Source organism: Streptomyces sp. NPDC007856 (genome assembly GCF_042868225.1).
In the GTDB taxonomy this organism is placed as follows: Bacteria; Actinomycetota; Actinomycetes; order Streptomycetales; family Streptomycetaceae; genus Streptomyces.
Window position 1 is genome coordinate 288,358 of sequence record NZ_JBIAEC010000004.1, and the last position, 230,686, is coordinate 519,043.

The 230,686-nt window shown below is 70.9% G+C and carries 186 protein-coding genes, 1 tRNA gene, 5 pseudogenes and 1 riboswitch (2 of these 193 running past the window's edge); of the genes and pseudogenes, 69 read left to right on the forward strand and 123 right to left on the reverse strand.

What is annotated here, in order from left to right:
• The 5 genes from ACFYOH_RS12605 to ACFYOH_RS12625 all read right to left on the reverse strand — a co-directional run.
• Positions 1–737, reverse strand: partial view of an inositol monophosphatase family protein gene (locus ACFYOH_RS12605; RefSeq protein WP_388624473.1) — the 5' portion only. 217 nt of this gene lie to the left of the window's left edge; 737 of the gene's 954 nt are visible here — the first part of the coding sequence; the start codon lies at positions 735–737; the stop codon falls past the left edge of the window.
• Entirely contained in the window at positions 734–2,089 is a 1,356-nt protein-coding gene (locus tag ACFYOH_RS12610) for an aspartate aminotransferase family protein (protein WP_388624476.1), read from the reverse strand. The genes ACFYOH_RS12605 and ACFYOH_RS12610 overlap by 4 nt, the downstream gene beginning before the upstream one ends.
• 165 nt (positions 2,090–2,254) lie before the next feature.
• On the reverse strand, positions 2,255–2,866 hold the full coding sequence (locus ACFYOH_RS12615; protein ID WP_388624479.1) for a GPP34 family phosphoprotein: 612 nt from the start codon (positions 2,864–2,866) through the stop codon (positions 2,255–2,257).
• On the reverse strand, positions 2,863–3,468 hold the full coding sequence (locus tag ACFYOH_RS12620) for an HAD family hydrolase (RefSeq protein ID WP_388624481.1): 606 nt from the start codon (positions 3,466–3,468) through the stop codon (positions 2,863–2,865). The genes ACFYOH_RS12615 and ACFYOH_RS12620 overlap by 4 nt, the downstream gene beginning before the upstream one ends.
• Positions 3,465–4,610, reverse strand: coding sequence for an MFS transporter (locus ACFYOH_RS12625; RefSeq protein ID WP_388624484.1), 1,146 nt, complete (start codon positions 4,608–4,610; stop codon positions 3,465–3,467). Before ACFYOH_RS12625 ends, ACFYOH_RS12620 begins: the two co-directional genes overlap by 4 nt.
• A gap of 247 nt (positions 4,611–4,857) precedes the next feature.
• Here ACFYOH_RS12625 and ACFYOH_RS12630 point away from each other — a divergent pair, with 247 nt between their 5' ends.
• Both ACFYOH_RS12630 and ACFYOH_RS12635 read left to right on the forward strand, forming a co-directional pair.
• Positions 4,858–5,622, forward strand: a complete 765-nt coding sequence (locus ACFYOH_RS12630; protein ID WP_388624486.1) for a DeoR/GlpR family DNA-binding transcription regulator — start codon at positions 4,858–4,860, stop codon at positions 5,620–5,622.
• A 239-nt stretch (positions 5,623–5,861) separates the two neighbouring features.
• Positions 5,862–6,030: pseudogene (locus tag ACFYOH_RS12635) on the forward strand (IS5/IS1182 family transposase); the annotation flags it as partial.
• A 321-nt stretch (positions 6,031–6,351) separates the two neighbouring features.
• On the opposite strand, the gene ACFYOH_RS12640 reads toward ACFYOH_RS12635, so the two are convergent.
• On the reverse strand, positions 6,352–7,551 hold the full coding sequence (locus ACFYOH_RS12640) for a GMC family oxidoreductase (protein ID WP_388624489.1): 1,200 nt from the start codon (positions 7,549–7,551) through the stop codon (positions 6,352–6,354).
• 746 nt (positions 7,552–8,297) lie between these two features.
• On the opposite strand from ACFYOH_RS12640, the gene ACFYOH_RS12645 reads away from it, so the two are divergent.
• The 3 genes from ACFYOH_RS12645 (at position 8,298) to ACFYOH_RS12655 (ending at position 11,649) form a co-directional block, all read left to right on the forward strand.
• Positions 8,298–10,532: a lantibiotic dehydratase gene (locus ACFYOH_RS12645; RefSeq protein WP_388624492.1), complete on the forward strand. Its 2,235-nt coding sequence runs from the start codon at positions 8,298–8,300 to the stop codon at positions 10,530–10,532.
• A 104-nt stretch (positions 10,533–10,636) separates the two neighbouring features.
• The gene (locus ACFYOH_RS12650) at positions 10,637–11,383 is read left to right on the forward strand and encodes a thioesterase II family protein (protein WP_388624495.1); all 747 of its coding nucleotides are present in this window, start codon (positions 10,637–10,639) and stop codon (positions 11,381–11,383) included.
• On the forward strand, positions 11,362–11,649 hold the full coding sequence (locus tag ACFYOH_RS12655) for an acyl carrier protein (RefSeq protein ID WP_388624498.1): 288 nt from the start codon (positions 11,362–11,364) through the stop codon (positions 11,647–11,649). Before ACFYOH_RS12650 ends, ACFYOH_RS12655 begins: the two co-directional genes overlap by 22 nt.
• A gap of 9 nt (positions 11,650–11,658) precedes the next feature.
• Here ACFYOH_RS12655 and ACFYOH_RS12660 read toward each other — a convergent pair whose 3' ends face one another.
• From ACFYOH_RS12660 to ACFYOH_RS12700, 9 genes are all read right to left on the reverse strand, one after another.
• Complete coding sequence (locus ACFYOH_RS12660) at positions 11,659–12,429, reverse strand: thioesterase II family protein (protein WP_388624499.1); 771 nt, start codon at positions 12,427–12,429, stop codon at positions 11,659–11,661.
• Positions 12,426–17,807, reverse strand: coding sequence for an SDR family NAD(P)-dependent oxidoreductase (locus tag ACFYOH_RS12665; protein ID WP_388624502.1), 5,382 nt, complete (start codon positions 17,805–17,807; stop codon positions 12,426–12,428). Before ACFYOH_RS12665 ends, ACFYOH_RS12660 begins: the two co-directional genes overlap by 4 nt.
• Before the next feature lie 50 nt (positions 17,808–17,857).
• Positions 17,858–21,157, reverse strand: a complete 3,300-nt coding sequence (locus tag ACFYOH_RS12670; RefSeq protein WP_388624505.1) for an amino acid adenylation domain-containing protein — start codon at positions 21,155–21,157, stop codon at positions 17,858–17,860.
• Positions 21,154–21,924: a thioesterase II family protein gene (locus ACFYOH_RS12675; protein WP_388624506.1), complete on the reverse strand. Its 771-nt coding sequence runs from the start codon at positions 21,922–21,924 to the stop codon at positions 21,154–21,156. Before ACFYOH_RS12675 ends, ACFYOH_RS12670 begins: the two co-directional genes overlap by 4 nt.
• A complete protein-coding gene (locus ACFYOH_RS12680) occupies positions 21,921–25,007 on the reverse strand; it encodes an amino acid adenylation domain-containing protein (RefSeq protein ID WP_388624509.1) in 3,087 nt (1,028 codons plus the stop codon). Before ACFYOH_RS12680 ends, ACFYOH_RS12675 begins: the two co-directional genes overlap by 4 nt.
• Position 25,008: 1 nt before the next feature.
• Positions 25,009–30,366 carry an SDR family NAD(P)-dependent oxidoreductase gene (locus ACFYOH_RS12685; protein ID WP_388624511.1) on the reverse strand — a complete coding sequence of 1,786 codons (5,358 nt, stop codon included), beginning with the start codon at positions 30,364–30,366 and terminating at the stop codon, positions 25,009–25,011.
• Positions 30,363–35,357: an amino acid adenylation domain-containing protein gene (locus ACFYOH_RS12690; RefSeq protein ID WP_388624514.1), complete on the reverse strand. Its 4,995-nt coding sequence runs from the start codon at positions 35,355–35,357 to the stop codon at positions 30,363–30,365. The genes ACFYOH_RS12685 and ACFYOH_RS12690 overlap by 4 nt, the downstream gene beginning before the upstream one ends.
• On the reverse strand, positions 35,344–37,716 hold the full coding sequence (locus ACFYOH_RS12695; RefSeq protein ID WP_388624516.1) for a lantibiotic dehydratase: 2,373 nt from the start codon (positions 37,714–37,716) through the stop codon (positions 35,344–35,346). Before ACFYOH_RS12695 ends, ACFYOH_RS12690 begins: the two co-directional genes overlap by 14 nt.
• Before the next feature lie 282 nt (positions 37,717–37,998).
• Positions 37,999–38,838: a metallophosphoesterase family protein gene (locus ACFYOH_RS12700; RefSeq protein ID WP_388624519.1), complete on the reverse strand. Its 840-nt coding sequence runs from the start codon at positions 38,836–38,838 to the stop codon at positions 37,999–38,001.
• Positions 38,839–38,968: 130 nt separating this feature from the next.
• On the opposite strand from ACFYOH_RS12700, the gene ACFYOH_RS12705 reads away from it, so the two are divergent.
• From ACFYOH_RS12705 to ACFYOH_RS12735, 7 genes and pseudogenes are all read left to right on the forward strand, one after another.
• A complete protein-coding gene (locus ACFYOH_RS12705) occupies positions 38,969–39,343 on the forward strand; it encodes a hypothetical protein (protein ID WP_388624521.1) in 375 nt (124 codons plus the stop codon).
• Entirely contained in the window at positions 39,340–41,856 is a 2,517-nt protein-coding gene (gene pepN / locus ACFYOH_RS12710) for an aminopeptidase N (RefSeq protein WP_388624524.1), read from the forward strand. The genes ACFYOH_RS12705 and pepN overlap by 4 nt, the downstream gene beginning before the upstream one ends.
• Positions 41,853–42,341, forward strand: a complete 489-nt coding sequence (locus ACFYOH_RS12715) for an NUDIX hydrolase (protein WP_388624527.1) — start codon at positions 41,853–41,855, stop codon at positions 42,339–42,341. Before pepN ends, ACFYOH_RS12715 begins: the two co-directional genes overlap by 4 nt.
• 65 nt (positions 42,342–42,406) lie before the next feature.
• On the forward strand, positions 42,407–43,591 hold the full coding sequence (locus ACFYOH_RS12720) for a serine hydrolase domain-containing protein (protein WP_388624530.1): 1,185 nt from the start codon (positions 42,407–42,409) through the stop codon (positions 43,589–43,591).
• Positions 43,588–45,261 carry an AMP-binding protein gene (locus tag ACFYOH_RS12725; RefSeq protein WP_388624533.1) on the forward strand — a complete coding sequence of 558 codons (1,674 nt, stop codon included), beginning with the start codon at positions 43,588–43,590 and terminating at the stop codon, positions 45,259–45,261. The genes ACFYOH_RS12720 and ACFYOH_RS12725 overlap by 4 nt, the downstream gene beginning before the upstream one ends.
• Positions 45,258–46,157 (forward strand): aminoglycoside phosphotransferase family protein, encoded by a 900-nt coding sequence (locus ACFYOH_RS12730; RefSeq protein ID WP_388624536.1) that lies wholly within the window; start codon positions 45,258–45,260, stop codon positions 46,155–46,157. Before ACFYOH_RS12725 ends, ACFYOH_RS12730 begins: the two co-directional genes overlap by 4 nt.
• Before the next feature lie 186 nt (positions 46,158–46,343).
• A pseudogene (locus ACFYOH_RS12735) lies at positions 46,344–46,543 on the forward strand (GNAT family N-acetyltransferase); the annotation flags it as partial.
• A 1-nt stretch (position 46,544) separates the two neighbouring features.
• Here the strand turns inward: ACFYOH_RS12735 and ACFYOH_RS12740 are convergent.
• The gene (locus ACFYOH_RS12740) at positions 46,545–48,566 is read right to left on the reverse strand and encodes a prolyl oligopeptidase family serine peptidase (protein WP_388624539.1); all 2,022 of its coding nucleotides are present in this window, start codon (positions 48,564–48,566) and stop codon (positions 46,545–46,547) included.
• Positions 48,567–48,574: 8 nt separating this feature from the next.
• Positions 48,575–48,844 (reverse strand): phosphopantetheine-binding protein, encoded by a 270-nt coding sequence (locus ACFYOH_RS12745; RefSeq protein ID WP_388624541.1) that lies wholly within the window; start codon positions 48,842–48,844, stop codon positions 48,575–48,577.
• A gap of 331 nt (positions 48,845–49,175) precedes the next feature.
• On the opposite strand from ACFYOH_RS12745, the gene ACFYOH_RS12750 reads away from it, so the two are divergent.
• Positions 49,176–49,898 carry a response regulator transcription factor gene (locus ACFYOH_RS12750; RefSeq protein ID WP_388624543.1) on the forward strand — a complete coding sequence of 241 codons (723 nt, stop codon included), beginning with the start codon at positions 49,176–49,178 and terminating at the stop codon, positions 49,896–49,898.
• A 104-nt stretch (positions 49,899–50,002) separates the two neighbouring features.
• Here the strand turns inward: ACFYOH_RS12750 and ACFYOH_RS12755 are convergent, their stop codons facing one another.
• From ACFYOH_RS12755 to ACFYOH_RS12795, 9 genes are all read right to left on the reverse strand, one after another.
• A complete protein-coding gene (locus ACFYOH_RS12755) occupies positions 50,003–51,001 on the reverse strand; it encodes a radical SAM protein (protein WP_388624546.1) in 999 nt (332 codons plus the stop codon).
• 34 nt (positions 51,002–51,035) lie between these two features.
• Positions 51,036–52,058 carry a radical SAM protein gene (locus tag ACFYOH_RS12760; protein ID WP_388624548.1) on the reverse strand — a complete coding sequence of 341 codons (1,023 nt, stop codon included), beginning with the start codon at positions 52,056–52,058 and terminating at the stop codon, positions 51,036–51,038.
• Entirely contained in the window at positions 52,055–53,020 is a 966-nt protein-coding gene (locus ACFYOH_RS12765; RefSeq protein ID WP_388624550.1) for an NAD-dependent epimerase/dehydratase family protein, read from the reverse strand. Before ACFYOH_RS12765 ends, ACFYOH_RS12760 begins: the two co-directional genes overlap by 4 nt.
• A 127-nt stretch (positions 53,021–53,147) precedes the next feature.
• Complete coding sequence (locus ACFYOH_RS12770) at positions 53,148–54,704, reverse strand: alkaline phosphatase family protein (protein ID WP_388624553.1); 1,557 nt, start codon at positions 54,702–54,704, stop codon at positions 53,148–53,150.
• On the reverse strand, positions 54,695–55,300 hold the full coding sequence (locus tag ACFYOH_RS12775; protein WP_388624555.1) for a histidine phosphatase family protein: 606 nt from the start codon (positions 55,298–55,300) through the stop codon (positions 54,695–54,697). The genes ACFYOH_RS12770 and ACFYOH_RS12775 overlap by 10 nt, the downstream gene beginning before the upstream one ends.
• Position 55,301: 1 nt before the next feature.
• Entirely contained in the window at positions 55,302–56,282 is a 981-nt protein-coding gene (gene galE / locus ACFYOH_RS12780; protein WP_388624558.1) for a UDP-glucose 4-epimerase GalE, read from the reverse strand.
• On the reverse strand, positions 56,279–56,974 hold the full coding sequence (locus ACFYOH_RS12785) for a PIG-L deacetylase family protein (protein WP_388624560.1): 696 nt from the start codon (positions 56,972–56,974) through the stop codon (positions 56,279–56,281). The genes galE and ACFYOH_RS12785 overlap by 4 nt, the downstream gene beginning before the upstream one ends.
• A complete protein-coding gene (locus ACFYOH_RS12790) occupies positions 56,971–58,344 on the reverse strand; it encodes a glycosyltransferase family 4 protein (RefSeq protein ID WP_388624562.1) in 1,374 nt (457 codons plus the stop codon). The genes ACFYOH_RS12785 and ACFYOH_RS12790 overlap by 4 nt, the downstream gene beginning before the upstream one ends.
• A gap of 28 nt (positions 58,345–58,372) precedes the next feature.
• Positions 58,373–61,522: an amino acid adenylation domain-containing protein gene (locus tag ACFYOH_RS12795; RefSeq protein ID WP_388624565.1), complete on the reverse strand. Its 3,150-nt coding sequence runs from the start codon at positions 61,520–61,522 to the stop codon at positions 58,373–58,375.
• A gap of 201 nt (positions 61,523–61,723) precedes the next feature.
• Between ACFYOH_RS12795 and ACFYOH_RS12800 the strand changes: the two genes are divergently transcribed.
• Entirely contained in the window at positions 61,724–62,368 is a 645-nt protein-coding gene (locus ACFYOH_RS12800; RefSeq protein WP_388624568.1) for a hypothetical protein, read from the forward strand.
• A 97-nt stretch (positions 62,369–62,465) separates the two neighbouring features.
• On the opposite strand, the gene ACFYOH_RS12805 is transcribed toward ACFYOH_RS12800, so the two are convergent.
• From ACFYOH_RS12805 to ACFYOH_RS12835, 7 genes are all read right to left on the reverse strand, one after another.
• Entirely contained in the window at positions 62,466–63,680 is a 1,215-nt protein-coding gene (locus ACFYOH_RS12805; RefSeq protein WP_388624571.1) for a GNAT family N-acetyltransferase, read from the reverse strand.
• Positions 63,677–64,456: an SDR family oxidoreductase gene (locus tag ACFYOH_RS12810; RefSeq protein ID WP_388624574.1), complete on the reverse strand. Its 780-nt coding sequence runs from the start codon at positions 64,454–64,456 to the stop codon at positions 63,677–63,679. Before ACFYOH_RS12810 ends, ACFYOH_RS12805 begins: the two co-directional genes overlap by 4 nt.
• Before the next feature lie 41 nt (positions 64,457–64,497).
• Entirely contained in the window at positions 64,498–70,032 is a 5,535-nt protein-coding gene (locus tag ACFYOH_RS12815; protein WP_388624577.1) for an SDR family NAD(P)-dependent oxidoreductase, read from the reverse strand.
• Between the two features lie 100 nt (positions 70,033–70,132).
• Entirely contained in the window at positions 70,133–70,906 is a 774-nt protein-coding gene (locus ACFYOH_RS12820) for an ABC transporter permease (RefSeq protein WP_388624580.1), read from the reverse strand.
• Positions 70,907–70,929: 23 nt separating this feature from the next.
• On the reverse strand, positions 70,930–71,697 hold the full coding sequence (locus ACFYOH_RS12825; protein ID WP_388624582.1) for an ABC transporter permease: 768 nt from the start codon (positions 71,695–71,697) through the stop codon (positions 70,930–70,932).
• A 2-nt stretch (positions 71,698–71,699) separates the two neighbouring features.
• Positions 71,700–72,680 carry an ABC transporter ATP-binding protein gene (locus ACFYOH_RS12830; RefSeq protein WP_388624585.1) on the reverse strand — a complete coding sequence of 327 codons (981 nt, stop codon included), beginning with the start codon at positions 72,678–72,680 and terminating at the stop codon, positions 71,700–71,702.
• A 511-nt stretch (positions 72,681–73,191) separates the two neighbouring features.
• Complete coding sequence (locus ACFYOH_RS12835; RefSeq protein WP_388624587.1) at positions 73,192–73,836, reverse strand: class I SAM-dependent methyltransferase; 645 nt, start codon at positions 73,834–73,836, stop codon at positions 73,192–73,194.
• 174 nt (positions 73,837–74,010) lie between these two features.
• Between ACFYOH_RS12835 and ACFYOH_RS12840 the strand changes: the two genes are divergently transcribed.
• The 5 genes and pseudogenes from ACFYOH_RS12840 to ACFYOH_RS12860 all read left to right on the forward strand — a co-directional run bounded on the left by ACFYOH_RS12840 (position 74,011) and on the right by ACFYOH_RS12860 (position 79,966).
• Positions 74,011–75,855: a phospholipase C gene (locus ACFYOH_RS12840; RefSeq protein ID WP_388624590.1), complete on the forward strand. Its 1,845-nt coding sequence runs from the start codon at positions 74,011–74,013 to the stop codon at positions 75,853–75,855.
• 347 nt (positions 75,856–76,202) lie between these two features.
• Positions 76,203–76,385 (forward strand): annotated as a pseudogene (locus ACFYOH_RS12845) (3-deoxy-7-phosphoheptulonate synthase); the annotation flags it as partial.
• Positions 76,386–77,066: 681 nt separating this feature from the next.
• Entirely contained in the window at positions 77,067–78,713 is a 1,647-nt protein-coding gene (locus ACFYOH_RS12850) for a GH3 auxin-responsive promoter family protein (RefSeq protein ID WP_388624593.1), read from the forward strand.
• A complete protein-coding gene (locus ACFYOH_RS12855) occupies positions 78,710–79,567 on the forward strand; it encodes a class I SAM-dependent methyltransferase (RefSeq protein WP_388624596.1) in 858 nt (285 codons plus the stop codon). The genes ACFYOH_RS12850 and ACFYOH_RS12855 overlap by 4 nt, the downstream gene beginning before the upstream one ends.
• Positions 79,568–79,966: a hypothetical protein gene (locus ACFYOH_RS12860; RefSeq protein ID WP_388624598.1), complete on the forward strand. Its 399-nt coding sequence runs from the start codon at positions 79,568–79,570 to the stop codon at positions 79,964–79,966.
• Positions 79,967–80,111: 145 nt separating this feature from the next.
• On the opposite strand, the gene ACFYOH_RS12865 is transcribed toward ACFYOH_RS12860, so the two are convergent.
• From ACFYOH_RS12865 to ACFYOH_RS12905, 9 genes are all read right to left on the reverse strand, one after another.
• Positions 80,112–81,305: an MFS transporter gene (locus tag ACFYOH_RS12865; protein WP_388624601.1), complete on the reverse strand. Its 1,194-nt coding sequence runs from the start codon at positions 81,303–81,305 to the stop codon at positions 80,112–80,114.
• Complete coding sequence (locus ACFYOH_RS12870; protein ID WP_388624604.1) at positions 81,305–81,808, reverse strand: GNAT family N-acetyltransferase; 504 nt, start codon at positions 81,806–81,808, stop codon at positions 81,305–81,307. Before ACFYOH_RS12870 ends, ACFYOH_RS12865 begins: the two co-directional genes overlap by 1 nt.
• Before the next feature lies 1 nt (position 81,809).
• Positions 81,810–83,042 carry an alanine racemase gene (locus ACFYOH_RS12875; protein WP_388624975.1) on the reverse strand — a complete coding sequence of 411 codons (1,233 nt, stop codon included), beginning with the start codon at positions 83,040–83,042 and terminating at the stop codon, positions 81,810–81,812.
• A 32-nt stretch (positions 83,043–83,074) separates the two neighbouring features.
• Entirely contained in the window at positions 83,075–84,367 is a 1,293-nt protein-coding gene (locus ACFYOH_RS12880; protein ID WP_388624607.1) for a DUF6271 family protein, read from the reverse strand.
• A complete protein-coding gene (locus ACFYOH_RS12885) occupies positions 84,364–85,440 on the reverse strand; it encodes a phytanoyl-CoA dioxygenase family protein (protein WP_388624609.1) in 1,077 nt (358 codons plus the stop codon). The genes ACFYOH_RS12880 and ACFYOH_RS12885 overlap by 4 nt, the downstream gene beginning before the upstream one ends.
• 97 nt (positions 85,441–85,537) lie before the next feature.
• Entirely contained in the window at positions 85,538–87,025 is a 1,488-nt protein-coding gene (locus ACFYOH_RS12890) for a glycoside hydrolase family 3 protein (protein ID WP_388624610.1), read from the reverse strand.
• 8 nt (positions 87,026–87,033) lie between these two features.
• Complete coding sequence (locus ACFYOH_RS12895) at positions 87,034–87,864, reverse strand: carbohydrate ABC transporter permease (protein WP_388624613.1); 831 nt, start codon at positions 87,862–87,864, stop codon at positions 87,034–87,036.
• The gene (locus ACFYOH_RS12900; RefSeq protein WP_388624616.1) at positions 87,861–88,859 is read right to left on the reverse strand and encodes a carbohydrate ABC transporter permease; all 999 of its coding nucleotides are present in this window, start codon (positions 88,857–88,859) and stop codon (positions 87,861–87,863) included. The genes ACFYOH_RS12895 and ACFYOH_RS12900 overlap by 4 nt, the downstream gene beginning before the upstream one ends.
• A 99-nt stretch (positions 88,860–88,958) precedes the next feature.
• Positions 88,959–90,236 carry an extracellular solute-binding protein gene (locus tag ACFYOH_RS12905; RefSeq protein ID WP_388624619.1) on the reverse strand — a complete coding sequence of 426 codons (1,278 nt, stop codon included), beginning with the start codon at positions 90,234–90,236 and terminating at the stop codon, positions 88,959–88,961.
• Positions 90,237–90,560: 324 nt separating this feature from the next.
• Here ACFYOH_RS12905 and ACFYOH_RS12910 point away from each other — a divergent pair, with 324 nt between their 5' ends.
• Complete coding sequence (locus ACFYOH_RS12910) at positions 90,561–91,364, forward strand: GntR family transcriptional regulator (RefSeq protein ID WP_388624621.1); 804 nt, start codon at positions 90,561–90,563, stop codon at positions 91,362–91,364.
• A 47-nt stretch (positions 91,365–91,411) separates the two neighbouring features.
• Here ACFYOH_RS12910 and ACFYOH_RS12915 read toward each other — a convergent pair whose 3' ends face one another.
• The 10 genes from ACFYOH_RS12915 to ACFYOH_RS12960 form a co-directional block, all read right to left on the reverse strand.
• Entirely contained in the window at positions 91,412–92,980 is a 1,569-nt protein-coding gene (locus ACFYOH_RS12915; protein WP_388624624.1) for an MmgE/PrpD family protein, read from the reverse strand.
• Positions 92,981–93,072: 92 nt separating this feature from the next.
• Positions 93,073–93,441: a nuclear transport factor 2 family protein gene (locus ACFYOH_RS12920; RefSeq protein ID WP_388624626.1), complete on the reverse strand. Its 369-nt coding sequence runs from the start codon at positions 93,439–93,441 to the stop codon at positions 93,073–93,075.
• 50 nt (positions 93,442–93,491) lie between these two features.
• On the reverse strand, positions 93,492–94,454 hold the full coding sequence (locus tag ACFYOH_RS12925; protein ID WP_388624628.1) for a diacylglycerol/lipid kinase family protein: 963 nt from the start codon (positions 94,452–94,454) through the stop codon (positions 93,492–93,494).
• A 135-nt stretch (positions 94,455–94,589) separates the two neighbouring features.
• Positions 94,590–95,783, reverse strand: coding sequence for a cytochrome P450 (locus tag ACFYOH_RS12930; protein WP_388624631.1), 1,194 nt, complete (start codon positions 95,781–95,783; stop codon positions 94,590–94,592).
• A 150-nt stretch (positions 95,784–95,933) separates the two neighbouring features.
• Positions 95,934–97,403 (reverse strand): MFS transporter, encoded by a 1,470-nt coding sequence (locus ACFYOH_RS12935; protein WP_388624633.1) that lies wholly within the window; start codon positions 97,401–97,403, stop codon positions 95,934–95,936.
• 151 nt (positions 97,404–97,554) lie between these two features.
• Positions 97,555–98,322: a thioesterase II family protein gene (locus tag ACFYOH_RS12940; RefSeq protein ID WP_388624977.1), complete on the reverse strand. Its 768-nt coding sequence runs from the start codon at positions 98,320–98,322 to the stop codon at positions 97,555–97,557.
• A gap of 29 nt (positions 98,323–98,351) precedes the next feature.
• The gene (locus ACFYOH_RS12945; protein WP_388624636.1) at positions 98,352–99,350 is read right to left on the reverse strand and encodes an LLM class flavin-dependent oxidoreductase; all 999 of its coding nucleotides are present in this window, start codon (positions 99,348–99,350) and stop codon (positions 98,352–98,354) included.
• Positions 99,351–99,388: 38 nt separating this feature from the next.
• On the reverse strand, positions 99,389–100,990 hold the full coding sequence (locus ACFYOH_RS12950; protein WP_388624639.1) for a fatty acid--CoA ligase: 1,602 nt from the start codon (positions 100,988–100,990) through the stop codon (positions 99,389–99,391).
• 23 nt (positions 100,991–101,013) lie between these two features.
• Positions 101,014–106,773, reverse strand: a complete 5,760-nt coding sequence (locus ACFYOH_RS12955) for an SDR family oxidoreductase (protein ID WP_388624642.1) — start codon at positions 106,771–106,773, stop codon at positions 101,014–101,016.
• Positions 106,774–106,784: 11 nt separating this feature from the next.
• Complete coding sequence (locus tag ACFYOH_RS12960; protein WP_388624645.1) at positions 106,785–107,084, reverse strand: acyl carrier protein; 300 nt, start codon at positions 107,082–107,084, stop codon at positions 106,785–106,787.
• Between the two features lie 161 nt (positions 107,085–107,245).
• Between ACFYOH_RS12960 and ACFYOH_RS12965 the strand changes: the two genes are divergently transcribed.
• The 12 genes from ACFYOH_RS12965 (at position 107,246) to serS (ending at position 119,388) form a co-directional block, all read left to right on the forward strand.
• The gene (locus tag ACFYOH_RS12965) at positions 107,246–108,877 is read left to right on the forward strand and encodes an aldehyde dehydrogenase family protein (RefSeq protein ID WP_388624647.1); all 1,632 of its coding nucleotides are present in this window, start codon (positions 107,246–107,248) and stop codon (positions 108,875–108,877) included.
• 27 nt (positions 108,878–108,904) lie between these two features.
• Positions 108,905–110,047: an acyl-CoA dehydrogenase gene (locus ACFYOH_RS12970; protein WP_388624650.1), complete on the forward strand. Its 1,143-nt coding sequence runs from the start codon at positions 108,905–108,907 to the stop codon at positions 110,045–110,047.
• 126 nt (positions 110,048–110,173) lie between these two features.
• A complete protein-coding gene (locus tag ACFYOH_RS12975; RefSeq protein ID WP_388624653.1) occupies positions 110,174–111,469 on the forward strand; it encodes an aspartate aminotransferase family protein in 1,296 nt (431 codons plus the stop codon).
• A 2-nt stretch (positions 111,470–111,471) separates the two neighbouring features.
• A complete protein-coding gene (locus ACFYOH_RS12980) occupies positions 111,472–111,954 on the forward strand; it encodes a type II toxin-antitoxin system RatA family toxin (protein ID WP_388624655.1) in 483 nt (160 codons plus the stop codon).
• 21 nt (positions 111,955–111,975) lie between these two features.
• Positions 111,976–112,509: a hypothetical protein gene (locus ACFYOH_RS12985; protein ID WP_388624658.1), complete on the forward strand. Its 534-nt coding sequence runs from the start codon at positions 111,976–111,978 to the stop codon at positions 112,507–112,509.
• On the forward strand, positions 112,506–113,051 hold the full coding sequence (locus tag ACFYOH_RS12990) for a flavin reductase family protein (protein ID WP_388624661.1): 546 nt from the start codon (positions 112,506–112,508) through the stop codon (positions 113,049–113,051). Before ACFYOH_RS12985 ends, ACFYOH_RS12990 begins: the two co-directional genes overlap by 4 nt.
• Positions 113,048–114,031 (forward strand): VlmB-like protein, encoded by a 984-nt coding sequence (locus ACFYOH_RS12995; RefSeq protein WP_388624664.1) that lies wholly within the window; start codon positions 113,048–113,050, stop codon positions 114,029–114,031. The genes ACFYOH_RS12990 and ACFYOH_RS12995 overlap by 4 nt, the downstream gene beginning before the upstream one ends.
• Positions 114,028–115,035 carry a beta-ketoacyl-ACP synthase III gene (locus ACFYOH_RS13000; RefSeq protein WP_388624667.1) on the forward strand — a complete coding sequence of 336 codons (1,008 nt, stop codon included), beginning with the start codon at positions 114,028–114,030 and terminating at the stop codon, positions 115,033–115,035. Before ACFYOH_RS12995 ends, ACFYOH_RS13000 begins: the two co-directional genes overlap by 4 nt.
• 79 nt (positions 115,036–115,114) lie before the next feature.
• Positions 115,115–115,345 carry a phosphopantetheine-binding protein gene (locus ACFYOH_RS13005; protein WP_076095786.1) on the forward strand — a complete coding sequence of 77 codons (231 nt, stop codon included), beginning with the start codon at positions 115,115–115,117 and terminating at the stop codon, positions 115,343–115,345.
• A complete protein-coding gene (locus tag ACFYOH_RS13010; RefSeq protein ID WP_388624669.1) occupies positions 115,345–116,565 on the forward strand; it encodes a beta-ketoacyl-[acyl-carrier-protein] synthase family protein in 1,221 nt (406 codons plus the stop codon). The genes ACFYOH_RS13005 and ACFYOH_RS13010 overlap by 1 nt, the downstream gene beginning before the upstream one ends.
• Before the next feature lie 83 nt (positions 116,566–116,648).
• Positions 116,649–118,118, forward strand: a complete 1,470-nt coding sequence (locus ACFYOH_RS13015; RefSeq protein ID WP_388624672.1) for an APC family permease — start codon at positions 116,649–116,651, stop codon at positions 118,116–118,118.
• Complete coding sequence (gene serS, locus ACFYOH_RS13020; protein WP_388624675.1) at positions 118,111–119,388, forward strand: serine--tRNA ligase; 1,278 nt, start codon at positions 118,111–118,113, stop codon at positions 119,386–119,388. Before ACFYOH_RS13015 ends, serS begins: the two co-directional genes overlap by 8 nt.
• 52 nt (positions 119,389–119,440) lie before the next feature.
• Here serS and fabI read toward each other — a convergent pair whose 3' ends face one another.
• From fabI to ACFYOH_RS13050, 6 genes are all read right to left on the reverse strand, one after another.
• Positions 119,441–120,208 carry an enoyl-ACP reductase FabI gene (gene fabI, locus ACFYOH_RS13025; protein ID WP_388624678.1) on the reverse strand — a complete coding sequence of 256 codons (768 nt, stop codon included), beginning with the start codon at positions 120,206–120,208 and terminating at the stop codon, positions 119,441–119,443.
• Entirely contained in the window at positions 120,205–120,534 is a 330-nt protein-coding gene (gene fdxA / locus ACFYOH_RS13030; protein WP_388624681.1) for a ferredoxin, read from the reverse strand. The genes fabI and fdxA overlap by 4 nt, the downstream gene beginning before the upstream one ends.
• Positions 120,535–120,562: 28 nt before the next feature.
• Positions 120,563–121,930, reverse strand: a complete 1,368-nt coding sequence (locus ACFYOH_RS13035; RefSeq protein WP_388624684.1) for an MFS transporter — start codon at positions 121,928–121,930, stop codon at positions 120,563–120,565.
• A 110-nt stretch (positions 121,931–122,040) separates the two neighbouring features.
• Complete coding sequence (locus tag ACFYOH_RS13040; RefSeq protein WP_388624687.1) at positions 122,041–123,141, reverse strand: fatty acid desaturase family protein; 1,101 nt, start codon at positions 123,139–123,141, stop codon at positions 122,041–122,043.
• Positions 123,142–123,429: 288 nt separating this feature from the next.
• A complete protein-coding gene (locus ACFYOH_RS13045; protein ID WP_388624689.1) occupies positions 123,430–123,579 on the reverse strand; it encodes a hypothetical protein in 150 nt (49 codons plus the stop codon).
• A gap of 57 nt (positions 123,580–123,636) precedes the next feature.
• Complete coding sequence (locus ACFYOH_RS13050; RefSeq protein ID WP_388624691.1) at positions 123,637–124,644, reverse strand: DUF2156 domain-containing protein; 1,008 nt, start codon at positions 124,642–124,644, stop codon at positions 123,637–123,639.
• A gap of 187 nt (positions 124,645–124,831) precedes the next feature.
• Here ACFYOH_RS13050 and ACFYOH_RS13055 point away from each other — a divergent pair.
• The 4 genes from ACFYOH_RS13055 (at position 124,832) to ACFYOH_RS13070 (ending at position 127,930) form a co-directional block, all read left to right on the forward strand.
• Positions 124,832–124,926 (forward strand) — tRNA-Cys (locus ACFYOH_RS13055).
• A 288-nt stretch (positions 124,927–125,214) separates the two neighbouring features.
• Positions 125,215–126,012, forward strand: coding sequence for a BTAD domain-containing putative transcriptional regulator (locus tag ACFYOH_RS13060; protein ID WP_388624693.1), 798 nt, complete (start codon positions 125,215–125,217; stop codon positions 126,010–126,012).
• Positions 126,013–126,146: 134 nt separating this feature from the next.
• Entirely contained in the window at positions 126,147–127,691 is a 1,545-nt protein-coding gene (locus ACFYOH_RS13065; protein WP_388624696.1) for an acyl-CoA carboxylase subunit beta, read from the forward strand.
• 38 nt (positions 127,692–127,729) lie between these two features.
• The gene (locus tag ACFYOH_RS13070) at positions 127,730–127,930 is read left to right on the forward strand and encodes an acyl-CoA carboxylase epsilon subunit (RefSeq protein ID WP_388624699.1); all 201 of its coding nucleotides are present in this window, start codon (positions 127,730–127,732) and stop codon (positions 127,928–127,930) included.
• A 69-nt stretch (positions 127,931–127,999) separates the two neighbouring features.
• On the opposite strand, the gene ACFYOH_RS13075 is transcribed toward ACFYOH_RS13070, so the two are convergent.
• Positions 128,000–128,425 carry a DUF6299 family protein gene (locus ACFYOH_RS13075; protein WP_388624702.1) on the reverse strand — a complete coding sequence of 142 codons (426 nt, stop codon included), beginning with the start codon at positions 128,423–128,425 and terminating at the stop codon, positions 128,000–128,002.
• A 237-nt stretch (positions 128,426–128,662) separates the two neighbouring features.
• Here ACFYOH_RS13075 and ACFYOH_RS13080 point away from each other — a divergent pair, with 237 nt between their 5' ends.
• Entirely contained in the window at positions 128,663–128,857 is a 195-nt protein-coding gene (locus tag ACFYOH_RS13080) for a DUF5999 family protein (protein WP_351806179.1), read from the forward strand.
• A gap of 10 nt (positions 128,858–128,867) precedes the next feature.
• Here ACFYOH_RS13080 and ACFYOH_RS13085 read toward each other — a convergent pair whose 3' ends face one another.
• Together ACFYOH_RS13085 and ACFYOH_RS13090 are read right to left on the reverse strand one after the other, a co-directional pair.
• On the reverse strand, positions 128,868–129,266 hold the full coding sequence (locus ACFYOH_RS13085) for a RidA family protein (protein WP_388624705.1): 399 nt from the start codon (positions 129,264–129,266) through the stop codon (positions 128,868–128,870).
• Positions 129,263–130,396, reverse strand: a complete 1,134-nt coding sequence (locus ACFYOH_RS13090; protein ID WP_388624708.1) for an acyl-CoA dehydrogenase family protein — start codon at positions 130,394–130,396, stop codon at positions 129,263–129,265. The genes ACFYOH_RS13085 and ACFYOH_RS13090 overlap by 4 nt, the downstream gene beginning before the upstream one ends.
• A gap of 253 nt (positions 130,397–130,649) precedes the next feature.
• Here ACFYOH_RS13090 and ACFYOH_RS13095 point away from each other — a divergent pair, with 253 nt between their 5' ends.
• Together ACFYOH_RS13095 and ACFYOH_RS13100 are read left to right on the forward strand one after the other, a co-directional pair.
• On the forward strand, positions 130,650–132,242 hold the full coding sequence (locus ACFYOH_RS13095; RefSeq protein WP_388624711.1) for an AMP-binding protein: 1,593 nt from the start codon (positions 130,650–130,652) through the stop codon (positions 132,240–132,242).
• A 15-nt stretch (positions 132,243–132,257) separates the two neighbouring features.
• On the forward strand, positions 132,258–133,070 hold the full coding sequence (locus ACFYOH_RS13100) for a PaaX family transcriptional regulator C-terminal domain-containing protein (protein WP_388624713.1): 813 nt from the start codon (positions 132,258–132,260) through the stop codon (positions 133,068–133,070).
• A 12-nt stretch (positions 133,071–133,082) separates the two neighbouring features.
• Here the strand turns inward: ACFYOH_RS13100 and ACFYOH_RS13105 are convergent, their stop codons facing one another.
• From ACFYOH_RS13105 to ACFYOH_RS13115, 3 genes are read right to left on the reverse strand one after another with little or no spacing between them, the layout of a single operon-like run.
• The gene (locus ACFYOH_RS13105; RefSeq protein ID WP_388624716.1) at positions 133,083–133,562 is read right to left on the reverse strand and encodes a hypothetical protein; all 480 of its coding nucleotides are present in this window, start codon (positions 133,560–133,562) and stop codon (positions 133,083–133,085) included.
• Positions 133,563–133,619: 57 nt separating this feature from the next.
• A complete protein-coding gene (locus ACFYOH_RS13110; protein WP_388624718.1) occupies positions 133,620–135,887 on the reverse strand; it encodes a bifunctional salicylyl-CoA 5-hydroxylase/oxidoreductase in 2,268 nt (755 codons plus the stop codon).
• Between the two features lie 6 nt (positions 135,888–135,893).
• Positions 135,894–136,721 carry an enoyl-CoA hydratase family protein gene (locus ACFYOH_RS13115; protein WP_388624721.1) on the reverse strand — a complete coding sequence of 276 codons (828 nt, stop codon included), beginning with the start codon at positions 136,719–136,721 and terminating at the stop codon, positions 135,894–135,896.
• Positions 136,722–137,016: 295 nt separating this feature from the next.
• Between ACFYOH_RS13115 and ACFYOH_RS13120 the strand changes: the two genes are divergently transcribed.
• Positions 137,017–137,472: an ATP-binding protein gene (locus ACFYOH_RS13120; protein WP_388624723.1), complete on the forward strand. Its 456-nt coding sequence runs from the start codon at positions 137,017–137,019 to the stop codon at positions 137,470–137,472.
• Here ACFYOH_RS13120 and ACFYOH_RS13125 read toward each other — a convergent pair.
• The 7 genes from ACFYOH_RS13125 to ACFYOH_RS13155 all read right to left on the reverse strand — a co-directional run bounded on the left by ACFYOH_RS13125 (position 137,429) and on the right by ACFYOH_RS13155 (position 146,586).
• Positions 137,429–138,880, reverse strand: coding sequence for an amino acid permease (locus ACFYOH_RS13125; RefSeq protein ID WP_388624726.1), 1,452 nt, complete (start codon positions 138,878–138,880; stop codon positions 137,429–137,431). The two genes, ACFYOH_RS13120 and ACFYOH_RS13125, sit on opposite strands and share 44 nt — an antisense overlap.
• A 121-nt stretch (positions 138,881–139,001) precedes the next feature.
• Entirely contained in the window at positions 139,002–140,012 is a 1,011-nt protein-coding gene (gene argF / locus ACFYOH_RS13130; protein ID WP_388624728.1) for an ornithine carbamoyltransferase, read from the reverse strand.
• 63 nt (positions 140,013–140,075) lie between these two features.
• Positions 140,076–141,299: an arginine deiminase gene (locus ACFYOH_RS13135; RefSeq protein WP_388624730.1), complete on the reverse strand. Its 1,224-nt coding sequence runs from the start codon at positions 141,297–141,299 to the stop codon at positions 140,076–140,078.
• Between the two features lie 29 nt (positions 141,300–141,328).
• Positions 141,329–141,931 (reverse strand): DUF5825 family protein, encoded by a 603-nt coding sequence (locus ACFYOH_RS13140; protein WP_388624733.1) that lies wholly within the window; start codon positions 141,929–141,931, stop codon positions 141,329–141,331.
• Positions 141,932–141,963: 32 nt separating this feature from the next.
• Complete coding sequence (locus ACFYOH_RS13145) at positions 141,964–142,194, reverse strand: hypothetical protein (RefSeq protein ID WP_388624735.1); 231 nt, start codon at positions 142,192–142,194, stop codon at positions 141,964–141,966.
• Positions 142,195–142,579: 385 nt separating this feature from the next.
• Complete coding sequence (locus ACFYOH_RS13150) at positions 142,580–145,126, reverse strand: polynucleotide kinase-phosphatase (RefSeq protein WP_388624738.1); 2,547 nt, start codon at positions 145,124–145,126, stop codon at positions 142,580–142,582.
• Positions 145,123–146,586 carry a 3' terminal RNA ribose 2'-O-methyltransferase Hen1 gene (locus tag ACFYOH_RS13155; protein WP_388624741.1) on the reverse strand — a complete coding sequence of 488 codons (1,464 nt, stop codon included), beginning with the start codon at positions 146,584–146,586 and terminating at the stop codon, positions 145,123–145,125. Before ACFYOH_RS13155 ends, ACFYOH_RS13150 begins: the two co-directional genes overlap by 4 nt.
• 181 nt (positions 146,587–146,767) lie before the next feature.
• Between ACFYOH_RS13155 and ACFYOH_RS13160 the strand changes: the two genes are divergently transcribed.
• Entirely contained in the window at positions 146,768–147,685 is a 918-nt protein-coding gene (locus tag ACFYOH_RS13160; protein WP_388624744.1) for a D-alanyl-D-alanine carboxypeptidase family protein, read from the forward strand.
• 51 nt (positions 147,686–147,736) lie between these two features.
• On the opposite strand, the gene ACFYOH_RS13165 is transcribed toward ACFYOH_RS13160, so the two are convergent.
• The 4 genes from ACFYOH_RS13165 to ACFYOH_RS13180 form a co-directional block, all read right to left on the reverse strand.
• On the reverse strand, positions 147,737–148,225 hold the full coding sequence (locus ACFYOH_RS13165) for a DUF6099 family protein (protein WP_388624746.1): 489 nt from the start codon (positions 148,223–148,225) through the stop codon (positions 147,737–147,739).
• Between the two features lie 166 nt (positions 148,226–148,391).
• Complete coding sequence (locus ACFYOH_RS13170) at positions 148,392–148,754, reverse strand: nucleotide pyrophosphohydrolase (RefSeq protein ID WP_388624749.1); 363 nt, start codon at positions 148,752–148,754, stop codon at positions 148,392–148,394.
• Complete coding sequence (locus tag ACFYOH_RS13175; RefSeq protein WP_388624751.1) at positions 148,751–149,947, reverse strand: AAA family ATPase; 1,197 nt, start codon at positions 149,945–149,947, stop codon at positions 148,751–148,753. The genes ACFYOH_RS13170 and ACFYOH_RS13175 overlap by 4 nt, the downstream gene beginning before the upstream one ends.
• Before the next feature lie 212 nt (positions 149,948–150,159).
• Positions 150,160–150,549, reverse strand: a complete 390-nt coding sequence (locus ACFYOH_RS13180) for a cell division protein SepF (RefSeq protein ID WP_388624753.1) — start codon at positions 150,547–150,549, stop codon at positions 150,160–150,162.
• 279 nt (positions 150,550–150,828) lie between these two features.
• On the opposite strand from ACFYOH_RS13180, the gene ACFYOH_RS13185 reads away from it, so the two are divergent.
• Positions 150,829–152,538, forward strand: coding sequence for a hypothetical protein (locus tag ACFYOH_RS13185; protein ID WP_388624755.1), 1,710 nt, complete (start codon positions 150,829–150,831; stop codon positions 152,536–152,538).
• 9 nt (positions 152,539–152,547) lie between these two features.
• On the opposite strand, the gene ACFYOH_RS13190 is transcribed toward ACFYOH_RS13185, so the two are convergent.
• A complete protein-coding gene (locus tag ACFYOH_RS13190) occupies positions 152,548–153,063 on the reverse strand; it encodes a YceI family protein (RefSeq protein WP_388624758.1) in 516 nt (171 codons plus the stop codon).
• A gap of 138 nt (positions 153,064–153,201) precedes the next feature.
• Here ACFYOH_RS13190 and ACFYOH_RS13195 point away from each other — a divergent pair, with 138 nt between their 5' ends.
• The 5 genes and pseudogenes from ACFYOH_RS13195 to ACFYOH_RS13215 all read left to right on the forward strand — a co-directional run.
• Complete coding sequence (locus ACFYOH_RS13195; protein ID WP_388624760.1) at positions 153,202–153,702, forward strand: MarR family winged helix-turn-helix transcriptional regulator; 501 nt, start codon at positions 153,202–153,204, stop codon at positions 153,700–153,702.
• 85 nt (positions 153,703–153,787) lie between these two features.
• A complete protein-coding gene (locus tag ACFYOH_RS13200; RefSeq protein ID WP_388624763.1) occupies positions 153,788–155,587 on the forward strand; it encodes a methylmalonyl-CoA mutase family protein in 1,800 nt (599 codons plus the stop codon).
• The gene (gene scpA, locus ACFYOH_RS13205; RefSeq protein ID WP_388624766.1) at positions 155,587–157,761 is read left to right on the forward strand and encodes a methylmalonyl-CoA mutase; all 2,175 of its coding nucleotides are present in this window, start codon (positions 155,587–155,589) and stop codon (positions 157,759–157,761) included. Before ACFYOH_RS13200 ends, scpA begins: the two co-directional genes overlap by 1 nt.
• A gap of 14 nt (positions 157,762–157,775) precedes the next feature.
• On the forward strand, positions 157,776–158,780 hold the full coding sequence (meaB, locus tag ACFYOH_RS13210) for a methylmalonyl Co-A mutase-associated GTPase MeaB (RefSeq protein ID WP_388624769.1): 1,005 nt from the start codon (positions 157,776–157,778) through the stop codon (positions 158,778–158,780).
• Positions 158,781–158,785: 5 nt separating this feature from the next.
• Positions 158,786–159,219, forward strand: a pseudogene (locus ACFYOH_RS13215) (two-component sensor histidine kinase); the annotation flags it as partial.
• On the opposite strand, the gene ACFYOH_RS13220 reads toward ACFYOH_RS13215, so the two are convergent.
• Positions 159,187–160,572: an FAD-binding oxidoreductase gene (locus ACFYOH_RS13220; RefSeq protein WP_388624772.1), complete on the reverse strand. Its 1,386-nt coding sequence runs from the start codon at positions 160,570–160,572 to the stop codon at positions 159,187–159,189. The pseudogene ACFYOH_RS13215 and the gene ACFYOH_RS13220 sit on opposite strands and share 33 nt — an antisense overlap.
• Before the next feature lie 208 nt (positions 160,573–160,780).
• Here ACFYOH_RS13220 and ACFYOH_RS13225 point away from each other — a divergent pair, with 208 nt between their 5' ends.
• Positions 160,781–161,827 (forward strand): zinc-binding dehydrogenase, encoded by a 1,047-nt coding sequence (locus tag ACFYOH_RS13225; RefSeq protein WP_388624773.1) that lies wholly within the window; start codon positions 160,781–160,783, stop codon positions 161,825–161,827.
• Between the two features lie 34 nt (positions 161,828–161,861).
• Here the strand turns inward: ACFYOH_RS13225 and ACFYOH_RS13230 are convergent, their stop codons facing one another.
• Positions 161,862–162,830, reverse strand: coding sequence for an antibiotic biosynthesis monooxygenase (locus ACFYOH_RS13230; protein WP_388624776.1), 969 nt, complete (start codon positions 162,828–162,830; stop codon positions 161,862–161,864).
• Positions 162,831–162,946: 116 nt separating this feature from the next.
• On the opposite strand from ACFYOH_RS13230, the gene ACFYOH_RS13235 reads away from it, so the two are divergent.
• The 3 genes and pseudogenes from ACFYOH_RS13235 (at position 162,947) to ACFYOH_RS13245 (ending at position 164,822) form a co-directional block, all read left to right on the forward strand.
• Complete coding sequence (locus ACFYOH_RS13235; RefSeq protein WP_388624779.1) at positions 162,947–163,513, forward strand: nucleoside deaminase; 567 nt, start codon at positions 162,947–162,949, stop codon at positions 163,511–163,513.
• A 298-nt stretch (positions 163,514–163,811) separates the two neighbouring features.
• Complete coding sequence (locus ACFYOH_RS13240; protein WP_388624781.1) at positions 163,812–164,147, forward strand: hypothetical protein; 336 nt, start codon at positions 163,812–163,814, stop codon at positions 164,145–164,147.
• A 5-nt stretch (positions 164,148–164,152) separates the two neighbouring features.
• Positions 164,153–164,822, forward strand: a pseudogene (locus ACFYOH_RS13245) (nucleotidyl transferase AbiEii/AbiGii toxin family protein).
• Between the two features lie 272 nt (positions 164,823–165,094).
• Here ACFYOH_RS13245 and ACFYOH_RS13250 read toward each other — a convergent pair.
• Positions 165,095–165,661, reverse strand: a complete 567-nt coding sequence (locus tag ACFYOH_RS13250) for a TetR/AcrR family transcriptional regulator (RefSeq protein ID WP_388624784.1) — start codon at positions 165,659–165,661, stop codon at positions 165,095–165,097.
• A gap of 150 nt (positions 165,662–165,811) precedes the next feature.
• Here ACFYOH_RS13250 and ACFYOH_RS13255 point away from each other — a divergent pair, with 150 nt between their 5' ends.
• Entirely contained in the window at positions 165,812–167,329 is a 1,518-nt protein-coding gene (locus ACFYOH_RS13255) for an MFS transporter (RefSeq protein ID WP_388624980.1), read from the forward strand.
• Positions 167,330–167,580: 251 nt separating this feature from the next.
• Here ACFYOH_RS13255 and ACFYOH_RS13260 read toward each other — a convergent pair whose 3' ends face one another.
• From ACFYOH_RS13260 to ACFYOH_RS13285, 6 genes are all read right to left on the reverse strand, one after another.
• Complete coding sequence (locus ACFYOH_RS13260) at positions 167,581–168,141, reverse strand: hypothetical protein (protein WP_388624786.1); 561 nt, start codon at positions 168,139–168,141, stop codon at positions 167,581–167,583.
• A gap of 539 nt (positions 168,142–168,680) precedes the next feature.
• Positions 168,681–169,007, reverse strand: coding sequence for an SCO5918 family protein (locus ACFYOH_RS13265; protein WP_388624789.1), 327 nt, complete (start codon positions 169,005–169,007; stop codon positions 168,681–168,683).
• 48 nt (positions 169,008–169,055) lie between these two features.
• On the reverse strand, positions 169,056–169,460 hold the full coding sequence (locus tag ACFYOH_RS13270; RefSeq protein WP_388624792.1) for a CBS domain-containing protein: 405 nt from the start codon (positions 169,458–169,460) through the stop codon (positions 169,056–169,058).
• Between the two features lie 45 nt (positions 169,461–169,505).
• Positions 169,506–171,002 (reverse strand): DEAD/DEAH box helicase, encoded by a 1,497-nt coding sequence (locus ACFYOH_RS13275; RefSeq protein WP_388624795.1) that lies wholly within the window; start codon positions 171,000–171,002, stop codon positions 169,506–169,508.
• A gap of 349 nt (positions 171,003–171,351) precedes the next feature.
• A complete protein-coding gene (locus tag ACFYOH_RS13280) occupies positions 171,352–171,555 on the reverse strand; it encodes a cold-shock protein (RefSeq protein WP_014145516.1) in 204 nt (67 codons plus the stop codon).
• A gap of 355 nt (positions 171,556–171,910) precedes the next feature.
• Positions 171,911–172,057: a hypothetical protein gene (locus tag ACFYOH_RS13285; RefSeq protein ID WP_388624984.1), complete on the reverse strand. Its 147-nt coding sequence runs from the start codon at positions 172,055–172,057 to the stop codon at positions 171,911–171,913.
• Between ACFYOH_RS13285 and ACFYOH_RS13290 the strand changes: the two genes are divergently transcribed.
• On the forward strand, positions 171,989–172,291 hold the full coding sequence (locus tag ACFYOH_RS13290) for a hemerythrin domain-containing protein (RefSeq protein ID WP_388624982.1): 303 nt from the start codon (positions 171,989–171,991) through the stop codon (positions 172,289–172,291). The genes ACFYOH_RS13285 and ACFYOH_RS13290 overlap by 69 nt on opposite strands.
• A gap of 133 nt (positions 172,292–172,424) precedes the next feature.
• Positions 172,425–172,787, forward strand: coding sequence for a hypothetical protein (locus ACFYOH_RS13295; RefSeq protein ID WP_388624799.1), 363 nt, complete (start codon positions 172,425–172,427; stop codon positions 172,785–172,787).
• Positions 172,788–172,971: 184 nt separating this feature from the next.
• Here the strand turns inward: ACFYOH_RS13295 and ACFYOH_RS13300 are convergent, their stop codons facing one another.
• A complete protein-coding gene (locus ACFYOH_RS13300) occupies positions 172,972–174,300 on the reverse strand; it encodes a class I SAM-dependent RNA methyltransferase (RefSeq protein WP_388624802.1) in 1,329 nt (442 codons plus the stop codon).
• A gap of 121 nt (positions 174,301–174,421) precedes the next feature.
• Positions 174,422–176,473: an APC family permease gene (locus tag ACFYOH_RS13305; protein WP_388624805.1), complete on the reverse strand. Its 2,052-nt coding sequence runs from the start codon at positions 176,471–176,473 to the stop codon at positions 174,422–174,424.
• Between the two features lie 436 nt (positions 176,474–176,909).
• Here ACFYOH_RS13305 and ACFYOH_RS13310 point away from each other — a divergent pair, with 436 nt between their 5' ends.
• A complete protein-coding gene (locus ACFYOH_RS13310) occupies positions 176,910–177,581 on the forward strand; it encodes a TrkA family potassium uptake protein (protein WP_055704256.1) in 672 nt (223 codons plus the stop codon).
• Positions 177,581–178,258, forward strand: a complete 678-nt coding sequence (locus tag ACFYOH_RS13315) for a TrkA family potassium uptake protein (protein ID WP_055704257.1) — start codon at positions 177,581–177,583, stop codon at positions 178,256–178,258. The genes ACFYOH_RS13310 and ACFYOH_RS13315 overlap by 1 nt, the downstream gene beginning before the upstream one ends.
• A gap of 565 nt (positions 178,259–178,823) precedes the next feature.
• On the opposite strand, the gene ACFYOH_RS13320 is transcribed toward ACFYOH_RS13315, so the two are convergent.
• The 8 genes from ACFYOH_RS13320 to ACFYOH_RS13355 form a co-directional block, all read right to left on the reverse strand.
• On the reverse strand, positions 178,824–179,600 hold the full coding sequence (locus tag ACFYOH_RS13320; RefSeq protein WP_388624808.1) for a DUF3159 domain-containing protein: 777 nt from the start codon (positions 179,598–179,600) through the stop codon (positions 178,824–178,826).
• A gap of 3 nt (positions 179,601–179,603) precedes the next feature.
• On the reverse strand, positions 179,604–180,002 hold the full coding sequence (locus ACFYOH_RS13325) for an OB-fold nucleic acid binding domain-containing protein (RefSeq protein WP_351806002.1): 399 nt from the start codon (positions 180,000–180,002) through the stop codon (positions 179,604–179,606).
• Between the two features lie 73 nt (positions 180,003–180,075).
• Complete coding sequence (locus ACFYOH_RS13330) at positions 180,076–180,765, reverse strand: response regulator (protein WP_388624811.1); 690 nt, start codon at positions 180,763–180,765, stop codon at positions 180,076–180,078.
• Positions 180,762–183,317: an ATP-binding protein gene (locus ACFYOH_RS13335; protein ID WP_388624814.1), complete on the reverse strand. Its 2,556-nt coding sequence runs from the start codon at positions 183,315–183,317 to the stop codon at positions 180,762–180,764. The genes ACFYOH_RS13330 and ACFYOH_RS13335 overlap by 4 nt, the downstream gene beginning before the upstream one ends.
• Positions 183,318–183,453: 136 nt before the next feature.
• Positions 183,454–184,176 carry an ABC transporter ATP-binding protein gene (locus tag ACFYOH_RS13340; RefSeq protein WP_388624817.1) on the reverse strand — a complete coding sequence of 241 codons (723 nt, stop codon included), beginning with the start codon at positions 184,174–184,176 and terminating at the stop codon, positions 183,454–183,456.
• A 165-nt stretch (positions 184,177–184,341) separates the two neighbouring features.
• On the reverse strand, positions 184,342–185,109 hold the full coding sequence (locus ACFYOH_RS13345; protein WP_388624820.1) for a DUF3710 domain-containing protein: 768 nt from the start codon (positions 185,107–185,109) through the stop codon (positions 184,342–184,344).
• A 1-nt stretch (position 185,110) separates the two neighbouring features.
• Positions 185,111–185,662 (reverse strand): dUTP diphosphatase, encoded by a 552-nt coding sequence (gene dut / locus ACFYOH_RS13350; RefSeq protein ID WP_388624823.1) that lies wholly within the window; start codon positions 185,660–185,662, stop codon positions 185,111–185,113.
• Positions 185,659–186,243 carry a PaaI family thioesterase gene (locus tag ACFYOH_RS13355; protein WP_388624826.1) on the reverse strand — a complete coding sequence of 195 codons (585 nt, stop codon included), beginning with the start codon at positions 186,241–186,243 and terminating at the stop codon, positions 185,659–185,661. Before ACFYOH_RS13355 ends, dut begins: the two co-directional genes overlap by 4 nt.
• Positions 186,244–186,301: 58 nt before the next feature.
• Here ACFYOH_RS13355 and ACFYOH_RS13360 point away from each other — a divergent pair, with 58 nt between their 5' ends.
• A complete protein-coding gene (locus ACFYOH_RS13360; RefSeq protein WP_388624829.1) occupies positions 186,302–186,766 on the forward strand; it encodes a DUF3093 domain-containing protein in 465 nt (154 codons plus the stop codon).
• 16 nt (positions 186,767–186,782) lie between these two features.
• Here the strand turns inward: ACFYOH_RS13360 and ACFYOH_RS13365 are convergent, their stop codons facing one another.
• The 4 genes from ACFYOH_RS13365 to ACFYOH_RS13380 all read right to left on the reverse strand — a co-directional run bounded on the left by ACFYOH_RS13365 (position 186,783) and on the right by ACFYOH_RS13380 (position 190,338).
• Positions 186,783–187,697 carry a hypothetical protein gene (locus ACFYOH_RS13365; protein WP_388624832.1) on the reverse strand — a complete coding sequence of 305 codons (915 nt, stop codon included), beginning with the start codon at positions 187,695–187,697 and terminating at the stop codon, positions 186,783–186,785.
• Between the two features lie 13 nt (positions 187,698–187,710).
• Positions 187,711–188,007 (reverse strand): DUF4193 domain-containing protein, encoded by a 297-nt coding sequence (locus ACFYOH_RS13370; protein ID WP_003997302.1) that lies wholly within the window; start codon positions 188,005–188,007, stop codon positions 187,711–187,713.
• A gap of 414 nt (positions 188,008–188,421) precedes the next feature.
• Positions 188,422–189,678, reverse strand: a complete 1,257-nt coding sequence (locus tag ACFYOH_RS13375; RefSeq protein WP_388624835.1) for a sensor histidine kinase — start codon at positions 189,676–189,678, stop codon at positions 188,422–188,424.
• Between the two features lie 6 nt (positions 189,679–189,684).
• Complete coding sequence (locus ACFYOH_RS13380) at positions 189,685–190,338, reverse strand: response regulator transcription factor (protein ID WP_023546086.1); 654 nt, start codon at positions 190,336–190,338, stop codon at positions 189,685–189,687.
• Positions 190,339–190,755: 417 nt separating this feature from the next.
• On the opposite strand from ACFYOH_RS13380, the gene ACFYOH_RS13385 reads away from it, so the two are divergent.
• Positions 190,756–190,929, forward strand: coding sequence for a hypothetical protein (locus ACFYOH_RS13385; RefSeq protein ID WP_023546087.1), 174 nt, complete (start codon positions 190,756–190,758; stop codon positions 190,927–190,929).
• Positions 190,930–191,008: 79 nt separating this feature from the next.
• Here the strand turns inward: ACFYOH_RS13385 and ACFYOH_RS13390 are convergent, their stop codons facing one another.
• On the reverse strand, positions 191,009–191,824 hold the full coding sequence (locus ACFYOH_RS13390; RefSeq protein ID WP_388624839.1) for an inositol monophosphatase family protein: 816 nt from the start codon (positions 191,822–191,824) through the stop codon (positions 191,009–191,011).
• 8 nt (positions 191,825–191,832) lie between these two features.
• Positions 191,833–192,960 (reverse strand): ferrochelatase, encoded by a 1,128-nt coding sequence (locus ACFYOH_RS13395; RefSeq protein WP_388624840.1) that lies wholly within the window; start codon positions 192,958–192,960, stop codon positions 191,833–191,835.
• A 173-nt stretch (positions 192,961–193,133) separates the two neighbouring features.
• Between ACFYOH_RS13395 and ACFYOH_RS13400 the strand changes: the two genes are divergently transcribed.
• Positions 193,134–194,372, forward strand: a complete 1,239-nt coding sequence (locus ACFYOH_RS13400; RefSeq protein ID WP_388624843.1) for an MFS transporter — start codon at positions 193,134–193,136, stop codon at positions 194,370–194,372.
• Complete coding sequence (locus ACFYOH_RS13405; RefSeq protein ID WP_388624845.1) at positions 194,332–195,651, forward strand: D-arabinono-1,4-lactone oxidase; 1,320 nt, start codon at positions 194,332–194,334, stop codon at positions 195,649–195,651. The genes ACFYOH_RS13400 and ACFYOH_RS13405 overlap by 41 nt, the downstream gene beginning before the upstream one ends.
• On the opposite strand, the gene ACFYOH_RS13410 is transcribed toward ACFYOH_RS13405, so the two are convergent.
• Entirely contained in the window at positions 195,575–196,300 is a 726-nt protein-coding gene (locus ACFYOH_RS13410; RefSeq protein WP_388624848.1) for a hypothetical protein, read from the reverse strand. The two genes, ACFYOH_RS13405 and ACFYOH_RS13410, sit on opposite strands and share 77 nt — an antisense overlap.
• A 480-nt stretch (positions 196,301–196,780) precedes the next feature.
• Between ACFYOH_RS13410 and sepH the strand changes: the two genes are divergently transcribed.
• Positions 196,781–197,821: a septation protein SepH gene (gene sepH, locus ACFYOH_RS13415; RefSeq protein WP_388624851.1), complete on the forward strand. Its 1,041-nt coding sequence runs from the start codon at positions 196,781–196,783 to the stop codon at positions 197,819–197,821.
• Positions 197,822–197,991: 170 nt separating this feature from the next.
• Here the strand turns inward: sepH and ACFYOH_RS13420 are convergent, their stop codons facing one another.
• Positions 197,992–198,843 (reverse strand): sulfurtransferase, encoded by an 852-nt coding sequence (locus ACFYOH_RS13420; RefSeq protein WP_388624854.1) that lies wholly within the window; start codon positions 198,841–198,843, stop codon positions 197,992–197,994.
• 320 nt (positions 198,844–199,163) lie between these two features.
• Between ACFYOH_RS13420 and ACFYOH_RS13425 the strand changes: the two genes are divergently transcribed.
• Positions 199,164–199,955: a VOC family protein gene (locus ACFYOH_RS13425; RefSeq protein ID WP_388624857.1), complete on the forward strand. Its 792-nt coding sequence runs from the start codon at positions 199,164–199,166 to the stop codon at positions 199,953–199,955.
• Between the two features lie 36 nt (positions 199,956–199,991).
• Here ACFYOH_RS13425 and ACFYOH_RS13430 read toward each other — a convergent pair whose 3' ends face one another.
• The 5 genes from ACFYOH_RS13430 to ACFYOH_RS13450 are packed head-to-tail and all read right to left on the reverse strand — an operon-like array spanning position 199,992 to position 205,643.
• On the reverse strand, positions 199,992–200,642 hold the full coding sequence (locus ACFYOH_RS13430) for a thymidine kinase (RefSeq protein ID WP_388624860.1): 651 nt from the start codon (positions 200,640–200,642) through the stop codon (positions 199,992–199,994).
• A gap of 46 nt (positions 200,643–200,688) precedes the next feature.
• Positions 200,689–201,879 (reverse strand): alkaline phosphatase family protein, encoded by a 1,191-nt coding sequence (locus ACFYOH_RS13435; RefSeq protein WP_388624863.1) that lies wholly within the window; start codon positions 201,877–201,879, stop codon positions 200,689–200,691.
• Entirely contained in the window at positions 201,879–202,466 is a 588-nt protein-coding gene (locus ACFYOH_RS13440) for a DUF5998 family protein (RefSeq protein WP_388624865.1), read from the reverse strand. The genes ACFYOH_RS13435 and ACFYOH_RS13440 overlap by 1 nt, the downstream gene beginning before the upstream one ends.
• A gap of 10 nt (positions 202,467–202,476) precedes the next feature.
• Positions 202,477–202,770 carry a hypothetical protein gene (locus ACFYOH_RS13445; RefSeq protein ID WP_388624868.1) on the reverse strand — a complete coding sequence of 98 codons (294 nt, stop codon included), beginning with the start codon at positions 202,768–202,770 and terminating at the stop codon, positions 202,477–202,479.
• Positions 202,771–202,799: 29 nt separating this feature from the next.
• Positions 202,800–205,643 (reverse strand): GNAT family N-acetyltransferase, encoded by a 2,844-nt coding sequence (locus ACFYOH_RS13450; RefSeq protein ID WP_388624870.1) that lies wholly within the window; start codon positions 205,641–205,643, stop codon positions 202,800–202,802.
• Between the two features lie 178 nt (positions 205,644–205,821).
• Between ACFYOH_RS13450 and ACFYOH_RS13455 the strand changes: the two genes are divergently transcribed.
• A complete protein-coding gene (locus tag ACFYOH_RS13455; protein ID WP_053655224.1) occupies positions 205,822–206,103 on the forward strand; it encodes an HPr family phosphocarrier protein in 282 nt (93 codons plus the stop codon).
• A gap of 147 nt (positions 206,104–206,250) precedes the next feature.
• Here ACFYOH_RS13455 and ACFYOH_RS13460 read toward each other — a convergent pair whose 3' ends face one another.
• The 4 genes from ACFYOH_RS13460 to ACFYOH_RS13475 form a co-directional block, all read right to left on the reverse strand.
• Positions 206,251–206,937 (reverse strand): GntR family transcriptional regulator, encoded by a 687-nt coding sequence (locus tag ACFYOH_RS13460; RefSeq protein ID WP_388624873.1) that lies wholly within the window; start codon positions 206,935–206,937, stop codon positions 206,251–206,253.
• A 199-nt stretch (positions 206,938–207,136) separates the two neighbouring features.
• Positions 207,137–207,883 carry a M23 family metallopeptidase gene (locus tag ACFYOH_RS13465; RefSeq protein ID WP_388624875.1) on the reverse strand — a complete coding sequence of 249 codons (747 nt, stop codon included), beginning with the start codon at positions 207,881–207,883 and terminating at the stop codon, positions 207,137–207,139.
• A gap of 12 nt (positions 207,884–207,895) precedes the next feature.
• Positions 207,896–208,057, reverse strand: a riboswitch (cyclic di-AMP (ydaO/yuaA leader).
• A 211-nt stretch (positions 208,058–208,268) separates the two neighbouring features.
• Positions 208,269–209,657: a M16 family metallopeptidase gene (locus ACFYOH_RS13470; RefSeq protein WP_388624878.1), complete on the reverse strand. Its 1,389-nt coding sequence runs from the start codon at positions 209,655–209,657 to the stop codon at positions 208,269–208,271.
• The gene (locus ACFYOH_RS13475) at positions 209,654–211,048 is read right to left on the reverse strand and encodes a M16 family metallopeptidase (RefSeq protein WP_388624881.1); all 1,395 of its coding nucleotides are present in this window, start codon (positions 211,046–211,048) and stop codon (positions 209,654–209,656) included. The genes ACFYOH_RS13470 and ACFYOH_RS13475 overlap by 4 nt, the downstream gene beginning before the upstream one ends.
• A 307-nt stretch (positions 211,049–211,355) precedes the next feature.
• Here ACFYOH_RS13475 and ACFYOH_RS13480 point away from each other — a divergent pair, with 307 nt between their 5' ends.
• Entirely contained in the window at positions 211,356–213,815 is a 2,460-nt protein-coding gene (locus tag ACFYOH_RS13480; protein WP_388624883.1) for a DNA topoisomerase (ATP-hydrolyzing) subunit A, read from the forward strand.
• Here ACFYOH_RS13480 and ACFYOH_RS13485 read toward each other — a convergent pair.
• Together ACFYOH_RS13485 and ACFYOH_RS13490 are read right to left on the reverse strand one after the other, a co-directional pair.
• Positions 213,812–214,900 carry a CobW family GTP-binding protein gene (locus tag ACFYOH_RS13485; protein ID WP_388624886.1) on the reverse strand — a complete coding sequence of 363 codons (1,089 nt, stop codon included), beginning with the start codon at positions 214,898–214,900 and terminating at the stop codon, positions 213,812–213,814. The two genes, ACFYOH_RS13480 and ACFYOH_RS13485, sit on opposite strands and share 4 nt — an antisense overlap.
• 66 nt (positions 214,901–214,966) lie before the next feature.
• Positions 214,967–216,133 (reverse strand): citrate synthase/methylcitrate synthase, encoded by a 1,167-nt coding sequence (locus ACFYOH_RS13490; RefSeq protein ID WP_388624889.1) that lies wholly within the window; start codon positions 216,131–216,133, stop codon positions 214,967–214,969.
• A gap of 112 nt (positions 216,134–216,245) precedes the next feature.
• Here ACFYOH_RS13490 and ACFYOH_RS13495 point away from each other — a divergent pair, with 112 nt between their 5' ends.
• The 4 genes from ACFYOH_RS13495 (at position 216,246) to ACFYOH_RS13510 (ending at position 220,984) form a co-directional block, all read left to right on the forward strand.
• Complete coding sequence (locus ACFYOH_RS13495; protein ID WP_388624891.1) at positions 216,246–217,529, forward strand: citrate synthase; 1,284 nt, start codon at positions 216,246–216,248, stop codon at positions 217,527–217,529.
• 54 nt (positions 217,530–217,583) lie between these two features.
• The gene (locus ACFYOH_RS13500; RefSeq protein ID WP_388624894.1) at positions 217,584–218,525 is read left to right on the forward strand and encodes a sucrase ferredoxin; all 942 of its coding nucleotides are present in this window, start codon (positions 217,584–217,586) and stop codon (positions 218,523–218,525) included.
• A gap of 102 nt (positions 218,526–218,627) precedes the next feature.
• Positions 218,628–220,307, forward strand: a complete 1,680-nt coding sequence (locus tag ACFYOH_RS13505) for an ATP-binding protein (protein WP_388624896.1) — start codon at positions 218,628–218,630, stop codon at positions 220,305–220,307.
• Complete coding sequence (locus ACFYOH_RS13510; protein ID WP_388624899.1) at positions 220,304–220,984, forward strand: response regulator; 681 nt, start codon at positions 220,304–220,306, stop codon at positions 220,982–220,984. Before ACFYOH_RS13505 ends, ACFYOH_RS13510 begins: the two co-directional genes overlap by 4 nt.
• A 24-nt stretch (positions 220,985–221,008) precedes the next feature.
• Here ACFYOH_RS13510 and ACFYOH_RS13515 read toward each other — a convergent pair whose 3' ends face one another.
• From ACFYOH_RS13515 to ACFYOH_RS13525, 3 genes are all read right to left on the reverse strand, one after another.
• On the reverse strand, positions 221,009–222,067 hold the full coding sequence (locus tag ACFYOH_RS13515) for an ABC transporter substrate-binding protein (RefSeq protein WP_388624902.1): 1,059 nt from the start codon (positions 222,065–222,067) through the stop codon (positions 221,009–221,011).
• 136 nt (positions 222,068–222,203) lie between these two features.
• A complete protein-coding gene (locus ACFYOH_RS13520; RefSeq protein ID WP_388624904.1) occupies positions 222,204–223,082 on the reverse strand; it encodes an ABC transporter permease in 879 nt (292 codons plus the stop codon).
• Positions 223,072–223,887 carry an ABC transporter ATP-binding protein gene (locus tag ACFYOH_RS13525; protein WP_388624907.1) on the reverse strand — a complete coding sequence of 272 codons (816 nt, stop codon included), beginning with the start codon at positions 223,885–223,887 and terminating at the stop codon, positions 223,072–223,074. The genes ACFYOH_RS13520 and ACFYOH_RS13525 overlap by 11 nt, the downstream gene beginning before the upstream one ends.
• Positions 223,888–224,045: 158 nt before the next feature.
• On the opposite strand from ACFYOH_RS13525, the gene ACFYOH_RS13530 reads away from it, so the two are divergent.
• On the forward strand, positions 224,046–224,738 hold the full coding sequence (locus tag ACFYOH_RS13530) for a response regulator (RefSeq protein ID WP_388624909.1): 693 nt from the start codon (positions 224,046–224,048) through the stop codon (positions 224,736–224,738).
• Positions 224,739–224,765: 27 nt separating this feature from the next.
• Here the strand turns inward: ACFYOH_RS13530 and ACFYOH_RS13535 are convergent, their stop codons facing one another.
• From ACFYOH_RS13535 to ACFYOH_RS13560, 6 genes are all read right to left on the reverse strand, one after another.
• Positions 224,766–226,358, reverse strand: coding sequence for a cation acetate symporter (locus tag ACFYOH_RS13535; protein WP_388624911.1), 1,593 nt, complete (start codon positions 226,356–226,358; stop codon positions 224,766–224,768).
• A complete protein-coding gene (locus ACFYOH_RS13540; protein ID WP_388624912.1) occupies positions 226,348–226,902 on the reverse strand; it encodes a DUF485 domain-containing protein in 555 nt (184 codons plus the stop codon). The genes ACFYOH_RS13535 and ACFYOH_RS13540 overlap by 11 nt, the downstream gene beginning before the upstream one ends.
• Before the next feature lie 69 nt (positions 226,903–226,971).
• Positions 226,972–227,661, reverse strand: a complete 690-nt coding sequence (locus ACFYOH_RS13545; RefSeq protein ID WP_388624914.1) for a response regulator — start codon at positions 227,659–227,661, stop codon at positions 226,972–226,974.
• Positions 227,658–228,809, reverse strand: coding sequence for a sensor histidine kinase (locus tag ACFYOH_RS13550; RefSeq protein WP_388624917.1), 1,152 nt, complete (start codon positions 228,807–228,809; stop codon positions 227,658–227,660). The genes ACFYOH_RS13545 and ACFYOH_RS13550 overlap by 4 nt, the downstream gene beginning before the upstream one ends.
• Positions 228,806–229,327: a DUF1453 domain-containing protein gene (locus ACFYOH_RS13555; protein WP_388624920.1), complete on the reverse strand. Its 522-nt coding sequence runs from the start codon at positions 229,325–229,327 to the stop codon at positions 228,806–228,808. Before ACFYOH_RS13555 ends, ACFYOH_RS13550 begins: the two co-directional genes overlap by 4 nt.
• Before the next feature lie 612 nt (positions 229,328–229,939).
• A protein-coding gene (locus ACFYOH_RS13560; RefSeq protein ID WP_388624923.1) for a type IIA DNA topoisomerase subunit B crosses the window boundary here: on the reverse strand, positions 229,940–230,686 show its final stretch. It continues 1,377 nt past the right edge of the window; 747 of the gene's 2,124 nt are visible here — the last part of the coding sequence; the start codon falls outside the window, past its right edge; it ends in the stop codon at positions 229,940–229,942.

Sequence of the window (230,686 nt, forward strand, 5' to 3'; positions counted from 1 at the left end):
TCGTACGGGAACAGGTGCAGGATCGAGCCGCGTCCGACGCGCAGGAACTCGGCCTCGGTGTCGGGGTGGTCGCGCAGGATCCGGTTGCCGATGTCGACGTAGGCGTCGAGCTGGCCCGTGATGATGCGGGAGATGGAGAAGCTGGCGCTGTTGAAGACGAACACGCCGCCGGTGTTGGCCGACTGGTCCACGAGGTGGGAGTAGGCCGCTTCCATCAGGTGCATGGGGTGGCCGTTGAACTCGATGGACCAGAACATCTTCGCGAGGTCGGTGGTCCGGCTCAGCCGCGGTACGGCGGTGGGGTGGCCGCCGCTGGAGAGACCCTCCGTGTCGTCACCGTAGATCCAGGCGCCGCTCTTGATCTCCAGCAGGCAGGCGGCCGTGACGTCGGCGAGGGTCGGCTTGCCGTCGCCGTAGGGGGCGGCCGCGATGGAGACAATGCCCATCTCCAGGCCGGCCGAGGTGGGGCGGGTGCCGTCGATGGGGTCGACGACCAGCAGGTACTGCGGGTCGGGGGCGAGTTCGACGAAGGCGCCGTCCTCGGTATAGACGGCGACGGGCACCTCGGCGTGTTCGCGCAGGTAGTCCAGTACGGCCTTCTCGGCCACCTCGTCGACGTCGAACTGGGCGTCGCCGCCCGGGGAGTCGCCGTGCACCTGGCGGGCCAGGCCCCGCTGGCCGTAGGCCAGCAGCTCGGTGCGGACGTGTTCACCGAGACCCTTGAGCAGCTTCTTCACTGGGCCAGCTCCGCCATGAACAGATTCTCCAGCTTGTCGCATATCTCCTCGGCCTGATCCATGGTCAGGATCAGCGGAGGACGGATCTTCAGAACGTTTCCGTAGCCGTAGCGCGAGGTGCGCAGGATCAGGCCGTGGTCCATGGCCGCGCTCGCCAGGTGGTTGGTGAGCTTGACGGCCGGCTTGCCGTCGGGCTCGCACATCTCGAAGCCGATCATCAGACCGACACCGCGGACATCGCCGATGGCCGGATAGCGCAGCTGCATGTCGCGCAACCGCTCGAGAATGTAGTCACCGGTATTCCTTACATTCGCGAGGAATTCCGGCTGCCGGACGATGTCGAGGGTGACGTTCGCGGCCGCGGCGGCCAGGAGATTCGAGCCGTAGGTGAACGAGTGGTGATGCGCGGGAAGCCCGGAGAGGCGCTCGTTGGTGAGAATGGCGGCGACCTGCGCGCCGGAACCACCGAGGCCCTTGGCCGTGGTGATCGCGTCCGGCTCGACATCGAAATGCTGGGCCGCGAACATGTGGCCGGTACGGCCGATTCCCGTCTGGATCTCGTCGAAGATGAGGGCGATGTCCTGCTCGTCACAGAAAGCCCGCAGTTTCTGCATGTAGCCGTCCGGCGGCACGATGTTTCCACCGTTTCCGGAAATCGGCTCGATCAGTACGGCCGCGACCCGGCCGCTGCTCGCGTACTCGATGAAGTCGTCGATGCGGTCGACGCACATCAGGCCGCACGTTTCCTTGTTCTGCCCGTAGAAGCAGCGGAAGCAGTACGGGTCGGGAACCTGCATGCTGCCCGGGTAGAGAAGCGGGAAGGGCTCGCGCCGGAAGGCGTTTCCTGACATCGATGCCATCATCATCGTCTGTCCCACGTGGCTGCGGAACAGCGTGATGACCTCGGTCTTCCCGGTGGCGTGCTGCGCCATCTTGATGGCGCCCTCGTTGGCGGACGACCCACCGGAGACCTTGGGGTGGACCCGGGTCAGATTGGCCGGCGAGGTCTCCACGAGGCGCTGTACGAGCCCGTTGATCGGATCACTCTGGTACGAGGACGTGAGATGGACCACCTTGTCGAGCTGGTCCTTCATCGCCGCGATCACGGCCGGGTGGGAGTAGCCCAGGCTGAGGTTGAACGTCGCCGAGGCGCAGTCGAGGTAGCGCTTTCCGTCGGAGTCGTACAGATAGACGCCTTCACCCCGCTCCATCTTGAGTGCACTGACGGGGTAATAGAGGTGATCGGTCACAGTTTTGGTATCCATCGTTTCCCTTCCGGGCAGACACAAATCACATGTCTGTTCATTCGCGCGGCCGAGGAATTGTGCCGGTGAAATCCGACTACTGAACACAGCCGCACCACACGGAATGCGGCGAAGATTAGGTGGGACGGAGGGGAATCCGAGTCGCTCGGGATTCGCTCAACGTGCCCACAACAAGAAGATCATATCGAGTCCCTCACTGGCAAGGAGGGGCGGAAATCGGCCACGCGATCTCTCACCATGGGGAAGCGATTTCTAACCCGGAAAAGCCAGAGCGGCGGCGGATGCGGCGATCGAGCAGCGCACCGCGGCCGAGGCGCAGCGCAGCGCGTGGCCGGAATGCGGCGTACGGCGTTCCAGCAGGGCCACCGCGTCCGCCGCCTGACGGACCATGACCTCGGGCGGGACCGTGGGCCGCACCAGGTGTCCGCGGCGGGCGGCGATCAGCAGCACCGCGACCGCCAGGGCCGGGGTGTCCGAGACGTCGGGCCGTTCGGCGGCGCGGCGCACCCGCGCCCTCGCCTCGCCGACCCACTCACCCAGCGCGCCGAGCGCGGCAGCGCCGGCGCACTCCCATTCGACATGCCGCAGCACGTCGGGGCCGAGCCGCTCCACCCACTCCCAGGGCGCCCGCGCTCGGGCGGACCCGCCGACACGGCGGAGCACCTGGGCCTGGACCACGTCATCCGTCGCGCCGCCGCCGCACGGCACCACACGGTCGTCGGACAGCTCCAACCGCCGTGTGAGCGCGAGTTCGAACAGCGCCGCTCCGACGACCGCACGTCCGGCTTCGCTCCGGGTCGCCCAGGGCCAGGATCCGCCTTCTCCCACACCGCACAGGGTCAGCAGGAGAGGCGTCGACGTCATCTGCCGTTCCCCTCCCCCAGCACCGCGGCCAGGGCGCCGACGCCCGTGAAGACATGGCCGCGCATGCCGACCTCACGGGCTGCGAGAACGTTGTCGGAGCGGTCGTCCACGAAGAGGATCTCCTCGGCGGGCAGCCCCAGTTCACGGCTGCACCACTCGTAGGCGGCCGGTTCCGGTTTGGCGCTGCCGATCCGGCAGGACAGTCCGACCACGCTGAAGTGCCCGAGCCACTCCTGGGTGGCTTCGTAGTGGACGGCGAGTTCCTCGGGGATGTTGGAAAGGAGTCCGAGCCGCAGCCCCCGGCCGGCCAGCTGGGCCAGGAAGTCCACGCTCTCCCGGTCGATCTCGCTCCAGCTGGCCAGGTCGGCGGCGATCAGGTCGTCGACCTGCCGGCCGGTGAACGGCGTGCCGAGCCGCTCACCCACGTCCTTCCAGTAGGCGGGGCCCATGACGTCGCCGCGGTCGTACGGCGGGCGCAGTGACCAATACGCGTCCCAGAACCGTTCTCCGCTCACTCCGGCTGTTCGTTCGATCACGGCCTGGGACTGCGGCGACTGTACACGTGCCAGGACTCCGAACATGTCGAAGAGGACGGCCTTCACGCCTGCACCTCCGAGGGGTTGGTGGCCCCGGCCGAGCCGCGGCTCGATGTGGGCAGTCCGTTCGGATCGGGGGCGTTCGTGCGCAGCCAGAAACTGAGCAGCAGGCAGACGCCGGCCAGAGCGAACAGGACTACCGGGAGCGCCTTGACGGCCAGGCTGTCGATGACCACGCCGAGCAGCGGCGGGAAGGCGACGCCGCCGATCATCGACGCGGCCATCACATAGGCGCCGGCCGCCGCGACGCTCGGCACCGCCCGGTTCAGCCAGGGCAGACAGGTGGGAAAGATCGGGGCGATGGCGAGGCCCACTCCGAAGTACGCGTAGGGCGCCGCCGAGGGAATGGTCGCGAGCAACAGGAATCCCGCCATGCCCGTGCAGCACACCGTGAGGATCGCGGGCGCCGAGAAGCGCAGGCAGAGCGGGACCACGACGAAGCGGCCGATGGTCATGGCCGCCCAGTACGCCGACGTGGCGGTGGCGGCGGTCGCGGCGGCATAGCCCACGGTCTCCAGATGGGTGGGCTCCCAGCCACCGACCCCGGTCTCGATCGCCACGTGGAGCACGTAGACGCCGATGAACGCGGCGATGATCGGCGCGACACGCGCACCCCCGGCGGACGCCGCCTCGGCGACGGGCTCGGGCTCCCGCGAGGCCACGCCACCGAGGGTGAACAGGATGAGCACGCAGACGGCGGCGACGCCGATGAAGATGGCCGGGTAGTGCTCGGCGCCGAGCCATCCCACCAGGGCGGGCCCCGCGATCGCGCCCACGCCGAAGTGGCCGTTGAGCAGGTTGAGCATCGCGGTGCTGCGGCGGCCGAAGGCGGCGGCGAACAGCTGGTTGAGGCCGTAGTCGACGCCGCCGAAGCCCAGGCCGATGACGAAGGTGCCGACGAGGGCCAGGGGCCAGTCGGGCGCGGTGGCGAAGACCACGGCTCCCAGCGCCATGAACAGGTAGGAGGCGCCGAGCAGGACCCGGTGGCCGAGTCGCGCACACAGCACGTGGTAGACGAGCACCCCAACCACCGCAGCGGCGAAGTGTGCACTCAGGCTGAGTCCGGCGACGGCGGGGCTGATGCCGTAGTCCTTGCGCAACGCGGGGATCGCCGGACCGTACAGCGCCTGGAGGGCTCCGATGACCACGAACGCCACGCAGGACGCGGCGATCGCCAAGGTCGTGAGCCGCGGTTGCGGCGCCCCGGACGGATCGGGTCTGCGGGCTGTGGGCATCTGATGCCTCCGGGATCGTGGTTGAACGGACATCTAACACACAAGAAGGCTCATGTCACATGAGCGATGCGGCCTCATACTCTCACAGTTCATGTCGTCTCGAACAGAGTATGTGTTCATAAATCAAGGGCCGGTCCGCTCAGCCGATATCCTCGCTGACATGCATGTGATGGAGAGACACAACTTCGTGATCGAGCTGCTCATGCGCGAGAACCGCGCGACCGTCGCAGACCTCGCCCGGGCGACGGGGGCCTCGGAGATGACAATCCGCCGGGACCTGGAGCTCCTGGAGTCGCGCGGCGCCCTGCGCAGGGTGCGCGGCGGCGCGGTGAGCAACCTGCCGGGCGGGGTGGAGCCGCCGTACGCGATCCGCGCCATGTCGGGCATGGAGACGAAGGAGCGACTCGCGCGCACGGTGCTGTCACTGCTGACGGACGGCGAGACGATCGCCCTGGACACCGGTACGACTCTGGTGGCCGTCGCGAAGGCCATGGAGAGCCGGCAGTTCACGGTCACCCCGCTGTCGCTGCACGCCGCCTTCGCCCTCTCCTCGCACCCCGGCATCCAACTGCTGCTGCCCGGTGGCCAGATCCGACCCGGAGAACTCTCCTTCTACGGCCACACGCCCGCCGAAACCTTCAAGGAACTGTGCTTCGACACCTTCGTGCTGGGCTGCTGCGGTGTGGACCCGGCCCGCGGAGCCACCGCGTACAACCTCGACGACGTCCGGGTGAAGCGGGCGGCTCTCGATTCGGCCCAGCGGGTGATTTTGGTGGCCACGGCCGAGAAGCTGGGCCGCACGGCACTCGGGCGCATCTGCTCACTGGAGGAGATCGCCCTGGTCGTCACGGACGCGGCACCGGACAACCCGGTCGTGGAGACGATGCGGGAGCGGGGCATTCAGGTGGTCCATCCGCAGCCCTGAGCTGCTTGAAGTGCGCGTGGCACGGCACATCCGGCGTAACGGAGTTCTGCCAGGCACTCGGCGCCGCAACCCGATGCCGGCCCTCCAACCCATCCAGCCTTTCCCAGGCAACCGCACACCGCGAGGATCGGTGCCGTTCCGCAGCAAGTGCCGGGCGGTGCCGTGCACTCGGACACGATGCGGCCAGGATCGAAAGGTCCGCCTGATCACCGACCGGAGCGGGCTGCCGCTGTCAATCGGGTTACGACTACGGCCACAAGGGCGTCGAGCCCCCACAACGCCCGGGACGACCGTCGGGTGGCCGAAAGGACCGTGTACTGTCCGGCCGGCTGCCGTCGGCTCCACCGCCGCCACGAGCGCAGACCCGAGCATTTCCCGGCCTCTGCAGGCACGGCCGCAGTCCTCATCGGCAAGCCGTCGCCCGCGGCCCTGCTCGCAGATGGCGCACCGGCGGGCTCGCGGGTACGTACTGGCACGATGTCTACAACCGTAACCCGCCTCCGACTCCACCACGCGCCGTACCCGAGGCCCCATCACCGGCACCGCCGCCTACGACGGCGATCCAGCGCGCGTCGCGGAAGCCCGCGCGGTCACACGCGCCTTCGTCAACGAGACACGTTCCGCCCTCGGACAGGCCGCGTCACCCGAGGCCCTGAAGACGGCTCAACTGGTCGTCAGCGAACTGATCACCAACGCCTGCCGCCACGCACCCGGCCCCTTCGTCAGCCTTCAACCCATCGTTGCAACGGTTGCGACCTGAACGGCGGCGCGCGCGCCAAGTGCGACGCTGGTCAGGGTCGGGTTGCAGGCGATCGGGGTGGGAATCACGCCGTTTCCGCCGACGAAAAGATTCTCAAACCCCCAGACTCGTGAGTAGCTGTCGCACACGGAGTCCCCGTCGTCATCCTCTCCCATGCGGATCGTGCCCATGTAATGCAGGGATCTGCCGTCTCGCTGCACCGACACGCTCGAGCCCGGGCTGCTGGCCCCCAGCGCCGCCGCCGCTCTTTCGATGAAGGCCTTGGCCCGATTGATGGTGAGCTCGTCCATCTGCGTCATGCTGTAGTCGATGGCAATCCCCGGCATGCCGTACACATCGCTTGCGTCGGCCAGGAACCGCACGCGGTCCTGGAACCGGATCTCCTTTGGAAGCAGATAGCTGAACGAGACCATTCCCACAGGACGACCACCCCCGTCGGGCCAAGGCTCCTCGAATTGGCCGAAGGTGGCATGAATCGGATGCACATCGTCCGCGTACGGCATCCAGCCGATACCGCCCGGGAAGCCTCGCCGGACGCGAGCGGAAATTCGTGAGAGGAATCCGCCAGGATCGTCGGGCTCCTCGAGATGATCCGGGACGAAACTGGCGCTCACCATGGCATGGTCGTTGAGATAGTGTCCCAGCGCGGGCGGTCGAATCTCCGACGCCCACAGCAACTGAGGAGTCCGCAACGAGTCTGCCGCGACAACAACGACTTTCGCGGAGACTCGTGTGGACCGGCCGGACGGCAGGTGCTCAAGTTCCGCACCACCAACCCGCCCGTTTTCCGTGAGGAGTCTTCGGCACAGCGTCTCCGCGGCAATGGCAAAGGTTGCCCGCGGTGACGTGGCCAGCTCGCCGAGGACGACGTCGCTTCCCGTCCAGTACGGAACGGGGTCGCCCGCCCTGCGGCGACAGGCGACGGGCATGTTGCGAACCGCACCGTCAGTCGGCAGCTCGGCGTCGAACTCCGCCGAGAGCGCACGCAGAGTGGTCCTCCAGGCAGCCGTGTTGACGAGGGGCTCGTCGGTGACGGACAGCAGCCGCCGTCCGGTTGCGAGGCAGTCCGCCCATTCCTCGGCGGGAATGAATGCGATCCGCTCGCGCCCTCGAGGGAACGGTGTGGCAGCCCCCCAGTGGCTGCCCATCCCGCCCACGTTGCTGGACATTGACGCCGCTGACAGAGTGCCCACCCACCCCTCCCGCACCGCCTCCGGGGCCGCGAAGAACGTTCCCCGTGCTGGAGCTGCACCCGGGGCGGGCACGGTTCGCGCTGCCGCCATTGACCCGCCCACCGCCGCAGGCCCCTGCGAACGGTACTGAGCTCGCTCGCGTTCGCGTTCCCCCTTGATGTTGCGGATGTGCATGCCGGGCCGTCTGCCGAGCCGCGGACCCACCTCCACCATTAGAACGCGTGTCCGCGGAACAAGATCCGCGATCAACCGTGCGTACGTCGACCCGACCAGGCCGCTCCCGACGATGAGAACATCCACGCTGCGTGGCAGGTCGTCCCCCGTGCAGCCGCCGACGAATCTCGGACCGGTCACGCTCAGCTCCCAATCAAAAACTCGACATGTGAGCGATGCTCAGCCGTCGCCTGGTCTTGGCGTGCTGTCTGATCAGCAGATTCCATGTTTCTGATCCCACACGCGGAGGTCCTGCTCAGCGCGTGACGGCCGAGCGTCCCGCGCCGGCACGGCGAGGGCTAAGTCCCGCTGTGGTCAGCTCCTGGTGCGGTCGGTCCAGCGGTCGTGTGACGCCCTCACACCTCTGCGATGTCAGCACCGTCGTAGTGTGGGTGCGAGCTCGCCCGGGTGTCGAGTCACCTCTTCATGTGTCGTGTTTGCGGGCGGCAGATCATCTAGTGTCGGTCGCCCTCGGAAGACTTGTATCAACCAGGTGAGAGCGGTTCGACATGAAGGCGCGTGAGCCCATCCGCAGGTTGCCGCTGGCCGGTGACTGGTCCATGTGGGACCTCTCCGGTCTGCGCAGCGCCGGTACCCCGGCCGACCGCGTCCTTGTGGGGCCGGGCCGTGACGGCGAGGAGCTCCTGCACCAGGCGATCAGCGATCCGTGGTTCGTCGCGGCGGTCGCCTGGCAGCACCCCGACCTGGTCCGGGACTGGCTCGGCGCACGGCATCAGGCGGCACTGCGCGGTGAACCCCGTCGACCGTTGAAGCCGTCGCATCAGCGGATCATCGGCTCCTACCTCCAGCGATACGCATCGAAGAACGACGTCATCGGCTTTTCCGGGCCCACAGGTTCGGCGCAATGGGACGACCAAGCCGACCGTGACCTCACCGTCGAGCCAGGCGCCTCGGTCACCGGAGAGCCTCGGGTGTGCTTCGAGCCTTGGGCGTTGGAAAAGCTGGTCGAACACTGGGCGGCCGACGAACGCCTGCGCTGGCACATGCCCGTCGAACGGGATCCGAGTTCCGTGCTCCGCGGCACACGGCTGTTCCGCAGTAACTACCCCGTGGAACTGGACCGCATGGAAATCGCGATCCACCAGAGCGCCGACGGGGTGAAGACCGCCGGCGAACTGTTCGAGGAAACCGTCACATCCGGGCTGGCCCCGCGGACCGCCTCGGCCCGCGCCGGGTTCGTCAAGTCGCTGTCCGACCTGGCGAGCCGCAAGATCGTCGACTGGCGTTTCACGGTTCCGCTCCACAACCAGCCGGAGGTGTCACTGCGCGAGCAGGTGGCACGGATCGCGGACCCGGCGGTCCGCGCGGAACTCCTCGCTCCGCTCGACGCCCTGGAATCGGCGCGTGCGGAGGTGGCGGCCGTGGCGAAGGAGCCTCTGCCGCTGCTCGACGCCCTCTCTCACATGGATGCCGTCTTCACCGCTCACACCGGCGCCCCACCGCTGCGTCGCGCGACCGGCCGTCGGACCGGGCACGGCCGGAGGGTGCTGTACATGGACTCGACACGAGACGTCCGCGTCGTCATCGGTCCGCGACTGCGTGAGGCGCTGGCTGAGCCGCTCGGCCTCGTCCTCGACAGTGCGCGCTGGCTGACCGCCGAGGTCGCGGAACTCGTCAGATCGGCGCTCCACGGCCACCTCGACCGCGCCGACTCGGACAGGAGTCCCCTCTTCGCGGCGTATCCGGACATCGTAGCGGTCCTGAGCCCGGAGACCGGGGGGCCGTTGGACCAACTCGTCGGCCGGCTGCGTACCACGTGGGCCGAACTCCTTGGAGCCAGTCCGGAGCTTCGCAGTGTCCGCCCCGACCTCGGGCTGCTGACCGAACGCGTGCGGGCGGCGTTCGCGGCGGACGGCTACGGCTGGGCCGCCGCCCGTCAGCACACTCCCGACGTCATGCTCGCCGTGGACCGATGGCAGGACGGTCAGCCTGTCGACTTCCACTGGGTGCTCGGCGAGTTGCACACCGCCATCAGCACGCTGGAGAACCGTGTCTTCACCACGGGCTATTCCGATCCGGACCGGCTTGCCGCCGCGGTCGCCGAGGACTTCGCCGGCGGCCGCGTCCTCGCGGCCTTCCCCCGCCGTTCGCCCCTGATGAACCAGCGGGTGTACCCACCGCTGAGCTGGGACGTGCCCGGCCGGTACCGCTACTGGAGCTGGAGCGACAAGGACACGCTCGCCCCGGAACAGCCCCGGACGCCGGGTGCGGACCTCTGGCTGCTCCGGGACGGCACCGGCGCTCTGCGAGCCGTCTCGTCGGACGGGGCCTTCGACGCCGACGCCGTAGAGGTCCTCGGCGAGTTCCTCTCCGAGGCCGTGGCGGAGCGTTTCGGGATGCTGCCCACGGAGTGGGCCCACCTGCCCCGGGTGACTCTCGGCCGTCTCGTCGTCCAGCGCGAGACATGGCGGATCCGCGCCCGGGAGCTCGACGGGACGTCGGCCCCTCTCGCGGAGCTCGGTGTCCCACGGCACAGCTTCGTCCTCGTGCCCGGGGAAGCGAAGCCGTTCCTGTGCGACCAGGCGAATCCGGTACTGCAGCGGCAGCTGACCCGATCGGTCGGCCGGGCCCTCGCTCAGGACGAGGACGCGGTGGTCACCGTCTCGGAGATGCTTCCCGGATTCGACCAGCTGTGGCTCAGCGACCGGCAGGGCCGCCGGTACACGTCCGAGCTGCGCGTCCTGGCCGTGGACACCATGCCGCACCGGGTCGTGGTGGAGTGAGGCCGTCCGCCACTCGTCGCGGTTTTCTGGGACGTGTGGCGTCCGGTGGCGAGCGATCATGATGGCCCTGGATGTATCACCGAGCGAGAACGGGTGTCAGGGCGATGCTCCAGCCGTGGTTCGTGCCCCTCGTCGATGATCCGGATCGTCCGGTCCGGGTCTTCGCTTTTCCCCAGGCCGGCGGCGGCTGCGCCACCTTCGGCGACTGCGCGTCGCGGCTGAACGACCGGATCGCGGTCTACGGACTCAATCTGCCGGGTCGTCAGGCGAGGTTCGGCGAGCCGCCGAGGACGGATCTGGACTCCCTCGTCGACGATCTCGTCGTCGGCCTGGGCCCGCTCCTGGACCGGCCCTACGTGCTCCTCGGCTACTGCTCCGGCGCGGCGTTGGCCTTCCGGACCGCTCTCGCACTGCGTGCCGCCGGACAGCCAACGCCACTGGGCCTGCTCGCGCTGTCCTTCTCGGCTCCGCAGCACACCGAGCCCGACACCGACCTGCACACTCTGCCGTCGGAGCTGTTCTGGTCGCACATCGTCGCTTCCGGCGGCTTCTCCGAGCAGCTCTCGGCGCAGCCGGAGTTCCGGGAGATCTTCGAACCAGCCCTGCGTGCGGACTATGAGCTGCTCGCCGGCTACCGGTACACACCCGAGCCACCGCTCGACACTCCCATCACCGTCATGGTGGGAAAACAGGACCACGGCCTGCATCCGGCGGCCGTACTCGGCTGGGGAGCCCAGACCACCGCGACCTGCACGGTGCACATGGTCGACGGCGACCACTGGCTGCTGGATTCCGCCCCCGACGACATCGCGCGCGCAGTGGAGGACACATGCCGGACCAGTTGGAGCTGAGCGAGCTGCTGAGGCGTTCTTTCCGGGCACACCGACCGCAGGGACGCTCGGAGCTGGGCGACGACACCAACTTCTTCGAAGCCGGATACACGTCGGTCCTGCTGACGGCCGTACTCGCCGACCTGGTCACCAAGGGCGTGGAACTCACGCTGGTCGACATGTTCCGTCATCCCACGATGCGGCTGCTTCAGGCCGAAGCCGCACGCCGCCACGGCGTCCCGGACCCGTCTCCCACGGCAGACGCGTTGCCGTGGGAGCAGCCGTGACAGGGGCACTCAGCCCAGCAGTGCCAGTTCCTGCCCGATGAGGTCCAGCACCTCGGCGCGGTGGTCCAGGAGGTAGAGGTGGCCTCCCTCGAACAGACGGACCGAGCAGGCCCGGTTGGTCAGCCGCCACCACTGGCTGATCTCGTCGGCCCGCACTTCCGCGTCGTCGACGGCCCCGAGACAGGTCATCGGCACATCGAGCAGGTCGCCGTGCCGGTACTCGTAGTTCTCCACGGCCTCGAAGTCCGCGCGGATGGTCGGCCCGAGGAAGAGCAACAGGTCACGATCCCGGATCGCCGACCGGGACGGTCCCGCGATCTCGTCCAGTCTCTCCAGCAGGGCTTCCTCGTCGAGGGTGCTGGCCGCGGGGCGCCACGGCGGCAGATCGGGTGACCTGAATCCCGAGAGGAACAGGTGGGCCGGCGCGGGTGCGCCACGCCGGCGCAACGTCCGGGTGACCTCGAAGGCGAGCAAGGCACCCATGCTGTGCCCGAAGAAGGCGAACGGCCGGTCCAGGAGCGGCTGGACCGCGTCCGCCAGAACGGAGACCATCGGCTCGATCCTCCGCAGCGGCTGCTCGGCACGCCGATCCTCGCGGCCCGGAAGCTGGGCCGCCCAGATCTCCACCCCGAGGGTTTCCGGCAACCGCCACTCGCCGTAGGCGAGCGCCCCCGATCCCGCGTGCGGCAGGCAGAACAGCCGCACGGACGGGTCGGGGTGCGCCGTCCTGCGCCGCAGACAGGTGCCGGTTCCGTGGTCGGTCGTCCCTGTGCTCGTCATGCGTCGGCCCTGTTTCCTTGTTCGAGGTGCACGAGCTTCTTGAGCCCGCCGTAGGTGCGTACTTCCAGCAGCAGGCCGATCCCGAGTTCGACTCCGAACACCGTGCGGATCCGTCCGATGAGCTCCACGGCCGACAGCGAGTTGCCGCCGGCATCGAAGAAGTCGTCGTCGTCCCCGCCCGGCGCGGTGCCGATCGTCTGTTCCCAGAGCTGAGCCAGCAGGTGCTCGGGCGGGCGCACGGGGGGCGCCGTCGGCAGCGGGGCCGCATCCGCCGCTTCCGCCGTCGGTTCTGCGGTCGGTACCGAACGAGAGGTCGCGGGTGCGGCGGCCTCCCGAGGACGGACCAGGACGGAAGGTGGCGTGTCACTCGCCAGCAGGGCCATCAGGAGCCGGAGCCCGGCTTCGGGATCGATCCCCTGGCGGTGGGGCGTGACCTCACCGGGCCGCGGTCCGGCGAGGTCGGCCGGGGCCCGCTCGGCAGGCGGCCGGTCCCAGCCCTCACGGAACTCCACCCGTCGCATGGTGAAGCCCTCGACACGAGCGAGGAGCGTGCCGTCCGGGGCGATCAGGTCGATGTCGCCGACGGCGGTGTCGGCCTGCGCGGGCCGGCGGCGGGCGTGGCTGTACAGCTCCGCCGGCAGGTCCGCGTGGAAGACCAGCCGCTGGTAGAGGAACGGCACGTACGCGCCCTCGCCGGAGGAGCGCACCCCCGCGGTCGCCGTGTCGAGCAACGCCGGATGAAGCCGGTGCTCGACCAGGTCGCCGACGAAGCCCGGGAACAGGGCGAGTCGCAGGAGCTTCTCGTCGCCGGCCTGCCACACTTCCGTGATGTTGCGCCAGCGCGGGCCCATCGTGAACGCATCGTCGACGGCGACCCTGTTGTGGGCGGTGCCCGCCGCCGTCAGTCGGCGGCGCAGTCCGTCGACGTCCACGGGGTCCGCCGATGCCGTGATGCCAGCGACCCGACCGGTGACGTGTTCCACGGGAGCCGAGTCCGGCTGCTGGGCCGGGGTTGACGACACGGTGAACGCGTAACCGTTCCCGGAGGCGGTGAAGACCACGCGCAGCTTGCGCGGTCGCTCGTCGGAGAACGGGGCCTTGAACAGCACATCGGTCAGTTCGGTGGCCTGGTCGGGCTGGGCGAGCCTGGCCGTGAAGAGCGTGACGATCAGATCGACGTAGGCCGCCCCCGGCAGCAGCGGAACGCGGCCGATCCGGTGCTCGTCCAGGACCCAGTTGTGCGCCGGGCCGTACTCCTCCTCCCAGACAAGGGCCGGTGGAGCGACCGGGCCGGGGCGGGTGCCGGCGGCGAGATCGCTGATCAGGTCGGGAAGACCGGACAGGTCGGGCCCGTCGGCGTCCGCCATGCCGTCGCCCCGCCAGACCGGCCAGGCGATGTTCAGAACCCGGGCGGCGCGGATCGGCGCCAGCTGCGCCGCGGCGTCGATGAAGGCGTTGGCTGCGGCGTAGTCACCGCCGCCCACGAGACCGTCCACCGCCGCTCGACTGCCGAAGAACACCGCGAAGTCCAGCATCGGCCGGTTGGCGAAGGCCTCCGCGAGCAGTGCCGTCCCGGCCGTCTTCGGTGCCAGCACGGCCTTGGCGTCGGCGGGATCGCGGAACGCGACCATGCGGTCACCGGCCACGCCCGCTAGATGGAACACCCCGTTGACCGGTCCGAACCGCTCCTGTACCGAAGCGACCACGTCCTCCAGCGCACCGGGCCGGGCCACGTCGGCGGCCGTGGTGAGCACTTGCGCCCCGAGGGCGTGCAGCTCGGCGACCGCCTCGCGGGCGCGCCGCACGTAGGGATCGTCGGCCGCGGCCTCCGGCGCCATCGGGTCACGGCGTCCCATGAGGATCAGGCGCGGCCTCACGCCTGCCGCGGCAAGATGGCGGGCGAGCGCGAGACCGAGCCCGCCGAACCCGCCGGTGATCAGGTAGACGCCGCCCTCGCGGAGCACTTCCCGCCGTGGTGCGGGTACCGGCAGGGAGCGCTCCGTCGGCGTCCAGCGGCGGTGCCCGCGCAGAGCGACCAGCTCGGGGGCGTCCGGCTGAGTGAGTTCGGCCGCCAGCCGGGCGGTGCTCACCCGGTCGGCGACGTCGATGACGCGGGCCCGCAGCGCCGGCGCTTCGTCCCGCAGGGTGCGCACGAGTCCGAGCACGGTCGCGCGCGCGGGATCGAGCGGGTCACTGCCCGAGACGTCCACCGCCCCCCGGGTCAGCACGGTCAGCTCGGGGGCCTGTCCCGTCGGCCGCCGCTGCGCCAAACCGGCGAGCGTCATCAGGCTGAGGCATGCGGCGTCGAGCCCGTCCTGCAGTCGTGAGGAGGAGAACTCGGCGACCGGATCCGTCCCTGCCGCGTGAACGAGGAGCTCCGGCTCGATCCCCCGCCGCTCGAGGGTCGCGATGACGGCCGTGAGGTCCTCCGCCGCCCCGAGCCGCACGTGGAACTCGCCCGCTGTCTCGATCGCCGACTCGCCCGGTCGCACCCTGATGGTGCGGTAGCCCGCGCGCTCCACGGCGAGCAGTACGTCGAGCGCCGGCTCGGGATCGTCCGGCAGCAGGACGAGGGCCGTGCCGCCGGCTTCCGGGGCAGCGGTGTCCACCTCGTGGCCCGCTTCCCAAACGACGAAGCTCGCCACGGCGCCGGAGAGGTCGGCGACGTCCGCCGTGCCCGCCCGGTGCTGTTCCGCGTCGGCCGGCGCCGCGGGTCGGTGGCGGGGCTGCGGGACCACCGGGCTCTCCGGTACGGGGTCGACCCAGTACCTCTCACGGTGGTACGGGTAGCCGGGCACCGGCTTGCGGCTCATCGGCCGGGGCTGGTCAGCCGCCTCCCAGTCGAGCGGAACCCCCGCGGTCCACAGGCGCGCGGCAGCTCCCAACGCACGGGACGCGTCGTCCCCGGAGCCCGCGAGACTGGCCACCGCGAGGCCGTCCTCCTCGGCGACCGCGGTGTGCCGGCGGGCGAACGTCACCAGTGTGTCGCCGGGGCCGGCTTCCACCAGGATCCGGGGGCCTTCGGCCAGCATCGTGTCGAGTGCGGAACCGAACTGCACGGGCAGGGTCAGCTGTCCCGCCCAGAACTCGGGGCTCTTCGCCTCGGCCGAGCCGATCCGCCGGCCTGTCCGGCCCGAGTACAGCGGGAGCGTCGGCTCGTGGACGGTGACGGAGCCGAAGGCCTCGGCGAACCGCTCGGCCGCTGCAGCCCAGCCGGGGTGGTGGAAGGCGTGCGAGACCTCCAGGCGGCGGCATGCGCGCCCGTCGGCGGCGAGTGTCGCTGCGAAGTCGTCGATGGCCTGCGCGGGCCCGCTGACCACGGTCTGCGCAGCGGTGTTCACGGACGCGACGGCGATGTCCGTCGGGAGCAGCCGAGTGATCTCCTCGGCCGGCGCGGCGACGGCGAGCATCCCGCCGGAGAACGGGTGGGCGGCCATCGCCCGGCCCCGGGCGGCGACGAGCGAGACCGCATCCGGCAGGTCGAAGACGCCGGCGATCGTGGCTGCCACGAGTTCGCCGAGGCTGTGTCCGAGGACCGCCTGCGGGCGCACGCCCCAGGCCCGCCACATCTCGGCGAGGGCGTACTCCACGGCGAACAGCAGCGGCTGGGCCACCTCCGGGGAGTCGAGGCCGGTGCCGTCGAGCCAGACCTCGTCCAGTCGCAGGCCCTGCTCCTCGAACAGCTCCAGGCACTCGTCCATCGCCACGCTGAAGGGTCGCACGGTGCCGTAGAGCCCGGCCGCCATACCGGCGTGCTGGGTGCCCTGGCCGGGGAAGAGGAACGCCGTCGTGGCGTCGGCACGGACCCGGCCGTGGACCACCTCCGGCCCGCCACGCCCTAGCGCAGCGGCGGCCGCGGCGGCCGAGGGAGCCACCACCGCCGCGCGGACCGGATGCGGCGTGCGCCCGTGCTGGAGGGTGGCGACAGCGTCGGCGTACTCTTGCTCGTCCACACCCGCCAGGTACTCGGCGAGGTCCAGCCCGAGCCGCTGCCGACCGGCGTCGTCGCGCGCCGACCAGACGACGATGCGGGGCCGGCCGTCCTCGGGCAGCCGCGGCGGGACGGGGCCCTCGGCCAGCACGGCATGCGCGTTGGTCCCCCCGATACCGAGGGAGTTGACGGCGGCCAGCCTCGGCCGGTCCTCCCGCCGCGGCCAGGGCCGCACTTCGGTGACGACCTCGAACGGTGTCCGGTCCAGCTCCAGCTTCGGGTTGGGTTCGGTGATGTTGATGCTGGGCACCATGGTCTGCCGGTCCAGCATCAACGCGGTCTTGATGAGTCCGGCGACGCCTGCCACGGGATTCATGTGGCCGATGTTCGACTTGACCGAGCCGATCGCCGTCCGGCCCGGTCTCAGCGGTGTGGCAGAGGCCGCCGCGTAGGCCTCGGTGAGGGCCGCGATCTCGATCGGGTCGCCCAGGTCGGTGCCGGTCGCGTGCGCTTCCACGTAGTCGATCGAGGACGGGGCCACGTCCGCGCGGCGCAGCGCCGCGGCGACGGCCGCCGCCTGCCCGGTGACGCTCGGAGCGCTGAAGGACACCTTGTCGGCCCCGTCGTTGTTCACCGCGGTGGCACGGATGACGGCGGCGATCCGGTCGCCGTCCGCGAGGGCGTCGCCCAGCCGCTTGAGAATGACCGCGCCGGCACCGCTGCCGAAGATCGTGCCGGAGGCCGCGGCGTCGAACGGGCGGCAGTGCCCGTCTTCGGTCAGGACTCCTCCCGGCGTCCAGAGGTGTCCGTGTCCCAGCGGCAGCTCGATCGTCGAGCCACCGGCCACGGCCACGTCGCAGTCGCCCGCCTGGAGCGCCTGCGCCGCCACGTGCACGGCCACGAGCGAGCTGGAACATGCGGTCAGCACCGTCATGCTCGGTCCGCGCAGGTCCAGCTTGTGGGAGACGAGCGTGGCGAGGTAGTCGGCGTTGTTGAGGGTGAACAGGACCATCCCGGGCGTCCCGTCGACCAGCTCCGGCCGGTTGGCGACGACATGGCGGAGGTAGCTGTTCGGGCTGGTGGTGCCGTAGACGCCCACCCGGCCCGGGACGGCGAACGGGTCATAGCCGGCGTTCTCCAGTGCGGCATGGCTCGTTTCGAGGAACACCCGGATCTGCGGATCGCAGACCTCGGCCTCGGTGGCCGTCATCCCGAACAGTGCGGCATCGAAGCGGTCGGCGTCCGGCATGAGCGGCACGGCCCGGACATAGTCCGGATGGGCGAGTTCGGCTTCGCTGACACCGGCCGCCGTGAGCGTCTCGGCATCGGGAAACGCGATCGACTCCGTGCCCGAGACGAGGTTGAACCAGAATCGCTCCAGGTCCGGTGCCCCGGGCAGCCGGCAGGCCATTCCGATCACCGCGATCGGTTCGGGGGATTGCGTCACCGCGTGCCTCTCCGTCCTGTTGTTCTCTGCAGTTCCTGACATCGATGGCCTCACTGGGCGCGGTGTGCGGCCGCGAGTCGGGCGAGATGCCCCGCCAACGCGCGGCGTGTGGGGTACTTGAAGACGTCCGTCACGGGGAAGTCCCGCCCCAGTTCCTGTTGGAGACGCGCGTGCACCTGTACGGCGAGCGCCGAGGTCATCCCCACCGTGAAGAAGCTCGCCCGCTCCGGGATCTCGAATCCCACTGTCTCCCGGACGACCCGGGAGACGAGTTCGGCCTCGCCGTCGGCCTGATGCTGCTGCCCGGACTCGCGGATGAGCCGGGCCATCGCCGCCGGGGTCGGGGCGCGGAAGACCATCGCCATCGTGACCGGCGTGCCACAGCGGCTCGCCGCCTCGGCGGCGAGCCTGACCGCGAGCAGTGAGTTTCCGCCGGACAGGAAGAAGTTGGACTGCATTCCGGTCCCGGGGCGGTCCAGGACTTCCCGCCATAGGTCCTGCAGCGTGTGCTCGAGCTCGTCGCCCGGCTCCTCCGCGGAGGCGGGCTGCTCGGGCTCGGCGGCGGCCAACCGCCCCAGGGCGGCCGTGTCGAGCTTGCCGTTGGCGGTGGTCGGCAGCTCGGAAAGGATCACGAGGCGGGCGGGCACACTGTAGCCGGGCAGTACGCGACTGGCGTGGGTCCAGACGTCCTGCACCAGGCCGGGACGGTCGTCCGCCACCACATAGCCGACGAGGGACCCGGTGCCGCTCGGATCGCCCAGCAGGAGAACGGCCGCCCCGTCCACCTCCGGGTGCTGCAGCAGGGCGCTCTCCACCTCGCCCAGCTCGATGCGATGGCCGCGCAGTTTCACCTGGCGGTCGGCCCGCCCCACGAGTTCCAGCGTGCCGTCGGGCCGCTGGCGCGCAAGGTCGCCGGTGCGGTAGTAGCGGCCCAGCTCCGGGTCGACGCGGAAGCATTCAGCGGTCAGTTCCGGCCGCTCGTGGTAACCGGCCGCCACTCCGGCGCCGCCGATGCAGAGTTCCCCGGTGAGTCCGGTCGGCAGCTCTCGGCCGCGTTCGTCGAGGACGCGGATCCAGGTGTTGGCCAGGGGTGTTCCCACTGTGACCGGTGCTCCCGCCTCGATCGGCGCCGTCGTCGACCAGATGGTCGTCTCCGTGGGGCCGTAGACGTTGAGGACCCGCGCGCCGGTCCGCAACAACTGGTCGGCCAGCGCCCTGGTCAGGGGCTCACCGCCGCACAGGACCGTACGACCGGACAGGCGCCCCTCGAGGTGCCGCGCGACCAGGCGCCATGTGGTCGGTGTCGCCTGAACGACCGACACCCGCTCTCGCTCGACGAGCTCGGCCAGTACCCGTGGCTCGCCCCGGGCTTCGTCCGGGGCGACGACCACCCGGCCGCCGACGGCCAACGGCAGACACAGCTCGAGAGCGGAGATGTCGAAGGCGAACGTGGTGAGCCACAGCGTGCTGGTGTCCGGTCCGGCGCCGAGATCGGCAGCGAAGTGCCGTACCACGTTGGCCAGATTGCCGTGGGACAGGCGAACGCCCTTGGGCCGACCGGTCGACCCGGACGTGTAGATGAGATAGGCGCAGTCCTCATGACCGGGTCGGGATCCGACCACGAGCTCGGCGTCGTCTTCGGGCCCTCCGGGAGCGTCCAGCAGGACCCGGCCTTCACGGCACGCGGGTGGCAGGTACTCGGCGCCGATGACGGTCCGGCATCCGGCGTCGTCAAGCTGGTAGAGCAGCCGATCAGCGGGGTGTCCGGGATCGCAGGGCAGGTAGGCGGCTCCGGCGGCCCACACTCCCAGGACGGCCGCCGCCGCCGTGATGCCCCTCGGCAAGGCGATGGCGACGACCGCGTCCGGACCGTTCACCGCCGCCTCGACCCGGGCGCGCCAGCCGGCCGCCGCGGCGGCGAGCTCCCGGTAGGTGGCGCTGTGCGCGCCGTCGACGACCGCCGTGGCATGGGGTGCGGCCTGCACAGCCGCGGAGAACAGGCCGAGCACGCTCTGTGGCCCCGGCCAATGCACCGTGGTGCGGTTCACGGCCTCCGCCAGCCGCCGGTCCCGTTCCGTGCGCAGGTCCATGTCGCCGACCCTGCACCCGGGATCGGCCGCGGCCCGGACGAGGACCGCGTCGAGGCGGTCGAGAAAGGCCTCGGCGAATTCCGCGCTGTGGGCCTCGCTGCTGTAGAGCAGCTTGACGGTGAGCCGGGAACCCACCGGCTGGGCGGTCAGCTCCAGATCGAACCGGCTGAGACCGGTGGCCACCTCACGCAGCCGTGACCCCTGGCCGGCGGGATGGTGCGTCGGGTGCTCCGGCCTGAAGTTGAACTGATGCCGTACGAGCCGGGAGCGCCACCACGCCGGGCCGTCGACCGGTCCGGCGGACGAGGCGGTGACCGTCTCGAAGGAGGTCCGGCCGTGTTCCAGGCCCGAGACGAGGGCGGCGGCCACTCGTGCGACGAGGTCGACGAAGGGCAGCTCGTCGGCAACCTCCACGCGCAGCGGCAGGGTGGCCACGTGGTAACCGATCGCATCCGCCTCCCGCCCGCCGCGGGTGTCGGCCATGACCCCGATGACCTGGTCGGCGGCCGCGCCGTGGCGGCGCAGCAGCAGGTAGTAACAGGCCAGGAGGACGATGGCGTCGGTGGCCTTGCATGTGCCGCGCAACGCCGCCAGACCTCGTGCGGCCTCGGGCGACAGGTCGCGCTCGAGCTGGTCCCCTGCGAAGGTCGGTTCCGCTCCGGGCTCGCGGGCGCCGTCCAGGCGCATCGCCACCGGGTCGAAGCCGGCCACGTGCTCGCGCCAGTACTCGCGGGCGGATTCGGCGTCAAAGGAGGACACCTCGACCGGTTCCGGCAGTGGGGACGGCTCGCCGTTCTCCGCGATCTCCAGATAGGCCCGGCCGAGCTCCGCCGTCAGCCGGCCCAGACTGGCGGCGTCCACGATGATGTGATGAGCGGCGAGGCACAGGACCTGCCGCTGTGCGGTGACGGTGAACAGACCGACCCGCACCAACGGTGCCTGGTCGAGCCGGAACGGCCGGGCAGCGTATGCCCGCAGATCCGCCTCGATCCGCTGTGGGTCGCTGGCGAGCATGTCCAGTTCGAGGCCGATGCCGTCGACGGGCAGCTCGCGGCTGACCACCGTGCCGTCCTGGAGCAGGAATTCCCGACGGAGCGCCCGGTGGCGCGCGGTCAGCAGGTTCAGCGCCTCCTGCAGCGGCCACCAGCGTGCGGGTCCCTCCAGCTCGATGGCGACAGCCGCGTTCGACACACCGATGTCCGGAACCAGTTGCTGGAGCATCCAGAGGGCCTGCGCGCCCTCGTCCACCGGTCCGGTCATCGGGAGCTCCTCTCGTCCGCGGGGAAACCCTCCGCAATCGCCTGCGCGACACCCGGGCAGGTGTCCTCCAGGAGCCAGTGCCCGGCGTCGAACGGGCGGAGCTGCACCGGAAAAGTGCTGTGTCTGCGCCACCCCAGCAGTGCGCCCCGTGGCGTGGTGGTGTCGTGTCGGCCGTGCAGGACGACGATCCGTACGGGCAGGGCCGGCCCCGGCTGGTACCGGTAGTGCCCCAGCCAGGTGAAGTCGCCGCGGACAGCCGGTTCCGCGAGCCGACGCAGCCGCTCGTCGGTGGCGACCTCGCCCGAGACGCCCCCTTCCTCGGCCAGATGCGACCAGAGCGCGCTCGACGGCATCGTCGGCAGCCGGTAGGGGCGGCGGGCGATGTCCGGCGCCTCGAAGGAGGCGATGAACAGCCAGCGGGGCAACGGCAGTTGGCGGTCGGCGAGTATGCGGGTCACTTCGAAGGCGGCCAGCGCGCCGCCGCAGTAGCCGAACAGGCCGTACGGCCTGCCGTCCAAGAGGTCCGCCAGCGCGTCGGCGAGCTCCCCGGCCAGTTCCGCGAGGTCGGTGCGTGGCCGCTCGGCCAGCCTGGCCTGGCGTCCCGGCAAGTTGGCCGACCAGAGTGCCAGGCCGTGTCCCGCCAGCTCACGGGCCAGTGGCACCAGTTGGGCGCATCCGGCACCTGCGTGCGGGAATCCGAAGACCCGCCGTTCGCTGTCGGCCGAGAGCGGCAGGAACCACGCCGTGTCGTCAATGGTGTAGGTCATGTCTGTGGTCTCTTCTCGCCGAGCCAGACGGCGAAGTCCGCGGGGGTCGGTGCTTGGAAGACGGCATCGAAACCGATGTCCTCGCCGAGTTCGCGCCCGATCCGGTCAGCCAGCCGGACGGCTGCCAGGGAGTGGCCGCCGGACGCGAAGAAGTGGGAGGACACGCCGAGCCGGGGATCACCGAGGATCTCGCGCCAGGCCTCGACCAGAGCGCGCAGCGTCGGGTCATCGGGCAGCCGGGCCGGTTCAGCGGTCGGGAGCAGCGTGAACCGCTCGGCCAGCGCGCGGTGATCGATCTTTCCGTTGCCGGTCAGCGGAAGCTCGTCCACCACGAGGTAGCGCGCCGGCACCGCCGCCGTCGGCAGCAGTCCGCGGGCGTGCGCGTGGAGCCTTACGACGAGCGCGTCGGCCTGCTCGGGCGGCAAGGGGCCGGCCGTGGGAAGGCAGGCGGCGGCGATGACCGTGCCGTCCGCCCCGGCGAGGGTCAGGGCGACGGCGGTGGCGATCTCGCTGTGCTCCTCCAGGGCTGTCTCGACCTCGCCGAGATCGATGCGGTGGCCGCGGACCTTCACCTGCCGGTCGTCGCGGCCGAGGCACTCGAGGACGCCGTCCGTGCGCAACCGCACGATGTCGCCGGTGCGGTAGTAGCGGCCCTGGTCGGGGTCGTGCCGGAACCGTGCGGCCGTCAGTTCCTCGTCGCCACGGTAGCCACGGGCGAGGCCCACGCCCGAAATGCAGAGTTCCCCGGGCACGCCGGGCGGAACCGGCCGGCCGGCGACGTCCCGGACGGTCACCGTCGTGTTGGCGATCGGCGTGCCGATGGGCACACGTTCCGGCACCGGACGGTGCAGTTCCGCGGCGGTCGACCAGATCGTCGTCTCGGTCGGGCCGTAGACGTTGAACAGTCGGCAGCCGTGGCTCAGAAGCTGGTCGGCGAGCGCGGCCGTCAGCGGCTCGCCGCCGCACAGCACACGCATGCCGCGCAGTCGGACGGTCGGCTCCGCTGCCAGGTGACGCCAGGTCGTGGGGGTTGCCTGGGCCACCGTGACGTTCTCCGTGTCGATGACGGCGGCCAGTGCGGCGGCATCCAGCCTGACGTCGTCCGGCACCGGGACGACGCGGGCACCCCGGCACAGGGGCATGAAGAGCTCGAGTGCCGAGATGTCGAAGGAGAACGTGGTGAGCCACAGGACCCGGTCCTCGGCCGTCAGTGCCAGGGCGTCGGCGAAGTGCCTGACCACATTGGCGAGGGCGTGGTGATCGACCTCGACCCCCTTGGGGCGGCCGGTCGAACCCGAGGTGTAGATCACGTAGGCCAACGGGCCCGGGACGGGCGCGCGCGGAGCCGTCCGGCCGACGGTGTCGGCGGGCACGACGACGAGGCCGGCCGAAGAGTCCGCCGGCACCGGCCGGTCGGTGACGAGCACCTTCACCCCGGCATCGGCGATCTGGTGCGCCATGCGCTGTGCCGCATGGCCGGGGTCGAGCGGAAGATAGGCCGCTCCTACCGTCCAGACGCCCAACGCCGCGGCTGCCGCAAGCGGCCCGCGGTCCGCGAAGAGACCGACCACGTCGCCGGGGCCCACGCCGGCCTCGCTCAGACGCTCAGCGACCCCGGCCGCCGTCTCCAGCAGCCGACGGTAGCTCCAGTCGCCCACGGCGAGCGTGTCCGGGCTCCGCTGCGCCTGTGCGAAGACGAGTTCGGGAACGGTGACCGGGGAGTGGGTCGGCCAGTCGCAGGCGGTGGCATTCAGCCGGGTGCCGATTCTCCGGTCGTCCTCGCTGCTGAGGTCCACGGCGCCGACCGGTGCCGCAGAGTCGCCGCCCAGACCGATGAGCAGACTCTCGTAGCGGTCCAGCAGTGCCGCGATGTCGTCGGCGTCGTGCGCTTCGGTGCTGAAGACGGCGCGGACGTCGATGGCGTCGGGCCCGGCGAAGACGATGAACTCCAGGTCGAGACGGCTCAGTCCGTGGCCCACGTCGAGCAGCGTCACCGGAAGGCCCGTCATGCTGAGCTCCTCGTCCGGCATGGCCGGACGGAAGTTGAAGGAGTGGTGGAACAGCGGCGTGCGCCAGTGCCCCGACCGGTTCTCCAGCATCGGCTGGACGGCCTCGAAGGACGCCTCGCCGTGTTCCAGCCCGGTGAGGAACACGGAACGCACGGTCTTCACCAGGTCGTCGAACCGAGCGTCCAGGTCGACCGGTACGCGCAGCGGCAGGGTGCTGACGTGATAGCCGAGCGTCTCTCCCGCGCCGCTGCGGCGCGTGTTGACCGGGACGCCCACGACGAGGTCAGGGCCGGCGCCGTGGCGGACCAGGAGCAGGTAGAACGCGGCGAGCATCACGATGTTCTCGGTGGAACGGGTCCGGGCCCGCAGCCGGGACACGGCGGCCACCGCCTCACGGCTCAGCGACCGGTCGAGCCGCCCGCCCGCGAAGGTGGGGCGGGCGGGGACCTGCCGGGCCCCCGGCAGGACCGACTCGGCCGGGTCGGCTCCCGCCAGATGAGAACACCAGTAGTCGAGCGCCTCCTGGTCGGGGGCGGATTCCGGGGATGCCGGGACCTCGCCCGCCAACTCGGGCGGCAGCTCACGCCCGGATGCGAAGGCGTCGTAGAGGAGGCTCGTCTCGCGCATGACCACCCATGCCGTGGTCCAGTCGGCGATCAGGTGGTGCAGCACGAAGCAGACCACGGTCGAGGTGGGGAGCATGACCGCATAGGCCTTGCCCAGCGGCCCGTTCTCGACGTCGAGCGGTGTGGCGATCAGCTCGGTGAGCGTCTCGTCCAGTTCCTCCTCGGCGCACGCGATCGTCTCCAGCGCCATGCGTGCCCGGCCGGCATCGAGGACTCGCCTCGTCAACCGTGAGCCGTTGCCGGGGAAGGTGGTGCGCAGCGCCGGGTGGCGGCGAGCGATCTGGTTCAGTGCCTCCTGCAGCGGCCACCAGCGCAGGGGCGCGTCAACGCGCAGGGCGAAGCCGATGTTGCAGATGCCGCGTCCGGCCGCCAGCCGGTGCAGCATCCACTGGGCTCGTTCCTTGGCGGTGACGGGGAGTTGGCGCTCGTGCGCCAAGGCCGAGGACACGTCAGCTCGCCCCCTGTGCCTGGAGCACATCCGCGAACGCACGCAGGGTCGGATTGTCGAACATGGTGACGATTCCGACGCGGATTCCGAACTCCTCCCTGATGCCTGCCATCAGCTCCACGGCGGTCAGCGAGGACCCGCCGAGCTCGAAGAAGTCGTCGTCGGGTGCGACCTCGCGGCCCAGCAGCTTCGTCCAGAGCGCGCCGAGCCGCTCGAGGACCGCTCCGCCCTGGGCCGCCGGTGCCTGTGCCTGTGCCTGTGCCGGCACCATCACCGGCACCGGCGCGACGGTCGGGGCCTGATCCGCGGCCGGCACCGCCGGTCGTACGACGGCGACCGGCAGAGGAACCGAAGGTACCGCTACGGCGCCTGCCGGCTCTGCCTCGGCCAGGGGCACCGGGCTGTCGTCGACGTACGGGCGCACGGCCACCTGGGAGGGTCGGCCGGCCCCGAGAAGCGCCAGGAACAGCCGTCCGCCGGCTGCCGGTGCGATGCCCTCGACACCGGTAGCCGCCGTGGTGCCGCTGTCAGCCGGACGCTGCCCGGCCGGCGGCCCCGCGACGAACCCGTCGTCGCTGATCCGGCGCATGGTGTAGCCGTCGATCCTGCCGACGGGCCGGCCGTCGTCCGCCGCGTAGAGACCGATGTCGGCGACGATCAGCCCGTCACCGGCCGGGCGGCGCCTGATGTGGCTCGTCAGCCTGGCGGGGAGGTCCTCGTAGACTTCGAACGCGTCGTACCCGAAGGGCAGATGAGCTGCGTCGATGCCCGAGGTCCGGGCCTCGGCGGTCGCGTTGTCCAGCAGTGTCGGGTAGAGCGGGTAGTCGGCCACCTCGTGCGCAAAGGGCGCCGCCAGCACCATGTCGACAAGCTTCTCCAGGTGCCCGTCCGTGCCGACGGTGACCTTCTCGATGTTGTCCCAGCGCGGCCCGAAGGTGAAGAACGCGTCGTTCATCTGCGTGGCGACCTCGAAGACCGCGGGCGTGCTGAGCCTGGCCCGCAGAGCCGAGAGATCGCTGCCGGGTGCCAGCCGGGGCGTGTCGAGCACGGCGATCGTCCCGGTGGAGTGGGTGATCGCGGCTCCGCTGCCCTCCGCGGTCCGCGAGGAGAGGGTGAAGCGCCAGCCCGCTCCGTCCGGCTCGAAGGCGATCTCGGCGTCCCGGGGACGTTCCACCACCAGGGCCTGCTGGAACACCACATCGCTCAGGCGCACGGGGGTGCGGCGAGGGCCGATCGCTTCGCGGAACGCGCGGACCACCATGTCGAGGTGGCCGGTGCCCGGCATGACCGGCTTGGCGCCGACCCGGTGCTCGTCGAGCATGGGGTCGGTGGCCGCGTCCAGCCGGCCGGTCCACACACGGGTGCCCGCGGGGCGGTCGTCCCGCGCCGCCATGCCGGCGTCACGCCATGAGGGCCAGTTGACGCTCAGCGCCGTGACGCCCTCACGGGTCAAGGACCTGGCATAGGCGTCGAGGAAGCAGTTGGCCGCCGAGTAGTCGGCGCTGCCGACGAGGCCGTTGAGGGCGGCCCGGCTGGAGAAGAGGACGATGAAGTCGAGCGGAGGGTGGTCGGACAAGGCCTCGGTGAGCGCGAGCGTCCCCTGGACCTTGGGCCGCAGTACCGCTTCGGCCTCCTCTCGGCGCCGGCCGAGCAGCAGGCCGTCTCCCGCGATACCCGCGAGGTGCACGACGCCGTTGACGGCTCCGTGCCGTGCCCTGACCTTGTCGAACAGCCGCCGGACCGCCCGGCCATCGGCGATGTCGCAGGCTTCCGCCTGCACCGTGGCACCGAGGCGTTCCAACTGCGCGGTCTGCGCCTTGAGGCGCTCCGGGGAGGGCAGGTTGCGTCCGGCGAGCACCAGGTGGGGGCGCATGCCGGTGCCGGCGAGGGCCTGGGCGACAGCGCCGCCGAGTCCGCCGAATCCGCCGGTGAGCACGTAGACGCCGCAGCGGCGGAGTGCCGGAGCCGTCGACGCGGCCGGACGGTACACCCGTTCTGCGCGGACCCACCGCCCCCGGCCGCGCAGTGCGACCACCGGCTCCGGCGCGGGGGACGCGATCTCGGCCGCCAGGTCCTCCTCGCGGTAGGAGTCGCAGACGTCCACCAGACGGCACGTCAGCTCCGGTGCCTCGAGCGCCAGGGTGCGGACCGCGCCGTGCAGTGCGGCCTTCACGGGGTCGACCGGCTCGGCACCGGTCACATCCGCCGAGCGGCCGGTGATGACGAGCACGCCCCCGGTCCCGACATGACGGGTGCCGCAGCGGACCAGCGCGGTGAGACTGTGGTAGGCCTCGTCCAACTGTCCCGCGGCATTGCCCGCGGTCGGCTGCGGCCAGGCGGGCACCGTCAGCGCGTGCACCAGCAACCGCGGCACTTCCCCGCGATGTGCCAGAGCCTCGAAAACGCGGTCCAGGTCGTCCTCGGATGCGAGGCGTACCCGGAACTCGTCGTCGGCCGCCTCGAACACGTTGCCCGTCCGCACCCCGACGGGCCGGTAACCGGCCTGACGCAGGCTCAGCAGGACCCGCAGCGCGTCCTCGGGCTCCTCCGGCAGCAGGGCCAGCGCTGTCCCCAGGTCCTCGCCGTGGACGGAGGGCTCCAGGTGGGGGCGTTCGACCCAGGTGAAGGTCGTGAACGGATCGGCTCCGGCAGAGGTCACGGGCTCCTCCGTGGGATTCGGTTCCGGACGCGGGGACTCGGTGGGGGCGGAGGTCTCGGCGGTGCCCGGTAGTTCCAGCCAGTGCCTGGAGCGCTGGTACTGGTAGCCCGGCAGCGGCACCCGGCGCACCGGTCGCCGGCCGCGGATCGCTTCCCAGTCGACCGTGTGGCCTTCGACCCACACGGTGGCGGCCGCCGACAGCGCGGCCCGCAGATCGTCCCCCTCGCCCGTACGCGTGAGCGTCGGCACGGCGAGGACGGACCGGTCCGCCGGATACTGCCGTACCAGGCTGGTCAGCACGCGTCCGGGCCCGGCCTCGATGACCAGCGCGCCCGAGTCACCGAGCACCTGGTCGAGCGCCAGATCGAAGCGGACCGGTTCCACCAGCTGGCGCGCCCAGAACATCGGATCGAGCGCCTGCGTGGACACCTGCTCGCCGGTGGCCGCCGACACCATCGGCACCTGCGGCTCGCGCAGCACCACACCGTCGAACGCCGCCGCGAACATGTCGACGGCCGCGGCCATCGACGGGCTGTGGAAGGCATGCGATGTCGCCAACCTGCGGCAGGAGAGGCCGGCTTCGTCGAGCACGGCGAGCGCCTCGGTCATTCGGTCGGCCGCGCCGGCCACCACGGTCTGCCGCGGCCCGTTGACGACTGCGACGGTGGCGCCGTCGGGGAGCAACGCCGCGACCTCGCTCGGGGTCGCCGCGACGGATGCCATGACACCGGGCTCCATAGCCGCCATCGCCGTGGCGCGGGCCAGCACCAGGCGGGCCGCGTCATCGGGTTCCAGAACGCCGGCGACGGCGGCAGCGGTGATCTCGCCCACGCTGTGCCCCACCACCCCGGCCGGCTCCACGCCCCAGGACCGCCACATGGCGGCCAGCGCGTACTCGACGGCGAACAGCAGCGGCTGGGCCACCGCCGTGTCCACCACCGCCTCGGCGTCTCCCGCCGACCACGCTTCGCGGAGGGCGGCGCCCGATGTGCCGAGACGCTCGAACCGCTCGAAGCACTCGTCCAGCGTCCGGGTGAAGACGGGGTCCGCACCGTGGAGGCCCGCCGCCATCCGTGGATGCTGTGATCCCTGTCCCGGGAAGGCGAAGACGATGGGGCGCCGCTGTCCGCCGGTCGACCGGACCACCTTGTCCCGGGCCACGGCCTCCGCGACCTCCGCCGCCTCGTCGGCCACCACCGCCGCTCGGACGGGGTGCTCCGTACGGCCGTCCTGGAGGGTGCCCGCGACGTCGGCGAGCGGGGCGGCGGCCTCGCCGCCCAGGTGCTCGACGAGCAGCGGCTCGTAGTCGCGGACAGCCTGCTCGGAGCGCGCGGACCAGACGATCACCTGGGGCCGCTGGTGGGGTTCGCCGATGGTCGGCACCGGCGCTTCCTGCAGGATCAGGTGTGCGTTGGTGCCGCCGAAACCGAGCGAGTTCACCGCTGCGAAACGCGGCCGGTCCGGCGTGCGCGGCCAGGGCACGAGGGCGTCGTCCACCCTGAACGGGGACTGCTCGATCTTCAGTCGTGGGTTGGGCTCGGTGAAGTTGGCCGTCGGCACGCGCTGCTCGTGGGCAAGGCACAGCACCGCCTTGACCAGTGCCGAGATCCCGGCCGCGTGACCGAGGTGACCGATGTTGCCCTTGACCGAGGAGAGCGCCACCGGGCTGGTGCGCTCAGCCGCCCCGGCGGCTTCGAAAGCGGCGGTGAGCGCCGCCACCTCGATCGGATCGCCGAGTGAGGTGCCCGTGCCGTGAGCCTCGACGAAGTCGATGTCGGCGGCGGTGACTCCGGCCAGGGCCATCGCCTCGGCCATCGCGCCCACCTGTCCGACGACGCTGGGGGCGGAGAAGCCTGCCTTGGTGGCGCCATCGTTGTTCACCGCGGAGGAGCGGATGACCGCCCAGATGTGGTCGCCGTCGGCGATGGCGTCGGAGAGCCGCTTGAGCAGGATCGCACCTGCCCCGGTACTGAAGACCGTTCCGCTGGCATGCTTGTCGAACGGCCGGCAGTGGCCGTCGGATGACATCGGGCCGCCCGGGTCCCACTGGTAGCCGTGGTGCACGGGTATCTCGGCCTCGGATCCGCCTGCGATGGCGTAGTCGCACTCTCCGGCCCGGAGCGCCTGGCAGGCCAGGTGGGTGGCCACGGCCGAGCTGGAGCACGCGGTCGAGATCGTGAGCGCCGGTCCGCGGAATCCGAACCGGTAGGCGACATGGGTCGCCAGGAAGTCCGGGTAGCTCAGCGTGCTGGACGCCAGGCCGCTGGCTGAGAGCAGCTGGTAGCCCGCGCCGGCACGGACATGCACATCGAGGTAGGTGTTGACACCGGTGGAGCCGAAGACGCCCACCCCCTCCGCGATGCGCTGGGGGTCGTATCCGGCGTTCTCGACGGCGTCGTGCGCCACCTCGAGGAACATCCGGATCTGCGGGTCCAGTACGGCCGCGTCCCGCGGGGTGAACCCGAAGAACTCGGCGTCGAACGCCTCGATGTCGGGTGTCTCGGCGTACGCCTTCACATATGAGGCGTCGGCGAGCAGCTCCGGGCGCACGCCCGCGGCGAGCAGCTCCGCATCCTCGGGAAACGTCACTGCTTCCTGACCCTTGGTCAGGTTGTCCCAGAAGTCCGCGGTGTTGCGGGCACCCGGAAAGCGGCTTGCCAACCCGATCACCGCGATGCTGTCGTCCGGGTACGTGTTCACGCGTTGCTCTCCTTCAGTCGCGCTGATGCTCGCGCCGCCAGCCGGCGGGAGCGCAGATCGGCGAAGCGGGTGACGGGTTCCCGCCGGTAGCGGGCCGGGGTCGACGAGACGGCGCCGGACAGGTATGCCGCCAGGGCGCGGACTCCGGTGTGCTCGAACAAGGCCGCGACCGGGAATTCCCGCGCGAGTGTCTCTTCGAGTTCCTGATGGGCTCGGGCGATCAGCAGGGAACTGGCGCCGAGAGCGAAGAAGGTGCGGTCGACAGGTACCGAGTCCACACCCAGCAGCCGCGCCCACACCTCGGCCACCAGGCGCTCGAGTTCGGTCTGCGGCCCTGCGGCCGGCGTCGGCGTTGCCGGGGGCGGCGCCGGCAGTGCGGCTCGGTCGGTCTTGCCGTTCGGGGTCAGAGGGATACGGGGGATCGGTACCACCGCGACCGGCAGCATGTGTTCCGGCAGGCGGACCCGCAGGAAGGCACGGACCGATTCCACGCTCGGGGCCGGGCCGTCCGCCGCAGGCACGACGTAGGCGATCAGTCTCGGCGCTCCGTCGGGACCCCGCCGGACGGCGGCCGCTGCGTCTCGGACGGCCGGGTGGCCGAGCAGCGCACGGTCGATCTCGGCCGGCTCGGTGCGGATTCCGAGGATCTTGGCCTGGTCGTCGCCGCGTCCGGCCAGCGCGATCAGCTCCTGCGAGTGGTAGCGGCCCAAGTCCCCGGTGGCGAACCGACGGTGGCCGGGCACCGGATCGGGCGCGAACACCTCGGCCTGCTCGCCTCGCGCACCGGCACTCAAGGCCAGGTACGGGCTGCGCACCACCACGGCGCCCAGTTCCCCCACCGCCGCGCGCCTGCCGTACCGGTCCAGGACCAGCACCTCGGCACCGGGAGCCCCGGCAGCGATCGTGACCGGATCCGACTGCGGCTCTCCGGGATCGAGCACGCGCGCACTGACCAGCTGCGGCGTTTCGGTCGTGCCGTATCCGTGCACCACGACGGCCCGCGGGGCCCAGTGCCGGATCGCCGCGACGTCGGCCGCCGTGAGAGCGTCACCGGAGCAGCACACCAGCCGCAGATCGGTGAGGACCGGAGCCTGCCGGGCGAGTGCGACGAGCCGGCACATCGCGGGAGTGACGTGCGCGATCGTCACCCTCTGTACGGCGAGCCACTCCCGCAACTCACGGGACGCCCTGGTGAGCCCGGCGGGTGGCACGCACAGCGTCGCACCCGTCCACAGCGGCGTGAAGACGTCCCGCAGCAGCGGATCGTGACCGAGGCCGGAGAGCATGGCGAACCGGTCGGCGGGCCCGATGGCGTGGGCACTCACGTACCAGTGCAGGAAGTGCGCCAACGGGCGCGAGCTGCCGACGACGGCACGGGGTTCGCCCGTCGTACCGGAGGTGAACGCCACATAGGCCGGCGTTTCCGGACTCGACGGTGCCGACGGCCACGGCATCTGCGCATCCGCCGGGACGGCGGGCCAGTCCGGCACCGTGGCCCGCAGCTCGGTCGGGGCATCGGCTCCGACCGCCAAGGCGACGCTCACGTCCGCCGACCGGCACTGAGCAGCCAGGCGTGCCGCCGGGTACTTCGCGTCGAGGATCGTGAAGGCGGCACCGGCGCCGAGCACTCCGAGGAGCGCGGGCACCAGTTCCAGCGTGCGGGCCGCGTAGATTCCGACCGTGGTTCCCGGCCCGGCCCCGGCAGCGGTGACGGCGGCGCAGAAGGCGCCGGCACGTGCGTACAGCTCGGCATAGCTGAGTTCCAGCTCGGGACCGACGACCGCGGTCTCCCGGGCAGACGCCGTGGCGACCCGCGTCAGGCCGGCCAGAAGGTCGGGCACGTCGTCACGGAGATCGGGCCAGGCGGGCTCCGGCGCGGCAAGGCGGTGGCTGCCCACCGGCTCGCCCGGCGCGGCACACACTGCGGCGACCAGCGCCAGGTACTGGTCCGCGAACTCCTCGGTGATTGCCTCGTCGAAGCGGTCGGCGTCATAGACGAGATCGATCCGGTGACCCGAGTCGTACCGGGTCACGTACATCGACAGATCGAACAGGGCGCCGGGAATCGGGGGCTCCCCGACCGTCACCCGCAGGCCGGCCATGGACGGCGGCTCCAGCGGGCGCCCGAGCCAGTTGAACCAGGCGCGGAACAGCGGGGCCTGCTCCGTCTCCGGCCCACGCGCCTGCTGGACGATCTCGTCGTACGGGATCTCCGAGTTGGCGAGGGCGTCGGTGAATCCGGACTGCACCTCACGCAGCAGCGTGTCGAAGTCCGTCTCCGGGGCGACGGAGAACCTCAGCGGCAACGTGGCGACGTCGAAACCGACCAGTCGCTGCGTCTCGGGCAGGTCCCGGTCGCCGTACGGCACGCCGACCACCAGGTCCCGGCGGCCCGACCACCGGCTCAGCAGCAGGGCGAACGCGGCCAGCATGACCACGTGCTCGGTGGTCCGGCGCGCCGCGGCCGTCTCGGACACCGCCCGGGCCGCGACCGGACCGAGCTCGCGGCGCAGCGTCGCGGCCCGGGGCGTCGCCGTTTCCGGCCCGGGATCACGGACCGGTAGCGGCAGCGTCGGTACCGGATCGGCGAACCGCTCCCTCCAGTAGGCCCGCTGGGTGTCACCAGGCTCTCCGACCAGCCGAGCGTTGCGCCGGGCACTCAGGTCGAGCGGGCGCACCGCGGGCTCCGGCAGGTCGGGCTTTCGGGCCGCCAGCAGGGCGTTATAGACGGCCCCCAGTTCCTCCACCAGGATGCGCTCCGACCAACCGTCGAAAGCGATGTGGTGGACGACGAGGAGGAGGTCGAAGCGGTCCGCGCCATGCCGGACCACGGCGGCCCGGACCACCTGTCCGAGGCCGAGGTCGAAGGGCCGCCGGACGATCTCCTCGACCACCGACGCCGCGGTGTCCGATGCGGCGTCGACGACCTCCCATTCTTCGCGGACCTGCGACAGCACCCGCATCACCGGTCCGTCCGGTCCGTTCTCGAACGCGGTGCGCAGGGCCTCATGGCGGGCCACCAGGTAGGTGAACGCCTCACGAAGGACGTCGGTCTTCAGGGGACCGTCGACGTGCAACAGCGTCGGGAGGTTGTACGTGGGGTCGTCGGGACGGATCTGGTGCAACAGCCACAGCCGCCGTTGCTCAGGGTCGAGGGGTCCGCCCTCGGCGTCACTGGCGGGGAGGGGCGTGTCGGCACGGGCCTGGTCATGGACCGCCCTGACGAGTGCTCTGATGGTCGGTGCGGCGAAGACCGCCGCCATGGGGATCCACGCGCCCGTCCGTTCCCGTACGGCGACGGCGAGGAGCGCCGCGGTGAGGGAGCTGCCGCCCGCCTCGAACAGGTCTTCGTCGAGATCGCGCGGCGGGCGGCCGATCAACCGGGTCCAGGCCGCGACGAGCAGTTCCTCGGTCGACGTGCCGTCGGCGGACGCCTGCTCGTCCCCGCCCCGCGACCGTCGCAGGGCGTCGCGGTCGACCTTGCCCGAGGGGGTGAGCGGCAGTCGGTCGTGGCGGATGACCTCGGCCGGCACCATGGCGTCGGGCAGGGTCTCGGCGCAGTGGCGCCGCAATCGGTCGGCCAGTGCCTGCGGCTCCTCGTCGCTGCGCGCGACGACGTGCGCGATCAGCACCGCCTCCCCCGCCTGTTCGTGACGGGCGACGACGGCCGCCTGGACCGCCTCGTGAGCGGCGAGGGTCGCCTCCACGGCGGCCGGCTGCACCCGCACACCTCGGACCTTGACCTCGTCGTCAGCCCGTCCGATGTGGACGAGCATCCCGCCGACGCGCCGTACCAGATCGCCCGTCCGGTACAGACGGCCGCCGGGAACGTCGGGGGCGGCGACGAACCGCTCCGCGGTGAGGTCGGGTCTGCGGTGGTAGCCGGCCGCCAGGGTGGCACCGCCGAGCCACAGTTCGCCGGTCTCTCCGTCGCCGACGTCCCGGCCGGTCCGGTCGAGCACTCGGACGTGGACTCCCGGGAACGGCCGGCCGATGGGGACCGATCCGTCGGGCAGGCTGCGCAGGAGTCCGTCGTCGACCTCGCACCAGGTGCTGTCGATGGCCGCCTCGGCCACCCCGTACGAGTTGACGATGCTCACCCGGGGGCCGAACGTCGCGCGCACGGCCTGGTAGTCGCGGACGGTCCACCGCTCGCCACCGGAGATCAGCAGCCGCAGTGACGGCGTCGCCCTCTTCTCCGCGGCGAGCCACGACGCGAAGAGCCGCAGTACGGCCGGGGTGAACTCGACGGTGTCGACGCCGTTCGCGGCTATGAGATCGGCGAGCGACGGCGGATCCAGCAGGACGCGCTTGGGACAGAGCACCAGACAGCCGCCGGAAAGCAGTGCCCGGGCGATGTCCCCGACATGGACATCGAAGGCCGGTCCCGCCGCCTGCAGGTGGACGCGTGGCTCCGGGGCCAGTTGGTAGCAGTGGGCCCAGGCGTGGTAGATCGTCGCCAGTGCACGGTGCGAAACGGCGACCGGCTTCGGAAGGCCGGTCGAACCCGAGGTGTGCACGAGGTAGGCCAGGTCGTCGGGTGACACGCGCGTCCGCGGGGGACATGGTGCTTCCCCGCTCTCCCACCACGGCAGCCATGGCTCGACCCGGCCGACCAGCTCAGCGTGCGGGGCGCTGTCCTCCGCCCCGCCGATCAGCACCGCGGGCTCGGCCGCGGTGAGCATGGCGTGGATCCGGGCGGTCGGTGTCGCCGGGTCGATCGGCAGGTAGCAACCGCCCGCCTTCCAGATGGCAACGACCGCGACGGCGGACTCCACCCGCTCCTTGTCCACGAGTACGGCGACCGGCACGCCGGGACCGGTCCCGGCCGCGATGAGCCGCTGTGCCAGCTGGTCGGACGCTGCATCGAGCTGCGCATAGCTCAGTCGCTGCCGACCGGCGACGACAGCGGTCCGCTCGGGGAATCTGCGGCAGGCCCGGGCAAAGAGCCGGTGCAGCAGCAGCTCATCGGTGCCGTCAACGGGCGGCAAGTCCAACCCCCTCCTGGTGCTGGCGCGCCCCGTCCACCGCCCAGGACGCCGCCGGGTACATGTGCTGGTCGACCGCGACGATCCGCAGCTCCGAGGTGTAGCGGCCCCCCTCGGGGTCGCTCAGCCAGAGCTCCGACGGCGCAGGAAGCATCTCGGCGATGTCGAGGTGTGCCCGGCCCGGTGGAAGGGCCGCGACGCGGCGGACTGCTCGGGCGAAGTTGTCGACAAGCGCGGGTGCCTGGAAGTCCACGTAGAAGGGCTTGGGCTCCAGCGGACTGCCCACGAACACATGCCGGGGCAGCCCCCGACGCGCCGCCCACTCGCGCAGCGCGCCTTGGACCGGGTCCCTGCTGCGCTCGGGGAGCGGACCGGTCTCCGCGGCATCGACCCGCCACTGCCGACGGCAGACCGTGAGGTCACCGATGGCGACCCGGGGAGCGCTGCGCCGGGGCGACCTGATCTTGAACATGTTGACGACCACCGCGGTGAGGAATTCGCCGAAACACTCCACCACCGGGGCCTGCCACCCGTCTTGAGCCGACGTGGCCAGCAGGTCGTCGTCCGCCTCGTGGACGACGAGGTCGCTCGCGGGTGTACTGGGGGCACCGGACGGATGCCCGTCGTCGGACCCGTACGACCAGTAGCGGTACATCCCCGGAGGATCGAGCGCGAGCGGCGGGTACGTCCGGGAGCTGATCTCCGCGGCGGAGGCGGGATAGACGGGCACCACACGATGCGGTACCGCGTCGTCGGCGACCGCCTGCGTCAGTGCCCGGGCGTCGTCCGCCATGGTGGCGAAGACCCGGCTCTCCAGGGTGTTGAGGGCAACGTGGAGTTCTCCGAGAACCCAGTGCAGGCTGCCGTCTTCCGCCCGGCGGGGCAGGACGTCGGGACTGTGAACCTTGGCCGCCGCCCACAGGCGGCCACGGGGCTTGAAGAGCACCTTGGCCAGCTCGCGGGCGCGGTCCACGGGAACGACGGCGTCGTCCGGGCCCTCGGGCAGGATCTCGGCCCAGCGCAGCTGGAAGTCGGTGCGGACCTCCGCATAGAGCTCGGCGGCCGGGTCGAGGACATCGGCGCAGGCAAGCTGGAACTCCGCCAGCGTGACGACCTCACGTCCCTGGCGCAGTTCCCGGTACCGGCGGATGAACTCCTCGTTCGCCGCTTGCCCGATCTCCGCTGCCAGCCAGCGGGCGGCGTCGAGAACGACGGAGAGCGGCCCGGCGAGCGCGTTGAGGGCGTCGTCCCCGATGACCGCGTCGAGGTCACGGCGGCAGTCGGTGTAGAGAGGTGTGCGGCCGCCGGCCGCCAAGGCAGAAGAGCGGGCGGCGCGTTCTTGGGCAGCCGGTCGGCGCCGGACGGGCGTCGGGTCGGCGGCTCCCCGCTCCTCGGACGCCGGCAGGACGCCGATGGCTCCGCCGAAGGCCGCGTCCGCGAGGCCGAGTGCCTCGGCGAGAGCGGAGGAACCGCGGGCAGCCGCCACCGCGGCACGCGCTGCCTCGAGTTCCCCGAGTACGGCCAGCAGGCGTCGGCGCACCGGGACATGGGTGATCTGCTCAACCTGCTCACGGAGGTGACGCTCGGGACTGCCGTCGATGGGTACGGCGAAGCCGACCCGGACCACCTGCTCCCTGGCGAGCTGGTCGATGAGCGCCCCGGCACCTTCGCCGTGGCGGTCCGTCAGCTCCTCGACCGATGCGGGCAGACCCGCCAGCAGACGGGCGGCACCGGGGGGCAGGGCAAGCAGCGGACGCCGTGGGCGCCGGGCCGCGTCACCGGCGACGGTGACGGCCGGGTCGATCCGCACGGGCAGGAAGGGGCGCAGTTCGGGGTCGGCGTTCCAGTGGCGCGCGACCGCCTGCAGCGCCCAGATCTCGAAGCCGACAGCGCTTCGGACGATCCCGCCGCTGCCGGACACCACCGTGTCGGTGCCGCCCAACTCGGCCCAGGCGACTGGCCCGAAGAAGCCGACCGTGTCGTTCTTCGCGCAGTACCGCTGCGCGTAACGGGCGATCAGTGCCTCGCGGCGCGCCATCCGCGGCAGTCCGGCCGGTCGCCCGGCCCGCACCGAAGCGGCGTAGTCAGCTGCCCAGTTCGCCATGACCTCGGGGTTCTGCCAGGTCAAAGCCGAGGCGAAGGTCTCGTCGAGGAGAAAGCCGTTCACTGCTGCCCTGGTCGCGGCCCGGGCCTCGGCGTCGCGCTCCGTTCCCGAAGGGCGTTCCGGCTCCCCCGCCACGGCGAAGGCGTCCAGGCGCTGGAACGGCAGTCCGGCGGACCGCAGCGCCGCCAGCTTCCACAGCAGCCAGTCTTCGGCTATCGCGATCCGGCCCGTCGCCGCTTTGGCGGCGTCGATGAGCATGGACGATCCTTCCCAGTACAGCTTGCGCATTCTCAAATAGCGGCCACGGAAACCAGATTCGGCCGGATAGTCGTTTGACCATGACCCTAACGACAGCCGCCAGACGCAACCTGTCGCAGGTTTGGGGGACGTGCAGGGAAACAGGGCGACACGGAAGGTGTCCTGGCCGGAAATCCACCGAACGCGCAGGCCGCGCTGTGCCGCGAAGTCCGGTCATCGGCAACCGATCGGGAAACCGGTCAAGCCGCGCCCGTTCCGCGGGGAGGGGACAGGGCGGCCTCGCTAACCGATCCGCCGCAGCAGCGGCGTGGGCGGTCCCGCAGGCTGCCACTCCCGCGGGTAGCCCAGGGACACTTCCTCGAAAGGAACCCCGTCATAGACGGTGGAGCGTCTGATGTGCAGATGCCCGTACACCGCTACCGCGACGTTGAACCGCCGGTGCCAGTCGGCGGTGAGGACGGTTCCGCACCACTGCGCGAACTCCGGGTGGTACAGCACCTCGGTCGGCTCGCGAACCAGCGGCCAGTGGTTCACCAGCACGAGCGGCACATCGGAACCGCAGGCCGCCAGCCGCCGTTCGGTCAAGGCCACCCGGGCGCGGCACCATGCCTCACGGCTCGGGTAGGGATCGGGGTGGAGGAGGCGCTCATCGGTGCACACGACGCCGGCTTCGTACGCCAGGGCAAGGGACTCCTCCTTGTCATCCGTCCCGGCCACCCGAAAGGTGTAGTCGTACAGCAGCAGCAACGGCGCGATGCGCAGCGCGGTGCTGCCCGCACGCCAGACCGGGTAGCTGTCCTCCGGTGTCAGGACGCCCAACTTCCGGCAGGTGTCGACCAGGTGCTCGTAGCGTGCCACGCCACGCAACCGGACCGGGTCCCTGGCCGGCGTCCAGAGCTCGTGGTTCCCCGGGCACCAGATGACCTTTGCGAACCTTTCCCGCAAGAGGCCGAGGGTCCACTCGACATCCGCGACGGTGTCGGCCACGTCGCCCGCCACGATCAGCCAGTCCGCGCGCGAGCGGGGGTGGATGCGCTCGATCAGCCGCCGGTTCTCCTCGTACCCCACATGCAGGTCGCTGATGGCGTAGAGGCCGCCGACCGATCCCGCGGATGCCTCCACGTCTCAACCTTTCGGGAAAACTCAAGCCGAACCCCTTAATGCTTCCACCAGCTCGGGAAATATTCAGGTCCCGTCTTTCAGGGACAACACCCCTACTCCCGCCGTCCCGGTCGCTTGCTATAGTCGCCCGGTGATCGAGCACCCTGCGCACTACCGACGTCACCGGTTCTTCATGATGGCGATCACAGGAGCCGTCGTCGCAACCACTTTGAGCGGTTGCGCCGGAGGGGAATTCAGCAAGGCCGACAAGTCGGCATGCGAGAAATTCATCGCCACATACCGCTCGTACGAGACGGACCGCACCTCGGTGACCAAGGAAGGTCTGAACCAGGCTGCGGCAGCCCTGGTCAACACCTCGGACAAAGGGGTCAGCAAGGCCGCGGCGTCATGGCGTGACGTCACATTTCCCGAATCCAGCATCGACCGGTACGCGAAACCGCTCGTCGACGCCTGTGTGCGCGCCGGGGCTTCCGCCGCACCGTCGCCCGCCGGTACCGGCCAATGACGCAGGTTCGAGACCTGCTGTACACCGAGGCCCGTAGCCGTGCACGGCTGTTGCGGGTGCAGGAGTACGGCATCGACCTGGATCTGAGGTCGAGTGGCGAGACGTTCTCGTCCCGGACCCACATCTCGTTCACCTGCACGCGGCCCGGTGCCGACTCCTTCGTCGAGTGCTCCGCCGACGTGATCGGAAGAATCCGGTTCAACGGAACGGAACTGAGTCCCGGTCAGGTCTTCACGGAAGGCAGGATCCGGCTCGAGAACCTCGCCGCGGAGAACACCCTCGAGGTGGAGGCGGTGTTCTCCTACTCCCACGACGGCCTCGGGTTGCAGCGCCACACGGATCCGGACGACGGCGGGATCTACGTCTACTCGGATGCGCAGCCCTATGCCGCACACCGTTTCTTCGCCTGTTTCGACCAGCCGGACCTCAAGGCACCGGTCCGCCTCCATGTGACCGCTCCCGACGACTGGACCGTGCTGGGCCAGGCGGCCGGGCGAAAGGTTTCCGAAGGGCACTGGGAGTTCGCTCGGACGCAGCCTTTCTCCACATACTTCACGGCCCTGGCGGCGGGGCACTTCCACGAGGTGAGTGGAGCGAGGAACGGGTTGCCACTGGGAATACACTGCCGCCGGTCCGCGGTGCCGCTCATGGAATCCGAAGCCGCCGACCTCTTCGAAACCACGGGCAAACTGCTCGACTACTTCGAGCGACTCTTCGGTATTCCCTATCCCTTTCCGAAGCTCGACTACGTCTTCGTTCCCGAGTTCAACCACGGCGGAATGGAAAACCCGGCGCTGGTCACCCTCAATGAGAAATACCTGTTGGCTCCGACCGCGAGCGACGACAGGCGGCAGCTCCGCACCGTCATCGTCGCGCACGAGTTGGCTCACATGTGGTTCGGCAACCTGGTGACCCCGCGATGGTGGGACGACCTGTGGCTGAACGAGAGTTGCGCCGAGCTCCTGGCCGTCCTCGCGGTGTCGGAGGCGACCCGCCACGAGACCGGATGGGCGGCCTTCTGCGCCGGACGCAAGGAGTGGGGACACCGGGCCGATCGGCGGCCGGCCGCGCACCCCGTCGCCTTCGATGTCCTCAGCACGGCCGGGGTCGTCCTGAATCTCGACGCGATCACCTATGCCAAAGGCGCGGGCGTGCTCCAGCAGCTGATGGCCACCGTGGGCCGCGAGAACTTCTTCGACGGCCTCCGGGACCATCTGCGGCAGCGCACGTACGGCAACGCGACGCTCGACGACCTGATCACGGCGATGGAGCGCGCGTCGGGGCAGAGCCTCGAGAACTGGTCCGAGGAATGGCTCTACTCACCGGGCGTCAACGTGCTGCGCCCGGTGGTGGAGACGACCGACGGCAGGATCGACCGCGTGCTGATCGAGCAGACGGCGCCTGCGGACCGTCCGCTGTTGCGCCAGCACACTGTCGCCGTGGGCCTCTTCGACCGGGACGGGACCCGGCTGGTGCGACGCGACTGCGCTGTCGTCCGGCTCACCGGTCCCCGTACCGAAGTGCCAGAGCTCGCCGGACGGCGCGCTCCCGCTCTCCTGCTCCTGAACGACGGCGACCATGCCTGGGCAAGGGTCCGGCTCGACCCCCACTCGCTGACCACCTCGCTCACCTCCCTCGGTCACGTGGCGGATCCACTCGCCAGAGCGGTCGCCTGGCGGACGCTCTGGCACCTGACTCAAGACGCCGAGCTGCCCGTCAGCGACTTCCTGGCCGCTTCCTTGAGCGCCCTCGCGGCGGAGACCGATCCGAACCTCGCACGGCTAGCCGTCGACTGGGTCCGAGCGAGCATCGACACACTCGGCCGGACCGACCTCCGCGCCGCCCGCCAGCGCCTGACCGCGCGCCGTTTCGTGGACGCCGCCCACGGCCGCGAGAGCGCTCTGCGGCCGATCTTCGCGGCAGCGTTCGTCGACTCCGTGGACACCCCCGCAAGCGTGGAGGTGCTGGCGAGCTGGCTGTCCGGGGCCGACGTCCCATCAGGTGTGCAGCTCGACCGGAAGTTCCGCTGGCGCGCGGTCGGACGGCTTGCGGTACTGGGGCGGTACGGCCGGGACGAGATCCTGGACGAACTCTCGCGGGACCCGACACACACGGGTGAGCTGGCGGCAGCCACGGCGATGACGGCCCGCGCGACGGCCGAGGCCAAGGAACACGCCCTGGACCTGCTGCACAACCCCGGATCCATGCCGCCGGCCCTGCTCGCCGCCCACACGGCCGGTCTGTTCCAAGCGGACCAGCTCGCTCTCTGCGCCCCCTACGTCGAGCCGGCTCTCGCCGCACTCCCCCGGCTGTGGACGGAGTGTGACGCCTGGTCGGCCGCCCGGCTGTCCACCCTGGCCCTCCCACGGTTCCACGCGGACGCCGCTACGCTCGGGCTGGTGGACGAGCTCCTGGAGAAGGAGCCGCACCCGGGACTTCGCAGGCTGCTGACCGACTGCCGGTTCGAACTGGCCTGTGCCCACGACACACGATTGGCTGACACCACACCATGAACAGCTCGCAGCGAGAGCACGTGGCAGCGGGCTGGTACCGCTTGGGCGCCACCTGCGTCGTGCTCGACGACCAGGGCCGAGTACTGATCCAGCTGCGGCGCTCCCCCGTGCGGTGGGAGCTGCCCGGTGGGCTCGTCGACCCCGGTGAAGCGCTGTACGAGGCCGCTGCCCGGGAGACCGAGGAGGAGACCGGGGTCACCGTGCAGGTGTCCGGCCTGGCCGGCGTCTACCAGCACCCGAGCCACGGCATCCTCGCGGCTGTGTTCGTCGCCGCGCCCGTGGGAGGCGCCCCGCGACCGAGCGCGGAGGCGAGCGAAGTCCGGTGGGCCGGCATCGACACCGCCCGGACTCTGCTGAGCCCGCTGTACCGGCCCCGCCTGGAGGACGCCCTCCGAGCTTCGGGTACCGCTCCGCTCCGGGTGCACGAGGGGCAGGACATCATCGGGGCCTTGCCGGCCACCGTGCCGTCCCGTGACCGCGTCTGACCGGTCGCCGTGCCGTCGTCCGTCTTGGCACGGAGCCAACGCAACAGATCATTCGGAGGACCCACGTGAATGGAACGTCCGAGCCGCTCGACGCGGTGCTGGACCCAGGCATAGCCGCTGCCGTACCCGAACGGCTTGCGAAGACACGGCAGTTCCTGGAGAAGGACTTCGCAGAGGGCCTTCACCACGGCTTCCAGCTCTACGCCTCGGTGCACGGCAGCCCGGTCGCGGATTTCGCCTACGGCCGCGTACTCGGCAACAAGGTGACCGCGAACAGCCTCCTGCACTGGCTGTGCGCCACCAAGCCACTGACCTCGGTCGCGATCGCGCTCCTGGTCGACGACGGTGCGATCGCCCTGTCCGATCCGGTCACCCGCCATGTCCCCGAGTTCGGTGCCGCGGGCAAGGAGGGCGCGCGGATCGGGGACCTGCTCAGCCACACGGTGCCCTACCGGGACGGATCGTCCCAGTTCGTACCTTCGCTGGACTGGCGGGAGAACCTCCGGGCGGCCTGCCTGGCGGAGATCGACGACTCGGTCGGGGTGGGCGCCGTCCGCACCTACAGCACGTGGATCAACGCGCAGGTGCTCGCCGAGATCATCGCGCGTACCAGTGGGCAGGACTACCGCGACTTCCTGCGGACCCGGGTGCTCGACCCCCTGGGCATGGCCCGCACGTTCGTCGGGATGACGCCGGACGAATACTCCCTGGTCGAGAGCGACCTCGTCGCCATGACCTACGGCGGCACCAGGAAGGCCGGCTCGTCCACCAGCCACGACGGGTTCGTGGCCGGCGATCCAAGGCTGCGGGCGGCCTGCATCCCCGGCATCGGCGGCATGGGCCCCATGCGCGACCTGGCCAAGCTCTATGAGGCTCTGCTCGGCTGCGGCGACGTACCGGACCGGGCCGTATGGGCGCGGGTCTCGGACATCCTCCGGCAGCAGCACCCCATCCCGGAGCCGTCCGAGGACTGGGACAACTGGGCGAGTGGCTGGTCGATCAACAGCATGACCTGGTCGCGAGGCTTTGTGACCGACCGGGACATGTACTGTCCTCAGGCTTCCCGCCAGGTGTTCGGTCAGCCGGGCGAGAGGACGGTGATGGCCTTGGCCGACCCTGCCATCGGGCTGGTGCTGACCTTCTCCTTCAACAGCTACGTCAGCTCCGCGGTGGCGGGCTTCCGGTTGAACCTCCTCTGTCAGGCCGTCTACGAGGACACTGCCGATCTGGGCGGAGGGGGATCGCGGTGACGGCTCTGACGGATCTGGTGCGGCAGCGGGCCCTGACAGACCCCGACGGCCTCGCGGTGGTGGATGTCACCGACGGGAGGAGCCGGACCTGGACCTGGCACGAGCTGGCCGACCAGACCGACCGGGCTGCTTCCGCCCTGCTGCGGCTCGGTGTCCGCCCCGGCGAGCCCGTGATGCTGCAGCTGCCGAACATCGGCGAGCTCGTCGTCCTGTGTCTCGCCACCCTTCGGATCGGCGCTGTGTGTTGCCCGGTGATGCCGATCTTCCGTGAGCGGGAGATGGAGCAGGTGCTGCGGCGTGCCCGCCCCCGGGTGCTGGTCGTTCCGGACGAGTTCCGCGGCCGTGACCACATGGACGAGACCGAGGGCCTGGTCCGGACACCGGGTCGTGGGGAGCAGGGCCGGGGCGGGTCCCTCGAACACGTCGTGGTCGTAGCTGCTGAGGGCTCCGGGCACCGCGCACTCCCCGCGCCGGATCAGGGCCCGGCCTGGCACTCACTGACCACGCTGCTGGCGGAGCCGCCGGCCGACGCCTCGATACTCGACGACCGACGGCCCGCGGACGACTGCTTCGCCCAGCTGATGTTCACATCCGGGACGTCGGGGGAACCCAAGGGCGTGCTCCACCGGGCGGACACTCTCGGCCGGGCCGCCGCCGCGACGGCCGCCCGGCTCCGTTTGACCGAGCGCGACCGTGTCCACGTGGCCGCGCCGATGGCCCACCACAGCGGGTTCCTCTACGGAATGTGGCTCTCCTTGCTGCTCGGCACCACCCAGGTGCTGCAGCCCGTATGGGAGGCCCGGACGGCCCTGCGGGCCCTGCGTGAATGGGGCGGGACCTTCATCCAGGCCGCGACACCGTTCCTGATGGATCTGGTCACCGCCGTGGAGCGCGGTGCCGAGCCGGCGAGCGGGTTGCGGATGTTCGTGGTGACCGGGGCAGCGGTCCCACGTGCACTGGCGGAACGGGCCTCGCGGGTCCTTGGCGCCAGTGTGTGCACAGCCTGGGGCAGCACGGAGACCTGCATGGGTACCCTGTCCGCCCCCGACGACGACCCGGCTCTCGTGTGGGGGACCGACGGGCGGCCGCTGGATGGTGTCGAGCTTCGGATTGTCGACGGCCTCGATCGGCAACTTCCCCGGGGCATCGAGGGGAACCTCATTGTCCGCAGCGCCTTCGCGTTCACCGGTTACTTCCAGCGCCCCGAGTGGGACACGGAGATCTTCACCACGGACGGCTGGTACCGCACCGGAGACCTGGCGGTGCTCGAGCGGTCGGGCTACCTCCGGATCACCGGACGTGTGAAGGACGTGATCAACCGCGGGGGTGAGAAGGTCCCGGTCAGCGAGATCGAGCAGGTCCTCTATCGGCACCCCGCGGTCGAGGACGTCGCGGTGGTGGCGATGCCGGATGACAGACTCGGTGAGCGAGCCTGCGCGTTCGTCGTCGAGACGCGGGGCCGGCAGCTGGACTTCCCGGAGATGCAGCGCCATCTGAACGAAGCGGGGGTCGCCAAGCACTACTGGCCCGAACAGCTGCAGATCATCACGAAGCTGCCGCGGAACGCGGCCGGCAAGGTGCAGAAGTTCGTGCTGCGGGAACAGGCCAGGGGACTGAAACCGCTGACGACGGCCGCAAACGAGCAGCCGAGTCGGAGGGTCATCGCGTGATCAGTCTCCCTGAGGCTTTTGTCCGCAACACCGTTGCCAGGGAGGGCCGGGATGGCTCTCTGTGGGCCCAGCAACTACCGGCGCTCATGGACCGGTTGCTGGAAACCTGGGGCTGTGTCCCGGCCGGGCCCATGCTCCACGGAATGGTGGCGATCGCGCTGCCCGTGCGCCGGGCCGACGGCACGGACGCCGTCCTCAAGGTCTCCTGGCCGCACCCCGGCAACCGCTCCGAGCCCAGCGCACTGGCCGCCTGGCGAGGACGAGGTGCCGTCCTCCTGTTGGAACGCGACGACGACAACTTCGCCATGTTGCTCGAGGCGTTGGGACAGGACTCGCTGCACCATGTCGAAGACCCGGTCGAGGCATTCACTGAGGCCGGGCTGCTGGCACGGCAGATGGCCGTTGCACCACCGCCGGGACTGCCAAGACTGGAGGCGGTCCTTGCGGGGTGGAGCGCGGAGATCGCTGCGGAAGCCCGCTCACTCGGACAACCGCTGCCCCGTCGGGTCATCGACCATGCGGTCGCGACCGCCCGGGAGTTGAGCACGCGCCAACCGGAGACGATGGTCCACGGCGACCTGCACTTCGGCAATGTGCTGCGCGCACGGCGTCAGCGGTGGCTCGCCATCGATCCCAAGGGCTTCGTCGGCGACCCCGCCTATGACGGCATCGCGCTGATCCGCACCCGGTGGGCGGAGGCTGCCTCGGAGTCCAGCATCCGTCGTGCGTTGACGACCCGGCTCCAAGCCTTCGCTGAGGGTGCCGGGCTCGATCTGGAGAGCGTCCGCCGGTGGGCCCAGACCCGCGCGGTGGTCGAGGCGTTCTGGACTCGGCGGCACGCGGAGCCGACAGCCGTCATCGACATCTGCGACCAGATAGCCGTGGCACTGACCTGACCCCTCAGAAGCTCGCGGCACGGGTGGCAGTAGCGGGGCAGCAGCATGACGGTGCCGGGCCGCGGCCTTGGGGGGAGGGCCGGCTGCGGCGCGGTCGCGGCCCGGCGTCACGGTCATCCGCGACTACAAGCAGCCGCTGCCGGGCGCCCGACCGCGCCCGGACCTGGTCGCCGTCGCCCGTGATCTCGCTTGGCAGGTCACGTGGTCCTCAAGAGCATCACCCCGCGGGCGTCGTCCGCCGCGGTCGGCTACTGGACCGCGGCGCGTGCACGGGCCGGGGAGTGGCGCCCCGAGCACTGCGGGCGCTGACGGACTGGGCGACCACGCTCCTGCCCGCGGCGCCGCCCGCGTTCCCTCTCGCCGGCCACTCGCACGTACGGACGCGTGTCAGGGGCGCGTTCGGACAGGGGCCGTCGGACTGCCGATGGGGTGTGGGCACTCCCCTGACGGGTTCCTCGCCCACCCCTTCTCGTTCCGCGTGTGCTCCAGCAGCCAGTCGACCACGCGGCGCGCATAGTCGACCTGGTGCGAGAGGCGTCCGTTGTACATGAAGAGGTGATCGGCCTGGGGGTAGCGCACGAACTCCACCTCGCAGCCTTGCCGGACGAGTGCCGTGTACCACTCCTCGGACTGGCCGATCGGGTTGAGCATGTCCTGCTCCCCGTGGACGATCAACGTCGGCGTCCGCACCCGGTCGGCGTAGGTGAGCGGCGAAGACGCGGTGTAACGGGCCGGGACGTCGTACGGACTGCCGCCCATCTGCTCGATCACGAAGCCCGACCCGGTCGAGGATGTGCCGTACAGGCTGAGCCAGTTCGAGACGCACGCCGTGGATACGGCTGCGGCAAAGCGATCGGTGCGCGCGGTGAGCCAGTTGGTCATGAAGCCGCCGTGGCTCGAACCCATGACCGCGATCCGCTCCGGATCGGCGGACCCCTGCTCGACCAGATGATCGATGGCGGCCAGGAAGTCCTCCTCCTCGCTGAACCCAAGACGCGTCATGCCGCTGCGCATGAAGCCCTCGCCGTAACCGTCGCTGCCACGGGGATTCAGCAGGAGGATGGTCCATCCGCGGTCCGCGAGTTCCTGCCGGTACAGGTAGTAGGGGGAGAAGTTGGGCCGCCACGCGTTGTCCGGCCCGCCGTGGATGTCCACCAGCAACGGCGGCGGTGCTCCGTCGGCAGCCGGCACGCCGCGGATGAGATAGCCGTGGAGCACGGTCCCCGACGGAGAGCGGAAGGCGAAGTCCTCCGCTGCATGGATCGTGTCGGGATCCTGTCCGGGGTTGAGGTCGGTCAGCCGACGGGGCGACATGTCGGCCGGGTCCAGGAGGTGCACGTCGCCCGCGTTCGTCCGGTCGGAGACGGCCAGCGCGAGCAGCTTTCCGTTCCGCGCCGGGCTGACGGCTGTGACCACTGTGGAGGGCCCGGCGACCAGGGGCTGTGGCACGGTCTCCCCAGCCGGCAGCCGGTACAGCCAGGTGCACCCGCGCTCGCGGGCACAGAAGACCAGGTCTCCCCGGTCCGTCTGGATGACGGCCCCAGGGCCGCCCGAGGACGGCACGAGGACGCGGCGGTCGAAGTCCGGCAGCAGATCGGTCACGCTCGCATCATCCAGCCCCACCCGGAACAGCGTGGTCAGCCGGTTGGGCCCGGGCCGGTGCTGACCGGCCAGGATGAGTGACCGACCGTCACGGTCCCAGCCGGTCCAACTGGCGGTCCCTGCCCAATCGGCGGCCTGGCGGACGCTGTCGTCGGCGAGATCCAGGATGAACGGATGCGTGACCCGGTCGATCTCCCGGCCGTCGTGCATGGCAGAGCTGAAGCAGATCCGCCGGCCGTCGTGTGACCAGGACGGGACCCTCACGTCGAAGTCGCCGCGGGTGAGCTGGCGAACTTCACCTGTCTCCACGTCCACGACATGCAGGTGGAGACGGCTGTCGCCGAGCAGGCCGATGCCGTCGGCCTTGAAGGTGAGGCGGCGAATGACGGCCGGCGGGGCGGCACTTCCTCGGACCGGCTGGCGCGAGGCCGTGACGGGGGCGACGAAGGCGATCCGCCGCCCGTCGGGCGACCAGGAGATCTGGCTCACGCCACGGAACCCCGGCAGCAACGCGCGGGCCTCCGCACCGCCTTCCGCCTGAACCCACAGGGGCCCGTCGCTTGGATCCTCGGGTTTCGCAAGATACGCGAGTGCCCGCCCGCAGGGCGACCAGCGCGGCGATGCGGCGCCGGCCGGGCCCACCTGTTCGGACGCCTCACCGGGCGCCGAAGTGCCTGTGACGCGGATGGACGAGACCCAGCGGTCCCTTGCCGGAGCCGGCTCCTTGAGGGTGAAGGCGACCCGAGCACCATCCGGGCTCAACTCGACGTCGCCGAGCAGCCGATAGCCGGTCACATCCCATGACATGAGTCTCGTCACTCCTCGTCCGACCAGTCGGGCGCCGAGTTCAAGGCAGCGGCGAGCGCCTTCGGAGTCGACTGCGAAAAGATCTCGAGGAGGCTGACGTCCTTGTTGAGCCTCTTGCGGATCCTGGCCCGGATGCGCACCGCCTTCAGTGAAGTCCCGCCGTTCGGCTCGAAGTGGCTCGACGCGTCGAGCGAATCATCCTGCAGCACCTCACGCCAGATCGCCACCAGCTCCGTCACCGCAGCCGAGGACGATCCGCTCCTACTGTCGTTGTTCACGGGCACACCCAACTGAATACCGGCCTGCACGCCCGATGGCGGCAGTCGCTCCCACTAAAAATAGCCCGCATGCCTGGCGACGGAACAAGAGAGACCGTGCCGGAAATATCAGCACCATGAATAGGGCGAGAGGCAGCGGATGACACAGACAAGCATAATAATTGACCTACAGCAAGCTCATATTTCACAAGACGCCATAACCGCCAGATCGGACACACATGGTCAAAGCTCCATGGAGACACCCCTTATAGGGAAGAGGTCATCCCCGTCGGCACCGTTGCGCGGTCCCAGGTAAAACAATATTTTACCTTCGCCGAAGATCTTCGTCGCTATGCTCGAGAACGATCAGTCGCCGGCCGATGCCGAGGACCAGACCGGCCCTGGCGCAATCCGCACATCGACCGTGCGACTTCACTTCACCAAGATTCATCACACAACGGGGGATTCGTTGCTTAAAGTAGGGATTTTCGACCGATCACCCATATTCACCACCGGCCTCATGACCGTGCTCACCAGTAACGGTCTGAAGCCGACGGTCAAGCAGTCATCGGCGGAAGACATGGATTGGCGAGCCGATGTGTTCGTCGTCGATCCGGAAGCGGTCCAAGAGGTGCCGCTGTCCGACTTCATCACAGAGGCCGCACGGATTGCGCCGGTAGTCCTGCTCCTCCAGAACCTCAAGGACACGTCGTTCGAACAATACTCCCGATACGGAGTGCAAGGTGTCGTTCACCGTCAAGTCCCGCCCAATACCCTGGTAAAGGCGATCTGTACCGTGGCTTCCGGCGGGCAGTTCTGGGGCGAGGCCGGTGAGACACCGGGGCCACCCCAGGCCCCCGCCAACGAACGCGCTCCGATCTCCCCGCGGGAAAGGCAGGTGCTGTTGTACATCTCCCGCGGACTGACGCACTCCCAGATCGCCCGGGAACTCGGCATCAGTTCACATACCGTGGACACGTACGTGAAGCGCATTCGTCAGAAGCTCGATCTGGGAAACAAGGCCGAACTGACGCGGGCGGCCTTGTCGATTTCCCACCAAGCGAGCAGCGTATGACGACGGCCCTCTGATCGGGCACCCCTCGCGGCAGTCGTCCCATGGGCGGTCCTACGGGACCGCCCATTTTTCCGGTCGCCCTCGATGATCCGGACCACCTTCGATCACCGGAACACCGGGAGCGCCTGGGATCCGACGAAGACGGACGGGCCGGCCTTCAGACCCAGGTCATCGAGCAGCCGGGTGCCGTAGTCCCTGCGTACCACGAAACGGTTCTTTCCGTAGATGAGATAACGCTCACTATTACGCTCGCCCGTGAAGTTGATCGTCAGGACATTGGCCCCTGCCTCGAACCCGCGGCGCTGACCCCCCTCTTTGTTCTTCGCCAGCGCACTGACCGAGGGCACGAGCCACTCGGGGTTGAACAGCCGCGTTGCCGCTATCGCATTGAGCGTGGTGTCCACATCTCCTGGCGGGACATGTGACATCGGGGTGTTCGGTGCAGGAACGAACGGAGAGAAGCTGCACATGTGTGCACCCATCTCATAGGCCAGCATGATGTCGTTGGCGATTGACTCAAGGCTGTCACCCGGCAGGCCGACGATTCCGCCAGTTCCTACCTTGAAGCCGAGCTCGACAAGGTCCGACATGCACTTCAGGCGACTTACCAGGGACTCGTGCCGCATACGCGCATTGAGCTCCGGATCGCTCGTCTCGTGCTTGAGGATGTAGCTGTCGGCACCCTGTTCCCGCAGGTATTCCAGCTCACTTCTCGTCTTGTTCCCCAAATTGAGCAGGATCTCCACGTCGTCACTGTAGAGAGCCCGGATCCTGGGGATCGCCTCGCCCACCATCTTCGTCGTCTGAGGGACCTCCCCCGCCTGAAAGAAGACGACATTGATGCCGCTCTCCTTGATGGATTGCGCAGCTTCAACCAGATCATCGCTCTCGGCCAGGAACCGGTCGTTCATACGCGTGTTCTCGCGGCGCATGGGACAGAACTCGCAGTTCACCCGGCAGGCGTTGCCGATCTCAGTCACGCCCCGCACGACGACCCTGTTCCCGAACACGCTCTCCCGGGCCTTCCGAGCCTGTTCGAACAGCTGCTCCTGCTCGTTCCCCCGAAGCTTCAGCATCTCTATGAGGTCACGCTGATCAAGCATGGCTTTCCGTCCTTCCGTTCGTTTTCACTGGGTCTCAACGAACCTCGTAGCCCTCGAAGAGCTGCCGGTCGAGCAGTGAGGTCAGCACCGGCGGAGCGGCGTTCGGGTTCTCGGCCGCCGCGAAGTCCCAGAAGATCTGGCGCAGCTTCTCGTCGCTGAACTCCTCCTGTTCACGCGCCAATTGCTCCTGTCCCGCGGCCCAGATCCGGGAAACGGATGCGTCCTTGGTGTTTCCGAGCGGATGCGCACTGTACAGACGGCTCATCGTGACGTCCCCCGTGGCCGAGATCGCGACGCTGGTGTCCTTCACCAAGTAGGGAAACATCACGACGTCCTGATGCTCGGTCGGTTCGACGCCGGGCACGAGGTAAGGAGCGTTGAGATTGAGGTCGAAGTCGATCGACGGGACTCGCCGGCGAAACTCCTCGACCCTCTCGTGGATGGCCATGGTCTCCGCTTCGGTCAGCAGCAGCCCGTTGCGCCCTCCGCGTCCATGGGAACGGACGAGGATGAGATCCTGGCGGCGGAAACCGTGGCGCCGGAGGTAGTCGGCCAGCGCGAAGACGTTGTGCTGATTGGTCTTCATCACCGTGGTCAGCACCTTGAAGCTCTCGACCCGGTCGCGCAGGTAGATCGAGTTCTCGATCACCTGGTCGAAACGGTCTGTCAGCCGTACCGCGGCAAAGGTCTCCCTGGTTCCGTCCATGCTGACCCTGATGGACGAGATGCCGCTGTCGATGATGCGGTCCATCTGGTCGCGGGTCAGATTGGCCGCGTTGGTGATCAGCGTGACGGTCGAGTGCTCGAGCCGGGGGACGACGTCCAGGAGATCCCAGAAACCCTTCCGGATGGTCGGCTCGCCGCCGGTCAGCGTGATCTCGAAGGTCTTCATCCGGTCGAGATCGAGAATGACCTCCTGAAGCTGCTCGATGGACAGCATGCGGCGCCGAATGTGCACCGGGATCTCACCGGTGTTGGTGCGGCAGTGAATGCAGCGAAGGTCACAGGCATACGTGACATCCAGGCTGGCCCGCACCGGAGCATAGTAACCGCTCATGACACAAATTCCCTCTCTGAATGCCGCAGCGAAACCTCATCGCGGAGCCGGTCCTGCCACCACTTGTACGTCAGGCCGATTCCTTCGCGCAGGCCGACACGGGTGCGCCCGTTACCGAGCAGCCTGCGCGCGAGCGTGACGTCGGCGCGGAATTCCTGGATTTCGTTCTGTCTCTCCGGCATCTGCTGCACAACCGCACCCTGATGCAGTTCCAGCAGAATTTGCGCCACATCCCGGACCGAATGCGACTCACCGCTGCCGAGATTGAGTGTCGGAACCGAGCGTACCGAGGCGAGTCGGGCCAGCCGCGGGATGAGATCGGAGATGTAAGTGAAGTCCCTGCGCTGGTCTCCGCTTCCCTCCAGGAGCAGCCGGCCATCTTCCAGAGCGCTCTTGCAGAAGGACGGGACGAGTGCGTCCGGGCGTTCCCTGGGGCCGTAGACGTTGAAGAAGCGGACGAGAGTGATGTCGACCCCGACGTCCGCTGCCTGCTGATATGCCCGTGCAATCATCTCCAGCGCGACCTTCGTCGCCGCGTACGGGGAGCGCGGCGCAAGCGGCGCCCCCTCCTCGGAGGGCAGCACGGTGGCCTGGCCGTAGACCTCGCACGTACTCGCGATGATCACACGCGGCGTCCCCGCCTCAGCGACCAGGCGAAGCAGATGGCTCACCGATTCGACGTTTTCCAGATACTCGATCGGCTGGCTGAAGGATTCAGGCACGCTCTTGTGCGAAGCCAGGTGGTAGACGACGTCGACGCCGTCCAGGTCATCTGGCTCCATGTCCAGGACGGACTTTTCCTTGAACGATCCCCGGATGGATACGAGGGGCTTTGCCCGGAGATCGTCGACAGTAACCACCTGGACATTCTGGGCCTCCCACCAATCGGCCAGATGACTGCCTATGAATCCGGCACCACCTGTCGTGAGAACCCGGCTGACCACCGGTGACTCGAACGGCATCTGAGTTGATTCCCAACTGGGTTCGCCGACGGTTTGCGACGGCGTCGGAAAAGAATTCACCTGATCGGGCGGATACCCTGGCACAGGCGAAAACATCATGGCAAGAGAAATACATGGAGAGCTGAATTCATCCGACCAACAGCTTTTCGATCGCAGCCGCCACGTCCACCAGATGGCGCGGGCGGGAGATCGCTGCGGAGTCGCGGGCGTACATCCGGAAGAAGCCGTTCATGCTGGGTGCGGTCGGGAAGTATCCGTGCGACGCCGAGCGGACGGTCTGGCGAGGCGCTCCCCCGCCGTACTGGAACTCCCGGTGCGGCCCGCAGGTCACCGCCAGCTCTCCCAGCCGCGGATCGCCCCAGGGAAGCTTCCAGACGTCCGCCGTCTCCCTCGTGAGAACCTCCGTCGTGGAGTCCAGCGCCGCCAGCGTCTCCGTGAGTTCGAGCCGCTCGCCCTCGGAGAGCCCGGTGTCCGCGTAGAGGTAGGCGATGTTGCTGTCCCCCTGGAATACCATCCGGTCGTCCCAACCCAGCTCCGCCAGCACCGTGTTCAGGGCGATGTGCGTGTCGACGTAGTCGATGCCGTGGTCCGAGAAGAACAGGTAGTCGGCCGCGTCTCCGACGGTCGCCACGATCTCGCCGATCTGGCGGTCGATCAGCCGGTAGGCGTCCAGCATCTGCTCGCCGGCCTGCGCGCGCTCGGCCGGATCCCCACGCATCGCATGCCAGTACAGGAACTCCTGTGCGTGGTCCGCCTGGTTGAAACGGATCAGGAGTACGTCCGGGTCGAGCCGCTCCAAAGCGCCGAGCGCCACCCTCTTCACCCAGGGGGCCCGCGGTGATTCGTGGAACCGGTGCTCGGGGTTGGCGGTGTAGTCGACCGTGAGAGAGGACGGGCCGCCTCCCGTGTCCGCCGCTTCCACGACGTCGGCCATTGCGCCGAACGCCATCGTCAGCACAGCGGTTCCCGCGGAGAAGACCACCTGCTTCCGGTCGGCCCGGTGCACGGTCAGGGGCACGGACAGCCTCCCGACACCGTCGAGCTTCAGTTCCAGTCGCCGCGTCCGGCCCCGCTCCAGCGGCACCGGCGGTGCGCCCGGAGCGCCGGCGACCGTGATGCCGCCCTGTTCGGTCAAGGAGAAGGTGAGTGCCACCTTTCTTTGGAAGTAGGTGAGTTCGACGGCCGATCCCGGCTGTTCGCCCGGGATGCCGGGAACAGCCGTCCCGTCCGCCGCGGGGGCGTAGAGGCAGTAGACGCTGGGTATGCCCGCGTCCCCGACTGTCCGGGAGAAGGTCTGCGGGAAGTGGACCGCGGCGGTCGACAGACCGCGCTCGGCGAATCGGTCGATGAGGGAGCGACAGGTCAGCGAGGTGGTCTCGTACGGGTGCACCGAAGCGAACGGGTTGCTCGCCCGCTCCCTGATTTCCGCCACCGTCTCCGCCCCGAAGAACCGGTTGCCGACGATGCCGTGGCCAACCGGGTGCCGGCCGGTGAGGAAGGAGGCGTGCGCGGGAGCGGTCGAGGACGGGTAGACGGAGGGGAGCGCCGAGACCGCGCTGCTCCGGAACGCCGACAGCCTACGGTCAAGGGCGAAGAAGTCGTGCTCGGCCACGAGTCCCGGCACGCCGCCGTCGACGCAGAAGATGAGCAGCTTGCGCCGGGCGCCGGCCTTGGTCACTGGCATGACACGGTCTCCCTCGGTCTCTCGGAACGCCCAGAAGTGTTCGTGAGGTGGGCGGTGTCGTTGTGGCCGTGCAGCAGCCAGGCGCCGGCCGGGGAGCCCGGGCGGTACTCCCATCGCGTCACCGCGCAGTTCTCGACGGCGAGTTCCACCCGGGCTCCGGTGCCGCACAGGATCTCGAAGACGGCGTCGAACACCCCGCTGTGCGTCACCAGGACAATCCGACGCCTCGGGTCGGGGACGCCGCAGAGGCTCGAGAGGAAGCAGCCGACCCGTTCGAGGAACTCCCCCCAGCTCTCGACGCCGTCCGGCGCCGGTCCGCGGCGGCGTTCCCGGGGCGGTGGCAGGTCCGGGATGCCCGCCGCTCCCGCTCGGATCTCGTCCAGACGCCGGTCGACGACGGGATCCAGGCCGACCGCCCAGGAGATCGCCTGCGCGGTGGCCCGAGCGCGCTCCAGGGACGAGGTCCACAGCTCCGTCACGCCCTGGCCGGAGAGCCGGGCCCCGACCGAGCACGCCTGCCGCAGTCCCTCGGGCGATAGCGACCGGGAACCGGGAACACGGCTGTCACGGCCGTGCCGGACCAGAAAGATGTGCACGTCAGGCCTCCGCGGTCACGCCGGTGTGCCAGGCCCAGGCCGAGCTGAGAATGTCCTGGAGGTCACGACGCGCCGCCCAGCCGAAGGTGCGCTGCACCAGTCCGACGTCCGCCCAGGAGACCGCGGGGTCTCCGGCGCGGCGGGCTGCGAACTCCATCGGTATCTCGGCGCCGCTGATCCTCCGCAATTCCCCGGTCACTTCCAGGACACTGGTGCCCCGGCCCTGACCGAGGTTGTAGGTCCCGGAACGCTCGGGGCGGTCAAGTCCCTCGGTGACGCGGACATGGGCCTCGGCGAGGTCTTCCACATGGATGTAGTCCCGGACGGCCGTCCCGTCCGAAGTGGGGTAGTCGGCGCCGAATATCTGCAGCCGTGGCAGCAGGCCACGGGCGACCGCGACGGCCTGAGGCACCAACTGGCGGGAACCCTCATGAGCGAACTCGCCCAGCGAGCCGTCCGTCGCGGCGCCGGCGGCGTTGAAGTAGCGCAGGCAGGCGAACCTCATCCCGGTCGTGGCGGACTGGCTCTCGATCATCCGCTCACCCAGGTACTTGGACTCACCGTACGGACTCTGCGGGCCGGCCGGAGCCGTCTCGTCGACCGGACAGACCTGCGGGGTGCCGTAGACGGCCGCCGACGACGAGAAGACGAACCGCTCCACGCCGTACCGAGCAGCGGCCGCGAGCAGGTTGACGGTGCCGGAGACGTTGACCTCGAAGTAGCGCGCTGGATCACTCATCGACTCCTCGGGCGACTTGAGCGCGGCGAAGTGGATGAGACTGTCGGGACGGAACCTCGCGAAGGAGCGCATCACGGCATCCCCGTCCCGGATGTCGGCGACGTCGAGCGCGGTGTCCGGAATCGCCTCGCGACGACCGGTCGAGAGGTTGTCGAGTACGAGCACGGCGTGACCACGTGCGGTCAGCTCGCGCGCCACAAATGAACCGATGTACCCGGCCCCGCCGGTGAGCAGTACTTTCACAGCGCACCTCCCGTCCACGCCGCGGCGTCCCGGAACTCCCGCCCGAGCACGAACGCCTCGGCCGCAGTCACGCCGAGCGTGACTCCGCGATAGCCGGCGAGGGCACGGACGCCGTGCGCAGAGCGGGGATGCGGCCCGTCGAAGATCTCGTAGTCGTAGACCGCCAGCGCCTCGCACTTGCGCTCGACGAAGGCCGCGATGTCATGGAAGACGTTCGGCACGAACGGTGTGGTCTGACCGGTTTGCTGCTCGGACGAGGAGAGCACCTCGAAGTGGAGGACCTTGCGCACCGGCCCGCCGGCCATGGCGCGCGTGACGTACTCCACCGACCGGGCCACGACCCGGTGATCCACATGGATGTCACCGGCATGGTGGGTGAGGACGAGCGCAGGCTGGACGTCGTCAACGACCTCACGCACCAGCGACACGACCGCACTCTGCGGGCCGTCGCCGATCAGGGTCCCGTCCGTGGCGAGACCGCCGAACCTGATGTCGTCCACACCGAGCACCCGCCCCGCGGCGCGGCAGGTCGCGCGAGCCCGGTCGAGGGACACCTCGGTGTGCCGGAGCGAGACTCCTTCGGCCACGATCAACACCGTGGTGTCGACACCGGCCGCCGACATGGCCGCGATCGTGCCGCCGGCCCCCAGCACCTCGTCGTCCGGGTGCGCGGCGATCACCAGCGCCCTCATCGGTCCCGCTCCGAGAACCGTCCGCGCCGAACGAGCGCCCCCATCCGGAAGAGCGTCCCGATGAACTTCCTCGATTCCGCTTCGTCGTCCGTGATCAGCAGCCGCGGGTCACCCGCTGCCACAGCGCACTGGACCGACTCGTACGCAGGGCCGTCGACCGGGAGGATCTGCGACGTACGAGGGACGAACACGAAGCCGCCCTCCGCCTCGGCCCGCAGTCTGATGTCGTCCCACTCGATCTCGTCGAGAACGGTTCGCAACGGGCCGGCCGTGATCGCCATCAGGTCGAGCCGCCACACCAGGAACTCGATCCGGCGCTCCAGGAGGTGGCCGGTCAGGATGGCCTCGCGGCCCTGCCGCCCCAGCTCCGCCGCGAACGCCTCGTCAAGGATCAGGCGCTGCATCGCGCGGATCAGCTGATCGGTGTCCTTGACGAGCAGTCCGCTGACTTCGTCCTCGACGAATTCCGGAATGCCGCCGACCGCCGCCGCGATCACCGGGCGGCCTGCCGCCATGGCCTCCTTGAGCGCAAGCGGTCCCGTCTCCGGGACGCTGCTGGTGAGCATGACGGCGTCGACCGCCGCGAGTATCTCGGGGACGTCCTCCCGGTGGCCGAGGAAGTGGATCTGGTCGGCGACACCCCGTTCGCGCGACAGCCGGCGTAGCTCGTCGAGCATCGGTCCGTCGCCCACCACCAGCAAACTGGCGGATGCCTCGCCCTCCGTGAGGGCCGCCTTGGCGAACGCCTCGATGGCCTGCTCGATGTTCTTCTCCCAGGAGAGCCGGGCAACCACGGCGAAGACGAAGTCCTCGGCATCCAGCCCCAGTCTCCTTCGCATCGCGGAGCGGTCGGCAGCGGCCGTGCGCTCCAGGAACTCGGTTCCGACGCCGCTGGTGATGACCTCGACCCGCTCCGTCAGGCCGGCAACTCGGGCCGCTCTGCCACCGAACTGGGCGTCGGCCTGCTCACGGGATGTGGCGATGACCAGGTCCGTGCGCTCCAGGAGTCTGTCGGTGTCGGGCGCGTCCGGCAGGGGGAAGGCCGAATGACGGTAGAGCACCAGCGCAGGGCCGTCGGCGAGGTCGGCATCCACTTGGAGCCAGGCGGCCGAGTCATGGCGTCCGCTGACGCAGACGATGTCCACTCCCTCGGCGCGGAGGGTGCTTTCGAGTACCGCGGCGGCCTCCTCACGGGAGTCCGCGAACACGGGGGCCGTAACGGTCGGTAGTCCGGCGGCCCGGACGGCCGCGAGCATCGGGCTGTTCCGCTCGGCCATCGTGATCACCGTGTGTCCGGCTCGGTGCAGGCCGAGCACGGTGTCGAACATGTACCGGTGCTTCCCGCCCCAGACCTGGTCGGAAATCGTCACCAGGATTCGCATCCGATTGGCAGCCTTTCTACTTGTCGTGATCCACGTCGGACTGAATGGTTTCGATGTACCTGGCCAGTTCCAGGGGGGTCGGTGCGTCGTATATCTCCCGAATGGCCAGTCGCAGCGCGACCAGCCGGTGCAGTCTGGCCGCGAGGCGAGTGGCCAGGAGGGAATGCCCGCCATTGCGGAAGAAGTGGCTTGACGGCCCCAGATCGGGATTCTTGAGCAACGTCCGCCAGAGGTCGACCAGCTGCTCGAGAAGCTCTTCGCTGACGTCCTCCGGATTTGAAGTCTCCGTTTGTACGGTGAAATCACCCTGCGCGGCCCGAACCTCCCCGAGCGCGGCGAGCGCTCGGTAGTCGACCTTGTCGTTGGCGGTTCGGGGCATGGTCTCGACGGGCACAAGGCCGGACGGACGCGCATAGGGCGGCAGCGCATCCTGGATGTGCTGCCACAGGTCGGTACCTGCGGACTCCCCCTCGGCGCTGCCTCGTACGAAGGCGAGCAGGCGGACGTCGTCGTCGGCGCCCACCACCACGGCCGCCGCCTCCTCGACCGACGGATGGCGCTCCAGGACGGCCTCGACCTCGCCCAGCTCCAGACGGTTCCCGCGGATCTTCACCTGCCGGTCCGCACGGCCGACCAGGCGGAGTTCACCTGAGTGCGTCCAGTGGGCTATGTCCCCCGTCCGGTAGAGAGAACCGAGCGTGGGGTGATGGACGAACCTTTCGGCGGTGAGTTCGGGCCGGTCCAGATAGCCCAGGGCGACCCCCGCCCCGGCGATGCAGAGCTCCCCCGGCATGCCCGGCGGCATCTCGGCGCCGGTGCCGTCGAGAATGTGGACCCGGGTATTGGCGATCGGCCGGCCGACGGTGATCACGCCGCTGCCGTCCACCTCACCTGCGGCCGACCAGATGGTCGTCTCCGTGGGGCCGTAGACGTTGAAGAGTCGGCAGCCGGTTGCGGAAAGCCTCTGGGCCAGTGCGGCAGAGAGCGGCTCGCCACCGCAGAGCACCCGGGTATCGGCCAGCGACTTCTCGGGCAACTCGGTGACGGCGAGGCGCCAGGTCGTCGGCGTGGCCTGGAGGATCTCCGGGCGATGGCGTCGCACGAGTTCGCCGAACACCTCGGCGTCCGAGCGCGCCTCGTCCGGCGCCACCAGCACCGATCCACCCACCGTCAGCGGCAGGAACAGTTCCAGCGCGGACACGTCGAACGCGAAGGTCGTCAGCCACATCATGGTTTCGCCCGGCCCTGCCTCCAGCAGGTCGGCGAAGCATGCGGTGACATTCCGCAGGTTTCCGTGGGAGACCTTCACCCCTTTGGGGCGGCCGGTGGAACCCGAGGTGAAAATCACGTAGGCCGGATCGTCCGCCCGCGAAGGCACCGGCCCCCGCAGCATGTCGGCGGGCAGTGCGTCGGTCTCGCCGAGCTCGCGTGTCGGCACGGCCGTCCGGCCGACCAGGCAGGAAGGCGCAAGATCCCCGTCGTGGACCACGCAGGAGACGTTCGCGTCGGCCAGCTGGCCGGCGAGACGGTCAGCCGGGTGCGACGCGTCGAGCGGCAGGTAGTGCGCCCCGGCCGCCCAGATCCCGAGCACGGCGGCGACCGCGCGGGCGCCCCGCGGACAGGCCAGGGCCACCGCGTCCCCCGGGCGCACCCCCGCAGCGGCCAGGTCGTCCCGCATCCGGGTCGCGGCGGCGGCCAACGCCCGGTAAGTGAAGCGCTCTTCCCCCTCGATGAGAGCGACCGCCTCAGGCGTTCGCAGCACCTGCGCGCGCACGACGTCGAGCACGGTGGCCGGCCCGGACCACTGCCTGGAGGTGTCGTTGGCGCGATCCACGAGCCGGCGGTCCGCGGGCGTCCAGTACGACAGCGCGTCGACGCCGCACTCCGGATCGGCGGCCACCTGGGCGAGCAGGTTCTCGAACCTCTCCAGCAGGGCACGGATCTGGTCCTCGTCGTGGACCTCGGTGCTGTATACGGCCTGGAGGACCAGCCCCTGCTCGGACCGTTCGGCCACCACCTCCATGTCCAGCCGGCTGAGCCCTGTGTCAGGTTCCGCCGGCCGCAACCGGCGTGCGGGGCCACCCGCGAACCACGTGTCGGTTTCGGCCTGGTCGATGAAGTTGAACATGTGCCGGAAAACGAGCCGATGCCACGCCGCGTCGGTGGCACCGTTGAGGTCCAGCACCTCGAAGGGGGCATCGAGGTACTGGACCCCGGCCATGAACGAGTCCTGGACGCGGTGCGCGAACTCCGCGAACGACAGCCCCTCGTCCAGGCGCACGGGCAGAGCGACCGTGGTGACGAAGTAGCCGACCGCGCCGGACTGCGGGGACCGCAGGGTGAGCGGTACGCCGACGACCAGGTCCGGTCCGGTGGCACCGTGCTTGGCGAGCAGCAGGTAGTACAGACTCAGCAGGATTGCGTTGTCGGTGACCCGGAGGACCTTGCGCAGGCTGGTCAGGGCGCGCAGAGCGGAGGGCGAGGCCGGCATGACCAGCCGCGCGCCCGCGAAGGTGGGCGCCTGCGGCATCGGCCGGGCGCAGGCGAGTTCCATGGTGGTCGGCCCGATCCCGCCGAGTCGCTCGCGCCAGTAGGCAAGGCTTTCCGCGGAAGGCTCCTCGTCCACAGGCGGCGGCGCCACCGGCGGGAGATCGGGAAAGCCTCCGCTGGTCATCAGGCTCTCGAAAGCGGCATCGACATCCTGGAGGAACAACCGCACGGAGCCACCGTCGAAGACAAGGTGGTGTGCCGCGAACGCGATGACGCTGCCGCCGGTGGGAAGCACGAACTGGCAGCCCCTGATCAGCAGGTCGGAGGTCAGGTCGAAGGCCGGCGCGCCGAACGCCTTGATCTGCTCAGCCAGCCCCTCGGGGTCTGCGGGCGCCACGCCCAGTTCCAGGGAGGTCACCTCGGGCGGCCGGAAGCCCCGCATCGGTACGCCGTCCACGTCCGAGAAGAAGGACCGCAGCGCAGGATGACGTCGGACCGCCCAGTTCACCGCTTCGCCCAGCACGACAGTGTCGACCGGGTGAGCGCATTCCACGCCGAATACCACGTTCGAGATCCCGAGATCGGGGACCATCTGCTGCAGCAGCCAGAGCGCCCGCTCCCTGGGGCCTATCGGCCACTGTTCGGACGCCGATTCGGCGGCAGTGCGGATGTGCATTTCCCTCTTTCCTCGGTGACGATGGAGAACTGTCATTGAGTCGGCTCAATGATGTGGGCTAGGCTTCCGGCGCACTCCTCACTTCGAGATAGGAATTCCGTGGATCCCATAGCAATGACGCTCGATTACCCTGGACATCAGGAAAGGCGGCGGATCGGCGATCTGGCCGACGGGAGCCTTGCATTCGAAATGCTTCCGCTGATGAAGTCTCCGCTTCCTCAGGAGTTCTACGCCGAGGAATACGCGGCACGACTCCTTGCGGCCTCCGGGTGCACCCGCCCGGTCGGCCTCGTGGTGTCCTACTGCCTGGCCTCTTCCATCGGCTACGAGGTCGCCCGGCAAGTGACCTCCCGGCAGGGCTCTGCGCCGGTGCTCGTGGCACTGGACGGTTCCCCGTGTCCGGCCGAGTCCGTGCTGAGCGCCTACCGCGAGGCAGCCGTGCGGTTCGCCGAGGACGACGCCGTGCACTTGCTGCAGCCCACGGAGAGCGACCTGATCGAGCGGCCCAAGGATGTCCTGGCCGCCATGGAACGGGAACTGACGGACCTCGCGGCCCGCAGCCTGAGGGAAGAGGAGCTCGAGGAGGACTTGATCCAGGACATGGTCGAGGATCTGGTCCACCACACGGTTGACTGGCTGACGCATCTGGTCGCCGCGCACAACGCCTCGTTCCTCCAGTGGGAAGGAGACGTTGTCCTGGTGTCCTCCAGGGACCAGCCCTTCGAAGGTCCCTGGCCGGGAGCCCGGAGCACCCGGGTGGTGAGGGTCGACTGCAGCCGGGCGGAGCTGCTCGACCAGCCCCGGGTGCGGCGTGCCATCGCCGACTGCATGCCGTCGCGGCTCTGATCGGCCGTCACGCCACCGGGAGGCCCGGCGCCCCGCAGCGGCCGCGGGGCCTCCCTGATCCCGTCCGCCGTGCGGGCAACTCGGTGCCGCCTGAGCTTTATCGGACACCTCGGTGCACCCCCTGCTCGCGCCGCCCCACCGACCGCCCGTCGGCGAAGCCGAGGGCCTCCGCCCGGAACTCCTCCAGCCGCGACTCCGGCAGCCGCCGGCCACACTCTTCGCGCAGCAGGCCGAGCACGTGCTCGGTCCAGGGCAGCACGGCTTCCCGGGGGAAGACCTCACGCCCTCGGTGAAGACCGACCTGCCACATGGGTTCCAGCCGCGCTCCGCGCATCAGCTTGGCCGAGTAGTTCGTGGCGCCCAGGTGCAGCCCCCGCAGTCCCAGCTCGTAGCAGATCTCCAGCGGCCGGTAGAAGAGCAGCTCGAAGAGCACAGGTGCCGCGTTGGTGCGCAGGTCGTCGGTCAACGCGAGGCTGCGCCCCCAGAGCAGGTCTCCCCAGGCGAACCACAGGGCGTAGCCCTTGAGTTCACCGTCATGGCGAACGGTGAGCAGGATCTCCTGTCGAGCCGCCGACCGTGCCATCCCCTCGTACTCCCGCCGTAGGCTGTCGAGGGTCCACATCACGCCCTTGCGCGCCCGGGACTGTTGCACCAGCGGGATGACTTCGTCGAGGCAGTCGGCCAATGACGCGCGCTCGATCCTCGCGTCGCTCCGGGCCGCGCGGCGCCGGTCGGTGCGGATGCTGTGCCGGCGGTGGCCGCCGAGCGAGGCGAGGTAGTCGTCCATCGAGGTGCCGGGTGCCGGGAGCCAGCAGTCGGCCAGCGGCGACAGGATCGGCACGACGCGTTCGGTCTCCGCGAGCGCACGAGCCGCAGCGGTGGTCAGATGGAGCGCGTACACCCACTCCCGGCCATGGTCGTCGGCGAATTCGACCGCACCGTCGAGAAGGCCCGCCACGGTCGCCGTCACGTCGGAGCCCCGGACGGCCAGCTCGGTCCGGTAACCGCGCCGGGGCCCGCACAGCAGATAGGGCTCCTCCTCCCGGTAGGGGAAGAGCCGATCCGGCCGGTACCCGGGGCTGACCTCTCCGTCCGGCAGCGCCACCGGCATGAGCCCGACCGGGTGGCCTTCGCCGTCCTCCGCCAGCAGGTAGCCGTGATCCGTGCCCTCGTCCAGCGCCTCCGTGGCCGCCAACCAGGGCTGCGAGGCGTAGAAGCCGACGCTGTCGTCGTCGATGAGCGAGCGGATCGAGGGCATCTGGTCGGCCAGGTGCGCGATGCCGGTCAGGTGGACGCGCGGCTGCGTGGTCATGGGGTCACCGCCCCGAAGATGGGATGGCAGAGCATGACACCGCCGTCAACGGCCAGGTCGACGCCGGTGACCCAACTCGCAGCGGGCGAACAGAGGAAGACCGCGGCGCTGGAGATGTCCTCGGGAGTGCCGAGCCGCTGCAGCGCGACCCCTTCGACCTGGGGCAGGAATGCCTGGTTGGTCTCGCCCGCGTGCATGCCGAGCATGTTCGTCGTGACGCCCTCCGTCTGAACCGGGCCGGGCGCAAGCGAGTTGACCCGAATGCCGTAGCGGCCCCATTCCCGGGCCCACGACGCGGTGAGCGAGACGATCCCCGCCTTGGCGGCCCCGGCGTGCGAGAAGCCGGGGAAGCCACGGTCGACACCTGGCACCGTGATGCTGAGAATGGTGCCCCGGCGCATTTCGATCATGCCGGGCACGAAGGCCCGTGTGATGGCGAACGTGCCGAGCAGGTCGATGTCCACCACCGTCTCCATGGCACGCCGGGTCATCCGCTCGGCAGGCACATGGAAGTTGGCCGCGGCATTGTTCACCACGATGGTGGCCGTGCCGAACCTGCTCAGCACGTAATCCCGCAGCTGCTCCACCTCTTCGTCGTGGCGGACATCGCACGGGAGACTGGCACAGAGCCGGCCGGTCTCCTCGGCGATCCGCAGCTCGGCCGCTTCGAGCCGAGCCGCGGATCGCGAGGTGATGACCACATCGGCGCCGCAGGCCACCAGATCGCGGGCGATGGCCAGACCCAGTCCGGATCCGCCACCGGTGACCACCGCCACCTCCCCCGCGAGGAGATCGGGTGCGAAGATGCGCCGGATATTCACGCACCCACCCGGACGATCTCTGCCGCCAGCAGCCGAATCGTGTTGAACTCGAACATGCTGCCCGCGCTCAGTTCGATGCCGAACCGCTCCTTGATCCGGGCGGTGAGCTGCACCGCCGCCAGGGAGTTGCCGCCGACGTCGAAGAAGTCCTCGTCATAGTCGATCCGCGTGTGCCCCAGAGCCTCGGACCACAGCTCCATCAGACTCGCCATGACGTCATCCGATCCACCGGAGACGGCGGTCCTCGTCGGCGGGGTCATGGGCACGGCGGCGGCCTTCGGGGCTGCGGCGGCAGCCGGCGGGAGTGCGCTGTGCCGGGGCGCGACCTGCGGCGCGGGCGCCGGCCTGGGCGCCGACGGCACGGAATCGGCCCAGTCCAGCCCGCGCGCCCGCATCCGCGCGCCCGGCGCATCGACGATGACCGCCTGCGGGTAGGAGCCGTTGACGAGCTCCAGGAAGACCTCGGCGCCGTGGACCGGCGTGAGCAGCCCGGGTCGGTCGGGGGCCGCATCCGCGGTCCGGGCAGCCGGAGCGGAAGGGGCGGCCTTCCCAGGCGCCTGTCCCGCCGCCACCGTACGGGAGGCGTCCGCCAGGCGGCCGACGAACTGGTCGCCCTTCACCTCGCGAAGGGTGAAGGATCCGACGCTCAGCCGGAGTTCACCGCTTTCGAGGTCGTACAGGTCCAGATCCATGACGCGCACGCCCTTCTCCCCGTCACCGAGCCGGGCGTGTACCAGGACATGGGCGGGCAGAGGGCCGAAGAAGGTGAGTCGGCGGTACAGGAACGGCAGATACCGGACGTCCTGGCTGAAGAAGGGCAGGAGCGAGGTTGCGACGTCCAGAATCGCCGCGTGCATCGGGTGGTGCTCGAGGTCGCCGTGGAACTCCTCCGGGAGGCGCAGCTCGGCGACGCGTTCGGTGGCGGTGCCTTGGACCGGGCCGACGCTGTCCCACCGCGGTCCGAAGGTGATCCACGAGCCGAAGCCGAGGTGCTCGGCCGACTCGAGGCCCTCCCTGAGCTCGCCGAGGTCTGGACGGACCGTCGCCGTGGCGGTCTCGGGGACGGCCAGGACGCCATTGGCGTTCAGCGTCCACGGGCCTTCGCTGCCCGCCGGCCGGGTCTGCACCCGGAACCGGTGCATACCGGCCATGGGCGAGAACACCACTGCGAACTCGGTCGGACCGAAGGCGGCGGCCGGCGCAAGGAAGACGCTCTCCCGAAGCTCGAGCACCGTCCCTGCGGGGTGGAGTTCCAGGGCGAGCGCGGCGGTGACGACGAGCTCGAGCAGCGCGGTGCCCGGTGCGACCGGCTGATCGTCGAACTGGTGCTCGTCGAGTTCCCAGTCCCGTCCCGGAACCAGGGTCCGGCGGAACTCGAGGCTGTCAACGGATTCCTCCGAGGCACCCTTGCGCGCGTCTTCGCCACCGGTCAGCAGGGTGAGCGAGACATCGGAGTCCGCCGCCATCCCCACCTCGGCCCAGCCCGGCCAGTCGACGGCGACGGTCCACCGGCTGCCGCGGCCGTGCTGCTGGGCGTGCGCGTCCAGGAAGGCGTTGGCCGCGGCGTAGTCCGCACTGCCGTAAAGACCTGCCACCCCGGCCTGGCTGGAGAAGAGGGCCAGGAAGTCGAGTTCGGGCCGGCTGCGGAACACTTCCTCGATCGCCAGAGCCCCGCGGACCTTGACGCCGATGACGGCGTCGGCGTCCTCGCGCGACCGGCGCTCGATCAGCCCGCCGCCAGGCAGTCCTGCCGAGTGCACCACACCGTGCACCGTGCCGAAGGTCCGCTCGACCTCCTCGACCGCAGCCAGCAGCGACTGGGGGGCACTCGCGTCGCCCCGCACGACGATGACCTCCGCGCCCGCGTCCTCCATCTCGTGCACGGCCGCCGCGATCCGCCGACCGCGGGGTGTGTCGGCGGCCGGCATTCCGGACCGGCCGAGCAGAGCGATCCGGGGCTGGAACCCGGTGTCGGCGAGGGCGTTCGCCACGACCAGACCGATGCCTCCGAGTCCTCCGGTGACGAGGTAGACGCCCCGCTGGCGCAACCGCAGGCGACCGGGGGCCGAGGTGCGGGACAACGGCTTCAGCACCGGGGTCCAGCTGCTGTTGCCGCGCAGGGCGACCAGCGGCTCGTCCAGCCGGGCGAGTTGCTCGCCGAGCGCCTCGACGCCGGTTTCGCCGGAGACGTCCAGCATCACGCAGCGGACGTCCGGGTACTCCTGCTCGATGGTGCGGGTGAGGCCGGCGATCATTGCGCTCGCTGGATTCAGTCGGTCGGCACCGCTCACGTCCACGGCATGCCGCACGAGTACCACGAGGGTGACCGGCTGACGGGCCCTCCGCTGGGCACGTGCCACCGCCCTGGCACACGCCAGGACACCGAAGAAGCCCTGATCCAGCTGCTGGTCGAGACTGGCAAGGGTGACGGTGTCGGGAGCGTCCAGCATCGCTCCGTAGGCGACGACAGCCGGTGCCCGCGACTCCTCCGCGGACCGGAGCAGCTGCTCCCACTCGTCCTCGGACAGGGGATCGAAGCCGTCGGTGGCGGCCGCCGTCCCGGGGACCGCGGCGTGCGCCCGGACTGTCCGGTATCCGGCCCGCTGCAGGGCAGTGCGGAGCAGGACGGCATCCGGCCGGCTCGCGGGCAGCAGCGCGACCGCCGTCTCACCGCCCACCTCGGGCAGCGAGACGGGACCGCGGCCCGACGTACGGCGGACCCAGTCGACCGCGCCCAGGCTCCAGCTGGTCTCATCGTGTGCCGGCACCTGCACGGCGGCCTCTTCGTCCCCGGCGGCAGCGGCGGGCTCGGCCGAGGAGCCGAGTGCCGCCTCGGCCACGGCCGACGGCGCGGGGGGCGATGCCGTGTCGGTGTGCTGCGCGGCCGGGAGGTCCGGCCGCTCGATCCAGTGGCGCTTGCGCTGGTACGGATAGCCCGGTACGGCCACTCGAGAGTGGTCGGTGTCCTTTTCCCGACGGGTGAAGTCCACGGGGACGCCGGCCACCCAGAGCCGGCCGAGCGCCTCCTCCAGGTCCCGGTGCTCGGCGCCCTCGTCGGCGTCGGGCGACGGCATGGTGGGCAGCACCGCGGAGGCGCCGGAGCGGACCTCCGGATGGGATGTGAGCAGCGCGGAAAGGGTGTGGCCCGGCCCCGTCTCGACCAGGAAGGAGGGTCCGTGGCCCAGCACCGTGGCAGCCGCGTGCGCGAAGTCGACCGGATCGACCAACTGGCGGGCCCAGAACGCCGGCGAGGTGGCCTGCTCCGAGGTGATCTCGGCGCCTGTGGCGCAGGAGACCACGGGTATCTTCGGCTCGTTGAGGGTCAGCGTGCCCAGGACCTTCTCGAAGTCCTCGGCGGCCGTCGCCATCATCGCAGAGTGGAAGGCGTGCGAGGTGTGCAGCAGGCGGCTGGCGATCCGGGTGTCCCTCAGCCGCTCCGCCACCTCCGCGACGGCCGCTTCCGGACCCGCAAGGACACACTGCCGCGGCCCGTTCAGCGCGGCGAGTGACACCTCGCCGCCCACATACGGCAGGACCGCCTCGTGCGGCGCCGCCACCGCCAGCATGGAGCCCCGCGGCATCCCCTGCATGAGAGTGGCCCGGGCCGCCACCGCCTGGAGACCCTCGGTGAAGCCGAAGACCCCGGAGACCGCCGCCGCCGCCAGTTCGCCCACGCTGTGTCCGAGCAGCCGGTCGGGGCGGACGCCCCAGCGCATCAGGCAGTGCGCCCAGGTGTAGCTGAGCACGTAGAGCAGCGGCTGCGCCAGAGCCGTCTCGGCGAGCTCGTCCGCCTGCGCGTCGGACAGCCAGAGCGATTTCAGGTCCCGGTCGAGCAGCGGCTCGAGCTCGGCGAAGGCACGGTCGCAGCCCTGCCTGAAGAGCGGCTCGGTCTCGTACAACCACCGTGCCATTCCCGGATGCTGAGCACCCTGGCCGGGAAAGAGGAGGGTGAGACCACGTTTGACACCGTCCGGCCGGATCACCCGGCCTCCGTCCCGCAGGAGTTCGGCTGCCTCGGCCGCGTTGTGCGCCACGACGGCACCGCGGACGCGCCGGGCAGAACGCCCCACCCGCAGGGTGTGTGCGGCGTCGGCGAACGACCGCTCGTCGGCCGTCGCGAAGTGAGCTGCCAGCCGATCCCTGAGAGCCGATTCGGCGGCGTCCTCCGCTGCGGACCATACGATCAGTTCCGGCTTGCTCGGGCCGCACCGGGCGGGCCGCTCAGGGGCTTCCTCCAGGATCAGGTGGGCGTTGGTGCCGCCGATGCCGAACGAGCTCACACCGGCGCGTCGCGGCCTGCCGGCCACCCTGGGCCACGGCCTGAGCTCGGAATTGACATAGAACGGCGTACGGCCGAGCTCCAGCTTCGGGTTGGGCTCCGAGAAGTGGATGCTCGGCGGGATCTGCTCGTTGACCAGCGAGAGAACGGCCTTGATGAGGCTCGAGACTCCGGCAGCCTGGCTGAGGTGGCCGACGTTCGACTTCACCGAACCGACGCCACAGGACTGCGCCGGCAGCTTCTTCCCGGCCACCTGGTGGAAGGCCTCGGTCAGTGCAGCCAGCTCGATCGGGTCGCCCAGCGCGGTGCCGGTCCCGTGCGCCTCGACGTAGGAGATGGTCTCCGGTGCCGTGCCGGACTTGGTCAGTGCCTCGACGATGCAGGCCGTCTGGCCCATCGGGCTCGGAGCGGTGAAGCCGGCCTTGCGATCGCCGTCGTTGTTGATGGCCGAGCCACGGATGACGGCATAGACGGTGTCCCGGTCGGCCAGGGCGTCCGAAAGTCGCTTCAGCAGGACCGTTCCGACTCCGTTGCCGAAGTTGGTGCCGTTGGCGCTCGCGTCGAAGGGCTTCGGGAAGCCGTCGGGGGCGATGAAATCGCCCTCCAGGTACTGATAGCCGCGGTTGAGCGGCATCTCCAGGCTGGCGCTGCCCGCGATCGCCATGTCGCACTCACCCAGGCGCAGCGCCGAGCAGGCCATGTGAACGGCGACCAGAGACGTGGAGCAGGCCGTCTGAATCGTCATGCTGGGCCCGCGAAGGCCCAGCTTGTAGGAGATGAAGGTCGTGAGGTAGTCCGACGCATTGGCGATCTCCATCGTCGTCCAGCCCACGTTCTGGGTGACGTCCGAGTCCTCGACGTGGTCGATCCGGTAGCGGTTGGTGTTCGTCCCCGCGTAGACACCGATGCGTCCGGAGTACGTGGCCGGGTCGTACCCACCGTGCTCCAGCACGGCGTGGGAGTACTCGAGGAGAAGTCGGTGCTGGGGATCCCTGATCTCCGCCTCGCGCGGCGTCATACCGAAGGCGGTCGTGTCGAACGACTCGACGTCGGAGATGACCGGACGCCTCCTGACGTAACCGGGGTGAGCGAGCCGCTCGGGACTCTCTCCGGACTCGAGTATGGCCTCGTCGGTGAGCTCGGATATGCAGTCCCGGCCCGCTACGAGGTTTTCCCAGAACTCATCGAGATCGCTGGCCCCAGGAAATCTTCCTGCCATGCCGATGATGGCGATCGGCTCCAGCGCTTGCATGCTTCGACTCCTAGATTCGTTCAAGGTGGGCCCCGACCCTGGGCGATGACGGCGGTTTACGAGTGCTTTTCCGAGACGACTTGAACCGTGACTGTCCGGCTCATGCGAGCTCCAGCCGCCCGTTCGCCCGGTCCGCTTCGACGAATGCATGAAGGAGGCAGCCCGCCACGACCAGCCAGCAGCTGCCGATCACACCTTCCGTCAGGATTTCGAGCGGGATATTCACGGAAGGCACCTGTCCGACGATGCCGCGCACCGCGAGCAGGCCATGGGTGAGTGGCAGTATTTGCGCGAGCTTCTGGACCGGCACCGGCCAGTAGCTCGTCGGCACGTTGACGCCACAGATCACCGTGACGCCCAGGTACGCGATATTGGTGGAGGCCTGCTGAAACTTTCGGAACTTGTATACCAGTGCACCGAAGAACCAGCCATAGCCATAGCATGAATAGGACACGACGACGAGAATCAGAGCGATCCACGGAATGCGCGCCCACGGAAACTGGATCCGCATCACGCCGAGCACGGACACCATGACGATCGTCGAACTCGCCACACCCAGAGGAATCCGGATCAGATTGCGGGAGAAAAGGCTCACCACGTGGTTCCCCGGGCTGACGATCAGCCCGGCGAGTGTGCCCTGATTGCGCTCGAACGCTGCCGCATGTGCCACAACGGCGCCCTCGAGAGCGATGACAGCCAGCGCATTTCCCACAAGGATGAACGAGGTACGCTGCGCCTGGGCGACGTACACGCCGACCAGCGCGAAGAAGAGTACCTGGAAGAAAAGCCGGACCACCCAGCCACCGAGCCACATCCGGAGCGTGAAGAACACCCGGAACTCGTGGTAGCCGGCCACCGCGGCCTCGCGGATCACTGGCCAGTTCCTGACTCGTGCCATCAGCCGACCGCCAGTCTTCCGGTGCTCCGAAGCCGGGACATGATCTTTGAGATGAGATAGCCGCCCCCCACGAAGGCGGCGCCGCCGAGGAAGACCACGGCGCCGATCTGGAGCCAGGGATGAGGCAACTGCTCCGGGCTCATCGTTCCGCGGAAGAGGTCGGCGCCCCAGGACAGAAAGATCAACCGGGAAACCGGCTTCAACCAGATCGGGAGGAACGCCACCGGAGTAAAGATGCCGGCCAACACGAACATGGGGTAGTTGAGGAAGTTCTGGTGGGCCTCCGGCGTCCTGGAGAGTGCGGCCACCGCGGCGAGTACGGCGGAAGAGGCGACCGTCGCAAGGGCGGTGGCGACCAGCACGGCGGCGAACCAGCCCGGGTGCCAGATCACCGGCCGGAGATCCACGACGGCCAACGCGAAGACCCAGGACTCAAGGAACGCGATGAGACCGACCGCGGTGGAGGCCAGCATTCTTCCCCACAGGTATGCCGCAACCGAGGCCGGCGAACTGATGAGCAATTCCAATGTGCCCTGTGAGCGCTCAGCCGTGATGGTCGTGGACCCCAGAGCGAGGGCCACCGACCAGATGCCGGAAAGCGCGGGCGCCAGGACGACGGCGCCGTACAGGTCGGTGCGGCCGGAAAGTTGCACGACCGAGAGGAAGTTGAGCACATGGAACGGGATCGCCAGCAGAATGGTGACGCTTCCCATCCGTCTGCGGAAGAGCATCCATTGGAACCACGCACCCGCCCTGACTGCGTGCACGGTCAGCCCCCGATCTTCCGGTCTTCCAGCAGAGCGACATAGACCTCGCTCAGATCGGGTCGTGTCGTGCGGACCTGAGTACAGCCGGCGTCAACGAGTTCTCTGAGCACTCGGCTGCACACACCGTCCTCCCCCAGCTGAATGCGGAAAGCCCCGGTGGGCAGTTGACCGACCGCCAGGACACCGGGCAGCTCGGCCACCCGGGCGAGCACTTCCGCGTCCGCGTCCTCGACTTCGACGTTCTCGTATTCCGAAAGCCAGCGCGAGAGTTGTGTGGGCTGCTCGGTCGCAAGCACCCGGCCCTTGTCGATGAGGCTCACCCGGTCGCAGACGGCTTCCGCCTCAGCCATGTCGTGCGTGGTCAGGATGATCGTCTTGCCGTCGGCCTTGAGGGAGAGGACCACCTTGCGGAAGTCCTGTGCGCCCACCGGGTCCATGCCGATGGTCGGCTCGTCGAGGAACAGGATTTGCGGGTCGGGCAGCAATGCGCGGGCCAGGTGAAGGCGTTGTCGCATGCCGCGGGAATAGGTCTCCACCCGCGAGTCGGCGCGGTCGAGGATACCGAATCGACCGAGCAGCTCCTCGGTCCGCGCAGCGGTGACCTTCTTGTCCAGCCCGTGCAATGCACCCCAGAAATCCATCGTCTGCCGAGCCGTCAGCATCGTGTGCAGCCCGCGGTCGCCGCCGAATGTCACCCCCAGCAGCGAGCGCACCCGTGCAGTCTCCCGCACCACGTCGTGACCCATGACACGAGCTTCGCCCGAGGTGGGGAGCAGGACCGTGCAAAGGATCCTCACCAGGGTCGTCTTGCCGGCACCATTGGGACCGAGAAGGCCGTGGACCTCTCCCTGCTCGACACCGAGATCGACTGATTCCAGGGCGACCTTCGCCGGAACCTTCCGGAACTTTCGACCGCTGTCCTGATAGACGCGGTGAAGCCTGCGGACGTCGACAGCGAGGGGTCGACTGTTTCGAGAGTCCACCGGCAACCCCTTTTGTGTCGCAGTCGAAGCCGAGAGCTCTCGTGGAGGCGAGTCGGCTGTTTACACGCTACTTCTTACCGGACGGACGACTTTTGGAGCATGTCCCCGCTTCACGGGACGTTCCCCGGGGCAACCGATCGCCGAGTCCTCGATGGAAGCGATTCCGTCGCCCGGGCCGGCGGGCATCCGGTGCCGTACGAGCTGTGAAGATGTTCGGGCGGGTGCTGCCGCCGGCGAACGTGTTGCCGACCGCGTCCGGCTGCGCCTGGCGGCGGCAGCCACCGCCTCCGATGGTCGATCCGGCCGGACGGTCTTCCGGCGCTTCGTCCTCAAGTGCCCGGCGAAACCGGTTGAGTCGTGTCCGGTGCGGTTGCCGGGGTTCTCCTCGAGTGCGCCCGGCCCGGCATGGGGCGGGGCCGGCTTCTGCGACGGGTCACACCACTGCCCGACGGCTTTCGGTCCCGGGGCCGGCCCATGTCATCGGGGGGCCGAGCGGCCTCCCGTCGCGGGATCAGGTGCTTTGGCTCTTGCGGAAAACGAGTAGGTACCGCCAGAACAGCAGCCTACGGATGGTGCACCCCGGGAGCAGGTTCGCCGCCTCTCTTCGGATCTCCGACAACGGCATCTCGGGACGCATGACAGGTGCCTGAACGGTAGCTGACGCGTCGGCCCCGCCCCCGGAGACCGAGCGTGCACGGTCCCGGACCGCGACGGCGATCCGGGCTCCGGCATTGACCGGAACGGCGGCGAGGCTCCAGGCCCAGTCCATCCGCGACCGCTCCGGATAGCAGCCCAGAACGACCAGCACACCGCCCGGGGCCAGGGCGTCCCGCAAGGCCGCGACGGTGCTGAACGGCATGTGGTGAATGCTCGCCAGACAGGAGATGAAGTCGTACCTGCCCTTGGGCAGCTCGAGCCGAGTGATGTCCGCTTGCCGGAAGCGGGGCTCTCGCCGCCCCGGATTCACCCGTGACGCCATGAGGGCCGCCTCGATAACCTCCGCCGAGGGGTCTACGGCATCGACCTCGATCCCCAAGTGTGCGAGCCGACGGGCGAACCGACCGGTTCCGCATCCGACGTCCAGGGCGGTACGGCAACCGCGTGGCACACGGCGCAAGAGCACGCGGTGGTAGAAGTCGTTGTGGTTGAAGGGCACGACCTCACCCTGCCACAGTACAACGAAACGTCAGGCGTAACCGCCGCGATCTGCGTGCATGTGCCGGTGGTTGAGTCGTGCTGGTGGCGGTCGGGGGCCCGCTCTCGCTCGGCGAGCAGGAGTTACGATCCCGAACTGTACGCGCAAGCAACTGTGTTCGGAGGGCGAGGCCGCATGGCCGACAGCAGCAGACGAGCAATGATCCGGAGTCTGGGGGCACTCGCGGGCGCGGCCGTCCTCACGGTCATGGCCGGCAGCGCGCCGTCATGGGCCACCGTGCCTGCCGGCGACCACGGTCACTCCGCGACGGCCACCCCGATCAAGCACCTGGTCGTCCTTTTCGACGAGAACGTCTCCTTCGACCACTACTTCGCGACCTACCCGAAGGCCGCCAACACCGACGGGACGAAGTTCACCGCGTCGAAGAACACCCCGAAGGACATCGACACCCTCGCGCACGCCGGGCTTCTGACGAAGAACCCCAACCAGTACCCGCCGAAGCGGCTCACTCCCGCCCAGGCGACGACATGCGACCAGAACCACATCTACGGCCCGGAGCAGTATGCGGCGAACGGCGGCAAGGCCGACCAGTACGTGCAGAACACCGAGGTCGGCAAGTGCTCCGGCGGCCTGTTCGGCGAGCCGGGCCTGGTGATGGACTACTACGACGGCAACACCGTCACCGCCCTGTGGAACTACGCCCAGCGGTACGCGATGAGTGACCGCTCCTACAGCCTGACCTACGGCCCCTCCACACCTGGTGCCATCAACCTGGTCTCCGGCCAGACGCACGGCGTGATCTCCGTGGACCCGTCCAGCGGCACCGAGAACCCGAAGCAGACCTCGATCCCTGACGCCTACGCGGTGAAGTCGCCCGACGCGAACGGCGTGGGCACACTCGTCAACGACCCGGATCCGGCCTACGACGACTGCTCCGGTAAGGACCACACCAGCGGCAACGCCCTGGCGGCGATGCGGGGCAAGAACATCGGTGACGTCCTTGACGCCGGGCATGTCACCTGGGGCTGGTTCCAGGGCGGCTTCCGTCCCTCGGCCGCCTGGGACGGCAAGTCCGGCTCGTACGCCAAGTGCGACACCACCCACACCAACGTGGGCGGCGCCTCCGTGGTCGACTACAGCCCGCACCACAACCCGTTCGCGTACTACAAGTCGACGTCGAACCCGCACCACCTGGCCCCGAAGAGCGTCTCGGAGATCGGCCACGACGGTCAGGCCAACCACAACTACGACCTGACCGACTTCTCCGCCGCCCTGAAGGCGGGCAAGCTGCCGGCCGTCAGCTTCGTCAAAGCCCCCGCGTACCAGGACGGCCACGCCGGCTACTCCGACCCGATCGACGAGCAGCATTTCCTGGTGAACCAGATCAACGCAATCCAGAGCTCGCCGCAGTGGAGGTCGACGGCCGTCATGGTCGCCTACGACGACTCCGACGGCTGGTACGACCACGCCTACGTCGCCCCGCGGAACGGCTCGACGGACACCTCGCTCGGCTCCAACGGCAAGGCCACCGACAGCCCGGCCTGCCAGAAGGGCCCGAAGGCGGCAGGCGGTTACGCCGACCGCTGCGGCCCCGGCACCCGCCAGCCGCTACTCGCCATCTCGCCGTACAGCAAGGTCGACAAGGTCGACCACACGCTGACCGACCAGGCGTCCATCACCCGGTTCATCGAGGACAACTGGCACACCGGCCGCATCGGCGACCACTCCTTCGATGCCACGGCCGGCTCCCTCGCGGGCATGTTCGACTTCCGGCGCCTCAACAACAAGCAGGTGCTGTTGAACACCGATGGCTCCGTCAAATCCGTTGGCCCCATCCACCACGTGGCACCCGTGTCCACGCACATCATCCCGGGCCCGGCGATGCCGAACACCGCCGCAACCTCCGACGCCTCGTCGTCTCCCACCCTTCCGGTGGGCCTGGCTGCGGGCGCCCTGCTCGCCGCTGGCGCCACAGGCACCTACCTCACCTTGCGCCGCAGGCAGCGCCGCACCATCTGAGGTCACCGGCGTCATCGGCTCGGTGCGGTCCATCCGGACAGCACCGAGCCGATCCCCCTCACCCCGCAGACCTGAAGTCGTCAGCCGCCGCACCCCCAACGCCTGAGAAACGGGGCGCCGTGGGGCAACTCCGTGTCCGAGGGGATCCGACGACACGCTCGTGATCGCGCACAGGCGTCTTCGGTCACCAGGCCCTTCCGGCCGGCCGGGCGGCGTGCGGCGGGGCCGATGCCCTTGACGGGGGGTCGTCGGCCTCGCGGCGCGGGCGCTCGTCGAAGACGGCGGCGCCGGCGACGGCGAGCCATTCCAGGCCGTGGACGACGAGCGGGGCCTGGTCCCACTGTCAGGACGTCACCGAGTGCGTGGGCGGCGGCCACGAGATCCTCCCGGACCAGCTGGAGCTGCGCTACGAGACCGCCTGCGACCCCCGGCTGAATCGCAGCCAGGCCCTGGACCTCGCGTTCATGGTGGCGGAGGTCCACCGGACCTCCCGGACAGGGCGGACCGCCCGCGCCGGCGGCCGGGCGTGAACGTGCACCCCGACTTCGACGTGCTCCTCGGCTCCGACCACGCCGGCAAGTCCTCCGCCATGGCCGGGCTCGCCGCCTCCGGCTCCGGGGCGCGGATCGTCTCCGTCGACGACGCCTTCCTCGGGTCCGGCCACCAGCTGCTGGCGGAGCTCAGGCGCGCGCTGGTCGACGACGTGGTGCCGGGGCTCGGCCGCTCCTACTCCCCCGACTTCATGGCGGCCCTGCTGCAGACCGCGGTCGTCCATCTACGGGACCGGGTGCTGGAGAGCGAACCGACGGTGCCCGTCCTGGTCGACTCCTACTACTACAAGATCCTCGCCAAGTGCCGGCTGGCGGGAGTGGCCGAGAACCCGATGTTCGACTGGTGGCGGCGTTTCCCACAGCCCCGCCGGGTCCTCTTCCTCGACGTCCCCCCGGAACTGGCCTGGCAGCGAAGCCACGCGGGCGCCGAGGTGAACGGACTGGAGCACTACGGCGAAGCCCCTGGTCGGGCGTCGTTCGAGAGGTACCAGAGGGATCTGCGCAAACTCATGCTCGAAGAGGTCCGGCACCTGCCGGTGACCTTCCTGCCGCCCCGCACCTCGGTGGATCACACCGTACGAGACATCACAGAGGTCATCGGACATGTACACGTCCGATTCAGCATCGGATCCGGACCGGATCGCACGCTACCGCCAGCGGGTGTTCAGCGAACGCGCCGCGCTCCGGGACGCCGCCCGGCAGCCCGCACTCCACCAGGACCGGGTGCTGCGGGAGCTACTGGAGCACAACGCCGGCACGGAATTCGGGAAGGAGCATGGATTCGCCTCGATCCGCTCCTTCGAGGAATTCCGCAAAGCCGTTCCGGTGCGTGACTACAGAGGCCTGTCGCCCTGGATCGAGAAGATGGCGGCGGGCGCGCGCAACGTTCTCACCGCCGACGACCCGGCCGTCTACTTCACGAGCAGCGGCACGACCGGCGCGCACAAGAAGATACCGGTGACTCCTTCGTTCATGCGCCGGACGTTCTTCCCCTTCTACTACGCCGCGTGGGCTCCGCTGATCGAGCACTTCCCCGAGGTACTCACCGATCGCGACGCCGTGCTGAACCTCAAGCACGACCCGTTGGCGGCCCCTCCGACCACCGGTTCGGGACGGCCCCATGTGGGTGCGAGCCAGGTAGACCTCGGTGGCACGTTCGGCGAACCGCTCGCCGCCGAGCCGGGTTCGTCGGCCACCTGGGCGACCCTTCCCGTACCGGTCGCCGCGGACGACCACCTGCACCGGATGTACCTGCGGCTGCGGTTGGCCCTGGAGAGCGACGTGCGCTGCGTCATCGGGATCAACCCGGCCATGGTCGCCGCCCTCCCTTACCAGCTGAAGCTCTGGTGGCCCCATCTGATCAAGGAGATCAGGGACGGAACGCTGGGCGGGGTGCCCTGGGGCCGGCGGAACCACGAGCGGGCCGCCGAACTGGAACGGCTCGCCGACCACTTCGGCACCGTACGCCCCGCCCACGTCTGGCCCCGTATGAAGGCCGTCTTCTGCTGGACCACCGGCCTCGCCTCGCTGTATCTGCCGCGCCTGCGCGAGGAGTTCGGCACGGGCGTGACGGTACTGCCGGCACCGGTGGCGGCGTCGGAAGGGCCGGTGGGTGTGGCCCTGGACCGGCATGGCTCGGCCGGCAGCCTGGTCGTCACCGCCTCGGTGTACGAGTTCGTCGAAGCCGACACCGACATCTCGGAGGACGTCGAGACACTGCGGCCCGAGGACCTCGAGGCCGGCCGCGACTACCACGTCGTCTTCAGCCACATCGGCGGGTTCTTCCGCTACGCCGTGGGCGACGTCGTCCATGTCGTGGACCGCTTGGGCGGGGTGCCACGGGTCGAGTACGCGGGCCGCGGCGGCCGCTCCGACGTGGCCGGAGAGCGTCTGCTGGAGGCGCCCGTGATCCGCGCCCTGGCCCATGCCGCCACCGCCACCGGCTTGGAGCCCGGCAACGCGGCCTGCCGTGTGTCCGCCGGCGCGGACGGCGGCCACCGTTACGAGTTCGCCGTCTCGCACCGGACGCCCTGGAGCCCCGGGGAGGGCGACCGGTTCGCCGAGGCACTGGACGGCGAGCTGTGCCGACAGGCGCCCGGCTACCGCACGGCACGTGCCACGGGCCGCCTCGGTGCCGCATCGGTGACCCGCCTGGACGGTGACGCGTTCCGGCGCGACTGGCACAACACCGTCGCGACAGGCATACGGCCCACACAGGTCAAGGATCGGCTGTTCCAGCAGGACCCCGCACAGTGGGCCCGGCTGACCGGCGGCACGGCGGACGTCACCGGAAACGAGGCGACATGACCGATCTGCTGAGCGCCGTCGAACGGACTGCGCTGCTGACCGCCGCCCTGCGGGCCGCCGAGAGCGCCCGCGAGGACCGGCTGTACCACGATCCCTACGCGGCCCGGCTCGCCGGGGACACCGGCCTCCGGCTGCTGAGCCGCGTCCGGGAGGTCACCTTCCCGTCGGACGGACGGCGCACCACGCCGAGCACACCCGACTTCAACGCCACGCGTACCCGGTTCTTCGACGAGCACCTCCAGCAGGTGGCATGGGACGGACACACCCCCCAGATCGTCCTCGCGCCGGCGGGCATGGACTCGCGCGCCTACCGACTGGACTGGCCGTCCGGGGCGCGGTACTTCGAACTCGACCAGCCGGCCGTGCTGTCGTACAAGAAGGAACGCATGCGGGACGCCGTACCCCGGGTCGACCACCGTTCCGTCACCGTGGATCTGACGGCCGACGACTGGGAGGACCCGCTCCTGGCCGCGGGGTACGATCCGTCGCTTCCGTCGGCATGGCTGATCGAGGGGCTGCTGTACTACCTGCCGGGCGAGGACGTGCACCGGCTGCTCGCCGGCATCGCCGCCGTCACGGCGCCGGGCAGTCACATTGCCGCCGACCTGGTCAACACCACCGCCCTGACCACGCCCGGCACCCGCCCCCTGCTGGACGTCTTCGCCGACTGGGGGTGCCCCTGGCGCTACGGGACGGAGGAGCCGGAGCAGGTGTTGCACGAGCACGGGTTCACGGTGGAAGCCGTACAACCGGGCGACCCTGCCGCCGACTACGGCAGATGGCCGGACCCGGTGCCGCCCCGCACCGTGTCCGGGGTACCGCGGGTCTTCCTCGTCCGGGGAAGGCGGCGCTGAATGCCGGACACCATCGTCGCGGAAGACAGCACCGCCGGTCTCCGCGCACTCGCCCCGCCCGGTCTCGACCGCCGGCGCGTCCTGCTCGCCCCGGTCACCGTCACCCCGTCCAAGCCCCTCGCCCCGAGCCACCTCAAAGGGCTCTTGTGGACCGACGTGATGTACCGGGCCACCTCGGTCCTCGCCGACGTCTTCTGGGAGTTCCTCGACCGCGCCGTCGGCGCCGCCGACTACTCGGGCATGACGGAGGTGGAGATCGGCGAGCTCTACGTCCGCTTCCGGGCCGAGGGCCGGGCCGCCACGGCCGCGACGCTGCGTCCGTACGCCGAAGCGGTCGAGAGTCAGGGCTGGGTCCACCCCGCTGCCCGTCGCGTCCTGGGGCTGTGGGCGTCGCACTAGTGGCAGTGATCCCGAGGAGGGCACCTGGGCGGGTCACCGGGCCGAGGCAACCCTCACGGCAGCCTTCTCGGGCGCCCGCGCTGTGCCGGCGGAGCCGGTGCTATTGCGCTCGGCGTCATGCAGTACCGCCACTGCCTGGAGATCCTCACGGACCGCTGAGCGAAGGGCGGGGTTCGGCCGCGGGTGCCGGGGTGCGGTGGTCGGGCCAGGGTATCCGGAACGCGGTCAGCGTCACGATCAGGGCCGACGCGGCGACGGTCGCCATGCCGAGGGTGAGGCTCGTGGCGCCCGCGACGAAGCCGATCAGGGCCGGGCCCGCCAACAGGCCGGTGGTGCCCATCGCGGCGACCAGCGCCAGGGCGTCGGAGCCGTGGCCGGCGGCCGCGACGTAGACGCACGGGGTGACGGCGGCCGCGCCGAGGCCGACGCAGGCGAAGCCGAGCAGCGTCGGGACCAGCCCGCCGGCGAGAAGGGCGAGGGCCAGTCCGGCGGCGGCCACCGCGCTGCCGGCCCGGACCACCCGGCCGTCGCCGAACCGGGTGCGCCAGCGGTCGGCGCACACCCTGGCCAGCAGCATCATCGCGGAGACGACCGCGATGCCCAGCGGGGCCACGGACGCCGAGGCCTTGACGACGTCCTTCAGATAGAGCGTCGACCAGTCGTTCATCGCGCCCTCGGTGATGGTGCCGAAGGCCATGGCGCAGCCCATCAGCAAGGTCGTCCAGGAGGGACGGCCCCGGCGGCGGTTCCGCTTCGGCTCGTCCGGCCTCCCCGGTTCCGTCTGGGTGAGCAGCCCGGAGCGGGCGCCGCCGAGCAGGAGCAGCAACAGGGCCCCGGCCACGGTGAAGTGCGCCGGCACCGACGCGGTCAACGCGGTCACGCCCGAGGTCAGCAGGGCACCGGCCAGCAGACCGGCGCTGAACGTGGCGTGCAGCTGGGACATGGCGGTACGCCCGTACGCCTTCTCCAGCGCGGCGCCCTGGGCGTTCATGGCGACGTTGAGGCAGCCGACCGCGACTCCGTCGGCGCAGACGGTCAGGAGGGCGAGCGGGTAGTTCGGTACGGCGGACAGGGCGGCCAGGACCGCGATGAGGCACGCGGCCGAGGCCAGGGACAGCCGCCGGGAGCCGAGGCGCCGCATCAGGGCGGCGACCAGCGGGAAGGAGGCCGCCGCGCCGGCCCCGCAGGCCATCAGCAGCAGGCCCACCTCCCCGGCGCCCAGGTCCAGCCGGGTCTTCAGCGCGGGCAGGCGGGAGACCCAGCTGCCGTACTGGAGGCCGAGGAAGCAGAACAGCGCCGCGATGGACCACTTGGCGCGCGGAAAGGAGGGGGTGGGCATCAGCTCGCCTTCCGCACGGTGGCCACCTGCGCCGACATGTACACCGCGCCGCTGCCGTAACCGGCCGGCAGGCGTGCCTCGTGGTGCGGGCGGTAGCCGTTGGCCCGCCAGAAGGGTTCCTTGCCCGCGACCGCGATCAGGGACGTGGTCTCGAATCCACGGGTGCGGGCCACGTCCGTCAGATGGCGGGCCATACGGCTGCCGAGCCCTCTGCGCCGCAGGGGCGCGGTGACGACGAGGTCGTGCAGGTGGAGGTTGGAGGAGCAGTGGGGGGTCTTCTCGGGCCGGGTCAGGTCGGGGTAGCGGAATCTCGGGTAGGGCAGGGCCAGTGCGTAGCCCGCGATCCGGCCGTCGAGGTCCAGGACGAGGCAGGTGCCCGCGAAGGCCCGGGAGCGCAGCGCGGCCTCCCCCTCCGTGAGCCCGGTGTCCGCGTAGGCCTCCGCTTCCAGGGCCACCACGTCGGGCCAGTCGGCCTCGGTGATGCCGCGTATCAGGTGTGTCATGTCAGTGATGTCCTTCCTGGCCGCGGACGCACACGCAGGGCAGCGGACCGATGCCGTTGAAGCCCTGGGTCGTATAGCTGGTGGCGTAGGCGCCGGCGGAGAGGATCCACACCGGGTCGCCGGAGCTGACGGACGCCGGCACGCGCACCGGGTACCGGCCCTCGCCGTAGGCGTCGTCGCTGTCGCAGGTGGGGCCGGCGACGATCGCGGAGACGTGCTCCTGTGCTCCGAGGTGGTCCGGGAACACCATGCGATGCGTCAACTGGTCCATCTCGTAGAGGCCGTTGAACTTGCCGCAGCTCAGGTAGAGCCAGTGGGCGTCGGTGCCGTCCGGCTGCCTGCGGCGGGTCAGGCGGGAGACATGGGCGCGGACGGCACCGTGGTCGGCGACCAGGTGACGGCCCGGCTCCATCACGAAGTGGAGCGGGGAGGGAGTGCGGGCGCGCAGCCGGTCCATGCCCTCGCGGAGCACGGTGAAGATCTTGTCCAGGGGCGGGTCGAGGGGGTTTCCATGGCGGTCCCGGTAGCCGAGCGCGGGCAGGCCGCCGCCGAGGTTGACGTGGTCGGGTACGATCCCCCGCCCGGCCAGCGCCGTCAGCGTCCCGGCGAGGATGTCGAGGGCCTGCTGCCAGGCCTCGCCGGTCATCTGCTGGGAGCCGACGTGCACGGACAGGCCGGCCGGGGTGAGTCCGGCCGCGCGGGCCGCCGCCAGCACCCGGACGGCGTCGTCGGGGGTGCAGCCGAACTTGCGGTTCAGGCCCCACAGAGCGCCGTCACCTCCGGTGGCCAGGCGGCAGAACACCCGAGCCCTCGGGGCGTGGGCGGCGATGGCGGTGACGTCCTCGACGCTGTCGGTGGCGAACGTGCGGACACCTAGGCGGTGGGCCTCGGCGATGTCTCGGTCGGACTTGATGGTGTTGCCGTAGTGGATGTGGTCTGGGTGCGCGCCGGCGTGAAGGGCCCGGGTGATTTCGGCGGGGCTTGCCGCGTCGAATCCCGATCCACGGGTCGCGAGGGTGTGCAGGACCTCGTCCACGGGGCAGGCCTTGAGGGCGAAGCGGATGTGGGTGCCGGGCAACTCGGCCAGGAGGGCGTCGTATTGCTGCTCTATGCCGGTGAGGTCGTAGATGATGCGGTCGGATCCGGCTGCGGCGAGTTCGGTGGCGAGGGGTTCGCTGAGTGGTCCTCTGCGGGTCCATCGTGGTTGATCGCGCCCACGCGGCGGTAGCCGCATATCAGGCAGGGCCCCGCGCCCCTGCGGGGCGCTCATGTGCGGGTCGCTTCCATCAGCGCCGGCCAAGCCTCGGCCAGGTACGCGTAGTCCGCGATGTCCGACTCGGCCTCGTCCAGTAACCGGTCGCGCTCCTCGGCGAGTTGCTCGGCGAATGCGGCGTAACGGCCGCCCAGTTTGCGGTACGCCGTGTCCACCCGGTCCAGGCGCCACACGTTCTCGGTGCGGTCCAGGCCCGTGCTCTCCCGCAGGAACTCCACAATCCGGTCGGCCCGCACCTGGTGCCGCTCGTCCAGCAGCTCGGCGCCTTCGGCCGCCATGCGGTCGTACACGTGGTGGAAGTAGAGCATCGACAGCAGGAACTTCACGAACCGCCGCTGGTAGGCCGGGAAGCCGGTGTCGGTGCGGCGTTCGGGGGTGTGGAAGTTCTCGATGTGGCGGTTGTGCAGGATGCCGGGCAGGGCGGCGTCGTGGACCAGGTGGAGGAGGAAGTAGTCGCTGCCGATGGTGTCGGTGGCGGGCGGGAGCGGGACGCGTGCGTAGATCGCGTGGTCGAAGGCGATGTTGCACATGTCGACGCGCATCGGGTCGACCACGGTGAGGGTCGCCCGGTCGCCGGTGAAGGGTGCCGTGCCCGCGCCGGTGAAGGACTCCTCGACCAGGTGCCGCTTGCGTTCCTCGGGCCAGTCGGCGGGCGCCCAGAGGCTGACGACGTCGTGGTACGTCCCCTCGTCCAGCTGTCGTATCTCCCCTATGTCCACGGAGAGTTCGCCGATGAAGGAGGCTCCGGCCAGGGACACCGGACGGTCCGGCAGCGCCGGGTCGAGGTCGGTGGGCAGGCCGTCAGCCGTGGCCTCGGCGGCGGGACGGCCCAGCCAGGGCAGCTCGTGGTGGACGGGGTACACCGGCTGTCCGGCGTGGAGTTGGTAGGTGCTGTCAGAGTCCCTGCGGTGCAGCGAGCGGCAGCCGAGGGCGGCGGCCAGCAGGAAGGCGCGGTTGGTGCAGGCGCCGTAGGAGACGGTCGGCGGGAGCATGAGGTGGAGCAGGCGGTCGGGCTCGGGGAGGCCCGCGCGCTCGATCGTCCGGCGCAGGAAGGCGCGCTGCTCTGACTCGTCGAGGTGGTGGACGGTGACTCCGGGCGCCGGGTGGAGTCCGGCGACGACCCGGGCGTGTTCGGCGCGGGTGGGGTCGTCGGAGGAGTCGAGGATCAGTACCCGGACGTCGGCGCCGAAGCGCCGGGCGGCGTAGGCGGCCTCGTCGTTGATCGCGGTGAGGGTGGCGGAGCAGGCCCGGTTGGTCGGCAGGCAGAGGCAGATCCGGTGGTTCACTGCGCCTCTTTCGCCGTGGCGGTCCAGGAGTCCAGGCCGAGCAGTCTTCTGCCGAGCGGGTTGAGCGTGGCGGGCCCGTAGCGGTCGGCCTCCGGCTCGCGGGCGTCGCCGAGGAGGGTGGCGTTCCAGTCGGGGGTCGCGAGGGTGCGCCAGGAGGCGATCCTGGAGTCGCGCAGGGTCGTGTGCTCCTCCAGCGCGGGCATCATCGACAGGTACTGGACGGCTCGGACAGCGTTGTCGGAGAGGTTCGGTGCCACGCCGTGCGCCAGCAGCCCGTTGAAGATCAGCAGGTCGCCGGCCTGGAGGTCGGGGCGGATCACCGGGAACTCGGCGCGGTCGGTGCCGGGCCGGACCGGGTCGCGGCCGGGCGGCTGGGCCACGCGCCACTCCTCGAAGCGGCGGAAGAGCTCGGGGGCGCACTGGAAGCCGCCGAGTTCGGGCCGGGTGTCGCCCAGGGCGATGATGCCCTGGACGCGCTGCGGGAGGACGGCGAGGGTGGTGTCGACATCCCAGTGCAGCTCGATGTCGAAGCCCTCGTCGGTGGGTTCGATCAGGGAGCGGGAACGGGTGCGGGTGTTCGGCGGGTTGAGGTTGAGCCGGTCCAGGGTGACCCACAGCTCCTCGCAGTCCCATACGTCCACGAACGCGTCGTAGACCCGCCGGGTCTGCCGGCTGTCCCAGATGAGCTGGTGGTGGTAGGCCTCGACGAAGCCGTAGATGAACAGGTGCCGGTCGAGTTCGGAGCGGAACTCCGGTTCCTCGTACCAGGTGTCGGGGCGGTCGGGGTCGAGGCCCTGGAACTGCCAGGCGAAGTCGAGGAGTTGTTTGGCCTCGCCGGGGGTGATGGCCTCGCGGACGATGACGTAGCCGTAGGTCTGCCAGAAGGCGAAGTCCTCTTCGGAGAGCACCCTGAGGGGCTGGGACTTCTCGATGTGGCGCAGGGGCGTCGGGGCCAGGTAGGTCTCGCCGTCGGCGCTGAAGTAGGGGCGGGCGGAGACGGCTCGGTGGAGGTGGAGGTGGAGGTGGGGGTGGGGGTGGGGGTGGGGGTGGGGGTGGGGGTGGGGCGTCTGCATGCGATTCCTCTGGAACACAAGGTGCGGCTGGGATCCGGGGAAAGGGCAAGGTGGAGCGGGCCGCCCGCTCCTGCGGGCGGCCGGTGGAGAAGGTGCGTCAGCCCGCGACGACGGCCTCGGCCGCCGCCACACCGCAGACCCGGGCGGCGCCGTAGGTGGCGATGTGCAGGGCGCCGCGCGGGGCGGCCTGGGGCAGGCCCATCTCGACGACGACGGTGTCGGGGCGGACGGCGAGCAGGGTGTCGAGGGCGGCGCGCATCCAGTCGTGCCGGTGCTCGTCGCGGACCACGGCGACGATCCGGCGGCCGTCGGCCGCCGCGAGGGCCGCCTCACCGGCGCCCTCGCCGGTGAAGGAGCCGGAGTCGGTGCCGGGCAGCAGCCGCTCCAGCTCGGCGGCCACGCCCCAGGGGGTCTGGTCGCCGACGGCGATGTTGCGGGCGGGTTCGAACTGGGCGACGTAGGCGGGTTTGTCGACCGGTACGGCGGTGCCGGCGCGGGTCACTCGCAGCGCGCGGCGGGCCGCGACCAGGCCGACCTCGGGTTCGGGCACGGTCCCGGACGCGGCGGCGCGCGCCCCGGCGGTCCACGCGGCCAGGTCCCGTACCCGGGCGGCCGCGTCGGCGAGCCGTTCCTCGGGCAGTTCGCCGGAGCGTACGGCGGCCACGAGCGCGTCCCGCAGCCTGAGCACGGTGCCCTCGTCGCACAGCCCGCCGCCCACGCAGATGGCGTCGGCGCCGGCCGCGATGGCGAGGACCACTCCGTGCTCCAGGCCGTAGGTGCCGGAGATCGCGCGCATCTCCATGCCGTCGGTGACGATCAGCCCCCGGTAGCCGAGTTCCTCGCGGAGCAGTTCGGTGAGGATGCGGCGGGAGAGGGTGCCGGGGCGGTCCGCGTCGAGGGCGGGCACGAGGATGTGCGCGCTCATGACGGCTCGGGTGCCGGCGGCGATGGCCGCGCGGAACGGGGGCAGTTCCCGCTCGTACAGGGTCCTCGCGTCGACGTCGATGCGGGGTACGGCGTGGTGGGAGTCGACGTTGGTGTCGCCGTGGCCCGGGAAGTGCTTGGTGCAGGCGGCGACACCGGTGGACTGCAGGCCCTCGACCCAGGCGGCGGTGTGCCGGGCGACCAGGTCGGTGCTCGCACCGAAGGAGCGCACTCCGATGACGGGGTTGTCGGGGTTGGCGTTGACGTCGGCGGACGGGGCCCAGTCGAAGTTGACGCCGCAGGCGGCCAGACGGCGGCCGAGTTCGCGGGAGACGGCCCGGGTGAGGGCGGGGTCGTCGACGGCGCCGAGGGCGTGGTTGCCTGGGAAGGAGGAGCCGGTGCGCACATCCAGGCGGGTGACGTCGCCGCTCTCCTCGTCGATGGCGACCAGCAGGTCGTCCCGTTCGGCCCGCAACTGCGCGGTGAGCGCGGTGACCTGGCTCTCGGTGACGACGTTGCGGCCGAACAGGGCGACGGAGGCGAGCCCCTCACCGAGGCGGCGGCGCACCCAGTCGGGCGCGGTGGTGCCGTCGAACCCCGGCTGGAGCACGGCCAGGGCGTCGCGGGTGAGGGTGTCCGGGCCGGTGGCGAGTGTGGTCATCGGCGGTGTCATCCCTTCACGGCGCCGTCGGTCAGGCCGCTGACGGCCTTGCGTTGCAGGAAGATGAAGAGGATCAGGATGGGCAGCGCGAACAGGGACGAGGCGGCCATCGTGGCGCCCCAGTCGTCGCCGAAGGCGGTCTGGAACTGCGACAGCCACAGGGGCAGCGTCTGCTTCTCGATGTCCTTGTTGAGGATCAGGACGAGCGGGTACTCGTTCCAGGCCGTGATGAACCCGAACAGCGAGGTCGCCATCAGACCGGGGGCCAGCAGCGGGAAGATGACCCGGACGAAGGCCTGTGTGCGGGTGCAGCCGTCGACCATGGCCGCCTCCTCCAGGTCCTTCGGTACGGCGGCCACATAGCCGCGCAGCGTCAGGATGGTCAGCGGGAGCACCATCATCGTGTAGAACACGGTGAGTGGCACCAGGCTGTCCAGCATGTCGTTGTCGCGGACGATCATGTAGATGGCGATGATCAGGACTTCCCAGGGGGCCATCTGCGCCAGCATGAACGTCACGATGAGCCCGCGCCGGCCCCGGAACCGCATCCGGGCGAGCGCGAAGGCCGCGAACAGGGCGATGACGAGGGAGAAGACCACCGACAGCACCGTGACGGTGACGGAGTTGACGACCAGTGTCCAGAAGTGGTCGGCGTGGATGGCCTTCTTGAAGTGGCCGAGGGTGACGTTCGTCGGGAACCAGACGGGGTTGTCGGAGATGATGTCGCCGGTCGGTTTGAAGGCCGTGGCGAACATCCAGTAGACGGGGAACACGAAGCCGACGAAGAGGACCACGGCGGTCGCGTTTGGCCAGATGCGGCCGAAGAGCGAGCGCTTCACAGCTCGTCCTCCTCTTGCTTGAGCACCATGCGCAGGTAGTACGAGGTGATGACGAGCAGCACCAGGATGGTCAGGAAGGAGATCGCCGCGCCGACTCCGAAGTGCTGGTTGCCGACGCCCTCGACGAAGGCGTAGATCGGCAGGGTCTCGGTGAGGCGGTCGGGGCCGCCCTGGTTGATGGCGAAGATCTGGGTGAACGCCTTGAAGACCCAGATGACCTCGAGGAAGGTCGTCGCGTAGAGGAAGGGCCGCAGGAAGGGCAGGGTCACCGAGGTGAAGCTCTGCCAGGCACCGGCGCCGTCCAGGGAGGCGGCCTCGTACAGTTCCCTGGGGATCGTGGTGGTGGCGGCGTACAGGTTGATCGCCACGAACGGGATCGACTGCCACACGATCAGCAGGACGACCACGGAGAAGGTGGAGAACTGGCTGCCCAGCCAGTTGTGGTCGGCCATGGAGTGCCAGCCGAGCTTGTCCAGCGTCCAGTTGACGACGCCGAAGCGCTGGGCGAACAGCCACTGGTAGACGGTGGTGGCGGCGATGGGGGGCATCGCCCAGGCCAGGACGAGGCCCACCAGGAGCAGCAGCCGCATCCGCTTGCCGAGCCGGGCCAGCAGCAGCCCGATCAGGGTGCCGAGCACCATGATGAGCACGACGTTGGCGGCGGTGAAGAAGACGGTGCGCTCGACGACGTGCCAGAACTCCGGCTCGGACAGCACCTGCCGGTAGTTGTCGACGCCGTTCCACTCGGTGAGGTGCTGGATGAGCTGCCGCGGGTTCAGGTTCTGGAACGACAGCATGCCGTTCTTGACCAGGGGCCAGCCGAGCAGGACCACCGTGGCCAGCAGCGCGGGCAGCAGCAGGAGGTAGGGGGCGGCGGCACCGCGGCGGGACGGGGAACTGGAGTCACGCTCCGCCCCCCTGGGCGGCCCCGGTGTCCGGGCCTTGCGGACAGCGGGCTCCCCGGCCGTGTCCGTGCCTTGGGTCTGCACTGACATGAGTTGCCATCTCTTCCGTGGCCGTACGAACTCCCCGTGCCGTATGTGCGAACGGCACGGGGAGCCGGGGGCGCCTGTGGTGGCGCCCCCGGCGGGTCATCAGTTCTGCTGGGCCAGCCGCTTGTTGATCTCGCCCTCGACGTCCTTGGCGGCCGCCGCGGGAGCCTTGCCGTTCAGCACCGCGGTCATGTAGGACTTGATCGGGTTGGGGGTGTTCTCCACCGCGGCCCACGCCGGGATCAGCGGGGTGGTGCCGCCGACCGCGGCGCCGGGGGCCGCGGCCTCGGCGGCGGCGTTGCCCGTGAGGTTGCTCTGCAGGGCCGTCTTGTTGGGGACGATGCCGTTGAGCTTGGCCAGTTCGCCCTCGTACTGGTCGGACAGGGCGATCTTCAGGAACTCCTTGGCCAGGGACTGCTTCTTGCTGTTCTGGGCGACGGCGAGGTTGGAGCCGCCGAGGAAGACGCCCTCGGGTTTGTCGGACGTCGCGCCGGGGATGGTGAAGTAGCCGAGGTCCTTCTCGATGGCCTTGTTGGCCTGGACGGCGGTGCCGGCCTCCCAGCCCATGCCGATGAACGCGCCGGTCTTGCCCTTCGCGAAGATGGTGGCCTGCTGCGGGGTGGCCTCGTCCTTGTCCTTGGGTGCCTTGGAGTAGGACGCGTACTTCTTGTAGGTCTCCATGGCCGCGGCGACCTTGGGGTCGGCGAGGTTGGAGACGTACTTGTCGCCCTGCTTCTTCACCAGGTCGCCGCCCTGGCCGATGATCAGGCCGTCGAGGAAGTACCAGTTCTGGCCCGGCAGGTAGAGGGGCTCGGCGTCGGTCTTCTTGCCGATGGTCTCCAGGTCCTTGAAGAACTCGTCGCGGGTCTTCGGGGTGGACTTGATGCCGGCCTTCGCCCAGATCGCCTTGTTGTAGATGACGACACGGTTGGCGAAGTACCACGGGGCGGCGTACTGCTTGCCGTCGTACACGGAGGACTGGGAGACGGACGGCGTCCAGTCGGCGCCGATCTCCTTCTTGAGGTCGGCGAGGTCGGCGAGGCCGCCGGTGGCCGCGTAGGCCGGGGTCTGGGTGTTGCCGACCTCCAGGACGTCCGGCGGGTTGTCCTCGGAGAGGGCGGTGGTGATCTTCTGCTGGATCCCGTCCCACTTCTGGATCTCGAACTTCAGCTTCGCGCCGGTCTTCTTCTCGAAGGCGGCCTGGACGTCCTTGCTCCACTGCGGCGGCGCGGAGCCGTCCATGGTCCAGACGGTGAGCGTCTGGCCCTTCCAGCTGTCCGGTCCCGCGTCCTTGCCGCTGTCCTTGCTGTTTCCGCCACACGCCGCAACGGAGACCATCATGCCCGCGATCACGATCGCGGCAGCGAGCTTGCGCTTCACGCCACCCTCCTCAGGGATGCCACTAATCCCCCCACGCCCTCGGCGGTGACCTGCGTACGACGCTGTTGCACGTAGGGCTCGGGACCTGGCCACTAATGGTGTAGACCAGTAGGGTGGAGCTTGGCCTAGACCTTTCGGGGTGTCAAGGGTGGTCCGGGAAGCCGATTCCGGCCGTTACGAGAACGTCACCGGAGCGCGTCCGTCCGCATCCGCCCGATTCATCCGGCCATCGGACCGGCCGGACCCGAGCGCGCGGGTTGGACTAGACCATAGGGCAGTTGCTCGCTATAACGGGAGACCGTCGACACAGCCGGGAAGGCAGGCATGACCACCGACGTCAGCAGCGCCCAGCCGCATGGAGGGGCGTCCGGCCGCACCGCGCGCGTGCCGAAGTACTACCGGATCAAACAGCGACTGCTCGCCATGGCCGAGGAGTTGCAGCCCGGCTCGGCGATGCCGGCCGAGCGGCTGCTCGCCGTCCGGTTCGACACCTCCCGGACCACCGTCCGGCAGGCGCTCACGGAACTCGTCGGCGAGGGCCGCCTGGACCGGATCCAGGGCAAGGGCACCTTCGTCTCCCAGCCCAAGCTGTACCGCACGCTCCAGCTGACCTCGCACACCGAGGACATGCGCGCCCAGGGCCTGACCCCCGCCTCGCAGGTGCTGGACATCGGGGAGGTCCCGGCCGACCAGCGGCTGGCGGAGCTGCTCGGCATCGGCCTCGGCGAGCCCGTGCTGCGCATCGAGCGGCTGCGGCTGGCCAGCGGCGATCCGATGGCGATCGAGACGACCCACCTGTCCGCGCGGCGCTTCCCCGGCCTGCGCCGCTCGCTGGCGAGCCAGCCCTCGCTGTACACGGCCCTCGCCGAGGTGTACGGCGTCCATCTCGCGGAAGCCGACGAGACCATCGAGACCTCGCTGTCCACCCCGCGCGAGGCGCAGTTGCTCGGCACCGACGTGGGGCTGCCGATGCTGCTGCTGTCCAGGCACTCGCGGGACGCGCAGGGCACGCCGGTGGAGTGGGTGCGCTCGGTGTACCGGGGCTCCCGGTACAAGTTCGTGGCCGCGTTGCGCCGTCCGGCGCAGGGCAACGGCGATACGGCGGGCGGGCGGTTCCCCGTGCAGTGACGGTGTTCCGCCGTGCTGCCGGCCGTCGGGGTGCCGTAGCCGTACCGTCAGTCCAGGAACGCCGTCTCGATCCAGCGGCGCACCGCTCGCGGACGCATCCGGTGCAGCCGGTCCACGGTGTCGGCGACCTCCTGCGCGCCGCCCACCGAAAGGAACTTCTCCCGCACCAGCTCGGCATGGCCCGCCCGGGTCTCCGGGCCGGCCGCCCCGACCGGGATCAGCCGGGTGCGCGAGACCGTACGGCCGTCCGTCAGACGTACGGTGACCCGGGCGCCGGTGGCCTTGGTGGACCGGGAGAAGTCCCGGTCGTCGGCCGCCGACACACCCACCAGGTCCACCAGTTCGTCACCGCCGAAGCCGCGCAACCACGGCACGGCCAGCTCCCCCGCCTCGCGCACCGCCTCGCCGAACGGCGCGTCGGACAGGAAGAGTTCCCGCGTCATCTCCGTGTCGTGCTCCAGCCGTATCCGCCTGGCCAGCGCCCACCGGTCGGGGTCGTCCAGCAGCGGTGCGGAGAAGTCGTCCACGCCGAACTCGCCGGTGAGCAGGGTGGTCGCCACCGGGTAGGGCACGTCCAGCACCAGCGCGCCCAGCGGGGAGCCGGGCCCGGTGACGTACTGGGCGGCCCGCTGCCCCGCGAACAGCGTGTACAGGGAGGCCTCGACGACGACTTCGGCCACGTCCCGCGGGCGCAGCGCGCCGATCTCCTTGTGGATCTCGGCCGCGCAGTCCACCGCCGCGTCGATACCGGGCCCGCCCGGGTGCATCTTGAACGACAGGGTGTCCGTGTGCCAGCGGCGGCCGAGCCCCTTGGCCACCGCCTGGGGCAGCGGCACGGTGGCGAAGCGGGCCAGGAAGCCGTCGCGGTGCTCCATGATGTCCGGCGCCCCGCGCAGCCCGGCGTACGCGGCGTCACAGGCGTCCATCGCGGTGCGCACCGGGGTGAAGGTGTTGAACAGGCGGGCGTCGCTGGCCAGGAAGGCGCGCATCAGCGGCCAGTTGGGCATCGCGAAGGCCAGCCCGAAGGCGTTCTCGAACAGGGCTGCCGGGGTCCGGTCGCAGTGCAGCCGCCCGGCCACCGCGCCGGCCAGATGGGTGTGTACGGCGCTCTGGCCGCGCAGGGGTCCGAGGGTCGCGGAGGCGGTGATCCGGGCCGCGCACTCGTTGGCCGCGACCACCGCGGTGAGCAGCGAGAGCCCGTCCAGCTGCCGGGCGTAGGCGAAGGCGAGCGGCACCGCCACGGTGGAGTTCGACAGGTGTCCGGCGTAGGCGGTGTCGTCCAGGTTCAGCCAGGAACCGAGCGCGGCGAAGACGCCGGCCGCCTGGCGCGGATCGCGCTGCATGGGGTGCCCGAACGCGGCCACCAGCCGTCTGCCGAGCGGGTGTTGCAGCCCCGCGCGGATGGAGGCGATCTGCGAGAGGACCTGGCTCGCGGCGAGCTTCAGCACCCGGCACGGCACATCCTGCGGCCGCAGGGTCGCGGCCCAGTGCGAGAGCTCACGCAACGGGGTGTCGGCCGGGGTGCGGCTGCGGGCGGCCCGGGCCGGGGTGCGGGCCTGCTCGGCCCAGTCGGCGCACAGCGCCCGGGCGACGCTCTCCGCGAGGACGGCGGTCATGGCGGGTACCTTCCGTGCGTGCGCTGGGACGTGCGGGGGAACACGGCTGCGGGAGCACCGTCGCCCCGGTGCTCCCGCAGTGCATGGTGGTGTTACGCGGCCGGGACCTTGTCCAGGAAGCCGTAGACGGCCTTGATCTTGCCCGCCTCGTCGGTGACGAGCACGTCGAAGCCGATGGCGATCGGCTCGGCGCCCGGCTCGGTCACCAGGCCCCACTGGAAGCGGGCCTGGTTGTGGTGGGCGTCGACGGTGCCGTGCAGTTCGAAGGCGAGGCCCTTGAACTGGTCGCGGGCACCGGCCACCACGGCCCCGAAGCCCTCGTGGCCCTCGACCGCGGCGAGCGGGTCGATGTACGGGGCGTCGGCGGTGAACAGCTCGGCGATGGCCGCGGCGCGCTTCTCGGCGTCCGCCTCGTTCCAGATGTCGAGGTAACGGGTGACGGTGGTGGTCAGGTCGCTCATGCGGGCGATCTCCTCTGTGGCGTGCTTGTCTGGTTCTTCGGACAGGTGGATCAGGGGGTGGCCGGCGCCCAGACCGGGAGGGCTCCGGGGAGCACCTCGAAGGTGGCCGTGGTGCCGATGCCGTGCTGGTACTCGCCGTCGTGTTCCAGCGGGAGCCGGCGGCCGTCGGTGCGCTCGACGGTGATCGTGCGCCCGCGGGCGTAGACGGTCGCCGGGTGGTCCATGTGCCGGGCCTCCAGGGTCAGTTCGGGCACCTGGTCCGCCGGGACCGCGCCGCCGATCACACAGACGTCGAGCAGTCCGTCGTCGAGCAGCGAGCCGGGCAGGACCAGGAACCGGCCGCCTCGGTAGCGGCCGCCGCCGACGTTGGCGAGGACCGTGGGGCCCTCGTGCACGACCCGGCCGTCCACGGTGACCCGGCCCGGGTACGGCCGGTAGCCGGCGGCCGTGTCGGCGAAGGCGCGGGCGTAGCGCTCCCGCCCGGTCAGCGGCAGCTCCCGGGCGGTGATCAGCGCGTCGGCGATCACCCCCGAACAGGCTCCGAGATACACGTGGTTGCGGGTCTCGGCCAGGCGGGCCAGGTCGAGGCGGCGCAGGCGGGCGCTGCCGCCGATGCCGTTGTCGGTCAGGACCGCCTTCAGGGACTCGCTCCAGGGGCGCTCGCCCCACAGCATCTTGTAGCCGGAGTTGCCGGTGCCGCCGGGCACCACCGCGAGGGCGGCGTTCCCGGTCACGGGCACGAGTCCCTGGACGGCCTCCCGGACGGTGCCGTCCCCGCCGATGACCACGATCAGGTCGGGGGCACCGGGGGATGCCGCGGCCGGCCGCTGCAGGGCGCGGCGCACCGCGACCGTGGCGTCACCGGGGCCGGTGGTGAGGTGCACCTCGGTGTGCTCCAGACAGGAGGCACACAACTGCCATACTTCTTCGACCAGTTCGGGCGAGTGGCTGCCGGAGGCGGGGTTGCCCAGGACGAGCGCCCGGGTGGGAGCCGCGGCTGCGGTGTCTGCCATGGCGGGCGTGCTCCTTCTCGTCGGACGGCAGCGGGCCGACCAGGCCGGGTGGTGCTGCCCCGGTCTCGCCGCGTTTCCCACTGTGCCGGGGGGCGCTGACACGGCGCTGACGCCGGGCCCCGGGGCTCGCGGGGTTCACCAGGTGACCGGCAGTTCCTCCAGGCCGTACACGATCGTGTTCTCGCGGAAGCGGACCTCCTGCGGCGGCACCGCCAGGCGCAGCGTCGGGAAGCGGGTGAAGAGGGCGCTCAGGCACACCTCCAGCTCCATGCGGGCCAGCGACGCGCCGGGGCACAGATGGGCGCCGAAGCCGAAGGCGAGATGGCCGGAGGCGTCGCGGCGGATGTCGAGGCGTGCGGCGCCGGGGTAGACCGACTCGTCGTGGTTGGCGGCGGGGATGGCGACGATCACGCCGTCCCCCTTGCGGATCCTCGCCCCGCTCAGCTCGACGTCGTCCACGGCGGCCCGCACCTGGTTGTCCTGCGAGATGGACCAGTAGCGCAGGAGTTCCTCCACGGCTGGCTTGAACAGGCCCGGTTCGGCGCGGAGTTCCGCCAGCTGGTCCGGGTCGCGCAGCAGGCTGAGCACGCTGAGGCTGATCTGGTGGGCCGTGGTCTCGTGCCCGGCGACGAGGATGAACCGGGCCATGGCCACGAGGTCCTCGTGGGTCAGCTCGCCGCTCGCCACATAGCGGGTGGCCAGCCGGCTGATCAGGTCGTCCCGCGGAGTGGCGGTGCGCTGTGCGACGAGCCGGTCCAGGAACTGCGACATCTCCACGAAGGCCGCGTACGTCTCCTCGGGGCCGGCGTCCTGGGAGAGGATGACCCGGCTCTGCTCGGTGAAGTCCGCCTCGTCCTCCTCCGGCACGCCGAGCATCCGGGCGATCACCAGGGAGGGCAGCCGGACCGCGAAGCTCGCCACCAGGTCGACCGGGCGGGGGCCCGCCGCCAGCTCGTCCAGCAGCTGTTCGACCAGGAGTTCCACCTCGGGGCGCAGGGCGCGGGTGCGGCGCGCGGTGAACTCGGTCATCGCCATGCGCCGCAGCCGGCCGTGCTCCGGGTCGTCCATGCGGCTGAAGGACATCACGCCGGGCTCGGGCGGCAGCTGGATCCGGATCGGGAAGCCGGGCTGCTGGTCGTCGGCGCTGAAGCGGTGGTCGTTGAGCACCCGGCGCACGTCCGCGTGCCGGGTGACCAGCCAGGCCTCGCCGCCGCGTATGCGCACCCTCAGCGGGGGCCGCTCTCTCAGCTCCGCGTAGGCGTCCGGGGGTGCGTAGGGGCAGGAGCGGGGCATGGGCCAGGCGGGGAGTGGGTCAAGGGTGTCGGGCACGGATGTCCTCCGTCGGCTCGGCCGAAATCCGGTGGGTTGTTTCGGCCAGCGTGGAGGAGACGGCTGACGGAGTTCTGATGCAGCACTGACGGGCGCACGGAGGCTTTGCCTCCGTGCGCCCGTCAGGCGGTGGTCCACCCGGCCGGTGGGTCAGGACGCCTGCGCCCGGCGCGGCAGCAGCTGGACCAGCAGTGCCACCGCGACGCAGATGCCCGCCTGGACCAGCAGGCCCGCACCGAAGGCGTGGGCGTAGGAGTGGGCGGTGACCTGGTGGCCGGCGACGCCGAAGAAGACGACGCCGATGACCGCGATGCCGACGGCGTTGCCCATCTCCTGGGCGGTGGAGAAGACCCCGGAGGCGGCGGCCGCGTGGTGCGGGGCGACGCCCTCCAGGACCAGCGAGGCGAGCGGGGCGACGACGAAGCCCATGCCGAAGCCGGCGAGCACCATGGCCGGGATGCACCAGCCGACGGAGCCGCTGCCGCCCAGCTCCCACGCCGTGGCGGCGAGCGCGATGTTGCCGACCGCCTGGAGCAGCGCGCCGATGGTCAGGACCTGCTTGCCCAGCTTGCCCGCGACCTTCGGGGACTGCGCGGAGCCGATGAAGAAGCCGAGGCCGAGCGGGATGAACAGCAGACCCGACTGGAGCGCGGACAGGCCGCGGCCCTCCTGCAGATACAGCGCGAGCACCAGGAAGAAGGAGGCCATCGCGGCGAAGAACACCAGCAGCGAGACGACGCCCACGCCGAACGCGCGGTCCGCGAACAGGCTCGGGTGGACCAGCGGCGACTTGTCGCGGGCCGCCTTGCGGCGCTGGGTCCACCAGAACGCGGCCAGCAGCGGTACGGCCGCCACCAGGCACTCCCAGGTCCAGGTCGGCCAGCCCTGCTCACGGCCTTCCACCAACGGCAGCACGACGGCGGCGAGTCCCGCGGTCACCAGGATCACGCCGGTCCAGTCGAGACCGGTGTGGCCCTCGGCCCGGGACTCGGGCACCACCTTCGGCGTGAGCAGCAGGACCACCGCGCCGATCGGGGCGTTGATCAGGAAAATGGTCCGCCAGTCCCAGCCGAAGATGTCGGCCTTGATCAGCAGGCCGCCGATCAGCTGGCCGAACACCGCGGAGGCGCCCATCGTGATGCCGTAGGCGTTGAACGCGGCGACCCGGGCCTTGCCCGCGTAGGCCGTGGTCAGGATGCCGAGGACCTGCGGGATGACGAGGGCGGCCGCGGCGCCCTGCACCGCGCGCGCCACGATCAGCTCGGTCATGTTCGGGGCGATGCCGCAGGCCAGCGAGGCGAGCGTGAACAGGGCCAGGCCGATGGAGAAGACCTTCCGGCGGCCGTAGAGGTCGCCGAGCCGGCCGCCGGTGATCAGCATGGCGGACAGGCCGATGTTGAAGGTCGCGGCGACCAGCTGGATCTCGGCGCTGGTCGCGTGCATGTTCCGCTGGAGCGACGGGATGGCCACGTTGACGATGAAGAAGTCGACGTTGGCGATGAACAGGCCGGCCAGCACGACCCAGAGCGCACCCCAGGCGGGCTTGCCCGCGGCCTCCTCGATGTCCGGTGGCGAGGCGGCCGAGGCCGCGCTGCCGGTCAGTTCCGCTTCGGTGGTCATGGACGACCCTCCTAGGTCGTTTCGTGCTGGTGGGGGGCGTGCCGAAGAGGTCCGCGAGCACGCGAGGGGCACGGGACGGCACTCGGTACGGCAGTCCTCCGAGCACTGTCCCGCACCCCGCTGACACGGCGCTGACACGGACCCTCGGCGGTCAGCGCACCGCCGCCGCGGCCAGCCGCTGGAGCCGGTGCGCGAAGTGCGCGGTGACGGCTTGGGCGTGGGTGTCGATGTAGAAGTGGCCGCCGTCGTACTCGCTGTGGCCGAGGTAGGCCGGGGTGCGGCCGGCCCAGTGGGCCATGGCGTCCGGGGCCTCCTGGAGCGGGTCGCTGCGGCCGCCGTAGGAGGCGAGCGGGCAGGTGACGCCCTTGCCGTCGTCCTCGTACTGGGCGGCGACCCGCAGGTCGGCGCGGAGCGCGGGCACGACCAGGGCTAGCATCTCGGGGTTGTCGTAGATCTCCGCCGGGAAGGACCCCAACTTCTTGATCCACTCGACGAGTTCGGGCTCCGGCATCCGGCTCTGCTCCTCCGTCGGCTGGAAGAAGCCCTCGGGCGACCAGCCGGACATGCCCACCAGCACCGGCGCCGGTCCGCCCTCCTCCTGCATCCGGATGGCCAGCCGGAACGCCAGCTGGGCGCCTAGGCAGTGCCCGAAGAGGGCGAACGGCCGCTCGTCCAGGTCGTTCAGCACCGCCTCGTGCAGGGCGTCGAGCAGCGGCCAGAACTCCTCGTACGTCGGCTCCTCCCGGCGGTTGTGGCGGCCGGGCAGGGTGACGGCCTGCGGGGCGATGTCCGGCGGCAGCAGGCGCTCCCAGTCGCGGTAGATGATGGCGCCACTGCCCGCGTGGGGCAGCAGGAACAGCCGGACCGAGGCGTCGGGCGAGGGCTCCACGGGGTGGAACCAGTGCCCCTCGCTGGACATCTGGCTGCCTATGGTGCCGATGGCGGTGGTCACGACGGCGTACTCCCAACGGTGGTGGACGGGCCGAGGGCGCGTACCGCGGGCAGCAGCACCTCGGCGATCTCCTTCAACTGCGGCTCGGGGTCGAGCGATCCGATCCGTACGACCAGATGCCGGGCGCCGGCCCGGACGTATCCGCCGAGCCACTCCGCGCACTTCTCGGCGCTGCCCCAGGCGTAGGCCTGGATGCTGCTCATCTGCTCCAGGGAGCGGCCGTAGTAGTGGCTGATGTAGTGCTCCAGCTCGGCCCTGGCGGCGCTCTCGTTGCTGTTCACGGTGACCGTGGCGTACAGCGCGGGAGTGACCGTGCGGCCGGCCTCCGCCGCGAGTTCGGCGATACGGCGGCGGGCGCGGGCGTAGGCGTCGACGTCGGGCAGGAACGGCAGCCAGCCGTCGTAGCGGGCCGCCGCGCGGGCGAGGACCTTCGGGGTGTCGCTGCCGGCGAGCCAGAGGGGCGGGCCGCCGGGCACCGCCGGCGAGGGGAGCCGGTCGAGGTTGTCGGCCTGCCAGAACCTGCCCTGGAACTCGGCGGGTTCGCCCTCGTCGTGGGACCGCCAGGCCGTCCGCCACAGCGCGGTGATCTCGTCCAGGCGGCCGACGCGGCCCTGGAAGGAGGCGCCGACGGAGGCGAACTCCTCCTCGGTCTCGGCCATGGGGAACCCGGAGCCGAGCCCGAGAACCAGCCGCCCGGCTGCCACATGGCTGAGGCTCGCGATCATGTTGGCGCCGATGAGGGGGTGGCGCAGGGCGGGGGTGAGGGCGGCGGTGCCGACGGTGATGCGCCGGGTGGCCGCGGCCGCGGCGGACAGTACGATCAGCGGGTCCAGGCGAGGGCGGGCCGTCAGTGAGTCCCCGGCCCACAGGGAGTCGAACCCGAGGGCTTCCGCCTGACGGGCGAAGTCGAGCAGGGGGGCCGCCGCATAGCTGCCCCTGATGGCCTGTTCCCGGGTGGGCAGCTGGACGCCGACCCGCAGGGCCTCTGCTCTCATGGTCAACTCCTCTTCCGCTGGGCGATGTCGATACGTCGTCATAGTGCGTGGCCCAGCGGGTCCCTGGCTGGTGCCGCCAGTACCTCCCGCACCGCGCGGCGCAGGATCTTCCCCGAGGGGTTGCGCGGCAGGGAGGCCGTGAAGTGGTACGTCCCCGGGATCTTGTAGTCGGCGATGCGGCCCCGCAGGGACAGCAGGAGTTCCCGTGGGGTGGCACTCGCCCCGGGCTTCAGCACGACCACCGCGTGCACGCTCTCGCCCCAGCGGTCGTCGGGCAGGCCGACCACCGCCACGTCGGCCACCGCGGGATGCGCGGCGAGGGCCTTCTCGACCTCCGCCGGGTAGATGTTCTGCCCGGCGACGATGATCGTGTCGTTGATGCGGTCGCACAGGTGGAGGTAGCCGTCCTCGTCGAGGTAGCCGGCGTCGCCCATGAGCAGCCACTCCCCCACCAGGGTGCGGGCCGTGGCCTCGGGCAGGTTCCAGTAGCCGAGCATCCGGGAGGGGGTGCGGACGCAGATCTGGCCGACCGCGCCGGGCGGCAGGGTCTCGCCGCCGGGGCCGATCACCTTGACGTCGGTGCCGGGGCAGGGGCGGCCCACGGAGTTCAGCCTGGTGCTTCCGGGGTGATGGGCGTCCGGCGGGAGGCACACCGCCACGCTGCCGGTCTCGGTGCTGGCGTAGATCTGGGCGAACTCGCAGTCGTACGTCTCCAGGCACTGCTTGAGCAGGGTCTCGGACATGGGGGCGGCGCCGTACGCGATCTTGCGGAGCGAGCGGAACGCCTCGGGTCCGGCCTCGCGTTCGGCCGCCATCGCCTGGAGCATCGCGGGAGCGGCGAAGGTGGTCGTCACGCGGTGCGTCCGGATGAGCCGGACCGCTTCCTGCGGGTCGAACTGCGGCATGATGACGTTGGTGCCGCCCGCGTTGAGGGTGTGCAGGAACCAGCCGATGCCGGCCACGCCGAAGCCCGGCAGCGAGATCAGGGCCACGTCCTCGGGCCGCCAGTCGATCCAGTCGACGCCCTCGGCGCGGCTCGCGTGCGGCAGCGTGAAGAAGCTGCGGTGGGCGAGGACGGCGCCCTTGGGCAGGCCGGTCGTGCCGCTGGTGTAGATCTGGATCACCGCGTCGTCCGGGCCGGTGCCGGGCGTGGGGTCCGTCTCGGGCTGGTCGGCCGCCCAGGCGAGCACGCCGGCGCCGCGCGCGGGTTCGCCGTCGGCGTCGGTGCCGTCGACGCGGATCACCCGGCGCAGTCCGCGCAGTTGGTGGCGGACGGTGGCGACGGTGTCCCAGAACTCGTCGTCCACGAAGATCAGTGTTGCGCCGGAGTCGCGCAGGATGTGGTCGACCTCGTTCGGGGTGAGCCGCCAGTTGACCGGGACCAGGACCGCGCCGGCCTTGGCGCAGGCGATCATCACGAGGTAGTAGTTCGCGGACTCGCGGCCCAGGTAGGCGACCCGGTCACCGCGCCGGACGCCGCCGGCGCGCAGGGCGTGCGCGGCCCGGTTGCTGTCCTGGTGGAGCTTGGCGTAGGTGGTGACCCGGCCCTCGCAGACGATCGCCGGGTGCTCCGGGCGGCTTCCGGCGTGGGCGCGCACGGAGTGGTGGAGCGTCCAGCGCTCCCTCGGTGTGTCGGTCATCTCGGTTTCCCGTCCCTTGCTGTTCACGCTGCCGGGGCGAGCTGCCCGTCGACGAACCGGGCCAGCGCGCGGACCGTGGGGTGGTCATGGGTGAGGGAGGCCGGCAGGGGCAGCCGGAACGCCTGCTCCAGTGCGGCCTTGACCTGCTGGGCCATCAGGGAGTCCAGGCCCAGCGACACGAATTCGGCGTTCGCGTCCAGCTCGTCGCCCTCCTCCAGGTGCAGGACGGCGGCGACCTTCTCGCGGACCACGCGGGTGACGGCGGCGAGCCGTTCGGCCTCCGGCAGCGCGGCCAGCGCGCCGAGGTCGAGGCCGGTGCCGTCCTCGTCCGTGGTCCGCCGGGCGAGCCGGTCGTAGAACAGGTCGCCGGTGACGCTGCCGGAGACATAGCGGTCCCAGTCGAACTCGCCCACGATCCGCTGGGTGCGCGGCCGGCCCCAGAGCCGGGCGAGCGTGTCCAGGGCGCGGGTCGGGGAGAAGAAGCGGACGCCGCTGCGTTCGATCTCCTGGCTGAGGTGCTCCTCGAGGCGGGCGGACATACCGACCCGGGCCCAGGCGCCCCAGTTGACCGACAGGCCGGGCACCCCGCGCCGGCCGCGCCACTCGGCGAGCGCGTCGAGGGCGGCGCTGGCGGCGGCGTAGTGGCCCTGGGTGGCGCCGCCGAGGACGGAGGCGATGGAGGAGTAGGTGACGAAGAACTCCAGCTCCGGGAAGGCCTCCTCGGCGGCCTCGTGCAGCAGCCAGCCGCCGTAGGCCTTCGCGGCGAGCTGGGCGTCGATGGACTCCCAGGTCAGCTCGGAGATCAGTTTCTTGTCGTAGGAGCCGGCGGCGTGCACGATCCCGCCGACCGGGTACGGGCCCGCCGCGAGCTGCCGGACGAGCCGCCGCACGTCCTGCGGGCGGGAGATGTCGGCGCGTACGACGTCGATCTCGGCGTCTGCGGCGAGGTCGGCGAGGAGCGCCGAGGCCTCCTCGGTGGCCCGGCCGCCGCGGCTGACCAGGGTCAGGTGCCGGGCGCCGAGGGCAGCCAGCTTGCGGGCGGTGACCAGGCCGAGACCGCCGAGGCCGCCGGTGACCAGGTAGGTGCGGTCGGCGCGGAGCCGGGCGGGGTCCTCCTCGACCGCGTACGGCTGCGGCTCGGGCCGGCCCTCCGGCGGGATCACCGCGTCCCGTTGCGATCCGGCCCGGCCCTCCGCCAGGAGCACCGCGTCCGGCGGCTGCTCGGCCGGGTCCTCGGGCAGGGTCACCCAGGCCCGTCCGGCCGGGTCGGCGAGGGCGGTGCGCAGGGCTTCGCCGGTCTCGTCGAGCCGGAAGCGGGGCGCGGCGTCGTCGGAGCCTGTGGCGTGAACAACGGCCGGGACGGGCACGGTGAGCGTGGCACGGAAGGTGCCGTCGTGGCGCACGAGCACCTCGTCGCCCGGCGCGAATCCGGTGCCGTCGGCGGTGGCGAGGACCGTGCCGCGCGCCAGCCGCCCGAGCAGCGGCGGGGGTTCCTCCTCGCCCTCCGCCGCGCGTTCCGCCCGGCCGGTGTCCAGGGCGGCGCGGGCGTCCTCGGCGGTGAGGCCGACGGTGTGCACGCGGACCTGGACCTCGCCGGCCCCGGGCGCCCGGTCGGGGACCGGGGCGAGGGCCAGGTCGGAGAGGTCGCCGGAGTCGGGGGCGCGCAGTTCGAAGCCCCCGGTCCAGGTGAGCGCGGTGTCACCGGCGAGCAGCCGGCGCACATAGCGGCGGCCGGGCCGGTGGGCGACCTGGTACTCGCCGGGCGGCTCGGCCCGCCACTCCTCGGCGAGCGGGGCGAGGCCGCTGCCGGGGGCGAGGTCGACCAGGGTGGCCCGGTACTGCGGGTACTCGGTGAGCAGCACCCGGCCGAAGCCCCACAGGGTGGCGGCGCCGAGGTGGCCGCCGTCGCCGGCCGGGTCGCCGGGCAGCCACTGGGCGCCCTCGGTGACCAGCCACAGCCGGGGCGGCCGGGCCGCGGCCTCCAACGCGCCCACGAGCGCGAGGAGTTCGCGGTAGTTGTCCTCGCACTCGGCGCGCAGCCGCTCGGCGGACATCGGCTCGGGGCGCTGCCGCCACAGCCGGCAGACGTCGGTGACGGTGGGGTCCTCCAGGGCGGCCTTGAGGTCGGTGAGGCCGGTCAGCCAGGTGACCTTGAGACCGGGCTCGGCGGCGAGTTCGGCGGCCCGCGCGGCGGACGGGTCGAGCAGCACCACATGCCGGGCCGGGCTGTGCTCCTTGGCCGGCAGGGCGCGGCGCACCCAGTCGGGGCGGTGCAGGAACTGACGGCGGCCGGCGCGACCCTCGGGCCGGGCCATGCGTACCCCGAGCAGCTCGGCGACCGGCTCGCCGTTCTCCAGCAGCAGCACGTCCGCGAGGCGCCGGTCCTGTTCGCCGCGCACCCGGGCGAGGACCCTCAGGTTCTCGCCGCGCGGCTTGCGGAAGTGCCGTACGGCGGCGATCTCCCGCGGCACGAACACCGGGCCCTCGGGGTCGAGGACGACCAGGGCCTGCACGGCGGCCTCCAGCAGCTCGGCCGGGACGTGTTCGACGGCGGTGGCGTCGCGGCCGGTGAGCTCGCCGGTGACCAGTCCGTCGCCGTGCCGGGCGGCGCGCAGCAGGAGTCGCATCCTCGGCCCCTGGGGGCGGCCGACGGAGGCGAGGTCGGTGTAGATGTCCTCGTCGTCGATGTGCTGGGCGGCGGGGGCGAGCGTGGCGTCCAGTTCGGCCAGCTCCGAGACCGGGACGAGGGGTTCGGGCGCCGCGGCGACGACGGCGGTGGCGTGCAGGTTCTCCTCACCGCCGACGATCGTGAACACCTCGACCTCGGCGCCGCCGCCGTGCCGGGGCCGCCAGCGGGTGGTCAGCGCGGTCACGGTCTCGGCGGGCAGCTCCAGCGGGGCGAGCAGCCTCAGGTCGCGGACGGCGGAGCGGGCGTGGCCCTGGACCGCGTCCTGCACGGCGAACAGCAGGTCGACGTAGGCGCCGGCGGGCAGCACGGTACGGCCGCCGTCGGCGAGGTCGGCGAGCGCGCCCAGCTCCTCGGCGGTGAACTCGGCCGTGAACTCCCGCACCCCGCTGGCGAACCGCTCCTCGATGCCGAGCAGCGGGTGCCGGGCGCTGCCGTTCGCGGCGGACCGGCGCGGGGTGACCGAGGGCAGCCAGTAGCGCTTGCGCTGGAAGGCGTAGGTCGGCAGGTCCACGCGGGCGGGCACCGGGTGTCCGGCGTGGTAGCCGCTCCAGTCGACGGTGAGGCCGGCCGTGTAGTAGTCGGCGAGCGCGGTGAGGGTGGTCGCGGTCGTGGTGTCGCGGCGGCGCAGGCTCGCGAGCCACAGGTGGTCCTCGGCGGTGACGCCGCGCCGGGCGAGCGCGGTGAGCGCGGCCTGCGGGCCGATCTCGACCATCGCGTGCCGCCCGCGCTTGGCGACGGCCCGGATGCCGTCGAGGAAGCGGACGGGTTCGCCGATGTGGCGTACCCAGTAGTCCGGGTCGCCGATCTCCCGGAAGCGGGCGAGGCGGCCGGTGACGTTGGAGATGAGGCTGATGGCCGGCTCGCGGAAGGTGATGCCGTCGAGGGCGGCGCGGAAGTCGTCGTAGACCTCGGCCATGAGCGGGGAGTGGAAGGCGTGGGAGACCTTGAGCCGGTCCACGCGGACGCCCTTGGCCTCCAGGGCGGCGACCACCTCGTCCAGCGCGGCCGTGGCGCCCGATATCACCGTCTGGTCGGGGGCGTTGATGCCCGCCAGGGCCAGGTCGTCATGTCCCTGGAGCAGGGGCTCGACGTCCTCGACGGGCGCGGCGACGGCGGCCATCCCGCCCGCGGTGCGCACGGCCTGCATCAGCCGGGCGCGGGCGGCGACCAGCCGGACCGCGTCGGGCAGGTCGAACAGCCCGGCGACGGCGGCGGCGACGACCTCGCCGATGCTGTGTCCGATGAGCACGTTGGGCCGGGCGCCCCAGGCCATCCACTGCCGGGCGAGGGCGTACTCCAGGGTGAACAGGGCGGGCTGGGTGTACTCGGTGCGGTCGATCGCCTCCGGGTCGGCGGCGGTGCCGAGCAGCAAGTCCCTTACCGATACCGAACGGCCGAGACGGGCGGCGAACAGCTCGTCGCACGCGTCCACGTGCTCGCGGAAGACGGGGCAGGCCGCGTAGAGGGCGGCGCCCATGCCGGCGTACTGGGAGCCCTGGCCGGTGAACAGGAAGGCGGTCTTGCGGATGCCCGAGGGGCCCTCGTGTTCCTGCTCGGCGGCCCGGTCGAGGAGCCTCGCCAGCGCGGCCCGGTCGGCGACCGGGGCGGCGATGCGGTAAGGGTGGTGGGCGCGGGTCGTGTTGGCGCTGTGGCACAGCGCTTCCAGGGGCTGCCGGTCGGCCGACTCCCGGTAGGCGGCGGCGAGTTCGCGCAGGGCGGCGGCGTTCTTCGCCGACAGGGTGAACAGCGGTGCCGCCCCTTCGCCCGCGGCGGGCTCCGCGGGCGCGGGCGCCTGCTCCAGCACCACCGCGCCGATGGTGCCGGCGAACCCGAAGCTGTTGACGACCGCCCGCCGTACCTCGGCGTCCCACGGCTCGCAGGCGGTGGGCACCCGCAGCGGGTAGAGGTCCCAGGGGATGCGGCCGGAGGGCGTCTCCAGGTTGAGGTGCGGGTAGATCGTCCGGGCCCGCAGCTGGAGCACGGTCTTGATGACGCCGACGATGCCGGAGGCGGGCTCCATGTGCCCGAGGTTGGTCTTCACCGAGCCGACCAGCACGGGCCGGTCCTTGGTGTGGGAGTCCACGAACACGTCGCCGATGGCACCGAACTCGATGGGGTCGCCGAGCGGGGTGCCGGTGCCGTGCGCCTCGACGTACTGGATGTCCCCGGGCGTCAGGCGGGCGGCGGCGAGCGCGCTGCGGATGACCTTCTCCTGGGCCGGTCCGTTGGGCACGGTCAGGCCCGCGCTGTCACCGTCCTGGCCGACGGCCGTACCGCGCACCAGGGCGAGGATCCGGTCGCCGTCGCGCTCGGCGTCGGACAGCCGCTTGAGCACGACGATGCCGCAGCCCTCGGCGCGCGCGTAGCCGTCGGCGGACTCGTCGAAGGTCTTGCAGCGGCCGTCCGGGGCGAGCATCTGGGCGTTGGAGAACATCACCGGGATGCGCGGGTGGTGCAGGGCGTTGACGCCGCCGCACAGCGCGATGTCGGTCTCGCCGGCGCGCAGCGCGTTCACGGCGAGGTGCAGGGCGACCAGGGAAGAGGAGCAGGCGGTGTCGACGCTCATGCTCGGGCCGCGCCAGCCGAGGAAGTAGGACAGCCGGCCCGACAGCGGGAACATGGTGATGCCGGACGCCAGATGGCCGTCCAGCTCCTCGTACGGCAGTGAGTCCAGCTCCAGGGCGTAGTCGATGGAGCTGGCGCCGATGTAGACGCCGCCGTTGCCGCGGCGCAGCGGGGCCGGGTCGATGCCGGCGTGCTCCAGGGCCTGCCAGGCGGTCTCCAGCAGCAGCCGCTGCTGGGGGTCCATGTAGCGGGCTTCCTTCGGGGAGATGTTGAAGAAGCCCGCGTCGAACAGGTCGATGCGGTCCAGGAACCCGCCGGCCGAGGCGATGATCTTGCCCTTGTCGTCGGGGCCCTCGGGGGTGAACGCCTCGACGTCCCAGCGGTCCCGCGGGATCGGCCCGATCCCGCTCCTGCCCTCGTTGAGGAAGGCGTCGAACTCGTCGGGCGAGCCGCTGCCGCCGGGGAACCGCAGACCGATTCCGACGATCGCGACCGGCTCGGGCGCCTGCTCTGTCTCCGTACGCGGCATGGAGCGACTCCTCAAGCTTCCTTGACGGCCTGGGTCAGGTGGTCCACGAGATGGGCGATCGTCGGCTCGTTGAAGAGCACGCTGACGTTGATCGACAGGTCCAGGAGCTGCTCCAGGCTCTGCCGTATCTCGGTCAGCCGCAGCGAGGTGAGGCCGAGATCGAAATAGCTGATGTCGAGCGGAAGATCCTCGGAATCGTCCATGAGCAGAACGGTCCTGAATTTGGCCAGGACGATTCCCTCGATCTCTTCGGCGAGTTCGCTGCGCGGCAGCTCGCGCAGGCGCCGGCTGGTGCTGTCGACAGGTGGCATGCGCCTCATGCAAGCAGCGCCGGCTGACGCCCCACTGACGGCTTCGTACAAGGCAGTTGGCCGGATCAGGCCGGTCAGTCGGGCGTCAGCGCGGGGTCAGATTCCGCTGCCACGCTCGCCTTGCTTCAAGAAATCCACACGCCATATCCGAAAGGCTGAAGATGCTTCGCGAAGCCGCGCAGGAGGAGAGTGCTGAGGCACCTTCCGGATTGAAGAGCTACGACCTCTACATCGCGGGCAAGGACGTCGCCGGAGACGGCTGGGTCTACACCGTCAGCGGACGCTCCCTGCTGGAAGACGTGTTCACCAGCGTGAGCCTGAAGCGCTCCCTCGAACAGGACCCGGAGTCCGAGGCGGCGAGGCACCCCTATGTCGTCGGACGCTGCGCGATCGCGGACGACTCCGCCATCGACCTGGCCACCCAGGCCGCCGCCGCTGCCGCCCCCGACTGGGCGGCCGTACCGCTGGAGCGGCGGATGCGCCTCGGCACCCGCTTCCGCGAGGAACTGATCAAGCACCAGGACGAGTTCCTGCGCATGCTGGTCGCCGAGTCCCACCCGGTCAAGCTCGCCCGCTGGGAGCTGAGCTGCCTGCTGCAGATCTACGCCCCCGGCTCCCTGCGCTGGTACCTGAAGCAGATGCGGGTGGAGAAGGAGTACAACGGCCGCAAGCTGATCCTGCACCGCCAGCCGGACGGCGTGGTCGCCTTCAACCCGCCGCAGAACGCCCCGCTGCCGAGCGCCGCCCTGTGCGTGCTGGCGCTGATGGCCGGCAACGCGGTGGTGGTGCGGGCGCCGCGCAGCATCGCGCTGTCCACGATGTGGCTGCTGCGGGACGTCGTCGCCCCGCTGCTGGAGGAGGTCGACGCGCCGGCCGGGGTGCTCAACGCGGTGTGCTCCAACCCGAAGCAGACCATGGACCGCTGGATCGCCGACCCGCTGATCAACGACATCTTCTACATCGGCGGCAGCCAGGAGGGCCTGCGCTTCGAGCAGCAGTGCGTGGCGCACGGCAAGAAGCCGATCCTCGAACTCGCGGGCAACGACGGCATCGTGGTGTGGAAGGACGCCGACGTGAAGTGGGCGGCCGAGGCGATCACGGAGGCCTTCTACGGCTCCGGGCAGATCTGCATGGTGCCCAACTACGTCCTCGTCCACCCCGATGTCGCCGAGGCGCTGATCGCCGAGGTGAAGGAGCAGGTCAAGGGCATCCGTCCGGGCCTGCCCGAGGAGGAGGACGTGCTGCTGTCGCCGGTCAGGCGCAGCGAGCGGTTCTTCCGGCTGCTGCGGCAGGCCCTGGACAACGGCGCCGAGCTGGTCACCGGCGGCCACCGCACCGAGCTGGACGGCACGGTCTCGGAGACGGGCGTGTTCCTGCAGCCGACGGTGGTGCGGGTGGACGGCCTGGACCGGGCGCGGACGTACGACGTGGTCCGCGAGGAGACGTTCTTCCCGCTGATCCCGATCGTGATCGCCGAACGCGACCACGACGACGCCCTGCTGGAAGCCTTCCTGCAGTTCGTCAACAGCAACGACTACGGGCTGCGCAACTCGCTGTGGTCCCGCTCGGACCACGTCGTGGAGACCTTCGTGCGGCGCACGGTCAACGGCGGCCTGCTGAAGGTCAACGACTCCCACATCGGCTTCCTGCCGTACCTGCCGAGCCACGGCGGCACCGGCCGCACCGGCGGCGCCTTCGGCGAGGCCAACTACCCGATGCTCAAGACCTCCCATGTGCAGGGAGTCAGCATCGCCCGCGACGTGAGCCCGTACGACGCGGTCTTCGGCGCCTGACCACATTCCGACCTGCGGAGGTTTCCCGTGCGTTCCCTCGATGCCGCCCGGACCGTCTGCGAGCGGTTCCACCCCGGACTGCTCAAGGAGCTGGAGCAGATCCCGTACGCCGAGCGGGAGCGGCCCGGCAGCCCTGTGATCGACCTCTTCCGCATCCACGGCGGGGTCGGCCTGCTCATCCCCGAGACCTACGGCGGCCATGGCGCGGCCCCGCTGGAGGCGCTGCGCGTGCAGCTGGCCCTGGGCGCCCTGTCGCCGTCCCTGGTCGCGGCCGTGTCCATGCACCACTTCACCGCCGCCATGCTGTACTCGCTCGCAGTGAAGTCGGGCCGGCTCACCGCCGCGCAGACCGAGCTGCTGCACCGGATCGTGCCGGAGCAGCAGGTGATGGCCTCCGGCTGGGCCGAGGGCCGTACCGCACAGAACATCCTCAAGCCGGCCGTGACCGCGCGCCCGGTGGAGGGCGGGTTCCTGCTCTCCGGGGCGAAGAAGCCGTGCAGCCTGTCCGGTTCGATGAGCCTGCTCACCGCGTCCATCGCGATCCACGGCGAGGACGGCGGTGAGCCGGAGCTGGCGCTCGCGATCGTCCCCGCCGACGCGCCCGGTCTGTCCGTACACCCGTTCTGGGGCAACGACCTGCTGGCCGGCGCGGAGAGCGACGAGGTCCGGCTGGCGGACGTGTTCGTGCCGGCCGAGATGGTGGTCCGGGCCGGCGCCGACGACCCCAGCCGCCTCGACGACCTTCAGTCGGCCGGGTTCGTCTGGTTCGAGATGCTGATCTCCGCCGGGTACGCCGGCACCGCCGCCGCGCTGGTGGAGCAGGTGCTGGAGCGCAAGCGGGGCGGCGTGGAGGAACGGGCCGCGCTGGCCGTCGACATGGAGGCCGCGCTGGCTCTGCTGGAGGGCGTCGCCCGCGGCACGGGCCCCGAGCCCGGTGACGAGGAGTCGGTGGCGCGGGTGCTGGTCGCCCGGTACGCGGTGCAGAACGCGCTACCGGACATCGTGGGGCGGGCACTGGAGCTGCTCGGGGGGCTGGAGTTCATCAGCAACTCGGCCTCCGCGCAAGGCGCTGCCGCTACTCGAGCACTGGCCTTTCATCCGCCGTCCCGGATCGGTGCCGCCGAGCCGCTTCTTGCCTACTTCGGCGGGGGGCCGCTGGTTCTGGCGTAGAGCTCGGTCGGCAGAGCTGTGTGCGCGGCCGCGGGTTCGTCGTGGTTGATCGCGCAGTTCCCGCGCCCCTCCGGGGGCGCTGCACCCCACCGACCTTATGACCACCCTCTTTGGAGTGAGCGACACGTGACCGTTATCCAGGAATCACCGGCGACTTCGGCCGCCGACACCGAGGCGGAGATCCTCCACCTCTACCGCGCCCACCTCAGCAAGGGCCGGGCCACGCTCGCCGAGTTGTTCGGCAGTCATATGGAGGTGGCGTCCGAGGGCGCCTGGCTCACCACCAGTGACGGTGAGCGCTTCCTGAACGCCGGCGGCTACGGCGTGTTCATCATGGGCGCCCGGCACCCGATCGTCATGGAGGAGGTGGAGCGCCAGCTGCGCACCCACCCCACCGCGACCCGCATCCTGCTGGAGCCGACGGTGGCCCGCGCCGCCGAGGCCCTGGTCTCCGTGCTGCCGCCCGGTCTCGACCGCGTGCACTTCGCGCTGTCCGGCGCCGAGGCGGTCGAGACGGGACTGAAGCTGGCCCGCGCGGGCGGCTACAAGCGGACCATCTCGATGCGCGGCGGCTACCACGGCAAGACCCTGGGCGCGCTGTCGGCGACCGCCAAGGACGTCTACCAGGCGCCGTTCCGCCCGCTGGTCCCCGACTTCCAGCATCTGCCGTACGGCGACGCCGACGCCCTGGAGGCCGAGCTGAAGGCCCACCCGGGCGAGGTCTGCGTGATCCTGGAGCCGGTGCAGGGCGAGGGCGGGGTGATCGTCCCGCCCAAGGGCTACCTGAAGCGGGTCGAGGAGCTGGTCCGGGAGTACGACGGCTTCCTGATCCTCGACGAGGTGCAGTCCGGGTTCGGGCGGCTCGGCGAGTGGTGGGGCGCCGACATCGAGGGCGTCGTACCGGACGTCCTGCTCACCGGGAAGGCGCTCGGCGGCGGGGTGATGCCGGTGTCGGCGGCCGTCGCCACCCGCAAGGCGTTCCGCCCCTTCGACAAGGACCCCTACGTCCACACGGCCACCTTCTCCGGGCAGCCGGTGCTGATGGCCGCGGTGCAGGGCGCGATCCGGGCCGTCAAGGAGGAGCGCCTGGTCACCCGGGCCATGGACCTCGGCGCCCGGCTGCTGCCGCGGATCGCGGGGGTCGCCCGGCGCAACATCCCCGAGCTGGTGGTGGATGTGCGCGGCCGGGGCCTGCTCATCGGCGTCGAGCTGGTCGAGGCGGGTCTCGCCGGCGAGCTGCTGATCGAGCTGTTCAACCACGGCGTGGTCGCCAACCACTCCATGAACGGCAGCTCGGTGGTGCGGTTCACCCCGCCCGCCGTGCTGGACGACACCGACGTGGACTTCCTCGTCAACTCCTTCGACCTGGCCACCCGCGACCTGATCAAGGGCGCGGCCAAGATGCCGGAAGGCGGTAACTGATCGTGCGGCACGTCGAACTCGATGCCCTGATACCCGCGGAGCAGGCCGAAACGGTCCTGCACGCCGTACGGCGCTGGGAGAAGTACCCCGACCTCGCGCCCCACGTCAACGCGACCACCGTGCACGCCTCCTACCCCGATCCAAAGGCCTCCTCCAGCTGGGAGCTGCACTTCCGCAGCGGTCTGCTGCGCTGGACCGAGGACGACGTGATCGTGCCCGAGGAGGGCGCGATCCGCTTCGAGCAGTCCGACGGCGACTTCGACTCCTTCTCCGGGACCTGGTCCGTCCAGCAGTCCGGCGCGGACGTCACCGTCCGCTTCGACGCCGACTTCGACTTCGGCATCCCGAGCCTGGAGGGCATCCTCGACCCGATCGCCGAGCGGGTCATCAAGGAGACCGTCGCCTGGGCGCTGACCGGCCTGTTCCCGGCCGTGCGCATCCAGGGCGGCATCCAACTCACCGAGCCCGCCGCGGTCGGCGCCTAGGACCCGCGCGAGGAGCTGACCATGGACCAGGCGAACCCCTTCGAGACCCCGCGCACCTACTCGCTGCACCGCGCCGAGTACCTGGTGGGCCTCGCCGTCACCACCGGCCTGATCGTCTACCACTTCGGCGACATCCGCTGGCTGCCGGCGCTCGGACTGTTCCTCTACATCGACCTGATCGGCTACATCCCCGGCGCGATCGCGTTCCGCAGGAGCGGCGGCCGGCCGATCCACAAGGCGTACTACGTCCTCTACAACGTCATGCACAGCCTCATCACCCAGGGCGCGGTGGCCGCGCTGTGGTGCTGGCTCGTCAGGCCCGAATGGGCACTGCTGGTGCTGCCGTTCCATCTGTTCGGCGACCGCGGCCTGTTCGGCAACTTCATGAAGTCCTTCGCGCTGCCCTTCGAGCCGGTGCGCCAGAAGGGCTATCTGCGGCTCCTGGACGACCTGGGGCTGCCCCACCCGAAACCCGTGGGACACGCCATGGACCCGGTGCCGGTCGGGCACGTCCCGGCGCGGCCCGCCGTACGCGAGACGGAGGCCGTGCGATGACCACCGCCACGGATGTACGGCGTCCGGTCCGACAGGACCCCGTCGAGCGCCGGCGCGCCCTGTACCACCTGGCCTCCCCGGTGTCCGTGCTGACCACGGGCCCCGAGGACCATATGCACGGCACGACGGCCAGCACGGTCACGCTCGTCTCGCGCGCGCCCCTGCTCATCGGGGTCGTGCTGCGCGCGGGCTCGTCGTTCGCCCGGCTGGCGGCCGCCGAGGGCCGGTTCGCCATCAATGTGCTCGGTGCCGAACAGGCCGATGTGGCCCGGCGGTTCGCCGACAGCACGCGGCCCGACGGCGACGCGGCCTTCGCGGGCCTGGCCTGGACGGCGGACCGGTACGCGCACGCCCCGCTGATCGCGGGCGCGCTCGCCCACTACGTCTGCCGCTTCCACTCCGCGCACGCGGCGGGCGACAGCGAGTTGCTGCTCGGCCATGTCGTCCGGGCCACCGCGGACGACGGGCTCCCGCTGTTCAGCTACGCCGGCGGGCTGTACGCCGGCTCCCTGCGCCCGGCGAAGGAGGCCGCCGCGTCATGACCTCGTCACCCGTTGCTCCCGAGGCGGACTGGGACAAGGCGCCCGGTCTGCTGGACGGCGCGAAGGAACTCACCCTCGGCCCCGAGGAGTGCGACCTCGCCTACTGGATCACCTCCGTCGCCCAGGGCACCCTGCGCGACCGCGGGGCGACCGGCCACCACGTAAACGCGCTCACCCCCGACTTCCTGAAGGCGCCCGGCCCGCTGCGTGAGGCCCTGGTACTGGAGTTCGGCTTCCGGGCGCTGGCGGAGGAGCTGGCCACCCGCCTCCTCGGCCACTACGTCTCGATCGCGCCCGGCATCCCCCAGATGGAGTTCTACGCCACCCAGCTGCTCGACGAGGCCCGGCACGCCCGGGTCTTCCGCCAGCACCTGGTGGAACTGGGCATCCCGCAGCACACCCTGCTGAAGGACATCGAGGAGATGGCCCGGGACTACCGCAAGCGGGTCCTGGACCCGGTGGTGGACTTCACCCTGGACATCGTCCGCGATCGGGGCGACTTCCCCGGGGGGGTCGCCGTGTTCGCGATCGTCATCGAGGGCGTGCTCGCCCCGGCCGCCGAGCTGAGCGAGCGCAAGTGGACCCCGCTGTCCCCGGCGACCGGCGAGATCTCGCGCGGCACGGCCATCGACGAGATCAGGCACCTCACCGTGGCCAGCACCATCCTGCGCGACCACGTGATCGAGCACCCGGAGTACAGGCCGCGGTTGCTGGAGATCCTGCGCGCGGGCGTGAAGCTGTGGGACGAGATCCCGGACCGGGAGTTCGTCATCCACCGCGAGGAGCTGTTCCAGGAGGGCATGTTCCGGCACGCGGATCTGATCGGCGACTACGAGATCTGGCCGGGCGTGCGGCTGCTCGACACCACCGCCGAGCAGCGCTACGACATGGCGGAGCGGTGGACCGACGAGATGGCCGAGGTCCGCATGGCGTACATGGGCCTGCCCGTCGAGGTCCTCGCCTCGGAGGCCGGCGCATGAGCACCGGGCGGGCCGCGGTGATCGCCGGCATCGGGTCGTACGTGCCGTCCAACCGGGTGACCAACGACGACCTGGCGGCCCGGCTGGACACCTCCGACGCCTGGATCCGGTCCCGCACCGGGATCGCCGAACGGTACGTCGTCTCGCCGGGTACCGCCACCGGCGACCTGGCGGTGGAGGCGGGCCTGAGGGCCCTGAAGTCCGCCGGGGCGGAGCGGGTCGGGGCGGTGGTGCTGGCCACCACCACTCCGGACCAGCCCTGCCCGGCGACCGCACCGCAGGTGGCCGCGCGGCTGGGGCTCGGACCGGTGCCGGCCTTCGACGTGGCGGCCGTGTGCTCCGGGTTCCTGTACGGCCTCGCGTCCGCCGCCGGGCTGATCGCGGCCGGGATCGCGGACAGCGTGCTGCTGGTCGCCGCCGACGCCTTCACCACGATCATCAACCCCGCCGACCGCACCACCGCGGTGATCTTCGCCGACGGTGCGGGCGCGGTGGTGCTGCGGGCCGGCTCGGCCGCCGAGCCCGGGGCGATCGGTCCGCAGGTGCTGGGCAGCGACGGCGAGCTGAGCCATCTGATCGAGGTGCCCGCGGGCGGCTCCCGGCAGCGGTCCACCGGCCGCCCGGCCGCCCAGGAGGACCACTACTTCCAGATGCTCGGCCGGGACACCTACCGGCACGCGGTGGAGCACATGACCGCCGCCTCCGCCGAGGCCGCCGAGCGGGCCGGCTGGCGCCTCGCCGACGTCGACCGGTTCGTGGCCCACCAGGCCAACGCCCGGATCCTGGAGGCGGTTTCGGACCGGCTCGGCATTCCGGCCGAACGGCGGCTGAGCAATATCGCACGGGTCGGCAACACCGGCGCCGCCTCCATCCCGCTCCTGCTCGCGGAGGCCACGGCCGAGGGCCGGCTCGGCACGGGCCACCGGGTGCTGCTCACCGCGTTCGGCGGCGGCCTGTCGTGGGGAGCGGCGACGGTCGTCTGGCCTCAGCTGCAGACCTTCTGACGCGCGGATCTTCCGACGCGACGTCAGCCACTCGTAGTCAGCGGTACGCGGGGCGCGTACACCTTCGAAAGGAACCGACATGCTGGAGCAGCTCAAGGAAATCCTGTCCAACAAGCTCAAGGTGTCGCCCGAGGCCATCACCCCGGAGGCGACCCGGGAGGACATCGAGCTGGACTCGCTGGCCGTGGTGGAGCTGTCGCTGCTGCTGAAGTCCGAGCTGGACCTGGACATCAGCGACGACGACCTCCTGGAGGCCGAGACCGTGGCCGACATGGTCCGGCTCATGGAGGAGCGGAGCGCGACGGTCTGATGGCCGGCATGGACATCGCCGTCACCGGGCTCGGCCTGGTCACCCCGGGCGGGATCGGGGTCGGGCCGAGCTGGGCGGCGGTCTGCGACGGCAGGCCGGCCGCCGCCCTCGATCCGGTGCTGGCGGACAACCCCGTACAGATCTCCTGCCGGGTGCCCGGCTTCGACCCCGAGACCCTGCTGAGTGCGCGGCGCGCCCACCGGCTGGACCGGTTCGTGCAGTTCGCGCTGGTCGCCGCGCACGAGGCGGTGGCCGACGCGGGCCTGGACCCGCAGACCTGGGACGGCGCGCGGGTGGGTGTGGTGCTGGGCTGCGCCGACGGTGGTCCGGGCACGGTCGAGGACCAGCACCATGTGCTGCGCGAGCAGGGCGCCGACCGGGTGTCGCCGCTGCTGCTGCCCATGCAGCTGCCGAACATGCTGGCCGGTCAGACGGCCATCGAGTTCGGGGCGACCGGGCCCAACCTGGTGGTGGCGACGGCCTGTGCCTCGGGTGCGACCGCCATCGGCACGGCCCGGGACCTGCTGGCGCTGGGCCGCTGCGACATTGTGCTCGCGGGCGGCAGCGAGGCCATGATCACCCCGCTGGTCATGGCCGGGTTCGCCCAGATGGGCGCGCTGTCGAAGCGGCACGACGATCCGGCCTCCGCGTCCCGGCCGTTCGACGCCGACCGGGACGGGTTCGTCGCGGGCGAGGGCGCCGGGATCCTCGTGATGGAGCGGGTGGCCGACGCGCGGGCGCGGGGCGCCCATGTCCACGGCCGGATCATCGGCTACGGAGCGACGGCCGACGCCCACCACATGACGTCACCGCATCCGGACGGCGCGGGCATCGAGGCGGCGGTCCGGGCGGCGCTCGCGGACGCGGGTGCCGATCCGGACGACGTGCAGCACGTGAACGCCCACGGCACGTCGACACCGCTCAACGACCTGTCCGAGGCCCGCATGATCCAGCGGACCCTGCGTGGGGATCCGCTTGTCACGTCCACGAAGGGAGTCACCGGGCATCTGCTGGGCGCGGCGGGGGCCGTCGAGGCCGCGTTCGCCCTGCTGAGTGTGGAGCACGAACTGATTCCGCCCGTCGCCAACCTGGTCCTGCCGGATCCCCGGATCGAGATCAAGCTGGCCCAGACCCTGACCGAGATGCCGATCGATCTGGCGCTGAGCAACTCCCTGGGCTTCGGTGGGCAGAACACGGCGCTGGCGATCGCGCCCGCCTGAGCCCCTGAGCAAGCAGCCGTCCGCCGAGCAAGCCTCCGCGGGCGGCTGTTCCCCTGTCACGTCCCGTCTGCTCTGGAGTCCCCATGTCCACCAGTGGTCCCCCCTCCCCACCCGGCCGGCTCGGTACCGGGCACATCCTCTTCCTCATCGTCGCCGCCGCCGCTCCGCTCTCCGCGATGGTCGGCACGGTCCCGCTCGCGTTCGCCTTCGGTGACGGCGCCGGCGTACCCGCGGCCTTCCTGTTCGCCGGCGTGACGCTGCTCTGCTTCTCGGTCGGATACGCGGTCAGTGCCCGGCGTACCGGAGGCTCCGGTGGCTTCTACGCCTCCGTCGCCGACGGGCTCGGCAGGCCGCCCGCCGTCGCGGCCGGGTATGTGGCTCTGCTGTCCTACAACTGCGCCACCATCGGGCTGGCGGGCGCGCTCGGCTACTTCACCCAACTGGTGCTCGCGGCCCACGGGGTGACGATCTCCTGGGAGTGGTGCGCCGCCGTCGGGCTGGTGCTGACCGCCGTGCTCGGGTACCGGGAGATCGCGCTCAGCGCCCGGGTGCTCGCCCTGCTGATGCTGGGGGAGATCGGTGTGCTGGCGGCCCTCGACGGGGCGATCCTCGTCCGGCACGGGGTGCACGCGCTGCCCGCCGTCTCGTTCTCGCCCCACACGGCCGCCGGACCGGGTGCCGGGGTCTCGCTGATGTTCGCGTTCGTCTCCTTCATCGGCTTCGAGTCGGCCGCGCTGTACGGCAAGGAGGCGCGGGATCCGCGGCGCAGTGTGCCCCGGGCCACCTACGCGGCGGTCGTGCTGATCGCCGGTTTCTACGCGCTGACCAGCTGGCTGGCGGTGGGTGCGGTCGGCAGTGGCCGGGTGCGGGAGGTCGCCGGGAAGGAGATGGGTGATCTGTTCTTCGTGCTCGGCGACGACTTCCTCGGCAAGTGGGGCAGCACCGGACTCCAAGTGCTGCTGTGCACCAGCCTGTTCGCCGCGACGCTGGCGCTGCACAGCGCCGCCAACCGGTATGCGCAGGTCCTCGCCGAGGACGGCCTGCTGCCGGGCGCCCTGGCCGCCGCGCACCCGAAGCACGGCTCCCCGCACCGGGCGAGTCTCGCGCAGAGCGCGCTGACGGTCGCGGTCGTCGCCGGGTTCGCCGTCGCGGGACTCGACCCGTACGCCGACCTGACGACCAGCATGCTCGGGCTCGGCACCCTCGGCATCGTCGCCCTGCAGGCGCTGGCCGCGCTGTCGGTGCTCGGGCTGCGACTGCGCGGGGGCGGCGGGCACTGGTGGCGGGAGACCCTCGCCCCGCTGCTCGGCTTCGCCGGGCTGGCCGCCTCCGTCTGGCTGGTCGTCGGCAACTTCGACATGCTCACCGGCTCCCCGTCGAAGGTGATCGCCGCCCTGCCCTGGCTGCTGCCGCTGGTCGCGCTGGGCGGTCTGGCGTACGCCGCCCGCATGCGCTCGGCCCACCCGCTGCGCTACCGCCGGCTCGGCACCCGGCACCTCGCCTCTCCCGCACCGGCACCCTCCCCCGCCCTGACTGGAGACCGCCATGCATGACGCCCACGAGCTGATCGAGGCGGGCCCGGACGCCGTACGGCGCCTGGCCCGCCGCCGCCACGCGCTGGACCTGGACGCGCTGAGCGCCGCCGTACGGGACCGCTCCGCCGCCCAGGCCGAGGTCACCCGGCTGCGCACCGAGCTGAACCGCACGGCCAAGGCCCGCCGCTCCGGCCCGCCGACCGAGGCGGAGAAGGAGGCCGCGCGGGCGCTGCGGGCCGAGGTGCAGCGCGCGGAGAGCGCGGCCCGGAAGACCTCGGGCGAACTGTGCGAGCTGCTGCTCTCCATCCCCAACCTGCCGCTGGACGCGGTCCCGGACGGGGACTCGGAGAAGGAGACGGTGGAGATACGGCGGGGCGGTCCCGCGCCGCGTCCGGCGGGCGGGGCCCGCCATCATGCCGAGATCGGCGAGGCGCTCGGCATCCTCGACTCCTCCGCCGCGGCCCGGCTGTCCGGCGCCCGGTTCAGCGTGGCCCGGGGTGCCGGTGCCCGGCTGGAGCGGGCCCTCGGCGACTTCTTCCTGGACCTGCACACCCGCGAGCACGGCTACACCGAGCAGTCCGTGCCGTTCCTCGTCAGCCGGGACACCATGACCGGCACCGGGCAACTGCCCAAGTTCGAGGAGGACCTGTTCCGCACCCAGGTCGGCGACCGGGAGCTGTTCCTGATCCCGACCGCCGAGGTGCCGCTGACCAACCTGGTGGCCGGACAGCTGCTGGACGCGCGGAGCCTGCCGTACGCCTTCACGGCCCGCACCCCCTGCTTCCGTGCGGAGGCGGGGGCGTACGGCCGGGACACCCGGGGTGTGCTCAGGCTGCACCAGTTCGAGAAGGTGGAGCTGGTGCGGATCTGCGCGCCGGAGCAGGCGCAGGAGCAGCTGGAGCTGATGACCGGGCACGCCGAGGAATGTCTGCGTCGGCTCGAACTGTCCTTCCGCACCGTGCTGTTGCCCGCCGGCGACATGGGTTTCTCGGCGCGGATGACGTACGACATCGAGGTCTGGCTGCCGGGCGGCGGCTCCTACCGGGAGATCTCCTCGGTCTCCGACTGCGGCACCTTCCAGGCCCGCCGCGCGGACATCCGGGTGAAGCGGGCCGACGGCCGCAAGACCCCGGCGGCCACCCTGAACGGTTCGGCCCTGCCCGTCGGGCGGACCGTGGCCGCGCTGCTGGAGCAGGGCGTCCAGGGCGACGGGTCCGTGCTGCTGCCCGAGGCGCTGGTGCCCTACACCGGCTTCCGGCGGATCCTGCCGGGCGGCGGAACCGAGTGAGTGCAGGGAAAAGGGGCGGGAGTCGCACTCCCGCCCCTTTTCCCTGCGCGGCTCACGCGCCCGTCATGTGCACCCCGCCGTCCACGTGCACGATCTCGCCCGTGGTGCGCGGGAAGAAGTCCGAGAGCAGGGCGACGACGCCGCGGGCGGCCGGGTCGGGGTCGGTGAGGTCCCAGCCGGCCGGGGCGCGGTCGGTGGTCCAGACGTCGGCCAGCTTCGTGAAGCCGGGGATGGACTTGGCGGCCATGGAGCGCAGGGGGCCGGCCGCGACCAGGTTGCAGCGGATGCCGCGGCCGCCGAGGTCGCGGGCCAGATAGCGGCTGGTGGACTCCAGGGCGGCCTTGGCGACGCCCATCCAGTCGTAGTGCGGCCAGGCCACGCTCGCGTCGAAGGTGAGGCCGACGACCGAGCCGCCGCGCCGCTCCAGCAGCGGCAGGCAGGCCGTGGTGAGGGACTTCAGGGAGTACGCCGAGACATGCACGGCCGTCGACACGTCGGCCCAGGTGCCGTCGAGGAAGGAGAAGGCGCCCTGGGGGCCGTAGGCGATGGAGTGGACGACGCCGTCGAGGGAGTCGGTGTGCGCGCCGATCCGCTCGGCGAGGGTGTCCAGGTGGTCCTGGTCGGTGACGTCCAGCTCGATGACCGGGGCGGACTTGGGCAGCTTGCCCGCGAACCGCTCGATCAGGGAGAGCCGGCCGAAGCCGGTGAGCAGGACCTCGGCGCCCTCCTCCTGGGCGATCCGGGCCACATGGAAGGCGATCGAGGCGTCCGTGACCATTCCGGTGACCAGGATCCGCTTGCCGGCGAGGATGCCGCTCATGCCACCGACACCCCCTTGGGCAGCGCGCTCACCAGTGCCGAGTCGTGGTCCTGGGGGCCGAGCGCGCTGCCGCCGCCGGGCGAGCCGAGGTTCGCGAAGAAGTCGGCGTTGGAGGCCGCGTGGTCGTCGCCCCACTCCTCGGGCAGGTCGTCCTGGAAGTAGATGGCGTCGACCGGGCAGACCGGTTCGCAGGCCCCGCAGTCCACGCATTCCTCCGGATGGATGTAGAGGGCGCGGCGGCCTTCGTAGATGCAGTCGACGGGGCATTCGTCGATGCAGGAGCGGTCCTTGATGTCGACGCAGGGCAGTCCGATGACGTAGGCCATGTTCAACTCCTCGTTCTGGTCGGTGGGTTCAGTCGACCGGGGTGCCGGTGGTGCGCTCGCCCAGGGTCAGCACGGTGAGCGCCACGACGGCCATGGCGGCGGCGATGACGGTGAACAGGGCACCGGCGCCGTGTGCGTCGAGGACCGGCAGCAGGACGAACGGCAGTGCGGCGGCGCTGAGTTTGGACAGCGAGTAGGCGGCGCCGGCGGCGGTGGCCCGGATCGCGGTGGGGTACTGCTCGGACAGGTACACATGGGAGACGCTGGAGAAGACATTGCTGACCAGCGTGTAGGCGAAGCCGCACGTCACGATCAGGGCGGCGGAGCCCGCGCAGGCGAAGCCGAGTCCCGCCCCGACCATCGCGGCCGCCGAGAGGGCGATCAGGGTGCGCCGCTCGATCCGGTCCACTACGGGCTGGGCCAGGGCGGAGCCCACGGGGTAGCCGAGGAAGGACAGCGCGGTGAAGCCGAGGCCGGCGACGACGCCGTAGCCCTTGGCGGCGACGATCTGCGGGGCGAGCGTGCCGAAGCCGTAGTAGCCGACGACCGAGAGCACGCAGAAGAGCCAGAGCACGAGGGTGCGGCGGCGCAGGCCGGGCCGGACGACGTCCAGCAGCCGGGCGCGCTGCGCGGGCGACTGGGACCGGGGCACCGGCTGGGCCGGGAGCAGGCCCCGGCCGGCCGCCTCCGCCTCCATGCGCGCAACCAGCCTTTCGGCCTCGGCGGCGCGGCCCTGCGCCGCGAGCCAGCGCGGGGACTCGATCAGCCCGCGCCGCAGCAGCCATACGACGGCCGAGCCGAGCGCGCCGAGCACGAACAGCCAGCGCCAGCCGGCCACGCCGAGCGGGGTCCGCGGCACCAGCCACAGCGCGGCGAAGCCGACCGCGGGGACCCCGCAGAAGGCGAGGGTGTAGGCCCGGGCGATGAACCGGCCGCGCCGCGAGGCGGGCAGCACGTCCGCCAGATAGCAGTCGGACAGGGCCTGTTCGGCACCGATGCCGAGCCCGGCGAGGAAGCGGGTCACGATCAGCCAGGCGGCGTTCGGCGCGAGGGCGCCGAGCAGTGAACAGACCGAGTAGACGGCCAGGTTGACCTGGAAGGCCCGGCGCCGGCCGAACCGGTCGGCGATCCGGCCGAGCGTCAGCGAACCGAGGAACTGGCCGAGGAACGCGGAGGCCAGGACGAGCTTGAGCGAGGTCGCGCCGAAGCCGAAGTCGCTCTGCAGCACCTTGCCGATGGTGCCGGACAGGTTGTTCTCGAAGGTGTCGAAGAACAGGCCGACACCGATGACCGCGGTGAGTCTGCGGTGCAGCGGAGTGATCGGCAACCGGTCCAGGCGGGCGCCGATCGGGGCGGGAGCGGTGAGACCGCCCGCCGCCGCGGTGGTCTGGGACATGGGGCTGGCTCCTTACGGGTTCCTGCGTGGGGTGCACGTCCGCCCCTGGCCAAGGAACCGCCCGGGCCGCCGGCGGGCCCGGGCGTGCGGCCGCGGCGACAGGTGGGGGGTCAGACCGATTCCATGGCCCGGCGCCGGATCTGCTCCTCCACATCGCCGCGGCGGACCGGCGCGCTGACCTCGTGGAGGTAGGAGGCGACCTCGCGGTAGGAGGCCCAGAACCCGACCTCGTGGTACGGCACACCGCGTTCGGCGCAGTACTCCATGGTCAGCTCCCGGGCGCGCGGCAGGTTCTTCTGCGGCATGGCCGGGAACAGATGGTGTTCCACCTGGTAGTTGAGGCCGCCGTAGAGGAAGTCGACCAGCCGTCCCGGCCGGATGTTGCGGGAGGTGAGGACCTGGCGCTCCAGCCAGTCCAGGGTCTCCTCCTCGCCGTCGCGGATCTGCATGCCCTTGTGGTTCGGGGCGAAGATCATGCCGAAGTAGACGCCCAGGGAGGCGTGCTGGACGACGACGAACGCGACCGCGAGCGCCGGGGACAGCACGGTGAAGACGCAGGTGAGATAGACGGCGGCGCGCAGCAGGATCAGGAACGTCTCCAGCACGGGCCGCTTGGTCCTGCCCTGGGCGATCGACAGGACGGCCGTCTTCAGCATCTTGAAGCCCTCCAGCACGAGCAGCACGAAGAACAGCACGCTCTGGTAGCGCACGACGAACTTCTGGGTGCCCTTGCGGGTGGGGTACTGCTTGATGTCGAAGATGGCGGTGCGCCGGGCGATGTCCGGGTCCATGTCCAGGTGGTTGGGGTTGCTGTGGTGCCGGTTGTGGTGGTTGACCCACCAGCCGTAGCTGACCCCGTTGACCAGGTTGGCGTGCACATAGCCGACCGCGGACGCGGCCTTCTTGCTGCGGAACATGGCCTTGTGGCCGGCATCGTGCCACATGAACGCCGACTGGCCGCCGCACAGGCCCATCCACAGGGCCGTGACGAGCTGCCACCAGGTGTCGCCCAGCTCGAAGAAGGCGGCGAAGCCGATCAGCAGCAGGGTGGTGTTGAGGGCGAGCTTGCCCACGTAGTAGCGGGGGTCGAGGTCGAGCAGGCCCTCGGCCTTGACCCGTTTGAGCAGTTCGGCGAAGGTCGCCGAGGCGCCGGGGCGCGGGGCGGCCTCGGAGGCCGGGACCCCGGCCGTCTGGGTGTGCGGACGCTGCATGCGTTGCTCTCCTTGGGAGAAGTGCCCGGTGCGAGCGGCGGCGCCGCTGCCCGCGCGGAGCCGCGGGCGCCGCGAGTTCGACTTCGGCTCCCGCGTGCGGTCACCGTCGCGGGACAGGTCCTGTCGGGGTCCGCCCGGCGGGTCCGGGCGACGGGAACACAGTGCGGTGCTCCCGGGCCCGGGCCGCCGGGCGAACGTGTGTCCAGCGTTCCGTGCCGTACTGATGTGGCACTGATACCGGTCTGATCGGGCCGCTGGTGCTCCGGCCGGCGGCCGCCGGCGGCGTGGTCAGGCGGCCGCCTCGGCGCACAGCCGCTCGTCCAGCGCGCGCACGGCGGCGTCGGCGGCCTCGGCGACCTGCTCGTCGTCGGGCGCGCCGATGACGGCCATCAGCTGCTCGACCATGGCGTGCTGGAGTTCCTCGGTGGACGGGCTCATGACGAAGTCTCCTGTTCGGTGAGGTGACGTGAGGTGACGTGCGGCGATGGCGGTCGGTCAGAAGGCGCCGCACGCACGGAAGATGTGCGCGAAACCGGGCAGCGAGGCCTGCGGGCCGTCGAAGGCGACGTACTCGGGGATGATCAGGTCCGGCGCCCACTTCTGCTTGTACGACAGCTGGGTCTGCGCCGGGTACAGCGCCGCGCCCTCGGCCCACAGGGCGTGCATCAGCCACTGGAACGCGGTGCTGTGGCCGTCGAGTTCGTGGCCCGCGTCGAGGCCGGTGAACGGGGTGAACCCGAAGTGCAGCCACTCGACGCCCTCGGCCCGGAACACCTCGATGGCGTGCGCGTTGATGGCCTCCATCAGCCCCGGGGAGCCCTCGGGGATGCGGCGGCTGAGGTCGTGCATCCAGCCGGCGCGGCTGCCGTACACCGGCGAGTACGAGATGTAGGCCACCGGGGCGCCCTCGATGGTGCCGGTGAACAGCCGACGGTGCGCCTGGGCCTCGCCGCCGATCTGGCCGACGAGGAACTCCAGTTGCTGGGCGCCGCCCTTGGAGCCGAGCCAGGCCCTGTCGATGGTGGCGATGGCGTCCCGCACGTCGGCCGCGTCGGCCTCCTGGATCGTCAGGCCGTTGCGGTGGGCGCGGGAGATCTTGTTGCGCAGCTGCATGAACTTCGTGCCGCGCAGGGTGAACTCGGCGAGGGCAACCGCCCAGGAGGCGCCGACCTGGTTGACGGTGCAGCCGCGCCGGGCGTAGCGCTCGGCGTCCGTGCGCTGGAGCTGGACGCCGACGAGGTTCAGCCCCTCGTCGCGCACGTACTGCCGGAAGGCGTCGAGGAGGGTGTCGTAGTCCTGCTCGGCGGCGAACGGGCCGCCGAACTGCACGGCCCAGCGGCCGGTGCGGCGGTACACGACGACGCCGTCCGCGCCCGGGACGGTGAAGATGCTGTTTCCGCTGTTGAGCGCCAGGAAGGAACTCGGATTCTCGCTCGCGGTGTGCCTGCCTATCGCGTCGAGAATCCGGTTGCCGGTGGCGGTTTCGGTGGTGGTGGCGGTCATTCCCTTACCTCTTTCGGGAGCGTTTTCACGGCACGGGAGTGTCGAATCGAGTACAGCACCGGAAGGTTGTCCCGCAAAAGGGTCGTTGGAAATTCATTGCCTACGTCAGAAGCGTGTCAGCATTCCGTCAGCCGGTACTGCCAATGTGGTCCATGTGAACGGCGCGGGGCATCCGGGCCGGGAACGAGGAGAGGTGCCCGGAGTGGCTGATCGGGGACCGTGAGCACAGCTCTGGTCGGGCCCAGCAGGCCCACGCAGGTTCAAATCCTGCCCTCTCCGCCAACCGCCGGAATCATCGCCGAACGGAATTCCCCATCCGGGTGAAAGGGAATTCACCGATTCGGCGAGCGGAATCGGATTCCGCCCGGCCGGTGCGCCGCCGAAGACGATGGCGCACCGGAACCCCCAGAAACCGCCGGCCACCCCCCGTCCCGGCGGAGCAGCCGCCCCGGCGGGCCGATGAAGGAGTCGAGGCCCGCCGGGGCGCGGCCTGTTCGGTCACTCTGTCTTTCACCGCAGCACCACCCCAGAAACATCATCGCCGAGGAATTGTCGTCAAGGGGGAGAGACATGCTGAGGTTCTCCGTTCTCGGGGCACTGGAGATATGCACCGCCGCGGGTCCGGCGGACGTCTCCGGGGACCTGCAGCGCACCCTGGTGCAGACGCTGCTGGTCAGCGAGGGGCGTCCGGTCTCCGGGGAGGGCCTGGCCGAGGAGATGTGGGGCGAGGCCGTGCCCGACCGCCAGGCCAACGCCCTGCAGGCGCACATCAGCAGGCTCCGGCGCAGGCTGCGGGCGCTGGAACCGGACCGGCCGGCCTCGCGGGTGACCATCCATCCCGCCGGATACCGGCTCAGTGTCGGCGAGGGCGAGCTGGACGCGGCCGAGTTCGTGCGGGCCGTACGGCAGGCGGAGACGGCGCCCGACCGGGACGCGGCGCGCACCGCCCGGTCGCTCGGCGAGGCCCTGGCGCTGTGGCGCGGGCCCGTGTTCGGCGGCTTTCCCGGCGGCACCCTCTGCCAACTGGCCGGCGCCCGCTACGAGGAGTACCGGATGCGGGCCATGGAGCTGCGCTTCGACGCGGAGCTGCGGCTCGGCCGGCACGCGGCCGTGCTCGCCGAGCTGGCCGAGGTGCACACCAACCACCCGTTGCGGGAGCGGTTCTGCGAGCAGCTGATGATCGCCCTGTACGGCGCGGGCCGGCAGGCCGACGCCCTCGACGTCTTCCGCCGTATGCGCCGCCACCTCGACGACGAACTCGGCATCCAGCCCTCCCCCGCGCTGCGCAAGGTCGAGACCGCGATCCTCTCCCACGATCCGGCCCTCACCGGTGACCCGCGTATCCACACCCCGCTCCAACCCGTCTGACGGCCGTGCGGATCGACGGCCGTGAGCGCCCGTCAGTCGCCGGTCAGCGTGCCCTGCCACGCTCGTGCCCACGCACGCCGGGGCCGGCAGCCGGCGCGGTATCCGATGTCCACCTCACACAGAGGCAGGGAGACATGAAGTCCCAGGTCGCGGAACTGGCCGCGCTGCGCGCACGCGTGCTCGCCGGCCCCGGTGAGAAGGCGACGGCCGCACAGCAGGCCAAGGGGAAGCTGACCGTCCGGGAACGGATCGGTCTGCTCCTCGACGAGGGCTCGTTCCACGAGGTCGAGCCGCTGCGCCGGCACCGGGCGACCGGTTTCGGCCTGGAGGCGAAGAACCCGTACACCGACGGTGTGGTCACCGGCTGGGGCACGGTCGAGGGCCGTACCGTCTTCGTCTACGCGCATGACTTCCGGATCTTCGGCGGCGCGCTGGGCGAGGCCCACGCCGCCAAGATCCACAAGATCATGGACATGGCCATCGCGGCCGGCGCGCCCCTGGTGTCCCTGAACGACGGGGCGGGCGCCCGCATCCAGGAGGGCGTGACCGCGCTCGCCGGGTACGGCGGCATCTTCCGCCGCAACACCGCAGCCTCCGGGGTGATCCCGCAGATCAGCGTGATGCTGGGCCCGTGCGCGGGCGGCGCCGCCTACAGCCCGGCCCTGACCGACTTCGTGTTCATGGTCCGCGAGACCTCGCAGATGTTCATCACGGGCCCCGACGTGGTCAAGGCGGTGACCGGCGAGGAGATCACCCAGAACGGCCTCGGCGGCGCCGACGTCCACGCCGAGACCAGCGGGGTGTGCCACTTCGCCTACGACGACGAGGAGACCTGTCTGGAGGAGGTCCGGTATCTGCTCTCCCTCCTGCCTCGCAACAACCGCGAGAACCCGCCCGCGGTGCCCTGCGACGACCCGGCCGACCGGCGCTGCGAGTCGCTGACGGAGCTGGTGCCGGTCGACGGCAACCGGCCCTACGACATGGCCCGGGTGATCGAGGAGATCGTCGACGACGGCGAGTACCTGGAGGTGCACCAGCGCTGGGCCCGCAACATCATCTGCGCGCTGGCCCGCCTCGACGGCCAGGTCGTCGGGATCGTCGCCAACCAGCCGCAGACCCTGGCCGGTGTGCTGGACATCGAGGCGTCCGAGAAGGCGGCCCGGTTCGTGCAGCTGTGCGACGCGTTCAGCATCCCGATCGTCACGCTGCTCGACGTGCCCGGATTCCTGCCCGGCGTCGGCCAGGAGCACGGCGGCATCATCCGGCACGGCGCCAAGCTGCTGTACGCCTACTGCGACGCCACCGTGCCCCGTATCTCGCTGATCCTGCGCAAGGCCTACGGCGGCGCGTACATCGTCATGGACTCCCAGTCGATCGGCGCCGACCTCACCTACGCCTGGCCGACCAACGAGATCGCGGTGATGGGCGCGGAGGGCGCCGCGAACGTCATCTTCCGGCGGCAGATCGCCGAGGCCGACGATCCCGAGGCCAGGCGGGCGGAGCTGGTCAAGGAGTACAAGGCCGAGCTGATGCACCCGTACTACGCGGCCGAACGCGGCCTGGTCGACGATGTGATCGATCCGGCCGACACCCGCGCCGTCCTCATCGGCGCGCTCGCGATGCTGCGCACCAAGCACGCCGAGCGCCCGGCCCGCAAGCACGGCAACCCCCCGCAGTGAGTGTCCCCGGTGAGTCCCGCCATGTGACGGAGGTCCCCATGCCCGTGTCCCCCGCGTCCCCCACCCCGCCGATCCGGGTCGAGAAGGGCCAGGCCACCGACGAGGAACTGGCCGCCCTCGCGGTGCTGCTCCTCAGCCGGGGCGCCCTCGCCGGTGCCGATGCGGAGCCCTCCTCCCCCGGCACCACCTCCTGGCGCCCGCACGCCTTCCACGCGCCGCACAGCTGGCAGCGCTCCTGACCGGCGCACCCCGCGACAGCACCGAACGGCCCGGCGCGTCCCGCGTCCGGGCCGCCCGGCACCCGTCGTTCAGCCCTGGACGAGGGTGATGTCCTGGTCCGTGACTCCGTGGAAGGCGAGCAGCGGGGCGATGCCCGAGGGCCGCAACTCCATGAGGCTGGCCTGCACATGGGCGGGACCGGTCCTGAGGGTCTCGGAGCCGACCTTGCCGCTGTTCTGCCAGCGGTGCTCGGCGCCGTCGCACTGGGCGACGCCGCCGCCGATGCCGTGCTTGACCCGGGCGTCGCTCTGGCTGAGCGAGGAGCTGACGAACACCGGTCCGGTGCCGGCGGTGCAGCGGTAGCTGCCGGAGAGCGTGATCGTGCCGTCGGACGCGATACGGCCGGTGGTGTCGACGGTGACGGCCTCGGAGGAGTCGGCGCCTGCCGGGCCGCCGGCGACACACAGCAGGGCGACGGCGCCGAGGGCCGCGGCGAGGGCGAGGCGAGTGGGCATGGGGTATCTCCCGGTTCCGTGGGGGGACGATGGCTTCCACTGGTACCGGTCGGCCGTGCCGCAGGTCGTGATCGTCACTCCATCGGTGGCGCGTCCTGGAACCGTCCGGGAGTTGTCCGGTTGTTGTCACGCTTCACGGCGCGCGGTTCCGGGGCGTTCACGGCGGGAGCATGGTCTATGCATGACGGGCGGCGGCCGAACCCGCCGGCCCCTCACATCCCGATGTGGAGGTGCGCCATGTGCTCCAACCAGTCCTCGTGCCCCGCGTCCGGCCCCGCCCTGCGGCATCCGGTGGCCGCCCATCCCGAGCAGGGCTGGACCTTGCTGTGCGACGGCTCGATCGTGTTCGACGACAGCGGCGAACTGCACCCGGACGGCAGCGTGGTCCCGCCGTGCCGGGTCCCGGCCGAACGCCTCGCCACAGCGGCCTGACCCCGGCCCGCTACGGCAGCACCGCGAACCCGTCCAGCTCCACCATCGCCTGCTCGTCCCACAGCCGTGCGACCTGTACGACGGCCATCGCCGGGTAGTCCCGGCCCGCCAAGTCCCGCCAGATGCGGCCGAGTCGGCCGGCGTGGGCGCGGTACGCGGCGACGTCCGTGGCGTAGACGGTGACCCGGGCGAGGTCCGCGGGGGTGCCGCCGGCCGCGCGCAGGGCCGCGAGGAGGTTGCCGAGGGCCCGCTCGAACTGCTCGGGCAGCGTGTCCCCGGTGACCTTGCCGTCGGCGTCCAGGGCGGTCTGGCCCGCGAGGAACACCACGCGCGAGCCGGAGGCGACGACGGCGTGCGAGAACCCCGTGGGCGGGGACAGCTCGGGCGGGTTGACGCGCTCGGTCGTCACCGGGGGGCCTCCTCGGTCCTTGCGTACAACTCCTTGGCGATGATGCCCCGTTGGACCTCGCTCGCGCCCTCGTAGATGCGCGGGGCGCGCACCTCGCGGTAGAGGTGTTCGAGGAGGTGGCCGCGACGCAGGGCCTGGGCGCCGTGCAGCTGGACGGCGGTGTCGACGACGTACTGCGCGGTCTCGGTGGCGAGCAGCTTGGCCATCGCGGCGCGCTTCGGGACGTCGGCGGCGCCCTCGTCGTACGCCGTCGCCGCCGCGTACACCATCAGCCGGGCGGCCTCGGTGCGCAGGGCCATCTCGGCGACCTGGTGGGAGACGGTCTGCAGGTCCATCAGCCGGCCGCCGAAGGCCTCGCGGCGGCGGGTGTGGCCGAGGGTGGCGTCGAGCGCGGCCTGGGCCATGCCGACCGCGAAGGCGCCGACGCTGGGGCGGAAGAGGTTGAGGGTGCCCATGGCGACCGTGAAACCGCGATCGCGCTCGCCGAGCACGTCGTCGGCGGTCACCGGTACGGCGTCGAAGTCCAGGGAGCCGATGGGGTGCGGCGAAAGCATGTCCAGCGGGGTGCCGGTGAGCCCGGGCCGGTCCGCGGGGACGAGGAAGGCGGTCACACCGCGGGCTTTGGCGCCGGGCGTGGTGCGGGCGAAGACGGTGTAGAAGTCGGCCTCGGGGGCGTTGGAGATCCAGCGCTTGGCGCCGGTGAGCCGCCAGCGGCCGGCGCCGTCGGGCTCGGCCGCGAGGGACAGCGCGGCCGCGTCCGAACCCGCCCCCGGCTCGCTCAGCGCGAAGGCGGCGACCGCGCTCCCGTCGGCGACCCGGGGCAGCCAGCGCTCGCGCTGGGCGGGGCTGCCGTGGGCGTGCACCGGATGGGCGCCCAGGCCCTGCAGCGCGAGCGCGGTCTCGGCCTCGGTGCAGGACTGGGCGAGGGATTCGCGCATCAGACACAGGTCCAGCGCGCCCGAGGTGAACAGCCTTGCTAGCAGGCCGAGTTGGCCGAGCTCGGCGAGGAGCGGCCGGTTGACGCGTCCGGGCTCGCCCTTGTCGGCGAGCGGGCGCAGCCGTTCGGCGGCCGTCGTGCGCAGCTCGGCGCACCAGGCGGTCTGCCGCGGGTCGAGCGAGAATGCGGGCACTGCCGGTCCTCCCTCCGGTCCGGGCCACCCTGACCCTTCCCGTTCACCGTCCGGGACGGCACCACCGCGGCCCGCCCCAGCGCCTTCCGGCGACGAGCCACCCTCTTGGCCACCCCGGCTCCCCACCCACGTTATCGCGCAACCTTGACTGCCGTCACCAAGACGATACGCTCGATGCGCGAGCCCATCAGGACGCCGGTGCCCACCACGACGCCCGTCTTCGACGCTTGTCACGGCAAGGGGGCGAACCGCCATGCACCGCTCGGCCCATGTCGACACCTTCGCGCGCGACCATCTGCCGCCGCCGGACGAGTGGCCCGAGCTGCGGTTCGACCTGCCGGAACTGCGCTATCCCGAGCGGCTGAACTGCGCCGCCGAACTCCTCGACCACGCCGAGGCGGACCACCCGGTCTTCCACACCCCGGACGGGCCGAGCTGGACGTACGGCGAGTTGCGCGCGCGGGTGGACCGGATCGCGCACGTGCTCACCGGCGACCTCGGCGTGGTCCCCGGCAACCGGGTGCTGCTGCGCGGCCCCACCACGCCCTGGCTGGCCGCCTGCTGGCTGGCCGTGCTGAAGGCGGGCGCGATAGCCGTGACCGTGCTGGCCCAGCAGCGCCCGCACGAGCTGGCCACCATGTGCGAGATCGCCCTGGTGCGGCACGCGCTGTGCGACATCCGGTCGGTGGCGGATCTGGCGAAGGCCGACATACCCGGGCTGCGGATCACGACGTACGGCGGCGACGGCCCCGACGACCTCCTCAACCGCCCGGCGCCCGGCACGCCGTACCCGGCGGTCGACACCGCCGCCGACGACGTGGCCCTGATCGCGTTCACCTCGGGGACGACGGGTCGCCCGAAAGGGTGCATGCACTTCCACCGGGACGTGCTGGCGATCGCGGACACCTTCTCCCGGCATGTGCTGCGCCCACGCGCGGACGACGTCTTCACCGGCAGCCCCCCGCTCGGCTTCACCTTCGGCCTGGGCGGCCTGGTGGTCTTCCCGATGCGGGCCGGCGCCAGCTCCCTGCTCCTGGAACAGGCCGGCCCCCGGCAACTGCTCCCCGCGATCGCCGAGCACCGCGTCTCGGTCCTGTTCACCGCCCCGACCGCCTACCGCGCCATGCTGGAGCGGCTCGACGGGCACGACGTCTCCTCGCTGCGGCGCTGCGTGTCGGCCGGCGAGAACCTGCCCGCGGCCACCTGGCGGGCCTGGCACGAGCGCACCGGCCTGCGTGTCATCAACGGCATCGGCGCGACCGAGCTGCTGCACATCTTCGTCTCCGCGGCCGACGAGCGGATCAGGCCGGGCACCACGGGGGTGCCGGTGCCGGGCTGGCAGGCGCGGGTGCAGGACGCGCACGGCAGGCCGGTGCCGGACGGCGAGCCCGGACTGCTCGCCGTGCGCGGCCCGGTCGGCTGCCGCTACCTCGCCGACCCGCGCCAGCGCGGGTACGTACGCGGCGGCTGGAACATCACCGGCGACACCTATGTCCGCGAGCCGGACGGCTACTTCCGCTATGTGGCCCGGGCCGACGACATGATCATCTCCGCCGGGTACAACATCGCCGGACCGGAGGTGGAGGACGCGCTGCTGCGGCACCCGGACGTGGCGGAGACGGCGGTCGTCGGCCGCCCGGACGAGGCCCGCGGACAGGTGGTGGTCGCCTTCACCGTGCTGCGCGAGGGCGCCCGGCGCGACCCCGAGGCCCTGCGCGGCTTCCTCAAGTCCGAGCTGGCACCCTACAAATGCCCGCGCGAGTTCGTCTTCCTCGACGCGCTCCCGCGCACCGCCACCGGCAAGCTCCAGCGTTTCCGGCTGCGCAGCGAAGGTGACCGGCAGTGATGCCGACGACCTAAAATGATCAACGTGTCCGAGCAGCACGCCCCCAGGTCCCTCATCGTCACGCTCTACGGCGCGTACGGCCGCTTCATGCCCGGCCCGGTGCCCGTCGCCGAGCTGATCCGGCTCCTGGCCGCGGTCGGCGTGGACGCGCCCTCCGTGCGTTCCTCGGTGTCCCGGCTCAAACGCCGCGGCCTGCTGCTGCCGGCCCGCACCGAGCAGGGCGCGGCCGGCTACGAACTCTCCCCGGGGGCACGCCAGTTGCTGGAGGACGGCGACCGGCGCATCTACGCGACCACGCCCGTGGAGGACGCGGGCTGGGTGCTCGCGGTGTTCTCCGTGCCCGAGTCAGAGCGGCAGAAGCGGCATGTGCTGCGCTCCCGGCTGGCCGGCCTGGGCTTCGGCACGGCGGCCCCCGGGGTGTGGATCGCCCCGGCCCGCCTCTACGAGGAGACCCGGCACACCCTGCGCCGGCTGCACCTGGACCCGTACGTCGACCTCTTCCGCGGCGAGCACGTGGGCTTCGCCCCGACGGCCGAGTCGGTCGCCCGCTGGTGGGACCTGACCGCGATCGCCAAGGAGCACGAGCGGTTCCTGGACGCGCACGCCCCGGTGCTGCGGGCCTGGGAGCGCCGCGGCAGCACCCCGCCCGAGGAGGCCTACCGGGACTACCTCCTCGCCCTCGACTCCTGGCGCCACCTGCCGTACACCGACCCCGGCCTGCCCACCCCACTGCTGCCCACCGGCTGGCCGGGCCTGCGCTCGGCGGAGGTGTTCCGCGCCCTGCACGAGCGGCTGCGGGACGCGGGTGCGGAGTTCGCGGGGGTGTGAGACGGGGCGGTCTCACAGGGAGGTCAGGCAGTACAGGTGTGCTCCCTCCGTCCGGGCGCGGTGGGCCAGGCCGACGAAGGTGCGGATGCTGTCCTCGGCGTGCAGGTAGTCGGCGAAGTACGCCTCGTCGATGTCGCACGCCTGGAGCGCGAGCATCGGCACCGCGTCCTCGACCACGTCGGCGAGGGTGTCCCGCCAGGCGTCGGGCAGTTCCTCGAGGAACGTCCCTTCGTCCCACGCGGTCCCGGACACCACCGGCGTCTCATGGGGGTACGGCACCTCGTCCGGGTCGGGCGAGACCAGTTCGGGCCGCTCCCCGCGGGCCGGCGGTATGCCCGCCGCGAAGGCGATCAGCCGGGGCAGCGCCAGATGAGGGTCCATGTTCCCCACATCGACCCCGGCCAAGCCCAGCCACTCACCGTCCGGCCCGATGACCCGCTCCACCGCCGTGCCCCGGTCACCGGCGAGGAAGTACTCGTGCGACACGCCCATGACGTCTCCGTTCGTCTCACTGCCCCACGAGTCGAGTACAGCAGACGGCACTGACAGTCATCCACCGAGGGACAACCGCGGCTTCGGGGCGTCCGTGCGGCCGGTCTGCGGGCGGCGACTGCCGGCGCGATAGGGCGCGGGCCAGACCACACCGGGGCCTTCGTAGCCCTGCTCGGCCGCCGCGTGCAGGGTCCAGTGCGGGTCGTACAGGTGCGGACGGCCCAGCGCGCACAGGTCCGCGCGCCCGGCGAGGATCAGGGAGTTGACGTCGTCCCAGGACGAGATCGCGCCGACAGCGATCACCGGGACACCCGCCTGCTGCCGGATCCGGTCGGCGAACGGCGTCTGGTACGACCGCCCGAACTCCGGCCGCTCCTCGGCCACCACCTGCCCGGTGGAGACGTCGATCGCGTCGGCGCCGTGCGCGGCGAAGGCGCGGGCGATCTCCACCGCGTCCTCGGCGGTCGTACCGCCCTCGGCCCAGTCCGTCGCGGAGATGCGCACCGTCATCGGCCGCTCCGCCGGCCACACCGCGCGGAGGGCGTCGAAGACCTCCAGCGGGAACCTCAGTCGTCGCTCCGGCGAGCCGCCGTAGGCGTCGGTGCGCCGGTTGGTGAGCGGGGAGAGGAAGCCGGAGAGCAGATAGCCGTGCGCGCAGTGCAGTTCGAGCAGGTCGAAGCCGGCCCGCGCGGCCTGCCACGCGGCGGCGGTGAACTGCTCGCGGATGTCGGTCAGTTGGGCCCGGGAGAGCTGCCGAGGGAGCTGGCTGCCCGGCTTGTACGGCAGCGGGGAGGCGGCGACCAGGGGCCAGTTGCCGCGCGGCAGCGGCTCGTCCATGCCCTCCCACATCAGCTTCGTGGAACCCTTGCGGCCGGAGTGCCCGAGCTGCACGCCGATCGCGGTGCCGGGCGCCTGGGCGTGCACGAAGTCGGTGACCCGCCGCCAGGCCTCGGCCTGCCTGCCGGTGTAGAGCCCGGCGCAGCCCGGCGTGATCCGGCCCTCCTCGCTCACGCACACCATCTCGGTCATGACCAGACCGGCCCCGCCGAGGGCGCGGGCGCCGAGGTGGACCAGATGGAAGTCGCCGGGGACGCCGTCGGTGGCGGAGTACATGTCCATCGGCGACACCACGACCCGGTTGCGCAGGGTCAGACCACGCAGCCGGAACGGGGTGAACATCGGGGGGGTGCCGGGCGGGCAGCCGAACTCGCGCTCGACCGCCGCGGTGAAGTGGGGGTCGCGCAGCCGGAGGTTGTCGTGGGTGACGCGGCGGCTGCGGGTGAGCAGGTCGAAGGCGAACTGGCGGGGCGGCCGGCCGAGGTGGAGGGAGAGGTTCTCGAACCATTCGAGGCTGGCCCGGGCGGCGCGCTGAGTGGAGGCGACGACGGGTTTGCGCTCCTCCTCGTAGGCCGCCAGTGCCGTTTCGAGTGTGGGCTGTTCGCGCAGGCACGCCGCGAGTGCGAGGGCGTCCTCCACGGCGAGTTTCGTGCCCGAGCCGATGGAGAAGTGGGCGGTGTGCGCCGCGTCGCCGAGGAGGACGACGTTGCCGTGCGACCAGCGGTCGTCGACCACCGTACGGAAGGTGGTCCAGGCCGAGTTGTTGGAGCGCAGGGGGCGGCCGCGGAGCGCGTCGGAGAAGATCTTGGCGCAGCGCTCGACGGACTCGTGCGGGGTGAGCTCGTCGAATCCCGCCGCCTTCCAGACCTCCTCGCGCATCTCCACGATCACGGTGGAGGCGTCGGCCGCATAGGGGTAGCCGTGCAGCTGCATCACGCCGTGCTCGGTCTCGGCGATCTCGAAGCGGAAGGCGTCGAACGCGAAGTCGGCGGCGAGCCAGATGTAGCGACAGCGGTGTGTCGTCACCCGCGGGCGGAACACATCGGCGTAGGCGGCGCGGGTGGTGCTGTTGACTCCGTCGGCGGCGATCACGAGGTCGTACGCGGCGGAGAGCGTGTCCGGGTGCGGCGCCTCGGTGGAGAACCTCAGGTCCACGCCGAGGGAGCGGCAGCGCTCGTGCAGGATCTCCAGGAGACGGCGCCTGCCGAGCGCGGCGAAGCCGTGGCCGCCGGAGCGGTGGGTGACACCCCGGTGGACGATGTCGATGTCGTCCCAGCGGACGAAGTCCCGTTGCAGGGCCGCGTAGACGACGGGGTCGGCGTGTTCGATGCCGCCGAGGGTCTCGTCGGACAGGACGACTCCGAAGCCGAACGTGACGTCCGGGGCGTTGCGCTCCCAGACGGTGACCTCACGGGTGGGATCGAGCCGCTTGAGGAGCGCTGCGGCGTACAGGCCCCCGGGGCCGCCACCGATGATCGCCACGCGCATGAAGGCTCACCTCCCCCGCCACTTCGGCGGGCGTTTCTCCGTGAAGGCCGCGTGGAACTCCGCGTAGTCCTCGCCGTTCATCAGCAGGGCCTGGGTCGAGGCGTCCAGCTCGACGGAGGCCGCCAAGGGCATGTCCAGCTCGGACGTGAGCAGGGCCTTCGTCTGGGCGTACGCCAGTGCGGGGCCGTCGGCCAGGCGGCGGGCCAGCGCTTGAGCCGCCTCGTCGGCCCGCCCCTCCTCGGTCAGCTCGCTGATCAGGCCGATGCGCTCGGCCTCGGGGGCCCGGACCGGTTCGCCCAGCATGAGCAGCCGGGTGGCGTGGCCGAGGCCGACGACACGGGGCAGCAGATAGGCCGCGCCCATGTCGCCGCCGGACAGGCCGACGCGGGTGAAGAGGAAGGCGAAGCGGGCGCTCGGGTCCGCGACGCGGAAGTCGGCCGCCAGCGCCAGGACCGCTCCGGCACCGGCCGCCACGCCGTGCACCGCGGCGATCACCGGGAACGGGCACTCCCTGATCGCCCGCACGACCTGGCCCGTCATCCGGTTGAAGTCGAGCAGCCGCGCGGTGTCCATGCCGAGGGTGACGCCGATGATCTCGTCGACGTCGCCGCCCGAGCAGAAGCCGCGTCCCTCGCCGGCCAGCACCAGGGCGCGTACGGCGCGCTCCCGGGACAGCTCGGCCAGCAGGTCGCGCAGGTCGGCGTAGACGCCGAAGGTGAGCGCGTTGAGCTTCTCGGGACGGGCGAGGGTGACGGTGGCGACACCGTCGGCGAGCCGGACCCGCAGGTGCTCCCAGTCGGAGGTGCGGGCGGCGGAGCCGGTGAAGGGACTCATGACGTGCGGCCTCCTAGGGCGGCGGTGCCGTACGTTGCACTGTCCCATGAAGTTATCACTCATTTGTGACTGTCGTCACGACTACGCGACAGACGGCGGCCGATCGGCCGGATCCGGTCACGTGCGTCACCGGTTCTCGACAGCGCCGTAACAAGGGGCCCGGGCGGGCGAGGCGGGGCGTTCGCCGGGGTAAGCCGCCCGTACCGGGGCCGAGGGTCCCGGGCGAAGCCCGCCGACGGTCCGAAGTGGCCGGGCCCGTACCATTCCTACAGTCGAAAGCAGGACAGCCTGCTCCATGAACGGACTCGCCTTGCACGAACGCCCCACCGAACCGGCCTCCTGGCGCATCGCACTGCCGCACACCGCCGCGGCGGTGCCCGTGGCCCGTGCCCTGGTGCGCACGGCCCTCGCCGAGGTGGAGCACCCGGCCGACAGCGACACCGCGGAGCTGCTCACGGCGGAGCTGGTGGCCAACGCGGTGGAGCACACCGCCGGGCGCGGCCCGATAGAGCTGGTGGTGGAGCTGCTGCCGACCGGCTGCCAGGTCGAGGTGCACGACCCGGACCCGGCGCCGCCCGGCCATCTGACCCGGCCGGTGATCGAGGAGCCAGACGTGTGGCAGGAGGGCGGGCGCGGGCTGCTGCTGATCCGCGCCCTCAGCTCGTCCTGCGGTCACCGCCCCACCCCGTCGGGCAAGGCGGTGTGGTTCAGACTGCCTGCGGTTCCCGCTCAGCGGCGGCGCTCGGCGTGACCTCCGGGGCGGCCGCCCGGGCCAGCGTGGAGTGCCGGCGGCCGTAGCCGACGTAGATCAGCAGGCCCACCACGAGGAACACGGCGAACTGGACCCAGGTCTGCCAGCCCGTCTCGTACATCAGGTACAGGCAGAAGCCGACGCCGAGCAGCGGGCCCACCGGGTACAGCGGCACCCGGAAGCTGCGGGTGAGGCCCGGTTCGCGGCGGCGCAGGGCGATCACCACGATGTTCACCACGGCCATGATCGCCAGGGTGCCGATGGTGCACAGGTTCATCACGGCGTCGAGGGAGGCGAAGGCCGCCGGGAGCGCGAAGACGAGGGCGACGATCAGCGTGCCGGCGACCGGGGTGGAGGTCTTCGGGTTCACCTTCTCGAAGACCCGTGGGATCAGGCCGTCCCGGGACATCGACATCAGGATGCGGGTCTGGCCGTACATCACCGCGAGGACCACCGAGGCGATGGCGACGACCGCGCCGAAAGCGATCACTCCGCCGCCGACGGCCGAGCCGGTGACCTCGTTGACGACGTACGACAGCGCGGCGGGGCGGCCGGCGACCTGCTTGCCGCCGATGGCGCCGATCGCCGCCAGCGCGACCGCGCAGTACAGCAGGGTCACGATGCCCATGCAGACCATGATCGCGACCGGGATGTCCCGGCGCGGATTCTTGGCCTCCTCGCCGGCGGTCGTGATCGCGTCGAAGCCGATGTAGGAGAAGAACGCGGCCGTGGTGCCCGCGCCGATGCCGCCGAGGCCGGCCGGCGAGAACGGGGTGAGGTTGCCGTGCTTGAAGGCGCTGTAGCCGATGACGCAGAAGGCCAGCAGGATGACGAGCTTGACCGCGGCCATGGCGGCCGTCGCCCGCGCGCTCTCGCGCACCCCGCGCACCAGCAGCACGGAGGCCAGAGCGATGACGATCACGGCGGGGAGGTTGATGATCCCGCCGTCGCCCGGGCCCGCGGACAGCGCGGCCGGGAGCTGGACGCCGGTGAGGCTGTGCAGCAGCTCGTTGACGTACTGGCTCCAGCCGACGGCGACGGCCGAGATGGAGATGCCGTACTCCAGCAGCAGGCACCAGCCGACCAGGAAGGCGGTGGACTCGCCGAGGCCGGCGTAGGCGAAGGAGTACGAGGAGCCGGAGACCGGGATCGCGCCGCCCAGCTCCGCGAAGGAGAAGGCGGTGAAGACGCAGGTGATCGCGGCGAGGACGAAGGAGACGACGACGGCCGGGCCGGCCTGGGCGACGGAGTCGGAGAGGCCGACGAAGATGCCGGTGCCGACGATGGCGCCGACGCCGAAGCAGATGAGCTGGAAGAGGCCCATCGTGCGCTTGAGGCCGTGGCCCTCGCGGTCGGCGCCGGATTCGGCGACGAGCAGGTGCGGGGACTTGATGCGGGGAGCGGGCATTGCGGGTGGTGCTCGTTTCTGGGTGGTGCGGGCGACCGGGTGAGGTCGCGGCGGCGGCCCGGGCTGGGGTGGTGCGGGGCCGCCGGTCAGGATAAGGGCAGGTCGGGGCGGTGGGCCAGGGTCAGCGGGCGAGTGTGGCGACCAGCACCGCCTTGATGGTGTGCAGGCGGTTCTCGGCCTCGTCGAAGACGACCGAGTGCGCGGACTCGAAAACCTCGTCGGTGACCTCCAGCGAGGTCAGGCCGTAGGTCTCGTGGATCTCGCGGCCGACCTTGGTGCCGAGGTCGTGGAAGGCCGGCAGGCAGTGCAGGAACTTCACGTCCGGGTTGCCGGTGGCGCGCAGGACGTCCGTGGTCACGGCGTACGGCGCGAGGGCCTCGATCCGCTCGGCCCAGACCTCCTTCGGCTCACCCATGGAGACCCACACGTCGGTGGCGACGAAGTCCGCTCCCGACACGCCCTCCCGGACGTCCTCGGTGAGGGTGACCCGGGCGCCGGTCGCCTCGGCGAGCTTGCGGGCGTGGGTGACGACGTCCTCGGCGGGCCAGTAGGCCTTCGGGGCGACGATCCGCACGTCCATGCCGAGCAGGGCGCCGGTGACCAGGTAGGAGTTGCCCATGTTGAAGCGGGCGTCGCCGAGGTAGGCGAAGGCGATCTCCTTCAGCGGCCTGGCGCTGTGCTCGGTCATGGTGAGCACGTCGGCGAGCATCTGGGTGGGGTGCCAGTCGTCGGTGAGCCCGTTGTAGACGGGCACGCCGGCGTGCGCCGCCAGCTCCTCGACCTTGGCCTGGCTGTCCCCGCGGTACTCGATGCCGTCGTACATCCGGCCCAGCACCCGCGCGGTGTCCTTGACGGACTCCTTGTGGCCGATCTGCGAGCCGGACGGGTCCAGGTAGGTCGTGTGGGCGCCCTGGTCGGCGGCGGCGACCTCGAACGCGCAGCGGGTGCGGGTCGAGGTCTTCTCGAAGATCAGCGCGATGTTCCGGCCGCGCAGGTACTGCGTCTCGGTCCCCGCCTTCTTGGCGGCCTTCAGCTCGGCTGCCAGCTCGACCAGGCCGCGGAACTCCTCCTCGGTGAAGTCCAGCTCCTTGAGGAAGTGGCGGCCGGCGAGGGCGGTCGGGACTGTCGCCATGGGGCGCGCTCCAGACGTACGAACTACGAATGACAATGGAAGTCTATACGACTATTCACAAATCTATACAGCGTCTCGCTCCACGGGACAGCTCATGCATCTCGGGCCGCCCCGGCCCCGGCCCAGCTCGCTGCCCGGGATCTCGATCACCTCGATGCCCTGCTTGCGCAGATGCGTGTTGGTGGTCGAGTTGCGCTCGTAGGCGACGACGACCCCGGGCTCGACGGCGAGCACGTTGCAGCCGTCGTCCCACTGCTCGCGCTCGGCGGCGTGCACGTCCTGGGTGGCGGTCAGCACCCGGATCTCACCGAGGCCGAGGGCGGCGGCGATCGCGCGGTGCATGTGCTCCGGCGGATGGTCGGTGACCTTCAGCTCCTTCTCGGAGACCCCCGGCTCGATGGTGTACGAGCGCAGCATGCCGAGCCCCGCGTACTGGGTGAAGGTGTCGCCGTCGACCATGGTCATCACGGTGTCGAGGTGCATGAAGGCGCGCCGCTTGGGCATGTCGAGCGCGACGATGGTGCGTGCCGAGCCTGCCGCGAACAGCTTGTACGCCAGCATCTCCACGGCCTGCGGGGTGGTGCGCTCGCTCATGCCGACCAGGACGGCGCCGTTGCCGATCACCAGGACGTCGCCGCCCTCGATGGTGGAGGGGTGGTCGGCCTGCCCCTGGGACCAGACGTTGAACGTCTCGGCGCGGAACAGCGGGTGATGGCGGTAGATCGCCTCGAAGTGGACGGTCTCCCGCTGCCGCGCGGGCAGCCGCATGGCGTTGATCGCGACTCCGTCGTAGATCCAGGCGGAGGTGTCGCGGGTGAAGAGGTGGTTGGGGAGGGGGCCGAGGAGGAAGTCGTCGAGGTCCATCACATGGAAGCGGACGGAGGTCGGCTCCGCGTGCGCCCGCAGGAACTCGCGCTTGGTCATGCCGCCCACGAGCGCCTCGGCCAGCTCGCGTGCGGGCAGGGCCTCGAACGCGGCGCGCAGATGGTCGGCGGCGAGGGGGCCGTACTCCTTCTCGTGGAAGACCCGGTCCAGGACGAGGGCGCGGGCCTCGGGAAGCTCCAGGGTCTCGGTGAGCAGGTCGCCGAAGAGGTGGACGGCGACCCCGCGGTCCCGCAGGACGTCGGCGAACCCGTCGTGCTCGGCGCGCGCCCGGCGCACCCACAGCACGTCGTCGAAGAGCAGGGCGTCCTTGTTGCTGGGGGTGAGCCTTTTGAGCTCCAGGTCGGGCCGGTGCAGGATCACGCGGCGCAGCCGCCCGGCCTCGGAGTCGACGTGGTATGCCATGCCTCCATCCTGGCCGTCCGCGCCCGTCTTCACGCCCTTGTTGACCGTTTCCGACTCCTCCTGTTTTCGTCTCCCTGATGAGAAGGCCCGGTCAGACCGTGGTGCACGGGACCGGCGGGCGCCGGACGCGCGGGGGCAGCGCCACCGCCCAGCCTCCGGCGGCCAGCACCAGCCGCTCGGCTCGGAGGAGACCGACGGCCTCCCGGTCGACCGACGACCGCGTCCAGCGGTGCCGGGTCCTGGAGGCGGAGGACCGCGGCGAGGAGATCGGGGTGGTCGAGGGTGAGCCGTACGGCCGTGCCCTTCTCCCTGCGATCCAGGACCGTCACAAAGGCGGGGCCGCGGCGGTGGTGGAGGCTCCCGAAGACGTGTCCGGCCCGCCAGGCGGCCAACTCCGCCTCGTCCGCGGACAGTTCCCTCGGCGGGGGGGGCAGGTGGTGCAGCAGTCCGATGTCGTACGACGGCCCCGCCACGGCCCGCCAGGCAACCGGCAGCCCCTGACTCCGGCACTCGCGCAGGAAGCGCACCGCCTCCGCCGTGCTGCGCCCCGAGCCGCTCCGGTCCAGCGGCCCGGTCACTTCGACCCGCCGTCCCGCGAGCCGGTACGGCACGGCGGTCGCAGGCGCGCTCATACCGCGCCCCCAGCCAGGCGGACCGGCTCGCCTCAGGTCGGCAGGGCCACATAGGTGGCCCCGTCGCGGAACAACAGGCCGAGCTCCAGGGCCTGCCGGACCCATGCGGTGAGGACGTCCGAGGCCGGCCCCTGGCCGTCGGCGGTCAGCAGCCGGTGCAGCGCCGGTACGGTACGGCCCTCCTTCAGGCGGCGCAGCGCCTCGGTGCGCCAGCCGGTGAAGCGGTGGGTGGCCGGTGGCCGCCCGTGCCGCCGGTCGTGCACCAGCAGCTCCCCGCCGTCCTCCTCGAACAGCAGCCGGGAGTGCGCGTGCCCGGCCCGCCAGGCGGCGCAGCGCCTCGGTGCGCCAGCCGGTGAAGCGGTGGGTGGCCGGTGGCCGCCCGTGCCGCCGGTCGTGCACCAGCAGCTCCCCGCCGTCCTCCTCGAACAGCAGCCGGGAGTGCGCGTGCCCGGCCCGCCAGGCGGCGCCGGCGCACCAGCCGGTCGAACTCCGCCCACAGCCGCTCCCCGGGCTTGGCGCGGAAAGTCATGGCGAAGCCGTTGAGCCCGCAGAAGGTGCAGCGACACAAGGGCGTTCCGTGACGGACGGGATGCGGCGTGGCGGGCTACAGGCGCGGACCCACCGGGCCACAGGCGCGGATCCACCGGGCTACAGGCGCGGATCCACCGGCTCCGACTCCAGGGCCAGCACCCCGAACACCGCCTCGTGCACCCGCCACAGCGGCTCCCCGTCCGCGAGCCGGTCCAGGGCCTCCAGGCCGAGGGCGTACTCGCGCAGGGCGAGGGACCGCTTGTGGTTCAGGAACCGCTGCCGCAGCTTGGCGAGGTTGTCCGGGCGGGTGTACTCGGGGCCGTAGATGATCCGCAGGTACTCCCGGCCCCGGCACTTGATGCCGGGCTGCACCAGCCGGCCGTCGGTGTTCCGGACCAGCGCGCCGAGCGGCTTGACGACCATGCCCTCGCCGCCGCGACCGGTCATCTCCAGCCACCAGTCGACACCCGCGCGCACCGACTCCGGCTCGCCGGTGTCGACGTACAGCCGCCGGGTGGTCTGCAGCAGTCCGGTGCCGTCGTGCTCCACCAGCCGGTCGATCAGGGCCAGTTGCTCGTCGTGCGGCAGCGCGGCGAGGCTGCGGCCCTGGACGGCCAGCAGCTGGAAGGGCGCCAGGCGTACGCCGTCCAGGCCGTCGGTGGTCCAGCAGTAGCGGCGGTAGGCGGCGGTGAACGCGGCCGCGTCGGCGGCCCGGTCCCGCTGCCGGTCCAGCAGGCCGGTGAGGTCGACGCCCCGGGCCGAGGCCGCCTCCAGCGCGGCCAGCGCGCCCGGGAAGACCGCGCCGGACGCGGCGCCGACCGCCGCGTACTGGCTGCGCAGCAGCCCCGAGGCCTTCAGCGACCACGGCATCAGCTCGGCGTCCAACAGCACCCAGTCGGTGGCCAGTTCGTCCCAGAGTCCCGCCCCCGTGATCGCCGAGCGCAGCCGGCCGAGGATCTCCTCGGTCACCTGCTCGTCGTCGAGGAACGGCCGCCCGGTACGGGTGTAGAGCGACCCGCTCGGACCGTTCACTCCAAAGCGTTTCCGTGCCGCCTCCGCGTCCCGGCACACCAGGGCCACGGCCCGCGAGCCCATGTGCTTCTCCTCGCACACGACCCGCTCGACGCCGTCCGCCGCGTACTGCGCGAAGGCCTCCACCGGGTGCTCCAGGTAGTCGTCCACCTGGGACGTCGGCGTCGGTGCCATGGTCGGCGGCAGGTACGGCAGCAGGCGCGGGTCGGTCGCGAAGCGGCTCATGACCTCCAGGGCCGCCGCCGCGTTCTCCTCGCGGACCGCCACCATGCCCGCGTGCCGGGTCTCCACGGCCCGGCGGCCGTAGACGTCCGCCAGGTCCAGCGGCCGGCCGTCCCGGCCACCGGGCGCCTCCGCGCGCAGCGGGCGGGCCGGCTCGTACCAGACCCGCTCGGCCGGTACGTCGACCAGCTCGCGCTCCGGCCAGCGCAGCGCGGTCAGCTTGCCGCCGAAGACCGCGCCGGTGTCCAGGCAGATGGTGTTGTTGAGCCAGGTCGCCTCGGGAACCGGGGTGTGGCCGTAGACCACCGCCGCGCGGCCCCGGTAGTCCTCGGCCCACGGGTAGCGCACCGGAAGACCGAACTCGTCGGTCTCGCCCGTGGTGTCGCCGTACAGGGCGTGCGAGCGGACCCGGCCGGAGGTGCGGCCGTGGTACTTCTCGGGCAGGCCGGCGTGGCAGACGACCAGCTTTCCGCCGTCGAGGACGTAGTGACTGACCAGGCCCGCCAGGAACCTGCGTACCCGCTCCTTGAACTCCTCGCTCTCGCCCTCCATCTGCGCGATGGTCTCGGCGAGGCCGTGGGTGTGCTGGACGTTGCGGCCCGCCAGGTAGCGGCCGTACTTGTTCTCGTGGTTGCCGGGCACGCACAGCGCGTTGCCCGTCTCGACCATCGACATCACCCGGCGCAGCACGCCCGGGGTGTCCGGGCCGCGGTCGACCAGGTCGCCGACGAAGACGGCGGTACGGCCGTCCGGGTGGACGCCGTCCGTGTAGCCCAGCTTGGCGAGCAGCGCCTCCAGTTCGGCGGAGCAGCCGTGGATGTCGCCGATGACGTCGAAGGGGCCCGTGAGGTGGGTGAGGTCGTTGAAGCGCTTCTCGGTGACGACGGCGGCGTGCTCGGCCTCCTCGACGCCGCGCAGGACATGCACCTTGCGGAAGCCCTCGCGCTCCAGGTGCCTCAGCGAGCGGCGCAGTTCGCGGATGTGCCGCTGGATGACCCGGCGGGGCATGTCGGCGCGGTCGGTGCGGGCCGCGTTGCGCTCGGCGCACACCTCCTCCGGCATGTCCAGCACGATGGCGATGGGCAGCACGTCGTACGTCCTGGCCAGCTCGATCAGCTGACGCCGGGCGTCCTGCTGCACGCTGGTGGCGTCCACGACGGTGCGCCGGCCGGCGGCCAGCCGCTTGCCGGCGATGTAGTGCAGGACGTCGAAGGCGTCCAGGGTCGCGCTCTGGTCGTTCTCGTCGTCGGAGACGAGACCGCGGCAGAAGTCCGAGGAGATCACCTCGGTGGGCTTGAAGTGCCGTCGTGCGAACGTGGACTTGCCGGAGCCGGAGGCGCCGACGAGGACGACGAGGGAGAGGTCCGTGACGGGGAGGATCCGCCCCTTGTTCTCTGGTGTCTCGGTCATGCCGCCTTCGCCTCCTTCTCGGTCTTGATCGTGAACAGTGCCATCTGGGTGGGCGGACCGACCTCGGGGTCGTCCGGGCCGACGGGGGCGAACTCCACGCCGTAGCCGTGTCGTTCCGCCACTCTCGCCGCCCAGGTGCGGAACTCCTCGCGCGTCCACTCGAAGCGGTGGTCGCCGTGCCGGGCGTGTCCGGCGGGCAGGGTCTCCCAGCGGACGTTGTACTCGACGTTCGGGGTGGTCACCAGGACCGTACGGGGACGGGCGTGCCCGAACACGGCGTACTCCAGGGCGGGCAGCCGGGGCAGGTCGAGGTGCTCGATCACCTCGCTGAGCACGGCGGCGTCGAAGCCCCTCAGCCGCTTGTCGGTGTAGGCGAGCGAGCCCTGCACCAGCTTGACCCGGGACGCCTGCCGCTCCCCCATGCGGTCCAGCTTCAGCCGGCGGGAGGCGATGGTGAGCGCCCGCACCGACACGTCGAGGCCGACGATCTCGGTGAACCGCACGTCCTTCAGCAGCTCCCGCACCAGCTCACCCTGTCCGCAGCCGAGATCCAGGACGCGCGCGGCGCCCCGGTCCCGCAGGGCGGCGAGGATCGCCTCCCGGCGCTGGACGGCGAGCGGGGTGGGCCGCTCCTCCTCCTCGGTCTCGGCCTCGACGGCGTTGTCGATCTCCTCGACCTCGCTGTCGTCGGCCTCGGCGAGCCGCACCAGCTCCAGCCGCTCCATCGCCTGCCGGGTCAGCGACCAGCGGCGGGAGAGGTACCGGCTGGTGATCAGCTTCTGCTCCGGGTGGGCGGGCAGCCAGCCCTCGCCGGCCCGCAGCAGCTTGTCGACCTCGTCGGAGGAGACCCAGTAGTGCTTGGCGTCGTCGAGGACCGGCAGCAGGACATAGAGGTGGCGCAGGGCCTCGGCGAGGGTCAGCTCCTCGGCCTCCAGGACGAGACGCGCATAGCGCGAGTCGCCCCACTCGGGGAACTCGGCGTCCAGGGGGACCGGTTCGGCGGTGACCGTCCAGCCCAGCGGCTCGAAGAGACGCCGTACGAGCTCCGGTCCGCCGCGGGCGGGCAGCGCGGGCACCTCGATGCGCAACGGCCGTGCCCGTTCCGGGAGTTCGGGCCTGGCGTGGCAGGTGCCCTTCATCGCGCTGGAGAACACGCCGCTCAGCGCGACCGCGAGCAGCGAGGAGGCCGCGTAGGGGCGGTCGTTGACGTACTGCGCGAGCGCCGCGTCGGGGGCGCCGCCGCGGCCCTTGCCCTTGCCCCGCCGGACCAGCGCGAGCGTGTCGATCTCCAGCAGCAGCGCGGCCGTGCAGCGCAGGTCGTCCGCCTCGGGGTAGAAGACGTGCGCCGTGCCGTACGACGTGGAGAACTTCTGCGCCTTGTCGGGGTGCTTGTGCAGCAGGTACCCGAGGTCGGTGGCCGGGTGGGCGGCGTCGCCGCGCGTGGAGATCGTCAGGAACACATGACCGAGTCTTCCGGTATCAAGGCTCGCTGACCACCGGTTTTCTCATCGTGGCCACGTCATCCCCCCCGGGGCCTTGATCAGTTGCGCGCTGTGGCGGAGCCCACAGTCCACACACAAGTCGTTCACACCTACGGCATAGTGATCGACCGTCAACTGACCACTGGCTGAAGGGGGAACCATGTCCCACGGCCACAAGGTCCGCGCCGGCAGCAGAGCCGTCGTAGCGGCACTGGCGGGTGCGGTTCTCGGTACGGGCGTCCTCGCGGCCGCTCCCGCCCAGGCGGCCACGGCACCGCAGGTGTCGGCCCAGGGAGCGTTCGCGCTGAACCCCGCCACCGGCAAGGCGCTGTTCGGCAAGGAGCCGGACGGACGGCTGCGGACCGGGTCCACGACGAAGATCATGACCGCGCTGGTGGCGCTGTCCCAGCCCCATCTGAACCTCGACCGCCAGGTGAGGATCAAGAAGGAGTACACGGACTACGTCATCGACCCCACCACGCACACCCAGCGCTACTCCAGCGCCCACCTGATCCTCGGCGACTCGATGAAGGTGCGCGACCTGCTGTACGGGCTGCTGCTGCCCTCGGGCTGCGACGCGGCCTACGCGCTCGCGGACACCTACGGCACGGGGTCGACGACGGACCAGCGGACCAAGTCGTTCATCGCCGGGATGAACGCCAAGGCGCGCGAACTGGGCCTGACCGACACGCACTTCGACTCCTTCGACGGGGTGTCCAACGGCAACAACTTCGCCTCGCCGCGCGACCTGGCGAAGCTGGCCGGGGTCGCGCTGAAGAACGCGACCTTCAAGAAGGTCGTCGGCACCAAGGAGTACAAGGACATGCAGTCCTACCGGCCGGGCGGCGGAACGCACGCCATGCAGCCGTGGGACAACACCAACAAGCTGCTCGGCTCCTACCGGGGCGCGATCGGCGTGAAGACCGGCTCCGGACCGGAGGCGCAGTTCTGCCTGGTGTTCGCGGCGACCCGGGGCGGCCGGACGGTCGTGGGCACGGTGCTCGCCGACACCTCCGCGGACCAGCGCTTGCAGGACGCGGCGAAGATCCTCGACTACGGCTTCACGCAGAGCGGCTGAGGCAGCCGGGGGGCCGCCGCCGTGGTGCACGGCGGCGGCCTCTCGGCCGGGTCACACGCCCGACGGGCTGTTCTGGTTGCCGTTCTCCTCCAATGACTCCTCCCGCGCCGCCAGCTTGCGGAGCATCTCCAGGACGCGGTCGCGGGACTCGTCGGCCGCGTCGATGGCCTCCATGCACTGCCAGTACGTCGTCTCGTCGTCGGCCGCGCTCGCCATGCCGACCAGGGCCATGCCGACCTCGCCGAGCAGGCTCCCGAGGCTGAGCAGGGTCTCGCGGGCGTCGGCCAGCTCGGTGAGCTGGGCGGCGCGCAGGTCGCCCAGGTCGAGTTCGGGCGGGTCCAGGACTCCGCAGCCACGGCCCGCCAGTTCGGTCAGGCCGAGCGCCTCGCCGCGCAGCTCGGGCGGGCCGGAGACCGCGAGCCGGCTCCCGATCGCCTGGGCCAGGGCCTGCGCCTGCCACACCTCCGCCATGATCTCGGCCGCGTCGGCGCCGCACGCCAGCGCACGCCTGCTCGTCAGGATGAGCCGTATCGCATCCATGCGTCGCCCCCGTCCTTCCGCGTGCTTCCTCGCACGCCCGCTTGAACGCTCTTGGTCACTACCCAGAGTGAAACCGCTCGGGGCGAAAAGCCAGAGGTAGACGGAAATCTGTGGACAACAATTCGGATTCGACAGGCGATTCAACTCCGGAGCGTGATACCGGAGTTCAACCCTCCGGGGGGTGCTCGGACGCGCCGTGCGCCCCCTGCACCGGGAAGCGCCGTTCGTTGCGGTCGATCTTGGCGGCCAGGGCGGCCAGTGCGTCGATGCCGAGGACATCGCAGAACTGCAGCAGATAGGCGAGGACGTCGGCGACCTCGTCGGTGACCCGGTGCGCGGCGTCCGGGTCGTCCATCACACGTGCGGACTCCTCGGGTGTCAACCACTGGAAGATCTCGACCAGTTCGGAGGCCTCCACGCTGAGCGCGGCGACGAGGTTCTTGGGCGTGTGGTAGGGCTGCCAGTTCCGCGCGGCCGCGAACTCGGCGAGCCTGCGCTGGAGTCGGGCCAGGTCGAGGGGTTCCGTCACACGTCCAGGTGTACCACTGTGACGCCCTCGGTCCCGGTTGCCCACGAGGCGTCGCTCACCGCGCCCACCCACCGGATGTGGCCGCGCTCGCCCATCCGGACGGCCGTCCGCAGCAGCTCCCGGCGCTGGGCGGGGTCGAGGCCGCGGTCGAAGCCGTCGGCGAGGACGGTGAGGGTGCGCAGGGCGTCGGGCACCTCGCCCGGGGTGTCCACGTCCAGGACGCCGGGCCCGGTCAGCAGCACCAGCGCCAGCGCGAGATAGCGCAGTTCGCCGTCGCCGAGCCGGGCGAGTTCGGTGCGCAGTCCGTCGCCGCGGTCGAGCAGCGCCCGTACCGTGCCGTCCGGCAGCGGCTCCGCGACGAGATCGGTCACCGGCCCGGCGCAGCCCGCGCGCAGGACGTCGACCAGCAGGCCGTGCCGGCGGGCGCATTCCGCGCGGGTGCGCCACAGCACGTAGGCGAGGTTGTCGCAGCCGGACAGCAGCCGGCCGGAGCCGGTGGGCACGGGGGTGCGCATGCGCTCGGGGCGGGGGTCGCAGGGGAAGACGGAGCGCAGGGCGACCACCATCTGCTCGGCGGCGGCCAGCACTTGGCGCTGCCCGTCGGTCTTGCCGGCCACGCGCAGCGGCAGCAGGGCGGTGCCGAGGCGGTCGTCGGGGAGTGGGGCGCGGGTCACCGGGGCGGAGCCGGCCGTGTACCAGGCCGCCTGGACGGTACCGCGCCCGGGATCGCGCAGGGCGGTCTCCAGCAGGACGACCCCGCCCGCGGTCAGCCGCTCCCCCACGATCCTGAGGTCCGGTTCGGCCTGTACGGCCACGTCGAGCCGGACCGGCCCCTCGGCGCCGTCGGCCGTGCAGCCGATCCGGAAGCCGCGCCGCCCGCCGGCGTCGGGGCGCGCCCGCTGCGGCACACAGGCCACCGGGTCCGGGAACACCTCGAAGAGCGAGGCTCCGCCACCGAGCCGGGCCAGCGCCTCGTACGCCGTGAGCGCCGTCGTCTTACCCGCCCCACTGGGCCCGGCGAACACGGTGACGGACCCCAGCGGAAACCCGGCCCGCCGATGCCCGGCGAACGCCGACAGCCGCAGCTCGGTGATCCGGGCACGTACATCGGGGGACCGCCGGGACCGCGCGGGGACGGCTCCGGCGGGCGCGCCGACGGCGGGGGACTCAGCGGACACGGAAGGCACGGCCATGCCGGGACCGTAAAGCCCGCCCCACCTGCCGAACCGTTTCCTGCCGAGACCTTCCTACGAACGGGCGGCCGGGCGGGCCCAAACGGGACCAGGAGACACTCGGTCGAGTGACACCGGACGACCGGCACCCGCGCCCTCCGGCCACGCACCCACCACACGGCCACCGCAAACTCAGCCACCCCGAGCACCCCCTCGGCCGCCGGGGCCAGGGGTCAGCCGCCCGACACCCCAGCCCCCTCCATCAGCCCGCTGACCTCGGTGCCGGGTGGGGTGAGGAGGAACACGTTGCGGTCGACGCGGTGCATCCCGCTGCCCAGGCCGAAGACCACGCCCGTGCTGAAGTCGAGGACGCGCTTGGCGACCTCGGTCTCCGCGCCGGTCAGGTCGAGCAGGACCGGCGCGCCGGCCATCAGGGTCTCGGCGACTTCCCGGGCGTCCGCGAACACGTTGACGCGCAGCACGACGAACCGGCGCCGCGTCTCGGTCTCGGCGTCCGGCAGCGAGCGGTGGTTCACCGCGGACGGCCAGGCGTCCCGGCCCCGCAGCGGCACGACCTGGGCGAGCCCTTCCCACTGTTCATCGGTGACGTCGTAGCGGCTCACCGGCTCCCCCCGACCTGACTCGCACTCGATGCCTGCACCAGCCAATTCTTACGCCAAGTCACCCGTTCGGCCCAACAGCGACACACTGCGCGACCGATCCGGCGTCAACTCGCCCGGAGCAACCTGAGGCACATGTACGAATACACCCGCTTCTTACCTCTCTCATACCGTTCTCTTCACCCCGGGCCACGTGTCGGTCATCCACCCCCGATAGCGTCCGGTCCCGTGCACTTGGCAGAAACACAGCAGGTGACAGCTGGCCGGCGGACGCGGTCGGCGGTGTCCGCCGTACCGGTCGCCCGCGCGGAACTCCATGAGCCCCCCGCGCAGTGGCATCGCGTGCTGACGCTGCTCGCCGACGTCAGCCTGTTCATCGGTACGCGCTCCGTATGGACACAGGCGGCCACGCACAGGCTGGCCCTCGCGGGGGTCATCTCCGTCTGCTACGCCTCGATCCTGGTGACCGGCGTGCTCACGCTGACGGTCCGCCGGGCGCGTTCGCTGGCCCGTCTCGACGCCGTCGTGCTGGTGACCGCGATCGCGCTCACCCTGTGCGCCTGGGCGCTGAACCACGCGGGCGGCGACGAGGCGGTCCTGACCACGCAGGCCGCGAAACAGATCGTCGGCGGACACCTGGTGTACGACCAGCCGTGGCCGTGGCTCTTCCACATCAAGGGCGTCGCCCTGACCGCGACGACGACCGGCGGTTACGACTACACGTACGGCTATCCCCCGCTGACACCGCTGCTCACCGCGCCCTTCCTGTGGCTCGGCCACGCCGGGGCGCCGGCGACGCTGGCGGTGACGGTCGTACTGATCGTGGGCGCGGTGATGCTGTGGCGGCTGCTGCCGACGCCGTGGCGGTCGGCGGCCACGATGGTCTGCCTGGGCTTCAGTTTCCTGCCGATGTACGCCCGTCAGGGCTACCCGGCGATCGTGGGCCTGGTCCTGCTGATCCCGGTGGTGGTGCGCTGGCCGCGGTTCGGCGCCGGCGGCCGGCTGGGTCCCGCCGGGATCGCGCGCGCCGCGTGCATCGGGGCCGCGTGCGCGGCACAGCAACTCCCCTGGTTCGTCACGCCGTTCCTGCTGGCCGGGATCTACGCCGTGCGCCGCGGTGAGCTCGACGGGCGGGCGGCCACGCGGGTGGTGCTGCGGATCGCCGGGATCGCGGTCCTCACCTGGCTGCTGATCAACGCGTACTTCATCGTGACCGAGCCGGGTCCGTGGTTCCGGGGCATCGCGCTGCCGCTGACCCAGGGCGCGGTGCTGCACGGCCAGGGTCTGGTCGACATCTCCCTGTACTTCACCCACGGCAGCGACCGGCTCGACTGGTACGGCCACGCGAGCATGCTGCTCGCCGCGGCCCTGCTGGCGCTGTTCGTGCTGTTCGTACGGCGGCTGGGCCCGGCCGCGACCGTGCTGCCCTGGTGTGCCTTCTACCTGGCGACCCGGTCCCAGGACGGCTACTACCTGATGTACACGCCGCTGTGGCTGGCGGCGGCGATCACCGTGCCCCTGTCGGAGTTCAGGAGCGCCTGGCAGCCGCGCCCCCGGTGGCTGACGGGCCGGCGCCGCCGGCCCGCGCTGGCCGCCGCCGTGGCGGTACTGGTGCTGCCCGCGCTGGTGAGCGCGACCCTCGCGGTGACGGGGCAGCCGCCGCTGCGGATGGACGTCACGGCTGCCCGGCGCTCCTCGGCGCACACTCTGTCGGCCCTGACGGTGAAGGTCACCAACACCGGGAGCAGCTCGCTGACCCCGCACTACATGCTGACGACCGGCCAGGGCATGAGCCGGTACTGGTCGCTCGCGCACGGTCCGGCCACGATCCCCGCGCACACCACGGCGACGGTCCAGTTGCGGGCGCCCAAGGGCGGCTTCCCCCTGCCCGGGAAGAAGGCCACGCACATCCGGCTGCGCGCCTTCACGGCGACCCCGCAGACGCTCTCCACCGAGGACGTGAGCCGGGCCGAGCTGGGCATGAAGGGCTGAGCCGGCGGCTCAGGCCCGCGCGCGCGTGAAGCGCAGCTTCGCCGTCACCGTGGTCAGGCCACGCATCATGCCCAGCTGGTTCCAGCCCATGCCGAACTGGTCGCGGTCGACGCTGAACTCGGCGTCCAGGGTGAGCGCGTCGGCGCCCGCCTCGCTCAGGTGCGCGGTGAAGGTCACGGGCCTGCTGACGCCCCGCACGGTCAGCTGACCGGTGACCCGTACGCCGTCGCCGTCGAGGCGGTCGGCGCCGCGGACGGCGAAGGTGATCTCGGGGTGGTTGTCGGCGTCGAAGAAGTCGGCCGAGCGCAGGTGGGTGTCCCGCTTGGCGTGCCTGGTGTCCAGGGAGGCCGCCTCCAGGGTCACGGTGCCGGTGGCCGAGCCGTCGGCGTGCACCTCACCTCCGCCGGAGGCAGCGGTGAAGGTGCCCTTCACGGTGACGAGTCCCCACATGGTCTTGTGCCGCAGTCCCACGGTGGAAGCGGCCGGGTCGAGCTGCCAGGTGCCTGTCTGCACGGCGACGGTCATGGTCGTACTCCGGATTCAGGTGATTCAAATTTGGATGACTGACGCTCACGCTAGCGCCTCATCCAAATTTGAACAACCCACTCATCCAAAACTGACCAACCTTCTGGTCCAAAATTGGACAACAGGTAGACTCGACCCATGTCCGCATCCGACGCGCACCCCGCCGACCGGCTCGAATGTCCCGCCTCCGCGGACGGCCTGCTGCCCCCGGAGCTGCGCGCCTGGATGATCCTGCTGGCCGCCACGGGCGCCGTGGAGCAGCGGCTGCGGTCGGTCGTGAAGGAGACCCTCGACGTCTCGCACGACGAGTTCCTGGTCCTGTGCCTGCTGGCGGAACAGCCCCGCACCGGACTGCGCATGACCCAGGTCGCCGACCTCCTGGGCCGCCCCAAGACCCGGCTCACCTACCAGATCGCCTGCCTCCAGCGGGCCGGCCTGGTCGTCCGCACCTCGGTGTGCGGCGACAAGCGCGGCGTGCAGGTCACCCTCACCGACAAGGCGCGCGACCTCCTGAACGAGACGTCCACCCTGCTCGCCGGAACCGTCCGCCAGGCCCTCGCCGACTCGATGGGCCCCGACCAGCGCGCGGCCATGTGCGCGCTGGTCCCGGACCTCGACAAAGAGCCCGCCGGCGGCTGAGCGGCGCAGGTCACAAGCGCAAGGAGGGAAACCTCACAGCCCCCGCGCTGCACTCACTTGAGCATGCTGCCCTAGCATCCGAGCCATGACGGTCCTGCCTGACGACGGGCTCTCACTGGCCGCCGAGTTCCCTGACGCGACGCACGAGCAGTGGCAACGCCTGGTCGAGGGCGTGCTGCGCAAGTCGGGCAAGGAAGTCTCGGGCGCGGCAGCTGAGGACGCCCTGTCCACGACGCTGGAGGACGGGCTGCGCACCCGGCCTCTCTACACCGCGCGCGACGCCGCGCCCGACCCCGGTCTGCCGGGCTTCGCGCCGTATGTGCGCGGCAGCCGCCCCGAGGGCAACACCGCGGGCGGCTGGGACGTACGGCAGCGGCACACCGCCCTCGCGGACGGCGCCGTGCTGGCCGACCTGGAGAACGGCGGCACCTCGCTGTGGCTGGTGCTGGGCGAGGGCGGCATCCCGGTCGACGGGCTGGGCCGGGCGCTGGAGGGGGTCTACCTCGACCTGGCGCCGGTCGTCCTGGACGCGGGCCGGGACACCGTGCGGGCCGCCGAGGCGCTGCTGCGGCTGTCCGCGGACAAGGGCGTGGCCGCCGAGGCCGTACGCGGCAATCTGGGCGGCGACCCGCTCGGGTACGAGGCCCGCACCGGCACGGCGCTGGACTTCGCGCCGTACGCCGCCCTGGCCGCGCGCTGCGCCGGGCAGTACCCCGGGCTGCGCGCCCTCACCGTGGACGCCCTGCCGTACCACGAGGCGGGCGGCTCGGCCGCGCAGGAGCTGGGCGCCTCCCTCGCCACCGGTGTGGCGTATCTGCGGGAACTCACCGAGGCGGGGCTGAGCGTGGAACAGGCCGCCGGGCAGCTGGAGTTCCGCTACGCGGCCACCGCCGACCAGTTCCTCACCATCGCCAAGCTGCGCGCCGCGCGCCGGCTGTGGGCCCGGGTCGCCGAGGTCTGCGGGGCCCCCGGCGCGCAGGTGCAGCACGTGGTGACCTCGCCGGTGATGATGGCCCGCCGCGACCCGTGGGTGAACATGCTCCGCACGACCGTCGCGACGCTCGCCGCCGGGGTCGGCGGCGCCGACTCGGTGACCGTGCTGCCGTTCGACCACGCGCTCGGCCTGCCCGACGCGTTCGCGCGCCGGATCGCCCGCAACACCTCCACGATCCTCATCGAGGAGTCCCACCTGGCCCGGGTCATCGACCCGGCGGGCGGCTCCTGGTACGTCGAGCAGCTCACCGACCAACTCGCCCAGGCCGCCTGGGAGTTCTTCCGGACGATCGAGCGCGACGGCGGCCAGGCGGCCGTACTGCGCTCCGGCCGGCTGCGCACCGACCTCGCGACGACCTGGGCGGAGCGTTCCAAGAAGCTCGCCAAGCGGCGCGAACCCATCACCGGCGTCAGCGAGTTCCCGCTGCTGGCCGAGAAGCCGGTGGAGCGCGAGCCCGCGCCCGAGCCGCCGTCCGGCGGTCTGTCGCGGGTGCGCCGCGACGAGGCGTACGAGGAGCTGCGCGCCCGCTCCGACGCCCACCTGGCCGCGACCGGCGCCCGCCCCCGGATCTTCCTGGCGACCCTCGGCTCGGCCGCCGCGTACACCGCGCGGGCGACCTTCGCCGCCAACCTCTTCCAGGCCGGCGGCATCGAGCCGGTCACGGAGGGCGCCTTCGAGGACAGCGGCGCCACCGAGGCCGTGCTGTGCTCCAGCGACGCGCTCTACGCCGAACAGGCCGAGCAGGCCGCCGAGTCGCTCAGGGCGGCCGGGGCCCGGCATGTGTTCCTGGCGGGCCGGGGCGAGTACGCCGGCATCGACTCGTACGTCTTCGCGGGCTGCGACGCCATCGACGTGCTGTCCGCGACCCTCGACCGCATGGGAGTGTCCTGATGGGAATCCCCGACTTCTCCGGCATCGAGCTGGGGACGCCGGTCGCCGACGGCAGTGCCGATCAGTGGCGTGCGGCCGTCGCGCGGGCGGCCGGGAGCGAAGAGCCGCTGTGGGAGACCCCGGAGGGCATCGGGGTCAAGCCGCTGTACACCGGCCGTGACCTGGAGGGCCTGGACTTCCTGGGCACCTACCCGGGCATCGCGCCGTATCTGCGCGGCCCCTACCCGACGATGTACGTCAACCAGCCCTGGACGATCCGCCAGTACGCGGGCTTCTCCACCGCCGAGGAGTCCAACGCCTTCTACCGGCGCAACCTGGCGGCCGGCCAGAAGGGTCTGTCGGTCGCCTTCGACCTGCCCACGCACCGGGGCTACGACAGCGACCACCCGCGTGTGACCGGCGACGTCGGCATGGCGGGCGTGGCCATCGACTCCATCTACGACATGCGGCAGCTGTTCGACGGCATCCCGCTGGACAGGATGACGGTGTCGATGACGATGAACGGCGCCGTGCTGCCGGTGCTCGCGCTGTACATCGTGGCGGCGGAGGAACAGGGCGTACCGCCCGAGAAGCTGGCCGGAACCATTCAGAACGACATTCTGAAGGAGTTCATGGTCCGCAACACCTACATCTATCCGCCGAAGCCGTCGATGCGGATCATCTCCGACATCTTCGCGTACACCTCGCAGCGGATGCCCCGCTACAACTCCATCTCCATCTCCGGCTACCACATCCAGGAGGCGGGCGCGACGGCCGACCTGGAGCTGGCGTACACGCTCGCGGACGGCGTGGAGTACCTCCGCGCGGGCCGGGAAGCGGGCCTGGACGTGGACGCGTTCGCACCGCGCCTGTCCTTCTTCTGGGCGATCGGCATGAACTTCTTCATGGAGATCGCCAAGATGCGGGCGGCCCGGCTCCTGTGGGCCAAGCTGGTCTCGCAGTTCGAGCCGAAGAACTCCAAGTCCCTGTCCCTGCGCACGCATTCGCAGACCTCGGGCTGGTCGCTGACCGCGCAGGACGTGTTCAACAACGTCACGCGTACGGCCGTGGAGGCGATGGCGGCGACCCAGGGGCACACCCAGTCGCTGCACACCAACGCCCTCGACGAGGCCCTGGCCCTGCCGACCGACTTCTCGGCGCGCATCGCCCGCAACACCCAGCTGCTCATCCAGCAGGAGTCGGGCACCACCCGGGTCATCGACCCCTGGGGCGGCAGCGCGTACGTGGAGAAGCTGACGTACGACCTCGCGCGCAAGGCCTGGGCGCACATCCAGGAGGTCGAGCAGGCGGGCGGCATGGCGCAGGCCATCGACGCCGGCATCCCGAAGCTGCGCGTGGAGGAGGCCGCGGCCCGCACCCAGGCCCGCATCGACTCGGGCCGCCAGCCGGTGATCGGCGTGAACAAGTACCGCGTGGAGAACGACGAGGCGATCGAGGTCCTCAAGGTCGACAACTCCGCCGTACGCGCCCAGCAGATCGAGAAGCTGCGGCGACTGCGGGAGGAGCGGGACGAGACCGCGTGCCGGGACGCGCTGGACGCGCTGACGCGGGCCGCCGAGGGCAAGGAGAACCTGCTGGAACTGGCCGTGCGCGCGGCCCGCGCCATGGCCACCGTGGGCGAGATCTCGGACGCCCTGGAGAAGGTGTACGGCCGGCACGCGAGCCAGATCCGTACGATCTCCGGCGTGTACCGCAACGAAGCAGGCAAGTCCCCGAACGTGGACCGCACCCGTGCCCTGGTGGACGCCTTCGAGGAGGCCGAGGGGCGCCGGCCGCGCATCCTGGTCGCCAAGATGGGCCAGGACGGCCACGACCGCGGCCAGAAGGTCGTCGCGACCGCGTTCGCCGACCTCGGCTTCGACGTCGACGTCGGCCCGCTGTTCCAGACCCCGGAGGAGGTCGCCCGGCAGGCGGTCGAGGCGGACGTCCACGTGGTCGGCGTGAACTCGCTGGCCGCCGGTCACCTCACGTTGGTCCCGGCGCTGCGCGAGAAGCTCGCCGAGGAGGGCCGCGAGGACATCATGATCGTGGTCGGCGGGGTGATCCCGCCGCAGGACGTGCCGACGCTGCGGGAGATGGGCGCGGCGGAGGTGTTCCTGCCCGGGACGGTGATCCCGGACGCGGCCTACGACCTGGTGCGGCGGCTGTCGGCCGACCTGGGCCACGAACTGTAGCGGGGGCTCTCGGGGTGGCATCGATCGATCTCGACACGTATGTGAAGGGCGTGCTCGACGGAAAGCGCGCGATCGTGGCCCGCGCGATCACGCTCGTGGAATCCACGCGCCCCGCGCACCGGTCGCTGGCTCAGGAGTTGCTGACCCAGCTCCTTCCGCACAGCGGCCGGGCGCGGCGGATCGGCGTGAGCGGGGTGCCGGGTGTCGGCAAGTCGACGTTCATCGACGCGTTCGGCACCATGCTGACCTCGCTGGGCCACCGGGTCGCGGTCCTCGCGGTCGACCCCTCCTCGACCCGTACCGGCGGCTCCATCCTGGGCGACAAGACGAGGATGGAGCGCCTGGCGGTGGACCCTGCCGCCTTCGTCCGCCCCTCCCCCAGCGCGGGCACGCTGGGCGGGGTCGCGAAGGCCACCCGGGAGTCGATGGTGGTCATGGAGGCGGCGGGCTACGACGTGATCCTCGTCGAGACGGTCGGCGTGGGCCAGTCGGAGACGACGGTCGCGGAGATGGTCGACTCCTTCCTCCTGCTGACCCTGGCCCGCACCGGCGACCAGTTGCAGGGCATCAAGAAGGGCGTCCTGGAACTGGCCGACGTGATCGCCGTCAACAAGGCCGACGGACCGCACGAGCGCGACGCGAAGGCCGCCGCCCGTGAACTGGCGGGCGCGCTGCGCCTGATGCACGGCAAGGAGGCGTTCTGGAGCCCGCCGGTGCTCAGTTGCAGCGCCCGTGAGTCGACGGGCCTGGACACGGTCTGGGAGCGCCTGGAACAGCACCGCACCCTGCTCGACTCCACCGGCAGGCTGACCGCCAAGCGGCGCGCTCAGCAGGTCGGCTGGACCTGGGCGATGGTCCGCGACGAACTGCTGGACCGCCTCCACGCCGACCCGGCGGTGCGCGAGGCCGCGCCGGACCTCGAACGGCAGGTCAGAGAGGGCCGGTTGACGGCGACCCTGGCGGCGGAACGGATTCTGGAGGCGTTCGGCGTGCGTACGGCTCCGCCGCCGGCCGACTGAGCCGCAACGAGTTGCGCACCCCGCCGGCGATCTCGAAGACGCTTCTCGACGTGACCCGCACCGATCCGGACCGCGACACCGGCGAGATCAGCGACCGCCTCCACGACGTCAACACCCGAGCGATCGACCTCACCGAGGCGCTGCTCCTGCTCAGCCGCGCCGAACAGCGGTCCTTCACCCGAGAACAGGTCGACCTGTCCCTCCTGGCGGAGGAAGCCACCGAAACCTCCTCCCCCTCGCGGAAAAGCATGGCGTCACCATCGAGACCCGCGGCGGCATCACCCCCACGAGCGGATCGCAAACGCTCCTGCTGCAACTGACCATGGTCAGAGCCATCACCCAGGCACACGACGGAACGCTCACCCTCACCCCGCGCCCCGCCGGCGGGATCCGCATCACTGTGGAACTACCCACGATCTCCCCGCACGTCGGCAGGTGACAGGTAGGAGCAGAAGACTCCGTCCGGGTCGTACCGCGTTCTCAGGTTCCGCAGGCGCTGCCAGTCGTCCTCGGTGAAGGAGCGGCGGGCGCGGGACGATGCCGCGGTGAGGTCCGCCTCGGCGATGTAGTGCCCCGTTCCGAAGGGTTCCACCCTGTGCATCGCTTCCCGCAGCCAGCCGATGTTGGCGGCGTCCTGGCGGGGGTCGTCCCAGACGGCGTAGGGAACGACATAGCTCTCCCCGAGCACGGAGAAGGCCATGTCGGGCGGCGGCCGGCCTGCCGGCGAGAACGGTGCGAGGACCAGCGATCTGTTCGAAGGTGCCGAGTCCACGACATCCGCGAGCTCGCTGAGCAGTGTGGGAAAGTCGGCGTCCGACCACAGGGTGTCCGCTGCATAGCGGAGTTGAGGAGGCCACAGGGCGGCGGAGGAGTCGTACAGGGCCTCGAACGTCGTCGGCTCGTCCAGTCGACGGGAGAGGGAGCTCTGGCGCAGCGGACAGTCACGCAGCGGCCGGAGGAACTCGGTTGCTTCCTGCCGCGACGCGGCGAAGGCGGTGCCGGTGACGGTCACCCCTTTGGGGCCTGACTCTGTACCGGGGTCCACCGTGCCGAGAGAGAAGCTCAACTCGACGTTCGGAGAGAGCCCTGCGGCCAGCTCGGTGGCCCAGTGCGTCACCTCGGTGACGTTCGCGAGGGAGCAGGCCCAGCTGGTGCTCGTGATCGCGCCGGGGCGGGGATACAGCCTGAGGCGGAAGGCGGTGACCGCGGCGAAGAATCCGGGGCCCGCTCCCCGGGCCGCCCAGAACAGGTCCCTGTGCTCGCTCTCGCTGCAGGTGACCGGCTCCCCGTCCGCGGTCACGGCTTCTATCTGCTCGACACTGGCGCACGCCGGCCCGCGGGCCCCGGAATTCCAGCCGAGCCCTCCGCTGAGGAGGTATCCGCCGACGGCGACGGACCCGCAGTGCCCTGTGGGGAAAGCGAGTCCGTGACGGCCGAGTTCCGAGGTGAGCTGCACGCCTGTGACGCCGGGCTGCACCGTCGCCGTCCCCAAGGCCGGGTCGACGGCGCAGCCGCGCAGCCCGGACAGGTCGATGAGCATGCCCCCGTCGCGCAGGGGCGACCCGCACCAGCTGTGTCCCCCCGACCGTATGGCGATCTGGAGGCCCTGGGACCGGGCCAGGCGCACCGCTTCCCTGACATCACCGGCCGACGCCGCGCGAACGATGACGTCCGGGAACCGCGCCGGTGCGAACGAGTTCCACACGACGGCCCTGCGGATGTCTTCGTAACCGGCGTCGTTCCGCCGTACCGACAGTTCCCCGAGACCGTGAATCTGCGTGTAGCGGCTCATCCCGCACTCCTTGCCCCGGCACCCGCGCGGTCTGCACGCCCTCGAGCGGAGGAGTTGCGGAGACCGCCGTTGTACACGACGCTGAAAGCACGTCGCCATCCAGTGATGAGCCAGGCCGGTTCAGGCCTTTACAGCTTACCGCGCGACCCGCAGGGGAACGACTCGTGGCCGGCAGGGATTGCCCACAGACACCATGAAATGCTTCGTCATGAGGAACGTCGGCGAGGTCGCCGTAGTCGACAAACGCGTTCCGGAACCGGGCCCGAATGAGGCCGTGGTGCGTACGACCACCGCGATGATCTGCAGTTCCGACGTCCATACGGTAAGGGGAGCGATCCCGGTCGCCTCCGATGTCACCCTGGGACACGAGGCGGTGGGAACGATCCATGCGCTCGGCTCCGCGGTGGAAGGACTCACCGAAGGTGAACGCGTGGCGGTGGGCGGAGTCACGCCCTGCTTTCGGTGCGAATTCTGTCAGCGCGGTCTGTCCTCGCAGTGCGGAGGCAGAATGATGGGTGGAGCCAGGTTCACCGTGCAGCGGGACGGCAACCTGGCGGAGTACTTCCTGGTGAACGACGCACAGGCGAATCTCGCTCCGATTCCCGAGGCACTGTCCGACCACCAGGCTTTGTACGCGACGGACATGCTGTCGACCGGATTCGTCGCCGCCGAACACGCTGAGCTCGACTTCGGGCAGACCGTCGCCGTCTTCGCTCAGGGAGCGGTGGGACTTTCGGCCACCATCGGGTGCCGGCTGCGCGGCGCCGGATTCATCATCGCCGTCGAATCGCGGCCCGAGCGTCAGGAACTGGCCCGTCACTTCGGCGCCGATGTGATCGTCGATCACACACGCTGCGATCCCGTCCAGCAAATCCTTGAACTGACGGACGGGCAGGGTGTGGACGCGGCCATCGAGGCGCTGGGCACACCGGGTACCTGGGAGGCGACGTTCCGCGTCACCAAGCCGGGCGGCCACATCTCCAATGTCGGCTACCACGGCGAGGTGCCTGAACCACTGAGGATCCCGCTGGAGCCCTTCGGATACGGGATGTCCGACAAGCATGTCCACGGTGGGCTGAACCGAGGGGGCAGGGAGCGCCTGAGGCGGATCTTCCGGCTGATGGAGCACGGCAGGGTGGACCCCACCCCGATGACGACCCACGCGTTCGGCTTCGGCGAGGTCGAAAGGGCATTCCGGATGATGGAGACCGGGGCCGATGGCATCATCAAGCCGCTGATTCACTTTGGCGGTTGACGGCGGATGATACGCCTGACGGTGAGACCGAAACTCAGCCGGTGAGACGGAAAACCGCGAGGAGCGCCGCGTAACACACCGCCACCACGGCCGTACCCACCAGGTCGGTGCGGCGCGAATGCGGTCGGTCGGGTGCCAGCCAGAAGGCCAGAGCGCGGTTGACGACCAGTGGCATCAGAAGCCAGGTCAGAATCGAAACGCTCAGGACGTTCGAGATGAAAAGGCCGAGGTATCCCGCAACGCCGGCATGCGTGAAGGCGCGGCCTACGGTGAGGTTGAGCACCATGACGGTGGGGTAGAGCGCGAGAAGAACGGACATGGCCTGCTTCCAGTTGGGCGGGACACCCGCCTGCTCCCCTTCACCGAAGCGGAACCATCCGCTGAAGGCCGACCCGATCTGGCGCACGTCGTAGTCGGCGAAGTAGTCGCGCCCCTCGTCCAGCAGTTTCCTGCGGACATCCGACTTCAGCCACTGGTCGAGGTGTTCGCGGGTGTCGAACCGGAACACAGCGACCCAGCGGTCCTGGATGCCTTCGACGGGTGCGAAGAGTTCGGATCCCATGAAGCCCCGGTACTTCTGCTGGGCCCTCAGGACCTTTTCCTGCCAGCGCTCGAAGTCCTGCTCGCGACCTGGCCGCACCGTGTGGGAGATTACGGCCGTCACGGCTTCCTGAGCCGGTTGCCCTCCGCGCAGAACCTCCTGGGAGGGTTCCTCCTCGAACAAGTTGCGGCTGTCATCGAGGAGTTCTCGGCGCGTTGCCGATTCAAGCCAGGCGCTCAACCGGTCGACGTCCGAGAAGCGGAACACCACGACCCACTCGTTGTCCTCGGCGGAGTCGGGCGGGTAGAGCTCCGTTCCCTCGAAGCCGTCGAAGGCCCGTACGGCCCGGTTCACCTGTTCCTGCCAGCGCTTGTAGTCCTCCTCGCGACCGGGGACGACCTTCTGCGAGGTCACCACGGTTGCTCCGGCCGCACCATGGCCGCGGTTTGCGCTGGTGCTCATACGGAGTAGCGTAGCCATAAAGGGACTTATGAGACAAATGGAGCAAATACCATCAATCTATTGGAACCCTGTGTAATCGAGCCGAATACCCGAGCCGGTGCGGAGTGGAGGTCGTCATGGGTCACAAGGAGTTCCTGACGGAAGCGGTACGGCTGGCCACGGAGTCGGTGGAGCACGGCTGGGGCGGTCCGTTCGGCGCCGTGCTCACCCGGGACGGCGAGATCATCGCCCGCGGCCAGAACCGTGTCCTCCTGACCGGCGACCCGACCGCGCATGCCGAGATAGAGACCATCCGCAAGGCGTCCCAGCTCCTCAACGAGGAGGCGCCCACCATCTCGGAAGAGCACCAGAACGAGGGCACCCTGGAATACGTGCCGCGCCCCGAAGGCTCCCCCGACGCGGTCCCGGAACGGGCCCGGATGCTCCAGGGCTGCTCGATCTACATCAGTGGCGCACCGTGCCCCATGTGCATGAGCGCCATCTACTGGTCGCGCATCGACAACGTCTACTTCAGCTGCGACCTGGACGCCACGGCGAAGATCGGCTTCGATGACGCCTTCCAGTACGAGGACTTCCAGAAGCCGTGGGACCGGCGCCGGATCCACATCGAGCAGATCCACCCGGAACTGGGTGCGAGCGCATACGAAGCCTGGGAGACGAAGCCCGACCGGCACGCCTACTGATCAGAGGTCCTTTGCTGCGGGCTCCAGAATCGCCACGCACTCCACGTGATGCGTCATCGGGAAGGTGTCGGCCTGAGCGAGCCGCAGAAAAGGCCAGGTCAGAGGCGCCTTCTCGGCTCGCTGTGCAGCTTGAAGGCACCCACAGCGTCAAACGAGCGTCACGGCGGACAGTCCGTGCTGCTCAGGACGGAGCAGACTGCGGCAAACCAGATCACTCCCAGGGATCCGCCTCGCGCGCTCCAGACCTCCATCCTCACATCATGGCCCGCACCACCTCTCCGGCCGTCATCATGGACTCATGTCCTCCAGCGACCCGCACTCTGCATCCGTATCAAGGGGCTTCTCGCCCGCGGATGCCGAGGACCTCGCGCTGTATCGGGAGAAGTTCCGGCGGCGTCTGCCGGAGTCGCTGGACGAAATGACCTCGTACGACATGAGCAAGCCTCGTCAGCGCATGGGCCTGTACCGCACCGTCCTGCACGAGGGCCTGCGTGATGACCTGCCCCGGTACCTCAACCGGGACCTGCTCCTCCAGCTGTGGCCTGTGCTGCGCACCCTCGTCGGTCGCACCGTGCGCACCGTCTGGGAAGACGCCTTCCCCCAGCTCGCCTCCCGCACCCGGGCAGCCGCGTGACGGACATGCCGGAGCTGCACACGCGGCTCCTGGCGGACGTGATCGCCCTCGGCTCCCCGTACCGCCTGGTTCTCACCGGCGGGTACGCCGTGCGGGCGCACCATCTCGTGAACCGCCCCAGCCAGGACCTCGACGTCGCCACCGAGAACCCGGCGCCCATGACCGACATCGCGGCCACGCTCCGGGCCGGCCTGGAAGCCCGCGGTTGGAAGGTGCAGGCGCTGGAGACCGCTCCGCTGTCCGCCCGCTTCACCGTGACCGGCCCAATCACGAGGCAGGAATGCGAAGTCGACATCCTCAAGGAGATCTTCTGGCGGCCGGTCACCCAGAGCGCGTACGGCCCCGCGCTCGCGGAGGAGGTATGTGATCGGGACCAAGGTCCGCGCCCTCGCCGACCGCGGAGCACCCCGTGACTGATCGACGTGTTCGCAGCCTCGCGCCGCTAGGACCAATGCCGAGCTGGAGGAGTTCGGCCGCCGTCACGCGCGTGGCCGCTTCGAGCGCGAGGACCTGCAGTCGAATCTCACGGGCGCCGAGTGGACTGACGACGAAGCGTTCGCCGCCTACGGGCTCGATGACACCACAATCACCGCTCTCCGCACCTGGGCTGTGGAATGGGCCGACGACCTCGCTGCTCGTCTCCTCGAAGAGGGCGGTGCTCCGGACAACGACTGATCAAGCCCCCGGGGAGACCATAGCTGCGAACGATGATTCGACGCCGACTCTTGTGCTTCGGAGCATACGCAAGCTGGATCGACGCCTACGACCCGCACCTGGACGTCGACTTCACTCTGATCCGCGGCAACGGCCCGCCGACCGACGGATTCAGCCAGGCCGCGTGAGCCGGCCAAGGGCCGGATGCCTGAGCCGGCCGGGCGCGTGTCGGCGAGCACCTCGCGGAGCCCTGGCACCGCGTCCGAGGGCCGATCGCGGGAACCGGGTTGAGGTCACAGCAATCGGTCGACCAGCCCGTCGATGTAGTCCGGGGTGAGCGGCACAATGCCGAACAGGACGCGGATATACATCGGGGCCAGGATGTGGTCCAGCACCTCGAACGCGTCGGGTGCGTGCTCGCCACGGTCGCGGGCGCGATCGAGCATGGACTGCAGTTGCCGGGTGCGTTCGGCGCGGAGGTCGGCACCAGCCTGCAGGCCCTGCTGACCGCGGCTCGACAGTGCGACGGCCAGATGCAGCACCGCCGGACCGTCGGGTCCGGTGATCTCGCGGGCCACTTGGGCCGCGTAGGTGCGCAGGTCGCCGGCGAGGCTCCCGGTGTCGGGCATCGGCGACTGCGCATTGAGGCGGGTGAGCGCCACGTCGGTGAGCAGGGTTTCCAGGCTGCCCCACCGGCGGTAGATGCTGCTGTCGGCTACGCCTGCGCGGGCTGCGACCTCGCCGACGGTGAAGTTGCCGTAGCCGCGCTCACTGATCAGGTCGGTGACGGCCTGGTGCACCTGCGCGCCGACGCGGGCGCTGCGCCCGCCGGGCCGCCGGGCTCGCTGTCGCTCGTTCATGCCCCCAGCTTAACGCAGTCGGAACTTGCGTTTGCGAGGCGATCTTCCCTAAAGTCATCTAACGCAGTTGCTGACTGCTTTAGGGCGCTCAGGTGTATCGCCACCCGCTTCGACCGCGACATGGCGCAACCAACGATTGAGGGGGATCCCATAGCCGCATCGCATACGACCGTAGGCAGTCGATCAAACCGGGCCGTGCCGCTCACGGTGACCTGCCTAGGCCAATTCATGGTCCTGCTCGACAACACGATCGTTGGAGCGGCACTGCCCGATATGCAGCACCGGCTGCACACTCAGCTGACCGGACTGCAATGGATCGTCGACGCGTACGTACTGCTGGTCGCCATGCTGCTGTTGTCCGGCGGTGTCTTCGCCGACCGTTTCGGCCGCAAGCGGGTGTACCTGACCGGAGTGGCGGTGTTCACCGCCGCGTCGCTGCTGTGCAGCCTCGCGCCCTCGCTCGGCTGGCTGGTCGCCGGCCGGGTGCTGCAGGGCATCGGGGCCGCGGCGCTGAGCCCTGCCTCGCTCGCCCTGCTCGCCGCCGCCTATCCCACGCCGCAAGAACGAATCAAGGCGATCGGACTGTGGGCCGGACTCAGCGGAATCGGTCTGGCCGCAGGCCCCGTGGCCGGCGGCGTGCTGACACAAGCCTTCGGCTGGCCCGCCATCTTCCTGGTCAATCTGCCCATCGGCGTGGTCCTGCTGCTGGTCGGCCTGCGCCACCTCGGCGAGTCCCGCAACCCGAGCGCCCCCGGGATCGACATCCCGGGCACGGTGCTGTCCGTTCTGGCGGTGGGCGTACTGACCTACGGGCTGATCGAGGGCGGCGCCCGCGGCTGGACCTCACCGGTCATCCTGGGCAGCTTCGCCGCCGCGGTGATCCTCCTCGCCGCCTTCGTCGCCGTCGAAGCCCGTCGCTCCGCTCCGATGCTGCCGCTGCGGCTGTTCCGGCAGCGCCTGTTCACCGTGTCCAACACCGCCATGGTCGTGGTGGGATTCGCGCTCATGGGCTCGTCGTTCTTCTTCTCCCAGTTCTTCGTGTACGTCCAGGGCAGCTCGATCCTGCGCGCCGGCCTGCAGACCCTGCCGGTATCCCTCGCCATGGTGATCGTCAGCCCGCACGCGGGCCGACTCGCCGCCCGGTACGGCTTCCGAATCGTGGTCTCCACCGGCCTGGCCCTGGCCGGCCTCGGACTGCTGGCGCTCGGCATGGTGCACGCCGACACCGGCTACGGAAACGTGTGGTGGCGGCTGGGAGTCGCCGGCATCGGCTTCGCACTGGGCCTGTCCCCACTGACAGGCGCCGCCATCCAAGCAGTCAGCCCGCAGGAAGGCGGCCTCGCCTCAGGCATCAGCAGCACCACCCGGCAGATCGGCGCGGTGCTCGGCGTGGCGGTACTCGGAGCCATCGTCCGCACCCGGCAATCCGGCGGCGCCTCCTTCGCGACCGGCCTCAACAGCGCCTTCCTCGTTGCCGGCACCGTGACTTTGGCCACGGCCGTGTTCACCGGCCTGTGGCTGGCCAGGTCCAAGCCCACGGAAGGCTCCGCGGCGCCGCAACGTTCCACTGATCCAGGTGCGGTCACCACGAGACCGAGGTACCGGCGATATCGAGAAGGCCCCGCGAGTGCGGCTGTCAAGCCGCTGCCCCGCAGGTACGGGTCGTAGGCGGCGTCACCGGCCCCCTGTGCGCAGGTCAGCACAGTGCCACCGTCGGTGCTCAGGAACCAGGACAGTGCGGCGAGCCCGTGCGCCCACGGGCCGCAGCCGTGCCATCACGAACCCGTCCTCTCGGCAAGGACCACCTGACCGACGCCTCCCACCACCGTCCGAGTCGTGCCAGGATTCGTTCGATCACAGGTCACTGCTCGAACGTCCCGAATGAATTCGGATGCTTGCGTGTGCCGGCTCGGCCGGAGTCAGACACTCGTCCATGCTTCGATGAAGGCGTTACGTCCGGCCGCATCGGGCGCCTTGTGGCCCGCGTGAAGAACGCGCCAGGCGGTGAGTTCCAGGTCCCGGAGCCACAGTTCGCCGATGACCTGTGTTTTGAGATCCGGGAGGTGGTCGGACTCGGCGAGCGCCTGGCCGATCACCTCCGCGGCCGCAACGCGCTGGGGAGGCGTCATCTCGTCTATGGCCGAGAGGATCTGTCCGGCCAGACCGGTTCCCTCTCCGGCCAGCGAACGCAGCACCAGGTCCTTGATATTGGTCGGCAGCAGGTAGGCGGTGCCCGAGGATCTCCACAGGTTCGACCAAAAAGGTTCTCCTGCGTCGGTGGGGGCGGGGAGCGCGGCCAGCAGTCCGAGGAGATGCGCGGTGGCCGCGTAGCCATCGGAGTGGGCCGCCGCGAGGACCGCTATGCCGGCGACACGCTCCACATCGAAACGGCCGGTTTCGAATGGTGAGGGCAGCCCCAATCTTTGTTCCAGCTGATCTGCGAGGCGGGCGGATGCGTGGGAGGGGAACTCGGGAAGCATCGGCGGTCCTTGGGCGTAGGTGGGCGGAGATACGCGCTCGGAAACCTTGGTCCTTCCCATGGCCAGGCGGCTTACACGGCTTCCGCAGGCCCAGTTGGTGGCGAGACCGACCTTGAGGGACGCTGTCACGGGCAGGCTCTCAGCATGATCATGGTTGCCGATGATGCCCAGAAGAACGAGACAGGACGGGAAGTGGTGTCTGGGGACGCCGTAGCCGGTCTCCCCGGCGGATCACATCATGGCTGCCGCGATGGTCCCTGTGCGGCCGTGGTCACCCTGACAGTGACCGGCGGTCTCCTCTACAGCGCGGGCGCGGTGGTCTACGCCGTCCAATGCCCATCTGCATTTCCACGTCGCCCGGATCCAGCAGGGCGTCGTGGGAGTTCCGGAGACGGGCGGGATGTACCGCGTTGCGATCGAGGACGTCAGTGCCTGGACCGTGGGCGACTTCAGCTACTCCGGCCACTGACCCACCAGGACACGGCACACAGTGAGGCCCGCCCGGCACACGCCGGTCGGGCCTCACTGCTCGGTTCGGCTCACACCTGTCCGTATGTCAGGCGGACAGGGGGAGCACCGAGCGTTACGGACGCCCGCTGGTACGGGCCGGCCATGGGCGCGGTTGCGGCGGCGGGGCGGGTGCGGCAGGTGAAGCCGAGTTGGGTCATGGCCCTGAGGACTTCGCCGGTGCTGAAATCACGGCGGTCCTGACGGGTGATGACCTGGCCGACCTGCTTGGCGGGGTAGTGGCGTCGTCCGATGATGACAAACTCACCGGTGACCGGCTCGGGTCTGACGCCCTTCATCGATTCCACCACGCCGCTCTTGGTCAGGTCGAACGGGAAGCGGGCGATGACACAGCGCATGATGCCTCCAGGGAGACGAGAAGACGGGGCCGGGGGGGTGAGGGCGGTTCAGCGGGAAAGGGCGAGGGCGCTCAGAGCGTTGCCGTGTTCGTCGGCCACGGGTGCGGCCCCGAGCCAGCGGCAGCGCATCGCACGTTCGGCTTCGGCCCCAGTGGTCAGCGGCGGGGCGAAGGGCCCGATGACGTCGGCGATGTCCCGCAGGCGGATCCGGTCCGTATATCCGGAGCCGTCACGAACGGCCGTGAGCCCGGCCCGGGTGACCAGGCCGGTGCGCAGACCGTCCTCGTCGCAGACCGCCAGATGACCTGTACGGGCGGCGGTCATCACGGACAGTGCCACCTCCACGGTCATGTCCTCCCAGACCTGCGGTCCGGCCGTGTCCATGGTGTCGGCCACCGTGCCGTGCACGGGGTGGGCGCTCGCCGGGCGGAACTGCGTCTGGTCCAGCGTCAAAGGGTGCCTCCTGCGGAGTTGGCGGGCTTCCTGATCACGAAGGCTCTATGCAGCCGCACCCGCGGTGGACTGCCGTACGGGCGCACGGCGGGCCGCCGAGACGGGGCGGCGTCGGCCGCGTGAGGTGGCGCCGCGCTTCTTGGGGCGTTCGACCACCGGTGCGGTGATGACGACCGGGATGCCGGAGGGTGCCTGGGCGCCGGTGATGCGGTGCAGGGCCTCTTCGCCGGCGCGGACCCGGGTGGTCTGCGGGACGATGCCGGCCGCTGCCATGAGGCGAGTCAGGGCGTGGCGCTGGTTGGGGGTGACCAGGGTGACGACACTGCCGGACTCTCCTGCGCGGGCGGTACGGCCGCCGCGGTGGAGGTAGTCCTTGTGGTCGGTCGGCGGGTCGACGTTGACGACCAGGTCGAGGTTGTCGACGTGGATGCCGCGCGCCGCAACATTGGTCGCTACCAGTACGTTGACGTGCCCGCTCTTGAACTGTGCCAGCGTGCGGGTGCGCTGCGGCTGGGACTTCCCGCCGTGCAGGGCGGCGGCCCGTACCCCGCTGTTCAGGAGGTGCTCGGTGAGGCCGTCGACGGCGTGCTTGGTGTCGAGGAACATGATCACGCGGCCGTCGCGTGCGGCAATCTGGGTGGTGGCCGTGTGCTTGTCGGCGCCGTGAACGTGGAGCACGTGGTGCTCCATCGTCGTGACCGCGCCGGCCGAGGGGTCGACGGAGTGCACGACGGGGTCGCTGAGGTAGCGGCGCACGAGCAGGTCGACGTTGCGGTCGAGAGTGGCGGAGAACAGCATGCGCTGCCCTTCGGGGCGGACCTGGTCGAGGAGGGCGGTGACCTGCGGCATGAAGCCCATGTCGGCCATCTGGTCGGCCTCGTCGAGGACGGTGATCGAAACCTGGTTCAGCCGGCACTCGCCACGATCGATGAGGTCTTTGAGGCGTCCCGGCGTGGCGACGACGACCTCGGCGCCACCGCGCAGCGCGCTCGTCTGCCTGCCGATCGGCATTCCGCCCACCACCGTGGCCAGCCGCAGCCTCACGGAGCGGGCGTACGGGGCGAGCGCGTCGGTGACCTGCTGCGCCAGTTCACGCGTGGGTACGAGGATCAGCCCCAGCGGCTGCCTGGCCTCGGCGCGCTGCCCGGCCGTACGGGCCAGCAGCGCCAGCCCGAAAGCGAGGGTCTTGCCGGAGCCGGTGCGGCCACGGCCCAGTACGTCCCGGCCGGCGAGGGAATTCGGCAGGGTCGCGGCCTGGATCGGGAAGGGCACGGTCACGCCTTGTGAGCCGAGCGCAGCCAGCAGTGCCCCGGGCATGTCGAGATCGGCGAAGCCCTTTGCGGCGGGAAGCGCGGGTGTGATCGTCCTGGGCAGCGCGAACTCCCCCTGGACCGCGGCGGGCCCGCGGCCGTAACCACCGGAGCGGCTCGGCCCGCCGGAGCGGCTCCTGGCCGACGAGCCGAATCGGCTGCCGCCCCTGCCGGAGTCGGTACTGCCGTTACGGGTGCGGGCGAAGCGGTCGTTCGTGCGTGTGCGGTTCATGCGGAACCTTCCTCGATACGGCACATATCAAGGAATTCCCGCAGCAATGAGCAGCAGAGAGAATTGCAAGAATGGACCGGTGGGATGCGAGAGCGAATCTGGCCGACGGAAAATCCATGCGGGCACAGGCGCTGGAATGAGTGGCGCGACGCGGACGCAATGTCCGGGCGTCCGCTGCTATGAAGCCCATGAAGGGATGCGTGCACCTCTGAAGGATGCTCCGTATGCGGTGAGCCTACGGGTTTCCTGCTTGTCGTCCGCAGGCAAGACCACTGCGGGAAAATGCGAGCAGCTGGGGCCCGCACCCCGAAGGACGCGGGCCCCAGCTACAAGTACGCGACAGTCGGCGTCAGGCGAGAACGATGTTCTCGGCCGTCGGGCCCTTCTGGCCCTGAGCGATGTCGAAGGTCACCTTCTGGCCCTCCAGCAGCTCGCGGAAACCCTGGGCGGCGATGTTCGAGTAGTGGGCGAACACATCAGCGCCGCCACCGTCCTGCTCGATGAAGCCGAAGCCCTTTTCCGCGTTGAACCACTTCACGGTGCCAGCAGCCATGTCAATTCTCCTTTGGGGCAGTGCATCGGGATCCGCACTGCGCGGACCCCGTGTCGCCGCGATGATCAGCCCGTCCGGAAAAAGACCGGATAACAAAAGCGCTTCCAACGGCACAGGCGCCGCCCGGAGGACACTTGGAGTTTTGGGAACCACAACTGCAACTGAGATCGACAGTAGCACGCCGCAGCGGCCTGTGTACGGCGAAGAATCCCACTCCACTTAAAGCGGTAGAGAACCTGTCTGCCTGTTCCGTTGAAATCTCAGCTCGAGGGCACAGATATTTACCCAGCCGGAGCGTAACGTTTCAGGGAGCATTGGCGGCCAGATCGAAGACCATCAAGGACCAGACCGTCGATCAGCTCGGGGAAGCAGCAGCATCCTGGTGCGGCAACGCCGTGCGCGCGAGGAGATGGACCGGCTGATGGATCAGTACCTGACCCTCGACGACCTTCACCAGCGGGAACGCGTCCTGGGGCAGGTGGTGCAACTGGTCTTCAGCCATGCCTTCGTGGAAGAGACGGTGCTGTGGCCCGCCGTACGAGCCTCAGTCCCGGACGGCGAGGAACTGACGGCCCGGGCCGAGGAAGAACATCAGCAGATCAGCAGCGATCCCGGGCGGGAGGAAAGGTGCAGGACATCAGGGACGAGGAAGACCTCCTCCCCTCCTGGTTGCAGGACACGATGGACACCGGCCGGGTACGCACACTCGGCACCACCTGGGCGGCGGCACGACTGACCGCCCCGACGCATCCGCACCCAGTCATCCCCGGCGGCCTCCCGGGAACGCCCTGCTGGGTGTACCGCTGAGCGAGGCTCTGGGCATCGGCAGCTCTCCTCGCGACGCAGAAAGTGATCGCGGCCTGGCCGGGATGCTCGCTACCGCTTTCGTGGCCGTCGCGGCACAGCGCCCCAAGCGGAACTGGGCGCCCCGAACCGTGTTCCTTGCCGGAGCCGCGTCGATCATCGCCGGAGTGCTGCTCTCGACGCGCCTGGCCGCCATCACCATCGCGCAGGTTCCGTCAGTACGCCTGGGCAGCGAGGCCAGCGGTGAAAAGGGCCTCGTCAGCGCTCTGATCGGAGAGCACCGCCGCGGCGATGCAGCACTCGGAGGCCGGGAGTCTGTCATCAGCGTGGCCAGCCCTGGCCCGGTCGCCGCCCGACTCGACGCACGAACCGCACAGTCCACCCCTTCATTCACAACCTCACGCACCATCAGAGCGAGCGTCACATGAGCGTCAGAACTGCCTGGCGCGGACCCTGCGAAGACCGGGAGCACCACGCGCCCGCCTTCCCCGTCACTGATCAAAGCCGCAGGTCAGGGGCGTACGTCCGGCACGCGACCCGGTCCACGTCATGCGCCCACCGAAACATGTCGACGCGGCCGGCCCGGATCCTGGGAGTCAGGAAATCAGCAGGTCAGAGCGCCTTCGCAGCAGGCTCCAAAATCGCCACGCACTCCACGTGCGACGTCATCGGAAACAGATCGAACGCCCGAAGCGTCCGCACCCGGTACCCGCCCTCGCGGAAGTACGCCAGGTCCCGGGCCAGGGCGGCGGGATCGCAGGCGACGTAGGCGACGCGGCGGGCGCCTAGGGAGCAGAGGTGGTCCACCGTCGCGCGGCCCGCGCCGGCCCTGGGCGGGTCCAGGACGATCAGGTCGACCTCGGTGATGCCCGTGCGCGGCAGGACCGACTCGACCTTGCCCTGTTCGATGCGCACCCGCGGGAAGTCGGCGAGGTTGTGGCGGGCGTCCTCCACCGCACGCCTGCCGGACTCGATGCCGAGCACCGCGCCCTTCTCGCCGAGCCGGTCGGCCAGCGCCCCCGCGAACAGCCCCACGCCGCAGTAGAGGTCCAGGGCCATCTCACCCTTGCGCGGGAGCAGGCCCTGCATGACCGCCGTCACCAGGGTGTCCGCCGCCTTCGGGTGGACCTGCCAGAAGCCGCCGTTCCCGACGCGGTGGGTACGGCCGTCCGCGCGTTCGCGGACGAAGGGGCGGCCGTGGACGCGGTGCACCCCGCCGGACTTCTCGTCGACCCTGAGGACCGACACCGGCTTGTCCAGTTCCACCAGGGGGAGGCGGGCACCCGGGCGCGGCGTCAGGATCACCTGGCGGTCCTGCGAGCCCGTCGCCGCGATCGCCTCGACCGACTCCATGCCGGTCCAGTCCCGCCGCTCGATGCCCAGCTCGCTGACGCCCTCCGCCGCGATCATGCAGTGGTCGATCCGCTCGACCTCGTGCGAGCGGTGGCGGCGCAGACCCGCGTGGCCCTCGGCGTCGACGGCGTACTGCACACGCGTGCGCCACTGCGGGACCTGGCCGGCCGGCAGCTTGTCGCCCTCGGCCGGCATCACCGTGCCGTCCCAGCCGGCCTCCTCGGGCGTGAGACCCGCGAGCCGCTTGAGCTGTTCGGCGATCACCTCGCCCTTGAATCGCCGCTGGGCGCCGGGCTTGGCGTGCTGCCAGTCGCAGCCGCCACAACGGCCGGGGCCGGCGAAGGGGCAGGGGGCCTCGATGCGGTCCTTGGACGCCTCCAGGATCGCCACCGCGTCCGCGCGGAGGAAGCGGGCTCCCTCCTCGCCCTCGGTCACCTTCGCCACCACACGTTCTCCCGGCAGCGCGTGCCGGACGAACAGCACCTGGCCCTCGGCCGTGCGGGCGACGCAGTGGCCCCCATGGGCGACGGGGCCGATCTCGACCTCGTACTCCTCCCCGACCAGCGACTTCTTCGGTTCTGCCTGCATGGCGGGGTGACTCCAGATCGGGAACGGGAAACGGCCGGACAACAGCCCACCAGTCTACGTGGCTGTCGTCCGGCCGTTCACCACAGGCCGAGGCCCGGGCTCAGGGGGCCGAGCCCCCGGCTCAGTCCTTGGCCGTCGACGGCTCCTTGGGCCGCTCCGCCGCCGGACCGCGCCGCACCGCACCCGGCGCGTTCCACTCCTGCCGCTTGCGGGCCCGCTGCCTGGCCGCTTCGGAGGACTGCAACTGGTAGGGCACCGAGGTCACCATCACGCCCGGCGTGAACAGCAGGCGGCCCTTCAGGCGCAGGGCGCTCTGGTTGTGCAGCAGATGCTCGTACCAGTGGCCGACCACGTACTCGGGGATGATCACGGCGACCGCGTCGCGCGGCGACTCCTTGCGCAGGCTCTTGACGTACTCGATCACCGGGCGGGTGATCTCGCGGTAGGGCGAGTCCAGGACCTTCAGCGGTACGTCGATGCCGCGCCGCTCCCACTCCTCGTGCAGCACCTTGGTCTCGGCCGGGTCGACGTTGACCGTCAGCGCCTCCAGGGAGTCCGAGCGCATCAGCTTGGCGTAGGCCAGGGCCCGGAGGGTGGGTCGGTGGATCTTGGAGATCAGGACGACCGAGTGCACACGGGACGGGCGGACCAGGTCGTCGTCCGGCTCCTCGGGGGCCGAGAGCTCCTCGGCGACGCCGTCGTAGTGCTTCCGGATCGCGGTCATGGTCGCGTAGAAGAGGCACATGCCGAGCAGGGCCACCCAGGCGCCGTGCGTGAACTTCGTGACCAGGACGACGACCAGCACCAGCCCCGTGAAGAAGGCACCGAAGGCGTTGATCGCGCGGGAGCGCATCATGCGGCGGCGCGCCGCCGGGTCCTGCTCGACCGCCAGGTGCCGGTTCCAGTGCTTGACCATGCCGGTCTGGCTGAGCGTGAAGGACACGAACACGCCGACGATGTACAGCTGGATGAGCCGCGTGGAGTCGGCGCCGTAGATGAACGTCAGCAGGGTCGCGGCGCCCGCGAGCAGCACGATGCCGTTGGAGAAGGCGAGGCGGTCGCCGCGGGTGTGCAGCTGGCGCGGGAGGTAGCGGTCCTGGGCGAGGATCGAGCCGAGCAGCGGGAAGCCGTTGTACGCCGTGTTCGCCGCCAGGAACAGGACCAGCGCGGTGGCTGCCGCGAGGACCACGAACAGGAAGCTGCCCTTGCCGAAGACGGCCTCGGCGACCTGGGAGATCACCGGGTTCTGGACGTAGCCGGAGCCGATCGGGCGACCGCCCCGGATCAGGTCGGTGGCCGGGTTCTCGGCCATGCGGACCTTGGTCGACATGGCGAGGGCGATGATGCCGCAGAACATGGTGACGGCCAGCAGGCCCATCATCGCGAGCGTGGTCGCCGCGTTCTTCGACTTGGGCTTGCGGAAGGCCGGAACGCCGTTGGAGATCGCCTCCACACCCGTCAGCGCGGCACAGCCGGAGGAGAAGGCGCGCAGCAGGAGGAAGACGAGCGCGAAGCCCGCGAGACCCTGGTGCTCGGCCTTGATGTGGAAGTCCGCGGTCGGGGCGCGCATGGTGTCGCCGAGGACCAGGCCCCGGACGGCGCCCCACGCGATCATGATGAAGACGCCGCCGACGAAGACATAGGTGGGGATCGCGAAGAGCTTGCCGGACTCCTTCACACCGCGCAGGTTCATCAGCGTCAGGAGCACGATCACGGCGACCGCGCACAGCACCTTGTGCTCGACCACGAACGGGACGGCGGAGCCGAGGTTCTCGATGCCGGAGGCGATGGAGACGGCGACGGTGAGGACGTAGTCCACGAGCAGGGCGCTGGCCACCGTGAGGCCCGCCCTGGAGCCCAGGTTGGTGGTGGCGACCTCGTAGTCGCCGCCGCCGCTCGGGTAGGCGTGGACGTTCTGCCGGTAGGAGGCGACGACCGTGAACATCAGCACCACGACCGCGACGGCGATCCACGGGCTGAAGTGGTACGCCGAAACGCCCGCGACGGACAGGACCAGCAGGACCTCGCCCGGCGCGTAGGCGACGGAGGACAGCGGGTCGGAGGCGAAGACGGGGAGTGCGATGCGCTTCGGCAGGAGCGTTTCGCCCAGCCGGTCACTGCGCAGTGCGCGCCCGATCAGGATCCGTTTGGGCACGTCGGTCAGTTTGGACACGAGAGAGGATGGTAGGCCTTCGAACTGGCAGCCGCCCACCCGGTCTGTGCGATCTGCCTCACGAGTGAAATCAGGGGCGCACGGAACTGCGGATTCCGTGGTCCGCGCGCTCCCCGTGCCTAGATGGCAGACCCCGCTTGTCATCGCGCACCTCGGAGGACCCATGCCCGCCGCCGCGGAGCTGATCGGGGCGACTGTCGCCCTCGTCGGCATCGGAATCCTGACCCTGTGCAGCGTGCGCAGCATCACTCGCCGGACTCCGCCCCCGTTGATCGCGGACTCCGATCGCTGACGCTGCTCAGGCGCGTGATCGCGGAGGGTGATCATGGCGAACCGGCGCAGGGGGGTGCCCGCCCCCGGCGCCCGTGTGTAGCTTTGGGCCTCGGTCTGAGACCCTGATGCTGAGCAGTAACTTTTGGACACCGGAAGGACGGTCGTGCACATCGTCATCATGGGCTGCGGAAGAGTGGGCTCCGCTCTTGCCCAGACCCTGGAGCAACAGGGCCACACGGTCGCCGTGATCGACCAGGACCCCACCGCCTTCCGCCGGCTGGGCCCGGGCTTCGGTGGCCGCCGGGTCACCGGTGTCGGCTTCGACCAGGACACCCTGCGTGAGGCGGGCATCGAGGAGGCCGGCGCCTTCGCGGCCGTCTCCAGCGGTGACAACTCCAACATCATCTCCGCGCGCGTGGCCCGCGAGATGTTCGGCGTGGAGAACGTGGCCGCCCGTATCTACGACCCGCGCCGTGCCGAGGTCTACCAGCGTCTGGGCATCCCCACCGTGGCGACGGTCCGCTGGACCGCCGACCAGATGCTGCGCCGGCTGCTGCCCTCCGGTGCCGAGCCGCTGTGGCGCGACCCCACCGGCGGGGTGCAGCTCGCCGAGGTGCACGCCTCCCCGAAGTGGGTCGGGCACAAGATCAGCAAGCTGCAGGAGGAGACGGGCGTCCGCGTGGCGTTCCTGACCCGCCTCGGCGAAGCGATCCTGCCGACCTCGCAGACGGTGCTGCAGGAGGGCGACCTCGTGCATGTGATGATGCGGTCGGACGACGTCGAGAAGGTCGAGGCGGCGTTCGCCCAGGGCCCGGAAGAGGAGAGCGGTCACTGATGAGGGTCGCCATTGCCGGAGCCGGTGCCGTCGGTCGCTCGATCGCGGGCGAGCTGCTGGAGAACGGCCACGAGGTCCTGCTCATCGACAAGGCCCCGACCGCCATCTCGGTGGAGCGGGTGCCCCAGGCGGAGTGGCTGCTGGCCGATGCCTGCGAGATCACGTCCCTGGACGAGGCGGCGCTGCAGCGCTGCAACGTCGTCATCGCCGCGACCGGCGACGACAAGGTCAACCTGGTCGTCTCGCTGCTCGCCAAGACGGAGTACGGCGTCCCGCGCGTCGTCGCCCGTGTCAACAACCCGAAGAACGAGTGGCTGTTCAACGAGGCGTGGGGCGTGGACGTCGCCGTCTCCACCCCGCGCCTGATGTCCGCCCTGGTCGAGGAGGCGGTGAGCGTCGGCGACCTGGTCCGGCTGCTGCGCTTCAGCCACGGCGACGCCAACCTCGTCGAGCTGACCCTGCCCGAGGAGTCGGCCCTGGCCGGCACCCAGGTGGGCGACGTCCAGTGGCCCGAGGACACCTCCCTCGTCACGATCATCCGCGGCACCCGCGTGCTGACCCCGTCCAAGGAGGACTCCCTGGAGCCGGGCGACGAACTCCTCTTCGTGGCCGCCCAGGCCCGCGAGGAACAGCTGGAGGAGCTGCTGTCGGTGCGGCGCGAGGACACAACGAGCTAGCCGATGCGCTGCCGCGCCAAGGGCCCGGGGATCGCCGGATCCGCCGGGCCCTTCACGCTGCGCTGACCGTCGGCAGCGCCCCGCTCGCTCACGCCGGCGCCCCGGCAGCACACGCCCCTTCACCGCGAGAAGGCCACGCGGTCGGCCCGGGACCCTCGGTGAGCCCCGAACCGGTGCCAAGCCGCGGTGCCACGGTCGGCTGACCCTCCCGGCGGTGCCGTCCCCCGGCCGCGGATGCGCTGCCGCGCCAAGGGCCCCGGGATCGCCGGATCGCCGGGCCCTTCGCGTGCGGACGCTCGGGGACTCCGGCCCCGGCCACCGGCCGCCCGCCGCTCACGCCGGTGCCGCAGCAGCACGCCGGCAGGGCGCTGCCGTACATCACCTCGAAGATGTCCCGGTCGCGGTGGAGGGATGCCCCGAGGATGCCCACCACGGAGTGGGTTCGTACGCGGGCGAGGTCCGCCGGTACGAATGGCCCGACCACCTGAGCTCCCAGGTGTTTCCCTCAGCCTTCAGCCGCCTCTCACGTGAAGTCGGCCGCTGGGAAGCCGCGGTGCCGTGCCGGCTAGGCCTCCCGGCGGTGCCGTCCGCCGGTCGCCTCGCCGCCCTCGGCGGCCAGCGCCGCCTTGCGCTCCGCCTCGGCCTTCTCCTCGGCCTCCATCTCGGCGAAGACGTCGATGGGCGCGGGGGCCTTGGCGAGGAAGATCCAGGTGAGCCAGACCGCCAGCAGGAACGGCGGGATCTTCAGGGCGACCAGGACCCAGCCGAGCTTGGCGGTGTCGGACCACCAGTAGAGCGGGAAGAGGATCGCGCACTTGGCGAGCAGGATCAGGCCCCAGGCCCAACTCGCCTTCGCATAGGCCTTCTTGCGGCCGGGGTTGCGGGTGCGCCAGGAGAGGTTCTCCTTGAAGACCGGGCCGAGGATGAGGCCGATCAGGGGCACACCGGCCAGGGTCGTGACGATGTACGCCACCGCCAGGCCCAGCGTGTAGAGCATGCCGGGGAGGTAGAAGTCCTTGGCGTTTCCGGTGAACATCGCGAAGACGACACCGAAGGCCACACCGAAGACACCGCTGAAGGCGTGCTTGACGGTGTCCTTCATGGCGAGCCGGACCACGACCAGGACCAGGGACACGATCAGCGCGGCGATCGCCGACACGTGCAGGTTCTTGTCGATCGTGAAGATCGCGACGAAGAGCAGGCCCGGCACGACCGTCTCGACCATGCCGCGGACACCGCCGAACGCGTCGAACAGCGCGGCCTCGGTCACCGCACGGGCATCGCCGGTTCCGTCGGGCGGACTCTGGTCGGTGCCTTCGGTCGGCTTGTCGAGGGACGTCACCGGCTACTCCCGTCCGAGGGGTCGCAGTTCGTATTTCGGGTTGAACAGCACCCGGCGGCCGCGGCTCATCGAGATCCGGCCCGATGCGATCAGCTTGCGCCCCGGTTCTATGCCCACGATGGAACGCCTGCCGAGCCACACCACGTCCAGCGCGGCGGAGCCGTCGAACAGCTCGGCCTCCAGGGCGGGGACCCCGGCGCGCGGACGCAGGGTGACCGTGCGCAAGGTACCAGTTACGGTGACGATCTGCCGGTCGTGGCAGTCGCCGATCTTCGTACAGCCCGCGGCGTCGGCGTCCTCGCGCAGTTCCTCGGACTCCAGGTCCTCCTGCGACGAGGAGAGCCGGTCGAGCATGCGCCGGAACCGGCCGGCCGGCTTTTCGGAACGAGGAACAGCACTCATACCTGAAGCGTACCGGGGCACACCGACAGCGCCGTGGCCAAGCTCACTTCGCAGCCCACTCACTTGGCAGCGCTCACTTCTCGAACCGGTACCCCATACCCGGCTCGGTGATGAAGTGCTTCGGGTGCGAGGGGTCCGTCTCCAGCTTCCGCCGCAGCTGGGCCATGTACACGCGCAGATAGTTGGTCTCGGTGCCGTACGACGGCCCCCACACCTCCTGCAGCAGCTGCTTCTGGCCGACCAGCCGGCCGGTGTTGCGGACCAGCACCTCCAGCAGGTGCCACTCGGTCGGGGTGAGGCGGACGTCCTTGCCCGCGCGGTTGACCTTCTTGGCGGCCAGGTCGACGGTGAAGCCCTCGGTCTCGACGCTCGTCACGTCGTCCTCGCCGGGCCCGACCGGCTCGGCCCGGCGCACCGCGGCCCGCAGCCGGGCCAGCAGCTCGTCCATGCCGAAGGGCTTGGTGACGTAGTCGTCGGCGCCCGCGTCCAGCGCCTCGACCTTCTCGTCCGAGGAGTGCCGGGCGGACAGGACCAGGATGGGCACACGGGTCCAGCCGCGCAGGCCCCTGATCACCTCGACGCCGTCCATGTCGGGCAGGCCCAGGTCCAGCACGACCACGTCGGGGTGCCGGGAGGCGGCGAGGTCCAGGGCGGTACGGCCGTCGGGCGCCGCGTCGACCTCGTACTTGCGCGCCTTCAGGTTGATCACGAGGGCGCGCACGATCTGCGGCTCGTCGTCGACCACGAGCACCCGGGTCGTCATAGGGTCTGCCTTTCTGGTTCTGCGATGTCCGGGCCCAGGTCCAGGGGCTCGGGACCGGATCCCGCCGCCCGCAGGCTCAGGACCATGGTGAGTCCGCCGCCCGGCGTGTCCTCGGCGGTGAGGGTGCCGCCCATGGCCTCAGCGAAGCCCCGGGCGACCGCGAGGCCGAGCCCGACCCCGGCACCGCGGGGGGCGTCGCCGTACCGCTGGAACGGCTCGAAGATCCGGTCCTTGGCCTCGTCCGGTACGCCCGGCCCGCGGTCCACCACGCGCACCTCGACCCGGTCGGCGATGGCGCTGGCGGAGACCAGCACGGGCCTGCGCTTCGGGCTGTACTTGACGGCGTTCTCCACCAGGTTGGCCACGGACCGCTCCAGCAGCCCGGGATCGACCTCGACCATCGGCAGGCTCTCGGGCACGTCCAGCTCGACGCTGCCCTCCGGGACGCCCCCGAGTGCCATCGGTACGACCTCGTCCACGTCGATCTCGCGGATCAGCGGCGTGACCGTACCGGTCTGCAGGCGGGACATGTCGAGGAGGTTGCCGACGAGGTGGTCCAGCCGGTCGGCGCCCTCCTCGATGGCGGCCAGCAGCTCGGCCCGGTCCTCGTCGGACCACTCGACGTCGTCGGAGCGCAGCGAGGACACCGACGCCTTGATGCCGGCCAGCGGGGTGCGCAGGTCGTGGCTGACGGCCGCGAGCAGGGCGGTGCGGATGCGGTTGCCCTCGGCGAGCGCGCGGGCCTGGTCGGCCTCCTCCTGCAGGCGCCGGCGGTCCAGGGCGACGGCGGCCTGCGCGGCGAAGGCGGCGAGCACCCGGCGGTCCTCGGCGGGCAGCACCCGGCCGGTGAGCGCGAGCGCCAAGTGGTCGCCGACCGGCATGTCGACGTCGGCGTCCTCGGGCCGCTCCAGCGGCCGGCCGAATCCGGCGCGCCCGGCGCAGGTCCAGGGCTCGGTGTCGCCCGCCCGCTCCAGCAGCGCGGCCGACTCCATCGCGAAGGTCTCCCGGACCCGCTCCAGCAGCTCCTCCAGACTGGTCTCGCCGCGCAGCACGTTCCCGGCGAGGAAGGAGAGTATCTCCGACTCGGCGCGCAGCCGGGCGGCCTGGTGGGTGCGCCGGGCGGCCAGGTCCACCACCGAGGCGACCGACATGCCGACGCCGAAGAAGATCGCGATGGCGACGATGTTCTTGGGATCCGCGATGGTCAGCCGGTGCAGGGGCGGGGTGTAGAAGTAGTTCAGCAGGAGCGAGCCGAAGGCCGCCGAGGCCAGCGCGGGCAGCAGGCCGCCGAGCAGCGCCGCCGCGACGGTGACGGTCAGGAACAGCAGCATGTCGTTGGCGAGGCCGAGGGCCACGCTGTTCAGCAGCACCGCGAGGACCGCGGGGCCCAGCAGGCCCACCGCCCAGCCCCAGATGATCCGGGCCCGCCCGAGCCGGGCGCCCCGGGCCACGGGCAGCCCGCGGCCCCTGGCGACCTCCTCGTGGGTGACGATGTGGACGTCGAGGTCGGGCCCCGACTCCCGGGCGACCGTGGCGCCGACGCCGGGCCCGAAGACGTACTGCCAGGCCTTGCGGCGCGAGGAGCCCAGCACGATCTGGGTGGCGTTCACGCCCCGCGCGAAGTCCAGCAGCGCGGCCGGTATGTCGTCGCCGACCACGTGGTGGAAGGTGCCGCCCAGGTCCTCGACGAGGGTGCGCTGGACGGCCAGCTCTTTCGGGGAGGCCGAGGTCAGCCCGTCGCTGCGGGCTATGTACACGGCGAGCACCTCGCCGCCGGCGCCCTTCTCCGCGAGCCGCGCGGCACGCCGGATGAGGGTGCGCCCCTCGGGGCCGCCGGTCAGCCCGACCACGATCCGCTCGCGGGAGCCCCAGATCTTGGAGACCTGGTGTTCGCTGCGGTAGGCGTTCAGGTACTCGTCCACCCGGTCCGCCACCCACAGCAACGCCAGTTCGCGCAGCGCGGTGAGGTTGCCGGGGCGGAAGTAGTTGGACAGGGCCGCGTCGACCTTGTCCGGCTGGTAGATGTTGCCGTGCGCCATCCGCCGGCGCAGCGCCTCCGGGGACATGTCGACCAGCTCGATCTGGTCGGCCCGCCGTACCACCTCGTCCGGGACGGTCTCGCGCTGCCGCACGCCGGTGATCGATTCCACGACGTCGCCGAGTGACTCCAGGTGCTGGATGTTGACGGTGGAGATCACGTCCACACCCGCGGCGAGCAGCTCCTCCACGTCCTGCCAGCGCTTGGCGTTGCGGGAGCCGGGGATGTTCGTGTGGGCGAGTTCGTCCACCAGGGCGACGGCCGGCGCCCGGCGCAGCACGGCGTCGACGTCCATCTCGCCGAAGGTGCTGTCCCGGTACTCCAGCCGCCGGCGCGGCACCTGCTCCAGGCCGTGCAGCATCACCTCGGTGCGCGGCCGGTCGTAGTGCTCGACGAAGGCCACGACACAGTCGGTGCCCCGCTCCACGCGGCGGTGCGCCTCGGAAAGCATGGCGTAGGTCTTGCCCACGCCCGGTGCCGCACCGAGGTAGATCCGAAGTTTGCCGCGTGCCATGGCTCCATTGTCTTCCGGTGACTGCTGCCTACGCAGCGTCGACCTTACGGCCAACAATCACGGCCCAACGTGACAGAGGGGCGGGCGACGGGCAACTTTGACGCAACCCTGATGAGAGTGCTGACGGCCGCCCGGTTCAGTGCTCGACGATCTCGCCGTCGCGCAGTTCCAGCACTCGGTCGGCCAGGTCGAGGAGGGTCGCGTCGTGCGTGGCGACCAGCGCGGACGGGGGTCCGTCCGGGTCGGCGGAGGCCGGCCCCTCGCTGCGTACGACGGCCCGGAGCAGCTCCATGACGGCGTGCCCGGTCTCGGCGTCGAGCTGGCCGGTCGGTTCGTCGGCGAGGAGCAGGGCCGGCCTGCTGGCGAGGGCGCGGGCGATGGCGACCCGCTGCTGCTGCCCGCCGGACAGCTCACCGGGCCGCTGGGCGGCATGGCCCGCCAGCCCGACGAGGGAGAGCAGCAGCTCGACCCGCTCCTCGCGCTCGCGCGGGTCGGCCCGGCACAGCCTGAGCGGTACGCCGACGTTCTCGGCGGCGGTGAGGATCGGGATGAGCCCGAAGGACTGGAAGACGAACCCGATCCGGTCCCGGCGCAGCCGCAGCAGCTCGCTCTCGCCCAGCTCCCCCAGCTGCCGCCCGTCCACCTCGACCCGCCCCCGGTCGGGCGTGTCGAGCCCGCCGACGATGTTCAGCAGAGTGGTCTTCCCGGACCCGGAACGCCCCTTGAGAGCGACGAGCTCACCCCGCCGCACCTCCAGCGAGACCCCGCGCAGGGCATGCACCACCGCGGCACCGCGCCCGTACGACTTGTGCACGTCCTCGACCCGCACCATGGTCCCGGTGACCACCCGTCCGCCCATACGGCCTCCCCCATCGATGGGGCGCCAGTATCGCGCCCCAAAGGGGCGTGGGGAACTGCCCGAGCAACCACGACGAACCCGCGCTCGGCGACGGCGCGAACCGCAAAACGGGCCGCACCCCGCAAAGGCACGGCCCGTACATCCCTGCTGAACCCAGCGGAGCGCCTAGCGGACCTCCGTGATCTCCGGCCCGCGCTGCAGCTGACCCATCCCGCCCGAGAAGCGGGAGCCCTCCTCCTGCTGCACCCCTTCGGGCACCATCTGCGCGTCGTTCGGCAGCTTGAGGACGATCGGGTCGCGAGGCGCCATCGGCCCCTCACCGCGGACCACGACCGTGTCGCGGAAGATCTGCTCCAGCAGCCCGGCGGCCTGCGGCTGCACCGCGCCCTGCCCGGAGATCACACCGCGCAGGAACCACCGCGGGCCGTCCACGCCCACGAACCGCACGACCTGGAAACCACCCGTGCCGTCGGGCAGCTGCACCGGTACCTGGGCGCGCAGCTCCCAGCCGAGCGGGCCCTCGGCCTCGTCGACGATGCCACCCTGCTGGGTGATGCCGGACGCGATCTCCTCGCGGACCTCGCCCCAGATGCCCTCGCGCTTGGGCGCGGCGAAGGCCTGGAGCTGGATGGCGCTGTCGCGCAGCACGACGGTCGCGGCGACGATCGCGTCACCGGCGACCTCGACCCTGAGCTCCATGCCGTCGACGCCCGGTACGAACAGTCCGCCGAGGTCCACCCGGCCCTCAGCTGGGTCGCGCACCTCGCTGCTGTCCCAGGGCCCGTCGGGCCGCGGCCCGGGCTCCAGCCGGACGCGCTCGCGCTCGGCCTCGGCTTCTTCCTCGTCCGCCTCGGTGTCGACGCTGTCGACGACCTGCTCGGCCTCGCCGGCCGCGTCCTCGGCGGCACCCTTCTTCTTGCGACGTCCGAACACGTCACTGTCCTTCCCGGTCGGATACGACCGAAGCGTATCGATTCCCACCCGTCGGACCGCCATCGGCGGCCTGACCGCTTGTGCCGCTCTCGCCGCCCACCGCGGCATGACCGCCGGTGGACCCGAAGCCCCCTTCGGCCCGCGTGGAGTCGGGAAGCTCCGCGACCTCCTGGAAGCGGACCCTCTCGACCTGCTGGACGACCAGTTGGGCAATCCGGTCGAAGCGCTCGAACCGCACGCTCTCACGCGGGTCGAGATTCACCACGATCACCTTGATCTCCCCACGGTACCCGGCATCAACCGTCCCCGGGGCATTGACGAGGGCGACACCGCAGCGAGCGGCGAGACCGGAGCGTGGGTGCACGAAGGCCGCGTACCCCTCGGGCAGGGCGATCGACACACCCGTGGGGAGCACGGCTCGCTCCCCGGGACCCAGTTCGCACGGCTCGGTGGTGCGCAGATCGGCTCCGGCGTCCCCCGGATGCTCGTACGCCGGAAGCGGTACGTCGGGGTCGACGCGCCGGAGCAGCACGTTCAGGGGGCCACGGCTCACGGGTTCACCTCGAAGGCGCGGGTACGCCGGATCTGGTCCGGGTCGCTCATGGCGGCCTGGATCTCCTCCTCGCGGCCGTGGTCGGTGAAGTGGTCGACCTTGACCTCGATGAAGAGGGCGTCGGCGCGGACCGCGACGGGCCCGTCGGGGCCGCCGATGCGGCCGGTGGCGGTGGAGTAGATCTTCCGCCCGGCGACGGCGGTGACCTCGGCCTCCAGGTGCAGCGTGGTGCCGACGGGCACGGGCCGCACGAAGTCGGTCTCCAGCCGGCCGGTGACGGCGATGGTCCGCAGCAGCCAGTTCAGCGAGCCGAGGGTCTCGTCGAGGGCCGTGGCCAGCACTCCGCCGTGCGCGAGGCCCGGGGCGCCCTGGTGGGCGGGCTGGACGGTGAACTCGGCGGTCAGCGAGACACCCTCGCCGGCCCGGGCCTCCAGGTGCAGTCCGTGCGACTGCCCGGGGCCACAGCCGAAACAGTGTGCGTAGTGGGCGCCGAGGAGTTCTCCGGGCGCGGGCGCGTCGGGGTGCCGTACCGGTTTCACCGCGTCGGCGGGGGGCTGAAGGCTTGCGGAACTACCACTCACAGGCGCAGACCTTACCCGCGCGTCGGGGCGATACGGATCCCGTGCCAAGCTTGGCTCCATGCAGCTCTCCGCCACCCCCTACGAAGAACGCCTCACCACCCCCCGCTCGTGGTGGCTGATCAGCTTCCTGGTGGGCGTCTCCTTCGCCCTGATCCTGCTTCCCTTCGGCACTCTGCCGCTGCTGGGCGGCCTGGTCGGCGGTACGGCCGCGGCGGCGGTGGTCGCCAGTGCGTACGGCTCCCTGCGCATCCGGGTCGTGGGCGACTCGCTGATCGCGGGCGAGGCGAAGATCCCGGTGTCGGCGCTGGGCGACTCGGAGGTGCTGGACGCGGAGGAGGCCCGTGCCTGGCGGACGTACAAGGCCGACACGCGCGCCTTCCTGCTGCTGCGCGCCTACATCCCCACGGCGCTGCGGGTGGAGGTCACGGACCCGGAGGACCCGACGCCGTACCTGTATCTGTCGACGCGGGAGCCGGAGAAGCTGGCGGCGGCGATCGAGGCCGCGCGCAAGGCGGACGCGTAGCCCTCCGGCGGGCCGGCTAGAACTCTTCGGGAAGGTCGCGCAGCTTCAGCGGTTCCGCCGGCTCCTCCAGCGGCGGCAGCTCGGCCAGTTCCTCCCAGGGCACCTGGATCTTGCGCAGGTCGGCCCGGACGTGCGCGGCGAGTTTCTTGGTGTCCCGGCGGTTCATGACCGCCCCGACCGCGGCGCCCACCATGAAGGGCATGAGGTTGGGCAGGTCGCGGACCACCCGCTTCATGATCTGCTGGCGCAGTTCGCGCTTCATGCGGACGCTGAGGGCCGCGTCGTACGTCGACGGCTTCATCACGTCGATGCCGCGCTCCCCCGACCAGGAGGACAGATACGCGGTACTGCGGGTCTTGAGGTTCCCCGGCGGCCGTAGGCCGTAGACCTCGTGCAGTTCGGCGACGAGCTTCAGCTCGATCGCGGCGACCCCGGTGATCTCCGCGGCCAGTTCGGTCGGCATCGCGGGCGGCACCGGCAGCATCGCCGCCGCTCCGATCCCGGCTCCCACCGTCGAGGTGCCGGCCGCCGCGCCCGCCACCAGCTTGTCGGCGAGTTCTTCGGGTCCGAGACCCGGGAACTGCCGGCGCAGGGTCGCGAGGTCGCGTACGGGGACACGCGGGGCGATCTCGATGATGCGGTCCGCGAGGTAGGCCAGGCCCGCGCGGGCGCCGCTGCCGCCCCTGCGGACCCCTTCCCGGGCCAGGTCCCAGGCCCTGTCGCGCATCACCGCGGCCCGTCGCCGGGCGACGGGCGCGGGCTGCTGCACCGGCGCCGGGTGGTCCGCCCGGTCGGTCGCCGGTTCGAGCGGGGCCACCACTCCGGGTGCGCCCCGCTCGTCGTCACGCGCGCCGTACGAGCCGTCGGACGGCTCTTCGTCCGCTTTCCCCAGGGAGAAGCGGCGCTTCCGTGGAGGGGTCGAGCCAGACACGGCCGACCCCTCCTCAGTCGCAGTCGCGGCAGATCGGCTGACCGTTCTTCTCCCGGGCCAGCTGGCTGCGGTGGTGCACCAGGAAGCAGCTCATGCAGGTGAACTCGTCCTGCTGCTTCGGCAGCACCCGGACGGCCAGCTCCTCGTTCGAGAGGTCGGCGCCGGGCAGTTCGAGGCCCTCGGCGGCCTCGAACTCGTCGACGTCCACCGACGAGGTGGACTTGTCGTTCCGCCGGGCCTTCAGCTCTTCAAGGCTGTCCGAGTCGACGTCGTCGTCGGTCTTGCGTGGAGTGTCGTAATCCGTTGCCATATCGCTCTCCCCCTCTGGGTGTCTGCGGTGTCTCCAGCGCACGTAACGCGTGAGAGGCCGGACTTGTGCCCGACCTGAGGCGGAGATTTTGCCTCACATCAAGGTCTGTTACTCAATCGACACCCAACCCGACCTCTCAAGAGTGATCGGCTTGGATGGCGGTGAGGACCGTACACGGTTCGAATGCCGCACCTCAAAGGCGCCTCACCGTGTACTTCCCGTGATCATGAGCCCTGAAAACTGGGACTTTCCCGGCTTTCTGCCATGTTTCATGATCACAGAGAGTACATGGCTGAAAATCCGTCCATGTGATCGATCACACAACGGCAAGCCCATTCGGAGGCTGAAAAATTCCGCGTAAAGCGAACATCTCCCGTGCGTGTCGATTCCGGGCCCAGGTGGGCCGGTCACGGATCACAGGGGCAGGGTGACCCGCATCACCAGACCCCCGCCCTCGCGGGGCTGCGCCACGATGTGGCCGCCGTGCGCGCGGGCCACGGACCGGGCGATGGACAGGCCGAGTCCCACGCCCTTGTCGCTGCCTGTGCGCTCCGTACGGAGCCGTCTGAAGGGCTCGAAAAGGTTGTCGATCTCATACGCCGGCACCACCGGCCCGGTGTTCGTGACGGTCAGCACCGCCTGCCCGTGCTGGACCTCGGTGGTCACTTCGACCCAGCCCTCATCCGACACGTTGTACCGCACCGCGTTCTGCAGCAGGTTCAGCGCGATCCGCTCCAGCAGCACGCCGTTGCCCTGCACCACCGCCGGCTTGCGCTCGCCGCGGATCTTCACGCCCTTGGCCTCGGCCTCGGCGTGCACCTGGTCGATGGCCTGGGTGGCGACCTCGGCCAGGTCGACGGGCCCCCGCTCGACGATCTGGTTGTCGCTGCGGGCGAGCAGCAGCAGACCCTCGACGAGCTGCTCGCTGCGCTCGTTGGTGGCCAGCAGCGTCTTGCCCAGTTGCTGCAGCTCCACCGGCGCGTTCGGGTCCGACAGATGGACCTCCAGAAGCGTTCTGTTGATCGCGAGCGGGGTGCGCAGCTCATGGGAGGCGTTGCCGACGAAGCGCTGCTGGGCGGTGAAGGCCCGCTGCAGCCGCTCCAGCATGTCGTCGAAGGTGTCCGCCAGCTCCTTCAGCTCGTCGTCCGGGCCGTCCAGCTCGATCCGGCGGGACAGGTCGGACCCGGCCACCTGACGGGCGGTGCGGGTGATCCGGCCCAGCGGGGACAGCACGCGGCCGGCCATCGCGTAACCGAACGCGAAGGCGATCACGGCGAGGCCCAGCAGGGCCAGCAGGGAGCGGCTGAGCAGGTCGTCCAGGGCCGCTTGGCGCTGCTGGTCCACGCAGTGGGCGATCACTTCGTTGAAGTCCGACAGCGGCACCGGGTTGGAGTTGATCGCGGTGATCGCGGGGCAGTTGTCGCTGGTGACCCGGATGTTCGTCCCGCTGACGATCTTGAACAGCGGCTGGTTGCCGGTGCTGATCGCCTGCGCGGCCAGGAGGTAGATGATCGACAGCAGCAGGATGCCGGCGATCAGGAACATGCCGCCGTAGAGCAACGTGAGCCGTATGCGGATGGTCGGGCGCAGCCACGGGAAGGGCGGCTGCGGCCTTCTGGGGTCCCAGGTGGGTTTCGGTGGCGCCTGGGGCGGCGCGGGTGTGGCGGCCATGGCGGATCAGATCCGGTAGCCGGAGCCGGGGACGGTGACGATCACCGGCGGCTCGCCCAGCTTGCGCCGCAGGGTCATCACGGTCACCCGCACGACGTTGGTGAACGGGTCGGTGTTCTCGTCCCAGGCCTTCTCCAGCAGCTGCTCCGCCGAGACCACCGCGCCCTCGCTGCGCATGAGCACCTCCAGCACCGCGAACTCCTTGGGCGCGAGCTGGATCTCCTTGCCCTCGCGGAAGACCTCGCGGCGGTTGGGGTCCAGCTTGATGCCGGCGCGCTCCAGGACCGGCGGCAGGGGAACGCTCGTACGACGGCCGAGGGCGCGCACGCGCGCGATCAGTTCGCTGAACGCGAAGGGCTTGGGGAGATAGTCGTCGGCGCCGATCTCCAGGCCCTCGACCCGGTCGCTGACGTCGCCGGACGCCGTGAGCATGAGCACGCGCGTGGGCATGCCCAGCTCGACGATCTTGCGGCAGACGTCGTCGCCGTGCACCAGCGGGAGGTCGCGGTCGAGGACGACCACGTCGTAGTCGTTCACGCCGATGCGCTCCAGGGCGGCCGCACCGTCGTACACGACGTCGACGGCCATGGCCTCCCGGCGCAGTCCGGTGGCCACCGCATCGGCGAGCAGCTGCTCGTCCTCGACGACGAGTACGCGCACGTCGCTTGTCCTTCCTCATGTCCACCCGCGTAGCGCGCCGTGGGCGCGTGCGGGCAGGGGTGTTCGTGGGGTGTGACCTCCATCCTGCCCTTTTCGGCCGTAAGTCGGCTGTAAGGCGGGTTGTGGACCGCACGGATCCGCGCTCCGGGGCGGGAATGCGAGATTTTCTCCTCCGGTTGAGGTTTCCGGGTGAGGGAGTGGGGGGAGGACGGCTTTACACCCCGCGATCACGCTCTGCATGTGCCGCAGCACCATGCGGTACTCCGCGATCCGCTTCCGCAGAGTGGGCGCGGGTGTCCGGCACCGTCGCCGCCCAGCAGGGCAGCGCTGGGCACCCGTGAGAGACGTGATCGCCCCTTTCCCAAACAGGCACACCCCCGTGCCACCGACCCACGACCCAGGACGAGGGGGCGCAGCATGGACGCTTTCACCGCAGGACTTCTGCAGCGCATAAGGGCGACCGAGTCCGACCTGTCGCGGGCTCGTGACGAGGGTGACGACTTCCTCGTCGAAGTGGAGCAGGCAGAGCTCGACGACCTGCGACGCCTCGCCGCCGAACACGGTGTGGAGGTCGGCGCGTCACGCGTCTGATCGGCCCGAAAGCGCAACAACGGGACCCCCGGCGAATCCAGCGCCGGGGGTCCCGTCCGTCTCTCACCTGCGGGCTCGGTCAGTCATGCCACGCCCCGAACTCCTCCAGCAGCCCCTGCAGCGGCTGGAACACCCCCGGCGACCCGGCGACGGTCAGATCCCGCGACGGCCGCTCCCCGGGCCGACCACCGACCAGCGCGCCCGCCTCCCGGGCGATCAGGTCACCCGCCGCGAAGTCCCACGCGTTCAGCCCCCGCTCGTAGTACCCGTCGAGCCGGCCGCAGGCCACATCGCACAGGTCGACCGCCGCAGAGCCGCCACGCCGGATGTCCCGCAGCAGCGGGATCAGCCGGCCGGCCACCTCGGCCTGGTGGGCGCGGACCTCGGCGACGTAGTTGAAGCCGGTGGAGACCAGCGCCTGGTCCAGCGGGGGCGCGGGACGGCAGGCGAGCGCCCGCTCGCCCTCCCATGCGCCGGTGGCCCACGCGCCGCCGCCCCGCACCGCCTGGTACGTCTCGCCGCGCATCGGAGCGGCGACGACCCCGGCGACGGTCTCGCCGTCCTGCTCGGCCGCGATGGACACCGCCCAGGTCGGCAGCCCGTACAGGTAGTTCACCGTGCCGTCGAGCGGATCGATCACCCAGCGGACGCCGCTGGTGCCCGCCACGGAGGCGCCCTCCTCGCCGAGGAAGCCGTCGTCGGGCCGCCGGCCGGAGATCAGATCGGTGATCAGCTTCTCCGCGGCGATGTCCATCTCGGTGACGACGTCGATCGGGCTGGACTTGGTCCTCGCCACTGCCAGGTCGGCCGGTCGGCCGTCCCGCAGCAGCTCACCGGCGCGGCGGGCGGCCTCCTGGGCCAGCTCCAGCAGTTCCCGGTACAGGGGGTCGGTCACGGGTCTCCTCACGCGTAGGGGCTGTCGGCGCCGGCGGCGGCCGGGCGGGGCGCACGGGCGGGGCAGCAGCCGACGGGGCAGAGGTTGTGGCTCGCGCCCAGCGCACCCAGGGCGCACGGGGCGACCTCCTGGCCGCGCTCCACGGCGGCGCGCTCCGTGATCAGGTCGCGGACGGCGGCGGCGAACCGGGGGTCGGCGCCGACGGTGGCCGAGCGGCGCACCGGCAGGCCCAGTTCCCCGGCCTTGGCCTTGGCCTCGGTGTCGAGGTCGTAGAGGACCTCCATGTGGTCGGAGACGAAGCCGATGGGCGCCATGACGACGGCCGGGACGCCCGCCGCGTGCTGCTCCTGAAGGTGGTCGCAGATGTCCGGTTCCAGCCACGGGATGTGCGGGGCGCCGGAGCGCGACTGGTAGACCAGCCGCCAGGGGTGGTCGACGCCGGTGCGCTCGCGGACGGCATCGGCGATCAGCTGGGCCACGTCCAGGTGCTGCTCGACGTAGGCGCCGCCCTCGCCGTGGGTCTCGACCGGGCCGGAGGTGTCGGCGGCGGAGGTCGGGATGGAGTGGGTGGTGAAGGCGATGTGGGCGCCCGCGCGAACGTCCTCGGGAAGGTCTTCGAGGGCGCGCAGCACGCCGTCGATCATGGGCTCGACGAAGCCCGGGTGGTTGAAGTAGTGCCGCAGCTTGTCGATCTTCGGCAGCGGCAGGCCCTCGGCCTCCAGGGTGGCCAGCGCGTCGGCCAGGTTCTCGCGGTACTGGCGGCAGCCCGAGTAGGAGGCGTAGGCACTGGTGGCGAGCACGAGGATGCGGCGGCGGCCGTCGGCGACCATCTCGCGCAGGGTGTCCGTCAGATACGGCGCCCAGTTGCGGTTCCCCCAGTAGACCGGCAGGTCCAGGCCGTGCTCGGCGAAGTCCTTGCGCAGGGCGTCCAACAGGGCGCGGTTCTGGTCGTTGATGGGGCTGACCCCGCCGAACAGGAAGTAGTGCTGCCCGACTTCCTTCAGGCGTTCCTTCGGGATGCCGCGCCCGCGCGTGACGTTCTCCAGGAACGGGACCACGTCGTCCGGGCCTTCGGGGCCGCCGAAGGAGAGCAGGAGCAGGGCGTCGTACGGGGTGGCATCGAGCGCGTCTGGCATGTCTCGATCCTGCCACTCGGTACTGACAGCCAGGAAACAGCGGGGTGACGAGTCGGGTTCCAGTCGGTTTATGCCGGTTTTTCCCGCAGGCAAAATCAGGTGCCGTTAGGGTCCCCTAACTCGTAAGCTGTATCAGCCGTATTCGCGCCTTACCGAGCCGCTTCGGAGACCCCGTGCCCAGCCCCTACAGAGCCCTGTTCGCCGAACCCGGCACCAAGGCGTTCTCCGCCGCGGGATTCCTCGGCCGGATGCCGCTGTCGATGATGGGCATCGGCGTGGTCACGATGGTCTCCCAGCTGACCGGGCGGTACGGGCTCGCGGGGGCACTGTCGGCGACCATCGCGCTGTCCGCCGCGGCGATCGGGCCGCAGATCTCCCGGCTGGTCGACCGGCACGGGCAGCGCCGGGTGCTGCGTCCCGCGACCCTGGTGGCCCTCACGGCGGCGGCCGGGCTGCTGCTCACCGCGCGCCTGAAGTGGCCGGACTGGGTGCTGTTCGGGTGCGCGGCCGGGATCGGTTCGGTGCCGAGCCTGGGGGCGATGATCCGGGCCCGCTGGGCGGCGCTGTACCGGGGCACCGGCAAGCTGCACACCGCGTACTCGTTCGAGTCGGTCGTCGACGAGGTCTGCTTCATCTTCGGCCCGATCATCTCCATCGGACTGTCCACGACCTGGTTCCCGGAGGCCGGGCCGCTGCTCGCCGCCTGCTTCCTGGCCGCCGGCGTCTTCTGGCTCACCTCCCAGCGCGCCACCGAACCGGAGCCGCACCCGCGCGAGCACCACGGCGGCGGTACGGCCCTGCGCTCGGCCGGGCTGCAGGTGCTGGTGGCCACCTTCGCGGCGACCGGCGCGATCTTCGGGTCGGTGGACGTGGTCACCGTCGCCTTCGCCGACGAGCGCGGCCACAAGGGCGCCGCGAGCGTGGTCCTGGCGCTGTACGCGGCCGGATCCTGCGTGGCCGGGGTGGTCTTCGGGCTGCTGCGGTTCGCCGGGGCGCCGGAACGCCGCTGGCTGCTGGGCGTGGCGGCGATGGCCGTGAGTATGATCCCCCTCCTACTGGTCGGAAACCTGCCGCTTCTGGCCGTGGCGCTGTTCGTTTCGGGGCTGTCCATCGCACCGACGATGATCACGACGATGTCCCTCATCGAAGAGCACGTACCTCGCGCGCAGCTCACCGAAGGTATGACCTGGGTGAGCACCGGCCTCGCGGTCGGGGTCGCGCTCGGCTCGTCCGTGGCCGGCTCGGTGATCGACGCAGCCGGGGCGCGGGCCGGGTACGGGGTTCCGGCCGTGTCCGGGGCTGTCGCGGTCGCGGTCGGTTTCCTCGGGTACCGCCGGCTGCGCAGGCCGGCCGCGGGTCGGGGAGGCACCGTTGAGCAGCACAGCGAGCGGGAAGAACGGCACCTGGCGTAACTGGGGCGGGAATGTCTCCGCCCGGCCCGCCCGGCAGGTCGCACCGGCGTCGGTGGAGGAACTGGCGGCGGCGGTGCGCCGGGCCGCCGAGGACGGTCTGAAGGTGAAGGCGGTCGGGACCGGCCACTCCTTCACGTCCATAGCCGCCACCGACGGAGTGTTGATCCGCCCTCAACTGTTGACCGGTATTCGCAAGATTGATCGTGCAGCCATGACGGTCACGGTCGAGGCCGGCACCCCGCTCAAGAGACTCAATGCGGCTCTGGCGCGCGAGGGACTGTCGCTCACCAACATGGGCGACATCATGGAGCAGACCGTCTCCGGGGCCACCAGCACCGGCACGCACGGCACGGGCCGCGAGTCGGCCTCGATCGCCGCCCAGATCACAGCGCTCGAACTCGTCACGGCGGACGGCTCGGTGCTCACCTGCTCCGAGAAGGAGAACCCCGAGGTGTTCGCGGCCGCCCGAATAGGCCTCGGCGCCCTCGGCATCGTCACCGCGATCACGTTCGCCGTGGAGCCGATCTTCCTGCTCACCGCGCGCGAGGAGCCGATGCCCCTGGACCGGGTCCTCGCCGAGTTCGATCAACTCTGGGCGGAGAACGAGCACTTCGAGTTCTACTGGTTCCCGCACACCGGCAACACCAACACCAAGCGGAACAACCGCAGCGCCGGTCCCGAGCAGCCCGTGGGGCAGCTGGCCGGCTGGTTCGAGGACGAGTTCCTCTCCAACGGCGTCTTCCGGGTGGCCCAGTGGGTCGGCCGCGCCGCCCCCGCCACCGTTCCCGCCATCGCCCGGATCTCCAGCAAGGCCCTGTCCGCGCGGACCTACACGGACATCCCGTACAAGGTCTTCACCTCGCCGCGCCGGGTGCGCTTCGTGGAGATGGAGTACGCCGTCCCGCGTGCGGCCCTGGCGCAGACGCTCGGCGAGCTGAAGAGCATGGTCGAACGCTCGGGGCTGCGGGTCAGCTTCCCCGTCGAGGTGCGCACCGCCCCGGCCGACGACATCACCCTGTCCACCGCCTCCGGCCGGGACAGCGCCTATGTCGCCGTCCACATGTTCCGGGGCACGCCCTATCAGGCCTACTTCACCGCCGCCGAGCGCATCTTCACCGCCCACGAGGGCCGGCCGCACTGGGGCAAGGTGCACACCCGGGACGCCGAATACTTCACGCGCGTGTACCCGCGTTTCGGCGAGTTCACTGCGCTGAGGGACCGCCTTGACCCGGAACGGCTGTTCCAGAACGACTACTTGCGGAGGGTTCTGGGGTCGTAGGCGTCTGGGCGGGCCCGCTGGGCGTGGGGGTCGGCGGCGGGCTCGGGCCGTCGCTCGCCCCTCCGCCCGGGGAGTCGCCGGGCGCCGGCGTCGCGCTGTGGGCCGTACCGTCGCCGGCACCGGGCGCGTGCTCGCGGGACGGAGTCTCCGAAGGAGCCGGTGTCTCCTCGGACTTGGCGGGCGCGTCGGGCGTCACGGAGGAAGAGCCCCGGCCGGTGACGGCGTCGCTGACCGTCGTACCCGTGCCGCCGTTGAAGCTGTTGCCGGACACCAGTTCATACGTCGTGACGCCGCCCATGGTCACTCCGAACACGAGGGCGGCCGCGACCACCGGCCGCCGCCGGCTCTTCACCTGCGCGCGGTAGAGGGTGCCCTCGGTGAACTCGCCCGGAGCCGGTGGCACTTGCTCCCTGGGACGGGCCGCGACCGTCGCCTCCCGCAACTGCTCCCCCGTCCGCTTGAAGAAGTGCTGGAACACCGTGCCCCCACAGGTGGCGACGATGCTGACGACTCCCGCGCCGAGAATCGTGCCGTACACGCCGAAGTACGACGCCAGTTTGGCCGCCACGACGGCCGCGAGGGCGCTGCCCGCGACCTGGGGAACGCTCAGGTCGATCCGTTTGCGACCCGCGTCGGGCGTCTCACGCATACCCGGAACTTGCCTGCCTTTCCCGTACTTGATCGACATTGATCCACCGACTGCACGAGATAGGGACATACAGCGGAAACCATTAGTTCCGTTTCTGGGGATTGCGTGAAGTTCGCCACGTTCATGATCCGTAAAACCGGTTGCCGACGGCCAAGTCGCAAGCGTTGCCAGAAGTTGGGCGGCGTGCCCATCCACGCACATGGTCCAAATGGAGTACTGTTGCGAGCCCTGGGCCTGGTCTCCCACCAGGGTGTCCGCGGCCTTGAAGGACCGCCGGGAGGGGGCTAGTTGCACAGGGTGACGAATTTGGTCACTTAGCGTTGCGAATAGGTAACCGTGCCATAACGGCGGCCCAGGGCCCGTGCCCGACACGCCGGGCAACTCGGCAAGGTTGTGGCAGGCTGCACCCGGGCAGGCCACACTCGACTAGCGGAAGCAGCGACGCACGTGACGTCGGCAGGCACCACCCGGGAGGTCCCCATGCCCGAACTGCGTGTCGTGGCCGTCTCGAATGACGGCACACGGCTGGTGCTCAAGGCTGCCGACGCAACGGAGTACACCCTTCCGATCGACGAACGGCTGCGCGCCGCCGTGCGCGGCGACCGGCCGCGCCTCGGCCAGATCGAGATCGAGGTCGAGAGCCATCTCCGCCCCCGTGACATCCAGGCGCGTATACGCGCCGGTGCCACCGCGGAAGAGGTCGCCCAGCTCGCCGGCATCCCCGTCGACCGGGTCCGGCGCTTCGAGGGGCCCGTGCTGGCCGAGCGCGCCTTCATGGCCGAGCGCGCCCGCAAGACCCCGGTCCGCCGCCCCGGCGAGAACTCGGGTCCGCTGCTCGGCGAGGCCGTGCAGGAGCGGCTGCTGCTGCGCGGCGCCGAGAAGGACACCGTGCAGTGGGACTCCTGGCGCCGCGACGACGGCACCTGGGAGGTGCTCCTCGTCTACCGGGTCGCGGGCGAACCGCACTCGGCGAGCTGGACGTACGACCCGCCCCGGCGGCTCGTCCAGGCCGTGGACGACGAGGCGCGCTCGCTGATCGGCGAGTCCGACGACCTCGCCGTGCCCGAGCCGAGCTTCCCGTTCGTGCCGCGCATCGCCCGCCTGCCACGCGAGCGTTCGATGGACCGCGCGCTGGACCGGGGCGAGCGGGAGCGGCCGAGTCTGCCCGCGCAGGCGTCCGAGCCTCCCGAGGAGAGCACGGGCGAACGCGACTCGCTGACCAGCCTGCTGGAGGCGGTGCCGAGCTTCCGGGGCGACCTGGTGGTCCCGGAGCGCCCGGCGGAGACACCGGAGGAACCCGACGGCGAGACGGCCGCCGAGGAGCCGCCGGCCCCCGCCGCCTCGGCCGGTTCGGCGTACGCGGACGTCCTCATGCCCCGCTCCGTCGGCAGCCACCGCGACCGGCTGATCGGCGCCACCGACCGCCAGGCCGAGGCCGACGGCGTCCGCCCCGGCCGCCGCGCCGCCGTGCCGAGCTGGGACGAGATCGTGTTCGGCACGCGCCGCAAGAAGCAGGAGTAACCGGCCGTACGGAAGCGGAACGTGGGGGGCACGCGCGCATGCCCCCCACTTCCGGCTGCGCGCGCGTGCCCGGCTTTCGGGCTGCACGCGCGCGTGCCCGGTTTTCAGGGTGCACACGCGCGTGCCCGCCTTCCGGCCGCACGCGTGCGTGCCCCGCCTCTCGACTGCCGCTACTGCGGATCCGCGCCCACCGCCACCGGCCGGGACGGGTCCGAGGACCACTCGGACCAGGAACCGACGTACAGGGCCGCCGGGATGCCCGCCACGGCCAGCGCGAGCACTTCATGGGCGCCGGAGACGCCCGAGCCGCAGTACACACCCACCTCGGTGTCCGTGGAGACGCCCAGGGCCTTGAAGCGGTCCCGTAGCTCCGCCGCGGGCAGGAAGCGGCCGTCGGGGCCCACGTTCTCCGTCGTCGGTGCCGACACCGCGCCGGGGATGTGCCCGCCGACCCGGTCGATCGGCTCCACCTCACCCCGGTACCGCTCCCCCGCCCGCGCGTCCAGCAGCACACCCGCGCGGGCCAGGGCCGCCGCCGCGTCCGCGTCCAGCAGGCCCGACGCGTCCGGCGCCGGCCGGAAGTCGCCCTCGGTCACAGCGGGCACCTCCGTGGACAGCTCGCCCTGCCAGGACGGCAATCCGCCGTCGAGGACCCGCGCGTCCGGGTGACCCGTCCAGCGCAGCAGCCACCAGGCGCGCGCGGCCGCCCAGCCCTGGCCGCCGTCGTACACGACGACCGGCCGGTCGGCCGACACGCCCGCGCGGCGCATCGCGGCGCCGAACTCCGCGAGGTCCGGAAGCGGATGCCGGCCCCGCTCCCCGGGCACACCGGCCAGCTCCCGGTCCAGGTCGACGAAGACCGCGCCGGGGATGTGCCCGGCCGCGTACTCGGCCCGCCCGTCGAAGGCCGGCGCGCCCGCCGCCTTCGCCAGGCTCAGCTGCCAGCGCACGTCCAGCAGTACCGGAGGGCGGTCGCCGGTCAGCTCGTGTGCGAGATCGGATGCGGTGATGATGGCTCTCATGGCGCCATGCATACGCCAGGGGTGGCCGCGGCGTCCAGGTCCGGCTACTCTGCTCGGCCGGACAGGCTCGATCACCCGGCGTATGGGATCGAGCACGTGCTGTACAGCCGGCGGGCACCCGCCGGCCCTCGTCAGGAAGCGGCGAAAGACGACGGACCGGGCATCCTCCCGGAGGTGTCGCCGAGCGTCGGCGCGGTAAGTCCCGGCGCGGCGTGGAGGATGCGGGCACCGGCGCGGGCGAACCCGCCGTCGGCGTGGACACCCCTTCCGGGGAGCGGAAGCGACACGGCCACCGCGAGGGGCCGGGGAGAGAGTGATCGATGACCGAGGCACGGGAGCCGGCCGGCCCGCACGCGCGGCGCGCGCCCGGCACGCCCTGCTGGGTGAGCCTGATGGCGCACGGGCTGGCCGCCACCGAGGAGTTCTACGGTGAGCTGTTCGGCTGGGAGTTCCGGCCGGGCCCGCAGCAGCTCGGCCCGTATGTGCGGGCGCTGCTCGACGGGTGCGAGGTGGCGGGCATGGGCCAGCTGCCGCCGGACCACCGGCTGCCGATCGCCTGGACGCCGTACCTCGCCTCGCAGGACGTGGACCAGACGGCCGACACGGTGCGGGAGTGCGGCGGAACCGTGGCGGTCGGGCCGCTGGACGCCGCCGAGGCCGGGCGGATGGCCATCGCCGCGGACCCCTCCGGGGCGGTGTTCGGCATCTGGCAGGGCTCCGCGCACCTCGGCACCGCGATCAGCGGAGTGCCCGGCACGCCCGCGTGGAACGAGCTGGTGACCTTCGAGACCGAGAGCGTGTCCAAGTTCTACGCGACCGTGTTCGGTTACGAACGGGAGCCGGTGGTCTCCGCCGACTTCGACTACGTGACCCTCCACCTCGCCGGTCGCCCGGTGGCCGGTCTGCACGGCGTCGGCCACGCGCTGCCCCGCGACCGCGGACCGCACTGGCAGACGTACTTCGAGGTCGCCGACGCCGACGCGACGGTGCGGCAGGTGGCGGACCTCGGCGGCCGTGTCATCAGACAGCCGCACAACAGCCCGCACGGCCGGGTGGCGACGGTGGCGGACCCGGAGGGCGCGGAGTTCTCGGTGATCCAGAACCCGCACTGAGCGCTCGGGGGGACCAGCCGGGTCGCCCGGTCGGGTTCAGCTGGAGGAGACCGGCAGCACGTCCGGCGACAGAGCCGCCGCGCGGGCCGTTGCGGCGGTCATGCGGCGGCGGTGGTGGCGGCGGCACAGCACCTCGTAGCCGACCTCACCGGCCGCCTGGTTGACGTCGCCGACGACCACCTGGGCGCCCTCGACCACCATCTCGCCGCCTATCGTGCGGGCGTTGTGCGTGGCCCGGGCGCCGCACCAGCACAGCGCCTCCACCTGGAGCACCTCGATACGGTCGGCCAGCTCCACCAGCCGCTGCGAGCCGGGGAAGAGCTTGGAGCGGAAGTCGGTGGTGATCCCGAAGGCGTACACGTCAAGGCCGAGATCGTCCACCACGCGCGCGAGCTGGTCTATCTGCTCGGGCGCGAGGAACTGCGCCTCGTCCGCGATCACGTAGTCGGCCCGGCGGCCCTGCGAGAGGTGGTCCACGAGGGAGGCGTACAGATCCTGGTCGTCGGCGACCTCCACCGCGTCGGTGACCAGCCCGAGCCGGGAGGACAGCTTGCCCTCGCCCGCGCGGTCGTTCCGGGTGAAGATCATGCCGACGAGCCCCCGGGCCGAGCGGTTGTGCTCTATCTGCAGAGCCAGCGTCGACTTCCCGCAGTCCATCGTTCCGGAGAAGAACACCAGCTCGGGCATGAGGAGTTGAGCACCTTTCGGCGAGAGGTCGTGCGGGTCGGGAGGGTCAGGAGCGTACTTCGAGCAGCGGGATCAGCTGCTCGGCGGGCGTCATCGAACCGTGGTTGCCCACCAGCGACGACTCCTTGGGCTCCCGCTCGGACGCGATGATCAGGACGTCGTCGTACGCGGCCGCGACCACGTCCCCGAGCCGGGGGTACACCCGTTCGTCGATGTGCGGCCCGAACCAGCCCGCCGCGATCGCCTCGTCCCTCGAGGCCACCCAGAACTGCTCGCCGAGCACCTCGCGCCAGACGGCCACTACGTCGTTCTCGGCGCCCGGCACCGCGTAGACGTGCCGCGCCCGGCCCTCGCCGCCCAGCAGGGCGACCCCGGCGCGCAGCTCCCAGTCCGTGTCGAAGTCGATGCGGTGCTCGTCGTCGAACGGGACGTCGACCATGCCGTGGTCGGCGGTGACGTAGAGCGCGCTGCGCGGCGGCAGTTGCTCGGCGAGGCGCTGGGCGAGCCGGTCGACGTACATCAGCTGGCCGCGCCAGGTGTCGGAGGCGACGCCGTAGCGGTGTCCGGCGCCGTCCAGCTCGGAGTAGTACGTGTAGACCAGCGAGCGGTCTCCGGCGGCCAGTTGCTCCGCCGCGAGGTCCATGCGCTCCTCGCCGCTGAGCCGGCCGTGGAAACTGCCGCCACTGAGCGCGATCTTGGTGAGCGGAGTGTGCTCGAAGATGGGCGAGGTCACCTGGGCGGCGTGCACCCCGGCTGCCTGGGCCAGCTGGAAGACGGTGGGGTACGGCTGCCAGGCGCGCGGATCGGTGTACGGCTGCCAGCGGAGCTGGTTCATCAGCTCGCCGGTGGCCGGGTTGCGCACGGTGTAGCCGGGCAGGCCGTGGACGCCGGGCGGCAGACCGGTGCCGACGGAGGCGAGGGAGACGGCGGTGGTCGCCGGGTAGCCGGCGGTGAGCGGGCGGCCGGTGCCGCCGCGCGAGGTGCCGAGCAGCGAGGTCAGGAAGGGCGCCTCGTCGGCGTGTGCCCGCAGCTGCTCCCAGCCGAGCCCGTCTATCAGCAGGACACAGACCCGGTCGGCCGGGGTCAGCTCCTCGATCGTGGCGGTCAGGCCGGGGACGCCCATGCCGGCGGCCAGGGTGGGCAGCAGATCGGCGAGGGAGCCGGTGCCGTACTCGGGCAGCGGCGCGGTGTCCAGGGCCAGCGGTTCCGGGTGGTCCCAGGCGGAGAGCTGGGACATCAGCGGGCGATGTCCGCGGTCGCCTCCGAGATGGCCTGGGCGAAGGCGAGCGCCTGGCGCACCGTCTCCGGGCCGTCCCCGGCCTCGCTGACGCGCAGGCTGAGGTCGTCCGCCGTGGAGCTGCCCGTGTAGCCGTGGTCGGCGTCGCAGTTGGGGTCGCCGCAGGCGGCGGGCTCCAGGTCGATACGGCTGACCGCGCCCCAGCCGATGGTCAGCACGACCTCGCGGGGCAGGGTGCCCGGCGCGTACTGCTCGGGGTTGGCGACCACCCGGCTGACCACGACCGACGAGATCCGGTCGATCTTGACGGACTCGGTGGAGGTGGTGGCGTACGGCGTCGGGGAGGTGCTGTCGGCGGCCTGCTCGTCGGTGTGGCTGACGATGAAGCGGTTGCCGGTGAGGACGAGCACGGTCACATGCCGCCGCACCTCGTTCTGATCGAAGGTGGTCTCCTGGTGGACCAGGTACGACCGGATGGGCTCGCCGCCCACAGCGGCCTCCACCGCCTCGGCCACGAGGGCCGGGTAGTAGCCGCTGCGCTCGATCGCCGCGCGCAGCCCCTGGGTCGTCGTACTGGTCTTGGCCATGGCGTCCATCCTAATCCGTGGGCATGGGGGGTCCGGGCCAGTCACGAAGACCGGGGTCGGCCTGCGCACGCGCGCGTGGGCGCCGCGGGACGAGCCCCGGCAGGATGTCCAGCCCCTGCGCGGCGATCAGGCAGGAGACGGGTTCGGATCCGCCGCCGTCCGCCTCGAACGCGACCACGACGGGCAGCGTTTCGCCCAGCGCTCGCCGCAGCCGTGCCGCCTCCTCGGCGGCGGGCTCACGGAAGACGGGACCCTGGAGGGCGGACGGGCACGAGACGAAGCCCGGGTCGGTGAAGACGATCATGCGGTCCCCCTCCCCTGATCAGCAGGTGATCAGTAGGCCGGCATCGTGCGCGGGCCCAGGTCGTCGCGGGCCGGTGGCGGCGCGAGCCGTACCGTGGCGCTGAGGACGCTCACGCCGTGCGGGGCGACGACGACCGGTTCCAGGGTGACGGCGACCACCTCCGGATGATCGTCGACCAGCCGGGACACCCGCAGCAGCAGTTCCTCCAGCGCCGGGGTGTCGACGGGCGTGGAGCCGCGCCAGCCGAACAGCAGCGGTGCCGTACGGATCGACCGCACCAGCGAGGCCGCCTCCCGGTCGGTGACCGGGACCAGGCGGTGCGCCATGTCGCCGAGCAGCTGGGAGGCGGCCCCGGCGAGCCCGAAGGACAGCACGGCCCCGGCCGCCGGGTCGATCACGGCCCGTACGACGGTGTCGACGCCGCGCGGTGCCATGCCCTGCACCACCGGCCGCAGCTCCTCCGGCTTGCCGAACAGCTCGGTCAACTCGGCGTACGCCCGGCGCAGTTGCTCCTCGTCCGCGAGGTCGAGGCGCACGCCGCCCAGGTCGGCGCGGTGTCTGAGGTGCGGGGCGGTGGCCTTGAGGGCGACCGGGTAGCCGAGGGCGCGGGCGGCTTCGGCGGCGGCGTCGGCAGTGGGTGCGGGCAGCGCGCGCCGCACGGGGATGCCGTACTTGCCGAGCAGCTCGCAGGTCTCCGCGTCGGAGATCGTGAGCCCTTCCCCGCGCGCGAGCAGCTCACCGATCAGCCGCGCGGCCCCCTTCTCGTCGATGTCGTCGTACTCGGGCACCTTCCCCGGGTCCATGGCCTCCCGCCGCCACTGCCCGTACTTGACGGCTTCGGCCAACGCCCGCACGGCACGTTCGGCGGCGGGATAGGCGGGGATGAGGTGCATGCCCTCCGGAGGACTGGCCGCAGCCACTCCCGCGGTGGGCAGGCGTTCCGCAGCGCGGAACAGGCGGGCACCGCCCTCGGTACCGGGTGCCTTGTCAACGGCCGCGGGTGCGGTGCTGGCCGCAGCCGACAACGCCTCCGCAAGCCCCCCGAGCTCCACATGCACCACCAGCACCGGCTTCCCCGGAACGGCAGCCGCGGCCGACCGCAACGCCTCCGCCAGCTCCGCATCCCCCGGCGACGCTTCCCCGATCGCGGGGATCGCCGTCACCACGACGGAGTCGCACGACTCGTCGGCCAGCGCAGCTCCCAGCGCCCGATGGAAGTCCTCCGCCGTCGCCCCCGTCGTCAGGTCCAGCGGACGCGAAGGCCGCAGCCCCTCCGCCAGACACCGGTCGTACGTCAGCACGCCCAGCGACTCCGAGTTCCCCAGGATCGCCACCCTCGGCCCCGCCGGCAGCGGCTGCCGGGCGAGCAGCAGCCCCGCGTCGACCAGCTCGGTGATCGTGTCGACCCGGATCACCCCGGCCTGCCGCAGCAGCGCGGAGACGGTGGCGTGCGGCAGCCGGGTGGCCCGCACCGCGTGTCCCTGCGGGGCGGACCCGTCCCCCTGCACCACGACCAGCGGCTTCGCCGCCGCCGTCCGGCGCGCGAGGCGCGTGAACTTGCGCGGGTTGCCGATGGACTCCAGGTACATGAGGACGACGTCGGTCTCGGGGTCGTCGTACCAGTACTGGAGGACGTCGTTGCCGGAGACGTCCGCGCGGTTGCCGGCGGAGACGAAGGTGGACACGCCGGTGACCCCGGTGACCCCTCCGCCGCGCCGGTGCAGCCGGGACAGCAGGGCGATGCCGATGGCACCGGACTGGGCGAACATCCCGATGCGGCCGGGGCGGGGCATCTCCGGGGCGAGGGAGGCGTTGAGGCGCACGTCGGGCGCGGTGTTGATGATCCCGAAGGCGTTCGGGCCGATGATCCGCATGCCGTACGCGCGTGCCTGCCGCACGAGGGCCCGCTGCCGCTCGCGCCCCTCGGGCCCGCTCTCGGCGTACCCGGCGGAGAGCACGACGAGCCCCTGCACCCCGTGTTCCCCGCACTCGGCGACCACGGCGGGCACGTGCTCGGCCGGTACGGCGACCACGGCGAGGTCCACCGGACCGCCGATGTCCCGCACGCGCCGGTAGGCCGGCACCCCGTCGACCTCGCCGAGGCCCTCCGGGAAGGCCTTGTTCACGGCGTGCAGCAGGCCGCCGTAGCCGGCGTCCCGGATGTTGCCGAGGACGCTGCGGCCCACGCCGCCGGGGGCGCGGCCGACGCCGACGACCGCCACCGAGCCGGGCATGAGCAGGCGCCGTACCGAGCGGGCCTCGGCGCGCTGCTCGCGCGCTCGCTGCACGGCGAGGGAGCGGTCGGTGGGTTCGAGGTCGAACTCCAGGCGGACGACGCCGTCCTCGAAGCTGCGCTTCTGGGTGTAGCCGGCGTCCGTGAACACCTTGATCATCTTGGTGTTGGCGGGCAGCACCTCGGCGGCGAAGCGGCGGATGCCGCGCTCGCGGGCGACTGCCGCGATGTGTTCCAGCAGGGCGGAGGCGACCCCGCGGCCCTGGTGCGCGTCCTGCACCAGGAAGGCGACCTCGGCCTCGTCGGCGGGCGCGGAGGCGGGCATGCCGTCGGCGCCGATGCGGTCATAGCGTACGGTGGCGATGAACTCGCCGCCGATGGTGGCCGCGAGTCCCACCCGGTCCACAAAGTCGTGGTGCGTGAAGCGGTGGACGTCCTTGGCGGAGAGCCTGGGGTACGGCGCGAAGAAGCGGTAGTACTTCGACTCGTCCGAGACCTGCTCGTAGAAGCTGACCAGGCGGTCGGCGTCATCAACGGTGATGGGCCTGATGCGCGCGGTACCACCGTCGCGCAGCACCACGTCCGCCTCCCAGTGGGCGGGGTACTGGTGCCGGTCCTGCCGGTCCGCCGAGGTCTGCATGGGCCCCAGAGTACGGCTCGCGTCCGACAACGGCGCAGGGCAGTCTGTGGAGGACGGAAGCCGGAACCGAGGCCGCGGTTCCGACGCCACGCCGGGCGGACGAAGGTCCGCTCCGGGGCATGCTTCGCGATATGGGAAACTGGTCTAGACAACCCTGAAGACTGAAGGGCAGCAACACATGGCTGAGCGCCGCGTCAACGTCGGCTGGGCCGAGGGCCTCCACGCCCGCCCCGCCTCCATCTTCGTCCGAGCCGCCACGGCCGCAGGCGTCCCGGTGACGATCGCCAAGGCTGACGGCAACCCCGTCAACGCGGCCTCCATGCTGGCTGTCCTGGGCCTGGGCGCCCAGGGCGGCGAGGAGATCGTGCTGGCCTCCGACGCCGAGGGCGCGGACGTCGCCCTCGACCGTCTGGCCAAGCTGGTCGCCGAGGGCCTCGAGGAACTGCCCGAGACGGTCTGAACAGCAGCACGCTGACACACCGGAGCCGCGTCGCCCTTTTCGGGCGGCGCGGCTCTGCGTTTCCGGGCTCTTTGCGCGCACACCGGAATTGAGGCAGCGGTAAATACTGCGCAGCCGAATACCTCTTCTTTGTATACGGCGCCCGTGTTAATGCCGGAGGCCCGACATGTTTACGGCGTGTTGCGAAGTCCTCACACGCTCGCCGGCCCCGGAAAAGCGCAGCCGGTGCACGGCCGTCGCGCGCTCGGTGTGCAGCGCCGTGAGCGCCCGCGCGCGCTCCCCGTCGCCGCGCGCCACCGCGTCGACGATGGCGCCGTGCTCCGTCCAGTAGTCCACCGGGCTCGACGGCGCCTCCACCGCGTACATCCAGGCGATCTTGTGCCGAAGCTGGCTGAGCATCGCGGTCAGCGAGGGGCTGCCCGAGGCCTGGGCGAGCGTCTCGTGGAACCAGCCGCCCAGCGACCGCAGATCGTCGCTGCTGCCCCTGCGGGCCCGCTCCTGGCCCAGCCTGACCAGGCCGCGCAGCACCTTCAGATGGGCCTCGGTGCGCCGCTGGGCGGCCCTGGCGGCCCCGAGCGGCTCCAGCAGCAGGCGCATCTCCAGCAGGTCGGCGGCCTCCTGCTCGGTCGGCTCGGCCACACACGCGCCCGCGTGCCGGCGGGTCACCACGAAGCCCTCGGCCTCCAGGGTGCGCAGGGCCTCGCGGACGGGGACGCGCGAGACGCCGTAGCGGCGGGCCAGGACTTCCTCGGTCAGCCGGCCGCCGCGCTCGTAGACCCCCGCGACGATGTCGTCCCGGATGGCCGTGCACACCGAGTGCGCCGGAATACGCATGACCGACCTCCGCTTTAATCCCCGTGAAACGTCGACGATGGACGCCTGTTCCGTGACTCTATTCCAATGAGCCGGAATTTCCGACGGCGGGCCGGAATCCATGGATATTTTTTGGTCAGCGGATCGGGTGGCGCCCGTGAAAAGACGACGAAAGCCCCGGCTCGGTGAGCCGGGGCTTCGCATGCCAGGCGATGAGGCGTCAGACGTTCACGCCGTGCTTGCGGAGGTAGGCGACGGGGTCGACGTCCGAGCCGTAGTCGGGGGTCGTACGGGCCTCGAAGTGCAGGTGCGGGCCCGTGGTGTTGCCGGTCGCGCCGGACAGGGCGATCTGCTGGCCCGGGGTGACCTGCTGGCCGACCGAGACGCCGATCGACGACAGGTGGCCGTACTGGGTGTACATGCCGTCGGCCATCCTGATCACGATCTGGTTGCCGTACGCGCCGCCCCAGCCGGTGGAGACGACGGTGCCGGAGCCGACCGCGTGCACCGGGGTGCCGCTCGCCGCGTGGAAGTCGATGCCGGTGTGCGAGCCGGAGGACCACAGCGAGCTGCTCGCCTTGTAGCCGGTGGAGACGTAGGAGTTCGCGATCGGGGCGACGAAGGTGTTCATCAGGCGCTTGCGCTCGGCCTCCCGGGCGGCGCGGGTCCTGGCCTCGTGCTCCTCCTTCGCCCTCTTCGCCGCGGCTTCCTCGGCCGCCTTGTGCTCGGCGGCCCGCTGCTGCGCGGCGGCCTGCGCGTCGATGTGCTCGGCCACGTCGTCGCTCAGGGTGAGGACCGGCGTGAGGCCGGTCTGCTCCACGGTGTTCTCGGCGGCGAGCGCCGGGGAGGCGGCCAGGGTGCCGATGACACCGGTGGTGGTGAGGGCTGCGATGCCTGCCGCCTGAGCGGTGGTGCGCTTGACCCGGCCGGGCTTGCGGTGCTTCCCGGTGGCGCACATGAACGCCATGGAGTGGCTGGTCCTTTCCTTCCCTCTCGCCTACCGGGTTAGCTGACGGGTTCGGAGCAGGAAGGTCTCCTACGGGCCCCCTCGCGGAGCGCGGGCGCCCGATTCACCCCAGGGACTGCGTGGGTCCCCGGCTCCCCTGGCTCGCGCCGTGCGGGGACTCGGCGATGGCTGTCCGGTGCCGCGGGTGCGGCGCACTGCTACCGACGAACAGCCCGGGTGACGCTACGTAAGCCTGCTTTCGAACCCCAAACGGATCCGGACTTTTGTAGCGCATCCCACAGGGCAGACAGGCAACCTCCGCCTCAAATCGGGCATCCCGGTAAGGGAGTGAGAACGGCAGGGGCCCTGACGGTCCATAGACCGTCAGGGCCCCACGCGCGTGCGGTTACTCGGCCGCCACGACCGTCACTTCACCGATGCCGAGTGCCTCCACCGGTGCCTTGATCTGGGAGGCGTCACCGACGAGGACGGTCACCAGACGGTCCACCGGGAAGGCGTTCACCACGGCCGCCGTGGCCTCCACCGTGCCCGTCGCGGCCAGCTGCTGATAGAGCGTCGCCTGGAAGTCGTCGGGCAGGTACTGCTCGACCTGGTCGGCCAGCGTGCTCGCGACGGCCGCCGCGGTCTCGTACTTCAGCGGCGCCACCCCGACGAGGTTCTGCACGGCCACGTCCCGCTCGGCGTCGGTCAGACCGTCCGCCGCCAGGGTGCGCAGCACCTTCCACAGGTCCTCCAGCGCCGGGCCGGTGTTGGGGGTGTCCACGGAGCCGCTGATGGCGAGCATCGAGGCGCCCGTGCCGTCCGGTGCGGACCGGAGGACCTGGCCGAAGGAGCGCACACCGTAGGTGTAGCCCTTCTCCTCGCGCAGGACGCGGTCCAGGCGGGAGGTGAGGGTGCCGCCGAGGCAGTAGGTGCCGAGCACCTGGGCGGGCCACACCCGGTCGTGCCGGTCGGGGCCGACGCGGCCGATGAGCAGCTGCGTCTGCACGGCGCCGGGCCGGTCCACGATGACCACGCGCCCGGTGTCGTCGGCGGTCACCGGCGGCACGGGCCGCGGCTCGCCCGGCGTGCCGGTCCAGGCGCCCAGGGTGTCGCCGAGCAGCGCGTCCAGGTCGACCCCGGTGAGGTCGCCGACCACCACCGCGGTGGCCGTGGCGGGGCGTACGTGCCGGCCGTAGAAGGCGCGTACGGCGGCGGCGTCGATCTTCTCGACGGTCTCCTCGGTGCCCTGGCGGAGCCGCGACATGCGCGAGGCCACCGGGAACAGCTCCTTGGAGAGCTCCTTGGCGGCCCGGCGGGAGGGGTTGGCCAGCTCGTGCGGGATCTCGTCCAGGCGGTTGCGGACCAGCCGCTCCACCTCGCTGTCGGCGAAGGCGGGCGCGCGCAGCGCGTCGGCGAGCAGGCCGAGACCCTTGGCCAGGCGCGAGGCGGGGACCTCCAGGCTGAGCCGGACGCCGGGGTGGTCGGCGTGCGAGTCCAGCGTGGCGCCCGCGCGCTCCAGCTCGGCGGCGAACTCCTCGGCGGAGTGCTTGTCGGTGCCCTCGGAGAAGGCCCGCGCCATGATCGTGGCGACGCCGTCCAGGCCGGCCGGCTCGGCGTCCAGGGGCGCGTCCAGCAGCACCTCGACGGCGACGACCTGCTGGCCGGGGCGGTGGCAGCGCAGCACGGTCAGGCCGTTGTCGAGCGCGGTGCGCTCGGGCGCCGGGAACGCCCAGGGCCTGGCCTCGCCGGCCTGCGGCTGGGGATGGAAGTCCATGGTGGCGAGCTCGGTCACTTGGCCGTCTCCTCGTTCTCGTTACCGGCCTCTACGGTGGCTTCCTGCTCCGGGTCCTCGGGAACGTCGGCGTCCGGGGCCTGCTCCGGGGACTTCGGCTCATACACCAGGACCGCCCGGTTGTCGGGGCGCAGACGGGCCTGGGCGACCTCCTGGACCTCCTGCAGGGTCACATCCAGGACGCGCTTGACGGCGGTGAGGGCGAGCTGCGGGTCGCCGAACAGGACGGCGTACCGGCACAGTTCGTCGGCACGGCCGGCGACCGTGCCCAGCCGGTCCAGCCACTCGCGCTCCAACTGGGCCTGGGCGCGCTCCATCTCCTCGGCCGTGGGGCCCTCCTCGGCGAACCGGGCCAGCTCCTCGTCGATGGCGGTCTCGATGACCGGCACCTCGACGTCACCGGAGGTCTTCACGTCCAGCCAGCCCATGGAGGGCGCGCCGGCGAGGCGCAGCAGGCCGAAGCCGGCCGCGACGGCCGTACGGTCGCGGCGGACCAGCCGGTTGTACAGGCGGGAGGACTCGCCGCCGCCGAGGATGGTCAGGGCGAGATCGGCGGCGTCGCACGCGCGCGTGCCGTCGTGCGGAAGGCGGTAGGCGGCCATCAGGGCGCGTGCCGGGACCTCCTCGACGACGACCTCGCGCTTCTGCTCGCCGATGACGTCCGGCAGGGAGCCCTCGCGAGGGGCGGCCTTGCCGTCGTGGGACGGGATGGAACCGAAGTACTTCTCGATCCAGGCGAGGGTCTGCTTGGGGTCGATGTCGCCGACCACGGAGAGCACCGCGTTGTTCGGCGCGTAGTAGGTGCGGAAGAACTGGCGGGCGTCCTCCAGGGTGGCCGCGTCCAGGTCCGCCATCGAGCCGATCGGCGTGTGGTGGTAGGGGTGGCCCTCCGGGTACGACAGGGCGGTCAGCTTCTCGAAGGCGGTGCCGTAGGGCACGTTGTCGTAGCGCTGGCGGCGCTCGTTCTTGACGACGTCCCGCTGGTTCTCCATGGACTCGTCGTCCAGGGCGGCCAGCAGCGAGCCCATGCGGTCGGCCTCCAGCCAGAGCGCCAGCTCCAGCTGGTGGGCGGGCATGGTCTCGAAGTAGTTGGTGCGCTCGAAGCTGGTGGTGCCGTTGAGCGAGCCGCCGGCGCCCTGCACCAGCTCGAAGTGACCGTTGCCCTTGACCTGCGCCGAGCCCTGGAACATCAGGTGCTCGAAAAGGTGAGCCAGGCCGGTACGCCCCTTGACTTCGTGGCGGGAGCCGACGTCGTACCAGAGGCAGACCGCCGCCACCGGGGTCAGGTGGTCCTCGGAGAGCACCACGCGCAGACCGTTGGCCAGGCGGTGCTCGGTCGCTGTCAGGCCCCCGGAGCCTGCCTCGGCTGTGGTCGTGTGACCCATGGGCATGTACATCCCTTCGCGAGCGGAGGCGGTTGTGAAAACCGCGGTTTTCCTGCCGTTCCTGCCACTGTATGCAAACCGTGCGGGGCCTCGGCGAAGTTCCCGCGGGACGTACGCCCACAGCGGATCGCGTAGCCTGCGACTCGCGTGCCCGCAGGACGGCCGGCGGGCACTGTGCGGTGCCGGTCCGGTGCGCCTTGCGGTGCCGGGCGGACCGTGGAAGACCGGGCCATGGCCCCGGTTGTCAGTGCCGCGGTCCACAATGGTCCGCGTCAGATCCATCAAACGCTTCAGTAGCAAGGAGCCGGCAGCGATGGCCCGCCGCAGCACGAAGACCCCGCCGCCCGACGATTCGTACGAGGAGAAGATCCTCGACATCGACGTCGTGGACGAGATGCGTGGCTCCTACCTCGAGTACGCGTACTCGGTCATCTACTCGCGCGCCCTGCCGGACGCCCGTGACGGCCTCAAGCCGGTGCACCGCCGGATCGTGTACCAGATGAACGAGATGGGCCTGCGCCCCGACCGCGGCTATGTGAAGTGCGCGCGTGTCGTCGGCGAGGTCATGGGCAAGCTGCACCCGCACGGCGACGCGTCGATCTACGACGCCCTGGTGCGCATGGCCCAGCCCTTCTCCATGCGCGTGCCGCTGGTCGACGGCCACGGCAACTTCGGCTCGCTGGGCAACGACGACCCCCCGGCCGCCATGCGGTACACGGAGTGCCGGCAGGCCGAGGCGACGAGCCTGATGACCGAGTCGATCGACGAGGACACGGTCGACTTCGCGCCGAACTACGACGGCCAGGAGCGGGAGCCGGTGGCGCTGCCCGCCGCCTTCCCGAACCTGCTGGTCAACGGCTCCTCGGGCATCGCGGTCGGCATGGCGACGAACATGCCGCCGCACAACCTGCGCGAGGTCATCGCGGCCGCCCGCCACCTGATCAGGCACCCGAACGCGGACCTGGACGCGCTCATGAAGCACGTCCCGGGCCCGGACCTGCCCACCGGCGGCCGGATCGTCGGCCTGGACGGCATCCGGGACGCGTACGCGACGGGCCGCGGCACCTTCAAGATGCGCGCGACGGTCTCGGTCGAGACGGTGACCGCCCGCCGCAAGGGCCTGGTCATCACGGAACTGCCCTTCGCGGTCGGCCCGGAGAAGGTCATCGCGAAGATCAAGGACCTGGTCAACAGCAAGAAGGTCCAGGGCATCGCCGACGTCAAGGACCTCACCGACCGCGAGCACGGCCTGCGCCTGGTCATCGAGGTCAAGAACGGCTTCGTGCCGGAGGCGATCCTGGAGCAGCTGTACAAGCTGACCCCGATGGAGGAGTCCTTCGGCATCAACAATGTCGCGCTGGTGGACGGCCAGCCGCTCACGCTGGGCCTGAAGGAGCTGCTGGAGGTCTATCTCGACCACCGCTTCGACGTGGTGCGGCGCCGCAGCGAGTTCCGCCGCGGCAAGAGGCGCGACCGGCTGCACCTGGTCGAGGGTCTGCTGACGGCGCTGGTCGACATCGACGAGGTCATCCGGCTGATCCGGTCCAGCGAGAACTCCGCGCAGGCCAAGGAGCGCCTGATGCAGCGCTTCTCGCTGAGCGAGATCCAGACGCAGTACATCCTCGACACGCCACTGCGCCGGCTCACCAAGTACGACCGCATCGAGCTGGAGGCGGAGAAGGACAGGCTCACCGCGGAGATCGCGGAGCTGACCCGGATCCTGGAGTCCGACGCGGAGCTGCGCAAACTGGTCTCGAACGAACTGGCCGCCGTGGCCAAGAAGTTCGGCACCGACCGGCGTACGGTCCTGCTGGAGTCCGGGGGCGCCCCGGTGGCGGCGGTGCCGCTGCAGGTGGCCGACGACCCGTGCCGGGTGCTGCTGTCCTCGACGGGGCTGCTGGCCCGTACGGCGACGGCGGAGCCGTTCCCGGAGGAGGCCGGCGGGAAGCGCGTCAAGCACGACGTGATCGTCTCGGCGGTCCCGGCGACCGCGCGCGGCGAGATCGGCGCGGTGACCTCGGCGGGCCGGCTGCTGCGCATCAACGTGGTCGACCTGCCCCAGCTGCCGGAGACGGCGACCGCGCCGAACCTCTCCGGAGGCGCGCCGCTGGCGGAGTTCGTCTCCCTGGAGGACGACGAGACGGTGGTCTGCCTGACCACGCTCGACGAGTCGTCCCCGGGCCTGGCGCTCGGCACCGAGCAGGGCGTCGTCAAGCGCGTGGTGCCCGACTACCCGTCCAACAAGGACGAGTTGGAGGTCATCACGCTGAAGGAGGGCGACCGGATCGTCGGCGCGGTGGAGCTGCGCACCGGTGAGGAGGACCTGGTCTTCATCACCGACGACGCGCAGCTGCTGCGCTTCCAGGCGTCCATCGTGCGCCCGCAGGGCCGTCCGGCGGGCGGTATGGCGGGCATCAAGCTCACCGAGGGCGCGAAGGTCATCTCCTTCACCGCGGTCGACCCGGCGGCCGACGCGGTGGTGTTCACGGTCGCGGGCTCGCGCGGCACGCTGGACGACTCGGTGCAGACGACCGCCAAGCTGACGCCGTTCGACCAGTACCCGCGCAAGGGCCGGGCCACGGGCGGTGTGCGCTGCCAGCGGTTCCTGAAGGGCGAGGACTGTCTGTCGCTGGCCTGGGCGGGCGCGGTTCCCGCGCGCGCGGCGCAGAAGAACGGCACCCCGGCGGACCTGCCGGAGCCGGACCCGCGCCGGGACGGTTCGGGCACGTCGCTGCCGAAGACGGTGGCGGTGGTCGCGGGACCGGTGCTCTAGGCGGGCGGATCTTCCAGGTCCGCCTCGTCGGGGCCTTGGACATAGCGCAGGACGCCCCACATGCCGTGTTCGTCGGCGTGTGGGGCGTCGTTCCGGCACCCCTTGAGCTCCTGGCCGAGGGCCTCGCCGTCGATGCCGGAGCCGATCAGCACGAGCTGGGTGAGACGGTCGCCGGCAGCGGCCCAGGGCTCCGGGTAGAAGCGCAGGAACCGGCCGACGGCGTGTACGGCGTACCGGTTGCGCGTGTCGTACGGCCCGAAGTCCACATGGCCCTTGATCCGGTACAGCCCCTCGGGCCGGCTGTCCAGGAACCGCATGAGCCGACGGGGTTCGAGGGGGACCTCCGAGGTGAAGGACAGGCTGTCGTAGCCGGTGTGCAGATGACCGGCGTGCTCATCGTCCCCGGTGTGCTCATGGAGGTCGTCGAAGGACAGCTGCCCGATCCGCTCCTCGCTCGGCCTGCAGTCGAAGAGGAACTCGGGGTCGATACGGCCGTAGGTGGCGGGGACGACGGCGGCCCGGTCGGTGAGCGAGCGGACGAGGGCCAGCACCCCGTCGGCGTCGTCCGCGCGGTCCAGCTTGTTGACGACGACGAGGTCGGCGAGCGCCAGGTGCCGGTCGATCTCGGGGTGCTTCGCGCGCGTGTCGTCGAACTCGGCGGCGTCCACGACCTCGACCAGGCCGCCGTAGACGACTCTCGGGTGCTCGCCGGCCAGCACCATCCGCACGAGTTCCTGTGGCTCGGCGAGCCCGCTGGCCTCGATGACGATCACGTCGATGCCGGTGCCCGGGTCGGCGAGCCGCTCCAGATAGCGGTCGAGTTCGCTTGCGTCGACGGCACAGCACAGGCAGCCGTTGCCGAGCGAGACGGTCGAGTCGCCTAGGGCGCCCGCGACGGCCATCGCGTCGATCTCGATGGCCCCGAAGTCGTTGACGATCGCCCCGATCCGGCTGCCTCCGCTGCGGTGCAGGAGGTGGTTGAGGAGTGTGGTCTTCCCGGAGCCGAGGAAACCGGCGAGCACGACGACCGGGATCTGCTGCGGGCTACGGCTGCTGTCCGGGCTGTTCGCCAGGCTGTTCCCCAACGGGCGACCTCTCTCGTGTGGACCGACTGCCGGTCCAGGATAGGAGGGGCGCCTGGGGCGGGTGCGTCAGCCGGTGACCGGCACCGCGACCGGCGGCGTCGGCCCCACGTACCGCGCGACCGGCCGGATGATCTTCGAGTCGGCCGCCTGTTCCAGGATGTTGGCGCTCCAGCCCACCACCCGCGCCGCGGCGAACGTGGGAGTGAACATCTCGCGGGGCAGTCCGCAGAGTTCCATGACCACGCCGGCGTAGAACTCGACGTTGGTGTGGAGTTCGCGGCCGGGCTTGAGCTCGGCGAGGATCGCCTCGACGCGGCGTTCGACCTCCACCGCGAAGTCCACCCGCGGTCCGCCGAAGCTCTGGGCGATCTCCCGCAGCATCCGGGAACGGGGGTCCTCCGTGCGGTAGATGGCGTGTCCGAAGCCCATGATCCGGTCGCCGGCGAGCACCCGCTCGCGGATCCAGGGCTCGATCCGGTCCGGCGTGCCGATGGCGTCCAGGGTGTCCAGGGCCCGGCTGGGCGCGCCTCCGTGCAGCGGCCCGGACAGGGCGCCCACGGCTCCGGCCAGGCAGGCGGCCACGTCGGCCCCGGTGGAGGCGATGACGCGGGCCGTGAAGGTTGATGCATTGAACCCGTGATCAATGGTTGAGATCAGGTATTGCTCGACCGCACGCGTCCGCCGCGGCTCGGGCTCCTCGCCCGTGAGCATGTACAGGTAGTTGGCCGCGTACGGGAGGTCCTCGCGCGGCTCGACCGGCTCGAGGCCCTGCCCGAGCCGGTACAGCGCGGTGAGCAGCGTGGGTACGGCCGCGCAGACGGCCAGGGTGTCGGCGCGGCGCCGGTCGGCGTCGATGTCGTACACCGGCCGGAGTCCGCGCGCCGAGCCGAGCAGGGACAGGGCCGTGCGCAGCCCGGACAGCGGGCCGGAGACGCGGCTCGCCGCGGCGATCCCGGGCAGCGCCGAGGCCACCTCCTCGGGCAGCCGCCGCAGCGCCGCCGCCTCGGCGGTGAAGGCGGCGCGGCGCTCCGCGTCCGGGAGCGTGCCGTGAACAAGGAGGTGCCAGACGTCCTCGAAGCCACGGGTCCGCGCGAGTTCGACGGCCGAGTACTGGCGGTAGTGGTAGAAGCCCTCGCGCCCCCGGACGTCACCGATCTCGGTCTCGGTGACGACGACGCCGGCGAGGCCGCGCGGTGCGTCGATGTACGGGGCCGCGGTCCTGTTGATCGCCATGATTTCCTCCCTGGACTTGATCCGACTGTCCATGCTTGACGAATTCTTTGTCAACATGGATTGCATCAATACATTCCGATCAACATGTGCAGAGGCGGCTACGGTGACCCCCATGCGCGATCACGAACCCGCTCCCGGCCGTCCCGGGCGCAGGCTGACCACCAAGGAGACCGCCGAACTGCTCGGCGTGAAGCCGGAGACGGTGTACGCGTACGTCAGCCGCGGTCTGCTCAGCAGCAGGCGCGAGCCCGGCGGACGTGCCAGCACCTTCGAGGCGAAGGAGGTCGAGGCCCTCGCCCGGCGCCACCGCCGGGAGGCGGCGGGAACCCCCGGCTCCGGCGGGGACCTGTCCGTCCGGACCCGCGTCACGCTGATCGAGCAGGACCGGTACTACTTCCGGGGCGTGGACGCCGTAGAGCTGGCACTCCGTCACTCCTACGAGGAGGTCGCGGAGTGGCTGTGGACGGGCCGGCTCACCCCGGGCGTGACCTTCTCCGCACCCGCCCCGACCGTCGAGGTGGCGCGCCGCGCGGTGAACGCGCTGTCCGAACACGCCTCCCCCACCGACCGGCTGCGCGTGGCGGCCGTCGCCGCGGCGGCCGAGGACCCGCTGCGCTTCGACCTGTCCGAAGACACCGTGCTGAACACCGCGCGGATCCTGATCCCCACGCTCGTCGACGCGCTGCCGCCGGTCCGGCGCGACCACAAGGACGAGGGCCCGCTCGCCCACCGGCTCTGGGGCCGGCTCACCGGCCACCCCGCCGACGAGGCGTCCCTGCGCGTCCTGGACACCGCGCTCGCCCTGCTCGCCGACCACGATCTGGCCGCCTCCACGCTCGCGGTCCGGGTCGCCGCCTCGGCCCGCGCGCACGCCTACGCGGCCGTCTCGGCCGGGCTCGGCGTCCTGGAGGGCCCGCTGCACGGCGCCGCGAGCGGCAACGCCCACCGCATGCTGCTCGACGTGCTCGACCAGGGCACAGCGGTCCCGGTGATCGCCGACGAGTTGCGCGCGGGCCGCCGGGTCCCGGGGCTCGGCCACCGGCTGTACACCGGCGAGGACCCGCGGGCGAGCGTGCTGTTCGGCCTCCTGGAGCGGGTCCCGCGCGCGGAGTCCGCCCTGCTCGCCGCCCGGGACATCGTCGCCACCACCGCCCGGCGCACCCCGCTGCACGCCAACGTCGACCTGGCCCTGGCGGTGTTCACGGCGTCCAGCGGCATGCCCGCCACGGCCGGCGAGACCATCTTCGCCGTCGCGCGGACCGCGGGCTGGATCGCCCACGCCCTGGAGGAGTACGGCGAGCGCCCGCTGCGCATGCGCCCGGTGGGCCAGTACGTCGGTCCGCGCCCTCCGCAGCCGCTGCCCGCACCGCTCGGCCCCGAAAGCCGCCCGGAGTAGGACACGACCCCGGCCGGAAGTCGCCCCAGGGAGAGTCAGGTTAGGCTCACCTCTGTGAGTAGTTGTGCGACCGTCTCCCGGAGCCTCGACGAGCCCGTTTCCGGTACGGCGGCCACGGCGACGACGTGGCTGCTCCTGGAACAGCCCGGCCCGTGGGGTGCCAAGGCGCTCACTTCGAGCCACCTGGACCCCGCCGTCGGGCGGGCGCTGGAGGCGGCCGCCGAGGGAACCGGCGTACGCGTCGCGCTCATCCGGCGCCCCGGGCGCCATGCCGACCCCGGCACGCGCGCCGTCCGGCAGGTGTACGCCACCCACACCGTGCCGGGCCGCGTCTGGCTGCACAGCGCCACGACCCGCGATCCGCGCCGACTGCTCGGCCTCGACTTCGCCGCCCTCGGAGCGGGCGACCACCGTTCCTTCGGCGCCGCGCTGGGCGGAAGGCCGTACGGCGGCGAGCCGCTCGCGCTCGTGTGCACCAACGGCAAGCGCGACCGCTGCTGTGCTCTCCTGGGCCGTCCCCTCGCCGCCGAACTGTGCGCCTCGGGGGTGCGCGGCGTCTGGGAGGTCACCCACCTGGGTGGCCATCGCTTCTCGCCGACCGTGCTCGTCCTGCCGTACGGCTACGCCTACGGCCGCGCCGAGGCGCACACCATCAAGGAGGCGCTGCACGGCGCGCAGGAGGGGCGCGTGGTGGTCGAGGGGTGCCGCGGCTGCTCCGCCTGGGAACGGCCCGGTCAGGCGGCCGAGCTGGCCGTCCGGTCGGTGGCGGGCGAGTACCGGGCGGGGCTGCTGAGCGTCGTACGGACCGACGGTGCGGCCCCGCGCTGGGAGGTCACCGTCGGACACGCCGACGGCCGCCGCTGGCGGGTGACCGTGGCGCAGGGGGCGTCGCTGCCGCCGCGCCCGGAGAGCTGCGGAGCGGCGGTGCTCGGCACGCCGGCGCGGATGGACGTCGTCGCCGTACGCGAGCTCAGGCCTACGGCGCCGGCGGGCTGAGCGACCGCCCTCCCACAGCGACCGCCTGTTTCAAGAACTGGTCAAGAGATCCCCACCACATCCCCTGGGGCGCGTCCGGTCACCCCACGTACCGTCATGGGCATGAGTCCCACTCCCCCCGCACGCCGTCTGCGCGTGGGTCTGCCGCGGCGGGTGTTCTCGCAGGTGCTGCTGATGCAGGTGGCGATCGCCGGGGGCGTCGCGGTGCTCGCGACCGGACTGTTCCTGGCACCGCTGAGCAGGCAGCTGGACCAGGAGGCGGAGCACCGCGCGCTGGCCATCGCGCAGACGACGGCCCAGGACCCGCAGATCGCGGAGGGCGTGCTGACCACCTCACCGACCGCGAACGGTCCGGTGCAGAAGGAGGCCGAGCGGATCCGACGGGCCACGCACGCGCAGTACATCGTGGTGATGGACCGGCGGGGCATGCGCTGGTCGCACACCACCCTCGCGGAGATCGGCGGGCATGTCTCCACCAACCCCAGGCCGGCTCTGGCCGGTCATGAGGTCATGGAGATCGACAACGGCACCCTGGGCCGCTCGGCCCGCGGCAAGGTGCCGCTGTACGACACCCACCACCGGATCATCGGGGCGGTCTCGGTCGGTATCGCCTACGACAGCGTGCGGGCGCGGCTGATCAGCGCGATCCCGGGCCTGTTCGCGTACGCCGGGGGCGCTCTCGCGGTGGGCGCGCTGGCCGCCTGGCTGATCTCCCGGCGGGTCCAGCGGCAGACCCGGGACCTGGCCTTCTCCGACATCTCGGCGCTGCTCGCGGAGCGCGAGGCGATGCTGCACGGCATCCGTGAGGGCGTGGTCGCCCTCGACCGCGGCGGCCGTGTCCGCCTGCTCAACGACGAGGCGCGGCGGCTGCTCGGCATCGGCGACGAGGCCGTCGGACGGACCCCGGACGAGGCGCTCGGCGCGGGCCGTACGACGGACGTCCTGGCCGGCCGGGTGACCGGCACCGATCTGCTCACCGTGCGCGGCCAGCGCGTGCTGGTCGCCAACCGTATGCCCACCGACGACGGCGGCGCCGTGGCCACCCTGCGCGACCGCACCGAACTGGAACAGCTGGGGCGCGAACTCGACTCCACGCGCGGGCTGATCGACGCCCTGCGCGCCCAGGACCACGAGCACGCCAACCGCATGCACACCATGCTCGGACTGCTGGAGCTGGAGATGTACGACGACGCCGTGGAGTTCGTCGGCGAGGTGGTCGGCGACCACCGGGCCACCGCCGAGCAGGTCACCGAGAAGATCCAGGATCCCCTGCTGGCGGCGCTGCTGGTCGGCAAGGCGACCGTGGCGGCCGAGCGGGGCGTCGCGCTGTGGGTGTCCGAGCACACCCGGCTGCCCGACCGGCTGATCGATCCGCGCGGTCTGGTCACGGTCGTGGGCAACCTGGTGGACAACGCCCTTGACGCGGTCGCCGGCACGCTGCACGCGCGCGTGGAGGTCGAGTTGCGCACCGAGGGCCGTACGGTCGTCCTCAGGGTGCGCGACACGGGCCCCGGGGTCCCGGCGGATCAGCGCGAGTTGATATTCACCGAGGGCTGGTCCACCAAGGAGCCGCCCGCGCACGGCAAACGGGGCCTCGGGCTCTCGCTGGTGCGCCGGCTCGCCCAACGACAGGGCGGAAGCGCGACGGCGGGCGAGGCGGCCGGTGGCGGCGCGGAGTTCACCGTGGTCCTGCCGGAGGCGCTGACCGAGCCGGAGTTGGAGCCCGCGGTGCCCGAGAAGTCCCTGGGGCCCGCTGCCGTCACGGAGGAGGAGGCCCGATGATCGAGGTCCTGGTCGTGGACGACGACACCCGCGTCGCCCGGGTCAACGCCGCGTACGTGGCGAAGGTGCCGGGATTCCACGTGGCCGGCGAGGCGCACAGCGCCGCCGAGGCGCTGCGGCAGGTGGAGAGGCTGCCGCGGCTGGACCTGGTCCTCATGGACCACTACCTGCCCGACGACACCGGCCTCGCGGTCGTCCGCGAGATGCGCCGGCGCGGCCACCAGGCTGACGTGATCATGGTGACGGCGGCGCGGGGCGTGTCGACCGTCCAGGCCGCGATGCGTCAGGGGGCGCTGCAGTACCTGGTGAAACCGTTCGCCTTCGCGGGTCTGCGCGCCAAACTGGAGGCATACGCCCAGTTGCGGCGCACACTGGACGGCGGCGGCGAGGCCGAACAGGCGGACGTGGACCGCATCTTCGGCGCGCTGTCCGCGAGGCCGGCGCCCAAACTGCCCAAGGGGCACTCCCCGACGACGGCAGAACTGGTGCGCCAGGAGCTGATGAACGCCGAGGGTCCGCTGTCCGCCCAGGAGATCGCCGAGCGGACCGGGGTGAGCCGGCAGACGGCCCAGCGGTATCTGAAGCTGCTGGAGCGCACCGGACGGGCGCGGCTGACCCTGAAGTACGGCGACGCGGGCCGCCCGGAACACCGTTACGTGTGGGCGACCCGCGGCTGAGCGGACGTCTGTACTTGACCGCGTCTACTTGGCGGCGTTGACGAACTCGGTGGTGTACGTCTTGCTCAAGTCGACCTTTGCGTTCTTGATGTTCGGGTTGAACGACTTGAGGACCTTCTCAACCGTCTCCGGGCCGCCCTGGGGCATCACGCCGTCGTCGGTGAACATCGGCAGGGTGCTCTTGATGGCCTGGGCGTAGAGCGTCTTGTTGCCCTGGGAGTAGTCGGCGGGCATCTTGGCGGCGATCTCGTCGGCGCTGTGGGTGGACATCCACTTGAGCGTCTTGACGAATGCGTTGACCAACTTCTGGACGGTGTCCTTGTGTCCGTTCACCCAGTCGGTCTGCATGTACAGACTTGACGACGGGTACGGCCCGCCCAGCGCCGTCTGCGAGCCCTCGGGGGTGCGCATGTCGATGAGGACCTTGCCCGCCTTCTTGTCCAGGATCGTCGCGACGGTCGGGTCGGTGGTCATGCCGCCGTCGATCGCCCCCTTCTGGAGGGCCGCGATGAACGTGGGTCCGGCGCCTACGGCGACGGGGGTGAACTCGTTGACCTGCACGCCGTTCTTGACCGCGAGGTACTTGGTGAGGAAGTCGGTGGAGGAACCGAGCCCGGTCACGCCCAGCTTCCGGCCCTTGAAGTCGTTGGGCGACGTGAGGTCGCCGGCCGCCTTGTTCGAGACCACCTCGACCTCGCCGGGCGCGTGCGAGAACTGGACGACCGACTCCACCGACTTGCCCTTGGTCTGGAGGTCGAGGGTGTGGTCGTAGAAGCCGACCGCCCCCTGCACCTGGCCGGAGACGAGCGCGGTCTCGGCCTGGACACCGGCGGGTTCGCTGAGGAGTTGGACATTCAAACCCTCTGCCTGGAAGTAGCCGAGGCGCTGGGTGAGCATCGCGGGCAGATAGATGACCTTGTCCAGGCCGCCGACCATGATCTTGACGGTCTCGCCCTTGCCGCCGCCCCCATCGCTGCCGGTGTCGGCCGTGGAGCTGGCCGCGTCGTTGGCACAGGCGGTGAGCGAGGAGAGCGCCAGCAGGCCGGCTGCGGCCAGGGAGGCGTATCTGGCGGTGTTGCGCATGCGGTTCACGTCCTTGTGAGAGGGCGGTACGGGGAAGGCGTGGGGGACTGGTCCGGGGAGGGGCCCGGGGGCGGGGGCCATGGGTCCCCGGGGGGCGCCAGGCTGGGGCCGGAGATGGATTGGTGAAAGGAGCCGGTCAGCTGTCGGAACCGGAGGGCTTCCAGCGGAAAATGCGGCGCTCGGCGAAGGTCAGCAGCCCCTCGGCGGCGAGGGCGACGACGGCGAGGATGACCATCGCGGCGTAGACGCCGGCTGCGTTGAAGGTGTTCTGCGACTGCGCGACGAGCAGGCCGATGCCCTTGGTCGCGCCGATGTACTCGCCGACGATGGCCCCGATGAGGGCGAAGCCGAAGCTGACGTGGAGGCTGGTGAAGATCCAGGAGGTGGCCGACGGGATGACCACCTGGAGCGTCACGCGGCGGTCGCCGGCGCCCAGGATGCGGGCGTTGGCCACCAGGTTGCGGTCCACCTCCCGGGCGCCCTGGAAGGCGTTGAAGAACACCGGGAAGAACACCAGCACGACGGCGGAGGCGACCTTGGAGGACGGCCCGAGCCCGAACCAGATCAGGAAGATCGGTGCCAGGACGATCCTGGGGATCGAGTTGAGCACCTTGATGTATGGACCAAGGACCTCGGCGAGCAAGCCGATCCGCCCGAGCGCAATACCGAGGAGCACACCGGCGACCACACCGATGACCCAGCCGAGCAGTGCCTCGTAGAGCGTGTACCAGATCTGTTCGCCCAGCGAGCCGAGCGCGGTTCCGTGGGTCACCCAGGTCCAGATCTGGTCCCAGATCTTCGACGGCATCGAGAAGTTGAACGGATCGATGACCTTCGCCCGGGACAGTCCCTCCCACAGGCCGAGGACGGCCACCAGCAGCAGCAAGCGCACAACGGCGACGAGAGCCTTGCGACGACGGGCGGCCTGGGCGCGGGTCTGTGCGCGGTTCGTCTTGTCGGCGGGCTCGGTCGTGGCCGGCGCGACCTGGGCCTCGGGCATGACCTCAGGCGACATGGGCGGCACCCCTCTCACGGGTGATGCGGACCTCTTCGCCGAGGGACTCCCAGATCTCGCGGTAGATCTCGATGAACCGCGGCTCCAGGCGCACCGACTCCACCTTGCGCGGCCGGGGAAGGTCGATCTCGAAGACCTGCTTCACGGTCGCGGGTCCGGCGGTCATCACGACGACCTTGTCGGCGAGCGCGATGGATTCCTCCAGATCGTGGGTGACGAAGACGACGGAGGCGCCCGTGCCCTCCCACAGCTCCAGCAGCTCGTCCGACATCAGGGCCCGGGTCTGCACGTCCAGCGCCGAGAAGGGCTCGTCCATCAGCAGGATCTCGGGGTCGTTGACGAACGTGGCGGCGAGCGCCACGCGCTTGCGCTGACCGCCGGAGAGCTGGTGCGGGTAACGGTCCTCGAAGGCGGCGAGGCCGACGCGGGCCAGCCACTCCCGGGCCTTCTCCTTGGCCTCGGCCTTCGGTACGCCCCGGAAGCGGGGGCCGGCCATAACGTTGGACAGGACCGTGCGCCAGGGGAAGGTGGCGTCCTGCTGGAAGACGAAGCCGACCTTGTCGCCGACGCCGTCGACGGCTTCGCCGGCCACCAGCACCTCGCCCTCGCTGGGCTCCTCCAGGCCGCTGACCAGCGTCAGCGTGGTGGACTTGCCGCAGCCGGTCGGGCCGACGACGGCCACGAACTCACCGCGCTCGACGGTGAGGTCCAGACCGCGCACGGCTGTGTGCAGTCCCCCTGACGGGGTTCTGAAGGTCTTGCTCGCGCCCCGCAGCTCGATGGCGGGGCTGGTGTGTGCGCTCATGGCCCGGGACGGTAGGTGTGGCCCCGGCCACAGCAGGAGTCTTGTGAGCGCAAGCCGTTCTTTTGTTCGCAAGAGCCTGTTGTGCTCTTTTTGCTCGCGCTACAACTGCGGAGCCGAAACACGGGCTTAACGCTCGTCGGCCTTGAAGGAGAGGCCTGATGATTGACGTCCTGGTCGTGGACGACGACTTCCGCGTCGCTGAGATAAACGCCAAGTACGTGGGGAAGGTTCCCGGCTTCCGGGTGACCGCCCGCGCGCACAGCGCTGCCCAGGCCCTGGCCGCCGTAGAACGCGGCACCATCGACCTGGTCCTGCTCGACCACTATCTGCCGGACCAGACGGGTCTCGATCTCGTGCACCTCATGCGGGAGCAGGGCCACGGCACGGACGTCATCATGATCACCGCGGCCAGCGATGTGGCGACCGTGCAGCAGGCGATGCGCCTGGGCGCCCTGCACTACCTGGTCAAACCCTTCACCTTCGCCGCCCTGCGCACCCGCCTGGACTCCTACGCGGCGCTGCGTCGCACGGTGGACCGGGTGGGCGGCCGCGGCCTGACCGGACAGGAGCAGGTCGACCGGATCTTCGGGGCGCTGCGGACGTCTCCCGCCCCCTCCACGCCCGGCGTGCCGAGTGGCCACTCGGCGCCCACGACCGACCTGATCTGCAGCGTCCTGCACCGCGCCGACCAGCCGCTGTCCGCCCACGAGGTGGCCGCCAGGACCGGCCTGAGCCGCTCCACCGCCCAGCGCTATCTCCGTCACCTGGAACAGGCCGGCCGGCTCCGGCTCTCCCTGAAGTACGGCGACACCGGCCGGCCGGAGCACCGGTACGCCTGGGTGGCGCCGTAGCGATCCGTGCGCGGCGCCGGTGACCGGCTACACGGCGCCGGCGCCGGTCAGCGACCGGACCTCCGTCTCGGCGTACTTGGCCTCGTCCGCGACCTCCGCGGAGGTGACCGTGCCGAGCCAGCCGGCGAGGAAGCCGAGCGGGATGGAGACGATGCCCGGGTTCTGCAGCGGGAAGTACTGGAAGTCGACCCCCGGGAATAGCGAGGTGGGGCTGCCGGACACCACCGGGGAGAGCAGCACCAGTCCGAGCGCCGGGATCAGCCCGCCGTACACGGCCCATACCGCGCCGCGGGTGGTGAAGCCGCGCCAGAACAGCGAGTACAGCAGCACCGGGAGGTTCGCCGAAGCGGCGACGGCGAAGGCGAGGCCGACGAGGAAGGCGACATTGAGGTCACGGGCCAGCAGACCGAGTGCGATCGCCACGACACCGATGCCGACCGCCGCCCAGCGCGCCACCGCCACTTCGCTGCGCGCCTTGCCTCGCGAGCGCCGCAGCGACGCGTACAGGTCGTGCGCCACCGACGCCGACGAGGCGAGGGTGATGCCGGCGACCACGGCGAGGATCGTCGCGAAGGCGACTGCGGCGACGACCGCGAACAGGACCGTGCCACCGGTGGAGCCCGCGCCACCGCCCAGGTCGAGGGCGAGCAGCGGCACCGCGGTGTTCCCGGCCGCGTTCGAGCCGCGCACCGCATCCGTGCCCACCACCGCAGCCGCCCCGAAGCCGAGGACGATCGTCATCAGATAGAAGCCGCCGATCAGCCCGATGGACCACACCGCGGAACGGCGGGCGGCACGCGCGGTGGCCACGGTGTAGAAGCGAGACAGGATGTGCGGCAGTCCGCCCGTGCCCAGCACGAGGGCGAGTCCCAGGCTGATGAAATCGAGGCGAGCGGTCCAGGTCCCGCCGTACTTCAGACCCGGGGCCAGGAACGCCCTTCCATGACCGCTGCGGTCCGCGGCCGTGAGCAGCAGGCGGTCGACATCGCCGTGGAAGCGGAGCAGAACGAGGACGCTCAGCGCGATGGTGCCGCTCAGCAGCAGCACCGCCTTGACGATCTGGATCCAGGTGGTGGCCCGCATCCCTCCCAACGACACATAGATCACCATGAGCGCGCCGACCCCGATGACCGCCCAGGCCTGCTCGGCCCCGCTCGTCCGCCCCAGCAGCAGCGCCACCAGACTGCCCGCCCCGACCATTTGCGCCACCAGATACAGAACGGACACCGTGACCGAGGAAGTTCCCGCGGCGATCCGCACCGGCCGCTCGCTCATCCGCGCGGCCACCACGTCGGCCAGGGTGAACCGCCCGCAGTTGCGTACCAGTTCAGCCACCAGGAACAGCACGACCAACCAGGCCACCAGGAAGCCCACGACGTACAGCATCCCGTCGTACCCGTACAGCGCGATGAGCCCGGTGACCCCCAGGAAGGAGGCGGCCGACACATAGTCACCCGCGATGGCAAAACCATTCTCCATGGGAGAGAACAGCCGCCCTCCGGCATAGAACTCCTCCGCCGAACCACGCCGCCGACGGCTCACCCACGTCGTGATCCCGAGAGTGACGGCCACAAAAACGCTGAACAGCAGCAGCGCCAGCGTCTGATGCTCACCGGTCACGAGGCACCTCCCGCACTTCGCGGGTCAGTTCCTGGGTGTCCCAGCGCAGCTCCAGCGCCGCCCGGTCCCGACGGAGCCGCGCGTGCCGTGCGTAGGCCCAGGTGAGCAGGAACGTGGTGAGGAACTGTCCGAGCCCGGCCAGCATGGCCACGTTCACCGCGCCCGCCACGGGGCGGGCCATGAGCCCCGGCGCGGTCGTGGCGGTGACCACATAGCCCACGTACCAGGCGAGGAAGGCGGCGACTCCCGGCACGACGAACCGCCGGTACCTGGTGCGCACCTCCTGGAAGTCAGCGCTGCGCTGCACCTCGACGTACGCATCACGTGCGCGCACCGCCGCTCCGCTCCGCTCCCCGCGTGCGGGTGGCACCGCCGGCGTCGGCACGCCGGTACCGTCCAGTTCGCCCCAGCCGGAGGCCAGTGCGTCGTACCAAGGGTCTTCGTACGCCTCGTCGCGGGAGGGCGCGCCGTGGTCTTGCCGGTTCTCGGCCGAACTCTCGGGACCGTCCCCGGCTCCATGGGCACGACCGTTGCTTGACTGCATGCCCAAGGATGGACAGATCGGGAAGATCCCTGACTCTTCTTCCTCGGGCTCTTCACCCCATCAGGTGATTCACTGTGCGGGCGGTCTCACCAGCCCCTTGCTGTAGGCGTAACGCACCGCCTGCGCCCGGTCCTTGAGGCCCGTCTTGGCGAAGAGATTGTTGATGTGTGTCTTCACAGTCGCGGTCGACACATGCAGCTTGCGGGCGATCTCCTGATTGCTGAGCCCTTCGGCGATCAGCAGCAGTACCTCTGTCTCCCGCGCGGTCAGTCCGTCGGGCGGCGCCTGGACGGTCGCCGGCGGGCTGGGCTCGGGCTGCGACAGCCGCTCCAGCAACCGGCGCTGGACACTCGGCGACAGACCCGCGTCCCCCGAGAGCACGCTCTCCACTGCACGCACGATCTCGTCACCGCCCGCGTCCTTGGTCAGATAACCCCGCGCGCCGGCGCGCAGTGCCGGGAACAGCGACTCCTCGTCCGCGTACGTGGTGAGCACCACGACCTGGGTCCCGGGGTACTGCGCCCGGATCCGCCGGGTGGCCTCGACACCGTCGCAGCGGGGCATCCTGAGATCCATCAGGACGACGTCCGGGGCCAGTTCCCCGACCAGCCGCACCGCCTCCTCGCCGTCTCCCGCGGCACCCACGACCTCCACTCCGGGCAGCAGCCCGAGCAGCATCACGATGCCCTCCCGGACCACGGTCTGGTCGTCGGCGACCACGACCCGTGCGGGACTCTTCTCCCCCTCCGTCTCCGTCATACAGGCACCTTCAGCGTCACCACGAACCCCTCCTCCTGCGGCCGCGCGTCCAGTGAGCCGCCCAGCAGCTCGGCCCGCTCGCGCATCCCCAGCAGACCGTACCCGGCTCCGGACCCCGTGAGTTCGCCCGGCCGCCCGCCCGTGTCCCGTACGTCCAGCCTCACTTCGTGCTCGCTGTAGTCGAGTCGCAGGTGCACCTTGGCGCCCTGTGCGTGCTTGCGGACGTTCGTCAGCGCCTCCTGGGCGACTCTGCGCACGGCCTGGGAGGCCTCGGCCGGCAGGGGTCTGCGCTCACCCGTCACGGTGACCTCGGCGCCATCGGCCCCGCTGACGAGTTCGCTCAGGAAGTCCTCCAGCGGGGTCAGATCGCCCCGCAGCGCGGACAGGGCCTGCCGGGTCTCGGCGAGTCCGTCGCGGGCCATGCCCCGGGCAGCCACCACCCGCTCCAGGATGCGTTCTCGGTCCGCCCCCTTCTCGATCAGCAGCCGGGCCGCCTCCAGGTGCACCAGTTGCGCCGAGAGGCTGTGGGCCAGCACGTCGTGGATCTCCCGTGCGATGCGGGCTCGCTCGGCCAGCGCCGCGGACTCCGCCTCGGCCGCCCGGGCTGCGCGCTCCTGGGCCAGCAGTTGCTGCGCATGGCCGCGGGCTTCGGCGTCCAGCCGAAGGACGTATCCAGCGAGGGCCATGCCCGCGACCGAGGTGGCCGTGGTCAGCCAGACGTCGTTGTTGAAAGCGGAATATGCTGCCAGGCCCACCGAGGTCACCGGCGCCGCGGCCGCGAGCGGCAGCCGCTCCAGGGCGCCGATCCCACAGCCGCACCAGATCACGAGGGCCGGCCCCCTGAATCCCGTGGCCTCGGCCGCGACCGCGATGCCCATGAGGGCGCCCATCAGCGTCAAGGAGGGCACCAACCGGTGCTGGTAGGTGGTCCGGAAGAAAGCCCAGGCCAGGAGGGCGGCGACAAGGACCCCGGCCATCGCACCGAGAGCGCCCCAGAGACCGACGTGCCTCTGGTTGTACGCGCCCCACAGGAGCATGCCGATCACCAGGCATCTGACGGACCAGGCGATCAGACGCCGGGGCCGGGTGGTTCCCTCGCGGCCGAGGGCCTCTCGTGACGGCCAGCGCGTCCAGGCGTTTTCCTTCACGCGCGCTCCCTCCATACCGACCGCGTGCCGTCACCGTACGCCGGGGCAGGGTGGTCCGCGGTGCCGAGGGCCTGCGCCCGCCAGACGAGGATTCCGCCGCGAACCAGCAGGGTGACGGCGAGAGCGCACATCAGGGCGGAACTGTTCTGGTGCAGGCCGAGTACGGCGCCGATGGCGTAGATACCGATGCGCAGGGCTATGCCCACGATCCATACCGCGACGCCGGCCTTGGTGCTCTTGGTCCACACGACGCCGTCCGGTTCCCTCCAGACGCGGGTCGTCCAGGCCCAGCCGGCACCGGTGGCCACACCGATGATCAGCTCCACCGCGAGCAGCGCGGCGGATTCCGCATGATGGTGGGCGTCGAGAATGCCGGGCTCGCGCAGCGCGACGGCGGCAAGGACCACAGGGATCAGCCACCAGCGCCGGTCGGTGTTGGTCGCGCGGGCGCGAAACTGCCGCACGATCACTATGGCGGCGACGGCCACGATCACCAGCGCGTTGACGAGCCCGGACATCAAAGCCTCCGTGAGCGAGAAGGTGGTGCCGGGAGCGGGTGCTGCCGACACCTACGAAGCTACGGAAAAGCGCAGGTCGGGAGATCGGAGCGGGGGTGGATCACGGGTGGAAACCTGGAGCGGCTCGTCTCCACCCACGGGTGTAGATCCCGCGGGTGCGCAGACCGGGCCGGTGCAAAGGCCGGGAGTGCCGGTGCCGGGGTGAGCGGGGAATCCGGCACCACCTCCGATGCCGGTTGACCGCCAGAAGAGCCGGGACCTCCCACTGCTCACGACGACTCGGACGGGAACGAGGGGGGCTGATACAAGCGCCGCCGAACGCCCGCGAGCCCCAGACCGCACCGCAGCCGACGCCGCCGGTACGATGCCGGGTGCGCGGCCGGCGTCCAGCGGCCGGTCGTCGCGGTCGAAGACACCGTCTGCCGTGTCCAGGCCATGGCTCACCGGCCACCGCACCCGACCGTCGAAGGAAGACCACGCGACCACCGGCGAAAGCCCCAGCCGCGGAGGCAGACCACCGTTCCCCTCCCCCGCCGGCCGATCCCTGCCGCCCCGGCCGACCAGGTCAGCCCACCTCGGGCAAGCCCCGTCGGCCGAGGCCCGGTGCAGCGGCTACGCGTCGATGCGCGACCGGTCCAGTGTCGCCGCCGAGCCGGAGATGAACTCCTTGCGCGGCGCCACGTCGTTGCCCATCAGCAGATCGAAGACCTGCTCGGCGGCCTCCAGGTCGGACAGGTTGATCCTGCGCAGCGTGCGGTGACGCGGGTCCATCGTGGTCTCGGCCAGCTGGTCGGCGTCCATCTCACCCAGACCCTTGTAGCGCTGGATCGAGTCCTTGTACCGGATGCCCTTGCTCTGGAACTCCATGAGCTTGTCACGCAGCTCACGGTCGGAGTACGTGTAGACGTACTTGTCCTGGCCCTTCTTCGGCTGGACGATCTCGATGCGGTGCAGCGGCGGCACCGCGGCGAAGACCCGGCCGGCCTCGACCATCGGCCGCATGTAGCGCTGGAACAGCGTGAGCAGCAGGCAGCGGATGTGGGAACCGTCCACATCGGCGTCGGTCATCATGATGATCTTGCCGTAGCGGGCCTGGTCGATGTCGAAGGTCCGGCCCGAGCCCGCCCCTATGACCTGGATGATCGCGCCGCACTCGGCATTCTTGAGCATGTCGGTCACCGACGACCGCTGCACGTTGAGGATCTTGCCGCGGATCGGCAGCAGGGCCTGGAACTCGGAGTTCCGCGCCAGCTTGGCCGTACCGAGCGCAGAGTCGCCCTCGACGATGAACAGCTCGCTGCGGTCGACGTCGTCGCTGCGGCAGTCGGCGAGCTTCGCCGGCAGGGACGAGGACTCCAG

Excerpts from the sequence above, each read along its gene's own strand:
- ACFYOH_RS12985 (WP_388624658.1), top strand. The coding sequence starts at position 111,976 with ATGGACCAGGCGAACCCCTTCGAGACCCCGCGCACCTACTCGCTGCAC.
- serS (WP_388624675.1), top strand. The coding sequence starts at position 118,111 with ATGCATGACGCCCACGAGCTGATCGAGGCGGGCCCGGACGCCGTACGG.
- ACFYOH_RS12755 (WP_388624546.1), bottom strand. The coding sequence starts at position 51,001 with ATGCTTGATCAGCGTGACCTCATAGAGATGCTGAAGCTTCGGGGGAAC.
- ACFYOH_RS13105 (WP_388624716.1), bottom strand. The coding sequence starts at position 133,562 with ATGGGCGTGTCGCACGAGTACTTCCTCGCCGGTGACCGGGGCACGGCG.
- ACFYOH_RS12645 (WP_388624492.1), top strand. The coding sequence starts at position 8,298 with ATGAAGGCGCGTGAGCCCATCCGCAGGTTGCCGCTGGCCGGTGACTGG.
- ACFYOH_RS13445 (WP_388624868.1), bottom strand. The coding sequence starts at position 202,770 with ATGATCGTCTTCACCGACCCGGGCTTCGTCTCGTGCCCGTCCGCCCTC.
- ACFYOH_RS13330 (WP_388624811.1), bottom strand. The coding sequence starts at position 180,765 with ATGACGACCCGGGTGCTCGTGGTCGACGACGAGCCGCAGATCGTGCGC.
- ACFYOH_RS12920 (WP_388624626.1), bottom strand. The coding sequence starts at position 93,441 with ATGAGCGACCTGACCACCACCGTCACCCGTTACCTCGACATCTGGAAC.
- ACFYOH_RS12900 (WP_388624616.1), bottom strand. The coding sequence starts at position 88,859 with ATGTCAGTGCAGACCCAAGGCACGGACACGGCCGGGGAGCCCGCTGTC.
- ACFYOH_RS13165 (WP_388624746.1), bottom strand. The coding sequence starts at position 148,225 with ATGGATGCGATACGGCTCATCCTGACGAGCAGGCGTGCGCTGGCGTGC.
- ACFYOH_RS13160 (WP_388624744.1), top strand. The coding sequence starts at position 146,768 with ATGTCCCACGGCCACAAGGTCCGCGCCGGCAGCAGAGCCGTCGTAGCG.
- ACFYOH_RS13440 (WP_388624865.1), bottom strand. The coding sequence starts at position 202,466 with ATGGCCAAGACCAGTACGACGACCCAGGGGCTGCGCGCGGCGATCGAG.
- ACFYOH_RS12995 (WP_388624664.1), top strand. The coding sequence starts at position 113,048 with ATGACCTCGTCACCCGTTGCTCCCGAGGCGGACTGGGACAAGGCGCCC.
- ACFYOH_RS13340 (WP_388624817.1), bottom strand. The coding sequence starts at position 184,176 with ATGGGCGGACGGGTGGTCACCGGGACCATGGTGCGGGTCGAGGACGTG.
- ACFYOH_RS13280 (WP_014145516.1), bottom strand. The coding sequence starts at position 171,555 with ATGGCTGCTGGCACCGTGAAGTGGTTCAACGCGGAAAAGGGCTTCGGC.
- ACFYOH_RS12840 (WP_388624590.1), top strand. The coding sequence starts at position 74,011 with ATGGCCGACAGCAGCAGACGAGCAATGATCCGGAGTCTGGGGGCACTC.
- sepH (WP_388624851.1), top strand. The coding sequence starts at position 196,781 with ATGCCCGAACTGCGTGTCGTGGCCGTCTCGAATGACGGCACACGGCTG.
- ACFYOH_RS13115 (WP_388624721.1), bottom strand. The coding sequence starts at position 136,721 with ATGAGTCCCTTCACCGGCTCCGCCGCCCGCACCTCCGACTGGGAGCAC.
- ACFYOH_RS12935 (WP_388624633.1), bottom strand. The coding sequence starts at position 97,403 with ATGACCACCGAAGCGGAACTGACCGGCAGCGCGGCCTCGGCCGCCTCG.
- ACFYOH_RS12630 (WP_388624486.1), top strand. The coding sequence starts at position 4,858 with ATGCATGTGATGGAGAGACACAACTTCGTGATCGAGCTGCTCATGCGC.
- ACFYOH_RS12815 (WP_388624577.1), bottom strand. The coding sequence starts at position 70,032 with ATGCAAGCGCTGGAGCCGATCGCCATCATCGGCATGGCAGGAAGATTT.
- ACFYOH_RS13520 (WP_388624904.1), bottom strand. The coding sequence starts at position 223,082 with ATGTCGCCTGAGGTCATGCCCGAGGCCCAGGTCGCGCCGGCCACGACC.
- ACFYOH_RS12910 (WP_388624621.1), top strand. The coding sequence starts at position 90,561 with ATGACCACCGACGTCAGCAGCGCCCAGCCGCATGGAGGGGCGTCCGGC.
- ACFYOH_RS13260 (WP_388624786.1), bottom strand. The coding sequence starts at position 168,141 with ATGCTTCCCGAGTTCCCCTCCCACGCATCCGCCCGCCTCGCAGATCAG.
- ACFYOH_RS13385 (WP_023546087.1), top strand. The coding sequence starts at position 190,756 with ATGGACGCTTTCACCGCAGGACTTCTGCAGCGCATAAGGGCGACCGAG.
- ACFYOH_RS13555 (WP_388624920.1), bottom strand. The coding sequence starts at position 229,327 with ATGTCCGGGCTCGTCAACGCGCTGGTGATCGTGGCCGTCGCCGCCATA.
- ACFYOH_RS12955 (WP_388624642.1), bottom strand. The coding sequence starts at position 106,773 with ATGCCGCGTACGGAGACAGAGCAGGCGCCCGAGCCGGTCGCGATCGTC.
- ACFYOH_RS13430 (WP_388624860.1), bottom strand. The coding sequence starts at position 200,642 with ATGCCCGAGCTGGTGTTCTTCTCCGGAACGATGGACTGCGGGAAGTCG.
- ACFYOH_RS13525 (WP_388624907.1), bottom strand. The coding sequence starts at position 223,887 with ATGAGCGCACACACCAGCCCCGCCATCGAGCTGCGGGGCGCGAGCAAG.
- ACFYOH_RS12865 (WP_388624601.1), bottom strand. The coding sequence starts at position 81,305 with ATGCCCACCCCCTCCTTTCCGCGCGCCAAGTGGTCCATCGCGGCGCTG.
- ACFYOH_RS13455 (WP_053655224.1), top strand. The coding sequence starts at position 205,822 with ATGGCTGAGCGCCGCGTCAACGTCGGCTGGGCCGAGGGCCTCCACGCC.
- ACFYOH_RS13370 (WP_003997302.1), bottom strand. The coding sequence starts at position 188,007 with ATGGCAACGGATTACGACACTCCACGCAAGACCGACGACGACGTCGAC.
- ACFYOH_RS12925 (WP_388624628.1), bottom strand. The coding sequence starts at position 94,454 with ATGGCAGACACCGCAGCCGCGGCTCCCACCCGGGCGCTCGTCCTGGGC.
- ACFYOH_RS13530 (WP_388624909.1), top strand. The coding sequence starts at position 224,046 with ATGATTGACGTCCTGGTCGTGGACGACGACTTCCGCGTCGCTGAGATA.
- ACFYOH_RS12870 (WP_388624604.1), bottom strand. The coding sequence starts at position 81,808 with ATGACACACCTGATACGCGGCATCACCGAGGCCGACTGGCCCGACGTG.
- ACFYOH_RS13070 (WP_388624699.1), top strand. The coding sequence starts at position 127,730 with ATGCCCGTGTCCCCCGCGTCCCCCACCCCGCCGATCCGGGTCGAGAAG.
- ACFYOH_RS13545 (WP_388624914.1), bottom strand. The coding sequence starts at position 227,661 with ATGACGGAGACGGAGGGGGAGAAGAGTCCCGCACGGGTCGTGGTCGCC.
- ACFYOH_RS13235 (WP_388624779.1), top strand. The coding sequence starts at position 162,947 with ATGGGTCACAAGGAGTTCCTGACGGAAGCGGTACGGCTGGCCACGGAG.
- ACFYOH_RS13465 (WP_388624875.1), bottom strand. The coding sequence starts at position 207,883 with ATGGCGTTCATGTGCGCCACCGGGAAGCACCGCAAGCCCGGCCGGGTC.
- ACFYOH_RS13265 (WP_388624789.1), bottom strand. The coding sequence starts at position 169,007 with ATGCGCTGTGTCATCGCCCGCTTCCCGTTCGACCTGACCAAGAGCGGC.
- ACFYOH_RS13515 (WP_388624902.1), bottom strand. The coding sequence starts at position 222,067 with ATGCGCAACACCGCCAGATACGCCTCCCTGGCCGCAGCCGGCCTGCTG.
- ACFYOH_RS13435 (WP_388624863.1), bottom strand. The coding sequence starts at position 201,879 with ATGTCCCAGCTCTCCGCCTGGGACCACCCGGAACCGCTGGCCCTGGAC.
- ACFYOH_RS13480 (WP_388624883.1), top strand. The coding sequence starts at position 211,356 with ATGGCCCGCCGCAGCACGAAGACCCCGCCGCCCGACGATTCGTACGAG.
- ACFYOH_RS12890 (WP_388624610.1), bottom strand. The coding sequence starts at position 87,025 with ATGACCACACTCGCCACCGGCCCGGACACCCTCACCCGCGACGCCCTG.
- ACFYOH_RS13175 (WP_388624751.1), bottom strand. The coding sequence starts at position 149,947 with ATGGCCGTGCCTTCCGTGTCCGCTGAGTCCCCCGCCGTCGGCGCGCCC.
- ACFYOH_RS12675 (WP_388624506.1), bottom strand. The coding sequence starts at position 21,924 with ATGACCTACACCATTGACGACACGGCGTGGTTCCTGCCGCTCTCGGCC.
- ACFYOH_RS13360 (WP_388624829.1), top strand. The coding sequence starts at position 186,302 with ATGCAGCTCTCCGCCACCCCCTACGAAGAACGCCTCACCACCCCCCGC.
- ACFYOH_RS13040 (WP_388624687.1), bottom strand. The coding sequence starts at position 123,141 with ATGCAGCGTCCGCACACCCAGACGGCCGGGGTCCCGGCCTCCGAGGCC.
- fabI (WP_388624678.1), bottom strand. The coding sequence starts at position 120,208 with ATGAGCGGCATCCTCGCCGGCAAGCGGATCCTGGTCACCGGAATGGTC.
- ACFYOH_RS13395 (WP_388624840.1), bottom strand. The coding sequence starts at position 192,960 with ATGCCAGACGCGCTCGATGCCACCCCGTACGACGCCCTGCTCCTGCTC.
- ACFYOH_RS13100 (WP_388624713.1), top strand. The coding sequence starts at position 132,258 with ATGATCAACGTGTCCGAGCAGCACGCCCCCAGGTCCCTCATCGTCACG.
- ACFYOH_RS13200 (WP_388624763.1), top strand. The coding sequence starts at position 153,788 with ATGACGGTCCTGCCTGACGACGGGCTCTCACTGGCCGCCGAGTTCCCT.
- ACFYOH_RS13065 (WP_388624696.1), top strand. The coding sequence starts at position 126,147 with ATGAAGTCCCAGGTCGCGGAACTGGCCGCGCTGCGCGCACGCGTGCTC.
- ACFYOH_RS13450 (WP_388624870.1), bottom strand. The coding sequence starts at position 205,643 with ATGCAGACCTCGGCGGACCGGCAGGACCGGCACCAGTACCCCGCCCAC.
- ACFYOH_RS12640 (WP_388624489.1), bottom strand. The coding sequence starts at position 7,551 with ATGTCCAGCAACGTGGGCGGGATGGGCAGCCACTGGGGGGCTGCCACA.
- ACFYOH_RS12715 (WP_388624527.1), top strand. The coding sequence starts at position 41,853 with ATGAACAGCTCGCAGCGAGAGCACGTGGCAGCGGGCTGGTACCGCTTG.
- ACFYOH_RS13475 (WP_388624881.1), bottom strand. The coding sequence starts at position 211,048 with ATGCCCATGGGTCACACGACCACAGCCGAGGCAGGCTCCGGGGGCCTG.
- ACFYOH_RS13075 (WP_388624702.1), bottom strand. The coding sequence starts at position 128,425 with ATGCCCACTCGCCTCGCCCTCGCCGCGGCCCTCGGCGCCGTCGCCCTG.
- ACFYOH_RS13300 (WP_388624802.1), bottom strand. The coding sequence starts at position 174,300 with ATGCAGGCAGAACCGAAGAAGTCGCTGGTCGGGGAGGAGTACGAGGTC.
- ACFYOH_RS13220 (WP_388624772.1), bottom strand. The coding sequence starts at position 160,572 with ATGAGCCGCTACACGCAGATTCACGGTCTCGGGGAACTGTCGGTACGG.
- ACFYOH_RS12760 (WP_388624548.1), bottom strand. The coding sequence starts at position 52,058 with ATGAGCGGTTACTATGCTCCGGTGCGGGCCAGCCTGGATGTCACGTAT.
- ACFYOH_RS12965 (WP_388624647.1), top strand. The coding sequence starts at position 107,246 with ATGCTTCGCGAAGCCGCGCAGGAGGAGAGTGCTGAGGCACCTTCCGGA.
- ACFYOH_RS13275 (WP_388624795.1), bottom strand. The coding sequence starts at position 171,002 with ATGAACCGCACACGCACGAACGACCGCTTCGCCCGCACCCGTAACGGC.
- ACFYOH_RS13010 (WP_388624669.1), top strand. The coding sequence starts at position 115,345 with ATGGCCGGCATGGACATCGCCGTCACCGGGCTCGGCCTGGTCACCCCG.
- ACFYOH_RS13315 (WP_055704257.1), top strand. The coding sequence starts at position 177,581 with ATGAGGGTCGCCATTGCCGGAGCCGGTGCCGTCGGTCGCTCGATCGCG.
- ACFYOH_RS12655 (WP_388624498.1), top strand. The coding sequence starts at position 11,362 with ATGCCGGACCAGTTGGAGCTGAGCGAGCTGCTGAGGCGTTCTTTCCGG.
- ACFYOH_RS13120 (WP_388624723.1), top strand. The coding sequence starts at position 137,017 with ATGAACGGACTCGCCTTGCACGAACGCCCCACCGAACCGGCCTCCTGG.
- ACFYOH_RS12990 (WP_388624661.1), top strand. The coding sequence starts at position 112,506 with ATGACCACCGCCACGGATGTACGGCGTCCGGTCCGACAGGACCCCGTC.
- ACFYOH_RS12805 (WP_388624571.1), bottom strand. The coding sequence starts at position 63,680 with ATGACCACGCAGCCGCGCGTCCACCTGACCGGCATCGCGCACCTGGCC.
- ACFYOH_RS13230 (WP_388624776.1), bottom strand. The coding sequence starts at position 162,830 with ATGAGCACCAGCGCAAACCGCGGCCATGGTGCGGCCGGAGCAACCGTG.
- ACFYOH_RS13135 (WP_388624730.1), bottom strand. The coding sequence starts at position 141,299 with ATGGCATACCACGTCGACTCCGAGGCCGGGCGGCTGCGCCGCGTGATC.
- ACFYOH_RS13005 (WP_076095786.1), top strand. The coding sequence starts at position 115,115 with ATGCTGGAGCAGCTCAAGGAAATCCTGTCCAACAAGCTCAAGGTGTCG.
- ACFYOH_RS13410 (WP_388624848.1), bottom strand. The coding sequence starts at position 196,300 with ATGCGTGAGACGCCCGACGCGGGTCGCAAACGGATCGACCTGAGCGTT.
- ACFYOH_RS13285 (WP_388624984.1), bottom strand. The coding sequence starts at position 172,057 with ATGGCTGAAGACCAGTTGCACCACCTGCCCCAGGACGCGTTCCCGCTG.
- ACFYOH_RS13490 (WP_388624889.1), bottom strand. The coding sequence starts at position 216,133 with ATGGCGATCAACAGGACCGCGGCCCCGTACATCGACGCACCGCGCGGC.
- ACFYOH_RS13495 (WP_388624891.1), top strand. The coding sequence starts at position 216,246 with ATGCGCGATCACGAACCCGCTCCCGGCCGTCCCGGGCGCAGGCTGACC.
- ACFYOH_RS13190 (WP_388624758.1), bottom strand. The coding sequence starts at position 153,063 with ATGACCGTCGCCGTGCAGACAGGCACCTGGCAGCTCGACCCGGCCGCT.
- ACFYOH_RS13150 (WP_388624738.1), bottom strand. The coding sequence starts at position 145,126 with ATGACCGAGACACCAGAGAACAAGGGGCGGATCCTCCCCGTCACGGAC.
- ACFYOH_RS12615 (WP_388624479.1), bottom strand. The coding sequence starts at position 2,866 with ATGACGTCGACGCCTCTCCTGCTGACCCTGTGCGGTGTGGGAGAAGGC.
- scpA (WP_388624766.1), top strand. The coding sequence starts at position 155,587 with ATGGGAATCCCCGACTTCTCCGGCATCGAGCTGGGGACGCCGGTCGCC.
- ACFYOH_RS13295 (WP_388624799.1), top strand. The coding sequence starts at position 172,425 with ATGCTCGCTACCGCTTTCGTGGCCGTCGCGGCACAGCGCCCCAAGCGG.
- ACFYOH_RS12945 (WP_388624636.1), bottom strand. The coding sequence starts at position 99,350 with ATGAGAGCAGAGGCCCTGCGGGTCGGCGTCCAGCTGCCCACCCGGGAA.
- ACFYOH_RS13095 (WP_388624711.1), top strand. The coding sequence starts at position 130,650 with ATGCACCGCTCGGCCCATGTCGACACCTTCGCGCGCGACCATCTGCCG.
- ACFYOH_RS12950 (WP_388624639.1), bottom strand. The coding sequence starts at position 100,990 with ATGACCGACACACCGAGGGAGCGCTGGACGCTCCACCACTCCGTGCGC.
- ACFYOH_RS13195 (WP_388624760.1), top strand. The coding sequence starts at position 153,202 with ATGTCCGCATCCGACGCGCACCCCGCCGACCGGCTCGAATGTCCCGCC.
- ACFYOH_RS13375 (WP_388624835.1), bottom strand. The coding sequence starts at position 189,678 with ATGGCCGCCACACCCGCGCCGCCCCAGGCGCCACCGAAACCCACCTGG.
- ACFYOH_RS12885 (WP_388624609.1), bottom strand. The coding sequence starts at position 85,440 with ATGCAGACGCCCCACCCCCACCCCCACCCCCACCCCCACCCCCACCCC.
- ACFYOH_RS12875 (WP_388624975.1), bottom strand. The coding sequence starts at position 83,042 with ATGCGGCTACCGCCGCGTGGGCGCGATCAACCACGATGGACCCGCAGA.
- ACFYOH_RS12940 (WP_388624977.1), bottom strand. The coding sequence starts at position 98,322 with ATGTCCAGCGAGGGGCACTGGTTCCACCCCGTGGAGCCCTCGCCCGAC.
- ACFYOH_RS12785 (WP_388624560.1), bottom strand. The coding sequence starts at position 56,974 with ATGAGGGCGCTGGTGATCGCCGCGCACCCGGACGACGAGGTGCTGGGG.
- ACFYOH_RS13060 (WP_388624693.1), top strand. The coding sequence starts at position 125,215 with ATGCTGAGGTTCTCCGTTCTCGGGGCACTGGAGATATGCACCGCCGCG.
- ACFYOH_RS13140 (WP_388624733.1), bottom strand. The coding sequence starts at position 141,931 with ATGAGCGCGCCTGCGACCGCCGTGCCGTACCGGCTCGCGGGACGGCGG.
- ACFYOH_RS12860 (WP_388624598.1), top strand. The coding sequence starts at position 79,568 with ATGCCGGACACCATCGTCGCGGAAGACAGCACCGCCGGTCTCCGCGCA.
- ACFYOH_RS13045 (WP_388624689.1), bottom strand. The coding sequence starts at position 123,579 with ATGAGCCCGTCCACCGAGGAACTCCAGCACGCCATGGTCGAGCAGCTG.
- ACFYOH_RS13510 (WP_388624899.1), top strand. The coding sequence starts at position 220,304 with ATGATCGAGGTCCTGGTCGTGGACGACGACACCCGCGTCGCCCGGGTC.
- argF (WP_388624728.1), bottom strand. The coding sequence starts at position 140,012 with ATGGCGACAGTCCCGACCGCCCTCGCCGGCCGCCACTTCCTCAAGGAG.
- ACFYOH_RS12960 (WP_388624645.1), bottom strand. The coding sequence starts at position 107,084 with ATGCCACCTGTCGACAGCACCAGCCGGCGCCTGCGCGAGCTGCCGCGC.
- ACFYOH_RS13240 (WP_388624781.1), top strand. The coding sequence starts at position 163,812 with ATGTCCTCCAGCGACCCGCACTCTGCATCCGTATCAAGGGGCTTCTCG.
- ACFYOH_RS12800 (WP_388624568.1), top strand. The coding sequence starts at position 61,724 with ATGAAGTCTCCGCTTCCTCAGGAGTTCTACGCCGAGGAATACGCGGCA.
- ACFYOH_RS13015 (WP_388624672.1), top strand. The coding sequence starts at position 116,649 with ATGTCCACCAGTGGTCCCCCCTCCCCACCCGGCCGGCTCGGTACCGGG.
- ACFYOH_RS13110 (WP_388624718.1), bottom strand. The coding sequence starts at position 135,887 with ATGCGCGTGGCGATCATCGGTGGCGGCCCCGGGGGCCTGTACGCCGCA.
- ACFYOH_RS13080 (WP_351806179.1), top strand. The coding sequence starts at position 128,663 with ATGTGCTCCAACCAGTCCTCGTGCCCCGCGTCCGGCCCCGCCCTGCGG.
- ACFYOH_RS13035 (WP_388624684.1), bottom strand. The coding sequence starts at position 121,930 with ATGTCCCAGACCACCGCGGCGGCGGGCGGTCTCACCGCTCCCGCCCCG.
- ACFYOH_RS13420 (WP_388624854.1), bottom strand. The coding sequence starts at position 198,843 with ATGAGAGCCATCATCACCGCATCCGATCTCGCACACGAGCTGACCGGC.
- ACFYOH_RS13325 (WP_351806002.1), bottom strand. The coding sequence starts at position 180,002 with ATGAGTGCTGTTCCTCGTTCCGAAAAGCCGGCCGGCCGGTTCCGGCGC.
- fdxA (WP_388624681.1), bottom strand. The coding sequence starts at position 120,534 with ATGGCCTACGTCATCGGACTGCCCTGCGTCGACATCAAGGACCGCTCC.
- ACFYOH_RS12695 (WP_388624516.1), bottom strand. The coding sequence starts at position 37,716 with ATGCTCATCGACGCCGCCAAAGCGGCGACGGGCCGGATCGCGATAGCC.
- ACFYOH_RS12795 (WP_388624565.1), bottom strand. The coding sequence starts at position 61,522 with ATGCACATCCGCACTGCCGCCGAATCGGCGTCCGAACAGTGGCCGATA.
- ACFYOH_RS13425 (WP_388624857.1), top strand. The coding sequence starts at position 199,164 with ATGACCGAGGCACGGGAGCCGGCCGGCCCGCACGCGCGGCGCGCGCCC.
- ACFYOH_RS13335 (WP_388624814.1), bottom strand. The coding sequence starts at position 183,317 with ATGGCACGCGGCAAACTTCGGATCTACCTCGGTGCGGCACCGGGCGTG.
- ACFYOH_RS12650 (WP_388624495.1), top strand. The coding sequence starts at position 10,637 with ATGCTCCAGCCGTGGTTCGTGCCCCTCGTCGATGATCCGGATCGTCCG.
- ACFYOH_RS13050 (WP_388624691.1), bottom strand. The coding sequence starts at position 124,644 with ATGACCGCCACCACCACCGAAACCGCCACCGGCAACCGGATTCTCGAC.
- ACFYOH_RS13505 (WP_388624896.1), top strand. The coding sequence starts at position 218,628 with ATGAGTCCCACTCCCCCCGCACGCCGTCTGCGCGTGGGTCTGCCGCGG.
- ACFYOH_RS13250 (WP_388624784.1), bottom strand. The coding sequence starts at position 165,661 with ATGAACGAGCGACAGCGAGCCCGGCGGCCCGGCGGGCGCAGCGCCCGC.
- ACFYOH_RS12765 (WP_388624550.1), bottom strand. The coding sequence starts at position 53,020 with ATGCCGTTCGAGTCACCGGTGGTCAGCCGGGTTCTCACGACAGGTGGT.
- ACFYOH_RS12670 (WP_388624505.1), bottom strand. The coding sequence starts at position 21,157 with ATGACCGGACCGGTGGACGAGGGCGCGCAGGCCCTCTGGATGCTCCAG.
- ACFYOH_RS13225 (WP_388624773.1), top strand. The coding sequence starts at position 160,781 with ATGAGGAACGTCGGCGAGGTCGCCGTAGTCGACAAACGCGTTCCGGAA.
- ACFYOH_RS12750 (WP_388624543.1), top strand. The coding sequence starts at position 49,176 with ATGCTCGAGAACGATCAGTCGCCGGCCGATGCCGAGGACCAGACCGGC.
- ACFYOH_RS13540 (WP_388624912.1), bottom strand. The coding sequence starts at position 226,902 with ATGCAGTCAAGCAACGGTCGTGCCCATGGAGCCGGGGACGGTCCCGAG.
- ACFYOH_RS12660 (WP_388624499.1), bottom strand. The coding sequence starts at position 12,429 with ATGACGAGCACAGGGACGACCGACCACGGAACCGGCACCTGTCTGCGG.
- pepN (WP_388624524.1), top strand. The coding sequence starts at position 39,340 with ATGACGCAGGTTCGAGACCTGCTGTACACCGAGGCCCGTAGCCGTGCA.
- ACFYOH_RS12915 (WP_388624624.1), bottom strand. The coding sequence starts at position 92,980 with ATGACCGCCGTCCTCGCGGAGAGCGTCGCCCGGGCGCTGTGCGCCGAC.
- ACFYOH_RS13125 (WP_388624726.1), bottom strand. The coding sequence starts at position 138,880 with ATGCCCGCTCCCCGCATCAAGTCCCCGCACCTGCTCGTCGCCGAATCC.
- ACFYOH_RS13000 (WP_388624667.1), top strand. The coding sequence starts at position 114,028 with ATGAGCACCGGGCGGGCCGCGGTGATCGCCGGCATCGGGTCGTACGTG.
- ACFYOH_RS12770 (WP_388624553.1), bottom strand. The coding sequence starts at position 54,704 with ATGCCAGTGACCAAGGCCGGCGCCCGGCGCAAGCTGCTCATCTTCTGC.
- ACFYOH_RS12855 (WP_388624596.1), top strand. The coding sequence starts at position 78,710 with ATGACCGATCTGCTGAGCGCCGTCGAACGGACTGCGCTGCTGACCGCC.
- ACFYOH_RS12740 (WP_388624539.1), bottom strand. The coding sequence starts at position 48,566 with ATGTCATGGGATGTGACCGGCTATCGGCTGCTCGGCGACGTCGAGTTG.
- ACFYOH_RS13460 (WP_388624873.1), bottom strand. The coding sequence starts at position 206,937 with ATGCGTATTCCGGCGCACTCGGTGTGCACGGCCATCCGGGACGACATC.